This window comes from Dactylosporangium vinaceum, assembly GCF_019904175.1.
Taxonomy (GTDB): Bacteria; Actinomycetota; Actinomycetes; order Mycobacteriales; family Micromonosporaceae; genus Dactylosporangium; species Dactylosporangium vinaceum.
Genome location: NZ_CP061913.1, coordinates 3,323,582 through 3,546,001 on the forward strand (window position 1 = coordinate 3,323,582; position 222,420 = coordinate 3,546,001).

Annotated in this window: 219 protein-coding genes, 7 tRNA genes and 2 pseudogenes (2 of these 228 only partly in view); 114 read left to right on the plus strand and 114 right to left on the minus strand. The window is 73.4% G+C overall.

All coding sequences use genetic code 11. From position 1 onward, the window contains the following. Positions 1 to 11: the beginning of an ATP-binding protein gene (locus Dvina_RS14715; protein WP_223103041.1), read on the minus strand. It extends 808 nt beyond the left edge of the window; 11 of the gene's 819 nt are visible here — the first part of the coding sequence; it begins with the start codon at positions 9 to 11; its stop codon lies beyond the left edge, outside the window. A 121-nt stretch (positions 12 to 132) separates the two neighbouring features. Between Dvina_RS14715 and Dvina_RS14720 the strand changes: the two genes are divergently transcribed. The 4 genes from Dvina_RS14720 to Dvina_RS14735 all read left to right on the plus strand — a co-directional run bounded on the left by Dvina_RS14720 (position 133) and on the right by Dvina_RS14735 (position 6,307). Beyond that, positions 133 to 564, plus strand: a complete 432-nt coding sequence (locus Dvina_RS14720) for a response regulator transcription factor (protein WP_223103042.1) — start codon at positions 133 to 135, stop codon at positions 562 to 564. Between the two features lies 1 nt (position 565). After that, complete coding sequence (locus Dvina_RS14725) at positions 566 to 1,606, plus strand: sensor histidine kinase (RefSeq protein WP_223103043.1); 1,041 nt, start codon at positions 566 to 568, stop codon at positions 1,604 to 1,606. Between the two features lie 40 nt (positions 1,607 to 1,646). Continuing rightward, positions 1,647 to 4,556, plus strand: coding sequence for a PAS domain S-box protein (locus Dvina_RS14730; protein WP_223103044.1), 2,910 nt, complete (start codon positions 1,647 to 1,649; stop codon positions 4,554 to 4,556). A 125-nt stretch (positions 4,557 to 4,681) separates the two neighbouring features. Beyond that, positions 4,682 to 6,307, plus strand: coding sequence for a glycoside hydrolase family 3 protein (locus Dvina_RS14735; protein WP_223103045.1), 1,626 nt, complete (start codon positions 4,682 to 4,684; stop codon positions 6,305 to 6,307). A 73-nt stretch (positions 6,308 to 6,380) separates the two neighbouring features. Here the strand turns inward: Dvina_RS14735 and Dvina_RS14740 are convergent, their stop codons facing one another. Both Dvina_RS14740 and zwf read right to left on the minus strand, forming a co-directional pair. Continuing rightward, a complete protein-coding gene (locus Dvina_RS14740) occupies positions 6,381 to 6,743 on the minus strand; it encodes a hypothetical protein (RefSeq protein WP_223103046.1) in 363 nt (120 codons plus the stop codon). Between the two features lie 250 nt (positions 6,744 to 6,993). Next, positions 6,994 to 8,496, minus strand: coding sequence for a glucose-6-phosphate dehydrogenase (zwf, locus tag Dvina_RS14745; protein WP_223103047.1), 1,503 nt, complete (start codon positions 8,494 to 8,496; stop codon positions 6,994 to 6,996). 124 nt (positions 8,497 to 8,620) lie between these two features. Between zwf and Dvina_RS14750 the strand changes: the two genes are divergently transcribed. The 6 genes from Dvina_RS14750 to Dvina_RS14775 all read left to right on the plus strand — a co-directional run bounded on the left by Dvina_RS14750 (position 8,621) and on the right by Dvina_RS14775 (position 12,500). Next, positions 8,621 to 9,172 (plus strand): TetR/AcrR family transcriptional regulator, encoded by a 552-nt coding sequence (locus tag Dvina_RS14750; protein ID WP_223103048.1) that lies wholly within the window; start codon positions 8,621 to 8,623, stop codon positions 9,170 to 9,172. Further along, positions 9,163 to 9,699 carry a hypothetical protein gene (locus tag Dvina_RS14755; protein WP_223103049.1) on the plus strand — a complete coding sequence of 179 codons (537 nt, stop codon included), beginning with the start codon at positions 9,163 to 9,165 and terminating at the stop codon, positions 9,697 to 9,699. Before Dvina_RS14750 ends, Dvina_RS14755 begins: the two co-directional genes overlap by 10 nt. A gap of 61 nt (positions 9,700 to 9,760) precedes the next feature. Further along, positions 9,761 to 10,249 carry a cell envelope integrity TolA family protein gene (locus tag Dvina_RS14760; RefSeq protein WP_223103050.1) on the plus strand — a complete coding sequence of 163 codons (489 nt, stop codon included), beginning with the start codon at positions 9,761 to 9,763 and terminating at the stop codon, positions 10,247 to 10,249. Positions 10,250 to 10,509: 260 nt separating this feature from the next. Further along, complete coding sequence (locus Dvina_RS55700) at positions 10,510 to 11,256, plus strand: acyl-CoA desaturase (protein WP_223103051.1); 747 nt, start codon at positions 10,510 to 10,512, stop codon at positions 11,254 to 11,256. Between the two features lie 3 nt (positions 11,257 to 11,259). Further along, a complete protein-coding gene (locus Dvina_RS14770; RefSeq protein WP_223103052.1) occupies positions 11,260 to 11,703 on the plus strand; it encodes a GNAT family N-acetyltransferase in 444 nt (147 codons plus the stop codon). 17 nt (positions 11,704 to 11,720) lie between these two features. Continuing rightward, a complete protein-coding gene (locus tag Dvina_RS14775) occupies positions 11,721 to 12,500 on the plus strand; it encodes an SDR family NAD(P)-dependent oxidoreductase (protein ID WP_223103053.1) in 780 nt (259 codons plus the stop codon). On the opposite strand, the gene Dvina_RS14780 is transcribed toward Dvina_RS14775, so the two are convergent. Beyond that, positions 12,497 to 13,186, minus strand: a complete 690-nt coding sequence (locus Dvina_RS14780; RefSeq protein ID WP_223103054.1) for an SDR family oxidoreductase — start codon at positions 13,184 to 13,186, stop codon at positions 12,497 to 12,499. The two genes, Dvina_RS14775 and Dvina_RS14780, sit on opposite strands and share 4 nt — an antisense overlap. A gap of 41 nt (positions 13,187 to 13,227) precedes the next feature. On the opposite strand from Dvina_RS14780, the gene Dvina_RS14785 reads away from it, so the two are divergent. Together Dvina_RS14785 and Dvina_RS14790 are read left to right on the plus strand one after the other, a co-directional pair. Further along, on the plus strand, positions 13,228 to 13,608 hold the full coding sequence (locus Dvina_RS14785; protein WP_223103055.1) for a MerR family transcriptional regulator: 381 nt from the start codon (positions 13,228 to 13,230) through the stop codon (positions 13,606 to 13,608). Between the two features lie 32 nt (positions 13,609 to 13,640). Next, positions 13,641 to 14,024, plus strand: coding sequence for an HPF/RaiA family ribosome-associated protein (locus Dvina_RS14790; RefSeq protein WP_223103056.1), 384 nt, complete (start codon positions 13,641 to 13,643; stop codon positions 14,022 to 14,024). Between the two features lie 24 nt (positions 14,025 to 14,048). Here the strand turns inward: Dvina_RS14790 and Dvina_RS14795 are convergent, their stop codons facing one another. Then, a complete protein-coding gene (locus Dvina_RS14795) occupies positions 14,049 to 15,656 on the minus strand; it encodes a CHAT domain-containing protein (protein ID WP_223103057.1) in 1,608 nt (535 codons plus the stop codon). A gap of 90 nt (positions 15,657 to 15,746) precedes the next feature. Beyond that, on the minus strand, positions 15,747 to 16,784 hold the full coding sequence (locus tag Dvina_RS14800) for a LacI family DNA-binding transcriptional regulator (RefSeq protein ID WP_223103058.1): 1,038 nt from the start codon (positions 16,782 to 16,784) through the stop codon (positions 15,747 to 15,749). Positions 16,785 to 16,919: 135 nt separating this feature from the next. On the opposite strand from Dvina_RS14800, the gene Dvina_RS14805 reads away from it, so the two are divergent. Genes Dvina_RS14805 through Dvina_RS14815 form a run of 3 tightly spaced genes read left to right on the plus strand, consistent with a single transcriptional unit; the run spans position 16,920 to position 23,594 of the window. Continuing rightward, on the plus strand, positions 16,920 to 19,166 hold the full coding sequence (locus tag Dvina_RS14805; protein WP_246656219.1) for an exo-beta-d-1,3/1,6-glucosidase: 2,247 nt from the start codon (positions 16,920 to 16,922) through the stop codon (positions 19,164 to 19,166). A gap of 52 nt (positions 19,167 to 19,218) precedes the next feature. Further along, positions 19,219 to 19,971: a response regulator transcription factor gene (locus Dvina_RS14810; protein ID WP_223103059.1), complete on the plus strand. Its 753-nt coding sequence runs from the start codon at positions 19,219 to 19,221 to the stop codon at positions 19,969 to 19,971. After that, positions 19,968 to 23,594: an MMPL family transporter gene (locus tag Dvina_RS14815; protein ID WP_223103060.1), complete on the plus strand. Its 3,627-nt coding sequence runs from the start codon at positions 19,968 to 19,970 to the stop codon at positions 23,592 to 23,594. The genes Dvina_RS14810 and Dvina_RS14815 overlap by 4 nt, the downstream gene beginning before the upstream one ends. Here the strand turns inward: Dvina_RS14815 and Dvina_RS14820 are convergent. After that, entirely contained in the window at positions 23,515 to 24,105 is a 591-nt protein-coding gene (locus Dvina_RS14820) for a hypothetical protein (protein ID WP_223103061.1), read from the minus strand. The genes Dvina_RS14815 and Dvina_RS14820 overlap by 80 nt on opposite strands. Positions 24,106 to 24,219: 114 nt before the next feature. Further along, positions 24,220 to 24,603 (minus strand): VOC family protein, encoded by a 384-nt coding sequence (locus Dvina_RS14825; protein WP_223103062.1) that lies wholly within the window; start codon positions 24,601 to 24,603, stop codon positions 24,220 to 24,222. A 90-nt stretch (positions 24,604 to 24,693) separates the two neighbouring features. Here Dvina_RS14825 and Dvina_RS14830 point away from each other — a divergent pair, with 90 nt between their 5' ends. Then, the gene (locus tag Dvina_RS14830) at positions 24,694 to 24,858 is read left to right on the plus strand and encodes a hypothetical protein (protein WP_223103063.1); all 165 of its coding nucleotides are present in this window, start codon (positions 24,694 to 24,696) and stop codon (positions 24,856 to 24,858) included. A gap of 30 nt (positions 24,859 to 24,888) precedes the next feature. Then, positions 24,889 to 25,461, plus strand: coding sequence for a DUF4291 domain-containing protein (locus Dvina_RS14835; protein WP_223103064.1), 573 nt, complete (start codon positions 24,889 to 24,891; stop codon positions 25,459 to 25,461). Here Dvina_RS14835 and Dvina_RS14840 read toward each other — a convergent pair. Continuing rightward, positions 25,456 to 25,773, minus strand: coding sequence for a hypothetical protein (locus Dvina_RS14840; RefSeq protein WP_223103065.1), 318 nt, complete (start codon positions 25,771 to 25,773; stop codon positions 25,456 to 25,458). The two genes, Dvina_RS14835 and Dvina_RS14840, sit on opposite strands and share 6 nt — an antisense overlap. A gap of 311 nt (positions 25,774 to 26,084) precedes the next feature. Here Dvina_RS14840 and Dvina_RS14845 point away from each other — a divergent pair, with 311 nt between their 5' ends. Beyond that, positions 26,085 to 26,462: a VOC family protein gene (locus tag Dvina_RS14845; RefSeq protein WP_223103066.1), complete on the plus strand. Its 378-nt coding sequence runs from the start codon at positions 26,085 to 26,087 to the stop codon at positions 26,460 to 26,462. Here the strand turns inward: Dvina_RS14845 and Dvina_RS14850 are convergent. Beyond that, positions 26,414 to 27,094, minus strand: a complete 681-nt coding sequence (locus Dvina_RS14850) for a copper homeostasis protein CutC (protein WP_246656220.1) — start codon at positions 27,092 to 27,094, stop codon at positions 26,414 to 26,416. The genes Dvina_RS14845 and Dvina_RS14850 overlap by 49 nt on opposite strands. A 92-nt stretch (positions 27,095 to 27,186) precedes the next feature. Here Dvina_RS14850 and Dvina_RS14855 point away from each other — a divergent pair, with 92 nt between their 5' ends. The 3 genes from Dvina_RS14855 to Dvina_RS54215 are packed head-to-tail and all read left to right on the plus strand — an operon-like array spanning position 27,187 to position 29,829. Next, positions 27,187 to 28,155: a fatty acid desaturase family protein gene (locus tag Dvina_RS14855; protein ID WP_223103068.1), complete on the plus strand. Its 969-nt coding sequence runs from the start codon at positions 27,187 to 27,189 to the stop codon at positions 28,153 to 28,155. Continuing rightward, positions 28,113 to 28,673, plus strand: coding sequence for a maleylpyruvate isomerase N-terminal domain-containing protein (locus Dvina_RS14860; protein WP_223103069.1), 561 nt, complete (start codon positions 28,113 to 28,115; stop codon positions 28,671 to 28,673). Before Dvina_RS14855 ends, Dvina_RS14860 begins: the two co-directional genes overlap by 43 nt. A gap of 55 nt (positions 28,674 to 28,728) precedes the next feature. After that, positions 28,729 to 29,829: a glycoside hydrolase family 75 protein gene (locus Dvina_RS54215; protein ID WP_246656221.1), complete on the plus strand. Its 1,101-nt coding sequence runs from the start codon at positions 28,729 to 28,731 to the stop codon at positions 29,827 to 29,829. 54 nt (positions 29,830 to 29,883) lie between these two features. Here the strand turns inward: Dvina_RS54215 and Dvina_RS14870 are convergent, their stop codons facing one another. After that, positions 29,884 to 31,338 (minus strand): S8 family serine peptidase, encoded by a 1,455-nt coding sequence (locus Dvina_RS14870; protein ID WP_223103070.1) that lies wholly within the window; start codon positions 31,336 to 31,338, stop codon positions 29,884 to 29,886. Positions 31,339 to 31,789: 451 nt separating this feature from the next. Between Dvina_RS14870 and Dvina_RS14875 the strand changes: the two genes are divergently transcribed. The 8 genes from Dvina_RS14875 to Dvina_RS14910 all read left to right on the plus strand — a co-directional run bounded on the left by Dvina_RS14875 (position 31,790) and on the right by Dvina_RS14910 (position 37,799). Next, on the plus strand, positions 31,790 to 32,122 hold the full coding sequence (locus tag Dvina_RS14875; RefSeq protein WP_223103071.1) for a MazG nucleotide pyrophosphohydrolase domain-containing protein: 333 nt from the start codon (positions 31,790 to 31,792) through the stop codon (positions 32,120 to 32,122). Beyond that, entirely contained in the window at positions 32,119 to 32,742 is a 624-nt protein-coding gene (locus Dvina_RS14880; RefSeq protein WP_223103072.1) for a hypothetical protein, read from the plus strand. The genes Dvina_RS14875 and Dvina_RS14880 overlap by 4 nt, the downstream gene beginning before the upstream one ends. Before the next feature lie 27 nt (positions 32,743 to 32,769). Then, the gene (locus tag Dvina_RS14885) at positions 32,770 to 33,231 is read left to right on the plus strand and encodes a MarR family winged helix-turn-helix transcriptional regulator (protein ID WP_223103073.1); all 462 of its coding nucleotides are present in this window, start codon (positions 32,770 to 32,772) and stop codon (positions 33,229 to 33,231) included. Further along, positions 33,228 to 34,019, plus strand: coding sequence for an ABC transporter ATP-binding protein (locus tag Dvina_RS14890; protein WP_223103074.1), 792 nt, complete (start codon positions 33,228 to 33,230; stop codon positions 34,017 to 34,019). Before Dvina_RS14885 ends, Dvina_RS14890 begins: the two co-directional genes overlap by 4 nt. Beyond that, on the plus strand, positions 33,979 to 34,800 hold the full coding sequence (locus Dvina_RS14895) for an ABC transporter permease (RefSeq protein WP_223103075.1): 822 nt from the start codon (positions 33,979 to 33,981) through the stop codon (positions 34,798 to 34,800). The genes Dvina_RS14890 and Dvina_RS14895 overlap by 41 nt, the downstream gene beginning before the upstream one ends. 113 nt (positions 34,801 to 34,913) lie before the next feature. Further along, positions 34,914 to 35,744 carry an SAM-dependent methyltransferase gene (locus Dvina_RS14900; protein ID WP_223103076.1) on the plus strand — a complete coding sequence of 277 codons (831 nt, stop codon included), beginning with the start codon at positions 34,914 to 34,916 and terminating at the stop codon, positions 35,742 to 35,744. A gap of 344 nt (positions 35,745 to 36,088) precedes the next feature. After that, positions 36,089 to 36,598 carry a SigE family RNA polymerase sigma factor gene (locus Dvina_RS14905; protein WP_223103077.1) on the plus strand — a complete coding sequence of 170 codons (510 nt, stop codon included), beginning with the start codon at positions 36,089 to 36,091 and terminating at the stop codon, positions 36,596 to 36,598. Next, positions 36,582 to 37,799 carry a WD40/YVTN/BNR-like repeat-containing protein gene (locus tag Dvina_RS14910; protein ID WP_223103078.1) on the plus strand — a complete coding sequence of 406 codons (1,218 nt, stop codon included), beginning with the start codon at positions 36,582 to 36,584 and terminating at the stop codon, positions 37,797 to 37,799. Before Dvina_RS14905 ends, Dvina_RS14910 begins: the two co-directional genes overlap by 17 nt. Here the strand turns inward: Dvina_RS14910 and Dvina_RS14915 are convergent. From Dvina_RS14915 to Dvina_RS14935, 5 genes are read right to left on the minus strand one after another with little or no spacing between them, the layout of a single operon-like run. After that, positions 37,796 to 38,632: a sugar phosphate isomerase/epimerase family protein gene (locus Dvina_RS14915; protein ID WP_223103079.1), complete on the minus strand. Its 837-nt coding sequence runs from the start codon at positions 38,630 to 38,632 to the stop codon at positions 37,796 to 37,798. The two genes, Dvina_RS14910 and Dvina_RS14915, sit on opposite strands and share 4 nt — an antisense overlap. Beyond that, entirely contained in the window at positions 38,629 to 39,753 is a 1,125-nt protein-coding gene (locus Dvina_RS14920) for a Gfo/Idh/MocA family protein (RefSeq protein WP_223103080.1), read from the minus strand. Before Dvina_RS14920 ends, Dvina_RS14915 begins: the two co-directional genes overlap by 4 nt. Continuing rightward, positions 39,750 to 40,607, minus strand: a complete 858-nt coding sequence (locus Dvina_RS14925; RefSeq protein WP_223103081.1) for a carbohydrate ABC transporter permease — start codon at positions 40,605 to 40,607, stop codon at positions 39,750 to 39,752. The genes Dvina_RS14920 and Dvina_RS14925 overlap by 4 nt, the downstream gene beginning before the upstream one ends. Beyond that, positions 40,597 to 41,469, minus strand: coding sequence for a carbohydrate ABC transporter permease (locus Dvina_RS14930; protein WP_223103082.1), 873 nt, complete (start codon positions 41,467 to 41,469; stop codon positions 40,597 to 40,599). The genes Dvina_RS14925 and Dvina_RS14930 overlap by 11 nt, the downstream gene beginning before the upstream one ends. Further along, on the minus strand, positions 41,466 to 42,803 hold the full coding sequence (locus tag Dvina_RS14935; protein WP_223103083.1) for an ABC transporter substrate-binding protein: 1,338 nt from the start codon (positions 42,801 to 42,803) through the stop codon (positions 41,466 to 41,468). Before Dvina_RS14935 ends, Dvina_RS14930 begins: the two co-directional genes overlap by 4 nt. A gap of 148 nt (positions 42,804 to 42,951) precedes the next feature. Here Dvina_RS14935 and Dvina_RS14940 point away from each other — a divergent pair, with 148 nt between their 5' ends. Together Dvina_RS14940 and Dvina_RS14945 are read left to right on the plus strand one after the other, a co-directional pair. After that, positions 42,952 to 43,980, plus strand: a complete 1,029-nt coding sequence (locus tag Dvina_RS14940) for a LacI family DNA-binding transcriptional regulator (RefSeq protein ID WP_223103084.1) — start codon at positions 42,952 to 42,954, stop codon at positions 43,978 to 43,980. 176 nt (positions 43,981 to 44,156) lie between these two features. Next, positions 44,157 to 44,861: a hypothetical protein gene (locus Dvina_RS14945; protein ID WP_246656222.1), complete on the plus strand. Its 705-nt coding sequence runs from the start codon at positions 44,157 to 44,159 to the stop codon at positions 44,859 to 44,861. Between the two features lie 30 nt (positions 44,862 to 44,891). Here Dvina_RS14945 and Dvina_RS14950 read toward each other — a convergent pair whose 3' ends face one another. From Dvina_RS14950 to Dvina_RS15005, 12 genes are all read right to left on the minus strand, one after another. Next, positions 44,892 to 47,000: an alpha-galactosidase gene (locus tag Dvina_RS14950; protein WP_223103085.1), complete on the minus strand. Its 2,109-nt coding sequence runs from the start codon at positions 46,998 to 47,000 to the stop codon at positions 44,892 to 44,894. A gap of 2 nt (positions 47,001 to 47,002) precedes the next feature. Next, a complete protein-coding gene (locus Dvina_RS14955) occupies positions 47,003 to 47,854 on the minus strand; it encodes an ROK family protein (RefSeq protein WP_223103086.1) in 852 nt (283 codons plus the stop codon). 59 nt (positions 47,855 to 47,913) lie between these two features. Continuing rightward, a complete protein-coding gene (locus Dvina_RS14960; protein WP_246656223.1) occupies positions 47,914 to 48,972 on the minus strand; it encodes a TFIIB-type zinc ribbon-containing protein in 1,059 nt (352 codons plus the stop codon). A 16-nt stretch (positions 48,973 to 48,988) separates the two neighbouring features. Next, positions 48,989 to 50,116 (minus strand): SPFH domain-containing protein, encoded by a 1,128-nt coding sequence (locus Dvina_RS14965; protein ID WP_223103088.1) that lies wholly within the window; start codon positions 50,114 to 50,116, stop codon positions 48,989 to 48,991. Between the two features lie 242 nt (positions 50,117 to 50,358). Then, entirely contained in the window at positions 50,359 to 50,751 is a 393-nt protein-coding gene (locus tag Dvina_RS14970; RefSeq protein ID WP_246656224.1) for a nitroreductase family deazaflavin-dependent oxidoreductase, read from the minus strand. Positions 50,752 to 50,827: 76 nt separating this feature from the next. Beyond that, positions 50,828 to 51,199, minus strand: a complete 372-nt coding sequence (locus tag Dvina_RS14975; protein WP_223103089.1) for a hypothetical protein — start codon at positions 51,197 to 51,199, stop codon at positions 50,828 to 50,830. A 5-nt stretch (positions 51,200 to 51,204) separates the two neighbouring features. Next, on the minus strand, positions 51,205 to 51,813 hold the full coding sequence (locus Dvina_RS14980; protein ID WP_380027401.1) for a GTP-binding protein: 609 nt from the start codon (positions 51,811 to 51,813) through the stop codon (positions 51,205 to 51,207). Continuing rightward, a complete protein-coding gene (locus Dvina_RS14985) occupies positions 51,791 to 52,261 on the minus strand; it encodes a DUF742 domain-containing protein (protein ID WP_223103090.1) in 471 nt (156 codons plus the stop codon). The genes Dvina_RS14980 and Dvina_RS14985 overlap by 23 nt, the downstream gene beginning before the upstream one ends. Further along, positions 52,258 to 52,734, minus strand: a complete 477-nt coding sequence (locus Dvina_RS14990) for a roadblock/LC7 domain-containing protein (RefSeq protein ID WP_223103091.1) — start codon at positions 52,732 to 52,734, stop codon at positions 52,258 to 52,260. The genes Dvina_RS14985 and Dvina_RS14990 overlap by 4 nt, the downstream gene beginning before the upstream one ends. Then, complete coding sequence (locus tag Dvina_RS55185) at positions 52,731 to 55,439, minus strand: sensor histidine kinase (protein ID WP_281428385.1); 2,709 nt, start codon at positions 55,437 to 55,439, stop codon at positions 52,731 to 52,733. Before Dvina_RS55185 ends, Dvina_RS14990 begins: the two co-directional genes overlap by 4 nt. Beyond that, entirely contained in the window at positions 55,426 to 56,517 is a 1,092-nt protein-coding gene (locus Dvina_RS15000) for a hypothetical protein (protein WP_223103092.1), read from the minus strand. The genes Dvina_RS55185 and Dvina_RS15000 overlap by 14 nt, the downstream gene beginning before the upstream one ends. 292 nt (positions 56,518 to 56,809) lie before the next feature. Then, the gene (locus tag Dvina_RS15005) at positions 56,810 to 57,430 is read right to left on the minus strand and encodes a CPBP family intramembrane glutamic endopeptidase (RefSeq protein WP_223103093.1); all 621 of its coding nucleotides are present in this window, start codon (positions 57,428 to 57,430) and stop codon (positions 56,810 to 56,812) included. A gap of 52 nt (positions 57,431 to 57,482) precedes the next feature. Here Dvina_RS15005 and Dvina_RS15010 point away from each other — a divergent pair, with 52 nt between their 5' ends. The 4 genes from Dvina_RS15010 (at position 57,483) to Dvina_RS15025 (ending at position 62,055) form a co-directional block, all read left to right on the plus strand. Beyond that, positions 57,483 to 58,583, plus strand: coding sequence for an endonuclease/exonuclease/phosphatase family protein (locus Dvina_RS15010; RefSeq protein WP_223103094.1), 1,101 nt, complete (start codon positions 57,483 to 57,485; stop codon positions 58,581 to 58,583). 108 nt (positions 58,584 to 58,691) lie between these two features. Continuing rightward, positions 58,692 to 59,666 carry a hypothetical protein gene (locus tag Dvina_RS15015; RefSeq protein WP_223103095.1) on the plus strand — a complete coding sequence of 325 codons (975 nt, stop codon included), beginning with the start codon at positions 58,692 to 58,694 and terminating at the stop codon, positions 59,664 to 59,666. After that, on the plus strand, positions 59,663 to 60,148 hold the full coding sequence (locus Dvina_RS15020) for a hypothetical protein (protein WP_223103096.1): 486 nt from the start codon (positions 59,663 to 59,665) through the stop codon (positions 60,146 to 60,148). Before Dvina_RS15015 ends, Dvina_RS15020 begins: the two co-directional genes overlap by 4 nt. Further along, a complete protein-coding gene (locus tag Dvina_RS15025) occupies positions 60,145 to 62,055 on the plus strand; it encodes a DNA recombination protein RecN (protein WP_246656225.1) in 1,911 nt (636 codons plus the stop codon). Before Dvina_RS15020 ends, Dvina_RS15025 begins: the two co-directional genes overlap by 4 nt. 75 nt (positions 62,056 to 62,130) lie before the next feature. Here Dvina_RS15025 and Dvina_RS15030 read toward each other — a convergent pair whose 3' ends face one another. The 4 genes from Dvina_RS15030 to Dvina_RS15045 all read right to left on the minus strand — a co-directional run bounded on the left by Dvina_RS15030 (position 62,131) and on the right by Dvina_RS15045 (position 66,484). Next, entirely contained in the window at positions 62,131 to 63,939 is a 1,809-nt protein-coding gene (locus tag Dvina_RS15030; RefSeq protein ID WP_223103097.1) for an outer membrane protein assembly factor BamB family protein, read from the minus strand. Between the two features lie 251 nt (positions 63,940 to 64,190). Further along, positions 64,191 to 65,438, minus strand: coding sequence for a L,D-transpeptidase (locus tag Dvina_RS15035; RefSeq protein ID WP_223103098.1), 1,248 nt, complete (start codon positions 65,436 to 65,438; stop codon positions 64,191 to 64,193). Positions 65,439 to 65,562: 124 nt separating this feature from the next. Further along, positions 65,563 to 65,940, minus strand: coding sequence for a DUF427 domain-containing protein (locus Dvina_RS15040; protein ID WP_223103099.1), 378 nt, complete (start codon positions 65,938 to 65,940; stop codon positions 65,563 to 65,565). A 10-nt stretch (positions 65,941 to 65,950) separates the two neighbouring features. Beyond that, entirely contained in the window at positions 65,951 to 66,484 is a 534-nt protein-coding gene (locus Dvina_RS15045) for a TetR/AcrR family transcriptional regulator (protein WP_223103100.1), read from the minus strand. Positions 66,485 to 66,581: 97 nt separating this feature from the next. Here Dvina_RS15045 and Dvina_RS15050 point away from each other — a divergent pair, with 97 nt between their 5' ends. Continuing rightward, entirely contained in the window at positions 66,582 to 67,802 is a 1,221-nt protein-coding gene (locus Dvina_RS15050; RefSeq protein ID WP_223103101.1) for an MFS transporter, read from the plus strand. Positions 67,803 to 67,927: 125 nt separating this feature from the next. Further along, complete coding sequence (locus Dvina_RS15055) at positions 67,928 to 68,110, plus strand: hypothetical protein (protein ID WP_223103102.1); 183 nt, start codon at positions 67,928 to 67,930, stop codon at positions 68,108 to 68,110. A 20-nt stretch (positions 68,111 to 68,130) separates the two neighbouring features. Here Dvina_RS15055 and Dvina_RS15060 read toward each other — a convergent pair whose 3' ends face one another. Both Dvina_RS15060 and Dvina_RS15065 read right to left on the minus strand, forming a co-directional pair. Continuing rightward, complete coding sequence (locus Dvina_RS15060) at positions 68,131 to 68,469, minus strand: DUF1330 domain-containing protein (protein WP_223103103.1); 339 nt, start codon at positions 68,467 to 68,469, stop codon at positions 68,131 to 68,133. A 45-nt stretch (positions 68,470 to 68,514) separates the two neighbouring features. Beyond that, complete coding sequence (locus tag Dvina_RS15065) at positions 68,515 to 69,075, minus strand: TetR/AcrR family transcriptional regulator (RefSeq protein ID WP_223103104.1); 561 nt, start codon at positions 69,073 to 69,075, stop codon at positions 68,515 to 68,517. A 92-nt stretch (positions 69,076 to 69,167) separates the two neighbouring features. On the opposite strand from Dvina_RS15065, the gene Dvina_RS15070 reads away from it, so the two are divergent. From Dvina_RS15070 to Dvina_RS15080, 3 genes and pseudogenes are all read left to right on the plus strand, one after another. After that, entirely contained in the window at positions 69,168 to 69,854 is a 687-nt protein-coding gene (locus tag Dvina_RS15070) for an SDR family oxidoreductase (RefSeq protein ID WP_223103105.1), read from the plus strand. Between the two features lie 7 nt (positions 69,855 to 69,861). Further along, positions 69,862 to 70,823, plus strand: a pseudogene (locus Dvina_RS15075) (glutathione S-transferase family protein). Between the two features lie 3 nt (positions 70,824 to 70,826). After that, positions 70,827 to 71,606, plus strand: coding sequence for an SMI1/KNR4 family protein (locus Dvina_RS15080; RefSeq protein WP_223103107.1), 780 nt, complete (start codon positions 70,827 to 70,829; stop codon positions 71,604 to 71,606). Between the two features lie 21 nt (positions 71,607 to 71,627). Here Dvina_RS15080 and Dvina_RS15085 read toward each other — a convergent pair whose 3' ends face one another. The 3 genes from Dvina_RS15085 to Dvina_RS15095 are packed head-to-tail and all read right to left on the minus strand — an operon-like array spanning position 71,628 to position 75,802. Next, the gene (locus Dvina_RS15085) at positions 71,628 to 72,785 is read right to left on the minus strand and encodes an amidohydrolase family protein (RefSeq protein WP_223103108.1); all 1,158 of its coding nucleotides are present in this window, start codon (positions 72,783 to 72,785) and stop codon (positions 71,628 to 71,630) included. A gap of 32 nt (positions 72,786 to 72,817) precedes the next feature. Next, entirely contained in the window at positions 72,818 to 74,665 is a 1,848-nt protein-coding gene (locus Dvina_RS15090; RefSeq protein ID WP_223103109.1) for a transglycosylase domain-containing protein, read from the minus strand. Between the two features lie 60 nt (positions 74,666 to 74,725). Then, complete coding sequence (locus tag Dvina_RS15095; protein WP_223103110.1) at positions 74,726 to 75,802, minus strand: serine hydrolase domain-containing protein; 1,077 nt, start codon at positions 75,800 to 75,802, stop codon at positions 74,726 to 74,728. A 64-nt stretch (positions 75,803 to 75,866) separates the two neighbouring features. Between Dvina_RS15095 and Dvina_RS15100 the strand changes: the two genes are divergently transcribed. Beyond that, positions 75,867 to 76,190 carry an L-rhamnose mutarotase gene (locus Dvina_RS15100; RefSeq protein WP_223103111.1) on the plus strand — a complete coding sequence of 108 codons (324 nt, stop codon included), beginning with the start codon at positions 75,867 to 75,869 and terminating at the stop codon, positions 76,188 to 76,190. A gap of 37 nt (positions 76,191 to 76,227) precedes the next feature. Here the strand turns inward: Dvina_RS15100 and Dvina_RS15105 are convergent, their stop codons facing one another. Next, complete coding sequence (locus tag Dvina_RS15105; RefSeq protein ID WP_223103112.1) at positions 76,228 to 76,683, minus strand: MarR family winged helix-turn-helix transcriptional regulator; 456 nt, start codon at positions 76,681 to 76,683, stop codon at positions 76,228 to 76,230. A 96-nt stretch (positions 76,684 to 76,779) separates the two neighbouring features. On the opposite strand from Dvina_RS15105, the gene Dvina_RS15110 reads away from it, so the two are divergent. Next, on the plus strand, positions 76,780 to 76,977 hold the full coding sequence (locus Dvina_RS15110) for a hypothetical protein (RefSeq protein ID WP_223103113.1): 198 nt from the start codon (positions 76,780 to 76,782) through the stop codon (positions 76,975 to 76,977). Positions 76,978 to 77,165: 188 nt separating this feature from the next. Here Dvina_RS15110 and Dvina_RS15115 read toward each other — a convergent pair whose 3' ends face one another. Together Dvina_RS15115 and Dvina_RS15120 are read right to left on the minus strand one after the other, a co-directional pair. Beyond that, on the minus strand, positions 77,166 to 77,744 hold the full coding sequence (locus Dvina_RS15115) for a hypothetical protein (protein WP_223103114.1): 579 nt from the start codon (positions 77,742 to 77,744) through the stop codon (positions 77,166 to 77,168). Positions 77,745 to 78,352: 608 nt separating this feature from the next. Further along, positions 78,353 to 78,859: a MarR family winged helix-turn-helix transcriptional regulator gene (locus Dvina_RS15120; protein WP_223103115.1), complete on the minus strand. Its 507-nt coding sequence runs from the start codon at positions 78,857 to 78,859 to the stop codon at positions 78,353 to 78,355. 69 nt (positions 78,860 to 78,928) lie between these two features. Between Dvina_RS15120 and Dvina_RS15125 the strand changes: the two genes are divergently transcribed. Together Dvina_RS15125 and Dvina_RS15130 are read left to right on the plus strand one after the other, a co-directional pair. Further along, entirely contained in the window at positions 78,929 to 79,696 is a 768-nt protein-coding gene (locus Dvina_RS15125; protein WP_223103116.1) for an SDR family NAD(P)-dependent oxidoreductase, read from the plus strand. Beyond that, a complete protein-coding gene (locus Dvina_RS15130) occupies positions 79,693 to 80,391 on the plus strand; it encodes a hypothetical protein (protein ID WP_223103117.1) in 699 nt (232 codons plus the stop codon). The genes Dvina_RS15125 and Dvina_RS15130 overlap by 4 nt, the downstream gene beginning before the upstream one ends. A 581-nt stretch (positions 80,392 to 80,972) precedes the next feature. Here the strand turns inward: Dvina_RS15130 and Dvina_RS15135 are convergent. Further along, positions 80,973 to 81,650, minus strand: a complete 678-nt coding sequence (locus Dvina_RS15135) for an NUDIX hydrolase (RefSeq protein ID WP_223103118.1) — start codon at positions 81,648 to 81,650, stop codon at positions 80,973 to 80,975. Positions 81,651 to 81,725: 75 nt separating this feature from the next. Here Dvina_RS15135 and Dvina_RS15140 point away from each other — a divergent pair, with 75 nt between their 5' ends. The 7 genes from Dvina_RS15140 to Dvina_RS15170 all read left to right on the plus strand — a co-directional run bounded on the left by Dvina_RS15140 (position 81,726) and on the right by Dvina_RS15170 (position 88,005). Beyond that, a complete protein-coding gene (locus tag Dvina_RS15140) occupies positions 81,726 to 82,751 on the plus strand; it encodes an SPFH domain-containing protein (RefSeq protein WP_223103119.1) in 1,026 nt (341 codons plus the stop codon). Then, positions 82,748 to 83,650 carry an NAD(+)/NADH kinase gene (locus tag Dvina_RS15145; RefSeq protein ID WP_223103120.1) on the plus strand — a complete coding sequence of 301 codons (903 nt, stop codon included), beginning with the start codon at positions 82,748 to 82,750 and terminating at the stop codon, positions 83,648 to 83,650. The genes Dvina_RS15140 and Dvina_RS15145 overlap by 4 nt, the downstream gene beginning before the upstream one ends. Positions 83,651 to 83,652: 2 nt before the next feature. Further along, on the plus strand, positions 83,653 to 84,510 hold the full coding sequence (locus Dvina_RS15150) for an oxidoreductase (protein ID WP_223105536.1): 858 nt from the start codon (positions 83,653 to 83,655) through the stop codon (positions 84,508 to 84,510). Continuing rightward, positions 84,507 to 85,115 carry a PadR family transcriptional regulator gene (locus Dvina_RS15155; protein WP_223103121.1) on the plus strand — a complete coding sequence of 203 codons (609 nt, stop codon included), beginning with the start codon at positions 84,507 to 84,509 and terminating at the stop codon, positions 85,113 to 85,115. The genes Dvina_RS15150 and Dvina_RS15155 overlap by 4 nt, the downstream gene beginning before the upstream one ends. 64 nt (positions 85,116 to 85,179) lie before the next feature. After that, positions 85,180 to 86,403, plus strand: a complete 1,224-nt coding sequence (locus tag Dvina_RS15160) for an FAD-dependent oxidoreductase (RefSeq protein ID WP_223103122.1) — start codon at positions 85,180 to 85,182, stop codon at positions 86,401 to 86,403. Between the two features lie 113 nt (positions 86,404 to 86,516). Then, complete coding sequence (locus Dvina_RS15165; RefSeq protein ID WP_223103123.1) at positions 86,517 to 86,714, plus strand: helix-hairpin-helix domain-containing protein; 198 nt, start codon at positions 86,517 to 86,519, stop codon at positions 86,712 to 86,714. Positions 86,715 to 86,802: 88 nt separating this feature from the next. After that, positions 86,803 to 88,005 (plus strand): endonuclease/exonuclease/phosphatase family protein, encoded by a 1,203-nt coding sequence (locus Dvina_RS15170; protein WP_223103124.1) that lies wholly within the window; start codon positions 86,803 to 86,805, stop codon positions 88,003 to 88,005. Here Dvina_RS15170 and Dvina_RS15175 read toward each other — a convergent pair. After that, on the minus strand, positions 88,002 to 88,655 hold the full coding sequence (locus Dvina_RS15175; protein ID WP_223103125.1) for a response regulator transcription factor: 654 nt from the start codon (positions 88,653 to 88,655) through the stop codon (positions 88,002 to 88,004). The two genes, Dvina_RS15170 and Dvina_RS15175, sit on opposite strands and share 4 nt — an antisense overlap. After that, positions 88,652 to 90,265 (minus strand): sensor histidine kinase, encoded by a 1,614-nt coding sequence (locus tag Dvina_RS15180; RefSeq protein WP_223103126.1) that lies wholly within the window; start codon positions 90,263 to 90,265, stop codon positions 88,652 to 88,654. The genes Dvina_RS15175 and Dvina_RS15180 overlap by 4 nt, the downstream gene beginning before the upstream one ends. Positions 90,266 to 90,351: 86 nt before the next feature. On the opposite strand from Dvina_RS15180, the gene Dvina_RS15185 reads away from it, so the two are divergent. From Dvina_RS15185 to Dvina_RS15195, 3 genes are all read left to right on the plus strand, one after another. Next, a complete protein-coding gene (locus tag Dvina_RS15185; RefSeq protein WP_223103127.1) occupies positions 90,352 to 90,912 on the plus strand; it encodes a hypothetical protein in 561 nt (186 codons plus the stop codon). A 194-nt stretch (positions 90,913 to 91,106) separates the two neighbouring features. Next, on the plus strand, positions 91,107 to 91,955 hold the full coding sequence (locus Dvina_RS15190; RefSeq protein WP_223103128.1) for an NAD(P)-dependent oxidoreductase: 849 nt from the start codon (positions 91,107 to 91,109) through the stop codon (positions 91,953 to 91,955). Beyond that, a complete protein-coding gene (locus Dvina_RS15195; RefSeq protein WP_246656227.1) occupies positions 91,952 to 92,728 on the plus strand; it encodes a phosphotransferase in 777 nt (258 codons plus the stop codon). Before Dvina_RS15190 ends, Dvina_RS15195 begins: the two co-directional genes overlap by 4 nt. Here Dvina_RS15195 and Dvina_RS15200 read toward each other — a convergent pair. From Dvina_RS15200 to Dvina_RS15220, 5 genes are all read right to left on the minus strand, one after another. Then, positions 92,691 to 93,323 (minus strand): DUF2306 domain-containing protein, encoded by a 633-nt coding sequence (locus Dvina_RS15200; RefSeq protein WP_223103129.1) that lies wholly within the window; start codon positions 93,321 to 93,323, stop codon positions 92,691 to 92,693. The two genes, Dvina_RS15195 and Dvina_RS15200, sit on opposite strands and share 38 nt — an antisense overlap. Next, positions 93,320 to 93,667: a hypothetical protein gene (locus Dvina_RS15205; RefSeq protein WP_223103130.1), complete on the minus strand. Its 348-nt coding sequence runs from the start codon at positions 93,665 to 93,667 to the stop codon at positions 93,320 to 93,322. The genes Dvina_RS15200 and Dvina_RS15205 overlap by 4 nt, the downstream gene beginning before the upstream one ends. A gap of 93 nt (positions 93,668 to 93,760) precedes the next feature. Further along, complete coding sequence (locus Dvina_RS15210; protein WP_223103131.1) at positions 93,761 to 94,666, minus strand: hypothetical protein; 906 nt, start codon at positions 94,664 to 94,666, stop codon at positions 93,761 to 93,763. Between the two features lie 4 nt (positions 94,667 to 94,670). Continuing rightward, positions 94,671 to 94,991, minus strand: coding sequence for a YciI family protein (locus Dvina_RS15215; protein WP_223103132.1), 321 nt, complete (start codon positions 94,989 to 94,991; stop codon positions 94,671 to 94,673). Between the two features lie 21 nt (positions 94,992 to 95,012). Next, positions 95,013 to 96,017 (minus strand): LacI family DNA-binding transcriptional regulator, encoded by a 1,005-nt coding sequence (locus Dvina_RS15220; RefSeq protein ID WP_223105538.1) that lies wholly within the window; start codon positions 96,015 to 96,017, stop codon positions 95,013 to 95,015. A 140-nt stretch (positions 96,018 to 96,157) separates the two neighbouring features. Here Dvina_RS15220 and Dvina_RS15225 point away from each other — a divergent pair, with 140 nt between their 5' ends. Both Dvina_RS15225 and Dvina_RS15230 read left to right on the plus strand, forming a co-directional pair. Next, a complete protein-coding gene (locus Dvina_RS15225; protein WP_223103133.1) occupies positions 96,158 to 98,026 on the plus strand; it encodes a ricin-type beta-trefoil lectin domain protein in 1,869 nt (622 codons plus the stop codon). Positions 98,027 to 98,113: 87 nt separating this feature from the next. Next, a complete protein-coding gene (locus Dvina_RS15230) occupies positions 98,114 to 98,368 on the plus strand; it encodes a DUF3303 domain-containing protein (RefSeq protein ID WP_246656536.1) in 255 nt (84 codons plus the stop codon). A 26-nt stretch (positions 98,369 to 98,394) separates the two neighbouring features. Here the strand turns inward: Dvina_RS15230 and Dvina_RS15235 are convergent, their stop codons facing one another. Continuing rightward, a complete protein-coding gene (locus Dvina_RS15235; protein ID WP_223103135.1) occupies positions 98,395 to 98,949 on the minus strand; it encodes a hypothetical protein in 555 nt (184 codons plus the stop codon). 79 nt (positions 98,950 to 99,028) lie between these two features. Between Dvina_RS15235 and Dvina_RS15240 the strand changes: the two genes are divergently transcribed. Together Dvina_RS15240 and Dvina_RS15245 are read left to right on the plus strand one after the other, a co-directional pair. Further along, positions 99,029 to 100,381 carry an ATP-dependent 6-phosphofructokinase gene (locus Dvina_RS15240; RefSeq protein ID WP_223103136.1) on the plus strand — a complete coding sequence of 451 codons (1,353 nt, stop codon included), beginning with the start codon at positions 99,029 to 99,031 and terminating at the stop codon, positions 100,379 to 100,381. A 7-nt stretch (positions 100,382 to 100,388) separates the two neighbouring features. Then, entirely contained in the window at positions 100,389 to 101,066 is a 678-nt protein-coding gene (locus Dvina_RS15245; RefSeq protein ID WP_223103137.1) for a hypothetical protein, read from the plus strand. A gap of 3 nt (positions 101,067 to 101,069) precedes the next feature. Here the strand turns inward: Dvina_RS15245 and Dvina_RS15250 are convergent, their stop codons facing one another. Then, positions 101,070 to 102,113: a 3-deoxy-7-phosphoheptulonate synthase gene (locus Dvina_RS15250; protein WP_223103138.1), complete on the minus strand. Its 1,044-nt coding sequence runs from the start codon at positions 102,111 to 102,113 to the stop codon at positions 101,070 to 101,072. A 255-nt stretch (positions 102,114 to 102,368) separates the two neighbouring features. On the opposite strand from Dvina_RS15250, the gene Dvina_RS15255 reads away from it, so the two are divergent. The 3 genes from Dvina_RS15255 to Dvina_RS15265 are packed head-to-tail and all read left to right on the plus strand — an operon-like array spanning position 102,369 to position 105,997. Continuing rightward, on the plus strand, positions 102,369 to 102,932 hold the full coding sequence (locus Dvina_RS15255) for a CBS domain-containing protein (RefSeq protein ID WP_223103139.1): 564 nt from the start codon (positions 102,369 to 102,371) through the stop codon (positions 102,930 to 102,932). 21 nt (positions 102,933 to 102,953) lie between these two features. Further along, positions 102,954 to 105,173 (plus strand): WD40 domain-containing protein, encoded by a 2,220-nt coding sequence (locus Dvina_RS15260; RefSeq protein WP_223103140.1) that lies wholly within the window; start codon positions 102,954 to 102,956, stop codon positions 105,171 to 105,173. Further along, the gene (locus tag Dvina_RS15265; protein WP_223103141.1) at positions 105,170 to 105,997 is read left to right on the plus strand and encodes a HEAT repeat domain-containing protein; all 828 of its coding nucleotides are present in this window, start codon (positions 105,170 to 105,172) and stop codon (positions 105,995 to 105,997) included. The genes Dvina_RS15260 and Dvina_RS15265 overlap by 4 nt, the downstream gene beginning before the upstream one ends. Positions 105,998 to 106,073: 76 nt before the next feature. Here the strand turns inward: Dvina_RS15265 and Dvina_RS15270 are convergent, their stop codons facing one another. Both Dvina_RS15270 and Dvina_RS15275 read right to left on the minus strand, forming a co-directional pair. Next, positions 106,074 to 106,304: a hypothetical protein gene (locus tag Dvina_RS15270; protein ID WP_223103142.1), complete on the minus strand. Its 231-nt coding sequence runs from the start codon at positions 106,302 to 106,304 to the stop codon at positions 106,074 to 106,076. 40 nt (positions 106,305 to 106,344) lie between these two features. Then, a complete protein-coding gene (locus Dvina_RS15275; RefSeq protein WP_223103143.1) occupies positions 106,345 to 106,830 on the minus strand; it encodes a chemotaxis protein CheX in 486 nt (161 codons plus the stop codon). Here Dvina_RS15275 and Dvina_RS15280 point away from each other — a divergent pair. From Dvina_RS15280 to Dvina_RS15290, 3 genes are read left to right on the plus strand one after another with little or no spacing between them, the layout of a single operon-like run. After that, on the plus strand, positions 106,829 to 107,488 hold the full coding sequence (locus Dvina_RS15280) for a class I SAM-dependent methyltransferase (protein WP_223103144.1): 660 nt from the start codon (positions 106,829 to 106,831) through the stop codon (positions 107,486 to 107,488). The two genes, Dvina_RS15275 and Dvina_RS15280, sit on opposite strands and share 2 nt — an antisense overlap. Before the next feature lie 44 nt (positions 107,489 to 107,532). Further along, positions 107,533 to 110,268: a hypothetical protein gene (locus tag Dvina_RS15285; RefSeq protein WP_223103145.1), complete on the plus strand. Its 2,736-nt coding sequence runs from the start codon at positions 107,533 to 107,535 to the stop codon at positions 110,266 to 110,268. Next, positions 110,265 to 113,075, plus strand: coding sequence for a hypothetical protein (locus Dvina_RS15290; RefSeq protein WP_223103146.1), 2,811 nt, complete (start codon positions 110,265 to 110,267; stop codon positions 113,073 to 113,075). The genes Dvina_RS15285 and Dvina_RS15290 overlap by 4 nt, the downstream gene beginning before the upstream one ends. Here the strand turns inward: Dvina_RS15290 and Dvina_RS15295 are convergent. Both Dvina_RS15295 and Dvina_RS15300 read right to left on the minus strand, forming a co-directional pair. Then, positions 113,048 to 113,524 (minus strand): nucleoside/nucleotide kinase family protein, encoded by a 477-nt coding sequence (locus Dvina_RS15295; RefSeq protein ID WP_223103147.1) that lies wholly within the window; start codon positions 113,522 to 113,524, stop codon positions 113,048 to 113,050. The two genes, Dvina_RS15290 and Dvina_RS15295, sit on opposite strands and share 28 nt — an antisense overlap. A gap of 62 nt (positions 113,525 to 113,586) precedes the next feature. Further along, positions 113,587 to 114,048: a MarR family winged helix-turn-helix transcriptional regulator gene (locus tag Dvina_RS15300; RefSeq protein ID WP_246656228.1), complete on the minus strand. Its 462-nt coding sequence runs from the start codon at positions 114,046 to 114,048 to the stop codon at positions 113,587 to 113,589. A 97-nt stretch (positions 114,049 to 114,145) separates the two neighbouring features. Between Dvina_RS15300 and Dvina_RS15305 the strand changes: the two genes are divergently transcribed. Next, entirely contained in the window at positions 114,146 to 114,772 is a 627-nt protein-coding gene (locus tag Dvina_RS15305; RefSeq protein WP_223103149.1) for an FMN-dependent NADH-azoreductase, read from the plus strand. On the opposite strand, the gene Dvina_RS15310 is transcribed toward Dvina_RS15305, so the two are convergent. Both Dvina_RS15310 and Dvina_RS15315 read right to left on the minus strand, forming a co-directional pair. Further along, complete coding sequence (locus tag Dvina_RS15310) at positions 114,736 to 115,410, minus strand: dienelactone hydrolase family protein (RefSeq protein ID WP_223103150.1); 675 nt, start codon at positions 115,408 to 115,410, stop codon at positions 114,736 to 114,738. The genes Dvina_RS15305 and Dvina_RS15310 overlap by 37 nt on opposite strands. Before the next feature lie 97 nt (positions 115,411 to 115,507). After that, complete coding sequence (locus Dvina_RS15315; RefSeq protein WP_223103151.1) at positions 115,508 to 115,975, minus strand: Clp protease N-terminal domain-containing protein; 468 nt, start codon at positions 115,973 to 115,975, stop codon at positions 115,508 to 115,510. Positions 115,976 to 116,065: 90 nt separating this feature from the next. Between Dvina_RS15315 and Dvina_RS15320 the strand changes: the two genes are divergently transcribed. Together Dvina_RS15320 and Dvina_RS15325 are read left to right on the plus strand one after the other, a co-directional pair. Continuing rightward, positions 116,066 to 116,881 carry a hypothetical protein gene (locus Dvina_RS15320; RefSeq protein WP_223103152.1) on the plus strand — a complete coding sequence of 272 codons (816 nt, stop codon included), beginning with the start codon at positions 116,066 to 116,068 and terminating at the stop codon, positions 116,879 to 116,881. A 232-nt stretch (positions 116,882 to 117,113) separates the two neighbouring features. Continuing rightward, positions 117,114 to 118,313, plus strand: coding sequence for a condensation domain-containing protein (locus tag Dvina_RS15325; protein WP_246656229.1), 1,200 nt, complete (start codon positions 117,114 to 117,116; stop codon positions 118,311 to 118,313). Here the strand turns inward: Dvina_RS15325 and Dvina_RS15330 are convergent. From Dvina_RS15330 to Dvina_RS15340, 3 genes are all read right to left on the minus strand, one after another. Beyond that, the gene (locus Dvina_RS15330) at positions 118,279 to 120,624 is read right to left on the minus strand and encodes a putative bifunctional diguanylate cyclase/phosphodiesterase (protein ID WP_223103154.1); all 2,346 of its coding nucleotides are present in this window, start codon (positions 120,622 to 120,624) and stop codon (positions 118,279 to 118,281) included. The genes Dvina_RS15325 and Dvina_RS15330 overlap by 35 nt on opposite strands. Before the next feature lie 85 nt (positions 120,625 to 120,709). Next, the gene (locus tag Dvina_RS15335) at positions 120,710 to 121,645 is read right to left on the minus strand and encodes a hypothetical protein (RefSeq protein ID WP_223103155.1); all 936 of its coding nucleotides are present in this window, start codon (positions 121,643 to 121,645) and stop codon (positions 120,710 to 120,712) included. After that, the gene (locus tag Dvina_RS15340) at positions 121,642 to 122,145 is read right to left on the minus strand and encodes a SigE family RNA polymerase sigma factor (protein ID WP_223103156.1); all 504 of its coding nucleotides are present in this window, start codon (positions 122,143 to 122,145) and stop codon (positions 121,642 to 121,644) included. The genes Dvina_RS15335 and Dvina_RS15340 overlap by 4 nt, the downstream gene beginning before the upstream one ends. Before the next feature lie 173 nt (positions 122,146 to 122,318). Here Dvina_RS15340 and selA point away from each other — a divergent pair, with 173 nt between their 5' ends. Continuing rightward, positions 122,319 to 123,578, plus strand: a complete 1,260-nt coding sequence (selA, locus tag Dvina_RS15345; protein WP_223103157.1) for an L-seryl-tRNA(Sec) selenium transferase — start codon at positions 122,319 to 122,321, stop codon at positions 123,576 to 123,578. After that, a complete protein-coding gene (selB, locus tag Dvina_RS15350; RefSeq protein WP_223103158.1) occupies positions 123,569 to 125,278 on the plus strand; it encodes a selenocysteine-specific translation elongation factor in 1,710 nt (569 codons plus the stop codon). Before selA ends, selB begins: the two co-directional genes overlap by 10 nt. A 5-nt stretch (positions 125,279 to 125,283) precedes the next feature. Here selB and Dvina_RS15355 read toward each other — a convergent pair. From Dvina_RS15355 to Dvina_RS15380, 6 genes are all read right to left on the minus strand, one after another. Next, positions 125,284 to 125,379: transfer RNA gene (locus Dvina_RS15355), tRNA-Sec, on the minus strand. Between the two features lie 18 nt (positions 125,380 to 125,397). Continuing rightward, the gene (locus tag Dvina_RS15360) at positions 125,398 to 126,759 is read right to left on the minus strand and encodes a M1 family metallopeptidase (protein WP_223103159.1); all 1,362 of its coding nucleotides are present in this window, start codon (positions 126,757 to 126,759) and stop codon (positions 125,398 to 125,400) included. 95 nt (positions 126,760 to 126,854) lie between these two features. After that, entirely contained in the window at positions 126,855 to 127,661 is an 807-nt protein-coding gene (locus Dvina_RS15365; protein ID WP_223103160.1) for an alpha/beta fold hydrolase, read from the minus strand. 37 nt (positions 127,662 to 127,698) lie between these two features. Next, on the minus strand, positions 127,699 to 128,364 hold the full coding sequence (locus tag Dvina_RS15370; protein ID WP_223103161.1) for a GNAT family N-acetyltransferase: 666 nt from the start codon (positions 128,362 to 128,364) through the stop codon (positions 127,699 to 127,701). Beyond that, on the minus strand, positions 128,361 to 131,783 hold the full coding sequence (locus Dvina_RS15375; protein ID WP_223103162.1) for an ABC transporter ATP-binding protein/permease: 3,423 nt from the start codon (positions 131,781 to 131,783) through the stop codon (positions 128,361 to 128,363). The genes Dvina_RS15370 and Dvina_RS15375 overlap by 4 nt, the downstream gene beginning before the upstream one ends. A 41-nt stretch (positions 131,784 to 131,824) precedes the next feature. Continuing rightward, positions 131,825 to 134,926: an AfsR/SARP family transcriptional regulator gene (locus Dvina_RS15380; RefSeq protein ID WP_223103163.1), complete on the minus strand. Its 3,102-nt coding sequence runs from the start codon at positions 134,924 to 134,926 to the stop codon at positions 131,825 to 131,827. Positions 134,927 to 135,024: 98 nt separating this feature from the next. Between Dvina_RS15380 and Dvina_RS15385 the strand changes: the two genes are divergently transcribed. Continuing rightward, positions 135,025 to 135,486 (plus strand): hypothetical protein, encoded by a 462-nt coding sequence (locus tag Dvina_RS15385; RefSeq protein WP_223103164.1) that lies wholly within the window; start codon positions 135,025 to 135,027, stop codon positions 135,484 to 135,486. Between the two features lie 82 nt (positions 135,487 to 135,568). On the opposite strand, the gene Dvina_RS15390 is transcribed toward Dvina_RS15385, so the two are convergent. Genes Dvina_RS15390 through Dvina_RS15400 form a run of 3 tightly spaced genes read right to left on the minus strand, consistent with a single transcriptional unit; the run spans position 135,569 to position 137,537 of the window. Beyond that, on the minus strand, positions 135,569 to 136,222 hold the full coding sequence (locus tag Dvina_RS15390; RefSeq protein ID WP_223103165.1) for a response regulator: 654 nt from the start codon (positions 136,220 to 136,222) through the stop codon (positions 135,569 to 135,571). Then, positions 136,219 to 136,380: a hypothetical protein gene (locus Dvina_RS15395; RefSeq protein WP_223103166.1), complete on the minus strand. Its 162-nt coding sequence runs from the start codon at positions 136,378 to 136,380 to the stop codon at positions 136,219 to 136,221. Before Dvina_RS15395 ends, Dvina_RS15390 begins: the two co-directional genes overlap by 4 nt. Next, entirely contained in the window at positions 136,377 to 137,537 is a 1,161-nt protein-coding gene (locus tag Dvina_RS15400) for a sensor histidine kinase (protein ID WP_223103167.1), read from the minus strand. The genes Dvina_RS15395 and Dvina_RS15400 overlap by 4 nt, the downstream gene beginning before the upstream one ends. Positions 137,538 to 137,670: 133 nt before the next feature. On the opposite strand from Dvina_RS15400, the gene Dvina_RS15405 reads away from it, so the two are divergent. The 3 genes from Dvina_RS15405 to Dvina_RS15415 all read left to right on the plus strand — a co-directional run bounded on the left by Dvina_RS15405 (position 137,671) and on the right by Dvina_RS15415 (position 141,031). Further along, the gene (locus Dvina_RS15405) at positions 137,671 to 138,081 is read left to right on the plus strand and encodes a hypothetical protein (RefSeq protein WP_223103168.1); all 411 of its coding nucleotides are present in this window, start codon (positions 137,671 to 137,673) and stop codon (positions 138,079 to 138,081) included. Next, positions 138,078 to 139,538, plus strand: a complete 1,461-nt coding sequence (locus Dvina_RS15410; RefSeq protein WP_223103169.1) for a multicopper oxidase family protein — start codon at positions 138,078 to 138,080, stop codon at positions 139,536 to 139,538. The genes Dvina_RS15405 and Dvina_RS15410 overlap by 4 nt, the downstream gene beginning before the upstream one ends. A gap of 101 nt (positions 139,539 to 139,639) precedes the next feature. Continuing rightward, positions 139,640 to 141,031 (plus strand): DUF1996 domain-containing protein, encoded by a 1,392-nt coding sequence (locus Dvina_RS15415; protein ID WP_246656230.1) that lies wholly within the window; start codon positions 139,640 to 139,642, stop codon positions 141,029 to 141,031. Positions 141,032 to 141,065: 34 nt separating this feature from the next. Here Dvina_RS15415 and Dvina_RS15420 read toward each other — a convergent pair whose 3' ends face one another. Genes Dvina_RS15420 through Dvina_RS15435 form a run of 4 tightly spaced genes read right to left on the minus strand, consistent with a single transcriptional unit; the run spans position 141,066 to position 144,372 of the window. After that, positions 141,066 to 141,986, minus strand: a complete 921-nt coding sequence (locus Dvina_RS15420) for a hypothetical protein (protein WP_223103170.1) — start codon at positions 141,984 to 141,986, stop codon at positions 141,066 to 141,068. Continuing rightward, the gene (locus Dvina_RS15425) at positions 141,983 to 142,606 is read right to left on the minus strand and encodes a response regulator (RefSeq protein WP_223103171.1); all 624 of its coding nucleotides are present in this window, start codon (positions 142,604 to 142,606) and stop codon (positions 141,983 to 141,985) included. The genes Dvina_RS15420 and Dvina_RS15425 overlap by 4 nt, the downstream gene beginning before the upstream one ends. Continuing rightward, positions 142,603 to 143,748 (minus strand): sensor histidine kinase, encoded by a 1,146-nt coding sequence (locus Dvina_RS15430; RefSeq protein WP_223103172.1) that lies wholly within the window; start codon positions 143,746 to 143,748, stop codon positions 142,603 to 142,605. The genes Dvina_RS15425 and Dvina_RS15430 overlap by 4 nt, the downstream gene beginning before the upstream one ends. Before the next feature lie 57 nt (positions 143,749 to 143,805). Next, positions 143,806 to 144,372, minus strand: coding sequence for a maltokinase N-terminal cap-like domain-containing protein (locus tag Dvina_RS15435; RefSeq protein WP_223103173.1), 567 nt, complete (start codon positions 144,370 to 144,372; stop codon positions 143,806 to 143,808). A gap of 56 nt (positions 144,373 to 144,428) precedes the next feature. On the opposite strand from Dvina_RS15435, the gene Dvina_RS15440 reads away from it, so the two are divergent. Further along, entirely contained in the window at positions 144,429 to 146,630 is a 2,202-nt protein-coding gene (locus Dvina_RS15440; protein WP_246656231.1) for a putative bifunctional diguanylate cyclase/phosphodiesterase, read from the plus strand. A 31-nt stretch (positions 146,631 to 146,661) separates the two neighbouring features. Here Dvina_RS15440 and Dvina_RS15445 read toward each other — a convergent pair whose 3' ends face one another. Together Dvina_RS15445 and Dvina_RS15450 are read right to left on the minus strand one after the other, a co-directional pair. Further along, positions 146,662 to 147,429, minus strand: coding sequence for an ABC transporter permease (locus Dvina_RS15445; protein ID WP_223103174.1), 768 nt, complete (start codon positions 147,427 to 147,429; stop codon positions 146,662 to 146,664). A gap of 53 nt (positions 147,430 to 147,482) precedes the next feature. Beyond that, positions 147,483 to 148,199: pseudogene (locus Dvina_RS15450) on the minus strand (ATP-binding cassette domain-containing protein); the annotation flags it as partial. A gap of 45 nt (positions 148,200 to 148,244) precedes the next feature. Here Dvina_RS15450 and Dvina_RS15455 point away from each other — a divergent pair. Together Dvina_RS15455 and Dvina_RS15460 are read left to right on the plus strand one after the other, a co-directional pair. After that, positions 148,245 to 149,000: a TetR/AcrR family transcriptional regulator C-terminal domain-containing protein gene (locus Dvina_RS15455; protein WP_223103176.1), complete on the plus strand. Its 756-nt coding sequence runs from the start codon at positions 148,245 to 148,247 to the stop codon at positions 148,998 to 149,000. 13 nt (positions 149,001 to 149,013) lie between these two features. Then, entirely contained in the window at positions 149,014 to 149,430 is a 417-nt protein-coding gene (locus Dvina_RS15460; RefSeq protein ID WP_246656232.1) for a MarR family winged helix-turn-helix transcriptional regulator, read from the plus strand. On the opposite strand, the gene Dvina_RS15465 is transcribed toward Dvina_RS15460, so the two are convergent. Then, positions 149,427 to 150,359 (minus strand): quinone oxidoreductase family protein, encoded by a 933-nt coding sequence (locus Dvina_RS15465; protein WP_223103178.1) that lies wholly within the window; start codon positions 150,357 to 150,359, stop codon positions 149,427 to 149,429. The genes Dvina_RS15460 and Dvina_RS15465 overlap by 4 nt on opposite strands. Before the next feature lie 140 nt (positions 150,360 to 150,499). Between Dvina_RS15465 and Dvina_RS15470 the strand changes: the two genes are divergently transcribed. After that, positions 150,500 to 151,168, plus strand: a complete 669-nt coding sequence (locus tag Dvina_RS15470; protein ID WP_223103179.1) for a hypothetical protein — start codon at positions 150,500 to 150,502, stop codon at positions 151,166 to 151,168. Positions 151,169 to 151,179: 11 nt separating this feature from the next. Here Dvina_RS15470 and Dvina_RS15475 read toward each other — a convergent pair whose 3' ends face one another. Together Dvina_RS15475 and Dvina_RS54225 are read right to left on the minus strand one after the other, a co-directional pair. Continuing rightward, positions 151,180 to 151,836 (minus strand): GntR family transcriptional regulator, encoded by a 657-nt coding sequence (locus tag Dvina_RS15475; RefSeq protein WP_246656537.1) that lies wholly within the window; start codon positions 151,834 to 151,836, stop codon positions 151,180 to 151,182. Beyond that, complete coding sequence (locus Dvina_RS54225) at positions 151,812 to 152,723, minus strand: hydroxymethylglutaryl-CoA lyase (RefSeq protein ID WP_246656233.1); 912 nt, start codon at positions 152,721 to 152,723, stop codon at positions 151,812 to 151,814. The genes Dvina_RS15475 and Dvina_RS54225 overlap by 25 nt, the downstream gene beginning before the upstream one ends. A 252-nt stretch (positions 152,724 to 152,975) precedes the next feature. Here Dvina_RS54225 and Dvina_RS15480 point away from each other — a divergent pair, with 252 nt between their 5' ends. Continuing rightward, complete coding sequence (locus Dvina_RS15480; RefSeq protein WP_223103181.1) at positions 152,976 to 153,590, plus strand: RICIN domain-containing protein; 615 nt, start codon at positions 152,976 to 152,978, stop codon at positions 153,588 to 153,590. Between the two features lie 105 nt (positions 153,591 to 153,695). Here the strand turns inward: Dvina_RS15480 and Dvina_RS15485 are convergent, their stop codons facing one another. Both Dvina_RS15485 and Dvina_RS15490 read right to left on the minus strand, forming a co-directional pair. Continuing rightward, a complete protein-coding gene (locus Dvina_RS15485) occupies positions 153,696 to 154,457 on the minus strand; it encodes a transglycosylase SLT domain-containing protein (protein ID WP_223103182.1) in 762 nt (253 codons plus the stop codon). After that, on the minus strand, positions 154,442 to 155,215 hold the full coding sequence (locus Dvina_RS15490; RefSeq protein WP_223103183.1) for a hypothetical protein: 774 nt from the start codon (positions 155,213 to 155,215) through the stop codon (positions 154,442 to 154,444). Before Dvina_RS15490 ends, Dvina_RS15485 begins: the two co-directional genes overlap by 16 nt. Before the next feature lie 198 nt (positions 155,216 to 155,413). Here Dvina_RS15490 and Dvina_RS15495 point away from each other — a divergent pair, with 198 nt between their 5' ends. Further along, positions 155,414 to 156,172, plus strand: a complete 759-nt coding sequence (locus Dvina_RS15495) for a DUF2690 domain-containing protein (RefSeq protein ID WP_223103184.1) — start codon at positions 155,414 to 155,416, stop codon at positions 156,170 to 156,172. Between the two features lie 52 nt (positions 156,173 to 156,224). Beyond that, entirely contained in the window at positions 156,225 to 157,028 is an 804-nt protein-coding gene (locus Dvina_RS15500; protein ID WP_223103185.1) for a VOC family protein, read from the plus strand. Between the two features lie 11 nt (positions 157,029 to 157,039). Here the strand turns inward: Dvina_RS15500 and Dvina_RS15505 are convergent, their stop codons facing one another. Both Dvina_RS15505 and Dvina_RS15510 read right to left on the minus strand, forming a co-directional pair. Then, the gene (locus tag Dvina_RS15505) at positions 157,040 to 157,690 is read right to left on the minus strand and encodes a response regulator (RefSeq protein WP_223103186.1); all 651 of its coding nucleotides are present in this window, start codon (positions 157,688 to 157,690) and stop codon (positions 157,040 to 157,042) included. Continuing rightward, on the minus strand, positions 157,687 to 158,799 hold the full coding sequence (locus tag Dvina_RS15510) for a sensor histidine kinase (protein WP_246656234.1): 1,113 nt from the start codon (positions 158,797 to 158,799) through the stop codon (positions 157,687 to 157,689). The genes Dvina_RS15505 and Dvina_RS15510 overlap by 4 nt, the downstream gene beginning before the upstream one ends. A 147-nt stretch (positions 158,800 to 158,946) precedes the next feature. Here Dvina_RS15510 and Dvina_RS15515 point away from each other — a divergent pair, with 147 nt between their 5' ends. Beyond that, the gene (locus Dvina_RS15515) at positions 158,947 to 160,509 is read left to right on the plus strand and encodes an FAD-dependent monooxygenase (RefSeq protein WP_246656235.1); all 1,563 of its coding nucleotides are present in this window, start codon (positions 158,947 to 158,949) and stop codon (positions 160,507 to 160,509) included. A 97-nt stretch (positions 160,510 to 160,606) separates the two neighbouring features. Next, positions 160,607 to 162,070, plus strand: a complete 1,464-nt coding sequence (locus Dvina_RS15520; RefSeq protein WP_246656538.1) for an IPT/TIG domain-containing protein — start codon at positions 160,607 to 160,609, stop codon at positions 162,068 to 162,070. A gap of 46 nt (positions 162,071 to 162,116) precedes the next feature. Here the strand turns inward: Dvina_RS15520 and Dvina_RS15525 are convergent, their stop codons facing one another. After that, the gene (locus tag Dvina_RS15525; protein ID WP_223103188.1) at positions 162,117 to 162,923 is read right to left on the minus strand and encodes an SGNH/GDSL hydrolase family protein; all 807 of its coding nucleotides are present in this window, start codon (positions 162,921 to 162,923) and stop codon (positions 162,117 to 162,119) included. A gap of 128 nt (positions 162,924 to 163,051) precedes the next feature. Here Dvina_RS15525 and Dvina_RS15530 point away from each other — a divergent pair, with 128 nt between their 5' ends. Further along, positions 163,052 to 164,662 carry a sensor domain-containing diguanylate cyclase gene (locus tag Dvina_RS15530; protein ID WP_223103189.1) on the plus strand — a complete coding sequence of 537 codons (1,611 nt, stop codon included), beginning with the start codon at positions 163,052 to 163,054 and terminating at the stop codon, positions 164,660 to 164,662. Here the strand turns inward: Dvina_RS15530 and Dvina_RS15535 are convergent. Next, positions 164,646 to 165,062: a DNA-binding protein gene (locus tag Dvina_RS15535; RefSeq protein WP_223103190.1), complete on the minus strand. Its 417-nt coding sequence runs from the start codon at positions 165,060 to 165,062 to the stop codon at positions 164,646 to 164,648. The genes Dvina_RS15530 and Dvina_RS15535 overlap by 17 nt on opposite strands. Positions 165,063 to 165,137: 75 nt before the next feature. On the opposite strand from Dvina_RS15535, the gene Dvina_RS15540 reads away from it, so the two are divergent. Then, positions 165,138 to 165,788 (plus strand): hypothetical protein, encoded by a 651-nt coding sequence (locus Dvina_RS15540; protein ID WP_223103191.1) that lies wholly within the window; start codon positions 165,138 to 165,140, stop codon positions 165,786 to 165,788. Here Dvina_RS15540 and Dvina_RS15545 read toward each other — a convergent pair. Continuing rightward, positions 165,780 to 166,718 (minus strand): DUF2332 domain-containing protein, encoded by a 939-nt coding sequence (locus Dvina_RS15545; protein WP_223103192.1) that lies wholly within the window; start codon positions 166,716 to 166,718, stop codon positions 165,780 to 165,782. The genes Dvina_RS15540 and Dvina_RS15545 overlap by 9 nt on opposite strands. 406 nt (positions 166,719 to 167,124) lie before the next feature. Between Dvina_RS15545 and Dvina_RS15550 the strand changes: the two genes are divergently transcribed. From Dvina_RS15550 to kduI, 7 genes are all read left to right on the plus strand, one after another. Next, a tRNA-Thr gene (locus Dvina_RS15550) sits at positions 167,125 to 167,200 on the plus strand. 11 nt (positions 167,201 to 167,211) lie between these two features. Continuing rightward, positions 167,212 to 167,285: transfer RNA gene (locus Dvina_RS15555), tRNA-Ile, on the plus strand. A gap of 5 nt (positions 167,286 to 167,290) precedes the next feature. After that, a tRNA-Arg gene (locus tag Dvina_RS15560) sits at positions 167,291 to 167,363 on the plus strand. A gap of 12 nt (positions 167,364 to 167,375) precedes the next feature. Then, a tRNA-Pro gene (locus tag Dvina_RS15565) sits at positions 167,376 to 167,449 on the plus strand. 17 nt (positions 167,450 to 167,466) lie between these two features. Continuing rightward, a tRNA-Val gene (locus Dvina_RS15570) sits at positions 167,467 to 167,539 on the plus strand. 2 nt (positions 167,540 to 167,541) lie between these two features. After that, positions 167,542 to 167,618 (plus strand) — tRNA-His (locus tag Dvina_RS15575). Between the two features lie 76 nt (positions 167,619 to 167,694). Then, positions 167,695 to 168,522 carry a 5-dehydro-4-deoxy-D-glucuronate isomerase gene (gene kduI / locus Dvina_RS15580; RefSeq protein ID WP_223103193.1) on the plus strand — a complete coding sequence of 276 codons (828 nt, stop codon included), beginning with the start codon at positions 167,695 to 167,697 and terminating at the stop codon, positions 168,520 to 168,522. A gap of 3 nt (positions 168,523 to 168,525) precedes the next feature. On the opposite strand, the gene Dvina_RS15585 is transcribed toward kduI, so the two are convergent. Together Dvina_RS15585 and Dvina_RS15590 are read right to left on the minus strand one after the other, a co-directional pair. Beyond that, a complete protein-coding gene (locus tag Dvina_RS15585; protein ID WP_223103194.1) occupies positions 168,526 to 168,993 on the minus strand; it encodes a VOC family protein in 468 nt (155 codons plus the stop codon). 4 nt (positions 168,994 to 168,997) lie between these two features. Next, positions 168,998 to 169,429: a helix-turn-helix domain-containing protein gene (locus Dvina_RS15590; RefSeq protein ID WP_223103195.1), complete on the minus strand. Its 432-nt coding sequence runs from the start codon at positions 169,427 to 169,429 to the stop codon at positions 168,998 to 169,000. 17 nt (positions 169,430 to 169,446) lie between these two features. On the opposite strand from Dvina_RS15590, the gene Dvina_RS15595 reads away from it, so the two are divergent. Continuing rightward, positions 169,447 to 171,660, plus strand: a complete 2,214-nt coding sequence (locus Dvina_RS15595; RefSeq protein ID WP_223103196.1) for a WD40 repeat domain-containing protein — start codon at positions 169,447 to 169,449, stop codon at positions 171,658 to 171,660. Here Dvina_RS15595 and eno read toward each other — a convergent pair. Continuing rightward, positions 171,644 to 172,918, minus strand: coding sequence for a phosphopyruvate hydratase (gene eno, locus Dvina_RS15600; protein WP_223103197.1), 1,275 nt, complete (start codon positions 172,916 to 172,918; stop codon positions 171,644 to 171,646). The two genes, Dvina_RS15595 and eno, sit on opposite strands and share 17 nt — an antisense overlap. Between eno and Dvina_RS15605 the strand changes: the two genes are divergently transcribed. From Dvina_RS15605 to Dvina_RS15615, 3 genes are all read left to right on the plus strand, one after another. Continuing rightward, a complete protein-coding gene (locus Dvina_RS15605; protein WP_246656236.1) occupies positions 172,917 to 173,933 on the plus strand; it encodes a MerR family transcriptional regulator in 1,017 nt (338 codons plus the stop codon). The genes eno and Dvina_RS15605 overlap by 2 nt on opposite strands. Positions 173,934 to 174,060: 127 nt before the next feature. Beyond that, positions 174,061 to 176,286 (plus strand): EAL domain-containing protein, encoded by a 2,226-nt coding sequence (locus tag Dvina_RS15610; protein ID WP_223103198.1) that lies wholly within the window; start codon positions 174,061 to 174,063, stop codon positions 176,284 to 176,286. Beyond that, entirely contained in the window at positions 176,283 to 176,618 is a 336-nt protein-coding gene (locus tag Dvina_RS15615) for a hypothetical protein (RefSeq protein ID WP_223103199.1), read from the plus strand. Before Dvina_RS15610 ends, Dvina_RS15615 begins: the two co-directional genes overlap by 4 nt. Before the next feature lie 54 nt (positions 176,619 to 176,672). Here Dvina_RS15615 and Dvina_RS15620 read toward each other — a convergent pair whose 3' ends face one another. After that, complete coding sequence (locus Dvina_RS15620) at positions 176,673 to 177,200, minus strand: RICIN domain-containing protein (RefSeq protein WP_223103200.1); 528 nt, start codon at positions 177,198 to 177,200, stop codon at positions 176,673 to 176,675. Positions 177,201 to 177,314: 114 nt separating this feature from the next. Between Dvina_RS15620 and Dvina_RS15625 the strand changes: the two genes are divergently transcribed. Genes Dvina_RS15625 through Dvina_RS15635 form a run of 3 tightly spaced genes read left to right on the plus strand, consistent with a single transcriptional unit; the run spans position 177,315 to position 179,208 of the window. Further along, entirely contained in the window at positions 177,315 to 177,863 is a 549-nt protein-coding gene (locus Dvina_RS15625; protein ID WP_223103201.1) for a hypothetical protein, read from the plus strand. Between the two features lie 39 nt (positions 177,864 to 177,902). After that, entirely contained in the window at positions 177,903 to 178,790 is an 888-nt protein-coding gene (locus Dvina_RS15630) for an SMP-30/gluconolactonase/LRE family protein (RefSeq protein ID WP_223103202.1), read from the plus strand. A 10-nt stretch (positions 178,791 to 178,800) separates the two neighbouring features. After that, complete coding sequence (locus Dvina_RS15635) at positions 178,801 to 179,208, plus strand: SRPBCC family protein (protein ID WP_223103203.1); 408 nt, start codon at positions 178,801 to 178,803, stop codon at positions 179,206 to 179,208. A 218-nt stretch (positions 179,209 to 179,426) separates the two neighbouring features. Here the strand turns inward: Dvina_RS15635 and Dvina_RS15640 are convergent, their stop codons facing one another. The 6 genes from Dvina_RS15640 to Dvina_RS15665 all read right to left on the minus strand — a co-directional run bounded on the left by Dvina_RS15640 (position 179,427) and on the right by Dvina_RS15665 (position 184,707). Next, positions 179,427 to 180,224: a tetratricopeptide repeat protein gene (locus Dvina_RS15640; RefSeq protein WP_223103204.1), complete on the minus strand. Its 798-nt coding sequence runs from the start codon at positions 180,222 to 180,224 to the stop codon at positions 179,427 to 179,429. A 184-nt stretch (positions 180,225 to 180,408) separates the two neighbouring features. After that, positions 180,409 to 181,227: an MBL fold metallo-hydrolase gene (locus Dvina_RS15645; RefSeq protein ID WP_223103205.1), complete on the minus strand. Its 819-nt coding sequence runs from the start codon at positions 181,225 to 181,227 to the stop codon at positions 180,409 to 180,411. Between the two features lie 54 nt (positions 181,228 to 181,281). Then, positions 181,282 to 181,551, minus strand: coding sequence for an acylphosphatase (locus Dvina_RS15650; RefSeq protein WP_223103206.1), 270 nt, complete (start codon positions 181,549 to 181,551; stop codon positions 181,282 to 181,284). Next, a complete protein-coding gene (gene sigJ / locus Dvina_RS15655; protein ID WP_223103207.1) occupies positions 181,548 to 182,447 on the minus strand; it encodes an RNA polymerase sigma factor SigJ in 900 nt (299 codons plus the stop codon). The genes Dvina_RS15650 and sigJ overlap by 4 nt, the downstream gene beginning before the upstream one ends. Positions 182,448 to 182,771: 324 nt before the next feature. Then, entirely contained in the window at positions 182,772 to 183,710 is a 939-nt protein-coding gene (locus tag Dvina_RS15660; protein WP_223103208.1) for a TrmH family RNA methyltransferase, read from the minus strand. Between the two features lie 367 nt (positions 183,711 to 184,077). Further along, on the minus strand, positions 184,078 to 184,707 hold the full coding sequence (locus tag Dvina_RS15665; protein ID WP_223103209.1) for a hypothetical protein: 630 nt from the start codon (positions 184,705 to 184,707) through the stop codon (positions 184,078 to 184,080). Positions 184,708 to 185,298: 591 nt separating this feature from the next. Between Dvina_RS15665 and Dvina_RS15670 the strand changes: the two genes are divergently transcribed. Next, positions 185,299 to 186,234, plus strand: coding sequence for an SDR family oxidoreductase (locus Dvina_RS15670; RefSeq protein ID WP_223103210.1), 936 nt, complete (start codon positions 185,299 to 185,301; stop codon positions 186,232 to 186,234). Positions 186,235 to 186,434: 200 nt separating this feature from the next. On the opposite strand, the gene Dvina_RS15675 is transcribed toward Dvina_RS15670, so the two are convergent. Genes Dvina_RS15675 through Dvina_RS15690 form a run of 4 tightly spaced genes read right to left on the minus strand, consistent with a single transcriptional unit; the run spans position 186,435 to position 190,066 of the window. Then, a complete protein-coding gene (locus Dvina_RS15675) occupies positions 186,435 to 187,613 on the minus strand; it encodes a DUF6585 family protein (RefSeq protein WP_223103211.1) in 1,179 nt (392 codons plus the stop codon). A gap of 16 nt (positions 187,614 to 187,629) precedes the next feature. Next, the gene (locus Dvina_RS15680; protein ID WP_223103212.1) at positions 187,630 to 188,391 is read right to left on the minus strand and encodes an alpha/beta fold hydrolase; all 762 of its coding nucleotides are present in this window, start codon (positions 188,389 to 188,391) and stop codon (positions 187,630 to 187,632) included. After that, positions 188,388 to 189,086, minus strand: a complete 699-nt coding sequence (locus tag Dvina_RS15685) for a response regulator (RefSeq protein WP_223103213.1) — start codon at positions 189,084 to 189,086, stop codon at positions 188,388 to 188,390. Before Dvina_RS15685 ends, Dvina_RS15680 begins: the two co-directional genes overlap by 4 nt. Next, positions 189,083 to 190,066 (minus strand): sensor histidine kinase, encoded by a 984-nt coding sequence (locus tag Dvina_RS15690; protein ID WP_246656237.1) that lies wholly within the window; start codon positions 190,064 to 190,066, stop codon positions 189,083 to 189,085. Before Dvina_RS15690 ends, Dvina_RS15685 begins: the two co-directional genes overlap by 4 nt. A gap of 79 nt (positions 190,067 to 190,145) precedes the next feature. Here Dvina_RS15690 and Dvina_RS15695 point away from each other — a divergent pair, with 79 nt between their 5' ends. Next, positions 190,146 to 191,540, plus strand: coding sequence for a serine hydrolase domain-containing protein (locus Dvina_RS15695; RefSeq protein WP_246656238.1), 1,395 nt, complete (start codon positions 190,146 to 190,148; stop codon positions 191,538 to 191,540). A gap of 84 nt (positions 191,541 to 191,624) precedes the next feature. Further along, positions 191,625 to 193,094, plus strand: coding sequence for a M20/M25/M40 family metallo-hydrolase (locus tag Dvina_RS15700; protein WP_223103216.1), 1,470 nt, complete (start codon positions 191,625 to 191,627; stop codon positions 193,092 to 193,094). On the opposite strand, the gene Dvina_RS15705 is transcribed toward Dvina_RS15700, so the two are convergent. Both Dvina_RS15705 and Dvina_RS15710 read right to left on the minus strand, forming a co-directional pair. Further along, the gene (locus Dvina_RS15705) at positions 193,087 to 195,150 is read right to left on the minus strand and encodes a hypothetical protein (RefSeq protein WP_223103217.1); all 2,064 of its coding nucleotides are present in this window, start codon (positions 195,148 to 195,150) and stop codon (positions 193,087 to 193,089) included. The two genes, Dvina_RS15700 and Dvina_RS15705, sit on opposite strands and share 8 nt — an antisense overlap. Positions 195,151 to 195,160: 10 nt before the next feature. Beyond that, positions 195,161 to 195,694, minus strand: a complete 534-nt coding sequence (locus Dvina_RS15710) for a CGNR zinc finger domain-containing protein (RefSeq protein WP_246656239.1) — start codon at positions 195,692 to 195,694, stop codon at positions 195,161 to 195,163. A 26-nt stretch (positions 195,695 to 195,720) separates the two neighbouring features. Between Dvina_RS15710 and Dvina_RS15715 the strand changes: the two genes are divergently transcribed. The 5 genes from Dvina_RS15715 to Dvina_RS15735 all read left to right on the plus strand — a co-directional run bounded on the left by Dvina_RS15715 (position 195,721) and on the right by Dvina_RS15735 (position 199,314). Further along, positions 195,721 to 195,888 carry a hypothetical protein gene (locus Dvina_RS15715; RefSeq protein ID WP_223103218.1) on the plus strand — a complete coding sequence of 56 codons (168 nt, stop codon included), beginning with the start codon at positions 195,721 to 195,723 and terminating at the stop codon, positions 195,886 to 195,888. 9 nt (positions 195,889 to 195,897) lie between these two features. Further along, positions 195,898 to 196,842, plus strand: coding sequence for an NADPH:quinone oxidoreductase family protein (locus Dvina_RS15720; RefSeq protein WP_246656240.1), 945 nt, complete (start codon positions 195,898 to 195,900; stop codon positions 196,840 to 196,842). Positions 196,843 to 196,960: 118 nt separating this feature from the next. Then, positions 196,961 to 197,584: a DedA family protein gene (locus tag Dvina_RS15725; protein ID WP_223103219.1), complete on the plus strand. Its 624-nt coding sequence runs from the start codon at positions 196,961 to 196,963 to the stop codon at positions 197,582 to 197,584. Positions 197,585 to 197,593: 9 nt separating this feature from the next. Then, positions 197,594 to 198,679: a sensor histidine kinase gene (locus Dvina_RS15730; protein WP_246656241.1), complete on the plus strand. Its 1,086-nt coding sequence runs from the start codon at positions 197,594 to 197,596 to the stop codon at positions 198,677 to 198,679. Continuing rightward, positions 198,670 to 199,314, plus strand: coding sequence for a response regulator transcription factor (locus tag Dvina_RS15735; RefSeq protein WP_223103220.1), 645 nt, complete (start codon positions 198,670 to 198,672; stop codon positions 199,312 to 199,314). The genes Dvina_RS15730 and Dvina_RS15735 overlap by 10 nt, the downstream gene beginning before the upstream one ends. Here Dvina_RS15735 and Dvina_RS15740 read toward each other — a convergent pair. Further along, a complete protein-coding gene (locus Dvina_RS15740) occupies positions 199,299 to 199,874 on the minus strand; it encodes a helix-turn-helix domain-containing protein (protein WP_223103221.1) in 576 nt (191 codons plus the stop codon). The genes Dvina_RS15735 and Dvina_RS15740 overlap by 16 nt on opposite strands. 51 nt (positions 199,875 to 199,925) lie before the next feature. On the opposite strand from Dvina_RS15740, the gene Dvina_RS15745 reads away from it, so the two are divergent. Continuing rightward, complete coding sequence (locus tag Dvina_RS15745; protein ID WP_223103222.1) at positions 199,926 to 200,843, plus strand: NADP-dependent oxidoreductase; 918 nt, start codon at positions 199,926 to 199,928, stop codon at positions 200,841 to 200,843. Here Dvina_RS15745 and Dvina_RS15750 read toward each other — a convergent pair. The 4 genes from Dvina_RS15750 to Dvina_RS15765 form a co-directional block, all read right to left on the minus strand. Continuing rightward, complete coding sequence (locus Dvina_RS15750) at positions 200,833 to 202,332, minus strand: sensor histidine kinase (protein WP_223103223.1); 1,500 nt, start codon at positions 202,330 to 202,332, stop codon at positions 200,833 to 200,835. The two genes, Dvina_RS15745 and Dvina_RS15750, sit on opposite strands and share 11 nt — an antisense overlap. Positions 202,333 to 202,359: 27 nt before the next feature. Next, positions 202,360 to 203,694: a sodium:proton exchanger gene (locus Dvina_RS15755; RefSeq protein WP_223103224.1), complete on the minus strand. Its 1,335-nt coding sequence runs from the start codon at positions 203,692 to 203,694 to the stop codon at positions 202,360 to 202,362. Positions 203,695 to 203,720: 26 nt separating this feature from the next. Then, entirely contained in the window at positions 203,721 to 205,346 is a 1,626-nt protein-coding gene (locus tag Dvina_RS15760) for an FAD-binding dehydrogenase (RefSeq protein ID WP_223103225.1), read from the minus strand. A gap of 135 nt (positions 205,347 to 205,481) precedes the next feature. Continuing rightward, positions 205,482 to 205,874 carry a hemerythrin domain-containing protein gene (locus Dvina_RS15765; protein WP_246656242.1) on the minus strand — a complete coding sequence of 131 codons (393 nt, stop codon included), beginning with the start codon at positions 205,872 to 205,874 and terminating at the stop codon, positions 205,482 to 205,484. Between the two features lie 88 nt (positions 205,875 to 205,962). Here Dvina_RS15765 and Dvina_RS15770 point away from each other — a divergent pair, with 88 nt between their 5' ends. Then, positions 205,963 to 207,354, plus strand: coding sequence for a pyridoxal phosphate-dependent decarboxylase family protein (locus tag Dvina_RS15770; RefSeq protein WP_223103227.1), 1,392 nt, complete (start codon positions 205,963 to 205,965; stop codon positions 207,352 to 207,354). Positions 207,355 to 207,434: 80 nt separating this feature from the next. On the opposite strand, the gene Dvina_RS15775 is transcribed toward Dvina_RS15770, so the two are convergent. After that, positions 207,435 to 208,022, minus strand: coding sequence for a TetR/AcrR family transcriptional regulator (locus Dvina_RS15775; RefSeq protein ID WP_223103228.1), 588 nt, complete (start codon positions 208,020 to 208,022; stop codon positions 207,435 to 207,437). Between the two features lie 95 nt (positions 208,023 to 208,117). Here Dvina_RS15775 and Dvina_RS15780 point away from each other — a divergent pair, with 95 nt between their 5' ends. Further along, positions 208,118 to 208,498: a DUF4267 domain-containing protein gene (locus Dvina_RS15780; RefSeq protein ID WP_223103229.1), complete on the plus strand. Its 381-nt coding sequence runs from the start codon at positions 208,118 to 208,120 to the stop codon at positions 208,496 to 208,498. On the opposite strand, the gene Dvina_RS15785 is transcribed toward Dvina_RS15780, so the two are convergent. The 6 genes from Dvina_RS15785 to Dvina_RS15810 form a co-directional block, all read right to left on the minus strand. Then, positions 208,495 to 209,676 carry an RNA polymerase sigma factor gene (locus Dvina_RS15785; protein ID WP_223103230.1) on the minus strand — a complete coding sequence of 394 codons (1,182 nt, stop codon included), beginning with the start codon at positions 209,674 to 209,676 and terminating at the stop codon, positions 208,495 to 208,497. The two genes, Dvina_RS15780 and Dvina_RS15785, sit on opposite strands and share 4 nt — an antisense overlap. A 2-nt stretch (positions 209,677 to 209,678) precedes the next feature. Next, on the minus strand, positions 209,679 to 210,035 hold the full coding sequence (locus Dvina_RS15790) for a YciI family protein (RefSeq protein ID WP_223103231.1): 357 nt from the start codon (positions 210,033 to 210,035) through the stop codon (positions 209,679 to 209,681). A 25-nt stretch (positions 210,036 to 210,060) separates the two neighbouring features. After that, a complete protein-coding gene (locus Dvina_RS15795) occupies positions 210,061 to 210,483 on the minus strand; it encodes a DUF6069 family protein (protein WP_223103232.1) in 423 nt (140 codons plus the stop codon). 98 nt (positions 210,484 to 210,581) lie between these two features. Next, positions 210,582 to 212,753 carry an Hsp70 family protein gene (locus Dvina_RS15800; protein ID WP_223103233.1) on the minus strand — a complete coding sequence of 724 codons (2,172 nt, stop codon included), beginning with the start codon at positions 212,751 to 212,753 and terminating at the stop codon, positions 210,582 to 210,584. A 51-nt stretch (positions 212,754 to 212,804) separates the two neighbouring features. After that, complete coding sequence (locus Dvina_RS15805) at positions 212,805 to 213,737, minus strand: NADP-dependent oxidoreductase (protein WP_246656243.1); 933 nt, start codon at positions 213,735 to 213,737, stop codon at positions 212,805 to 212,807. Next, positions 213,730 to 214,170 carry a MarR family winged helix-turn-helix transcriptional regulator gene (locus tag Dvina_RS15810; RefSeq protein ID WP_223103234.1) on the minus strand — a complete coding sequence of 147 codons (441 nt, stop codon included), beginning with the start codon at positions 214,168 to 214,170 and terminating at the stop codon, positions 213,730 to 213,732. Before Dvina_RS15810 ends, Dvina_RS15805 begins: the two co-directional genes overlap by 8 nt. A 186-nt stretch (positions 214,171 to 214,356) precedes the next feature. Here Dvina_RS15810 and chvE point away from each other — a divergent pair, with 186 nt between their 5' ends. From chvE to Dvina_RS15835, 5 genes are all read left to right on the plus strand, one after another. Further along, the gene (chvE, locus tag Dvina_RS15815; protein WP_223103235.1) at positions 214,357 to 215,478 is read left to right on the plus strand and encodes a multiple monosaccharide ABC transporter substrate-binding protein; all 1,122 of its coding nucleotides are present in this window, start codon (positions 214,357 to 214,359) and stop codon (positions 215,476 to 215,478) included. A 74-nt stretch (positions 215,479 to 215,552) separates the two neighbouring features. Next, a complete protein-coding gene (gene mmsA, locus Dvina_RS15820; RefSeq protein WP_223103236.1) occupies positions 215,553 to 217,094 on the plus strand; it encodes a multiple monosaccharide ABC transporter ATP-binding protein in 1,542 nt (513 codons plus the stop codon). Next, the gene (gene mmsB, locus Dvina_RS15825) at positions 217,091 to 218,311 is read left to right on the plus strand and encodes a multiple monosaccharide ABC transporter permease (protein ID WP_223103237.1); all 1,221 of its coding nucleotides are present in this window, start codon (positions 217,091 to 217,093) and stop codon (positions 218,309 to 218,311) included. The genes mmsA and mmsB overlap by 4 nt, the downstream gene beginning before the upstream one ends. Before the next feature lie 114 nt (positions 218,312 to 218,425). Then, positions 218,426 to 219,652, plus strand: coding sequence for an endo-1,4-beta-xylanase (locus Dvina_RS15830; RefSeq protein ID WP_223103238.1), 1,227 nt, complete (start codon positions 218,426 to 218,428; stop codon positions 219,650 to 219,652). A gap of 77 nt (positions 219,653 to 219,729) precedes the next feature. Next, the gene (locus Dvina_RS15835; RefSeq protein WP_425516549.1) at positions 219,730 to 220,380 is read left to right on the plus strand and encodes a response regulator transcription factor; all 651 of its coding nucleotides are present in this window, start codon (positions 219,730 to 219,732) and stop codon (positions 220,378 to 220,380) included. Between the two features lie 13 nt (positions 220,381 to 220,393). Here the strand turns inward: Dvina_RS15835 and Dvina_RS15840 are convergent, their stop codons facing one another. Further along, a complete protein-coding gene (locus Dvina_RS15840) occupies positions 220,394 to 221,422 on the minus strand; it encodes a glycoside hydrolase family 26 protein (protein WP_223103239.1) in 1,029 nt (342 codons plus the stop codon). A gap of 199 nt (positions 221,423 to 221,621) precedes the next feature. Continuing rightward, on the minus strand, positions 221,622 to 222,420 hold the 3' portion of the coding sequence (locus Dvina_RS15845; protein ID WP_223103240.1) for a LacI family DNA-binding transcriptional regulator. 215 nt of this gene lie beyond the right edge of the window; the window shows 799 of its 1,014 coding nt (coding positions 216-1,014); its start codon lies beyond the right edge, outside the window; it ends in the stop codon at positions 221,622 to 221,624.

Consider the following 222,420-nt stretch of genomic DNA (forward strand, 5'->3'; position numbering starts at 1 on the left):
GCGGGTGGCATGGAGGGGTCTTCCTGGGAGCGGAGCGGCACATCGGGGCTATCCCGCCGAACGTAGCATCTGGATCATGGGGGTTCGGTACCGTCGGACGGAAAGCAACCGACCCCGACGGGCTGGAGTGGGATGGCAACTGTGCTGCTGGCCGAGGACGACGCGGGCGTGCGGGAGCTGCTGGAGTACATGCTCGACGGCGCCGGGCACACGGTGCTCGCCTGCGGTGACGGCGACTCGGCGCTCCGGCTCGCGCTGGAGCACCGGCCCGGTGTCGCCGTGCTCGACGTCGGCCTGCCCGGGCTGAGCGGGCTGCAGGTCTGCGCGGCGCTGCGGGACGCACCCGCGACCGCGGACCTGCCCGTCCTGCTGGTCACCGCGCTCGGCGGGCCCGCCGACGTGGCCGGTGGGTTCGCGGCAGGCGCCACCGACTACCTGGTGAAGCCGTTCAGCGCCGGGGACCTCCTCGCCCGCGTCGACGCGTTCCTCGGCACTCGCGCCGCCGATCACGAGAGCGGGCCGAGCCGGCCGCGGTCGGCGCCGCCGGTGGCGAGCCGGGCCTGACGTGGGCACCACCGTCGGGCTCACGATCGCCGAGGTCCTCGACGTCCTCGATGTCGGCGTCGCCGTCGCCGGGCCCGACGGGCGGCTGGCCCAGGTCAACCGGGCCCTGCCCGGACTGCTGGGATGCAGCGCGGCCGAGGTGCGGCCGGACGTACCCGTCGAGGAGCTGGCGGCGGCTCTTGCCGACCGCGGCGACCACCCGGCCGCCGCCGTCCTCGCCTGGCCCCCGGTCGAGCACCCGCACCAGCTGCGCCTCGCCGGCGGGCGCAGCGTCCAGGCCGTGTGGCACCGTCTCGACGCCGCCTGGGTGCTCGTCGTGCGGGACGTCACGCTGCAGGCCCAGATCCGCCGGCGCCTGCGGGAGCACAACCGGGCCCTGGCCGAGAAGGTCGCCGAGAAGACCGAGCTCGTCGCCGCGCTGTGCCACGAGCTGCGCACACCACTGACGTCGACAAGCACCGTGCTGGAACTGCTTCCGGACATCTCGGGGGTACCCGACCTGCCCGACCTGCTCGACGTCGTGCGCCGCAACGCAGCCCGCATCGGCGACGTCGTCACCGAACTGTCGACGCTCAACGCCCTGGAGCAGGGTGCGGTCGCCCTCGACGTCCGCCCCGTCGACCTCGGCTCCCTGCTCGCGGACGCGGTCGCCGCCTGGAACACGCGGGCCGCCCCGGCCCCGCCCGTCACGCTGTCGGTCGACGACCCCGCCCGGCTCACCATCACCGCCGACCCGGTGTGGCTGGAGTCGCTCGCCGAGCGACTGCTCTCCGTCGCCGTGGCGTCGGCCGGTGACACGCCGGTCCACGTCACCGCGCGGGCGGCCGGCGACGGCTGGCTCGTGCGAGTACCCCTCCATGAGCAGCTGACAAGCAATCGACTGTTCACGGCGACCGGCGGAGCCCGCACGTCCACGGCCCTCATGCTGGCCCGCGCGGTCGTCGCCCGCCACGGCGGCACCCTGCGCGTCGCCAGCGCCGACGGGGGCGGCGCGGTCGAGGTCCACCTCCCGAAGGAAGCCCCCCACGGGCCGCACCGTTAAACCGCTCAGGCCGGGGCGGTCCGCTGCCGATGAGGGTGGTGTGTTCCTCGGTCTGCTCGCGCGGCTCGACGGGGAGTCGCGCGCACGGCTGCTCGCCGAGGCGTTCGAGCGCAGCGCCATCGCCAAGGCGGTGGCGACGACCGCCGGTGAGCTGGTCGAGGTCAACAACGCCTTCTGCGGGCTGACCGGGTATCGCCGCGACGAGCTCGTCGGCCGGCCGATCGCGATGCTGCTGCCCCGCGACGAGCCGTTCGACGGCTTCGGGGACCTCGAATGCGAGCGGCGCATCGTGCGGCGCGACGGTACCCGCGGCTGGATCCTGACCCGGGTGCTGCCGGTGCGGGGCAGCGGGTACGTGGTGCTGGAGTCCGTCGAGAGCGACGAGCACCACGACCTGACCGACCGGGTCGCCCGCTCCGTGGACGAGGCCCGGGGGCTGCGCACCACGATCGCCATCCAGCGGGAGATCGCGGCGGCGGCCGGCGACCGCGAGCTGCTGGTGACCCTCGCCGCCGAGCGGGCCCTGCAGGTGCTGCCCACCGGCGACGGCGCGGCCGTGCACCTCCTCGACGCCACCGGCGAGGCGATCCCGATCGTCGCCGCGGCCGGGTACGCCCCGCCGTGGGACGCTCGGCGCGAGGTAACGCTGACCGGCACGATGGTCGGGCTGGCCGTCGCCACCCGCTCGACGCTGCGCTGCGACGACACCGCGACCGACCCGCGAGCCCTCGCCGAGGCGGGCCGGGCCGACGACGTCCGCTCGGTCGTCATCGCGCCGCTGCTGCGCCCCGACGGCCCGATTGGCGTCCTGACCGTCATCGCCCGCGAGGCCCACGCGTTCGGCGAGGCCGACGAGCAGCAGCTGACCCTCCTCGCCGACGCCGTCGCCGGGGCCCTGCGCCACGCCGAACACACCGAGCGCAACCGGGAGCTGCTCTTCGAGGCGACCGAGGCCAACGCCGCCCTCGCCCGGCAGCGGGCCGCCGCCCTGGCCGCCGTCCAGCGCCTCGAACAGAGCGAGGGACGGTTCGCGGAGGTCTTCGACCACAGCCCGCTGGCCAAGGTGGTGCTCGGGCTGCGGGGCGCGGACTACGGCCGGATCCTCCTGGCGAACCCGGCCTTCAGCGAGCTGATCGGATCGGAGCCGGCGGCGATCCCCGGCGTGCCGTTGGGTGACCTCGTCGCGATGCCGCGGCCCGACTACGACGCCGCGCTGGCCTCCCTCGCCGCCGGTGAGCGGCACCGCTCCACCCGGGAGGTGGTGCTGCGGCGGCGCGACGGTGCGCAGGTGAACGTGGCCGCGCACACCTCCGTCATCAGCGACCAGGCGGGCCCGGCTGCCGCGGTCGTCCAGCTGCTCGACGTCACCCGGGAGCGGGCCGCGGCGCTCGCCCTGGCCCGCAGCGAGGAGCAGTTCCGCACCGCGTTCTCCGGCAGCCCGCTCGGCCTGGTCCTGTGCGACGAGGACGACGTGTTCCGGCAGGCCAACCCGGCCGCGGCCGACCTGATCGGGCGCAGCGCCGGTGAGCTGGCCGGGCTGCGGTACACCGACGTCACCGACCCCGGCGACCTGGCCACCGCCGCGGACGCGCGGACCGGGCTGCGCACGGGCGGGCAGGTGCGGTACGACCAGAGGATTCTGCGCCCCGACGGCCGGATCGTGTGGGCCCGCGTGACGCTGTCGCTGGTGCCGGGCCCGGCCGGCGAGCCGTGGCGGCTGATGCAGCTGGAGGACATCGCGGCCGAGCGGGCGGCGGCGATGGCCGCGGAGCGCGAGCACCGCCGCCTCCAGCACACCCTGAGCGTCCAGCGGGAGCTCATCGCGGTCGCGGCCGACCGTGACGCCGCCCTGCACGTGGTGGCCGAGCGCGCCGTCGAGCTGTTCCCGGCGGCCGACGGCGCCGCGGTCGAGCTCGCCGAGGATGCGTACCTGGTGTACGCCGCGACCGCCGGCACTTTGGCCGGAGCGCTCGGCACCCGGGTCCGCATCGACGCCTCCCTCAGCGGCGCTGCGATGACCGCCGACGCGACAGCGCACTGCCGCAACGCCGCCCGCGACCCGCGCGTCGACCGCGAGGCGTGCGCCCGGCTCGGCATCGCCGCGATGCTCGTCGTCCCGCTGCACGCCGACGACTCGGTGATCGGCGTGCTCAAGGTCAGCTCCCGCCACCCGGACGTCTTCGACGAGGCCGACGAGCAGCAGCTGGCCCTGCTCGCCGAGGCCCTCGCCTCCGCGCTGCGCCACGCCGACGACGCCGCCGCGCTCGCGGCCCGCAACGCCGAGCTCGAAGAGGCCGACCGGCTGAAGCGGGACCTGATCGGCATGCTCGGCCACGAGCTCGGCAACCCCCTGGCGGCGATCCTCGGCTACACCGAGATCGCCTCCGACACCTGGTCGACCCTGAGCGAGGGCATGCGCACGAAGGTCGTCGACGGCATCACCCGCCAGGCCCGCCGCCTCGACGCCATCGTGCAGGAGGTCCTCACGATGGTCCGCAGCGAGGCCGGCAACCTGCACGCCCGCCGCGCCCCGACCCCGCTGCGGGCCCAGATCGCGCTGGCCCTGGCCGATACGGGCGCCGACGGCACCCCCGTCGCGGGCCCCGACGCCACCGCGCTCGTGGACGCCGGGCAGCTGCAGCAGATCCTCACGAACCTGCTGAGCAACGCGGCGAAGTACGGCGGCGGACCCACCGCGGTCCGCATCACCCCCGACGGCGAGCGGGTGCGCATCGCCGTCGAGGACCGCGGCCCGGGCGTGCCGCCGGAGTTCCGCGACCGGCTGTTCGAACGCCTGGCCCGGGCCGACCGCGACGCGGCGAAGGTGCGCGGGACGGGCCTCGGCCTGTACATCGTGCGGAACCTGGCCCGCGCCAACGGCGCCGACGTGCACTACACGCCGAACCCGGACGGCGGCTCGGTGTTCGTGGTCGACCTGGAAGCGGCCTGATCGCGCCGCTTGATTCCTGGCATCGATGAGTGTCTTATTGGTACATGTTGCGGCGGTCTCTGGTTGTTTGCTCCGTTCTTGCGCTCGCGGTGACCGGCCTGCCCTCGGCGGCCTCGGCTGCTCCCGTGACCGCGGCCGACCCGCTGGCCGGGATGACGCTGCCGGAGAAGGTCGGGCAGCTGTTCGTCGGCTACGTGTACGGCGACAGCGCAACGACCGCCTCGGCCAGCAACACGGCGAAGTACGGCGTCGCGACCGGCGCCGAGGTCGTGGCCCGCTACCACCTCGGCGGCGTCATCTACTTCACGTGGAGCGGCAACCTCGCCAACCCCGCCCAGATCGCCGGCCTGTCCAACGGCCTGCAGGCGGCGGCCCGGGCCGACACCGGCATCCCGCTGCAGATCAGCACCGACCAGGAGGGCGGCATCGTCAACCGGATCGGCGCCCCGCTGGCCGTGTCGCCCGGCAACATGGCGATCGGCGCCACCCAGGACCCGCGGGGCGCCCTGCGTGCGGCCGAGGTCAGCGGCACCGAACTCCTCCAGCTCGGCATCAACGTCGTCGACGCCCCGGTCGTCGACGTCAACACCAACCCCCGCAACGCCGCCGACGGCCCCCGCGCGTTCGGCGACCGCACCGCCCCGGTGTCCCTCTTCGGCGCGGCCGCTGTCGCCGGCTACCGCCTGGCCGGCATAGGCGCCCAGGCCAAACACTTCCCCGGCCTGGGCGACACGACAGTCAACACCGACAACGGCGTCGCCGTCACCAACGAGACCCGCGACCAGATCCTGACCACCCACATCCCCCCGTTCCAGGCCGCGATCGCCGCCGGCGTCCCCAGCATCATGGCCGCCCACATCGTCGCCCCCGCCCTGGACCCGACCGGCACCCCCGCCAGCCTGTCCCGCCCGATCGTCACCGACCTGCTCCGCCACCGGCTCCACTACGACGGCGTCGTGATCACCGACGCCCTGGACGCCGCCGCCCTGGCCGCCATCCCGGGCGACCAGATCGTGCTGCGCGCCATCGACGCCGGCGTGGACCAGCTCCTGATGCCGGCCGACCCGCCGGCCGCCATCCAGGCCGTGCTCGACGCCGTCGCGTCGGGCCGCCTGTCCGAGGCGCGGATCGACCAGTCGGTACGCCGCATCCTGCGCATGAAGCAGGAGCTGGGCCTGTTCAAGTGGCACCCCGCACCGGCCGCACCGGCGGTGGGCACCCCCGCCGACGCCGCGACCATGTCGACGATCGCGGCGAAGTCCATCACGAAGCTGCGCGGCACCGGCCTCCCGGTGACTCCCGGCGCGCACGTGCTCGTGACCGGCTGGGGCGTGAGCACCACCCAGAACCTCGCGGACGCCCTGAACGCCCGCGGGGTCGTGGCCGGCCGCCTGTGGACGGGTTCGCCTTCGCCCGCGCTTATCGCGCAGGCGGTGGCGGCGGCGCAGGCCGCGGATGCCACGGTGGTGACGACGAACAACGCGTGGTCGGACCCGACCCAGGTGGCGCTTGTCCAGGCGCTGCTGGCGACGGGGAAGCCGGTCGTGGTGGTGGCGGTGGGCGGGCCGTACGACATCGCGTACTTCCCGGCGGCGCCCGCGTATCTGGCCGCCTACGACTACCAGCCGGTCTCGGTGCTCGCCGTGGCCGACGTGCTGACGGGCCGCGCGCCGACCCCGGGCCGCCTCCCGGTCACGATCCACAATCCGGAGGGGACAACGGTGCTGTACCCGTACGGCAGCGGCTCCTGAACCCGTGGCTTCGTGTGATTGGAAGCGCCTGATGATCTAGAACTTGTCCAGTGCGTCGATGCGGTGCGGTTGTTCAGCGTGACGGGTCCGGCGGCGGTGGAACATGACTGAGCGGTGGGTCGGCGTGCCCCTGGACGACGCCGGCGTCGTCTGTCACCTCCACGTCGATCACTCCGCCGTGGACCAGGACCACGATCGACGGGAACGCCATGTCCATCGGCTCGCCTCGCACCTCGACCGAGTAGGTGACGATCTCGATCTGAATCTCCAGTTCCCTCGCAGCCGCGATCCACCATCGAGTTTGCGGCGGTATGCAGTAGTCGAAACGACGAGGCTCAGGTCGAGTGTCAGCGAAATGCTCGGTGAACTGGTACGGCTCGACCCATAGTTGCAGCGGGCGCTCGCCGGCGTTGCGGATGGGCAGCTTGGTGGTCATCGTCAAATGATGCTGCCGCCGGCTGCCGCGAGTCAGGTGGCTTCGGCTTCAATGTGGGTGCGGCGGTCGCGCCCGCCGCCGCGTGTGTGCGAGTGCGGCGACGGGCGTGACAGGCCGTGGTGTGATGCCCGGCCCCGCGTGGCCGGGCGCCCGCAGGCGCGGCTCGTGCGGGGGGTGTGGGTGGAGGCGAAGCCTTCCCCACGGATGGGGAGATACAGCCTTCCCCACAAACAAGGAGCTGGCGATACAGCTACGCGACCGTGTTGCGCCAGGCTCGGCCGCTGCGTTCGATGAGGCGGTTCGCGTCGGTCGGGCCCCAGGAGGCGGCCTCGTAGGTGGGGATCGGGCTCGGGTCCTGGGCCCAGCGTTCGATGATCGGGTCGACGATGCGCCAGCACTGTTCGACCTCGTCCGAGCGGATGAACAGCGTGGTGTCGCCGATCAGGGCGTCCAGCAGCAGGCGCTCATAGGCTTCCGGGGACTCCTCGCGGAACGTCTTGTCGTAGGAGAAGTCCATGCTCGCCGAGCGCACGCGGAAGGAGTGGCCGGGGACCTTGGCGCCGAAGCGCAGGGCGATGCCCTCGTCGGGCTGGATGCGCAGGATCAGGGCGTCGGCCTGGAGTTCGGTGAGCTGGGAGTCGGGGATGGGCAGGTGCGGCGGGCGCTGGAACTGCAGGGCCACCTCGGTCACCCGGCTGGGCAAGCGCTTTCCCGTACGTACGTAAAACGGGACGCCCTTCCAGCGCCAGTTGTCGACGTCCAGGCGGAGGGCGGCGTAGGTCTCGGTGCGGGAGAGGGGGTCGACGCCGGGCTCGTCGCGGTAGCCGGGCATGAGCTCCTCGCGGGTGCCGCCCCGGGTGTACTGGCCCCGGACCGCGATGTCGTCGATGTCGCGGCCGCGGGGGAGGCGGATCGCCTGGAGGAGCTTGACCTTCTCGTTGCGCACCGCCTCGGCGGCGAACGAGGCGGGCGGCTCCATCAGGGCGAGCGCGAGGACCTGCAGCACGTGGTTCTGCACGATGTCGCGCATCGCGCCGGCGTGCTCGTAGAAGCTGCCGCGGGTACCCACGCCAAGGGTTTCGGCGACGGTGATCTGCACGTGGTCGACCCATGTGCGGTCCCAGATGGGCTGGAAGATGGAGTTCGCGAAGCGCAGTGCGAGCACATTCTGGACGGTGTCCTTGCCCAGGTAGTGGTCGATGCGGAAGACCTGCGACTCGTCGAAGGAGGCGTGCACGGTCTGGTCGAGCTGCTTGGCGCTGCGCTCGTCGTGGCCGTAGGGCTTCTCGATGACCAGGCGGGCGAAGGAGCCCTCGCGCGCGTGGTTGAGGCCCGCGCCGGCGAGCCCGTTGATGACCAGCGGGAAGGCCTCTGCGGGCGTCGACAGGTAGAAGATCCGGTTGCCGCTGGTGCCCCGCTGCTCGTCGAGCTCGTCGAGGAGCGCGGCGAGGTTCTTGTACGTCTCGGGGTCGTCGTAGCCGCCGGCGATGTAGCGCACGGCTCCGGCCAGCTGCGGCATGCCGGCCAGGCCGCGCTCGCCGAGCACGTTGTGGATGAACTGCTCGTCGTCCATCGGCGTGCGGGCGACGCCCACGACCGCGAACCGCTCTGTGAGCCGGTTGTGCCGGGCCAGGCTCTCGATCGCTGGGATCAGCTTGCGGCGGGTGAGGTCGCCGGAGGCGCCGAAGATCACCACCGTGGCCGGCGGGGCGTGCCGGTTGTCGGATTCCTGCAGGATCGTCTCGCTGGACATGGGGAGTGCCTTTCGTCGGACTGCCGCCGTGACACTACGAGTCAACACCCGGCAGCAACGATTCCGGAACGTGACCGGCGTCTCTGCGCGGCCCGGCTAAAGCCTAGTCAGTAGGTTTGGCGGCATGGGACGACCCGCTCGGCACGACGCCGACAGCCTGTTGGACGCGGCCGTGCGCCTGGTCGGGGCCGGCGGCCCCAAGGCGCTCACGATGGCGGCGGTGGCGCGGGAGGCGGGCGGGCCGAGCGGGTCGGTGTACCACCGGTTCGCCGGGCGGCCGTCACTCGCCGCGGCGCTGTGGCTGCGCACGGTGGAGCGGTTTCAGGCCGGGTTCTTCGCGGCGCTGGCCTCCGGGCGCCCGGCGGCCGCGGCCCGGCACGTGGTGGCCTGGTGCCGGGCGCATCCGGGGGAGGCGGGGGTGCTGCTGTACCGGGCCGACGACTTCGACCGCGAGCACTGGAGCGACGGGGAGCGGGCCGCCCTCGACGCGATGAACGAGCGGGCGTTCGCCGCGCTGCGCGACCTCGGCGGGGATCGGGACAAGGTCGTGCTCGCGCTCGTCGACCTGCCGTCGGCCCTGGTCCGGCGGCACCTGCGGGCCGGGGGCGAGATCCCGGCCCGGGCCGAGGAGCTCGCGGAGGAGACGGCGGTGCTAATTTTAGAGACATGTCTCTAAAAGTGTGGGGTACCCGTCCGGAGGAGACCGCCCTCGCGTTCGGCGGCGACGCGGTGGTCCCCGGCCGCGCGGCGTACTACCGGGCCGTCGACGTGCACGCCCCGGCCTCCGTCGCGTTCCGGCGGCTGTGCCAGCTGCGGGTCGCGCCGTACAGCTACGACTGGATCGACAACCGGGGCCGGCGCAGCCCGCGCGCGCTGACGCCGGGCGTCGAGGACCTCGCGACTGGGCAGCGCTGGATGACGATCTTCACGCTCATCGCGTTCGTGCCGGGGGAGCAGCTCACGTTCCGCATCACCAGGCGTGACGGCCGGGCGCTGTTCGGCGACATCGTGGTCACCTATGTGCTGCGCGAGCTGGGGCCGCGGCACTGCCGCCTCGTCGCCAAGCTGCACCTGCCCGAGCCGCGCGGCCTCCTGGAAGCGGCGACCCGCCCGCTGCTGTGCGCCGGGGACCTGGTCATGATGCGCCGCCAGCTGCGCAACCTGGCCGCGCTGGCCCGGGAAGACGATCAAGGACAGGTTTGATCTTCACCCGTACGTGGTAACTTTGAGTAGTCGGGATCATGCAAGTAGTAGCGAGGTTGCCATGTCGATCACACCGGTAGGGCCCGTCACGCAGACCACAGTGACCTCGGCGACCGCCACGAGCGCAACTACCGCACAGGCCGCGGGCACGCCGACGTCCCGCGACATGCAGGACAACCTGGAGCAGGACCGGCTCGCCCAGCAGCGCCTCGACGACCAGCGCCTGCAGCAGCAGCGCACCGACGACGCCCGCGCCGCCGACCGCCAGGACCTGGTCCGCCAGCAGGACGCCCGCACGCGCGACATCCAGGCGCGCGACGAGCAGCAGTACCAGCTGCAGCAGCAGCGCCTCAACGACCAGCGCGTCGCCGCCCAGCGGACCCAGGACCAGCAGCGCCTGGAGGACCAGCAGCGCATCGCCCAGCAGCAGCTGCTGGAGGACCAGCTGCGCCAGCGGGCCGAGGAGGCGCGGGCCAACTTCGACGCCATCCAGCAGCAGCGGCTGCAGACGACGTCGCTGTTCTCGGGGCGCCTGGACGTGTACCTGTAACGTCACCTGACCGTCGCGGACCGGCATCCTGGGCGCGGGGCGCCCGCCATGACCGGCGGCTACGGTCCGGGCATGACGACGCCCACGAGCCCGGCCGGGAAGCCGATCCTCGGCCGCAAGCGCCCCGTCCCGGCGCACATCGCGGTCTACGCGTTCGTGATCGTGCCGTTCCTGGCCCTGCTCGCGGCCGTGCCGCTCGCCTGGGGCTGGGGGCTGTCCTGGCTCGACGTCGCCCTGGCCGCCGCCTTCTACGTCCTCACGTGCCTCGGGGCGACAGTCGGCTTCCACCGGTACTTCACCCACGGCGCCTTCAAGGCCGGCCGCGCACTGCGCATCGGCCTCGCCGTCGTCGGCTCGATGGCGGTCCAGGGGCCGATCCTGCACTGGGTCGCCGACCACCGCCGCCACCACGCGTTCGCCGACAGGGAGGCGACCCGCACTCGCCCTGGCTGTTCGGCACGTCCCCGGCCGCCCTGGCCCGCGGCTTCTGGCACGCCCACCTGGGCTGGGTCCTCCAGCGCGACCTGACCAACCAGGAGCGCTTCGTCCCCGACCTGCTGGCCGACCGCGACATGCGCGTCGTGCACCGCCTGTTCGGCCCGCTGACGATCGTGACGCTGGCCCTGCCGGCGCTGCTCGGCGGCCTGATCTCCTGGTCGTGGGCGGGCGCCCTGACCGCGCTGTTCTGGGCCGGCCTGATCCGCGTCTTCGCCCTGCACCACGTGACCTGGTCGGTGAACTCGGTCTGCCACATGATCGGTGAGCGCCCGTTCGCGGCCCGCGACAGGTCGGCCAACTTCTGGCCCCTGGCCATCCTGAGCATGGGGGAGTCCTGGCACAACCTGCACCACGCCGACCCCACAAGCGCCCGCCACGGCGTGCTGCGCGGCCAGATCGACATCTCGGCCCGCACCATCTGGCTCTTCGAGCGGCTCGGCTGGGCGTGGGACGTGCGCTGGCCCACCCCGGCCCGGCTGGCCCGCATCACCGCCGGTGTGGTCGCATGAGGCGTGCATTTCCGGGAAGCGGTCCGGGCTGACCTGCCGGCGATCGTCGCGCTGCTCGCCGACGACGAGCTCGGGCGGGAGCGGGACGTGGCAGTCGTCGACGCGGCGTACGAGCGGGCGTTCGCGGACATCGCCGCCGATCCGCGCAACGTCGTGTTCGTCGCCGAGGATCGCGGTGCGGTCGTCGGGTGCCTGCAGGTGACGTACATCCCCGGCCTCGGCCGGCACGGAATGGAGCGCGCGCTCGTCGAGTCGGTGCGTGTCGCCCGGTCGCGGCGGGGCGACGGCATCGGGGCCGCCTTCATGCGCTGGGTGATCGAGCGGGCCCGGGAGCGCGGCTGCGGGCTGGTCCAGCTGACCACCGACAAGTCGCGGGCGGACGCGCGCCGGTTCTACCTGCGGCTCGGGTTCGTCGCCTCACACGAGGGCATGAAGCTGGCCCTGTGATCGACTACGGTCGGGCGATGACCAACACCTATGCCAGCCCGGCCGGGCTCGAGGGCCGGGCCGCCATCGTCACCGGGGCGGCGCAGGGCATCGGGCGGGGCATTGCGCAGGCCCTGACCGAGCGGGGCGCGGCAGTGCTGCTCGTCGACCACAACGCCGAGACCCTCGCCCGCACCACCGAGGCGCTCGCCGGCCGCACGGTCGCCCCGCTCGTCTGCGACATCCGGGAGCCGGGGCAGGCCGAGCGGATCGTGGCCGCGGCCGTGGAGGCGTTCGGGCGCCTCGACGTGCTGGTGAACAACGCCATCGCGACCCGGGCCGCCGGGCCGTTCACCGAGCACAGCGACGAGGACTACGACCTGGTGTTCGACACCGGGCCGCGGGCCACGTTCCGGCTGATGAAGGCCGCGTTCCCGCATCTGGTGGCGTCCGGCAGCGGATCGGTGGTCAACCTCGGGTCGAGCGCGGGGACCGAGGGGCAGGCCGGCTGGGCGACGTACGCGGCGGCCAAGGAGGCCGTCCGCGGCCTGTCCAAGGTCGCGGCGACCGAGTGGGGTGCGGCGAACGTCCGGGTCAACGTCGTGTGCCCGTTCGCCAACTCCGAGGGCGCGCAGCTGTGGGAGCAGTACGACCCGGAGAGCTTCGGCGCCGCGCTCGCCAAGGTGCCGCTCAAGCGCATCGGCGACACCCGCACCGACGTGGGCGCGCTGGTGGCCTTCCTGGCGAGCGACGACGCCACCTACATCACCGGCCAGACCATCATGATCGACGGCGGCTGGGGCATGCACCGCATCTAGACCAGCTGGTAGAACTTGCGGGGGTCCTCGGCCAGCGACGCCTTCACGTGGGCGCTCCACGCGTCGGCGACGACCTCCGCCGCGCCGGCCTCGAGCCCGTCGAGGCCGGCCCGGACGATGTCGGCCGGGTCGGCCTTCTCGCCCTCGTAGCCGGCCGTCATGTCGGTGTCGGCCGCGCCCAGGTGCAGGCCGGTGACCTGGGTGCCCTGTGCGGCCAGCTCCAGGCGCACGCCGTTGGTCAGGGCCCACTGCGCGGCCTTGGCCACGCTGTAGGCGTTGGCGCCGTCGTAGGAGAACCAGGACATCGCCGACAGCACGTTGAGGATCGCGCCGCCCCGCAGCTGCGGCGCGAACGCCCGGACCATCGCCAGGGTGCCGAAGAAGTGGGTGTCGAGCTCGGCCCGGATGCGGGCCAGGTCGCCGGTGACCAGGTTCGTGCCGGTGGAGATGCCCGCGTTGTTCACCAGCAGCGTGACGTCGGGCGCCGCGGCCGCCGCGGCCGCGACCTGGGCGGGGTCGGTGACGTCGAGCGGCAGTCGCAGTACCCCCGGAATGTCGATCTTTTCAGGATTGCGCGCGGTCGCGTAGACCTTCTTCGCGCCCCGGTCGAGCAGGTGCTTGACGAAGTGGCGGCCGAGGCCGCGGTTGGCGCCCGTGACGAGGGCGACGGAGCCGTTGATCTGCATGCGGGCTACGCTAAAACCTGACGTTGACGTGAGGGGCAAGCATGCGGATCGGTGATGTGGCGCGCGCGACAGGGGTCTCGGTGCGGGCCCTGCGGTACTACGAGGAGCAGCAGCTGCTGGCCCCGGTGCGCAGCGTGAGCGGGCAGCGGCTCTTCGCGCCGAGCGCCGTCGAGCGGGTGCAGCTCATCCAGACGCTGTTCGCCGCCGGGCTGTCCAGCCGCTCGATCCTCGGCCTGCTGCCGTGCGTGGACGCCAGGGCCAACACGCCCGAGTCGCGGGCCATCCTGCGGGATGAGCGGCAGCGCATCGACGAGCAGATCGCCCGGCTGGAGGCGGCCCGCGACCGGCTCGACGCGGTGATCGCGGAGAGTGAGAGCCCCACGAACGGCTGTGTGGTTTTCGCGGGGCCTGCGGCTGGGTAGGGATCTCCTAAGCGTTTCGAGGAGGAGATCTGATGAGTGTTGCCGCGGATCCCGCGACCGTCGACAAGTGCCTGCGGGTGGGTGCCGGGTTCTCCCAGGGGGACCGGAACTGGATCGCCGAGCAGTTCGCCACGCTCGACGCCCGGCTCGCCGCGTTCGGGGCGGACGCGACGGAGCTGGAGGTGTCCGTCAAGGACCGTGAGGCGCCCGGGCAGAAGGTGACCCTGGAGTGCTGGATCGCCGGGCACCCGAAGATCGTCACCACCTCGGGTGAGGAGGAGCTGCGGGCCGCCCTCAACGACGTCCGCGACGACATGCGCCGCAAGCTCAACGACTCCAAGACCCGCCAGGAGCCGCGCAACAACCGCCACCTGCGCGAGCGGCCGGAGGCCGAGGACTACAGCGAGCTGCAGTAGCCGTCCGCGGCGCCGAGCCCCGCCTCACCGGCCGAACCGGAGGCGGGGCTCGGCGCCGTCGCGCTCCAGCAGCAGCGGGACGTCGGGGTCGGGGTACCTGCCCAGCGCGAGCTCGGCACACGCCTGCGCGAAGGCCTCGGGCACCGTCAGCTGATAGCCGAACGCCTGGTAGAAGGCGGCGGCGAAGCGGGCCGCGGCGTCGTCGGTGACCGGGCGGCGCATGGCGACGACCCAGTCGACGTGCTCGCCGATCGCCCGCGCCTGGGCCGCCGACCAGCAGGCGTTGAGCACGACCACCTGGATGTCGTCGCGCATCGCCCGGAACAGCCGTCCGAGGGCGGCCGCGCCGACCGGCGTGCTGCCGCCGTCCTCGGCCGCGAGCAGGATCTCCCCGTCGGCGTTGCCGTGCCCGCTGAAGTGCACGATGTGCGGCCGGCACTCGTTGAGGAGCTGGAGCAGGTCGCCCGGGCGGACCGCGCCGTGCTCCAGCAGCTCCAGTCTGTCGCGGTCCCGGGCGAGCCTGACCTTCTCCTTGATCCGGCGCACCTCGGTGGCGATGTCGAGTTGCGGGTCGCCGACCGGGTTGGCCGACAGCAGCAGGATTCGCAGCTTCGGTACCGCGGCGCCGGTGCCCGGGTCGGGCCCGCTGATGGGCGTCGGCGCCGACAGCTCGCTGCGCTGCTGCAGCCCGTGCTTGTGCTGCAGATACGTCCGGTGGGTGATGCGCCCGAAGTCCAGCAGCGCGTCGAGGACGTCGAGGCCGTCGTGGCTCGTGAGCGCCTCGGTGAGCATCGCCTGGGTCAGGTGGGTGTCGTGCTGGTCGGCCGCCTTCAGCCCGGCGTCGAGCAGCCGGCGCAGCTCCGCCCGGTCGCCGCGGCGGCCGGCGGCGAACGCGGCGTTGATGATGGGGTACGGGTTGCCCGGGAAGTGCCGGTGCGCCGACTGGAACGCGGCGGTGGCCTCCTCGAGCCGGTTGAGGGCCGTGTACGCGCAGCCGACGTCGTTGAGCAGCGAGCTGATCGTGAGGTCGGCGTCCGGCACCTGCCCCCGGCGGGCGCTGAGGAGCCGGGCCGCCGCGGAGTACTCGGCGATGGCGGTGTCGTGGTCGGCCCGCTCGGCGGCCAGCCGGCCCAGCGCCATGCGGCTGTCGAGGTCGTCGGGGTCCGCGGCGATCGCCTGGCGCAGCGCGTCGTAGGCCGGCGCGACCTGGCCGAGGTACCCGCTGGCGATGCCGATCCGGCGCAGCGCGCTGACCTGCAGCCCGCGCGAGCCGGCGCTGCCGAGCCCGAGGCAGTGCTGGGAGTCGGTGACGGCGACGGCGAACTCACCGCGGCGCAGCCGGATCTCGGCCCGGGTGTTCAGGGCGGTGGCGACCTCGGCCGCCTGCTTGCGCTCCATCGCGCGGGCGAAGGCCCGCTCGGCCGCGAGCAGCGCCTGCTGCAGGTGCTCCGGCGCGCTCGCCCGGACCGCGAGCGCCAGGGCCAGCCCGGCCTCGGCGAAGCAGTTCGCCGGGTCGAGGGCGAAGGCCTGCTGCCATGCCGCCGTCGCGCCGGCGAGGTCGCCGCCGTCGCGCCGGCGGTTGCCCTCCACGGCGAGCCGCTGCGCCGTGTCCTGATGGTTCGCCCGGGCCACGGTTCAGTTCATCACGCGCCCCGCCACCGATCGGACCGCTCTGCGGTCAGCCGTGATCGCCGTTCGGCCGGTGCGTTCCGGGTGCCGGCCTCACGGGCGCCGGCCCGGGGCGGCCGTGGACTCGCGCACGACCAGGTGGGTGGCCAGCTGGACGTGCATCGAGTCGGGGCTGCCGCCGTGGGCGAGGGTGTGCAGGGTGCGCACGGCGACCCGGCCCATGTCGGCGATCGGCTGGTGCACCGTGGTCAGCGGCGGTGAGGAGAGCTTGGCCGGCTCGATGTCGTCGAAGCCCACGATGGAGAGGTCCTGCGGCACGCGGCGGCCGAGGCGGCGGGCGGCCTCGAACACGCCGAGCGCGGCACCGTCGCACGCGGCGAAGATCGCCGTCGGCGGGTCCGGGCGCGAGAGCAGGTCCAGGGCCATCCGGCAGCCCGCCTCGGCCGTGAAGCCGCCGTGCACGACCAGGGCCGGGTCGGCGTCGATGCCGGCCAGTTCGAGGGCGTTGCGGTATCCGTGCAGCCGCTCCCGCGACGCGGCGATCTCGACGGGCAGGCCGGCGAAGCCGATGCGGCGGTGCCCGAGGCTGACGAGGTGCTCGGTGGCCTGGGTCCCGCCCGCGAAGTTCGTCGCCGCCACGCTGGCCAGGCCCGTGCCGATGGCGCCCGTCAGGTCGACCGACACCAGGGACAGGCCGAGGTCGCCGACGGTGCGCACCTGGTCGGCGGTCAGGGCCAGCGACACCACGATCACGCCCATCCGGCGGCGGGCGGCGGCGCGCAGCAGCCAGGCGTCGCTGAGGGGGTTGCCGGGCGTGCCGGAGCGGTCCAGGACGTCGACGCAGATCTCGACGCCGAGCTCGCGGGCGCCGGTCAGGATGCCGTTGAGCACCTGCAGCGAGTACATGCTCACCATCGAGTCGAAGACAACCTCGACGACGGCGTCGGGCGTCGACTCACGGGGACCGGTCGTCGGGACGTACCCGAGGGCGGTGATGGTCTGCTCGACCTTGGCCCGCGTGCGCGGGTCGACGTTCGGCCGCTTGTTGAGCACCTTCGATGCGGTCGCCTTGGAGACCCCGGCCGCCTGGGCCACGTCCTCGAGGGTGACGCGCACCGGCTGGTCGCGCACAGCACCCCCAGAGAGAACCCGACTGAAACAGTTTCAGCGCGTTGACAGCACCCTAGGTTACCCATAACGTCCCTATCAACAAGAAACTCCACGAAAAAGTTTCCGAGGAACCGAGGACGACGGACCGTGACGACTGTGACCGAGCGACTCCCGTACCAGGACGCCACGCTTTCCGTCGCGGAGCGCGTCGAGGATCTCGTCGGCCGCATGACGCTCGCCGAGAAGGTCGGCCAGATGCTGCAGCTCGACGCGCGGCTCGACCTGGCCGAAGCGGTCCTGACGAAGACCGCCGGCTCGCTGCTGCACGCGTCGCCGGCCCGGATCCGCGAGGCGATGGCCATGGTCGCGTCGACCCGGCTGCGCATCCCGCTGCTGATGGCCGACGACTGCATCCACGGCCACGCGTTCTGGCCCGGCGCCACGGTGTTCCCGACCCAGCTCGGCATGGCCTGCACCTGGGACCCGGACCTCGTCGAGCGCTCGGCCCGGGTGGCCGCGACCGAGATCTCCACGACCGGCATCCACTGGACGTTCTCGCCGGTGCTGTGCATCGCCCGGGACCTGCGCTGGGGCCGCGTCGACGAGACGTTCGGGGAGGACCCGTACCTCATCGGTGAGCTGGGCGCGGCGACGATTCGCGGCTACCAGGGCGGCGGCCTCGGCGACACGACGGCGGTCCTCGCCACCGCCAAGCACTTCGCCGGCTACTCCGAGACCCAGGGCGGCCGCGACGCCAGCGAGGCCGACATCACCCCGCGCAAGCTGCGCTCCTGGTTCCTCCCGCCGTTCCAGCGGGCGGTCGAGGCCGGCTGCGCCGTGTTCATGCTCGGCTACCAGTCCATCGACGGCGTGCCCGTCACCGCCAACCGCTGGCTGCTCGACGGCGTGCTCAAGCGGGAGTGGGGCTTCCCCGGCACCCTGGTCACCGACTGGGACAACGTCGGGCGCATGGTGTGGGAGCAGAAGGTCGCCGCCGACTACGTCGAGGCGGCCACGATCGCCGTCGAGTCCGGCAACGACCTCATCATGACCACCCCCGGGTTCTTCGAGGCCGCCCAGAGCGCCGTCGAGCAGGGGCGCCTCCCCGAGGCGAAGATCGACGACGCGGTACGGCGCATCCTGCGCCTGAAGTTCGAGCTCGGCCTGTTCGAGAACCCGCGCGCCGCCGACGCCGAGCGCCAGGCCGCCGTGATCGGCAGCGCCGCGCACACCGCGCTCAACCTGGAGGCGGCCCGCCGCTCCCTGGTCCTGCTGCGCAACGACGGCACCCTGCCCCTCGCCGCGCCGACGCGGAGGATCGCCCTGGTCGGGCCCAACGCCGACGACCCGCACAACCAGCTCGGCGACTGGGCCGGCGCCTCCGGCCAGGTCGACTGGATGCCCGACGGCCACCCGCGCGAGACGGTCGTCACCGTCCTTGACGGCCTGCGGGCGGCGCTGCCCGACGGCTGGGAGGTCGGCTACGCCCAGGGCGCGCAGATCGGCAGCCTCCAGCCCGACCCCGAGGGCCCGTACTTCCCCGACGGCCAGCCGCGCCCGTCGCTGTTCCAGGCCGCCCCGGCCGACCCGGCGCAGATCGCCGAGGCGGTCGCGCTGGCCGAGTCCAGCGACGTGGTCGTGGCCGTCCTCGGCGACAACGTGGCCCTGACCGGCGAGGGCAAGTCCACCGCGACCCTCGACCTGCAGGGCGGGCAGTCCGCGCTGCTCGACGCACTCGTCGCCACCGGCAAGCCGGTCGTCGTCGTGCTGATCCAGGGCAAGCCGTCCACGCTGCCGGCCTCGGCCGACCGGGCCGCCGCCGTCATCGCCGCGTTCAACCCCGGCATGCAGGGCGGCCGGGCCGTCGCCGAGCTGCTCCTCGGCGCGATCGAGCCGAGCGGCCGCCTGCCGATCTCCTTCGCCCGCCACGCCGGGCAGCTGCCCGTCTACTACAACCAGATCCGCGGCCAGCACGGCAACCGCTACGCCGACCTGACCCAGGAGCCCCTGTTCGCCTTCGGTGAGGGCCTGTCCTACTCCACCGTCGAATACACGAACCTGCAGATACCCGCCGCGGTGGTACCGGCTGCCGGCACGATCCGCGCGAGCGTCACCATCACCAACACCGGGGCCCGCCCCTCGCTCGAGACCGTCCAGGTCTACGTCAGCGACCTCGTCACAAGCGTCACCTGGGCCGAGCGCGAGCTGAAGACGTTCACCCAGGTGACCGTCGCCCCGGGGGCGTCGGAGACGGTCGAGATCGAGCTGCCGGCCGCCGCCTGCACCCTGGTGACCGCGGCCGCCGAGCGGGTCGTCGAGCCCGGCCACTTCGAGCTGCTCGTCGGGCGCAGCTCCAAGCCGGCCGACCTGCTGCGCGCCCCGTTCGAGATCACCGCGGGGTAGGGCCCGCCCCGGGCCGCAGCCGGCGGCACCCGAGCGGCCGCGGTCGCCGCGAATGCCCGGTTCTCATCGAACTCTCATCGCGCCGTGTGAAGGTGGGCCGGTGAGTGGTGCGCAGGCCCGGGTCCTCGTCGTCGACGATCAGCCCAACATCGTCGACATGCTGGCCACCGTCCTGCGCTTCCACGGCTTCGCGGTCTCCTCGGCCGGCACCGCGGCCGACGCGCTGCGCCTCGCCGCCGAGGAACGGCCCGACGTCGTCGTGCTCGACGTCATGCTGCCGGACGGCGACGGCTTCGAGGTCTGCCGGGCCCTGCGGGCGGCCGGGCACGACCTCGGCGTCGTGTTCCTCACCGCCCGCGACGCACCCGGTGACAAGATCGCCGGGCTCACCTACGGCGGCGACGACTACGTCACCAAGCCGTTCTCGGTCGACGAGCTCGTCGCCCGGGTGCGGGCCGTGCTGCGCCGCATCCGGCCCGGCGCGCCGACCGGGGCCGCGCCGGTGCTGCGCTTCAGCGACGTCGAGCTCGACGAGGACGCCCTGCAGGTGCGGCGGGCCGGGCGGCTGATCGAGCTGTCACCGACGGAGTTCAAGCTGCTGCGGTACTTCATGCAGCACCCCGGCCGCGTCCTGTCCCGCGCGCAGGTGCTGGACGCGGTGTGGAGCTACGACTTCGGCGGCACCTCGAACGTCGTGGACACCTACGTCGGCTACCTGCGCCGCAAGCTGGAGCGGCACGGGCCGCCGCTGATCGCCACCCGGCGCGGCTTCGGGTATGTCCTGAGCGAGGAGAAGCCCGCGTGAGACGCTCCCTGCTGCTCGGCATGCTCGCCGTCACCGCGGTGGTCCTGCTGGTCGCGGGGGTCACGGCCGTGCTGGCGCTGCGGGGATACCTGCTGGAGCGCACCGACGACCAGATCACGTTCACCGCCCGCATCGCCCAGTCGCGCATCGAGCAGGCCGGGGATGTACGGGCCCGGGTCGCCCCGACCGACTACGCGATCGAGCTGCGCCGCCGCGACGGGTCGCTGGTGCGCTTCGGCAACCTCGCCCCCGTCCCGCTGCTGGACGCGGCCCCGCCCGCCCCCGCCGACGGCCGGGTGTCACCGGCCGTCACCCTGCCCGGCATCGCACCGGCGGGCGTCTCCCCGGGCGGCGGTGACTACCGGGCCGTTGTCGCTCGCACCGTCGACGGCGGGATCGTGCTCGTCGCGCTGCCCCTGGCGCCCGTCGACGACACCGTGCGCCGGCTCGCCCTCGTCGAGATCGGCACCGGCGCCGCGATGCTCCTGCTGCTCGCCGCGGTCGGCCGGCGCCTCGTCGGCCGCGGGCTGCGCCCCCTGGAGGCGGTCACCGAGACGGCCGCCGCCATCGCCGCCGGCGACCTCGACCGCCGGGTGCCACCCGTCGCCGCCCGCGCCGAGGCGACCGAGGTCGGCCGGCTCACCCTCGCCGTCAACGGGATGCTGGCCCGTCTCGAGTCGGCGCTGCGCGACCGGGAGGCGTCGCAGGAGCGGCTGCGCCGGTTCGCCGCCGACGCCTCGCACGAGCTGCGCACACCGCTGACGTCGATCCGCGGGTACCTCCAGCTGGTGCGCCAGGGCATCGCCGAGCCCACCGTCCTGGCCCGGGCCGAGGACGAGACCCGGCGGATGGGCGCCCTCGTCGACGACCTGCTGTACCTGGCCCGCCTGGACGCCGAGCCCCCGCTGCGCCACGCCCCGTTCGACCTGGTCCCGGTCCTGCGCGACGCCGTGTCCGACCTCCTGGCCACCGAGCCCGGCCGCCCCGCGACGCTGGAGCTGCCGGCCGCGTGCCTGGTCCGCGGCGACGAGGACGCCGCCCGCCAGATCATGGCCAACCTCCTGGCGAACGTCCGCGCCCACACACCACCGGGCACGCCGGTGCGGGTGACGCTCACGCGCTCGTCGCCGGCCGCTCCGGCGGGGTTCGCGGCGGTCGAGGTGCGCGACGACGGCCCGGGGATGCCCGAAGCGCTCGCCGCCCGGGCCTTCGACCGCTTCGCCCGCGGCCCGGCCGCGCCCGCCGGCGCCGGCAGTGGGCTGGGCCTGGCGATCGTCGCCGAAACGGTCCGGGCGGGCGGCGGCACTGTCGGGCTGACCTCGGCTCCCGGGGCCGGCACGACAGTCAGGTTCACCATCCCCGTCGCCGGTTCTCATCCGCCTCTCATCCAACTCACGCCCGCGTCCGAATCGCGCTTGGTGAGATCGACGGGTGAGCCGATCCGGAGGAGCCGCGTGAATCGCCTGGGCCGTTGGTGCGCCACCCATCCCCGCGCCGTGCTCGGCGCCTGGCTCCTCGTCATCGCCGCCCTGGTCGCCACGGCCGCCGTCGCCGGCCGCCCGACGGACAACGACGTCACCCTCCCCGGCAGCGACGCCCAGACGGCCCGCGACCTGCTGGGCACCCGCGACGCGCGAGCCGACGCGCTGCTGGTGCTCCACGCCGGCTCCCGCCTGGACACCGATGCGGCGAAGGCGGCGACGGCCGCGACCGCCGCCGCGGTCTCGGCGGTGCCGCACGTGCAAAGCGTCGCCGCGACGCCGACCCTGAGCGGTGACGGCCGGACCGGCTACCTGACGGTCACCCTGGACGTCGCGCCGCGGGACCTGGAGAAGTCCACCGCCGACGCCATCGTGGCCGCCGCCGCTCCCGCCCGCGCCGCCGGCATCGAAACCGTCGCCGGTGGCGCGCTGGCCCCGGCCGCCGACCGCGACAGCGGCCGCCTCCCCGAGCTGCTGGGCCTGCTGGCCGCGGCACTGCTCCTGCTGCTGGCCTTCGGCGGCGTGGTGGCAGCGGCGATGCCGATCGCCACCGCCTTGTTCACGCTGGCCGGCGCCCAGAGCGTGATCGGCCTGGCCGGGCACGCGGCGGCGGTCCCGACGGTGGCGACGACGCTGGCGACGATGGTCGGCCTCGGCGTGGGCATCGACTACGCGCTCTTCCTGATCACCCGCTACCGCGAACTGCTCCCGCCGCCCGCGAGCCACACCGGGCCTCTCCCGGCCGCGGCGGCCCGCACCGAGGCCATCGCGAGCGCCGTGGCCGACTCCGGCCGGGCCGTCATCTTCGCCGGCGGCACCGTCGTGATAGCCCTGGGCGGCCTGACGGTGGCCGGCGTCCCGCTGCTGGCCACGCTCGCCTGGACCACCGCCACGGCCGTCCTCTTCGCCGTGGCGGGCGCGGTCACCCTCCTGCCGGCACTCCTGGCGCTGGCGGGCCGCCGCATCAAGCCACCCGCGACGCCCGTGGGCGAGGGCTTCTGGGGCCGCCTGGCCGCAACGATCACCCGCCGCCCGGTGCGCTACGCCCTCGCCACCACCGCCCTCCTGGCCCTCCTGGCCGCCCCGGCCCTGGATCTGCACCTCGGCCAGACCGACGCCGGGCGCAGCCCCGACGGCAGCGCGGCCCGCCGCAGCTTCGACCTCCTGTCGGCCGGCTTCGGCCCGGGCTTCAACGCCCCGCTGACCGCCGTGCTCGCCCTGGACCCGCCGGCCACAGCCCCGCCGGCCGCCGATCCGTCGGCCGCGGACCCGTCCGGGCCGCGCCTGGCCGAGCTGGCCCGCACGATCGCGGCCCTCCCTGGCGTCGCCGGTGTCTCGCCGCCCCGCGTCTCCGCCGGCGGCGGTGTGGCCTCGTGGCGGGTCACCCCGACCACCGCGCCGGGCGATCCGGCCACCGCGGACCTCGTGCATCGCCTGCGCCGGCTGGAGCTCGACGGCCGCCCGGTCCACGTCGGGGGTGCCGTGGCCACGAAGGTCGACCTCGCCGAGCGCAGCGCCGGGCGGCTGCCGTTGGTGATCGGGGTGGTCGTGGCGCTGTCGGCGGCCCTGCTGCTGCTCGCGTTCCGGGCGCCGGTCGTGGCGGTCAAGGCCGCGGTGATGAACCTCGTGTCCATCGGTGCCGCGTACGGTGCGCTGACCGCGGTGTTCTCGTGGGGCTGGGGTGTGCGGCTGACGGGGCTCGACGGGCCGCTGCCGATCGAGAGCTACGTGCCGACAATGCTCTTCGCCCTGCTCTTCGGGCTGTCGATGGACTACGAGGTCTTCCTGCTCACCGCGGTCCGGCAGGAGTATCTGCGCACCGGTGACACCCGGGTGTCGGTCCGGGCGGGCCTGGCCCGGACGGGACGGGTCATCACGTCCGCGGCCGGGATCATGGTGGTCGTGTTCGCGAGCTTCACGCTCAACGTCGACCCGGTGGTGAAGATGTTCGGGCTCGGCATGGCGGTGGCGATCGCGGTGGACGCCACCGTGGTCCGGGGACTGCTGGTCCCGGCCACGATGGCGCTCCTGGGGCCGCGCAACTGGTGGCCGTCGCGGGCCGCTACTTCGCCGCCGCCTCCAGCCGCGGCAGCAACTGCTGGGCCGCCCGCTTCGCAACCGACAGGTTCGCCGCGTCGCTAGACTCCGAGGAGACGTAGACGTCGACGTCGCGGCCGCTCTGCCAGACGTAGAGGTGCCCGGCGAGGGAGTACGCGGTGGTGCCGATGCCCGGGACCGCTGTCGCCTGCTTGTTGCGCACGTCGAAGTTCTCCCGCGTCTCCAGGCTCACCGCGATCGTCACCTGGCCCTGCGAGAGCTGCCACTGGCAGTACCGGGACGCCGGTGTCGCCCCGCCGTCGTCGGTCATGAGCGTGACCTGCTCGCCGGTCAGCATGTTGATCTCGGCCTTCGACACGATCTTGCAGATGTCGGGTACCGCGCCCGCCGCCGCCTTGGCACTGGAGGACGGCTTCGGCGAGCCGCTGCCCTTCGCCGACGCGGACGGTGCCGAGGAGGCGGCGGCGGACGTGGCCGCGGACGGTGCCGCCGACGCGGCGGGCTGGCCGGCCGTCGTGGCCTTGTCGTCGTTGCAGGCGGCCAGCGAGAGCGCCCCGAGGGCGGCCGCGGCCAGGACGAGAATGCGACGTGACATCGGAACGCTCCCTGGAAGGTGTGTGCGGTGGTGCAATCCAAGGTGCGTGATCGGACGTCCCCGGCGCGCACGTCCCGGCCGACGTGGCACTTTTCCGGGAGCGTGCGGGTGCGTTCAGTCCCAGCGGGTGGCGTTGGCCTCGGTGAGCACGCCGGGCCGGTCGAGCACCACACAGAACACCAGCCCCGCCGGGTCGCGCATCACCTGCCAGTTTCCGGCCCGCTCGAGGCGGGTCGCGCCCAGCCGTTCGAGGCGGGCGACCTCGGCGTCGACGTCGTCGGTGTGGAAGTCGAGGTGTACGCGCGCAGGCCCGTCGCCGAGCCGCTGCGCGAGCACGATCATGTCGTGGTCCGGCAGCTTCGCCCCGCTGAACTCCGGATACTGCCCGACCCGCTCCAGCGGCGCCCCGAGCGCCCCGGACCAGAACGCGACAGTGGCGTCGTGGTCCGCGCGCGGCACGTCAATGGAGATCGCGTACAACCTGCTGAAGTGAGCCACGCCCCGCAGTATGCCGCCGGCTTTGGCGCCCAGGCGATTTCCTGTGCGGTCGGCTTGTGCCGAAGAATGTGGATCTCGCACGATCAGGGGATGACTTCCGCGGACCGAGCCCTCCCGGCCGACGACCTCGCCGACCGCGCGTTGCCGAGCCCATACGGCGAGGCGGGCGCGGACTTCGGGCTGATCGACACGAACATCGACGACGACCTGGCCGAGGAGCCGTCGCCCGACCGGGAGCGCGACACCGCTCTATAGTCGCCCGATGGCAACGTTCACGGCCGTCCGATGAGCCGCGAGATCCGGGCGGTCCACACGCCGGCGACCATCACGGTGTACCAGGCCTACAGCGCCGCGATAGCGGTCCCCGCCCTGGCCGCGGGCCGCTTCACACCCCCGTTCAAGCGCGACCGCATGACGTGGATCAAGCCGTCCTTCCTGTGGATGATGTACCGCAGTGGCTGGGGCACGAAGGAGGGCCAGGAACACGTGCTGGCCGTGGAGATCCGGCGCGAGGGCTTCGACTGGGCGGTCTCGACGGCGGTCCTGAGCCACTACGACCGCCAGGCCCACGCCAGCGAGGACGCGTGGAAGCGGGACCTGCGCAGCAGCCCGGTCCGAGTCCAGTGGGACCCCGAGCGCGACCTGCACCTGCGCCCGCAACCGGACTGCCGCTCGCTGCAGCTGGGCCTGAGCGGCGAGGCCGTCCACCGTTACGTCGACGACTGGACCGTCTCGATCACCGACGCCACCCCGCTGGCCCACCGGGTCCACGCCCTGGTGCGCTCCGGCGACCTGGACGAGGCGACGGCCCTGCTGCCGCCGGAGCGCCCATACACCGTGGCGGCTCCCGGGTCATGACGGCGGTCCGGGTAGGGCCGTCCCCTCGACCGCGCCGGCCGGGGCCAGGCCCAGCAGCGGTGCCATCGTCGGGCAGGTGAGGGAGGCGCAGTCCCGGCCGTGGGCGTCGTAGTCGGCGCGGCCGATCGGCACCACCGTCACGGCGAGCGGCCGCACCGGCCCCGTGGCCCAGTATCGCTGGGTCCCCACGGCCCGCCGCAGCGCTCGGCGGAGGCTGGTGGTGAACTGGGTGAACTCGTGCCGCACGCCGCCGTGCCGGGCCACCGGCCAGTCGAGGCGCACCGCGTAACCGTCGGGCAAGATCGAAGTCATCGCCACCACCCCTACTCGTTGAGGCAACGACCGAACCTGCCCCCACGATACTCGAACACCAGTTCGAATTCACCTGTCGTTCGGGCCCTTACCAGGTTGGCGTCCGGGCCGGAGCCCGGCGCCCCGCGCGGCCCGCGGCTGCGGCCCGGGCCGGGGCGTGCGACCGTGGCGGGGTGACCATTGAGGGCGGCCCCGAGCCGACGCCCGGGCGGCTGGTCGAGCTGATCGTCGAGCATGTCGAGAGCGGGCCCTCAGCCGCGACCGGTAAGCGTCAGCGGTAGACACCAGCCACCCGAACAGGAGCAGACGACATGGGCGATCCCGTGGTCCACTTCGAGATCAGCGGCCAGGAGCCGGCGAAGCTGCGCGAGTACTACAGCGACCTCTTCGACTGGCGGTTCGACGCGCCCGGGAACGCGGTCACCGAGCGGGTCTCCGCGGACGGCGACTACCACTTCGTCCAGGAGGACTCGGCCGGCATCAACGGCGGGGTGGGCGGCGGCGCGGGGTACCCCACCCGCGTCACCTTCTACGTGAACGTACCCGACGTCGAGCGGGCCCTCGCCCGGGCGGAGAGCCTCGGCGGCCGCAGGATCATGGGGCCCGAGCCGCGCACCGGCAGCTTCACGGTCGGGCACTTTCAGGACCCCGAGGGCAACGTGCTCGGGGTGGCCGGGCCGAGCGCCTGACGCAGGCGGCGGACCAGGTCGACCGAGACCGGTGCCGTCCACCGGCCGCCGGGGCGGACGGCGCTGCCCGAGTGGAACGCGCGGACCCCGGCGGCCGTGAGCGGCGCCAGGTGCGACTCGCGCAGGCCGCCGCCGGCAAGCATCAGGCCGGCGTGCGCGGGCGCCTCGGCGAGCAGCACCGGCAGGCCGTCGGCCATCCCGGTCGGCGCGCCGGCGGTCAGGACCGAGGTCAGGCCGGGCAGCCCCGCCAGCCGGGGCCAGGCCGCGGCGCGGTCGGCGGCGTGGTCGATCGCGCGGTGGAACGTCCAGGGGGCGCCGTCCAGGGCGTCGACGACGGCGGGGTCGACCGCGCCCGCAGGGGTCAGGAAGCCGAGGACGAACTCGGTGGCGCCGGCCGCTCGCAGCTCGCGGAGGCGCCGGAGCACGGCGGGCACCCGGGCGGTGAAGTCGGGCGTGGTGCGCACCATCACGCGGACCGGGATCGACACCGCGGCCAGCACCGACTCGACGACCGCCGGCGCCGGGCTCAGGCCGCCGGCGGCCATGTCGCTGACCAGCTCCACGCGGTCGGCCCCGCCGTCCTGGGCGGCCCGGGCGTCGGCGGCGTCCAGCGCGATGATCTCCACAAGCACAGGACCATGATCGCCGATGGGGCGCGGCGGCGGTGACAAGGCTTCGCGAGGATGTCACTCGGCTGTTCCCTGCGCCGGGCTAGCGTGCGAGCATGGTCCGCCGTCAGTCCGCGCTGGCGATCGCGCTGGTGGTCGTCGCACTTACCACCCTGATGCTGCAGCTGGTCGTGCTGCCCCTCGTCCTGCTCCCGCGCGACACCCGCTGGGCCTGGCTGCTCGCCCCGATCGCCGTCACGACGGTGCCGCTGTGGTCGCTGATCCATGAGGGCATCCACGGCATCCTGCTGCGCGACCGGGCCTGGAACGACCGGCTCGGCCGGGTCCTGGCCGTCGGCTACGGCGGGCCGTTCACGCTGCTGAAGGCCGGCCACCTCCTGCACCACCGCTACAGCCGCACCCGGCGCGAACGGACCGAGGTCTACGACCCCGCCCGCTCGACGTGGCTGGCCGCGGCCCGCAGCTACTACCCCAGACTGCTCGGCGGCCTGTACTGCCTCGAGCTGCTCTCGGTCCTGCTCGTCCTGCTGCCCCGGCGCGGGTGGGCGGCGCTGGTGCGCCGGACCGACTCGCTGGACTCGGTGACGGGCCTGCTGTTCGAACGGGTCGCGCGCCGCGACAACCTGCGCAGGTTCCGCGTCGAGGCGATCGCGGTCGTGGTGACGTACACGGGAAGCTCGATCGCGTATGGCGGTCACGCCTGGATGCTGTGGAGCGCCGTCGGTGCGCGGGCGCTTATCGTGTCGCTGGCGGACAACGCGTACCACTACGGCACCCGGCTGGAGCGGCCCCTCGACGCGATGAACCTCGCGCTGCCGCGGGCCCTGGAGCTGTTCGTGCTCGCCTTCAACCTGCACAGCGTGCACCATCGGCATCCGGGTCTGCGCTGGCACGAGCTGCGCGCCGCGTACGTCGCCGACCGCGACCGGACCCACCTCGGCTGGTTCACGGCGGTCGCCCGGCAGTTGCGGGGGCCGGTTCCGCTGAGCGCCGAAGCGATACGGGCCGATACTGTGCCGGGATGGACAGCGCAGACGTCAGGCGTGCCCTCGACGAGTCCCTGAGCCTGCTCGCCCCCATCGCGGACGACCGCTGGGCCGCGCCGGCGGGCGGGCTCGACTGGACCTGCCTGCAGACGGCCGAGCACATCGCGCACGACCTGATGGCCTACGCGACGCAGCTCGCCGCCCGCGCCGACGAGCGATACCTACCCCTGGATCTGGTACTGCGGGCCGGCACCGATCCGGCGACGGTGCTGCAGATCGTGGCGGCGAGCGGCCACCTGCTCGGCCTGGCGCTGGACGCGGCCGGGCCCGAGGCGACCGCGTGGCACTGGGGACCGGCGGACCGGACCGGGTTCGCGGCGCTCGGCGTCAACGAGATCCTCGTGCACACCTGGGACATCGCGCAGGGTCTCGGCCTGGACTGGACGCCGCCGACCGACCTCGCCGCGCAGGTCCTCGCGCGCCTCTTCCCGCACGTCGAAGGGGCCGACGACCTGCTGTGGGCCACGGGCCGGCGCGCGCTGCCCGGCCGCCCGCGCCGAGCGGAGTGGACGGTTCGAGCCGCCCTGAAGTATTGACACATATCTGTCAGTAAGGTTTCCTATCCGAAACTCTCGGCTAGGAGCCCTGCCCGTGACCAGGTACCGCCTGCCCCTCATCGCCCTCGCGGCCGTCATCATCTCGTTCACCGCGACGACCGCCTACGCCCTCGCCGGCAGCCGGGCGGCCCTGGCCGCCGGCCCCTCCGCGAGCCAGCTGCTGGCCCGCACGTCCACCTGCAACCAGGTCTCGAACGGCAGGTACGCGACCGACGACGGCGGCGCGGCGTCCGTCGCCGTCTGCAAGAGCGGCTCGGCGTACTTCTGGACCGCCGACATGGACATCGACTGCGACGGCATCGGCACCGCGCGGTGCAACGCGGGCACCGACCCGTGGTACCAGCCGCAGACGAGCTTCTCCACGTCGACCGGCGCATACTTCACGTCCGACGTCACCCGCTACTTCGTCGTCCCGCTGCCGAGCTCCCGCTTCGACTACGGCGCGAGCGGCATCCGCCCCGGGGCCGTGGCCGCGGTCGTCTACAACAACCAGGTCGCGTACGCGGTGTTCGCCGACGAGGGCCCGGACGACATCATCGGCGAGGGCTCGTACGCCCTGGCCACCGCGCTCGGCATCGACCCCGATCCGGCCAGTGGGGGTACCGCCGGCCCGGTCACCTTCATCGTCTTCCCCTCCACGGTCCCGAACCCCGTCGAGAGCAACACGGCGATCGACAACTCCGGCACCGCCGCCGCCACCAGCTGGCTCGGCACCGCCCCGACCGGCGGCCCGACGACCCCGACGACGGGCCCGACCGGCACCGCGGGCCGCATCACCGGCATCGGCGGCAAGTGCGTCGACGTGGCCGGCGCGAGCTCCGCCAACGGCACCGCCGTGCAGCTCTACGACTGCAACGGCACGGCCGCCCAGCAGTGGGCCCGCCCCGCCGACGGCACGCTGCGCGCCCTGGGCAAGTGCCTCGACGTCACCGCCGCCGGCACCGCCAACGGCACGAAGGTCCAGCTCTACGACTGCAACGGCACGGCCGCCCAGCGGTGGACCCGCACCGGGCAGACCCTCGTCAACGCGGGCTCCGGCAAGTGCCTGGACGCCACGGGCAACACCTCCGCCAACGGCACCCGCCTGCAGATCTGGACCTGCGGCGGCGGCGCGAACCAGAACTGGGCGCTGTAACGCGCAGCGAGGGCCGGCCCTCCTCTCGAGAGCCGGCCCATCGCCGTTCGCGCCCTACGACCAGTCGGCCGTGGACCAGTCGTCGCTTGACCAGTAGTGGCCCGACCAGTAGTGCCCGGACCAGTAGTGCCCCGACCAGTAGTGGCCGTCCCAGTCGGGATCGGTCCACGTCGCCGCACCGTTCCAGGGTGCACCGCCCCAGGTCGCCGCGGCCCAGGTCTTCGAGGCCCACGACTTGCCCGACCAGTTGTCACCGGCGACGCGGTAGCCCATCCACGTCCCGCCCGACCAGCTCGTCGTGGCGGCGCTGCGCGGAGCCCACGCGGCCGGGCTGAGCGGGCCCCAGACGGAGTTGTCGCCGCTGAGCGCCACGTTGTCGCGCACCACCCGGCTGGTGCCGCGGGCGTCGTCCAGCCGGCCCGTGCCCGAGGACCTGTTCCAGCCGATGCCCCACAGCTCCTGCGAGGCCAGCGCGCCGTTGAGGTTGAGCTCGCGCACGTTGCGGGTCATGGCCAGGCCCGACACGAAGCTCGCCGACTGGGTCAGCACCGTCTTGACCTGGTCCGGCGTCAGGGAGGGCCGGGCCTGCAGCAGCAGCGCGATCGTCGCGGAGGTGACCGCCGCCGCCTGGGAGCTGCCGCTGCCGCGCAGGAGGGTGGAGCCGACCTTCGCCGCCGGGTAGGACTGGTCCACATTGGACCCCGGGTCGGCCAGTGACACGATCGACTCGCCGGGCGCGAGCAGGTCGACGCCGCGGTTGCCGCCGCCGACGGTGGCGAACGAGGCGAAGTCGTCGTCGGTGACGCCCGCCGTGCCCTTGGTGGTGCCGGCCGCGACGGCGATGACCGCCGGGTCGCTGGCCGGGTCGCTCACCACGATGTCGCTGTTGCCGTCGTTGCCGGCCGCGGCCACGACGACGATGCCCTTCAGCCAGGCCTGCTCGACCGCGTACTGCACGGGGTCGGTCCACGAGTTCGGGGTGCCGCCGGTGCCGTACGACAGGTTGATGATCCGGATCGGGTTCGCCGGGTCGTCGTTGCGGTGGGCCACGGTCCAGTCGATCGCGGCGATCATCTGCGAGACGTCGACCGCGCCGTTGGACGTGCCGACCTTGATCGAGGTGAGCTTGGCCCGCGGGGCGAGCCCGACGGTGCCGGTCGAGGGGTCGTTGCCGACGATGATGCCGGCCATGTGCGTCCCGTGCCCGTAGGTGTCCAGGTAGCGCAGATCGGCATCCTGCGACTCGAACGACAGGTCGGGTCCGTTGACGATCTGGCCCGCCGGCAGCCCGGCGACCGGCGCGACGCCGGTGTCGATGAGCGCCACCCCGACCCCGGCTCCGGTCAGGCCCGCGGCCGCCCCGGTCGACGCGTTGACGGCCGCCCGCACCGCGGCGAGCGTCGTCCCGCTCCCGCCGGTGCCGTTGCCGAGCCAGGCCCCCGCGGCCCACCCTCCGTCGTTGCGCTGGTGCCGCATCGGGCCGGCCGACGCGCCAAGTCCGGCGACCACGGCCGCAGCCGCAACCGCCGCCATAACCCGGCGTCCTGCCGCCGCCCGCCGCCGCAAAGCAGATCTAGGCATGGGTACTCCGTTCCCGCCGCACACCACTGCACGGCCGCGACACCCACAATGACCTGCGCCGGGCCCACAAACACGGTCTGAGCAGGGGTTCCGCCCACCCGGCGGGCCATCCCACCCGACCACCCGACGCGATGTCAGCCGCCACCCGGCTCACCGCACCCGAACCGCACCCACCCCGGACCGGCCCGGGTCCCCGCCGCTGGTCCGGGCCCGCCCCTCCACGGGCCCGGCGCCCGCACTTCCAACCCTGACGGACCGCTCGGCCGCCGGGCCGGTGGGTGCCGCGGGCCCGGCCGCCGCCCGGGACCACCCGCGTATGCCCCCGCCATCGGCGAGGCGGTCGGCCGGTGGGCGCCGGGAGTCCGGCATGCTGTGCGGTGTGGACGACACCAGCCCCTTCACGCTCGCCGACCTGCCGACCGTCGCCGCCGACGTGGCCGCGAAGCTGACCGACGCGGGGTTCACCGAGACGCCCCACCTGCGCCAGGCCCTCGCCCTGGCCGAGGAGGCCGGGGAGTTCGTCGGCGCGGTGCGGCGGCACTTCGGGCTCGCCCGGCGCACCGGGCCGTTCTCCGACATCGAGGCCGAGCTGGCCGACGTGGTGCTCACCGCGTTCGTGACCGCCCACACGCTCGGCGTCGACCTGGAGCAGGCGCTGCGGGCGAAGCTCGACGTGGTGTACACCCGAGGCTGGCGGGAGGAGCGGCAGTGAGCTGGCTGGAGGTCGTCGGGTGGGCCGGCTCGGCGCTGCTCGTATGGTCGCTGCTGCAGCGCCGCCTGCTGCGCCTGCGGATCTGGAACCTGATCGGCTCGGTGATCCTGGTCGGCTACAACGCCGTGGCCGAGGTCTGGCCGATGGCGGCCCTCAACTTCGCGCTGGCCGTCATCAACGTCTGGCAGCTGGTCTCGCTGCTGCGCAGCCGCCACGACGAGCGCAGGTATCAGGTGGTGGAGGTCGCCACCGACGACAACTTCCTGGCCCACGTGCTGCGCGTGCACTGGAGCGACATCGCGAAGTTCAACCCCGAGTTCCGCTTCGACGACGAGCACCGGCTCGCCTTCCTCACCCTCAACGGCGACGAGGTCGTGGGCGTGCTGATGCTCCGGCCCGACCCGGCCGACCCGGCGGTCGCGCTGCTCGAGCTCGACTACGTCACGCAGCGCTACCGCGACCTGTCCCCGGGGGAGTTCGTGTTCCGCCGCAGCGGCCAGCTCACCGCCCACGGCTTCGAGCGGGTCGTCACGCCGCCCGGCATGGTCGCGCCCTACTACTCCCGCCTCGGCTTCAACCAGGCCGGCGACCGCTATGTGCTGGATCTGACAGCTCATTAGCTCTGCTAACGAGGTATTGTTTCGGGCGTGGATCGCGAGAGCCTGGCCGACGCGCTGGCCACACAGCTCAACAGCGTGCGCCGGGCGCTGCGCCGGCGACTGCGGGCCGGGCTCGCCGTCCCCGCGCTGCCCGCGAGCCAGGTCGAGCTGCTGCGCCTGGTCGAACGGTCGCCCGGCATCGGCGTGTCCGGCGCCGCCGCGCGGCTCCACCTGGCCGGCAACTCCGTCAGCACCCTTGTCAACCAGCTCACCGCGGCCGGGCTCCTGCGCCGCGAGCGCGACCCCGCCGACGGTCGCTCGGCCCGGCTCTTCCTCACCGACGCCGCGACCGCCCGCCTCGACGCGTGGCGCGCGGCCCGGATCTCCCTGCTGGCCACCGCCATGGATCAGCTCACCGCGCACGAGCGCAACGCATTGGCCTCGGCGGTACCGCCGCTGGCCCGCCTGGCCACCATCATGGCCGCCGAGGCACGAGGTGAGGACGAATGACTCCAGCTGTCGACATCGAGGGGCTGCGGCACCGGTTCAAGGAGACGCTCGCGGTCGACGACCTGTCGCTGCGCGTGCGGCCGGCGGAGATCTTCGGCCTGCTCGGGCCCAACGGCGCCGGCAAGACCACGACGATCCGGGTCCTGACCACGCTCCTGCCCCCGCAGGCGGGCCGGGTCGAGGTGTTCGGCCTCGACGTGCGCCGCAGCCGGATGGCGGTGCGCCGGCTCATCGGCTACGTCCCGCAGGCCCTCTCCGCCGACGCCGCCCTCAGCGGGCGGGAGAACGTCGCGCTGTTCGCGCGGCTGTTCGACGTACCCCGGGCCGAGCGCCGGGCCCGCGCCGACGCCGCCATCGAGGCGATGGGCCTGGCCGAGGCCGCGGACCGGGTCGCCGGCACCTACTCGGGCGGCATGATCCGGCGCCTGGAGCTCGCCCAGGCCCTGGTCAGCGCCCCGCAGCTGCTCGTGCTCGACGAGCCCACGATCGGGCTCGACCCGGTCGCGCGGGCTGGGGTGTGGGAGCGGATCACCCAGGTGCGGGCCGAGACCGGGATGACGGTGCTCGTCACCACCCACTACATGGAGGAGGCCGAGGAGTTCTGCGACCGGGTCGCGCTCATGCACCGCGGCCGGATCCGGGCACTCGGCACGCCGGCCGAGCTCATCGCGTCGTCCTCGGGCGCGAGCCTCGACGACGTCTTCCGCGAGCACACCGGAGACGATCTTGATTCGGGAGGGTTCAGCGATGTCCGCGCCGCTCGTCGCACCGCACGCCGCCTCGGCTGACGTCCGCCCCCTCGCGGCGCTGCGCGTGCTCGCCACCCGTATCGGCGCGATGTGCCTGGTGGAGCTGCAGAAGCTGCGCCGGGACCGGACCGAGGTCGTCACCCGGGCCATCCAGCCCGCCCTATGGCTGATCATCTTCGGTCAGACGTTCACGCACCTGCGGGCCATCCCGACCGGCGGCCTGCCCTACCTCGACTTTCTCGCGCCCGGCATCCTGGCCCAGTCGGCGCTGTTCGTCTCGATCTTCTACGGCATCCACATCATCTGGGAGCGCGACGCCGGCGTCCTGGCCAAGCTCATGGTCACCCCGACGCCCCGGGCCGCCCTGGTCACCGGCAAGGCGTTCGCGGCCGGCATCCGCGCCCTGGTCCAGGCCGTGGTGGTGCTGGTCCTGGCCGCGCTGCTCGGCGTCTCCCTGCCGGTCAACCCCCTCAACTATCTGGGTACCGTCGCGGTGCTGCTCCTGGGCTCGGCGTTCTTCTGCTGCCTGTCGATCACCCTGGCCGGACTGGTCCTGAAGCGCGACCGGATGATGGGCATCGGCCAGGCGATCATGATGCCGCTGTTCTTCGCCTCCAACGCCCTGTACCCCGTCTCGGTGATGCCCGGCTGGCTGAAGGTCCTCAATCGCGTGAACCCGCTCAGCTACGAGGTCGACGCCCTGCGGGGCCTGCTCATCGGCACCGCCGACCACCTGCTCCTGGACTTCGGGGTCCTCGTCGGCGCCGTCGCCCTCGCCGTCTTCACGGCCTCGGCCATCCTCGGGCGGCTGACCCGCTGATCCGAACGGTCGAGTCCGAGGCCCGGACTGGAGGTCATTTTGTCGCCGTGTCACGCAAAGGAGATCTTGGCTCGCTGTCGCCGGCAGGCGGAGATGGCCTACGATGCGTACTCATGGCAGACGGCTCCGGCGAAGACTGGTCCGGTCGGATCGACACGACCACGGCGCACCCCGCCCGCCGGTACAACTACTGGCTGGGCGGCAAGGACAACTTCGCCGCCGACCGCGAGTCGGGTGAGGCGATCGCCCGCGTGTACCCCGCGATCCGCACCACCGCCCTGGAGAACCGCTACTTTCTGCAACGAGCGGTGCGCTTTTTAGCCGGCGAGGCGAACGTCCGGCAGTTCCTCGACATCGGCACCGGCATCCCGACGGCCGACAACACCCACGAGGTGGCCCAGTCGGTCGCCCCGTCCTCGCGGATCGTCTACGTCGACAACGACCCGATCGTGCTCACCCACGCCCGAGCCCTGCTGACCAGCACCCCCGAGGGCGCCACCGCCTACATCGACGCCGACCTGCGCGACCCCCGCACTATCCTCGACGACGAGAGCCTGCGCAAGACGCTCGACTTCAACCAGCCCGTGGCGCTGATGCTCATCGCGATCGTGCACTTCCTCTTCGACGAGGACAAGCCCTACGAGCTCGTGAAGACGCTCGTCGACGCCCTCCCGTCGGGCAGCTACGTCGTCATGACCCACGGCACCGCCGACCTCAACGACCCGGCCGCCCGTGAGTACGCCCTGCGCGAGATCCAGGCCGGCCGGCTCAAGGTCGACGCCAGGCCGCGCAGCCACGACGAGGTGGCCGCCTTCTTCACCGGCCTCGAGGTCCTCGAGCCGGGCATCGTCCCGGTCACCGCCTGGCGCAACCCGGTCACCGAAGCGGACCGCCCCCCGCTCGTCGACACCGCCATGTACGGCGTGGTGGCCCGCAAGCCCTGACCGGCTGCTGCTCCGCGACCACCGGCGCACACCCGGCAGCCGCCGCCCGGCTGCGCCTCCGGGAGTGCGCCGCTGCGCCGCCCGGTTCCGCCACGACCGCCCGGCCCGGACCAGGCCGAGGACGAGCTCGTCCGGGCCCTGACCCGGCGGGCCGACCCCTGGTCCCGACGCACCGGCCGGAGCCCCAGCCCGCCGCGTGACGACCGTGCGCGCCCGGTCGAGTCCCCGATCCCGGCCGCCGTGTGCCCGCCGATCGGCCCGGTCGTTGCTGCCGACGTCGAAAGGTGGGCCCGGCGGTAAACCGGACAGGGGCCGGCGGTTGCCCTAGTGGGCAGGGAGGTGTGATGCCGGCGGAGTTCGATGACTATTTTGCGGTGCGGCGGGATGCCGTGCGGCGCACGGCGTACCTGCTGTGCGGGGACTGGCACTGGGCCGATGACCTGACCCAGGCGGCGTTCATGCGGTTGGCGGTCAGCTGGGGCAGGGTGCGCGACCGCGGGGCGCTCGACGCGTTCGTGCGGACCTGCCTGCTGCGCTCCTACCTGTCCGAGACGCGGCGGGCGTGGCGGCGGCGGGAGCTCGTGCAGGCGGAGGTGCCGGACGTGCGGGCGGGGCCCGACTCGGCGCACGAGGCGGCGCAGCGGGCGGCGTTCACGGCGGCGCTGCGGCAGCTGCCGCCGCGGCAGCGGGCCGTGCTCGTGTGCCGGTACTACCAGGATCTGTCGGTGGCCGCGACGGCCGAGGCGCTGCGGTGCTCGGAGGGGGCTGTCAAGAGTCACACCGCACGCGGGCTGGCGCGGCTCAAGGAACTGCTCGGCGACGATGAAGGGGTGCTGCATGACGTCTCTGCGTGAACGGTTCGAGGATGCGGCGGCCGCGGCGCCGCCGAGCCGGCTGGCGGGCAGCGAGGTGTACGCGGCGGCGTGGCGGCGGCGCCGGAAGCGGCAGGGCTGGGCGGTCGCGGCGGCCGCCGGAGTCACGGCGCTGCTGGTGGCGACGGTGGCGGTGCTGGTGCCCGGCGGCGGCGCGCGGCCCACGCCCGCGAACCCGCCGGTCGTCGGGCCGGCGGAGGGGATGGACTCGCCGGTCGCCGGGGACGGCGAGAAGCTGTACGTGCAGTGGGCGCCGTTCGAGTGCGAGCACATGTCGAAGTACGGCTGCCCGGGGCGGCTCATGGGCTCCGAGGACAACGGGCGGACGTGGACCGAGCGCTACCGCGGGATCGTCGACCAGATCTCGTCCCCCGCGCCGGGCTCGCTGCTCGCCCACTTCGACGGTGACCCCGGTGGCAGCGAGCCGACGAACGTCAGCACCGACGGCGGCCGGACCTGGCGGGCCATCCGCTCCGTCGACGACGCCGGCGTGGCCGCGATCCCGCCCAACGGCTGGCTGAGCTGCACCGACGACCTCGATCACACGGGCGGCGGGCCGTTTCGATGCACGCTGCGCGGCGTGGACCCAGAAACCGCCACGGCCCGCAGGCTCGCGAGCCCGCCGCCCGGCCTCGCGGTCACCGGTGTGCTGGCCGGGTCGATCCGCACCGGGCTGTGGGTGTCCGGCACGATGAACGGCCACAGCGCTCTGGCGGTGAGCCGCGACGGCGGCCGGCACTGGACGACGCACGTGTTCCCGGCCACCGTGCCCGACGACACGTACTTCTCCCTGGCCACCCTCGACGGGTTCGACGCCTACGCCGTGGCGATGACCGGCGAGCCGCGCGCCGTGCAGGTCTACCGCACCACCGACGCCGGGCAGACCTGGTCCGACGCCGACCCCGGGCACACTGTGCCGTACAAGGATGAGGGCCAGGACACGTACCTGACGACCAACGGCACGCACATCATCCGGACCGTGCGTGGCCGCCTGGCCGACTGGTACTGCTCGCGCCAGGGCAGCCCCTACACCGCCCCGTCGCCGGTGAAGGGCCTGCCCGACACGGAGGGCTCCTGGCCGATCCTGACCCTCGGGCCCCGCTCGTTCGTCACCAACGACCGCACGGCCCTGTACACGTCGGCCGACGGCATCTACTGGGACCGCCGGCCGCTGTCGTTCTAGAGCAGCGACCGGAGGTACGCGAGGTTGTCGCGGGTGCGCTCGGGCAGGGGTACGGCGGTGGAGAAGTCCTCCAGGGTGATCCAGCCGTCGTACCCGTGCTCGCGCAGCGCCCGCAGATACGCGCCGACGTCGGCCTGGCCCTCGCGCAGCGTCGCCCAGTCGGCCTTCCACGCCACGCTGCCGTCGGCCGCCGTGGCGACGGGGTGCCAGGCGACGTTCTTGACGTGGACGTGCTGCAGGTAGGGCCCCAGCAGCTGGAACGCGGCCCGGTGGTCCTCGTACCCCTCGTAGATCAGGTTGCCGAGGTCGTGGATGACGCCGACGGCGGCCGGGTCGAGGCCGTCGATCAGGCGCAGCGCGGCCGAGGCCGAGGCGGTGATCGTCTCGTGGTGCAGCTCGACGAGCACCGTCACCCCGAGCCGGGCCGCCTCCGCTGTCGCCCACTCGAGGTCCTTGCGCGCACCCGCGAACAGGTCGCGGTAGTCGCCGGTCTTCACCAGCGGCATCGTGACCCGGACCCGCCCGGCGCCGAGGGCCGCGGTGGCGGTGAGGAGGCGGGCGACGTCGGTGCGCTCGAAGCTGCGGGCGTATCCGCCGATCCCCGAGTAGGCCAGCCCGGCGCCCCGGGTGACCGCGTCGATCTCGGTCAGCCGCTCCTCCAGGCCGGTCAGCGGCCACGTGGCCCGGTTGCCGGCCCAGAAGCCGGGCGCGTCGGCCGCGTCCTGGTCGGTGATGCGCCACTCGACCCCGTCCCAGCCCTGCGCGGCGAGCTGCGCGGCCGCCTCCGGCGGCGTCCAGTCCGGTGTCGAGGCGGTGAAGACCGAGAACTTCACTGGTTCGCTCCCTGGCTGCTGTTCGGGGTCACTGGTGGTGGTTGGACATCGTCGAAGGCGCCGTCGAGCACCTCACTGAAGGACACCGCCCGGCCCAGACCGGCCGACACGTAGACCGACCGCACCAGCGCAAGTGCCTCGAGCCCGTGCCGCACCTGTACTCCCGGTGCCCGCCCGCTCCCGATGGCGTCCACGAGGTCCTGGTACTGCCGCAGGTGCCCGGTCACCCACCCGTCGGGGTCCTTCGCCGCCCCGTACACGTCCTGCGGCGGCACGAGGTCGGCCGCGCGCAGCTGCGGGTCGGTGGTGGTGTGGAAGTACTCGAGCTGGTCGTCCTGCAGGACCGCCGAGCCCTCGGTGCCGTAGAGCGCCAGGCGCACCGGCAGCCCCGGCCGGGCCCCGGTGGTCGCGTGGAGCACGGCCAGGGCGCCGGACTCGAACCGGATCGTGGCCGCGGCGACGTCCTCGACCTCGATGCGCTCGTGGCTGAGCAGTGCCGTCTGCGCGTAGACCTCGGCCGGGCGGCCGAGCAGGGCCAGCATCTGGTCGACGAGGTGGATGCCCTGGTTGGCCAGAGCCCCGCCGCCGTCGAACTCCCAGGTGCCGCGCCAGCCGGCGGAGTCGTAGTACGCCTGGTCGCGCCACCACGGCATCGACACCACGGCCGAGGTGACCCGGCCGAGCCGGTGTTCCCGGACCGCCCGGCCGACGGCGACGGTGGCCGGGTCGAAGCGGTGCTGGCTGACGACGGAGGTCACCAGGCCGCGCGTGGCGGCCTCCTCGGCGACCTTCGCGAACGCGCGGGCCTTGGCCAGGTCCGTGTCCAGCGGCTTCTCGATGAGCAGGTGCGCGCCCGCGGCGAGCGTCTCCTCGGCGGCTGCGATGTGCAGGCCACTGGGGGTACAGATGGAGACCAGGTTTATGGCTTGGGCGCTGAGGGCTTCGGCGAGCGTGAGGTGGACCGAAGGTCGCGGGTCGAGCGTTGCGGCGAGGGCTTCGGCGGCCTCGATGCGGGCGTCGACAAGGGCCGTGACCCGCAGGCCGGGGTGGCGGGCGATGGCTTTGGCGTGGTGGGCGCCGATGATGCCGCTGCCGACGATCGCGACGTCGATCACTGTCACTTCACTCCTCCGGCGGTGAGGCCGCCGACTAGGAACCGCTGGAACGCCAGATACAGCACGACCACCGGCAGCGCACAGACCAGGGCCGAGGCCATGAGCTGACCGTATAGGGGTACGGCGCCGCCCTCCTGCGTGGCCCCGAAGACCTGCAGCGCGACGGCGGCGGTGCGGGTGTCGGCGTCGGTGATGACCGAGGCGAAGAGCACGTCGTTCCAGCCGAGCAGGAACGCGAAGATGGCCGACACGACCAGACCGGGCCAGCTCAGCGGGATGACGATGGAGCGCAGGATGCGCCAGGACGAGGCGCCGTCGAGCCGGGCCGCCTCGTCGAGCTCGGCGGGCAGGCCGCGCAGGTACGTCACCATGACCCACGTCGAGAACGGCAGCGCGAAGGTCAGGTACGTCACGAACAGCGCCCAGCGGGTGCCGATGGTGTCGATGCTGAGGATCCTCGACAGGTTCGCGAAGAGCACGAACACCGGCAGCAGCATGAGCGTGCCGGGGATGCTCTGCAGGGCCAGCAGGCCGCGCAGGATCAGGCCGCGGCCCAGGAACCTGAAGCGGACCAGGACGTAGGCGGTGGCCACCGACACCAGCGCCGAGACCACCGCCACGCTCCCGGCGACGAGGACGCTGTTGCTCAGGCCGGCGCCGAGCTCGACGGTGTCCCAGATCTCGGCGTAGTTGCCGGGGTGGAACGCGCTCGGCCAGAAGTCGCCGGCCGCCACCGCGAGGTCGTCGTTGACCGACGCGAACAGCATGTAGAGGACGGGCGTGGCGACGAAGAGGCCGAGCAGGGTGATGATCGTTCCCTGCAGCCATCGGGGCAGCAGGCGGTGCACGTCAGTCTTCATCGGTGTTCAGCTTTACCGCTCGCAGGTAGACGGACAGCGGGATGGCCACGAGGACGAGCGAGAGCACCGCCATCGCCGCGCTGAGGCCGAACTTGAAGTTCTGGAAGCTCTCCACGTAGGTCAGGACGGGCAGCACCTCGACGTCGTGCGGCGCGGGGACGCCGAACAGGACGTACGGCAGGGTGAAGCTGTTGAGCGTGTGCAGGAACTCGATGACCATGCCGAGCCCGAGCACGCCCCGCAGGTGCGGCAGGATGATGCTGCGCAGCTTCTCCCACCAGCCGGCGCCGTCGAGCGCGGCGGCCTCGTGCACGTCGTCGGGGATGCCCTGCAGGCCGGACAGGGCCAGCAGATACAGCAGCGGCCAGGACGTCCACAGCTGCACGGCGACGAGCGCCCAGTAGCTGCGCGGGCCGTTGAGCCACAGGTAGTCGGTGCCGGTGGCGTGGCCGAGCGGGCCGCCCGGCTGCAGGATCGTGCGCCAGACGGTGCCGACGACGAACGCGGGCAGCACGTAGGGGATCAGGAACGCCGAGCGGACCAGGGCCCGCCCGGCGAAGCGCTGCTGGGTGGCGAGGGCGGCGGCCAGTCCCAGCGGCACCGCGAGCACCGTCACGATGACCGCGTAGCCGACGGTCACCCAGATCGCGTGCGGCAGCGCCGTCTCCCGCCACGCCTCGACGTAGTTGGCCAGCCCGACGCCGGGCGCGTCGGTCCACTGCCGCAGCGTGTACTGGTTCAAGTCCAGTGTGGACACCAGCAGCGCCACCGCGAGCGGCACCACGATGACCGCGACCATGAGCACACCGCCCGGCGCCAGCATCCACAATGGACGCTGACGCCGGGAGACGGCTTTGCTCATTTGGATTCGTCCACGGCGCTCTGGGCGTCCTTCTGCGCGGCGGTGACCAGTGACTTCAGCTTGCCGTCGTCCACCTTGCCGGCCTTGAGATCGGGAATCGACTGCACGACCACGTTGAGCAGCGCCAGCTGGACCTTGCTCCAGCCCCCGTTGAACGGCGTGCCGGCCGACTTCGACGAGGAGTCGACGATGGCGGCCAGGGCCGGGTCGGCCTGCAGCTCCTTGGCCGCGGCGGCGTTTGTCGGCAGCTCACCGAACGTCTTGTAGTACGCCTTCTGCTGCTCGGCCGACGTCAGCAGCTTGACCAGGGCAAGGGCCAGATCCTTGTTCTTGGTGTACTTCGCCACGACGAGGTTGTCGCCGGAGAGGATGCTCGTCGCGGCGACGCCGTTGCCCGGCTTCGACGTGGCGCCCGGCGGGATGGTGGGCATGACGGCGTACGCGTATTTGCCGGCCACCTGCGACTTGTCCAGGGTCACCTTCGACGTCGCCGAGACCATCGGCAGGAACGCGGCCTTGCCGGCGCCGAACTCGGCGATCGCCTGCGCGTTCTTCCAGCCGACGGCGGCCGGGTCGACCACCTTGTCGGTGGCCAGCCAGCCGAGGTAGGTCTGGTAGGCCTTGAGCGTGGCCGGGTCGTCGAGCGACGCCTTCTTGCCGGCGACGAGCGGGTTGCCGGCCTGGACGGACATCGCCCAGATGAACTTCCACGGGTCGAACCCGTCGGCGTAGGCGACCGCCATGCCGTGGGTGTTGCCGCTGGTCAGCTTCTTGGCCTGGTCCTTCAGGCCGTCCCAGCTGTCGGCCGGTTTGTCGATGCCGGCCGCCTTGAGCAGCTCGGTGTTGTAGGCCATCACGAACGGGCGGCTCGTGAACGGGATGCCGACCTGGTGCTCGGCGTCGGGCCCGGAGATCCCGAGGGCGGCCGGGAGGAAGGCGTCCTTGCCGCCGACCTTTGTCCAGTCGTCGGCCTTGAGCTCCAGGAACGCGCCGGTGGCGTAGGCGGTCGGGGTGAAGGTGGTGCCGAGGCTGTAGATGTCCGGGCCCTGGCCCGACACGACCGAGGTCTGAATCTTGGTGAGCTCGTCGTTGGCGGACGCGAACGTCTCGAACTTGACCTCGGCGCCGGTCTGGGCCTTGAACGCGTTGCTGGTGTCGGTGAACCACTGCTTCTGCTGCTGCGGGTAGATCGTGTTGGCCTGCACCAGCACGTTGATCGTCTTTCCGGCACCGTTGAGCGCGCCGGTGTCGCTCTTGCTCTCGGCGCTGTCGCCACAGGCGGTGAGGGCGAGCGCGGCGGCGGTACCAATGGCGAAGGTTCTCACGAGTTTCATGGGGGTGTCTGCTCCTCGTCGCTGGGGTGATCGGGGTGTGTGCGACTGCGGATGTCGGTGCTGCTCGATTGTTTGCGGACGCTATCAATGCTGGTGAAGGGGTGGCAATCGTTTGCCATCGTTTGCCAAATCTGTTTCGCTGTCGGGCATGCCCCGCCCCGCCGGTCCCGACCGCCCCGTGACCATCAACGACATCGCCGCGGCCGCGGGCGTCGCCGCCTCGACCGTCTCCCGCGCCCTGAACAACCCGGGCCGGGTCAACGCCGCCACCCGCGAGCGCATCGAGGCGGCCGCCCGCGAGCTGCGCTACGTCCCGAACTCACCGGCCCGCGCCCTGTCCTCCGGCCGCACCCGCGCGATCGCCGTCCTGGTCTCCGACGTGACGAACCCGTTCTACTTCGGCGTCATCCGCGGCACCCAGCAGCAGCTCAAGGCGGCCGGCTACGCCCAGCTGCTGATCGACACCGAGGACTCGGGCGAGCTCGAGGCCGAGATGCTGCACAAGATGCGCCGCTCCCTGGACGGCGCCATCCTGGCCGCGTCCCGCCTCTCCGACCGCGAACTGTCCCGGCTGGCCGGCGAGATCCCCCTGGTCACCATCAACCGCAACATTCGCGGCGTTCCGAGCGCCATCATCGACACACCGGCCGGCATCAGCCAGGCCGCCGAGCACCTGCTCTCGCTGGGCCACCGCGACATCGCGTACGTCTCGGGCCCGCAGCGCTCCTGGCCCAACGAGGCCCGCTGGCACGCGATGCGCGAGGTCGCCTCCCGCCACCGCCTGACCTTCACCCGCGTGGGCCCCTTCCCCTCGGGCCGCGGCTCGGGCCCGGCCGCGGCGGACGCGGTGCTGAACACCGGCGCCACGGCCTGCATCGTCTTCAACGACCTGCTGGCGATCGGCATCCTGCAGCGCCTGCGCGAACGCCACGTGCGCGTCCCCGAGGACCTCAGCGTGGTCGGCTGTGACGACATCTTCGGCGCCGACTTCTGCCACCCGCCCCTGACGACGCTCACCGCCCCCATCGAGCAGGCCGGCCGGGTGGCCGTCTCCATGCTCCTGTCCCGCCTGGACCGCAGCGCCGCCCCGTCGCCGACCACCCGCCAGCAGGTCATGCTCCCCGTCCACCTCACCGTCCGCGCCTCCACCGGGCCCGCCCGCCCGCCGTCCCCCTGACCGGCCCCCGCCGCTGCGGTCCACGGCGGGCACCGGCCTTGGAAGGCGTGGAAGTTTCGCGGTTTCCGGCGCTACACATCGATGTGTGTCATGCTCTTCGGTCATGTCGACCACGATGAGAATCGGTGTTGCCGTGCTGACTGCCGTTGCCGTGCTCTCGGCCGGCGGGGCGGCCAGTGCGGGGGGGGCAGCGGGCCGCGGGGTGTGCCGATCGGGGGCTGCTGTTCTGTGAGGACTTCGAGCGGCTGCCGCTCGGCGGGCCGGCCAGCCTGCGGTGGGGAGTGGACACCCGGCACGGGACGCTCAGCGTGCAGCAGCAGCGGCGCAACCGGGTGCTCAACGTGCACACCGAGGGCAACGGGCGGGCGTTTCTGCGCATCGACGACTTCGCGGCGCCCGGCAACGCGTTCTTCGGGCGGGTGCGGGTGAAGGTGGACGCGTTCCCGACCGCGCCGGACTGGGCGCACTTCACGCTCGTCGAGATCACCGGTGGTGGGAGCAGCGAGGTGGTCCGGCCGATCGGCGGGCAGTGGGCGCCGCCGCTGCAGGGGTCGTTCCTGGGTGTCGGGGCCGACGGGGGGCCGACCGGGGACTGGACCGACTGGCGGCAGAGCGCGCCGACCGTCGCGGACCGGTGGCAGTGCTTCGAGTGGCAGTGGGACCCGGCCGACAATCGGGTGGCGCTGTGGATCGACGGGGTGAGCCGGCCGGAGCTCAGCGCGAGCACGAAGCAGCACGGCGGCAACCCGGTCGACTTCGTGCTGCCCCAGGCCGACACGGTGAAGCTGGGCTGGCAGCTGTACCAGCCGGGCCCGACCCCGGCCCGCTTCGACCTCTGGCTCGACGACATCGCCCTCGGGCCGCGGCGGATCGGCTGCTGACGCGCAGCGGCGGCCCATGCCGCCGGCCGCCTACGCCAGCCGGCGCAGGTGCGTGACGGCGCTGTCGTGGTTGCGGAACAGGCCGGCGTCCAGGCCGTGCGTGGCCAGGAGGCCGGCGGGATACCGGGTGCCGGTGTCCGCGTCCTCCCAGGTGCCGGCGGACAGGAACGGCAGGCGGGCCGGTGGGGCCGGCTCGCCGTAGCGGTGGCCGTCCAGGAACTGGAACACGGCGGCCTCGTCCCCGGTCTCCGACAGGTAGGCCAGGGCCGGGGCCGTCGACTCCCGCGGCGAGCGCAGGCGATACAGCCGTCCATGTTGGACGATCGGACGGACCCGCCTGTACTGCCCGATCAGCTCCACCGCCAGCGCGCGCTCCTCGTCCGTCCACTGTGGCAGGTCGCCGCCGACGCCGAGGACGCCCGCCATCGCCACGTGGAAGCGGAAGCGGAGCGGCAGGCCGTTGCCGGTGAGGAAGTTCGGGGTGTCGGTGACCCACGCGGTCATGGCCCGGGCCGGGTACAGCTGGCTGAACCCCTCCTGGATGTGCAGCCGGTCGCTCGCGTCGGTGTTGTCGCTCGTCCAGACCTGGTCGGTGCGGGCCAGGATGCCGAGGTCGACGCGGCCGCCGCCGGACGCGCACGACTCGAACCGGACGGCCGGGTGGTCGCGGCGCAGCCGGTCCAGAATCCCGTACAGCGCAACGGTGTGCCGCACGGACCACAGCCGGTCGCCGTAGGGGCCGGGGTCGGTCACCGGGCGGTTCATGTCCCACTTGACGAACGCGATGTCGTTGTCGCTCAGCAGCCGGTCGAGCCACTCGTGCAGCCAGGCCGCCACCTCCGGCATGCCCAGGTTGAGCACGAGCTGGTTGCGCAGCTCATGGCGGGGGTACCCGGGGGAGGCGTACACCCAGTCGGGATGCGCGCGGTACAGGTCGCTGTCCGGGTTCACCATCTCCGGCTCGACCCAGATCCCGAACCGCATCCCGAGCTGGTGGACGCGGGCGATGAGCGGGCCGAGGCCGTCGGGGAACCGGGCCGAGTTGGGCAGCCAGTCGCCGAGCCCGGCGTTGTCGGAGACGCGCCGGCCGAACCAGCCGTCGTCCATCACGAACAGCTCGCAGCCGAGCGCCGCGGCCTGCTCCGCCAGCGCCATCTGGTTCGCCTCGTCGAGCATGAACCCGGTGGCCTCCCATGAGTTGTAGAGGACCGGGCGCAGCTCGTCGGCGTGCGGCAGGACCGCCGAGAGCGTGAAGTCGTGCCAGGCCCGGCTGGCGGCTCCGAAGCCACCGCCGCTCCAGAGGCCGCAGGATTTCGGGGTTTCCCAGGTGTCACCGGCCGAGAGCCGCGCGACGGGCGCCTCGTGCCCGGCGCCCAGGTTGGCCACGACCCGGCCGTTCGGGAGCCGCTGGACGTCGATGCGCCAGGTGCCGGACCAGGCCAGCGCGGCCGTCCAGACCTCGCCGTGCGCCTCGGTCGCGGTGCCGTCGTCGACCGCCAGCCATGGGTTGTGCATCGGGCTCGTGGTCGTGCGGCGGCTGCCGAGCCGGACGGTCCCGTGCGGCAGCGCGGTGCGCTCGAGGCGGCTGTCGGCGCCCCACCGGCCGTGCAGGGTGCTCAGGCGCGGCTGCTCGCACGGCGGCAGGCACCAGGCGGCGCTGTCGGCCCGGACGACCTCGACCGGCCCGTCGGTCTCCAGCGCCGTCCAGCGCTCGACGACGTCGTGGTGGGCGCAGACCCGGTAGTGCAGGGTGAGGCGGACGGGGCGGGTCAGCTCGCGGTACCGCAGCCGCAGATGCCCTTCGACGACCTCGCTGCCGGTGAACATCCAGCGCACGGTGCGGCTGTCGTCGGGGAACCGCAGGGCGAGGGCCGGTTCGGTGAAGCGCAGCCCGGTGTCCGACGGGTACTCCTCCCGCCCGTCGAGCCGGCTCTCCCAGCTGCCCCGGGACGGGTCGAGCGGCACCGTGGCCAGGGCGACGGCCGACTCGTCGTCGACGGGGGCGCCCCAGTGCGCGGTCAGGGGGACGTCCTCGCCGCCGAGCGAGAGCACGTAGGCGCTGCCGGGCGTGCGCAGGACCCAGACGTTGGGGCTGGGCTCGGAGACGGTGCCGGGCTGGTCCGGCTGGGTGGGCGGCACGGTCACTGCCCCGCGTGGGCGGCGCCGAGCAGCGCCGAGCGTTCGGTGTCGGCGACCGGGCGGGCCGGGACCGGCAGGTGCAGGGCGGGCTCGATGAGGTCCCAGGCGCCGGTCATGGAGCCGCCGACGACGACCACCTCGGCGCCGAAGCGGTCCAGCCACTCGGTCAGCAGCCGGCCGAGGACGCCGAACGCGGTGGCGACGACCTCGCGTGCGTCAGTGTCGCCGCCGCGGGCCAGCGTGGCCAGGCCGCGCATGCCGTCGACGGTGACGCCGGTGCGGGCCAGGTAGCCGCGCACGAGCGCCCGGTCGGAGACCAGGTCCTCGATGTTGACGCCGTCGACGTCGCAGAAGTGGATCTCGCCGTCCGGGGGGACGTCGGGCCCGGTCGACACGACGGCGCCGTCGGCCAGCCAGGAGGAGCCGATGCCGGTGCCGAGCGTGATGGCGACGCTGCGGTCGGTGCCGGTGGCCGCGCCGTCGACCCACTCGCCGAGCAGGAACGCGTCGGCGTCGTTGACGAACGTGAACGACTCGGGGCGGGCGGGGATGGCCTCGGCCAGAGCCTCGCGCAGGTTGACGCCGTGCAGCTGGTCGAACTTGCTGACGCCCTCGTGCAGGGAGACGCCGTGCACGTAGTCGAAGGGCCCGGGCATCGCGACCGCCCAGCGGTCGGCGGGCATCGGCAGGAGGCGCTTGGCCGCGTCGGCGAGCGCGCCGATGATGGTGAGCGCGTCCTGGGCCGGGTCCAGGGGATGGCGCTGCCGGTCGACGATGCGGTGCGCGCTCACCTCGACGCTCCCCGCGGTCACATGACTCCCGCCGACCTCGAGGACCCGCACCGTGTTCTGCACCGGTAAACGTTATCGCACAGTGCCACGGCGCCCGATGGACGCCGTGGCACTTAACGTTTTTAGTGCTTGCTCAATGCGAAGATGGTGATGATGATCGCGATGACGGCCAGGGCGCCGACGATCGCCATGGCGATCTTGAACGCGCTGTAGGGCCGCTCGCCGGCCACCTCACCGGTGATGCCGTTCACCTGGATGTTGTACGTCTTGCCGGCGTACAGGTAGCAGGCGATCCACACCGGCAGCAGCATGAGCTTGAACGTCACGTCGTTGTACTGGGTGTGCATCTGCTCGACGCGCTGCTCGTCGCCGCCGATGTCCTCCCGGCAGTCCTGCTCGATGATCGGGCGCATCTTGCCCTTGGCGTTCTCGAGACCCTGCTCGGGCTCCACGTCGTAGCGCAGGGTGTCGTGGCCGGCCAGGTACTCGGGGCGGTACGGCTCCGCCTGCGGCAGCGGCCACGGCTCGAGGGCGTCCAGGTGCTTCGCCGTCACCTTCGTCGTGCCGGTCACGAGCACGTCATCGAAGTCGCGGAAGACCCGGCCCTGGGCGTGGTACCAGCGGGTCTTCTGCACCTGGCGGCTCTTCTGCTCACCGTTCTCGGTGTAGGTCTCGGTGACGTAGTAGTGCTCGCCGCGCTGACCCTGGTAGTCCGTGATGGTCCGCGAGTCGTACGTCCAGTGGGGCAGGTACGTGCTCCTGGCCGTCTCGGCCTCGGAGACCTTCTTCAACCCCGACGGCGCGAACCAGCGCGACTTGGCCCACGTGCCGAGCGACTCCCGCAGCTGCTGCTTGCTCAGCGCGAACGGCAGCACCGCCTCGGGCACCACCTGGTCCTGCGGGGTCACCTCGGCCACCACCGGCGCGTTGCAGAACCGGCAGCGGTCCGAGATCTGGTCGCTCTCCGTCTGCGCACCGCAGTTGCGGCACACGAACACGTGCTTCGCGAGCGTCGCGATCGGCTTGCGCGGCAGGCTGGCGAAGGTGAGGAAGTCGTGCTCACGCACGCGCATGCCGGTCGTCTGCAGCGGGGTCTCGTGGCCGCAGTACGGGCACTTGAGCACGCTGGCGCCGGGCGCGAACTCGACGTTGGCGCCGCACTGGGCGCACGGGTACTGCATTTGTGACATGTTCTGTTCAGCCCATCGGAGGGAGCGGCGGGGGGACGGACGCGAAGATGCCCGCGAGTTCGGGCACCTGCTCGGCCGGCGTCCAGGCGGCCATGCCGTTCTTCCAGACAAGCGTGCCGCGGCTGATCGCGCCGGACTGCACCTGCTGGCCGAGCGCCGCCTGGTCGAACGGCCCGGCCTGGGCGCCGTTGACGGCGGCGAACCACTGCGCCTGCTGCGGCAGCGGCGGCGGGCCGGCCGGGGGTGCGGACTGCGGCGCGGACTGCGGCGCCTGCTGCTGCGGCTGGTTCATGGAGTGCACGACCTGTTGGGCCGCCGCCATGCCGAGCCCCAGGCCGAAGCCCTCGCCGGCGCCGCCCTGGTTGTTCGCGGCCGCCTCCATGGCGTTGGCCGCCTGGAACTTGGAGTACTGGTCCAGGTTGCCCAGCACGCCCATCGAGGTGCGCTTGTCCAGCGCCTCCTCGACCTCCGGCGGCAGGGAGATGTTCTCGATGATGAACTTGGGGATCTGGATGCCGTACTCGGCCAGCTCCTGGGTCAGCACCCCGGCGAGCTTCTGGCCGATCAGCAGCTGCTGCGACACCAGGTCGAGCACCGGCACCTGCGCGGCCGCGAGGGCCGGGCCGAGGTGGCCGACGATCAGCTGGCGCAGGAACTCCGAGACCTCTTCCGTGCGGAACTGCGGGTCGGTGCCGACGAGCTGCTTGAGCAGGTTCTCGGGGTGGGTCACGCGCAGCGAGTAGGCGCCGAACGCCCGGATGCGGACCATGCCGAACTCGGCGTCCCGCATCATGATCGGGTTCTGCGTGCCCCACTTGAAGTCCGTGAACTGCCGGGTGTTGACGTAGTAGACCTCGGCCTTCCAGGGGGAGTCGAAGCCGTACTTCCAACCCTTGAGCGTCGACAGGATCGGCATGTTCTGCGTCTGCAGCGTGTAGGTGCCCGGCACGAACACGTCGGCGACCTGGCCCTCGTTGACGAAGACCGCCACCTGCGACTCGCGCACGACGAGCTTGGCGCCCATCTTGATCTCGTTCTGGTAGCGCGGGAACCGCCAGACGATGGTGTCCCGGCTGTCGTCGAGCCACTCGATGATATCGATGAACTCGCCCTTGACTTTGTCCCACAGTCCCACGTCGTTCCCCCTTGCGTCCGGATCATCGAGCGTCGCAGACCCTAGCAACCGTTCCTGAAAACCGGGCTGTTGCTGTCGGGAAAACGCCCACGTCATTCCAGCCTAAGATCGCCGCCGCGTCAGTCGGGTAGGCGTCTCCCGTTCGGCGGGTTCAAGGAGGCGGGCCGGGCGGGGCGAACGTCTGGCTCGTCCGGTTCGCCGGGGCCGCGGGCTCCCGGCCGCGATGGCCGCGGCCGGGCCGCTCACGTCAGCCGGATGACCGGCAGCGCCCGCGAGGTCTTCTTCAGGTATCCGGCGAACCGCGGCTGCGCGGCCACGATCCTCTGCAGCGCGGCCTCCCGCTCGGCCCCGGTCAGCTCCCGCGGCGTGGCCGGGCGCCGGCTCCCGCCGTGCTCGATCCACACCTGGTCGGGGTGGGCCTTGAGGTTGTGGTACCAGGCCGGGTTCCGCTCGGCCCCGTTGTTCGACGCGACCACCAGCCACGCGCCGTCGCCGTCGCCGAACCGCGCCACCGGCGAGACCCGCTCCTTGCCGCTCTTGGCCCCCACGGTCGTGAGGTAGAGCAGGTCCATGCCCGCGAACCGGTCCCCGGTGCGCTTGTGGATGCCGATCATCAGGTTCTTCATCAGGCCCATGGCCCGATCCTCCTCCCGCGACCGCGGCCTGTCCCGATCGATGTGTACCCGGCCGGGCGGGACTTTTGTCCCGGCCTCAGCGGTTCGGGTCGTCCAGGATCCGCGGGTGCTCGCGCAGGAGGTCGGCCAGGCGGGCGGCGGTCGACGGGGTGCCGGCGGCGGCGGGCCGGATCTCGATGCCCGCGTCCGTCTGGGTGGTGCGCATGTGCCAGACCGCTCCGGCGTCCTCGGCCACCACGGCGAGGGAGAGCGACGGGTGGCGCCGGGCCAGCGCGCGCAGGGTCTGGACGAGGTCGTCGAGGGCCGGCTGGGGCGCCGGGTCCGGCTGTGGCTGCGGTGGCTCCCGGTGCGGGGCGTCGGCGGCGGCCCGGCCGCCGGCCGCGCGGCGGCGCAGCTCGTCCCAGCGGGCCAGGCGGGCGAGCGCGTCGTCGGGAGGGCGGGATGGCATGAGGATCAGTGTGCCCCGTGCAGCGCGCGTTGCAAGGCACCTTCGAGCACGACGAGCATGGCGTCGCGGACGGATGTGCGGACCCGGGCGTCGAAGGTCACGATCGGCACGTGCTCGGCGACGGCCAGGGCCCAGCGGACCTCGTCCAGGTCGTGCGCCATCCGGCCGTTGAAGGCGTTCACCGCGACGACGAACGGCAGCCCGGCCCGCTCGAAGTAGTCGACCGCCGGATAGCAGTCGTCCAGCCGGGAGCTGTCCACGACCACGAGGGCGCCGAGGGCGCCGCGGACCAGGTCGTCCCACATGAAGCCGAAGCGGTCCTGACCAGGGGTGCCGAAGAGGTACAGCTTCAGACTCTGGTCGATCGTCACGCAGCCGAAGTCCATCGCCACGGTGGTGGTGCTCTTGGTGCTGGCCTGGCCGGGCTCGTCGATGCCGATGGCGGCCGACGTCATCTCGGCCTCGGTGGTCAGCGGGGCGATCTCGGAGATCGAGCCCACGGTCGTGGTCTTACCCACGCCGAAGCCACCGGCAACGATGATCTTGACCGGGACGGGCGCCCGGGTGGCGGCCGGCCGGGCCGCGGTCGGGTCAGCGGATCGCACGAAGTCCACGCATCACTCGCAGGATGGTCTCGGGGGACTGGGAATTGTCGGTGTCGGTGACGTGGACGTCGAGGTAGCCCGCGACGCGCAGGTCGGCGACGAGGATGCGGGTCACGCCCAGGTGCAGCGGCACCAGCGCGGACAGCTCGGCGACCGAGATGGGGCGCTCGCACAGCCGCACGATCGCCTGCATCTCCGGCGGGAGCACCCCGCTCGGCACCGCGTCGCCGCGCAGTGTCACCTGGGTCTCCAGGCCGATCTCGCGGTCGGCCGCCTCGACCCGGCCCGACGTCAGCACGAACGGGCGCAGCGCGGCCGTGCCGCCCGCGGTCGGTGCGGGCGGCTCCTCGGCGCCGGGCAGGCCACCCGGCGCCGGGCCCGCGGACGGCGTCCGCAGGTACGGCGGAATCCGGCCGACGGACTCCGGTTCCGGGGCGGCGTAGGGCTCGGGGGTCACGTCTGGACGGAGTTTTTCAGTTCCGCGATCAGGGCGGGCGACAGCGCGGCGCCGGCCCGGCTGGCGAAGAGGGTCATCTCGTACGCCACCGTGCCGAGGTTCGCCGACCGGTCCGCGATGACGCCCAGGACCGAGCCCCGGCTGATCGCGGTGATGAGCAGGTATCCGTCGGCCATGTCGACGATGACCCGGTTGAGCGCGCCGAGTGAGTACCAGCCGGCCGCCCCCGCGGAGAGGCTGGTGACCCCGGACACGATCGCGGCGAGCCGGTCGGCGTTGGCCCGGTCCTGCACCGACGACATGGCCATGAGCAGGCCGTCCGACGACACGGCGATCGCCTCGCGGACGCCCGCCGTGTTTGTCGTGAACGAGTCGAGGAGCCAGTTGAACGTCTTCGCGTCGGCGCTGAGCCCGGCGCTCGCGGTGTCCCGGCTGCCCGCGGGGCCGCTCGGGTGCGTGAAGGTGCTGTTCACAGTGGGATTCCTTCGTGGGTATCGGGTCCGGCCGGTGCGTCGCGCAGGGCGCGGGCCACGCCGGTTTCGAATTGTTCGACGAGGCTGCGTGCGGTCTCCGGATCGGGCGCGACGGCGTCCGGCGCGGGTGTGCGGGCCGGCCGGTCCATCCCGCTCAGGGCGGCGCCGGGGGTCCGGCGGCGCAGGGGCCGGGGGCCGTCGCCGGCCGGTGGTGGAGGTGGGGGCGGGGGCGCCGCTTCGGGTACCGCCACCAGGCCCGGCAGGACAGCGGTGTGCTCGTCGGCCCGGCGCACCCCGGCCTCGAACTGCTCGACCAGGTCCCGGGCGGCGAGCGCGTCGGCGACCACCGGGGGCGCCGCCGACATGACCCGCTCCGGGCCGGTCGGCAGCTGCGTGCCCGGCACCCGGCGGCGCAGCCCGGACGGCGAGGTCGCGGCCGGCGGCACCGGCGGCCAGGCCGGCGGCGGCCCGGGCGGCTCCGGCACGGGCGCGACGATCGGGGCCCGCGGGGCGGGCGGCGTGAACGAGGCCGGTGGCGTGAACGAGGCCGGCGGGGCGCTCGGGGCCGGTGGTGTGAACGGGGCCGGCGGCGTGAACGGGGCCGGCGGCGTGGGCGGGGCCGGCGGCGTGGGCGGGGCCGCCCGGGAGCCGACGTCGAAGGCGTTCCACGGCTGGACGCCGCGGATCACCTCGCCCGCGTCCTGGGGCCGGCGCGCCGGCAGCGGCGTGGGCTCGTCGACGACCGGGGCGAGCACCGACGCCGACCGGTAGATGCCCGGCGCCTCCAGCTCCCGGATCGGCGCCTCGATCAGCGGGGCGGCCACCTCGCTGTGCACCCGCACCGGGGCGAGCACCGGCACGGTGATGACGTGCTCCGGGCCGAGGTCGACGGTGGCGGTGACGCCGCCCTCCGGGGTCGGGGCCAGGGCCACGCCGAACCCGTGCCGGCGGGCCAGGCGGCCGGCCACGAACAGGCCCAGGACGCGGCTGGGCACGAGGTCGAGCCGCTCGCGGCGCACCAGCCGGGCGTTCTCCTCGGCCAGGCGCTCGTCGCTCATGCCGATCCCGTTGTCGATCACCGCGATGCGCACGCCCGCGGACAGCGCCCGCGCGGCGATCGTCACCCGGGTGTGCGGCGGCGAGAAGTTCGTCGCGTTCTCCAGCAGCTCGGCCGTGAGCAGCACCAGGTCACCGACGATGCCGGGCGCGACGAGCAGCTCGATCGGGATGTCGGTGTCGACCCGGGTGTACTCCTCGATCTGCGCGAGGGCCAGCCGGGCGACGTCGATCAGGCGCACCGGGGCCATGTGCTCGTCGCCGCGGCCGGAGCCGGAGATGACGACGAGGCTGTCGGCGCTGCGGCGCAGGCGGTTGGAGAGGTGGTCGAGGCGGTACAGCTGCTCCAGGCGCGGTGCGTCGGTCTCCCGGGTCTCCAGCTGGTCGATGATGCCGAGCTGGCGGCCGACGAGGTTCTGGGTGCGCCGGCCGATGTGGCCGAACATCTCGGCCACGTTGCGCCGGCTGACGACCTGGCGCTCGACGAGCTGCGCGGCGGTCGTCTGGACCCGGTCGAACGCCCGGGCCAGGTCGCCGATCTCGTCGGCGCCGCTCGCGTCGAGCACGTCGAGGCGGATTGGCGCACCCGACTCGACGTCGTCGTCGGCGACCCGGCGCAGCTCCTCCTCACCGGACTCGGCGATCCGCTCGGCGGAGCGGGTCAGCCGGATCAGCGGCGCCGCCACGGCCCGGACCACCGCCGCGACGAGCAGCAGCACGACGAGCAGGACCAGCACGGTCAGGGCGCCCGCGCCGTAGGCCGTCGCCAGCGCCCGCTGCTCGTCCCGGCTGACCGTCGAGCTCAAGTCGTCGATGAGGCGCCGCTCGACGGAGCCGCCGAGGACGCTGAACGACAGCAGTTTGGGGAACAGGGTGGCCAGTGGGCGGGCGGCCATCGCGGCCGCCGGGTCGAGCTCGAAGTCCTCGTCGAACGCCGTGCCGAGGCGCTGCTTCAGCGCGGTGGCGACGAGCGCCTGGAGCTGGGCCTGGGCGGGCGTCGCGAATGCGGTGAAGCGCTCCTCGTACACATTCAGCTCGGTCTGCTCCTCGTGGAAGCGCACGACGAGCGGCTCCGGGTCGCCGTGGGCCATGACGGCCAGGATGGCTGTCGTCTCCGTGAGCGACTCGTTCACCTGCAGCAGCGCGTCGAGGGCGAGCAGCTCCCGGCCCGTCGCGGTCGTGGTGTCGGCCCGGTCGACCAGGCCCAGCGCGTCGATCGTGTCGTCGAGGAAGGGTACGAACGCGTCGAGCAGCTCGTCCGGCGTGGCCGCGCCGGCCCGCACGCGCTCCCGCAGCGGCGGCAGCTGCTCCTGGATCGCGTCGAGCGAGGCCGTGAGCTCGTCCGGCAGGTCGCCGCCGGCGCGCACGGCGGCCACCTGGTCGGTGACCCGCGCCGACTGGCGGGCCAGGTCGGTGCGGTCGACGGCGCCGAGGATGTAGCCGACGGTCAGCAGCCGCTCCTGCTGCAGGTCCTCCACGAGCGAGCCCACCCGGGCCGTGAGCGTCACCGCGGCGTCGGTGTCGGACGAGCGGGACGCCGTGTTGACCAGGTTCACCACCACCGGCACCAGCAGGCCGAGCATGGCCAGCAGCGGGATTGCGACGAGCAGTGTCAGCTTGCCGCGGATGCGCAGCCTACCGAGCAGCACGAACGGACTCCCCGCGCTCGTACGGCGCACGCGCCGGATAGTCGTCGGGCCACCGCTCGGCCGCGGGGTGCGGCACCTCCGCGGGCGGCGGCCCGGACGGTGGGCCACCCGCGGCACCGGGCCGCCGCCGGCGCCCGCGCAGCGACTGCACGACCGCCAGCGTCACCGGCACCAGGCCGAGCACGATGGCCGCGATCAGCGCCGCGACCGCCACGGCGGCCCGCGTCCGCAGGCTCGCCTCCCGGTCGCGCAGCAGGTTGTCGAGCACGCTGAGCAGCGCCGCCGAGAGGGCGGAGCCGGCCCGGCCGAGATCGTTGCGGTCGTTCGTGATCTGCGCTGGGTCGGCGGTGAACGTCGTGCGGGCGCTCGCCGCGGCCGGCACCAGGGAGTCGGCCGCCCGGCTGTACGCGTCGATCTTGGCCAGCAGGCCCGCGTCGAGGCTGGCGCCGGCCGAGCCCTGGGACGCCAGCTGCATGTCCTCGGACAGGTCGGAGGCCGAGCTGATCAGGTCGGAGCGGGCCTCGGCGATGCCGAACAGCGCGTCGGTCTGCGCGGACTGGGCCAGCTGGCGGCCCAGCAGGACGCGGCCGGCGTACTGCCCGGCGGCGGCGATGCCCTCGGGCAGCTCCTGGGCGCCGGCGTCGGCGAGGTAGAAGGTCTCGGCGTGCGGGTCGCGGGCCAGCCCGGACGCGTCGCGGACCTTGTCGGCGAGGTCGAGCAGCAGGTCGAGGGCCTCGGAGTAGGCGGCGAAGACGGTGGCGGGGGAGCCGGTCGCCGGCACGCCCTCGATCTTGGCCCGCACGTCGGTCCAGCGGTCGTGGGCGAGCAGCTCGGCGCCGTAGTCACTGTCGGCCTTGGCGGCTGCGCCGATCGCGGCGACGAGCGGCTCCCGCTGGACGGGCGTCCCGGCCGCCGCGGCGACCTGCGCGCCGACGAGCTCGATCTCCAGTGGCACGAGCCCCCGCAGGTACGCCACGCCGTGACGCTCGGTGGCCACGAACGCCGAGTCATCGCCGTTGGACTGACGCTGCAGCCCGAACAGCACGACCGCCGGCACGATGAGCAGCACGGGCAGCACCAGCCGCACCAGAAGGGCTACGGCGCCACGGGGCCGACGATCACTGTCAATAGATATTGCCATGGGTCACTCTCTGCCAGGCGCCGAGCGGGACCCGAACATAGCTGTCCGCCAGGTCATAGCGTCATGAACCTGTCACATAGAAGTACCTGCCGAACCGGCCGATCGTACGCACCCGTTCCGGTGGAACCACACAAGTTCGTTGCCATAGTTCCGGGTCACGGCTAAGATCCGCGCCCTCGCTCGGGACCGCACCGATCGTCGCACCGGCCCCAGCCGCCCCAGCGGAGCGTCAGCCGAAGTCGGGGCCGTGGTAGAAGAAGCGACCCAGGCCGACGGTGAAGATGAGCAGGCCGTACGCGGCGTGTTCCACACCGACGGTCAGCAGCGAGCGGGTCCGCTGGTAGCGGCGGGCGAACAGCCAGCCGCCCACGAGGGTCAGGGCGACCGCTACCGGGTTGCCGAAGAGCAGATGGGCCAGGGCGAACGAGACCGCGCTGGTGGCGGCGGCGATGCGGTCGTTGCGCAGGAGGGTGCGGTAGCGGTGCAGCAGAAACGCGCGGAACAGCAGCTCCTGCGGGTAGACCGAGACGATGGGGTAGGCGACGACGATCAGCACCCACAGGCCGGGGTTGTGTCGCGGCAGGTCGAACAGGTGTGAGCGGTCGAAGAGCCCGACCGCGGCGACGGCCACGACGGCGGCCAGGGCCCACAGGCGCAGGATCGATGGCAGGGCCGGTCGCAGGGCCGACGGGCGCCACAGGTCGCGGCGGTCGAAGTCGCGGGCGCGGCGGAAGGAGAAGGCCACCGCGATGCACAGGACGAGCAGGATCGGGATGGGGCCGCCGGGGATCTTCACGAAGGCGAACGCCACGGGAAGTGCGAAGAACACCAGGATGAACTCGGCGACCATCCGGGGGACGGTGTCACCCACAGGTGACGATCGCCCCATAGTCTCGTTGACGATGCGCATCGCGAGTTACAACGTCGAGAACCTGTTCAACCGGGCGAAGGCGCTGGACCAGCGGACGTGGGCCGACGGGCGGCCCGTGCTGGAGGCGTTCGCGCGGGCCGGGGAGCTGCTCGAGGAGCCCGTCTACACCGACGAGGTCAAGCGCGAGATCCTGCGGGAGCTGGGCCGGCTCGGGCTGCGCCACGCGGACCTGGCGAAGTTCGCCCGGCTGCGGCAGAACCGGGGCCGGCTGCTCAAGCGGGCCCGCGACGGGCGGGTCGAGGTGGTGGCCGGCGGGCGGGCCGACTGGATCGGCTGGGTCGAGCTGACCACCGACCGCTGCGACGAGCAGGCGCTGCTGAACACCGCCCGGGTCATCCTCGACGTACGGGCCGACGTGCTCGGGGTCGTCGAGGCCGAGAGCCGCCACGCGCTCAAGCGGTTCACCGACGGCGGGCTGCGCGGGCTGTATCGGCACATCCAGGTCATGGACGGCAACGACGAGCGCGGCATCGACGTGGGGGTCATGTCGACGGGCGACTTCCCCGTGATCCTCCAGCGCACGCACGTCGACGACGTGGACGAGCGGGGCCGGGTGTTCAGCCGGGACTGCCCGGAGTACCACTTCGCGCTGCCCGGCCGGGCCGAGCCTTTGGTGCTGCTGGTCAACCACCTCAAGAGCAAGGGCTACGGCGGGAAGGTCGCCTCCGACGCGACGCGCCGCCGCCAGGCCGCCCGGGTCGCCGCGATCTACCGCGCCCAGTCCTCGCCCTACGTGGCGGTGGTCGGCGACCTCAACGACACGCCGGAGAGCGAGCCCCTCGCCCCGCTGCTGCGCGACACCGATCTGCGTGACATCTCGCAGCATCCGTCCTTTCAGGACAATGGCCGCCCCGGTACCTACGGTTCGTGCACGGCCCGCAACAAGCTCGACTACGTCCTGCTGTCCCCGGCCCTGTGGGGCGCGGCGACGGGCGGCGGCATCGAGCGGCGGGGCGTGTGGGGCGGGCGCAACGGGGTGCTGTGGCCGATCTACGGAACCATGACGAAGGCGGTGCACGCCGGCTCCGACCACGCGGCCATCTACGCCGATATCGACGTGAACAAATTGTGATCACACATTCGGTGAAATCTGTGCTCACGGTAGCGGTTGGATCGCCGCGCGTGACAATCTTGGATTCACAGCCATTCATGCAGGCCGGGGGTCGGATGCGGAGGGGAGATGACGGCGACCGCAGCTTCGATGAGCCTTGCCTCCGGTGAGCCGCCGATCAACTTCGCCGCGCACCAGATCCGGGCGGGCAACATGCACGGAGCGCGCGACGACTTCGAACAGATGCTCGCCATGCTGCTGGCCGCGATCTACCCCGGCGCCCGGGCGATAAGCGCCAACCCCGGCGACTGGGGCATCGACATCCTGCTCGGGGAGCTGTCCGGGCTTGTCGTGATCTGGCAGTCGAAGTACTTCTGGCCGATCGTGACCCGCGCGCACCAGGGCCAGATCCGGGAGTCGTTCGACTCGGCCGTCGCCGCCGCGGCGCGCAACGGCTACCGGCTCACGCAGTGGGTGCTGTGCGTGCCGGCCAGCATGGACCCGCCGGCCGCGCAGTGGTGGGACAACTGGCGGGCCCGCCGCCAGCGCGAGACCGGCGTGCTGATCGAGCTGTGGCACGAGAACGTGCTGCGCAACCTGCTCGTCAAGCCGGACTGTGCCCACGTGCGCCGGCACTTCTACGATCCCTATGCGCAGCCTTCGGGGCCGGTGGGGGCGCCGCGGGTACCGCTGCATGATCTTCGTCCGGAGGACGACCGCGAGCTCGAGCACGCGTTGTTCGTGCGGCAGCTGCGGGCGGCCGGCCACGCGGAGGTCTCGGCGGCCAAGCGGGAGTACTTCAACGCCGACCTCCTGGCCCGCGAGATCCTCGACAAGCGCGTCCCGGGCGAACTCGACGCGCTCGACGACGCCGACGGGCTCGTCCACGGCATCTGGGAGGCCGGGTTCAACCAGGCCCTGGCCCGCCACCCCGGCGACCCGCGGCTGCCCGGCCTGCACGCGGCGGTGATGCGGGAGATCCGCGAGTCCGGGGCGTTCTCCGAGCTGCTGCGGGCCGGGGTCGTGCACCGCTGCGGGCTGATGCACCGGGTCGTGGAGCAGCGCCGGGCCGGCTGGGTGACGCACTGGCGGGAGCTCGTATGACGCCCGACGACGTGAGCGCGTTCCGGCGGGCCCGGCTGCTGCTGGTGCTCGCGGCGGCCGGGGAGCCGCTGGATGCCGAGCGGCTCGGCGTCTACGAGTTCCTGGCCGGGCAGCCGCTGCTCGTCGCCCGGTCCGGCGACGACCCGGACCGCACCGCGCTGCGGCTGGCCGGGTTCGACGACCGCGCGGTCGCCTACGCCAGCCCGGCCCAGCGGTACGTCACCGCCCAGCTGCACCTCAACCGCGACCTCGCGGCCCTGGTGGCGGCGGGGCTTGTCGCGGTGCAGGCGGCCGGACGGGTGACCTACCGCCTCACGGAAGAGGGAGCGAGCATGGCCCGCCGATTCACGGCAATGTATGCTCAGTCATACATCACAGCGGTGCGCATCATCGTGCGGCGGCTACGGCGTATGAGCGGCCGTAAGCTGCGAGAGAACCTGCGACAGTGGTTGCTTCCCGTCCCAGTCAAGGACGTCTCATGATCGGCTTGCGCACCCAGGGCATCCGGATCAGACGGCTGCGCCTCCACGGCGACGACCGCGACTACGACGTCGACTTCCGCGCGCCCGACGACGCCCCGCGGCCCCTGTCGGTGCTCGCCGGCGCGTTCAGCACCGGCAAGACCACGATCCTGGAGTTCGTCGACTACTGCCTCGGCGCCAACGACCACCCGCGGCACCCGGAGATCACGCCCAAGGTCAAGTCCGCGACCCTGGAGGTCGAGCTCTCCGGCTCCCCGTACCTCATCGAGCGGGCCGTCGGCGAGCCGTCGATGTTCGCCTACGTGCGCGCCGGCCGGCTCGACGAGCCCGGGGCCGCCCCGCGCGTGCGCCGCACCCTGCGCCCCGCCGGCCACCCCGACAGCCTCTCCAGCCTGCTGCTCTCCCACTGCAAGCTCCAGGGCATCCGCCTCTCGCTCGACGCGGCGCGGGAGCCGGACGACCCGCTGAGCTTCCGCGACCTGATGTGGCTGTGCTTCCTGCCCAACGAGCGCCTCGACGGCAAGGACCTGCTCTTCGAGAGCGTCCCGATGAAGCACCTCAAGCTGCGCCAGGTCGTCGACCTGGTCTTCGACGTCCACGACGACCACACCGTCGAGCTGGGCCGGCGCATCCGGACCGTGGAGGGCGAGCTGGCCGCGGCCCGCGCCGCGTATCGGGCGGCCGAGCAGCTCGTCGAGGACCAGCACATCGGCAGCCGCCTCGACCTGGAGGCCCTGGAGCAGGCGGCCAAGGACGAGCTGGCGGCCTGCGCCCAGAGCCTGGCCGGCCTCGACGCCCGGGCCCGGGCCGCCACCGCGTTCGCCGCCGACCTGCGCGAGCGGCACCGCGACGCCGCCCGGGCCGCGCTGCACGCCGCCAACGAGCTGCGCGACCGCGAGACCCAGGTCCAGCGGCTGACCCCGCTGCGGGCCAGCTACGCCGACGACGTCTCGAAGTGGACGATGCTGGCCGAGACCGACAGGCTCTTCGAGACCGGCTCCGGCGTCTGCGCCTCCTGCGGCGCGGCGCTGGCGGCGGCCGACGAGCGCTGCCCGGCCTGCCGCTTCCCGGTCGGGCCGATCGACGTCTCCGGCGAGCTGCGCGCGGCCCGGACCCGCCTGGCCGAGCTGACCCGGCACGTCGAGGACCTCGAGCGCGAGATCCCGCACCTGCGGGCGGCCGCCTCCCGGGCGCAGGACGCCGAGTCACGGGCCGCGGCCGAGGTCGACGCGGCCACCGCGCACGCCGTCACCCCGTTCCTCGCCGAACGCGACTCCATCGCCCGCCGCCGTGAGGAGGCCGCGGCGACCCTGCAGCGCGCGGCCGACGGCCTCCGCCTCGTGCAGAGCCTCGAACGGCGGGCCAACGGCATCCTGCAGATGATGGACCAGCTCGACGCCGACCGCGACGCCCTGGGCAACGCCGGTGCGCAGTCGAGACGGGCCGACCGGGCAGCCGTCGTACGCCGGGTCAGCGAACGCTACCGCGCGATCCTCGCCGAGTTCCGCTACCCGAAGCTCGCCGACGCCTACCTGGCCGAGGACCTGACACCGTACGTCCGCGGCGAGCCCTACACCGCCGCCTCCTCCGGCGGGCGCACCCTGATCGCCCTGGCCTGGCAGCTGGCGATGTTCGAGACGGCCTGGGAGAGCCGCTCGTCGCACCCCGGCTTCCTGCTGCTGGACAGCCCGCAGAAGAACCTGGGCGCCCTCGGCGACCTGGAGGACGGCCGCACGATCGGCCGGATCTACGCCCACATCGAGGAGTGGCTGGCCGGGCGCGGCGTCGGCGCCCAGATCGTGGTGGCCGACAACGCCCCGCCGCCGACCGCCGCCGCCGACGTGATCGTGCGCTACTCCCGCCGCCCCGACCAGCCGCCCTACGGCCTGATCGACGACGACTTCTGAGGCCCGGGCCGGCAGCCGGATGCGACGGCGCGCCGGAGCGCGGCCGCCGTGTCCGGTCCCGGCATTGCGGCCGGTTCAGCCGGTGGTGCGGGTGGCGACGACGACTGTGCCGTAGCGCTCGATGTCCTCGCCCTTCACCACGTTGTAGCGGGCGATCGCGGAGGGCTCGTCGGTGCCCGCCCACAGGACCTCGACCCGCAGCGTCTTCGAGCCGCTCGTGAAGGTGCACGTCGTCGTGTCGTCGCGGTGGGCGGAGCCGCCCGGCCGGCCCAGGCGCTTCGCCACCTCGGCCCGGGGGACGGCCGCGCACGGGTCCGGGCGGTCGGTGGCGCCGCCCAGGTAGCCGGGTGGCTGCTCGATGGGGCGGATGCGGTACCACGCCAGGCCTGCGTTGTCGGCGACGAGCATCGCCGTGCCGCGCTGCGGGACCGCGCCGGCCGGGAGCATCGTCGCGAACGGGTCGGACAGGCCGTGCTCGCCCACGCCGGACACCGCCGTGAACGGGACCGGCTGCGGGGCCGGGCCGACCGCGTACAGCCGGCCGCCCTCCCGCACCAGGGCCCGCACGGTCCGGTCGGCCCGCCAGCGCTCGGCCCCGTCGGTCAGGGCGAACGCCTCCAGGGCCCCGTCCGTGGGGTCGGCCGCGGCGCCGGACTGGGCGACGACGGCGACGCCGCCCTCGACGGCGAGGTCGCAGTACTCCGCGCACCCGTCCCCGGTCCGCTGGACCAGGCGGTGCCCGTCCGGCGCGAACAGCTGGAAGGTCCGCGCCCCGCGCACGAGCGTCGCGCCGCCGCGGACCAGCAGCCCCAGCCCGCCGTCGTCCGCCGCCGGGTCCAGCGCCGTGCGCGAGCGCAGCGCGCCGGTGCGGGCGTCGCGGATCTCCAGACGGTCCTCGACCCGGTCGCCGGCGGTGCAGGCCAGCCGCAGCGCGGTCGTCTTCCCGTCGCCGGCCGCGGCCCGCAGGTCGCAGCCCTCGGGCAGGTCGGCGCTCCACAGCCGCCCGCCGTCACCGGCCGACACGGCGTTGATCTTCCCCGGGTCCGGGGCGTCGCGGGTCGGCACCGTCCCGGCGTCCTCGTCGGTGTGGCCGATCCGGGCCCGGCCCGAGGTGCGGTCGTCGGTCTTCGCGGGCGTCGGCGTCGGCGTGGTGGTGGGCGTGGCCGTGGGTGTCGGCTTCGTCCCGGCCTTGGTCTTCGTCTTCGTCTTCGTCGAGGGTGACGGTGAGGGCGGCGGCGACTTCTTGGCGTCCTTCTTGGCGTGCGGCCCCCAGCTCGTCGGCGTCGCCTTGACCCGGTCGACCTCGGCCTTGCGGGCGGGCGCCGGCGACTTCGTGGTCTTCGGCGCGTCCCGCGGGTCGGCCCAGCGCATCGGGGACGAGCTCTCGGCCGGCTCGCCGACGAGCGTGGCCGGCCCCGCGGCCATGGCCTGCGTCCGCGCGCTCAGCGGCATGCGCCAGCGGGTCTCGCCGGTGCGCGTCGACAGCGCCGCCAGCTCGGCCGCCCGGCTGCCCCGGTCGTAGGCGTTGACGAGCACCGAGCCGGCCCCGAGGTCGTTCTGCGACCACAGCACCGTGCCGTAGGCGCCGGCGTCGTCGAGCTTCCTGCGCCAGCGCACCGTGCCCGTGTGCGCGTCGAGCCCGGTCAGCTCGGTGCCGGCCGCGGCCTGCGCGACGAGCGTGTCGGCCGTCGGGTCGAACCCGACCAGGTCGCCGGCCTTCGTCGGGAACGCCGCCCCTCGCACCACGTCTCCGGCCCGCACGCCGCCGTCGAGCGTGCTGGTCTCGAACGGGGGAGCCGCCACCGGCTCCGGATGGGCGGCGACGCTCGCAGTGAGCACCGCCGCCGGCACGACAAGCAATCCCGCCGCCTTGTACGGCCTCACGACGCCCCCGTTCGTTGCCCCATGCGTCGCAAAGACGCTAAATGCGGAAATATCCGGACACGCGCAGCGACGCGGCCCGTTCAGCCATCTGCGGCCGATATTTCCGGATTACCACAAATGAGAGGCTTACGGGACGAGATGGGCTTGCAAGATCGGAACCGCATCCTGTATCGGGCAGCGGTGGGAACGACGAGGGCCGCGACCCGAGAAGTTCGGGGGCGGCCCGGGCAAGCGTTGCGCGAGCTACTCGGCTACCACTGCGCCCACGGCACGTTCCAGTCGCCGAGGCCGTCGGTGAGGGGCAGGTTCTTCGGGGTGTTGCGGACCTCGACGACGTCGCCGGTGTCGAAGGTGTCGTAGAACCACTGGGCGTTGGCCGGGGCCACGTTGATGCAGCCGTGGGAGGTGTTCGCCTTGCCCTGCTGGGGGATGTTCCAGTCGGCCAGGTGGACGTACTCGCCCGAGGTGGAGATCCGGCAGGCGAGCTTGATCTTCTCCTCGTAGTAGTTCGGGTTGTTCTTGTCCGTGATGCCGTAGCTGGCGGAGCTCATGGTGACGACCGGCTCCTTGGTCATCAGGACGTGCACGCCGGAGCGGGTGAAGAAGTCGATGGTCTCGCCCTTGGAGCCCTTGGTCTCGCCGCCCTTGCCCATGCTGACCGGGATCTTCTTGACCATCTGGCCGTCGATGTAGCACTCCATCTGCTTGGTGTTGGAGTCCGCGATCGCGATGCGGGCCGGGCCGATGGAGAAGCTCGCGCTGGCGTTGCCGCCGCCGTAGACGCCGTTGCCGAGGTCGACGCCGAGGACGTTCACGTTGATCTTGACGGTGGTGCCCTTGGCCCAGTACTTCTCCGGACGCCAGTGGGCGCTCTGGCTGCTGACCCAGTGCCACTTGCCCTCGACCTGCGGGGACGTGGTCACCTTCATGGCCTGCTCGGCGGCGTCCTGGTTCTTGACGGCCTTGTTGAAGTACACGATGACGGGCTGCCCGACACCGTAGGTGCCGCCGTTCTTCAGCGCGGCCATCTGGTTGGCCTGGAACGTGACCGAGGCGACCGCGGCCGGCTTCAGCGTCGCGAACGAGCTGGACTGGCTCACGTCCTTGCCGGACCCGTCGGCGCCGGCGACGGTGACCGTGTAGGTCGCGCCGTAGGCCAGGGTGCCGCTCGACGTCCACGTCTTCTTGTCGTCGGCGAGCTTGCCGTCGAGGTTCTTGCCGTTCGCGGCGACCGTCACGGTGGTGAGCGTGCCGTTGGCGATGGCGACCGTGACCTGGCTCGACGGCGACACGTCCTTGGTGTCGGCGGCGGGCGTGATGGTGACCTGCGCGGGGGCGCCCCCGCCGCCACCGCCGCCGGGGGTGCTCGGGTCACCCGACGGGTCACCGCCGGCCCAGCTGGCCTTACCGCCCGAACTCTTACCGTCACTGCACGCGGCCAGTGTGGCGGCGGCGGCGATCCCGGCCCCCGCGGCCAGCATTCTGCGACGACTCAACATGTCTGTGTCCTCCCCGTCCGCGAACGGTACCGACCCGGGGCGTAGGAGCAAAACCCTCGAATGGTATTGCCCGCAATGTCCCGACCCCTAGACGTGTCCAGGGGCCGGGGACGTTTACACGGGGTCACTGCCCTGAGACGACCGTCACTTCCAGGCGGTCGGTGTAGAAGGCGACGCGGCCCGCGATCGGCGAGACGGCGTCGTAGGGCTTCTCGTAGCTCCACACCGAGTTCTCGACCGTCCCGTCGGGCGTGACGACGGAGTAGTAGGACGCGTCGCCCTTGAACGGGCAGTACGTGCTGTGGTCGGTCCGCTGCAGCAGCTCCTGGTTGGTGTCCTCGATGGGCAGGTAGTACGCCACCGGGTAGGTCGACTCCTGCAGGGCCAGGGCGTTGGTGCTGTCGGCGACGACGTGCTCGCCGGAGCGCACGACGACCCGCACGTCGGACGGCGTCACGGTGATGGGGTGCTCGGGTCCGGGGATCAGGTGCTCACGACTCATGCCGCCAACGCTATGCCGCAAGGACTTTGTCGACCAGGCGGACCGGAAGATCCTCGTCAAGGGTCCACGGCAGGAAGATCGCGCGGTACACGATCGGGCCGACCAGCCCGTCGATGATGTCGTCGGCGTCCAGGGCTCCGGCCTCGCCCGCGATGGCCAGGCCCTCGGCGCGGCGGTTGCGCAGGCACTCCGTCTCCTGCTCGCCGGCGGACGCGCTGCCCCCGCGCAGGAGGGCGGCGTTGATCGGCTTGCGGTAGTGCTCGACGATCTCCCGGCACCAGGCGATGAGGTCGGCCCGCAGGTCCCCGGTCCGGGGCAGCTCGCGCGTCGGGTCGAGGCGGTAGGTGGCGATGTCGTTGAGCATCGTGGCGGCGTCGCCCCAGCGCCGGTACACGCTCGTCGGGTTGACCCCGGCCCGCTCGGCGACGAGCGGGATCGTCACCTTCTCGGCCCCGCGCTCCCGGACGAGCTCCTCGACGGCGAACCGGATCGAGGACAGCACCGCGGCGCTGCGGCCACCCGTGCGACGCACTGGGGCAGACATGTGACCCTCCCGACAAAAGCAAAGATCTTTGCGTTAGTACGTCCAATCAGGCGTAGCTTCAGCCTAACGCAAGAACCTTTGCTTTAGGGGGCACGCGATGTCTGCTGCAACACTCGACCGCCCGGTCACCCACGCCGCTCGCCGGCGCACGCTGCCGCCGGGCCTGGCGTTCACCGGCGCCGCGCTGGCCTTCGCCTCCCTGTATCTGGCGGCCGGGGCACCCACGCCGCTGCTCGTGCTCTTCGAGCGCGAGTGGGGCTTCGCGCCCTGGGTGCTCACCGTCGCGTTCGCCGCGTACGCCTTCGGGCTGCTCGCATCGCTCGTCGTCGTCGGCTCGCTGTCCGACCACGTCGGCCGCCGCCCGGTGCTCATCGGCGCCTTGGCCGTCGAGCTCGCCGCGATGCTCATGTTCGTGTTCGCGCCCGGCATAGGCTGGGTGATCGCCGCCCGGGTCGTGCAGGGCGTGGCGACCGGCGCGGCCAGCAGCGCATTCACCGCGGCGCTCGTCGAGCTGGCCCCCGAGCGGCACAAGCGGCTCGGCGGCATCCTCGGGGCCGTGGCCCCGGCCGGCGGGCTCGGCCTCGGCGCGCTGCTGACCGGCCTGGCCGTGCAGTTCACGCACGCGGCGAACCTGATCGTCTTCACCAGCCTCACCGTCATCATGGCCCTCGGCACGCTCACCGCGGCGCTGTCGGCCGAGACCGTGAGCCGCCGCCCGGGCGCCCTCGCGGCGCTGAAGCCCCAGGTGTCGGTACCGCGGGCGGCCCGCCCCGACTTCCTGGCCGCCGCGCCCGCGCACCTGGCCTCGTGGATGCTGGCCGGGCTGTTCATGGGCCTGTCGCCGAGCATCCTGCGCGACGTGTTCCACCACAGCAGCGGCCTGCTCAACGGCGTGACCGCGTTCCTGCCGCCGGCGACCGCGGCGACCGCCGCCTACCTGCTCAGCCGCCGCCCGGCCCGCCAGGTCGTCCGCAACGGCACGATCGCCGTCCTGGTCGGGACCGCGATCGTCCTCGTGGGCATCGCGACGGTGACCCTGCCGCTGCTGTGGGTCGGCGGGCTGGTCGGCGGGGCCGGCTTCGGGGCGACGTTCTCGGGTGCGCTGCGGGCCGTCGGGCCGCTCGCCGAGGTGCACCAGCGGGCGGCTCTCTTCGCGGCCGTGTTCCTGGTGGCGTACCTGAGCTTCGGCGTCCCGGCGATCGTCGCCGGCCAGCTGGTGGCGCCGCTCGGGCTGTTCACCACGGTGCTCTGGTACGGCGGCGGGATCATCGTGGCCGCCCTGGTCGCCCTGGCCGCCCAGTCGCGGCTGGCCCGGTAGATCCGGCCCGGTAGATCACAGCCAGCTGGATCCCCGCCGGACAAATCCGGTTGCAAGCCCTCAGACCACTGGTCCCCGCGCCGATGGCAGGGGACCAGTAGTCGCACGTCGAGGGAGGGCAGCGTATGCGGATCGGTGATTCGGGCACGTTCAATGTCGTCGCCGCGGGCACCCAGGTGGACCCGGCGACCCGTCAGGCCCAGGTCAACGCGCAGGCTGACACGCTCAGCCAGTTGATGGGCACCAGGCACAACGTCCAGGTCGCCGCGAACGTGAGCGACGGCAAGGGCGTCGACCTCTACGTCTGAGGACTAGTACATGTAGAGGACTAGCGGGCATCACGGATCGCGGCGGCCATCTTCGCAGGATCATGGCCGTCGCGAACTCCGTCGAAGATGACCGCCGAGCCCTCGATGTGGTCGGTGCGCTGCCGCAGGATCGCCTGGTAGGCGTCGGAGGTGTACCAGGCCCGGGCCCGGTCCGAGTCGGGAAACTCGATGATCACCACGGTCCCCGGCCACTCGCCCTCCAGGACCTGCACCTGCGGCCCGTGGGCGAGGAAGCGCCCCTCGAACGGCTCGAGCGTCCCCTGAATCCGCTCGAGGTAGTCGAGCACGTCGTCGTGCGTGCTGCGGTTGTACAGATGCGCGAGTGCGTAGCCCTTCATGGGCCGATCATGCCTCAGCCGCCGTCACCGTCGCCGCACCAGGCGTCACACCTCGGAGTCGAGCAGCCGCTGCGCCGCGTGCAGGGCCAGGCCGCGCAGTGGCTCGTGGCGCATGACCGCCCGGACCGCGGCGCCGTCGAAGAGCATCGTGAGCCGGGCCGCCAGGAACGCCGGGTCCGCACCGCCCATCGCCTTCGCGTGCTCCAGGAAGTACTCCTCCAGCCGCTGTTTGAAAGACAGCGCCACGATCGACGCCTCGTGGTCGGGGTCGTGCAGTTCGACGGCGGTGTTGACGAACGGGCAGCCGTGGAACGACGGCTCCGCCGACTGCTCCTCCAGGCGGGCGAAGACGTGCAGGATCCGCTCGCGGGCCGGCATGGACGCGGGGTCGGCGGGGAAGTAGCCGGCGACAGCCGCCGGGCCGTAGGTGCGCAGGCTCTCGGCGATCACCTCGTCCTTGGTGGTGAACAGCTGGTACATCGAGCGCTTCGACACGCCCGCGGTCCGGCACAGCCGCTCGACGCCGACGGCCGCCGCGCCCTCGGCGTAGAACAGCTCGGCCGCGGTCTTGAGCAGACGCTCCCGCGGCGTAGCGATCCGAGTCACAGGGCCGAGTCTAGCGCTGTGGAAACCGATCGGTCTACTGTGGCGGCAGGCGACGGAAACCGATCGGTTTCCGCGGACATCTGGAGTGGACGATGAACGAGGTAGTGCTGGTCACTGGCGGCAATCGCGGTCTGGGCAAGGCGTTCGTGGAGGAGGCCCTGGCCCGCGGCGCCCGCAAGGTCTACGCGGCGGCCCGCGACCCGCAGTCGGTGACGACCCCGGGCGCGATCCCGCTGGCCCTCGATGTGACGGACCCGGCGTCCGTCCGGCGCGCCGCCGAAGCGGCCCCCGACGTCACCGTGCTCGTCAACAACGCCGGCGTCACGGCGCAGGCGAGCGTCCTCAACGCCGACCTCGACGCCATCCGGGCCGAGTTCGAGACGAACTTCTACGGCCCGATCCTGGTCACCCGCGCATTCGCCCCGGTACTGCGGGCCAACGGCGGCGGCCGCGTGCTCAACGTCCACTCGGTGCTGTCCTGGATCTCGCAGGGCACCTCGTACAGCGCGTCCAAGGCCGCCCTCTGGCAGGCGACGAACGCGTTCCGGCTGGAGCTGGCCGGGCAGGGCACGACGGTGACCGGCCTGCACGTCGGATACATCGACACCGACATGACGGCCGGCGTCGACGGCCCGAAGGCCGATGCCCGCGACGTCGCCCGCCAGGCCTTCGACGGGCTCGAAGCGGGCGCGTTCGAGGTCCTCGCCGACGAGATCACCCGCAGCGTGAAGGCCGGCCTCTCGGCCGACCCGGCCGCGCTCTACCCGCAACTGGTGTAATGGGGGCGTGAGCGCATACCGGGCCGAGGGCGAGTACAAGCGCGATTCGCGATACATCACCGACCGCATCACCGCCGACGGGCGCGACGGCTGGCCGGTGGAGCCGGGGCGCTACCGCCTCGTCGTGAGCCGGGCCTGCCCGTGGGCCAGCCGCGCCATCATCGTGCGCCGGCTCCTGGGGCTCGAGGACGTGCTGTCCATGGGCGTGTGCGGACCGACGCACGACGAGCGCAGCTGGACGTTCGACCTCGACCCCGGCGGGCGCGACCCGGTGCTCGGCATCGAGCGGCTGCAGGAGGCGTACTTCAAACGCTTCCCCGGCTACGACAAGGGCATCACGGTCCCGGCGATCGTCGACATCCCCTCCGGCCAGGTGGTCACCAACGACTTCGCCCAGCTCACCCTCGACCTGTCGACGGAGTGGGGAGTCGACTCGCCGCTGTATCCGCCGGCGCAGCGCGACGAGATCGACGAGGTCATGCAGCTGGTCTACCGCGACGTCAACAACGGGGTGTACCGGGCCGGGTTCGCCGGTTCGCAGGAGGCGTACGAGGCCGCGTACGACCGCCTGTTCGCCCGGCTCGACTGGCTGTCGCAGCGGCTGTCGCGGCAGCGGTACCTCGTCGGCGACGCGATCACCGAGGCCGACGTCCGCCTGTTCACGACCCTTGTCCGCTTCGACGCCGTCTACCACGGCCACTTCAAGTGCAACCGCAGCAAGCTCAGCGAGATGCCGGTCCTGTGGGCCTACGCGCGGGACCTGTTCCAGACCCCCGGCTTCGGCGACACCGTCGACTTCGACCACATCAAGCAGCACTACTACCTGGTCCACCGCGACATCAACCCCTCCGGCATCGTCCCCGCCGGGCCTGACCTCAGCGGCTGGCAGGAGCCGCACGGCCGCGGCTGACCGCCGGGCGCGGTGCGGGAACCGGCCGCTCGCCGGGCGCCGGGGGTTTCTACCCTTGACGCATGGTGTTGTGGAGCGTGCCGGCGTATCTGCCGTACGTGCAGCCCCCGCTGACCGGCGCGGCCGTCGCCGCGGCCGAGGAGCGGCTGGGGGTCCGGCTGCCCGCGGCATACCTCGCCATGCTCGAGGTCCAGAACGGCGGGGAGCTGCGGGCGACCTGGCCGGGCCTGCCGCACCGGCGCCTCGCCGGGATCGGGCCGCACTTCCCGAGCATCACCCGTGACGATGCCTGGTGGCGCCGGCCCGACGATGGCGACGACATCTGGGTGCCCGACGGTGCCGGGCGCCTCGTCGCGTTCGACGGGGGCGGGCACTGGGACCTGTGCCTGGACTACCGGGGCGGCGACGACGAGCCCGAGGTGGTGATGGTCGACGTCGACGGTGCGTCGGTGACGGCCGTCGCGAAGAGCTTCGACGCGTTCCTCGCCGGGCTCGTCGACGAGACCGAGGCGTCGGCGCTGCGGATCCGCTCCGGCATCGGGCTCGACGACCTGGCGGCGCTGCTCGGTGACGAGCTGGACTGCGCGTTCGTCGACCAGGGCGACTGGGCCCACGGATACCGCACGCTGCACGCCCGGCTGCCCGGCGGGGCCCAGGTCTGGCTGAGCGAGAACCGCGTGCCGGCCGGGTTCCACCGCGAGGGCCGCCAGGTGGTCGTGACCACCGAGACCGCCCTGCGCCTGCCGGCCGACCCGCGGTGCCGCATCATCGTCGAGACGGCCGACGACGACGCCGGTCAGACCCGCAGCACACTGCAGCACCTCGGCTTCGGTACGCCCTGAGGCCGCCCGACCCCGATGCGCTCACCGCAGCACCCGCCGCCCGACCTCGGCCGCTGACGCGCGGAGCGCCGCGAGGTCCAGCGACACCAGCCGCCCGTCCCGCTTCACCACCCGGCCGTCGACGAGCACCGTGTGCACGTCGGCCGGCCCGAGCGTCGTGACGAGCGCGCCCGTCACGTCCCCGGCCAGGTGGTCCAGCCCCGAGAACAGTACGAGGTCGGCCGGGCGCCCGACGGCGACGGCACCGGCGACGGCGCCGAGCCCGATGGCCGCCGCGCTGTCCGCGGTCGCCGCGGCCAGCACGGACCCGGCGGGCGCCATGGTGCCGCTCTCCGCCCGGTGCCGGCGCAGCGTCTCCCGCATCGGCTCGAACAGGTCCGGCGGCGCGTTCACCACCACGTCGGTGCCGAGCCCGGCGCGACCGCCCGCGGCCAGGAACCGGGTGTACGGCGACTCCCCGTGCCCCATCGTCGCCTCCACGACCGGCGTCACCGTCACGCCGGTGCCGGTGTCCGCGAGCCGGTGCGCGTCCTCGGCCGTCATCGCGTTGACGTGCACCAGCTGCAGCCACGGCCCGAGCAGCCCGGCCGCGTCGAGCCGGTCCAGCCCGCCGCCGGGGCCGCCGTTGGCGTGCATCGACGCGAACAGCCCGAGGTCGCGGGCGAAGCGCAGCTCGTCCGCCACCGTTTCCTGGGGCGCGAACACGGCCATCGCCCCGGTCACCAGCCCCGCCCGCCCGGCCACCGCGCGGGCGCCGGCCCGGTCCGCGGCCGCGACGACCGCGCGGATGCCGGCGGTCGCGTAGGCGTCGAGGACGGCGTCCACATGGGGCACGTTGCACCAGTCGAAGACGGTGGTCACGCCGGCGTCGAGGGCCTCCGCGGCGCCCAGGAGCGCGGCCAGGTTCGCATCCTGCGCGCGGTACCGGGGCAGCGCCCGGCCGAGGACGGCGCCGAAGTAGTCGGGCAGTGTCATGTCGGCCCCGGCACCGCGCAGCGGCGACTGCCACACGTGCCGGTGCCCGTCGACGAGGCCGGGCCCGACGTGCAGCCCGGAGGCGTCGATGACCTCGGCCGGGCGGTCGGCGACGACGCCGACGGCGGCGATGACGCCGTCGGACACGAGGACGTCGGCGGGCTCTCCGGACAGCAGACGGCCGCCGCGAATCAAGATATCCACGGCAAAAGCTTTTCAGAAAGCTTTTTAGAAAGTCAAGCGTTGCCGGCCTTCGGGTCGCCGATGAGCTCCGGACGGTCGATGTCGGTGCGGGCCGTGCCCAGGGCCGAGCCCACGAACTGGCGGTAGACGGCGGCGGGCAGCGAAGTACCCGTGACGGCCGTGCCCGCCTTGTCCAGCAGCGGCTGCTCGTTCGTCTTGTTGCCGACCCAGACCGCCACCGCGACCTGCGGCGCGAAGCCCGCGGCCATCGCGTTCGCGTTCTGGTTGACGTCGTTGGTCAGCGGCCACTCACCGGCCGCGAGCGCGGTCGGCCGCCCGTCGGCGAGGCGCCCGGCCGGCTGCTGGGTCATCGCCCAGGCGACGTTCTGCGCGATCGGCGCGTCGATGGCCGGCTCGGCCCGGTCGGACGCCCGGTACAGCGTCTTGCTGCCGTAGGTGATCTGCGCGATGAAGTGCGTCGTCGCCCGGCTCCCACCGGCCGCGAACGTCGCCATGGCGCTCGCCTGGTCGATGAGCTTCACGGGGTACTGCCCAAAGCCGACCTCGATGCCGAACCTGCTCGGAAACAGGGCCCTGCCGGGCTTGTCGAGCGGTGTGGCCTTGGGCTCGCCGCCCGCCACGGGCGACCACATCGTCCCGATCCCGGCGGCGCGGGCCATGTCGATGACCGTGTCCGGGCCCGCCTTCATCGCCACCGCGAACAGCGGCACCTTCAGCCCGTCGCGCTGGACGTCCAGCAGCGTGCACGACGGCTTGCCGCCCGGGCACCTCTTGCCGTCCCGGACCGGATTGCCGTTGCGGATCGTGCGCCCGGCCGCCGGGAATTCGCCCTCGGCCGGCGCCTGCCACTTCGACTCCAGCGAGATGCCGGCCTTCAGCGCCGCGGCCAGGGTGATCGGCACGAACGCGTTGCCCGCGGGGTGCCCGAGCGCGGCGTAGTCGAGGCCGGTGCCCCGCTCGCCGCCGTAGTACGCCAGCACCCGGCCCGTCCCCGGCTGCACCGCCACCGCGGCCGCCTGCAGGTTGGCCGGCTGCCCGCCCATCGCCGCCCCGACCGCGCCGAGCAGCGAGTTCTGCAGCTTCGGGTCGATGGTGGTGGTGATCCGGGCACCCTCGCGCGGCACGTCGATGGCGTTGAACTCGTCGAGGACCAGGTGCGCGATCAGCCCGGCGCCGTCCTTCGGGCGCAGCGCGTCGTGGCGCTTCCTGGAGTCCTCGGCGGTGCGGGTGGTGCCCTCCGGGTACACGACCCCGGTCCCGCCGCCGGTCATCGCCTTGCGGATCTCCTCGAACCGGGCGCGGGCGGCGTCGGCGTGCACCGTCGGGTCGTAGGCGCCGTCGCCGGGCGAGTCGAGCTGCGCGGCGAGCACCACCGCCTCGCCGGGGGAGAGGGTCGCGGCGGGCTTGTCGTAGTACGTCTGCGCGGCCGCCTCGATGCCGTAGGCCTGGCGCCCGAAGTACATCGCGTTGAGGTACCGGTCGAGGACGACGTCACGGCCGTAGTGGTTCTCGAGGCGCGCGGCCACCGCCTGGAGCCGGGCCGAGCCGGTGTGCTCGTTGCCGGCGAGCGTGCGGGTGAGCTGCACGGTGATCCGGGTCGGCCGGCCGAACCAGTGCCCGTCGCGGAATCCGGGGTCCTGCGCGGCGATGACGGCGTCGGCGACGTACCCCGGCAGCCGGGTCGTGTCGATCGCCACCTGGTCGTCCTGGCTGTTGCGGAACATGACCGAGCCGTCGGAGTACAGCACGTCGGTCGACCCGCCCGGCTCGCCCAGGTCCGACGGCGTCACGCCGGCCACGTAGATCCCGGCCGCGGCGGCGGCCGCGCCGAGCAGCACCACGATGACCGCGGCCCCGACGAGCAGCTTCTTCCGGTTCATCAGCGTCAGTCCTCCCCCTGGACTGACGCATCGTACTTGGTCGACCTCTGCCCTCAGCGCCTAGGACAGCGGTTTCCCGAGGCTGGCCTCCATCGCGTCATAGACGGCTGTGCTTCGCTCGTGGTCGGCCAGATGCCGTGTCACGTAGGCCAGCCAGTAGCCGCCGGTCGCCGTCGCGAACCCGCCGGCCGAGGAGCCGCCGATCCCGCCCATGCCGACCCACGTGTCGTCGCGCCGCCAGCCGAGCGTCCACACCGCCTCCTCCTCCAGGAGCCGGTCGACTCCCGTGGCCTGCGGCGCGAGGGCCTCGGCCAGCAGGTCGGCGGGCAGCAGGCGGGGGAGTGCGTGGTACACCCCGGCCAGCCCGCGGGCGGTGGCGTGCAGGTTGACCGCCGGCAGTTCGCCGCCGCGCCAGCCGGGCCCGTTGAGCACCGCGGTGTCCAGCAGCCCGGCCGGGTTGCCCAGCGCGCGGGCCCACAGGTCGCCGTGGCCGTGCACCGCCTGCTCCGGCCAGTCCGGCGACCCGTGCTCGACCTCGGCGCAGCGGGCCTGGTCGGCCGCCGACAGTCCGAAATGGACGTCGAGGCCGAACCCGCGGACCACGTCGCCGACCGTCTCACCGGTCGCCCCGCGCAAGATGGCGCCGAGGATGTTGCCGTAGGTCAGCGCGTGCTCGCCCACGGCCGTCCCCGGCGCCCATTCGAGGGGCGAGGCGGCGATGGCGGCGGTGCAGCGGGCCCAGTCGAGCCCGTCGGCGGCGGTCAGCGGCTCGGCGATCGCGGGCAGCCCGAGCTGGTGGGCCAGGGCGTGGCGGACGGTGCCGCGCGGGTCGGTGAACGCCGGCCAGTACGTCGCGACCGGCTCGTCGAGGCCGATCCGGCCGTCGGCGACCCGGGCGAGCACGGCCAGGGCCGCGACCGGCTTGCCGGCCGAGAACACGGTGACGAGCGTGTCAGCCGTCCAGGGCCGGGTCCGCGCGGCGTCGGCCCAGCCGCCCCACAGGTCGACGACGAGCTCACCACCGGCGTAGGCGGCGACCGCGGCGCCCGTCTCGGCCCCCGACTCCAGCTGCGCCCGGAAGGCTTCGGCGACCGCTTCGAAGCCCTTTTCGACGGTACCGCTGACAGGATCCACCATGCCCGCGGACCTTACCGGGCCGCCTCGGCGTGCGCCGCACGCTTTTGTCGTCAATGCTCTTGGCATGCGTCGTTTCGGAGCCGTCGTCGGGCTGCGCCCTGAGCACCATGAGGAGTATCTGCGCCTGCACCGGCGGGTCTGGCCCGCGGTCGAGGCCCGCCTCACCGAGAGCCACTTCACCAACTACACGATCTTCGTGCGCGGGGACATGCTGTTCGCCTACTACGAGTACACCGGCCGGGACTACCGCGCGGACGCCGCCGCGGTCGCCAACGACCCGATCACCCGCGAGTGGTGGACCCTGACCGACCCGTGCCAGCAGCGCCTGGACGGCACGCCGGAGGGCGAGCAGTGGGCGCCCCTGACCGAGGTGTGGCACCTGGACTGACGCCGCCGCCGTAGCGGCCGGCGTCCGCACCCCGGACTCAGCTCGCGGTCGACGTGATGGCGATGACCCTCGTCAGGGCGGCGTGCAGTTGGAGCAGTTCGTCCATGGGCATGTTGAGGCGCTCGAACACGGCGGCCGGGATCTTCTCGGCCTCCCGCCGCAGCTCCCGCCCGGCCGCGGTGAGCGTCACCTCGAGCACCCGCTCGTCCCGCTCCGCCCGCCCCCGGTTGATCAGACCACCGGCCTCGAGCCGCTTGAGCAGCGGCGACAGGGTGCCCGGGTCGAGCTGGAGCAGCCGGCTGAGCTCCTTCACCGACAGCGGCGAGTGCTGCCACAGCGCCAGCATCACCAGGTACTGCGGATGCGTCAGCCCCATGGGCTCCAGCAGCGGCCGGTAGAGCGAGATGACGTTGCGGGACGCCACCGCGAGCGCGAAACAGACCTGATGCTCCAGCGCGAGTGGATCGCCGACCGCTGCGTCTTCGGTCACCATGCCCAGCCACCCTTCCACCACTTGCTGACGGCTGCCATACTAGCCGTACCCCAATGATTGGTACACCAATGATTGCCACCCCAAGGAGTGTGACCCATGTTCGGACGCAAGCGCAGCGACCCGGCCAAGCGGGACCGCGTGGGCACGTTCTTCTTTCGGATCTTCGGCCCGGCGACGGTGGAGGGCGCGATCCAGGGCTGGAGCCCAGAGGCTCAGTCCCAGTACAAGAAGATGCGCGAGGCCCACAAGCAGGCCGCCGCCGCCCGCCGCGAGTCCGCGGTCGAGGACCGCTGAGTTCGGCCGCCGTTGTCTTTCACCGTCATCGGGTCGTCCGACAGGTCGGGTGCCGTGGGTGGCCGACATGTCGGGCGCTGGCGCGCCGCGACATGTCGGATTTATCGCCTGACGGGGTATATCGATATTTAGCCGCTTACGATGGTTTTGCAGGTATTTCGCGGATCTCTGGGCCCGGAGCGGTCCGCCTACCGCAGGCGGCGCCGGCTGGCCTCCTGCAGCAGCGCGAGCCGGGTCGCGCCGACGACCACGACGGCGAGGGCCGTACGCCACACGACCAGCCCGAACTCGGGTGTCGTCACGTGTCCCGCCCCGAACTTCCCGGCCACCCCGTCGAGCCCCGGCATGCTGATCGCGAGGGTCAGCAGCGCCACGCCCGCCATGGTCGGCGCCACCCAGATCGCCCGCGGCCGCTCGAACGTGGTCCAGGCCGCCCCGACCAGCACGAGGGTGGCGGTGATGAGCAGCATCGCCATGGCCACCGTAATCGGCCGATGCCCGTCGAGGCGGCTGGCGCCGTGCAGCGTCCACCCGCTCCAGACGTCCCCGCCCCGCTGCAGGAGCGTCGACGCGCCGAAGTTCGTCTCAACGGTGACGGTGTTGTCCTCCCGAGCCCACGGCAGCGCGAGTGCCAGCAGGGCCGCAATCGCCCCGATGAGCGCCACGACCCGGCTCCCGAGCCCGGCGGTGGTTGGCCCCGGTGCGGGGGCGACCTCGACTGCCGAGGCGCCGACCACCCCGGCTCCGCCGTCGTGCGGTGCATTCATGCCCGTAGACCGTAGTACCCGGCCCCAGGCAAGTCACTGGTCCCACCGGCCACCTGTGCTGCCGTGTGAGACCTTCCGGGCGGCCGGGTCCCACCTCCGGCTCTCCCCGGCGCAGGCCGCCTTCGGTAACGGGTCGAGTCGTCGGGCCGGACCACCCTCGACGCGGGTGCGGTCGACGCCGGCGCCGCTCGCTCGTCTACTGTGCGCAGTTCCGCTGGCGTAGGGCTTCGTCCTGCCGTCGCGCGCTCTGCCCCGGCGTAATCCGTGCGCCGCGGGCCCGGTGTCACCCGCGTGCGCCGCGGGCCTGGTGTCACCCGTGCGCCGGGGGATCGGGTGGAACGCGTCCACGGCTGGGCTCCGGTGTCGTTCACGCTGCCGCTGCCGCTGCCGCTGCCGCTGCCGCTGCCGCTGCCGCTGCCGCTGCCGCTGCCGCTGCCGGCGTCGGCGTCGACGTCGACGTCGAAGCGGGCGGAGGGGCCGCCGGGCCCCCGACGACGCCGCCAAACCCGTGCGTCGCGGAGGTTCGGCGCGATCCCCGCGCTGCGGAGGCATGGCGTGATTCCTTCGCTCCGGCCCGGCGTGATTACCGCGCCGCGAGGGTGGCGGTGTCACTTGTCCTGGGTGACCGGCTTTCGGCGGCTGGTGGCCTGGCGGTAGCCCGGGTGAACGCCTGGCGTCAGGCCCTGCTGGTCGGCGATGCGCTGGAGCAGGTTCGTCAACTGTCCGCGCTCGTCCGGCGTGAGAGCGGCGAGGAGCTCGTCGTCGTGTTCGGTGGCGACGGACCGCATGTCGGTCATGACCCGTTCGCCGTCCACGGTCAGGTACAGCTCGTGGTGCCGGCGGTCGGTCGCGCCAGTGCGGCGTTCGACGAGGCCCTTGTGGCCGAGGTTGTCGATGAGCACGACCACGCGGCTGGGGACCACGCCCAGGTCGACGGCGACCGACTGCTGGCTGCGGCCCGGCTGGCCGGAGATCATCCGCAGCAGGCCGACCTCCGCCGGGGAGAGGCCGAGCCGCTGCACACGGCCGGCGAACTTCTCCGATGCGTGCGCGCCCAACTGTGCCAGTAAGAAAGCCGCTCCTCGCGGTCGCCGGGGTTGCCCGCCTTGCTCCATGCCGTTATGGTACAACAAACCGAACGATTCACTGAGATGAACTATTCATTTGAGAGAAGGGAGGCGCCGATGGCTGTCACTTTCCATCCGGACCTCGCCGGGAAGGTCGCCCTCGTCACCGGTGGATCGCGCGGGATCGGCGCGGCCACGGGGCGGGCCCTGGCGGCCAACGGGGTGCGCGTCGCGGTCAACGGCCGGGACGTCGCCGCCGTCGACGAGCTTGTCGCCGCGATCGGTGCGGACGGCGGCACCGCGCTTGCCGTGCCCGGCGACGCCACCGATGCGGCGACCGTGCACCGCATCCGCGAGGAGGTCGAGCGGGCGTTCGGGCCGATCGACATCCTGGCCCCGTTCGTCGGTGGTCAGGGCCGGCCGGTGCCGACCCACCAGCTCGGCGCCGAGCAGTGGCGCGCCACCGTCGAGGCCAACCTGACATCGGTCTACCTCGCGGTCAGTGAAGTGCTTCCGAGCATGATCGAGCGCCGCACCGGCGCGATCGTCACCATGTCCTCGATCGCGGGCCGCGTGCCGGGCCAGGCCAGCGCCGCGTACGCCGCCGCCAACGCGGGCCTGGTCATGTTCACCAAGCACCTGGCGTCGGAGGTCGGCCGCCACGGCATCCGCGTCAACTGCCTCGCCCCGTCGGCCGTGCTCAACAGCCGCATGCGGGAGCACATGAGCGCCGACCAGCTCGCCGAGCTGGCGTCGCACTTCCCGCTGGGCCGCATAGGCCGGCCGGACGACGTCGCCGAGGCCGTGCTGTACCTCGTCTCCGACGCCGCCTCCTGGGTCACCGGGGCGACGCTGGACCTGACCGGTGGACGGGTGATCGCATGACCAGCCCCGCGACCACGGCCCCGCGGCGGCGGACGCAGGGCGGCCCGCACCTCGGTGCCCTGGCGATCGTGTTCGCCGCACTGTTCCTGCTCGGGCTCGTCCTCAGCACGATCCTGGCCGGCGGCAAGCCGTATCCGTCGCCGTTCGGGGACGAGGCGGGCATCCTGGCGTACTTCCGCGACAATCCGGACCCGGTGCGGATCGGCGGCGCGTTGCAGTTCGCCGCGGCCATCCCGCTGGCCATCTACGCCGCCACCGCGAGCGCCCGGCTGCACCAGCTCGGCATCCGCGTGCCCGGCGCGACGATCGCGCTCGCGGGCGGGCTGCTCGCCTCGGGCTTCCTCGCGCTGTCCGGGCTGGTCGGCTGGGTGCTGGGCCGCCCCGAGCTGCACGCCGAACCCGCACTGGTCCGAGCCCTGCAGCTGCTGAACTTCGCCGCCGGCGGCGTCGGCCACATCGTGCCGCTCGGTCTCCTGCTGGCCGGCATCGCCGTGCCCGGGCTGCTCGCCCGGCTGCTGCCGGCGTGGCTGGCCTGGGCGGGTCTCGTGATCGCGGGGGTTGCGGAGCTGTCGACATTTGCGCTGCTCGTCGACGGGGCCGCCTATCTGCTGCCCGTGGCCCGCTTCACCGCATTCGTCTGGCTCATCATCGCCGGATTCCGCCTGCCGCGCCAACGAGCCCGGTCGGAGGTGTGACTGTCGCTGTCGGTGTCGTTGGCTGCGCGCCGGGTGTGAGCCGCGAGAAAGGGTGAGTGCCGGAGCCGCCTGCCGCGTCGCCAACGAGCCCGGTTGGAGGTGTGACTGTCGGTGTCGTTGGCTGCGCGCCGGGTGTGAGCCGCGAGAAAGGGTGAGTGCCGGAGCCGCCTGCCGCGTCGCCAACGAGCCCGGTTGGAGGTGTGACTGTCGGTGTCGTTGGCTGCGCGCCGGGTGTGAGCCGCGATAAAGGGTGAGCTCGGGCCCGCCCGCCGCGTCGCCAACGAGCCAGGTCGGAGGTGTGGCCCTCGCTGTCGGTGCCGTCGGGCGCGCGCCCGGTGCGAGCGGCGCGGATGCGTAGGTCCCGGCCCGCCTGCGCCGCTATTGGATCGGCGCGGCGCTCGTCGTATGGCGCGGGAGGCGGCGCGGGGAACCTGCGTCATGCGGCGTAGGGGGCGGCACTGGAGGGCCTCGTCGTGCGACGTGGAAAGGGCGCAGTCTGGGAGGGCGCCGGGGAGCTTCGTCGTGCGCGCGTGGGTGGGCGGGTGCGGGGAGTTTGGTGGCGTGGCGGGGCGGGTGGAGGGTTATGTCGTCGGTGGGGTGGCTCGGAGGAGTGGGGGGTGGAGGACTGTTGCCGGGCCCTTCGTGAAGAGCTGGGCCGGGCGGCCGCGGTCGCCGGTGGTTGAGCGGCCGGTCGGGACGACGAAGCCGGGTGTCGTCGTGGCCTTGCGGTGGAAGTTCCGCGGGTCCAGTGTCGCCGACCAGACGGCCTCGTACACGGCGCGCAGCTCGGCGATGGTGAACTGCGGCGGGCAGAAGGCGGTGGCCAGCGGGGAGTACTCGAGCTTGGCCCGGGCGCGCTCGATGCCGTCCTCCAGAATCCGGGCGTGGTCGAAGGCCAGAGCCGGGAGGTCGGCCACGCGGCACCACTCGGCCTCCGCGGCGTCGGTGCCGGCCTTCGGGGTCGGTGCGGCCGGGAGGAGTGCCAGATAGGCGACGGTGACGACCCTGGCCCTCGGGTCGCGGGCCGGGGTGCCGTACGTGGCGAGCTGCTCCAGGTGGGCGGCCTCCCGCTGGATGCCGGTCTCCTCGGACAGCTCGCGGACCGCGGCGTCGGTCAGGTCCTCATCCTCGCGGACGAAGCCGCCCGGCAGAGCCCAGGCGGACTCGTACGGCGGGATGGCCCGGCGGACCAGCAGGGCGCACAGGGCGTCCTGGCGGACCGTGAGCATGACCAGATCCACAGTGACCGCGAATGCCATGTATTTATCACCACGTTGACGAGAAAGGACGACGACTTATATCGTCCAGGTGACGATAACTCAGGGGAGGTCGCCATGGCGGATGTGTCTCGGCGGTTGTTCATGCGGCACCTGCGGGGAGCGCCGACCAGCTGGGTCCGGCACCACGTCGGTGGCAAGGTGCGGCACGAGGGGATCGGGCAGTCGTTCTGGTACCGGCCGCTCACCGCCGTGCTCTCCGAGGTCCCGGTCGACGACCGCGAGCTGCCGCTGCTGTTCCACGCGCGGACGAGCGACTTCGCGGACGTCACCGTGCAGGCGACGGTGACGTACCGGATCAGTGCCCCGGCGACCGCGGCCGAGCGGCTCGACTTCTCCGTCGACCCCAAGGGCGGGCACTGGCGGGCGCAGCCGCTGGACCAGGTGGCGACGCTGCTGGCCGAGCTGGCGCAGCAGCCGGCGCTCGACCTGCTCGCGCGGCTGCCGCTGACGGAGGCGCTGACCGCCGGGATCGCGCCCGTGCGCGAGGCGGTGTCGGCGGCGCTCGGCAGCGATCCGCGGCTGACCGACACGGGGGTCAGCGTGGTGTCGGCCCGGGTGGTCGCCATCCGGCCCGAGCCGGACCTCGAGCGGGCGCTGCAGACGCCGACGCGGGAAGCCGTCCAGCAGGAGGCCGACCGGGCCACCTATGCGCGGCGGGCGCGGGCGGTCGAGCAGGAGCGGGCCATCGCCGAGAACGAGCTCCAGAGCAAGATCGAGCTGGCCCGGCGGGAGCAGCAGCTCGTCGAGCAGCACGGTGCCAACACCCAGCGGCAGGCCGAGCTCGACGCGGCCGCCGCGCTCGTCGCGGCCCAGGCCGAGGCCGAGCGGGGCCGGGTCGCGGCGGCGGCCGAGGCGGAGGCGGACCGGGTGCGGACCCAGGCCCGCGCCGACGGTGTGCGCGCGGTCGGGCTGGCCGAGGGGGAGGCGGAGGCGGCTCGGCTGGCCGCGTACCGGGACCTGCCGCCCGCGGTGCTCCAGGCCCTGGCGCTGCGCGAGCTGGCGGGGCAGCTGCCGGAGATCGGGCAGCTCACGATCACCCCGGACGTGGTGACCGACCTGCTCAACCGGCTCAACCGATGAGCACCCTCGCGCCGCGGGTGGTGCTCGTGTCGCGGCGCAGTGAGCTCGACGAGCTGCTCGCCCGGCACGGAACGCGGGCGGCGGCCGACTACTACCTGCGGCAGCGGGGCCGGGACCTGGCCGAGGTCACGGCCCGGCACGAAGCACTGCGGCAGGCGCTGGCCGTGGCCGGCGGCGGGATCCCCGCTGACTGGCGGCGGGGGCACATCGACCGGGAGGACCTGCCGCGGTTCCTGTTCGGCCCGGAGGACATCGTGGTCGCCGTCGGGCCGGACGGGCTGGTGGCGAACGTGGCGAAGTACCTCGACGGGCAGCCGGTGATCGGCGTCGACCCCGAGCCGGGGCGCAATCCGGGAGTGCTCGTCCGGCATGCCCCCACGGCCCTTGCGAAGCTGCTGCGGAAGCACGGCGACGTCGCGAAGAGCGGCGACATCGAGCGGCGGACCATGGTCTCGGCCCGGCTCGATGACGGGCAGGAGCTGCTGGGACTGAACGAGGTGTACTTCGGCCACGCCAGTCACCAGTCCGCGCGGTACACCCTCACGCAGCCGGACGGGCGGCGCGAACGGCATTCGTCGTCGGGCGTGGTGGTGGGGACCGGGACCGGGGCGACCGGGTGGTGCGCGTCGATTGCGCTGGAGCGGGCCGCGGCACCCGGCCGGCCGGAGCCGCAGGCGGCCGCGGTGTGCTGGTTCGTGCGTGAGGCGTGGCCGTCACCGGCGACCGGGGCCACGCTGACCAGCGGGGCCCTGACCGGGAGCGAGCGGCTCGAGCTGGGGTGCGAGGGGGATCGGCTCGTCGTGTTCGCCGACGGGCTGGAGGCCGACCGGCTCGAGCTGGCGTGGGGGCAGCGGGTGAGCATCGGCGTCGCCGAGCGCCGCCTCAACCTCGTCGTGTGACGATGGGGGGCGTGAAAACCTTCCCGCTGGGCAAGTACGCCGTCCACCGCGTCGGCTTCGGCGCGATGCAGCTGCCCGGGCGCGGTGCCTTCGGGCCGCCCCGGGACCGGGCCGAGGCGCTCGCGGTCGTGCGCCGGGCCGTGGACCTGGGCGTCGACCACATCGACACCGCCCAGTACTACGGGCCCGACGTCGCGAACGAGATCCTCCGCAGCGCGCTGTACCCGTACCCGGACAACCTGGTCCTGGTCAGCAAGGTCGGCGCCCGGCGCGACGAGAAGGGCGCCTGGCTGCCCGCCGACCGGCCCGAGGAGCTGCGCGAGGGCGTGCTGGACAACCTGCGGGCGCTGAACGTCGACCGGCTGCACGCCGTCAACCTGCGCCTGCACGCCAAGGGTGACCCCAAGGTGCTCGACGCCCAGCTCGACGCCATGATCGCGATGCGCGACGAGGGGCTGATCGACGGGATCGGGATGAGCAACGTCGACGAGGAGCAGCTGCGCCAGGCTCTCGCCAAGACCGAGATCGTGTGCGTGCAGAACCCGTTCAACCTGGTCGACCGGCAGTCGCAGCCCGTGCTCGATCTCTGCCGGCAGAAGGACATCGCGTTCGTGCCCTTCTTCCCGCTCGGCGCGGCGTTCGGCCGGGCCCGGATCATCGGGCACCCGAAGGTCAAGGCCGTCGCCGAGCGCCTGGACGCCACCCCGGCCCAGGTCGCGCTGGCGTGGATCCTCGCCGTCGCGCCGAACACGCTGCTCATCCCCGGCACCGCGTCGCTGGAGCACCTGGAGGAGAACGTGGCCGCCGGGCGCCTGGAGCTGGATGACGAGGCGAAGGCCGAGTTGGACGTCCCGGCGTGAAGAAGCGGCCGGTCGGCAATCTCCTCGCGCTCGCCGTGCTCTCGTACCTGAGCCGGCAGCCGATGCACCCCTACGAGCTGTCCAAGACGCTGCGCAGCCACGGCGACGCGCGCAGCATCAAGTTCAACCACGGCTCGCTGTACATGGTCGTCCAGCAGCTGGCCAGGGCCGGGTTCGTGGCCGAGCAGGAGGTCAACCGGGACGGCGCGCGCCCCGAGCGGACCGTGTACCAGATCACCGACGCCGGCCGGGCCGAGCTGCGCGACTGGCTGCGGGAGCTGGTGGGGCAGCCGCAGCACGAGTATCCGGGGTTCGTCTCCGCGCTGTCGCTGATCTCGGCCCTGAGCCCGAACGAGGTGGTGCCGCTGCTGCGGGCGCGGCTGGTCGGGATCGCGGAGCAGCGGGCGGCCGCCCAGTCGGAGATCGACGCCGCCGAGGCGCAGGGGCTCCCCGCGCTGTTCCTGATCGAGGAGGTGTACCGCGTGGGCCTGCTCGACGCCGAGGCCGCGTTCGTCGCCGACCTCATCGGCAAGATCACGGATCCGGAGAAGGGCTGGGGTCCCATGTGGGCCGCCGCGCACGGCGAGGAGTATCGCGCCGAATAGTTGACACTGACTAGTTGCTCCTGGATAGTTGGAAACAACTATTTTAGCGAGCGGGGGATCGGCCATGGCCGGAATCGGCAACGCGATCATCATCGGCGGCGGCATCGGGGGCCCGGCCGCGGCGATGGCACTCCAGCGGGCGGGCATCGAGGCGACGGTCTACGAGGCCTACGACGGCCCGGCCACCGGCGTCGGCGGCGCCCTGAGCATCGCCCCGAACGGGCGGCAGGCTCTGGCCGCGATCGGGGCCGACGCCGCGGTCGCCGCGGTCGGCCGCCCGATGCGCGCGATGGTGATGCAGAGCTGGACGGGCAAGCGCCTGGCCGAGTTCGCCGCCCCCGCGCGGCTGCCCGAGCAGCTGCTGATCTGGCGCCCCGAGCTCTACCGCGCGCTGCACGCCGAGGCCGTCCGCCGGGGCATCCGCATCGAGCACGGCAAGCGCCTGGTGGCGGTGGAGCACGCACCGCACGGCGCGCGCGCCACGTTCGCCGACGGGAGCACCGCCGCCGGGGACGTCCTGATCGGCGCCGACGGGATCCGCTCCGCGGTCCGCTCGGCGATCGATCCCGGGGCGCCGTCCCCGCGGTACACCGGGCTGCTGGGCTTCGGCGCCCGCTGCACCGGCGACGGCCTGGCGCCGACCGGTCCGAAGATGCACATGGTTTTCGGCAAACGCGCATTCTTCGGGTACCAGATCGAGCCCGACGAGGCCGGCTGGTTCGCGAACCTGCCCCACCCCACGCCCATGCGCGCCGCCGAGGCCCAGCGGGTGCCGGCCGAGGAGTGGCTGCGCCGCATCGCCGAGCTCTTCCGCGACGACCGCACGCCCGCGGTGGACATGGTCCGCCGCACGCGCCCCGAGGACCTCGTCATCACCGGGGGGCTCGAGGACATTCCGCGCGTCCCCGTGTGGCACAAGGCCTCGGTCGTCCTGCTGGGCGACGCCGCCCACGCAACGTCCCCGAGCTCGGGGCAGGGCGCCTCGCTGGCCATCGAGAGCGCCGTGCAGCTCGCCCGCTGCCTGCGGGACCTGCCCGTCGCGGAGGCGTTCGCCGAATACGAGCGGCTGCGCCGGGCCCGGGTCGAGCGCATCATCGCCATGGCCGCGCGCACCAACGCCGACAAGGCGGCCGGCCCGATCGCGCGGGTGCTGCGCGACGCGCTGATGCCGATCGCGATGAAGGCGTTCGGCGACCCGAAGAAGTTCGCGTGGCAGTTCGACCACCCGATCGACTTCGCCGCCCCCGTCGTGCCGGGCGACCGGACGACGCCGTCCGGCCGGGGCTGACAGTGGCCGGGGCCGGGTGCGCTCCGATGAGGATCTGGAGCTGAACACCACCTGTGACCCGCAGCCGCCCCACCGCCTGACCACGCGGTGGGGCGGCGCGTAGCATCGGTGCCATGGACGAGGCCGAGCTCGACACCCTGCCGAAGCTCGGCGCCCCGGCAACCCGGGCCCTGCACGGCGCGGGCTACACGAGCCTGCGCCAGCTCGCCGGTGTCGCGCGGACCGACCTCGCCACGCTGCACGGCATGGGCCCGAAGGCGCTCGGCATCCTCACGGAGGCGTTGCGGCGCCACGGGTTGAGCCTGCGCTGACCCCGCGCGCCGCCGTCCGGCGGTGAAGCGGGCCGGCCTGTCGTCTAGCTGACCTGACCGAGCGTGGCCGGCTGCTACGTTGCGTGACATGCGGCTCGCTTCGTTCAATGTGGAGAACCTGTTCGCCCGGGCCAAGGCGATGGACACGACGGTGCGTGAGGTCGGGGAGCCGGCGCTTGCGGCGTTCGAGCGCTTCAACCGCATTGCCGGCCACAGCGAGTACACCCCGGAGGACCGGGCGGCGATGCTCGACGCGCTGGTGACGCTCGGTGTGCTCGTGCAGACGCGGGACGGGCGGCGGCTCAATCCGCGGCAGTTCGACACCGCATGGGCGCTGCTGCGGGAGAACCGCGGTGACTTCCTCGCCGCGCCCGCCGACAAGGAGCCGCACATCGTCGCGGCCGGGCGGGGGGACTGGACCGGCTGGGTGGAGCTGATCACCGAGCCGGTCGACGAGGTCGGGACGCGGATGACGGCGCGGGTCATCAGGGACGTCGGGGCCGACGTGATCTGCCTGGTGGAGGCCGAGAACCGGCCGGCGCTGGTGCGCTTCAACGACGAGCTGCTCGGGCGGCAGTACGAGCACGCGATGCTCGTCGACGGCAACGATCCGCGGGGGATCGATGTCGGGCTGCTGTGCACGGACGTCGTCGACATCGACTGGGTGCGCAGCCACGTCGACGTGCCCGATCCCGCGGTCCCGGGCAAGCGCCTGTTCAGCCGGGACTGCCCGCTGTACAAGCTGCGGCTGCCCGGCGGCCAGGACCTCTACCTGCTGCTGAACCACCTCAAGAGCCAGTCGTTCGCGTCCGGCGACCCGGACCCGCTGCGCACCCGGCAGAGCACCGAGGTCCGGGCCATCTACGACCGGCTGCGGGCGCAGGGCGCGCAGTACGTCGCGGTCCTCGGCGACTTCAACAAGGGCCCCGACCGCACGGACCCGAAGCGGCACCCGACCCTCGAGGCGCTGCTCGGCGCCGGCTCCCCGCTGGTGAGCTGCTTCGACCTGGACGCGTTCGGCGAGCTGTTCGACCCGAAGGACGCGGACCGGGAGCGGCCCGGCACGTTCCAGTCGTGCACGATCAGCAACCGCCTCGACTACATCCTGCTGTCGCCCGAGCTCGCGGCGAAGGTGACGGGCGGGGGCGTGTTCCGCAAGGGCCTCTGGGGCAGCCCCGCCAACAAGACACCGCCGAAGCTCTGGAGTGTGTACCCCGAGATCACTGCCGCGAAGCACGCGGCCAGCGACCACGCCGCCGTCTGGGTGGACCTGGATCTGGCCGGAGCCTAAGAGCGAAGCAGCGTCAGTACCGCCAGCACGCGCCGGTTGGTGTCGGGCAGCGCGGGCAGGCCCAGCTTCAGGAAGATGCTGCGGATGTGCGCCTCGACGGTCCGCTCGGCCAGGAACAGCCGCTCGGAAACGGCCACATTGGACAGCCCCTCGGCCATCAGGGCCAGGATCTCGCGCTCGCGCTCCGACAGCGCATCCACCCCGTCGCCCCCGCGGCGCGGCCGGCGCATGACCCGCTCGACGACGAGCGGGTCGACGGCCGTGCCGCCGGCGAGGACCCGGCGCACGTCGGCCAGGAACCGGTCGATGTCGGTGATGCGGTCCTTGAGGAGGTAGCCGACCCCGGCCTCGCCCTGCTCCAGGATCGTCACCACGTCCCGGGTCTCGATGTACTGCGACAGCAGCAGCACGGCCAGCCCCGGCTCCTCCCGGCGCAGCCGCAGCGCCGCCCTCAGGCCCTCGTCGGTGAAGGTCGGAGGCATGCGGATGTCGACGATGACGGCGTCGGGGCGCTGCTCGGCGACGCACCGCAGCAGCCCGTCGGCGTCGCCGGCCGAGCCGACCACGTCGAAGCCCTCCGCGGCGAGGAGCCGTTCGAGCCCGACGCGCAGCAGCACCGAGTCGTCGGCAAGCACCAACCGGTTCGTCATGGCACCTCTCCCACCAGGGGCAGCGCGGCCGTGAGCCGGGTCCCACCGCCGGGCGCGCTGTCCAGCGACAGGCGCCCGCCGCCTGCCTCGACCCGGTCGCGCAGCCCTTCCAGCCCGCCGCCGGGGACGAACACCGCCCCGCCGGACCCGTTGTCCCGCACCGCGATGACCAGCTCGCCGTCCACTGTGGTCAGGCGCAGCTCGACGTCGTCGCCGCCGTGCTTCTCGGCGTTCGTCACCGCCTCCAGGGCCACGTAGTACGCGGTCGCCGCGGTCTCCTCGCCGAGCTCGCGGGCGGCCGCGCCGGCCCGGTCGTCGACGCGGACCGCGACCCGGGACCGCTCGGCCAGACTCTCCAGGGCGCCGGCGAGGCCGTGCGTGACGAGCGCCGGCGGGTTCATGCCCCGGGCGATCTCGCGCAGCTCGGCCACCGCGGTGTCCAGCTCGGACAGTCCCTGGGACAGCAGCGGCGAGCCGTCCGCACCGGCCCGCTGGGCCCGGCGCAGCAGCAGGGAGGCGGCGATGAGCCGCTGCTGCACGCCGTCGTGGATGTTGCGCTCGATGCGGCGCCGCTCGGCGTCGGCCGCCTCCACGATCCGGCGGCGGGAGCGCTGGATCTCGTCGAGGCGGAGCTGGTTGTCCAGGACCAGGGCGGCCATCCGCAGCACCGCGTGCAGCACGTCCGGCGCCGCGGCCAGGGCGGGGTCGTGGACGAGCGCGCCGACCTCCCGGCCGCCGAGCCGCAGCGGGGTCAGCACCACCCCCGGCGGCGGCTGCGGCCCGAGGGCGGCGAGCTCGTCGAGGGCGAGGATCTCCAGCGCGGGGTCGCCGAGCCCGGCCCGCAGCGCGTCGCGCAGTGCCGCCGGGGCCGGCTGCTCGGCGCCGAGCGCGGCGACGAGCGAGCGGATCGCCGGCGGCGGGGGCTGGGAGCGGGCCAGGCTCAGCGCGGCCCCGACCGGGATCGCCGCGCTGCCGGCGTAGTAGACGATCTGCGGGCCGGAGCCCTGGACGTACCAGTCGGTGCTGACCACGGCGGTCGCGGCGACGTTGGCGAGGTTCGCGATCCAGAACGGCGTGTACGCGGCCCGGTACGGCGGGGAGGCGGTGCGGTACCGGTGCAGCAGGAACAGCACCAGGAACACGCCGACCGCCGGATAGGTCGCGGCCCGTACGGCCAGCAGCCCGGCGATCCCGGCCGGGTGCCCGGGCGTCAGCCACCACGCGAGCAGCGCGGCCGGCCAGAACAGGTACCCGGCCAGGGCGGTGGCCCGGTCCAGCCGCCCGCGCAGCCGCCCGATGGGGATGACCAGGGCACAGTGCAGGATCAGCGGCTGGTAGACCGCGCCGAGCATCAGGTCGTCGCGGAACAGCTCGGGCACCGCCACCCGGCCCAGCCCGTCGGCGAGCCAGCACAGCCCGGCGGCGAGCATCAGCGGGCCCATCGCCGAGTCCGGCCGGGCCTTCCACATCCGCAGCCCGACCTCGGCGTGCAGGACCCCGGTGGTCACGAAGCAGGCCAGCTCCCAGGGGCTCCAGCCGCCACCCCGGTAGCCCAGCACGGCGACGGCGACGGCCGCGGCCGCCGCCAGGCTCCGCAGGCCCGTGCGCACCTCCGTATCGTCGGGCACCCGACGTATCAGCGGAATACGTGCTGCCACTGATGTCGCCGATCCGGGCCGATTTCTACCTTGAGCGCATGCGAACCCTGACGCTCTGCGTAGCCGCGGCGATGCTCCTCGCACTCGCCGCCTGCTCGTCCCCGACCTCGACTCCCACGGTGGCCGCGCCGGTGACCACGGCCGCCGCGAGCGCCGCGCCGGGGCTGACCACCACCGCCCCGGCGACGGCGGCGCCGACGACCGCCGCGGCGGCCGGTGCGGGCAAGCTCACCCTCGACCTGGTCAAGCAGCAGGTCGGGCCGGTGTTCGCGAAGGACCCCGACTGCCCTCGGGGTGCGTGGGTGACGGACCCGGGCAACATCGACGCCAAGTACCGGGCGAACGTGACGGCGTTCGGGGAGTACGACTGCCACCTGACGGACGGCGAGACCATCCCGCACCGCGTCGCCCAGGCCGTGTTCCTGACGTTCAAGGACCAGCACTCGCTCAACGACTACGCGGACGCCGAGCTGGGCATGGTCCCGACCCTCGTCGACGGCGCGACGGTGGTGATCATCGGCTCCGGCCTGAAGACCGTCGAGGTCCGGCCCATGCTGCGCGCGATCGAGAACGCCTGCGGCTGCGGGCACGTGGCCTGAGGCCGACCGAATCTCCACAGGTCGGCCACCGGATGCCCCGGGCCGTGACCGTACGGTTCGGGGCATCCGGGTCCCGATGATGCCGGCGGCCCGGACCGGCGCCCAGCGGCGTCCACAGTGGACGCGGTGCTCGCGCCCGGGCCTGCTGGAGGCGGCCCTGAGCAGCTCCGGGGGCGGCGTGGGAAGATCGCGGTATGACTTTGGCAGTGCTGGGGACCGGGATCATGGGCGCGGCGATCGCCCGCAACTGGCTCAAGGCCGGGCAGTCCGTTCGCGTCTGGAACCGGACCCGGGCCAACGCGGAGCCCCTCGAGGCCGACGGCGCGGTGGTGTGTGACACGGCGGCCGCGGCGGTCACCGGGGCCGACCCGGTGGTCACGATGCTGTTCGACGCCGATGCGGTGGTCGGCGTCATGCGCGCCGCCGCGCCGGGGCTCACCCCGGGCACGCTGTGGCTGCAGCTGAGCACCGTGGGCGCCGACGCCGCCGACGAGCTGGCCGGGCTGGCCGACGAGCTCGGGCTGGTGTATGTCGACGCGCCGGTCCTCGGCACGCGCGGGCCGGCCGAGCAGGGCAAGCTCAACGTCCTCGCGTCGGGGCCGGAGTCGGTGCGGGCGCGGGTCGAGGAGCTGGCCGGGCCGATCGCCGCGAAGGTCACCTGGGTGGGTGCGGCCGGGAAGGGCAGCCGGGTCAAGCTCGTGGTCAACAGCTGGGTCGTGACGGTCACCGCCGCCCTGGCCCAGAGTGCCGCGCTCGCCGACGCGCTCGGCGTCGACTTCCTGCCGCTGATCGCCGGCGGGCCTCTCGACTGGCCGTACGCCCAGCTCAAGCAGCCGCTGATGGAGCGGCGCGAGTACCCTGTCGCGTTCCCGGCCTCCGGCGCCGCCAAGGACGCCCGGCTGGTCGGCGAGCTCGCGGAGGCGCTGGGCGTCGACGCCTCCATGGCCCGGGCCGCCCGCGCACTGTTGGACGAGGCCGTGGCCCGTGGTCTGGGGGAGGACGACCTGGCCGCCGTCTACGAGGCCGTCCGCGCGCCCCGGTGAGCGGGGAGGAGCGGCTGGCCGGGGGGTTCGACGGCGGGGCGGTGCGGGTCGGGGACACCGTGCGGCGGGCGGCCGGGCCGTGGACGCCGGCGGTGCACTCGGTGCTGCGGCACCTGGAGGCGGCGGGGTTCGCGCGGGCGCCGCGGGCGCTCGGGTTCGACGAGCTCGGGCGGGAGGTGCTGTCGTTCCTGGACGGTGCCGTCGTCGGGGACGCCCGGCCCTGGCCCCGGTGGGTGCACGGCGACGACGCGCTGGTGCAGGTCGCCGGGTGGGTGCGGGAGCTGCACACCGCGATCGGCGACTTCGTCCCCGAGCCCGGGGCGATCTGGCGGGAAGGCGGCTCCTGGCGGCCGGGCATGGTGATCGGGCACAACGACGCCGCCCCGTACAACGCGGTGTGGGCCGACGGGCGGCTGGTGGGGTTCTTCGACTGGGACTTCGCCGGGCCGGTGACGCCGGAGTGGGACCTGGCGTTCACGGCGTTCGCGTGGGTGCCGCTGCACGCCCGGCACGTCGTGGCGGCCGAGGGGTTCACGGCGTTCGCCGAGCGGCCCCGGCGGCTGCGGCTGTTCCTCGACGCCTACGGGTGGGGCGGGGAGCTCGGGGCGTTCGTGGAGATCGTGCGCGCCCGCGTCGACGCCTCCGCGCGGGGCATCCGGCAGCACGCGGCGGACGGGGACCCGGTCTTCCGGCGGATGGTCGAGCACGGGGTGGACCGGTCGCTGGACACGGCGGTCAGCGAGCTGGCCGGGTTCGGCGAGCCCGGCGGATGACGGACTCGGCCACCAGCAGGTTGACGATCCAGCCCAGGGTCTGGCCGACCGGGATCATCGCCGGGGCCCGGGCGCCGATCTCGCCGGCCGCGGCGCCGCCGAAGGGGATCTGGGCCAGCAGGAGCAGGGGTACCAGGACGCGGGCGGTGACGGCCAGGAACGTCAGCGCGTAGTTGCGCAGCATCCAGGCCCGGTGCGCGGTGAAGTCGCCCCGGCGGGCGGCCCGATAGGCCAGCAGGCCGGTCACCAGCCACAGCACGGCCGCGGTGATGAGGCCGGCCCGGGTCAGCAGCCGGCCGGACCACCACGCCACCGGGACCGTGGCCAGTGCCGACGGCAGGACGCCGGCCAGCAGGTACGTGCGGCCTATTGCGCGGTGCAGGCGGCGGCGGGCGCGGATGCGCGCGATGAACTGCAGCGGCCCCAGGACCAGGGCGACGGCGGCGGTGAAGATGTGCGCGACGAGCACCGCGTAGTGCAGGTCGCCGCGCACCGCTATCCGGCTGTCGGCGAGGTTCAGGCCCAGGTAGGGGTAGGCGAGTACCGCCGCGAAGACGACCGCCACACCGAGGACCAGCCACGGGGCCCGGGTCATCGGCGCCGGGCCGCCATCGCGAGGACTCCCGTGGCCGCGGCGAACAGCAGGCCGAGCGTCATGACAGCGGTACCGATGACGGTGCCGAGGTTGTCCGAGCGGTAGTTGGGCAGCATCTGGCCGGCCGCGGTCCCGCCGACCACGATCCACAGGGAGATCAGGACCGCGAAGATCGGGGCCCAGCGGAAGCGGCGGGCCAGGATCGCGCTCAGCGCGCCGAAGACGGCGATGAAGGCGATGCCGGGCGGGAAGCCGGGAAACCTGGACGGGTCGGCGATCCACTGCACGACCAACCCTAGGATGCCGACGGCCAGGCCCACCAGCGAGAGCGTTGTTTTCGTCACGGGCCGATCATGCGCGGCCGGCCCCCGTCACCGCGTCGGCCCGGCGGCGGCGGGGGCGTACGAAAATCTGCGTAGCCGGGCCGTACGGGTGCGCTAGGCGAGCGGGTCCCAGTCGGTGGCGTAGCGCAGCAGCGAGGACGCGAGCTCGGGGTGGGCGTCGGCCCAGACGGTGTCGAAGAGGTACCACTGCTGGAACCCGAAGCACTCGCTGCAGTGCATGGCCAGCTGGGCGACGTGGGTGTCGGCCCGCAGCCGGCTCAGCTCCGGTCGCCGGCCACCCGTCAGGGGCTCCGCGGCGGCGGTGGTGAGCGGATCGGCGTTGAGGTTGAAGCCGGGCCAGGTGTTGCAACGTTGCAAGGCCGGCTCGATCGACGCGTCGTCCGGCCCGACGAGCGAGCGGAGCACGACCAGCTCCGCCGGCCAGGTGCCGGCGTCCGGGGCGGTCGCGCGCAGGTGGGCCGGCAGCTCGGGCAGTGTCAGGCCGGGGAACGCGAACGGCGGGGGGCAGTCGAGGCTGGCGCCGTCGTAGTAGGTGAGGAAGACCGCGAACGTCGTGTGGTCGCCCTCGGCCTCGGCGATGATGTCGCCGGGCAGGGCGCCGGCGTGCGTGACGTAGGCGAGGCGGTCGGGGTGGGCGGCGAGGGCGTCGTCGTCGAGGAAGAAGTAGGCGAGCTCGACCTCGTCGTCGTCGGTGCGCACCCGCAGGCTGTGCTCGTCCAGCCGGATGTACTCGTCGGACGGACCTTCGACGTACAGGTGCCGCCGCAGGTGTTCACGCAGTTCGTCGATGGTCGCCGGGGCGGGCAGGCGGTGCTCGCGGGCCCGCGTGAAGACGGTGTCGAGGCCGTAGACGTCGGCGCCGAGTGCTGAGCGCAGCCACGCCTCCGGGTCGTCCTCGTCCCAGCCGCGGCGGAAGAAGCCGAGCACCGACCGGTCGGGCAAGGACCGGACGAGCTTGCTCCACGGGCCCTCGTAGTGCGAGCGGTAGACGAACAGCACGCGGTCAGTCCTCGGTCACGGGGGTCATGACGACCGTCCATGTCCGCACGGTCACCGCGAGCAGGCCCGAGCGGACCGCCTCGTCGTCGATCTCGGCCAGCCGGAGGGCGTCCTCGAGGGTCGCGGTGGCCAGGACCGTCATGCCCTCGTCCACGGCCCCGTCCACGTCCTCGAACGGCCCCGCCATCACTAACGTGCCGTCCTCCGCGCGCCGGTTCAGAAACGCCAGGTGCTCCGCGAAGCCGGGCTGGTCGGTGACGCTGACCCCCGGCTTGGCGGCGGGGCCGGGGCGGTGCTGCAGGACGAACCAGATGCGCGGGGTCATGCCCACCAGGATCGCACCCGCTCAGCCGAGAGGTGGCGGTGCGGTCGATGCCCGCACCACGAGCTCGGTCGCCAGCTCGATGTGCAGGGCATCGAGCTGATGCTGCTCCAGGAGCCTCACCAGCAGCGACACCGCCATGCGGCCCATCTCCTGCAGCGGCTGGCGCACGGTCGTCAGGCCCGTCGCCTGGGCCAGGTCCAAATCATCGAATCCGGTGATTGACAGGTCGGCCGGCACGCGCAGGCCGCGCTCGGCCGCCGCGCCCATGGCCCCGACGGCCGCCTTGTCGTTGAAACATACGAGCGCGGTCGGGCGGTCCGGCAGGTCGAGCAGCGCGGCGGCGGCCCGGTGCCCGCGCTCGGTGGTCGGCTCGACGCTGTGCAGGAGCTGAGGCTCCATGAGCACGCCGACGTCGGCCAGGGCGGCGTTGTGCCCGGCCAGGCGGGCGTCGCTGGCCAGCCACTCGGTCGGCCCGCCGATGACCCCGATGCGGCGGTGGCCGAGCTCGACCAGGTGCGCGGTGAGGCGGCGGGCCCCGGCGAAGTGGGCGGCCGAGACCGACACGATGTCCTTGGGCAGCGTGGTGCGCGGGTCGACGACCACGAACGGCATCCGCCGCCGCTGCAGCTCGACCAGGTCGTCGCCCGGCTCCGGCGGCAGGATGACGATGACGCCGGTGACCGGCTCGCGGCCGTCCAGGTCGGCCAGCAGGGGCGTGCGCTGGGCCGCCTCGCCGGCGGTGAGCACCAGCTGGCGGCCGTGCAGCGTGAGCGTCTCGGCGATCGAGGAGACGATCAGGCCGAAGTAGTCGGTGAGGACGTACGGGCAGCGCACGAACACCGTGCCGCCCTTCGGCTTGCCGCTGACCCCGATCCGGGCCCGCAGCCGCTCGGCCGCCTCGTGCACGAGCGCCCGGGTCGCGGGCGTGACGGCGTGGTGGTCGTTGAGCGCGCGCGAGACGGTCGCGATCGACATGCCGGTCTCGGCCGCGATGTCCCGCACGGTCACCCGCCGATGGCCGGCCATCGTCACACCTCTTTCTTTTAGGACACTTGACAGTCAATCCCGGGGGCGGTTTGCTGATGCCCAGCGATGTTACAGGACGTTTCATTTCGTTACATCGCCGTCGGCGTCCGCACCGCCTTCGAACGGCCTTAGGAGGCCACATGCGCATCAGACTGCGCTACGCGATTGCCGCAGCCGCGGCGGCGACCCTCGGCGCCGCCGGCTTCATCGTGGCACCGGACGCGCTCGCCGCGGCCGAGACCGTCAACGTCTGGCTCACGACGACGAGCGACGCCGGTGGCCGCACCGTGACCCGCGGGCTCGCCCAGCAGCCCGCCGTCGCCTTCTCCGCCGGCACCGGGAGCAGCGCGCAGACCATCACCGTCAACGACGCCACGAGATACCAGACGTTCGCCGGTGGCGGTGCCTCGTTCACCGACACCGCGGCCTGGCTGATGAACAGCTCCGGGGCGCTGTCGGCGGGCACTCGCAGTACCGTGATGCAGAAGCTCTTCGATCCGGTCAACGGCATCGGCGTGAGCTTCCTGCGCAACCCGATGGGCGCGTCGGACCTGGCCCGCTCCGGCTACTCCTACGACGACCGCCCGGCGGGGCAGACGGACCCCGGTCTGGCCGGCTTCAGCATCTCGCACGACCTGGCGGATGTACTGCCACTGACCAAACAGGCCCAGCAGCTCAACCCGCAGCTGACCACCATGGCGAGCCCCTGGACGGCGCCGGGCTGGATGAAGGACAGCGGCAGTCTCAACGGGGGCTGGCTGCAGGCGCAGTACTACGCCGCCTATGCGCAGTACTTCGTGAAGTACATCCAGGCGTACCAGGCCCAGGGTGTGAAGGTCGACTTCGTGACGCCGCAGAACGAGCCCACGTGCTGCGCCGGCTACCCGTCGATGAGCTGGAACGGCAACGGCCTCGACTTCTTCGTCGGCTCGAACCTGCTGCCCGCACTGCACGCGGCCGGGCTGTCCACCAAGGTCCTCGTGCACGACTGGAACTGGGACGTGTACGACGCGTACGCCGCCCAGGCCGTCAACGACGCCGCCATCCGCAACGACTCCCTCTTCGGCGGCATCGCCTGGCACGGCTACGGCGGCGACGTCACGAAGCAGACGACTGTGCACAACCAGTACCCGGCGCTCGACGCGTACAGCACCGAGCACTCCGGCGGCACGTGGATCGCCAACCAGCAGCAGGAGGACATGCTGAACATGATCGACTACGGCCGGAACTGGTCGAAGTCGTTCACCAAGTGGAGCCTCGCGGTCGACCAGAACATGGGCCCGCACTACGGCGGCTGCGGCACCTGCACCGGCCTCATCACGGTCCACAATGGAGACTCGCGCTCCGGCCAGGTCGACTACACCATCGAGTACTACACGATGGGCCACCTGACGAAGTTCGTCCGCCCGGGCGCGTGGCGGGTCGACTCCACCGCCAACGGCTCGGTGCCGAACATCGCGTACCTCAACCAGGACGGGACGCGGGCGCTCATCGCGTACAACAACACCGCGTCCACACAGCAGGTGACGGTGAACTGGAGCGGGCAGCACTTCACCTACTCCCTGCCCACGAAGACGTCGGCCACCTTCACGTGGAAGTCCGGGGTCTCCGGTGGCGGCGGTGGCGGCTCCCGGACCGGCGCCATCACGGGGCTGGGCGGCAAGTGCGTCGACGTGGCGGGCGCGTCGACGGCCAACGGCACGGCGGTGCAGATGTACACCTGCAACGGCTCGGGCGCGCAGCAGTGGACGATCGGCACCGACGGCACGGTGCGCGCCCTGGGCAAGTGCCTGGACGTGACCGGCGCGAACGCCGCGGACGGGACGAAGGTGCAGCTGTACGACTGCAACGGCTCCGCGGCGCAGACCTGGGCCGCCGGTTCGGACGGCACCCTGCGGTCGTTGGGCAAGTGCCTGGACGTCTCGGACAACTCGACGGCCGACGGCGCCCGCCTGCAGATCTGGACGTGCTTCGCGGGGGCCAACCAGCGCTGGACACTGCCCGCCTAGCGCCGTCCGGTCGAAGCGTCCGGGTCCCGGGCGGCACCGGTGGGGTGGCCGCCCGGGACCCGGATTATGTTGGCGCACGTGCTGTTCATGGTGATCGAGACGTTCCGCGGCGGCCAGCCCCGCCCGGTGTACGACCGGGCCCGCGCACAGGGCCGCCTGCTGCCCGAGGGCCTGCGGTACGTCGACAGCTGGGTGGCCGCCGACTTCGCCCGCTGCTACCAGCTGATGGAGTGCGACGAGCTGACCCTGCTGATGCGCTGGATCGCCGAGTGGACCGACCTGGTCGACTTCGAGGTCGTCCCGGTCGTCCCCTCCGCCCAGGCCTCCCCGCTGATGAGCTGACCGTCACGAGCCGATCTGCCGACGAGCTAGCGGCCGCGGCGGGTCCCGGTCCGCTCGCGCGGCTGGCGGCGGGCCGGCGTCTCGAGGCGGCGGTGTCCCGGCCAGACGAGCGTCAGCTCGCCGCCGACGTCCAGCGCCGACCAGGCCGACTGGGCCCGGTGCAGCGCGGCCACGGCGCCGCGCAGCTGCTCGATGGTCACCGGCATGAACGGCTCGACGGCGTGGAACCGGGGCAGCTGCGCCTCCGGGACCGCGGCGGCCCGCTCGCACAGACCGCCGATGAGCTCGGCCCGCTGCAGGCGGTCGCGGTGCTCACGGATCATGTCCGCGGAGCGCTCGCCCGCGTGCGGCGGACGGCGGCCGGACTCGTGGTGCATGCTGCGAAACACCACGCCGCCGGCGATGGCGCCCCAGATGCCGTCGGCCAGCCCGAGCGCGTCCTCGACCGTGTAGTGGACCAGGTCGTGCGGCGTCTCCGGGCCCGCCGGGCCGGCGTCCATCCGGTAGACGACACCGTCGTCGCGCTCGATGCGCACATACGCCCGCACATGGTCGGCGAACCGGATGAACGTTACCCGCATGCCCTCCACGATGACCGCGTCCCCGGCCCGGTTCAACCGATTAACCCGGCCGAAACGACGCTGCCGCAGCATGGAGCGCATGGTCGACGAACGCGCACAGCTCGAGGTGGCCACGCTCGGCCCGTGCCGGGTCGACTCGCCGCTCTCGGCACTGCTGCGGCGGCAGGGCACCACGCAGCACTACGTCGACCCGGCCGACCGGGTGCTGCTCGACGACACGGTGGCGCTCGTCGCCGCGCGCGGGGTACCGGTGGACGAGCTTCCGGGTTTTGAGCCCGGAGGGCCGCGAGCCAAGATCTATTTCGATCCGTCGAAGACGCGGGTCGGCATCGTCACGTGCGGCGGGCTGTGCCCAGGGCTCAACGACGTGATCCGGGCGCTGGTGCTGGAGCTCACCAACCACTACGGGGTGCGGCGGATCTTCGGCTTCCGCAACGGCTACCAGGGGCTGACCGCGCGCTACGGCCGGCCCGTGCTCGACCTGGACCCGGAGGTGGTGGCGGGCATCAACGAGTACGGCGGGACGATCCTCGGCACCTCGCGCGGCAACCAGGACCCGGGCGAGATCGTCGACTGCCTGGAGCAGCTGAGCATCAACGTGCTGTTCGTGATCGGCGGCGACGGCTCGATGCGCGGCGCCCTGCGCATCGCCGAGACGGTGGCCGAGCGGGGCCTGCGGATCGCGGTCGTCGGCGTGCCGAAGACCATCGACAACGACATCCCGTACATCGAGCGCTCCTTCGGCTTCCAGACCGCCTTCGGCAAGGCGACCGAGGCGATCCGGGCCGCCCACGTGGAGGCGACGGCGTTCCCGAACGGTATCGGGCTGGTGCAGCTCATGGGGCGGCACTCCGGCTTCATCGCCTGCTACGCGGCGCTGGCCAACAACGACGCCGACTATGTGCTGATCCCCGAGGTGCCGTTCGCGCTCGACGGGCCGGGCGGCTTCCTGGAGCATCTGCGCCGGCGGGTCGTCGAGCGCGGGCACGCGATGGTGGTGGTGGCCGAGGGGGCGGGGCAGGAGTACCTGACGGCGACCGGCCGCGACGCGTCGGGCAATGCGCGGCTGGAGGACTTCGGGCGCTATCTGCGCGGCCGGATCGCCGCGCACTTCGCGGAGGCCGGCGTCGAGGCCAACCTGAAGTACATCGACCCCAGCTACACGATCCGCAGCGTGCCCGCCGACCCCTACGACAGCGTGTACTGCATCCGCCTCGCCCACGCCGCCGTGCACGCCGCGATGGCCGGGCGCACGGAGATGGTCGTCGGCCGCTGGCGGGGCCGGTTCGTGCACGTGCCGATCACGCTGGCCATCAGCTCCCGCAACCTGGTCGACCCCGACGGCGACCTGTGGCTGTCGGTCCTCGAGGCGACCGGCCAGCCACCCCTGTTCACCGGCGCGGGCGATCGGGTTGGCGGGGCACCGGCATAGTTGGGGCATGGAGCGTACGGCATCGCGGGCCGTCGAAGTGGTGGGCGCCTATGTGTTGCTCGTCGGGCTGCTCGGGGTGGTGGGCTGGCTGTCCTTCCACGTGGTGCGGTCGGCGCAGCGGGCGGCGCTGAGCGAGGGGGCCGGGCCGTGCACCGCGGCGGGGCAGCGGGACTGCCGGTCCGAGGCGGAGGTGGCGGTGGTGCGCAGGGCGTCGGGCGGCGGCGCCGAGGGCGATGACGTGACCTACTCCATCGTCACCGGGCCGGACGGCCGGTCGGTGACGGTGGACCGGGCCGCCTACGACGCGCTGCGGGCCGGTGACCGGGTCCGGCTCGTCTCGTTCGACGGGGAGATCACGCACGTCGTCTACTCGGGGGGCGAGGTGGCGACGGGCGAGTACAGCGACCGCGTCACCGGCTACACCTGGCTGCTCTGGATGGCCGCGCCCCTGTGCTGCAGCGCCGCCTGGCTCACCGTGACACTGCACCGCACCGGGGAGTTCGAGGGCTACCTGATGTTCGGGTCGGCGGTGATCACCGCGCTGTTCTCGGTGGTCCTCGCCCTGCCGCTGCACACGGGCCTGGCCTGGCTGATCGGGGCGGTGCCGGCCGCGTTCACCGGCGTCGTCCTGCTCGCGGCGGCCACGTCGGCCGGCTGGGTGCGGTGCACCCGGCCGGCCGGGTGAGGCTCAGCCGCGGCGGGCGCGCACGGCCGCCGCGAGGTCGTCCAGGAGCGACTCGGTCGTGTCCCAGGACATGCAGGCGTCGGTGACGCTCTGGCCGTAGGTGAGCTCGCCGCCGAGGTCCTGGCGGCCGGCGACCAGGAAGCTCTCCAGCATCACGCCGGCGATGCCGTCCTGCCCGCCCGCGACCTGCTCGGCGACCTCGCGGGCGACGGCGGCCTGGCGGACGTGGTCCTTGCCGCTGTTGCCGTGGCTGGCGTCGACGATGAGCCGGCGCGGCATCTCGGCCTTCTCCAGGCGGGCCAGGGCGTCGGCGACGTCGGCCGGGCCGTGGTTCGGGCCCGAGCGGGCGCCGCGCAGGATGATGTGGCAGTCGGGGTTGCCGGTGGTGGAGACGACGGCGGCCCGGCCGTCCTCGTCGACGCCGAAGAAGACGTGCCGGCTGGCTGCGGTACGGCAGCCGTCGATCGCGACCTGCACGTCGCCGTCGGTGCCGTTCTTGAACCCGACAGGCATGGACAGGCCCGAGGCGAGCTGGCGGTGCACCTGGCTCTCCGGCGTGCGCGCGCCGATCGCGCCCCAGGACACGGCGTCGGCGATGTACTGCGGGCTCGTCGGCTCCAGGAACTCGCACCCGACGGGCAGGCCCAGGCCCAGCACGTCGAGCAGCAGCCGGCGGGCCAGGCGCAGGCCCCGCGGCACGTCGAAGGTCTCGTCGAGCCCGGGGTCGTTGATGAGCCCCTTCCAGCCGACGGTCGTGCGGGGCTTCTCGAAGTACACCCGCATGACAATTGCCAGGTCGGGGGCCAGCCGGGCGGCGAGCGGAGCCAGACGGCGGGCGTAGTCGACGGCGGCCACCGGATCGTGGACCGAGCACGGCCCCACGACCACGAGGAGCCGGTCGTCGGCACCGGACGTGATGCGGTGGACGTCGTCCCGGCCGCGCTGCACCACTGCCGCGCGCTCGTCGTCCATGGGCAGCTCGGCGGAGAGCTCGCGCGGCGTGAACAGCGGGCGGTAGCCGGTGACGCGGAGATTGCTGGTTTCCATGCCCGTCTCGTTTCCTTCCAAGGAGGCGGGCCCGTCGACAACCCGAGCCTGCCGTCTGACACGACGAAGGGCAGAGACTGCGGCGTCTCTGCCCTTGCTGGCTCCGGGTGGTTTCAGGTCAGCGCAAATTGCCGCCGGCTCCACCCGGAGCCACGGTAAAAGCGCGATAACCCAAAAGCACGCCGCAACTGTACCCCATGAGGGCGGGACTTCCGGCCCTATAAGCCCGATCGGGCGCGGGCCTACCGTCGGCTCATGTGGAACATCGCTGATGTCATGACGTTCGGGGCGGTTTCCGTGACGGCGGACACACCGTTCAAGGCGATCGTCGACCTGCTCGAAGCCCACGGTGTCAACGCGGTCCCGGTGGTCGACGCGGCCGACCGGGTCGTCGGCGTGGTGTCGTCCGCTGATCTGCTGCCCAAACTCGAGGTGTCCGGCACGGAGAAGGCCCACGCCACCGCGGCCGCCGAGCTGATGAGCGCGCCGGCCATCACCGTCGTCAGCACCGCCACCCTGCCGAAGGCCGCCCGGATCATGGAGTCGGCCGCGCTCAAGCGCCTCCCCGTCGTCGACGACCACGGCCGCCTGGTCGGCATGGTGACGCGCCGCGACCTGCTGAAGGTGTTCCTGCGCAGCGACGCGGAGATCCGCCGTGAGGTCACCGGCCTGTGCGCCCGCGCCGGCATCGACGTCGAGGTGGCCGACGGCGTGGTCACACTGCTGGGCGAGGTCGGCCGCCAGTCGGCGATCCCGGCCTTCGTCCGCCGCGTCGAGCGCGTGGACGGGGTCGTGGACGTCGTGAGCCTGCTGAGCTGACGCTCTGTGTAGGGTTGGCCGGTGGCCATTGCCCGGTATCAATTGGGGATCGACTTCGGCTCGTCGACGACGGTGGCCGTCACGCGCGGCCCGGACGGGCGGGTCCGGCCGCTGCTGTTCGACGCCTCACCGCTGCTGACCTCGGCCGTCTTCGCCGGGCCGGGCGGCGCGCTGCTCACCGGCGCCGACGCCGAGCGGGCCGCGATCGGCCACCCGGCCGGCCTGGAGGCCAGCCCGAAGCGCTGCATCGACGACAGCGCCGTGTGGCTCGGTGACCGAGAGTATCCGGTCGCCGACCTGATCGCCGCCGTCCTCGGCCGCGTGCGCACCGAGGCCCGCCGGGTCCACGGCGGCGAGCCGGAGCGGACAGTGCTGACCCACCCGGCCGGCTGGGGCCCGGCCCGGCTGGCCGTCCTGGGCGACGCGGCGGCCCGGGCCGGCCTCAGCGCCGTCGCGTTCGTCCCCGAGCCGGTCGCCGCGGCCGACTACTTCGCCGGCGTCCTCGGCCGCGCGATCCCGCCCGGCCGCGCCCTGCTCGTGTACGACCTCGGCGCCGGCACCTTCGACGCCACCGTCCTGCAGGCCGGCGCCGACGGCTACCGCATCGCCGGCTCGGCCGGGCTGACCGACGTCGGCGGCCTCGACCTCGACGCCGCGGTCGTCGCCGCCGCCCGGGCCCACACCGCCGGGGCGTCCGCCGAGTGGGAGCGGCTCGACCGCCCCCGGGCACCCGCCGACCACCAGGCCCGCTACACCCTGTGGCGCGGCGCCCGCGCGGTGAAGGAGCAGTTGTCCCGGCACCCGGCCGCCGACCTGCACGTCCCGCTGGCCGACACCGACGTCCGGCTGGTCCGCGACGAGTTCGAGGCGATGGCCGCCCCCTTCCTGCACCGCACGGTCGGCTGCGTCCACGCCCTCCTGCGCGACTGCCGCCTGACCCCGGCCGACCTGGAGGCGGTGTTCCTGGTCGGCGGCTCGACCCGCATCCCCCTGGCCGGCACGCTGCTGCACCGGGCCCTCGGCATCGCCCCGACGGTGCTCGACCAGCCGGAGCTGGTGGTCGCGGAGGGCAGCCTGCACGGCCTGGCGCCGTCACCGCCTTCGCGGACGCCGCTGCCGCCCGAGCCCGCGCCGTCGCCGGCTCCGCCGGTGTCCGTGCCGGCCGCCCCGGCGGCACCGCCACAGCGCCCCCGTCGGCGGCTGCTGGTCGCCGGCGGGGCCGCCGTGCTGCTCGCCGTCGCCGCGGCGGTCGTCGTCTACGTCAACGCCGACGCGTCCGATGGGACCGGCCAGCCCGGTGCGCTCGGCGGGAGCTCCGGACCGCCCCGCTCGTCCGCCACCGTCCCGTCCCCGGCCCCGCCCGGTGGGAGGGCGCTCACCGGGCACACCGGCGTCGTGTCCGGCGTCGCGTTCAGCCCGGACAGCAGGACCCTGGCCACCGCCAGCAACGACCACACGGTCCGGCTGTGGGACGTCGCCGCGCCGGCCCAGGCCCAGTACACCCTCGCCGAGCACAGCGACTCCGTCCTGGCCGTCGCGTTCAACCCGAAGAGCGCGACGCTCGCCACGGGCAGCGGTGACGGCACCGGGCGCATCTGGGACCTCGACCGCAACCAGTCGACGCACACGCTGAGCGGGCACCAGGTGGCCGTGTGGAGCGTCGCGTACTCCGGCGACGGCAAGACCCTGGCCACCGGCGGGAACGAGGGCGCGGTCCGGCTCTGGAACGCCGCCGACGGCCGGTTCCTGCGCGCGATGACCGCCCACGACGGCCCGGTCCAGGCCCTGGCCTTCAGCCCCGACGGCGCCGTCGTCGCGAGCGGGGGCGACGACGGCAAGGTCCGCCTGTGGAAGGCCGCCGACGGCAGCCCGCTGACCGCGGCCGACGACGGCTGGTCCGTGAGCGGCCTGGCGTTCAGCCCGGACGGGAGGTACCTGGCCACCGTCGACGAGAACGGCACCTTCCGGCTGCGCGACAGCACCACCGCCGGCCAGGTCCGCAAACTCCCGCCGCGCCAGGACGTCACCGCCTACGCTGTCGCGTTCAGCCCGGACAGTAAGCTGCTGGCCATGGGCACGAGCGAGGGTCAGGTCACGCTGTACGACGTGGCGGCCTGGCAACCGCTGAAGACGATGCCCGGGCCGAAGGAGAGCGTCCGGTCCGTCGCGTTCAGCCCCGACGGCCGCTTCCTGGCCGCCGGCTCCGTCGACAACACCGCGTGGCTGTGGAGCCTGCGATGACCGGCACCGACCTCGACGGCCTGCGCGCCGGTGACCTGGACGCGCGCGAGGCCCACCTGTACGACCTGCTGGACCGGGCCCGCGACTTCGGCGACCCCGCGGCGCTCGCGGCCCTCGAGGCGCTGGTGCGCGACTACACGCAGTACCACCGCTCGCTGTACACGCGGGCCATGAACCAGGCCGGTGTCCTGGCCGCGCACCTGCCGGTGGAGGCGGTGCGGGAGCCGCTGCTGGAAGCCCTGACGGACACCCGCTACAACTGCCAGGCGTGGGCGGCCATGGGCTGCGCGGCGTTCGGGGTGCGGGCGGCGGTACCGACGCTTGTCGAGCTTCTGGAAAGTCCACAGTGGATAATCGTGGACGAGGCGATCAAGGCGCTCGGTGCGCTCGGCGACGCCTCGGTGGTACCGCCCCTGCGCCCGCTCCTGGCCGACGACGTGGAGTGGGTGCGGCAGCGAACCGCCGACGCGCTGGCGGAGATCGGCGGCCCGGAGGCGCTCGACGCCCTGTGGCACGAGTTCGAACACCGCCACTTCCCCCGCATCGGCCACATCGCCAGCGCCCTGGCGACGTTCACCCCCGACGTCATCCCCCGCCTGATCACCGCCTCCGACGACCCGGACCCGAACCGCCGCTACTGGGCCGCCGTGGCCCTGGGCTCGACCGGCGACGAGCAGGTGGCCCCGGTCCTGGAACGCCTCCAGGCCCAGGACCGCGGCGCCACGGTCTTCGACGGCGAGGTCCGCGCCGCCGCGAAGAAAGCCCTCCGCACCCTCCGCCGGATCCAGGCCGCCGTCGCCGCCCGCGAGCAGCCCTCGCCCTGACCGGCCCCGCCGCCCGGCGCCGGGCGCAAAACCTGCCGACCTCACCCGGGCGGCCACGCGTGCCTCGGCGGACCGCCTACAGGATCGTGACCTGGACCGTGTACGAGGGCACGTCGCCGGGGACCACCCGGTAGGCGACCCGCTGGATCTGGCGGTCATCCGCGAACAGCGCCACACCGCCGAGCTCGCCCAGGTGCGACCGGTCGAGCGTGGGCGAGACCGGCCGGCCCTGCAGGACGTCACCGACGCCGCCGAGATAGTTCGTCGCGTCGGCCGGTGGCCTCGGCGTCGGCGACCGGACCGTCACGTCGAGGGCGCCGCGCGGGGGCGCTCGGGGTCGGCGAGTGTCACGGTGTCCCGGCGGCGCCCTCGACCTGCATGACCGACAGCAGGACGGCCCACTCCGCGAAGCCGGTGCGCAGCTCGCACGCGGCGGTGCTGCCGGGCCAGACGACGTCGGCCTCGCCCAGGACGACCTGGGGCAGGGCCACGACCGACGGCTGGGGCAGCAGGCTCTTCACGTTGCCGGCGATGATGTTCATCAGCTCTCCGGCGGCGTCGACGATGTCCTCCAGGCGCACGCTCGCGTGCGGCATCTCCAGCATCGACCCGGCCATGGCGGCGGCGCCGTCGACGGAGCAGCGCAGGACCACGTGGCCGTTCCAGGCGCCGGCGATCGAGACCGCCGCGGTGACGTCGAACTGCTCGACGTACGAGGCTGCCGGTAGCGGCTCGCCCGGCGGTGTCCCGCCGAGATAGGCGGTCCACACCTGCCACACGATGCCCTGGAGGGCTTCGGCGCTGACTGGCCCGCCGTCGAGTTCTGCCCGCATGGAAACGGCTCCCTTCGGCACCCGCCTCATCGTCCGGGGCCCGGCCTGGTTAAGGTTTGACGACGTGGAACTTTCGCAGGAGAACGCCTGGCTGCGCCGCAAGGCCGAGGACCCGGAGCACACGGGCTGGTACATCGAGCGCTTCCGGAAGCTGGCCGCGGCCGGGGAGGACCTGGCGGGGGAGGCTCGGCTCGTCGACGCCATGGTGCCCCGCCGGGCGCGGATCCTCGATGCCGGCAGCGGCACCGGGCGGGTCGGGGCGGCCCTGCACGCGGCCGGGCACGACGTGATCGGGGTCGACCTGGACCCCGAGCTGGTGCTGGCCGCCCGCAAGGACCACCCGGGGCCGTCGTGGCTCGTCGGTGACCTGGCCGACCTTGACATCCAGCCGGCCGGTTTCGACGCAATTGTCAGCGCCGGGAACGTGATGGCATTCGTCGCGCCGGCGACGAGAATCAAGATCCTCGAAAACTGCAAGCGCCATCTCAAAGACGGCGGCAGATTGATCATCGGCTTCGGGGCCGGGCGCGGATACGCGTTCGAGGACTTTCTCGACGACGCCCGGGCGGCCGGACTCAGGCAGGATGTCCTGCTCGCGACCTGGGACCTTCGGCCATTCACCCCGGAATCCGACTTTCTTGTCGCAATTCTGAGCTGATCCGTGCCCCATGCCGAGATCCAACCCACGCTAATGTCGTCCGCGTGGTGGGCTTGGTATTGGGGGCGCTGCGGGCCCGGCGGGTGCAGGCACTGGTGATGCTGGCGCTGGCCGTGCTCACCGCGGTCGCCGCGGCCGTCGCGGCCCGGGCGGCCCATGCGGCCGGTGACAGCGCGGCGCAGGCCCGCATCGCCGGTGCCACGGTCCCCGAGCGCACGCTGCGGGTCCGCGGTACCGCCGCCGCCCCCGACCGCCCCGACGACGTCCTGCGCCGCATGGCAAACCTCGTCGACGCCCCGATCGACGAGAAGGCCGGCGGCATGCGGCTGCCCGGCGACCTGGTCGACGGCTCCGGCGGCCGCAGGACCGCCGCCGAGCTGCGCTCGGCCGAGAAGTTCTGCGGCAACGTGACGCTGCGGCAGGGGCGGTGCATCCAGGCCGACGGCGAGGTCGTGCTCCCCGAGGAGCTGGCCCGCCTGCTCGGCGTCACGGTGGGCGGCGAGATCGTCCACGAGTCCGGGCTGACGGCGGCTGCGGTACCACTGCAGGTCGTCGGCCTGTATGCACCCGCCGACCCGGCCGGCTGGTTCTGGGCCGGCCAGGACGGTGCCGCCGCCTACACGACGAGCCCCACCGTCGCGTCGGCCAAGGCCACCGTGACCGTCACGTTCGACGCCCTGCTGGAGCCGGCGGCGTTCGACGACCCGGCCGAGCTCAAGGCCGGTGTCGACCGGCTGCGGGCGGCGCGCTTCGAGGTGACCTCGGGTGCGCCCGCGCTGGCCGACGCGCTGCGGGCCGACCGCCGGGCCGTGCAGCGGGGGATCGGGCTCGACGAGGCGCAGATCCTGCTCTTCGGCGGGCTGGCCGTCGCCGTCGCCGCCGCCTACGCCGCGCAGGAGCGCCGGGGCGACGCCGCCCGCCTGGCGATCCGCGGCCTGCCCCGCTGGCGCATCCGGGCCGCGACCGCCCTGCAGAGCCTGGTGCCGCTCGCGGTCGGCGCGGCCTGGTCGCCGCGGCTGTTCGCGGCCGGGGCGGTCATCGTCGTCGCGGCCGACTGGAGCGCCACCCGCGGCGGCGTCGGCGAGCTCATGCGCGACGTGCGGCCCCGCCGGCCACTCGCCGCCGCGACCGCCGAGGTGTGCGCGCTCGGGCTGGCCGCGGCCGCGCTGTTCCAGATCGTCGCCGCCCCCGCCGCCGACGTGCGCCACGACACCGGCTTCGGCCTCGCCCAGGTCGCGCCGCTGCTGATCGCGGCCGGGCTCGGCGTGCTCGGCACCCGGCTGCTGCTGGCCGGGGCCGGGTTCTACGGACGCCACGCGCTGGCCGCCGGCCGGCTCACCGCGGCCCTGACCGGGCTGACGCTCGGGCGCCGGCGCACCGCGTATCGGATCATCCCCCTTCTCGCCGCCGCCACCTGCATCCTCGCGCTCGCCGCCCAGGACTGGCGGGGCGGCACCACGGCGCGGGCCGAGCGGGCCGGGGTCGAGGTCGGCGCCGAGCGGGTCCTGCGGGTCGCGCCGGTCGGCCGGGAGCGCCTGCTCGCCGCGGTCCGCGCGGCCGACCCCGGCGGCCGGGAGGCGATGGCGGTCGTCGTCACCGGTGACGTCATCGCCGTCGACGCCCCGCGCCTGCTGGCCGTGTCCGGGGTCGACGGCGCCGCCCTGCACCCGGCCGCTCCGGAGCCGCTGCGGTTCACGGGCACCGACCTCCAGCTCAAGGGGGCCGGCACCCGGATCCGCGTCCTGCTCGCCGTGGAGGGGACCGGCGAGCAGCTCGTGGCCGAGTTCGGGTCCGGCTCGGGGGCGACGGTCCCCGGCTGCGCCAACGGCTGCCGCGTCGAGGCGGTGGAGGCCGATCCGGGCGCCGTGGAGCTGCAGGAGCTCGTCGCGGACGGCCGGGTCGTCGTCCCCGCCGCCGTCTTCGCCGACCCGGCCCGCTGGCGGACCACGGTGGCCCAGGCGAGCGCCGGTGTGCAGATCCGCCAGAGCGGCGGGACCCTGCGCCTGGCCGATGTCGAGCCGCGCGTGCAACGACCGACGGACAGCCGGGTGTACGTCGTGGACGCCCCCGTCCCGCTGCCCGCCCTCGTGGCCGGGGACGCGGCCGCCAACGACAAGCACGACCAGCCGGCGGTGAGCATGTTCGGCGCGACGGTGCCCGTGGCCGCCGTCTCCTCGGTGATCGTCCCGCGGGGCGGCGGCACCGGCGTCCTCGTCGACCTGGAGTACGCCGGGCGGATCAGGGCCGTGGCCGTCGGCGCGGTGCCGTCCGCCGAGCGCCCCGAGGTGTGGCTGGCCAAGGGCGCCGGTGACGGCGTCATCGCCCGGCTGCGCTCGGCCGGGCTCGACATCACCGGCAGCGACTCCGTGGCCGCGGCGACCGACCGGGCCGGCCGGCTCACCCCCGCCGTGATCGCGCTCGGCGACCTGGCCGGGGCCGGGATCGTGCTGCTGCTGGCCGCGGTGGCCGCGTTCGTGGTGGCCGCCGTGGACCGCCGCGACCGCGACGCCGAGCTGCGCTCGCTGCGCCGCCAGGGTGTCCCGCAGCGGGTCGTGCGGCGGGTCGAGCGCTGGGCCGGGCTGATCCCGGTGCTCGTGTCGGTGGTGATCGGCGTTTCGGCGGCGATGCTGCTCCGCGCCCTCGACCCGCCGCCGGTGCGCCCCTTCACCGACCCGTGGCCGGTCCTGCCGCCCGCGATCCAGCCCCTCGCCGCGCTCGTGGCGGGCCTCGTCGCGCTGGCCGTCCTGACCGCCGCGATCATCAAGAAGGGCCGAGCATGATCGCGCTCATCCTCGGCATGCTGCGGTCCCGCCTCGGCCGCGCGCTGACCGTGGCCCTGCTGACCGCGCTGGCCACCGTGGCCGCCGTGGCGGCGCCCGTCTACGTAGCCCGGACGGACCGGCAGATCGTCGACACCGCCGTCGCCCAGGCCACCACCAAGGAGCGCAACATCCAGGTCAGCGGCGGGGTCGATGCCGGCAGCGACGGCCGGATCCCGGCCACCTTCGAGCGGCTGGGCTCGGGCTGGGTCGACGCGCCCGGCTACACGTCGGTGTTCCGGGCCCAGTTCGCCGCGCAGTCCGAGGCGACCCCGATCGTCGACGCCGACCAGCTCAGCCGGGTGGTGTTTCGCGAGAGCCTCTGCGAGCACGTGGTCGTCGTCGCCGGCCGGTGCCTGATGGGCACGGGCGACGCCGTCCTCAGCGTGGGGGCGGGCGACCGGCTGAAGGTGAAGCCGGGCGACGCGGTCGGGCTGACCGGCTCGGTGTTCGACGCGATCAGCAACCGGTACCTCGCCGCCGGGCCGCCCACCCCGATCACCGTCGTCGGGATCGTCCGCGCCCGCGACGGCACCGAGCCCTACTGGGGCTCCGGCGGCGCGCTCACCGACGCCGACGGCCCCGCGTACTACGTCGACCGCCGCACCCTCGCCACCTTCTCCCGCGGCTCCGAGCTGCAGACGTACGACGCCTACCCGCAGCCGGGCGCGATAAGCGTCGAGCACCTGGACGCGCTGCGGGCCTGGGTGGAGGACTCCGGGCGGCGCAACAACAGCGGCGCGCGCCTCACCACCGACCTCGGCGCGCTGCTGGACCGCATCGACGAGCGGCGGGCCGACGTGCGCGCGACGGTGCCGTTCGCCGTCGCGCCCGTCCTGGTGCTCGCCTGGGCGGTCATCATCCTCGCCGTGGCCGCGGCCACCCGGGCCCGCCGCTTCGAGCACGGCATCATCGCCCTGCGCGGCGTGTCCCGCCCCAACCGCTGGTGGCTGGCGACCGGGGAGACGCTCCTGCCGATGCTGCTCGGGGCCGTGGCCGGGTTCACCGCGGTGGGCGGCTGGACCACGCCGGGCGCGCCGCTCTACGCCGCCGTCGCCGTGGTCGGCGCGGTGCTGGCCGGGCTCGTCGTCGGTGTGCGCACGGTCTCCGGGCCGGTCGCCGCGCTGCTGCGCCGGGTCGATGTCCGAAGTGGACGGTGGGGCGCACGGATCGCCGTGTTCGCCGCCGTCGCCGCGGCCGCGGCCACGTTCCAGCTCCGCGGCGGCAGCGGGGGAGTGGCCGGGGTCGCTCCGGCGCTCGTGCTGCTGGCGATCGCGCTGCTGACCGCTGTCGTCGCGCCGCTGCTGGCCGCCCGCCTGGGCGCGTCGGCGCTGCGCCGGGGCCGGCTCACCGGTGCGCTGGCCGGCCTGTCGCTGGCCCGCCGCCCGTCGGCCGCCCGGCTGCTGGCGGTGCTCGTGGTCGCCCTGTCCTCGCTGGCCTTCGCGGCCGCGGCGGTGACGCAGGCCGATCAGCGGCGGGCGGACCAGGCGCAACAGGCCATGGGCGCTTCGACGGTACTGTCGGTGGGCGCCACGACCCGGCACGCGCTCCTGGAGGCGGTGCACGCGGCCGACCCCGACGGCCGCTATGCGATGGCGGTGGTGCCGATCCCGGGCGGGCTGGCCGTCGACTCGCCGCGCCTGGCCGTCGCCGGCAACGACGGCTGGGCCGCTCCGCTGCGTCCGGTCGCGCCGGCGGACTCGGCGACGGTCACCGGTACCACCCTCGACCTGGACATCACCGTCACGTTGCTGGACCGGACGGATGACGCGTTCGCCGCGGTCGTCGCCCCGCTCAACGGCCGGCCCAACGCCACCGTCGAGTTCGGTGCGGTCAAGGCGGGCCGCCACACGTACAGCGCGGCGATGCCCTGTGCCGGCGGGTGCCGCCTGATCCAGCTCGCGTTCCGGCTGGCGCCCTACGCCGGGCCGGCCCTGGAGCTGACCCTCCACAATGCTCCGACGACGACCTGGCAGTCCCCGCCCGGCGCGACGGTCACCGTGCAGGGGCAGGACGTGGCGATGAAGCTCCCGCCCGGCCCGGACGCCGGCACCGGCGTCCTGCGCCCCGGCAGCGGTCCGGCCGTCCTGCCGGTGGTGTCGACCGGCCCGCTGCCGCCGACCGGCCTGCTCACCGTGTTCGACCGGCAGCGCCAGCTGCCCGCGAAGGTCGTCGCCACCGTGCCCCGCCTGCCGCGCCTGGGCACCGACGGACTGCTCGTCGACCTCGAGTCCGCCGACCGGCTCTCCATCGACAGCGCGGCCACCGGCGCCGAGGTCTGGCTCGCCGCGGACACGCCTCAGCCGGTGCTCGACGCGATCGCCGCCCACGGCGTGACGATCGACGCCCGGCGCACGGTCGCCGACGCCCGGGCCGCCCTCGCCGGTGAAGGCTCTGCGCTGGGCCTGCGCTTCTACCTGGTGGCCGGGGTTCTCGCCGTCGTGCTGGCGGCCGCGGCCCTGCTCAGCGGTACCGTCGAAGGTGCGTCGAACGATCTGCGGACCCTGCGCGGCCAGGGCCTGGCCGCGCGCCGGGCCCGGCTCGTGGAGCCGCTCGCCGCCGTCCTGCTCGTGCTGTTCGCGGGGGTCGTGGCGGTCCCGGCCACCGTGGCGGCGTGGGCGGCCGCGGCGCCGCCCGACCTGCGCGGCGTGCCGGCGCTCGGCCCGCCGCTGGCCGCGCTGGGCGCCGGGCTGGTGCTGCTCGTGGTGGTCGCGGTGCTCACCGCGACCACGACGCGCGCTCAGGCGCGGGTGAGCAGGAAGCGGTGAATCCGCCCGGCGACGTCGGCCAGGTCGTGTGAGCCGTCGACGACGAGGTCGGCGAGCTGCCGCCCGGTGGCGACGGTGCGCAGGTGGGTCTCGCGGCCGCCGGCGAGGTACGCCCGCAGTATCACCGCCGGGTCCCGGTGGTCGAGCGCCCGCCGGGCCAGGCTCAGGTCCAGTGGCGTGTCGACGTACACCGTCCACTTCGCGGCCCACCGGATCGGCGGCAGCGCGAGGGCGTACACACCCTCGACCACGACCATCCGCGCCTCCTCGTGCGCGTCCAGGCGCAGCTGCAGCGCCGGCAGGTCGACCGCGTGCGGATCGTCGTCGCCGCTGTCGCCGAGATCGACGACCGGCGCGTGAGCGAGTTTGCCCACCTCGGAGGCGATGCTGGTCTTGCCCGACCCGGCCGGGCCGCCGATGACCAGCAGGGGCGGCAGCACGCGCATCACGGGCGAGACCCTACCGTGCCGGGGGCTGCGGCACGAACCCGTTGCGCGGTTCGGGCGCATCTTCACCGGGACGGGCCCAGTGGGATGACTGTCGATGCATCGTGCGCGCGGAGCACCTTGGCGAGCACTGTCGCCACGGTCTGCGCCTCGGCCCGGGTCATCTGCCCCGTGAAGTGCCGCTCGATCCCGGCCAGGTAGGTCGGCGCGGCCGCCTTCAACCGGGCCCGCCCGGCCGCGGTGAGCTTCGCGAACGCCGAGCGCTTGTCGTCGGGGTTGGCCACCCGCTCGACGAGCCCCGCCCGCACCAGCTCGTCCACGACCCGGCTGACCCGGCTGCGGCTGACCACGGCGGCCGCCCCGAGCGCCGACATGGTGAGCCGCCTGGCCGGGGCGGCGTTGAGCTCGAGGAGCACGTCGTACCAGGTGAGCGGCAGTCCGTGCGCGGCCTGCAGCTCCTGGTCGAGCACCGGCGTCAGCGCGGCGTGCACCCGCAGGAGCGCCGCCCAGGCCGCAGTGTTGTCCACCGTCACACCGTACCAACTCTTGTGCGCGCGCACGCACACGGCTACCTTGGCCGGAGTCAAGGTGCGTGCGCACGCACATTTATACCCGGAGGTTGTTGTGACACGTTTGCTGCACATTGCCGCGTCCCCGCGGGGCGACGAGTCCGAGTCCCTCGCGCTGGCGAGCACATTCCTGGAGGTGTACCGCGAGCTGCACCCAGAGGACGAGGTGGCGGAGTGGGACCTGTGGGACGGCACGCTGCCCGAGTTCGGCCCGGCCGCCGCGGCCGCCAAGATGGACGTCTTCGCCGGCCGGACCCCGACCGGCCCCGGCGCCGCCGCCTGGCAGGCCGCCCGCGCCACCTTCGACCGCTTCGCCGCCGCCGACAAGTACCTGTTCTCGGTGCCGATGTGGAACGCGTCAGTGCCATACATCCTGAAGCAGTTCATCGACGTGGTCAGCCAGCCCGGCACCGTCTTCGGCTTCGACCCCGACCAGGGCTACTCCGGCCTGGTGACCGGGCGCAAGGCGGCGGTGCTCTACACGAGCGCGGTGTACGGCGAGGGCCGCGCCCCGTCCTTCGGCGCCGACTTCCAGTCCCCGTTCTTCGACGGCTGGCTCCGCTGGGCCGGCATCACCGACCTCACCACCGTCGAGCTCCGCCCCAACCTGGCCGTCGCCGACCCCGAAGCCCGCCGCGCCCGCGCTCACACCGAGGCGATCGAGGCCGCGAAGAACTTCTGAATCCGCTCCCAGGCATCCCGGGCCGCCGCACTGTCTGCGTCGAGGAAGAACGCGTGCGGCGTATCCGGGTACACGATGACCTCGTGGCGGTCGCCGAGCGCGGCCCGGACCTGCACGATGTCCTCGGCCGGGACGACATGATCGCGGTCCCCGACCAGGAACAGCAGCTCGCCCGAGATCTCCGGCGCGAGCGTGAGCGTGGGCTCGGGCCGGCTCAGCGGGATCTCGGTCCCGGTGAGCCACCCGGGATAGAGCACCACGGTGGCCGCGACGCCGAGCCGGGCCGCCGCCACGAACGCCGCATGGCCGCCCAGACTCACCCCGAGCAGCCCGGCCTTCTCCCCGGCCACCCCTTCCGCCCGCAGCAACTCCAGGCACTCCCGGACGTCCTCGACGACCCCGTCCCGGGTCAGCCCCTCCATCAGCGCAAACCCCCGCCGCCGACCCTGCGCGTCCTGGGGCAGCTCGACCCCGTCCTCAGCCCGGTGATACAGGTCCGGCGCCACCGCCACGAACCCGGCCGCGGCGAGCCGATCGACACAACGCCTGACACTCCCATCCACCCCGAACAACTGGTGCAGCACGACGACCCCCGGATGCGGCCCGGCCCCACCGGGACGCGCAACATACATCTGCATACGCCGAACCCTACCGACCGCCAAACCCCCGCGCCGGCCCCGGCCGCGGCCGGGTGGGCGGACAGGACCCCCGGTGGCGCGGCGGCGGGGTGTGGGGTCATGGGCCCCAGATGCACAGGACGAAGAGGACGATCACCACGGCGATGGTGATGGCGACGGTCCAGGCCGGTGACAGCGAGAACGAGCCCTTGGCCGGCGGCGACTCGACGCCGAGGCCGCCGTCGAGGTCGGCGAGCAGCCTGTCGACGGCGTCCGCCGTGGCGCCCTGGGCGGCCAGCCAGGCCACCACGTCCGGGTGGTCCGAGCGGACCAGGGCGGCCAGCAGGTGCTCGGTGCCGACGTGGTCCGGGTTCAGCGCGCGGGCCCGGTCCAGCACCGCCGACGCGTCCGCGTCGAGCTCCGGCGCCGACGGCGGGTGGGCCGGGGCTGCGGGGAGCGGGGTGGTCCATATCGTCGCCGTGTTGCCGGTCCGATACGTCGCCAGGGCCTCGGCCAGGGCTTGCGGGGTGGGGCCGGCGGCACGGGTGACGGCGGCTCGGGCTTCGGTGGTGAGGCGGTCCAGCACGGCTTTCCTTTCTACAGCAAACCCGCACCCCGCGCGCAACCCGAGGCGGCCATGCTCCGGATGATGGGTACGAGACGAAAACTTCTGACGATGGTGGCCGCGCTGGCGGCCGCGGCGGCGCTCGTGCCGGCCGGGGTGGCCCACGCGGCGGCCGACCCGGTGCCACAGTCGGCCAAGCGGGCCATGTGGCTGTGGTCCCGGGCCGCACCGGCAGCCGTCGTGGCCTGGGCCGAGCAGCACGGTGTCAAAGAAATCTTCGCGGCTGTACCGTGGGCGCCGACGACGGCCGACGCCAGTCGCCTGAGGGACCTGCGGGCGCGCACGAAAGCGGCAGGCATCCGGCTTTCCGCGCTCGGCGGCGACCCGGCCTGGGCGGTGAACCCGAAGGACGCCGTCGCGTGGCGGCAGCGGGTCAGCGCGATGAAGCTGTTCGACGGCGTCCACCTCGACGTCGAGCCCTACCTGCTGCCCAACTGGGTCCAGGACCAGCAGCGCATCGCCGCGAGCTACCTGACGATGCTCGACGCGGTGCGCCGGGCGGGGCCGGAGCCCCTGGAGGCCGACGTCCCGTTCTGGCTCGCCACCGTCAAGGTGGGGGCGCAGAACCTCGCCGAGGCCGTCATCCAGCGGGTCGACGCCATCACCGTCATGTCGTATCGGGACAGCGGCGCGGCCGTGCTCGACGTCGGCACCGACCTGCTGGCCCGGGCCCGGAAGAGCCGGCTGCCGGTCCGGCTCGCCGCGGAGACCCAGCCGTCGGCCGACTGCGCCTACTGCACGTTCGCCGGCCGCACGCAGAGCGCCCTGCGGCAGCAGTTGGCGGCGATCGACACGGGCGCGAAGCCGTACCCGACCTATCAGGGTATCGCCGTCCACGACTACGACAGCTGGTCCAGAATCAGCTAGACGGCGCATGGTCATGACGCATCGACTTCCGTACGCTTCGACGACGAACGCCGATGCGTCCTGCTGCGACCCGCCACGTTCTGCAGGCCGCCTCGGCCCGCCGTGCGCTGTGGCCGGCCGGGCTGAGAGGCCGTGCACTGCCGTCGAACGAGATGGGAGGGCCGGCGGAATGCCTGCTGCGCCGGATCGAGTCAGTGTCGGGTTCACGGGCCAGTCCTGCGGTGAGGGCCCGTTGTCGTGGGGTCAGCTGGAGAACTGGTCGGCGATCGTCAAGCAGGGCACGTGGCTGCCGCTGGGCGGGGTGAAGCCGCTGCCACCGGGGACCGCGATCGCCGACATCGAGGCCGAGCTGCGATACCTCATGACGCGGTACGAGCCGATGCGTACCCTGCTGCGGTTCGACGCCGCGGGGACACCCACCCAGGTGGTGTACCCGAGCGGCGCCATCGATCTGCGGATCGTCGATGCGGGCGATGCGGACCCGCAGGAGACGGCCGACGACCTGGCCGGCGAGTGGCGGGTCAAGCCGCTCGACTTCGCCACCGAGTGGCCGATCAGGATGGCCGTCGTCACCAAGGGGGGCGCGCTCACCCACATGGTGGTGCTCGTGTCGCATTTCGTGACCGACGCGGCCGGGGCGCTGACGATGCTGCGGGAGGTGGCCGCCCGCACGCCGACGCCCGTCGACGGCCTGCAGCCCCTGGCCCAGGCGCACTGGCAGGCGTCGCCGGCCGGGCAGCGGCACAACGCGGCCGCCCAGCGGTACTGGGAGAACATCCTGCGCACCGTTCCGCCCGACCGCTTCCCGCCGGTGACCGAGGTCAAGCGGCCGCGGTACTGGCACGGGGAGTACACCTCGCCGAATCTGGGCAGCGCCACGAAACGGTGGGCGGCCGCTACCGGACTCGACAGCTCCACGGTGCTGCTGGCCGCGTTCGCGGGTGCGCTGCACGCGGTGACCGGCACCGACCCCGTCGTCATCCGGCCGATGGTCAGCAACCGGTTCCGGCCCGGACTATCCACTGTGGTCTGCACGCTCGCCCAGGCCGGCCTGCTGAGCCTGCCGGTGACGACGGCGGACTTCGGGGAGCTGCTGCAGGCCACCCGGCGGGTGACGACGGCGGCGTACAAGTACGCCTACTTCCACCACACCGCCATGGAGCGCCTCGTCGCCCGGGTCGGGCCGGACATCGAGCTGGGCTGCTACTTCAACGATCGGCGCGGGCCGTCGCGGGACGAGCCGATCGCGCCGGGCGAGTCCGCGTTCCGGTGGGTGACAGCGCAGGACGCGCCGTCGTTCGAGCCGCTGTTCGTGCACGTCGACGACGTGCCGGGGACGCTGCGGCTCAGCGTGTACCTCGACGCCGAGCGGCTGGCCCCGGACACGGCCGAGGCGGTCATGCGCGCGATGGAGCGTCTCGCCGCGCAGTAGCCGGATCGAGGACGCCGGGCGGCGCGATCTGCGCGAGCGGGCCCGAGACGCCGTAGTGGTGGCCCTGGCCGAGGGCGCAGCCGAGCGCGGCCATCGCCGCCTGCTGCTCGCCGGTCTCGATGCCCTCGGCGACCACCGTGACGCCCATGCCGGTGCAGATCTGCACGATCGAGCGGCAGATGGCCTCGCTGCGCCCGTCGGCGGCGGTGAAGCTGCGGTCGAGCTTCACCTCGTCGACGGGCAGGGCGTGCAGGTAGGCCAGGGCGTTGTACCCGGTGCCGAAGTCGTCGAGGGCGAAGCGGACCCCGAAGTGGCGCAGGCGGTGCACGGCCCAGGCCGCGGCGGCCACGTCGGGCAGCGGCACGGTTTCGGTCAGCTCCAGCAGCAGCCGGTGCGGGGCGAGACCGTGGCGGTGCACGGCGGATCGGACGGTCTCCTCGTGCTCCTTGCGGCCGAGCCGGGCCGCGGACGTGTTGACGTGCACTGCGATGTCGGCCCACGGGCCGGCGAAGGCGGCGGCGTCGCGGCAGGCCCGGTCCAGCACGAAGTCGTCGACGAGCCGGATCAGGCCCAGCTCCTCGGCGGTCGCGACGAACACGTCGGCGGCGATCGGGCCGAGGACCGGGTGGGTCCAGCGGGCGAGGGCCTCGACGGCCACGACGGTACCGTCGCTCAGCCGGACGATCGGCTGGTAGTGCACGTCGAGCCCGTCGCCGTCGCGCAGTGTCGCGGCCAGGGCCTCGGCCAGGTCGGAGCTGCCCGTCCCGTCCGGCAGGTCGATGCGGTACCGCACCAGCGCGCCCTTGCCCTGCCGCTTGCCCGCGTACATGGCGGCGTCGGCCCGGCGCAGCAGCGCGTCGGCGCTCACCCCGGCCGGCCCGTGCTCCCCGGCCTGGACGAGCCCGATGCTGACCCCGATCCGGACGCTCGAGGCGTCGACGGCGCCGTCGAGGTCGAACGGCCGGGCGATTGCGGCCATGATCCGCTCGGCCGGCTCGCCGGGGTCCCCGCCGCCCTCCAGGAGTATCGCGAACTCGTCGCCGCCGACCCGGGCGACGGTGTCGGTGTCGCGGACGGAGGCCCGCAGCCGGCCGGCGACCTCGCGCAGCAGCCGGTCACCGGCGTGGTGGCCGTAGCGGTCGTTGACGGCCTTGAAGTCGTCGAGGTCGCAGAAGAGCACGGCGACCTGGTGGCCGTCGCGGTGGTGCAGGGCGAGCGCGTGCTCGAGGCGGTCATGGAAGAGGACCCGGTTGGACAGGCCGGTGAGCCCGTCGTGGAACGCCTGGTGGGTGAGGCGGGCCCGGCTGTCGGAGAGCCGGTCGAGCAGCACCGCGTTCTCGATGAGCGTCACCGCCTGCCGGATGATGAGCAGGGAGATCACCGCGGTCTCGACGGCGATCTCGACGGCGTCCATCCGGATGCCGCGGACGAGCTGGACGATGAGCAGCACGCCGGTGCCGGCGACGGGGGCGTACGGCAGCATGAGGTGCACCCATCGCCCGCGCCGCATCGCCGGGGCCGCGCGCGGCTGCCCGGAGCGCGGCAGCGGGGTGAGCGCGGCCACGGCGACCAGGGCCATGCCGGCCACGAACCCGGCGTCGGCCAGCGGGGGCATGCGCTCGGCGCCCTTGGACACGAGGTAGGCGAAGATGCTGTCCGACAGCGACAGGCTCAGCAGCCCGCCGCCGAGGATCGTCAGCTGCGCCCGGTTCTGCGGCGCCGACCCGGCGACGAGCAGGATGACGATGACGGTCAGCACAAGATCCGTGACCGGGTAGGCGATGGCGACCACGAACGCGAACGTGTTCGGCGCGCCCGCGTGCACGACCGAGCCGAGCGTTGTCGCCCAGGTCAGCACGAACAGCGCCCCGACGACGATGAGGCCGTCGAGCACCATCACCAGCTGCCCGGGCCGGCGCCGGGGCCCGTCGCTGGGCGGCCGCGCGGCGGCGAGGGAGATCAGCGCCGGGAGCGCGAAGACCGGCAGCGTCAGGTAGCCGGCGTCGGCGGCCGACGGGGACGGCAGGGGCGTGTCGGCGAAGAGCTGGTACCAGCTCCAGATGCACTGCCCGACGGTCCACCCGGACGCGGCGGCGCCCATCCACAGCCGCCACCGCCGCTGCGCCCCCGCCCGCCGGGGCGCGATGATCCAGCAGGCCAGGGCCGCGGCCAGCCCGGCGGCGAGCTGCCCGAGGTCGTCGACGAACTGCGACCACCACGGCGACAGCAGCCCGGAGCCGCCCAGCCCGACGACCGCGGCCACGGAGACGCCCGCGACCAGGAGCGGCTTCGACGCAAGTGCGCGCGGCAAGCTTCGCCATCCTCACCTTGAGCGGTGATCAGGACGATGTACGCGCGATACGGTACCGCACCTTCCGGTGATCAGTACCCGGTTGTCAAGTTGTGACCGTTTCCGCGATGGCGAGGAACTGCCGGCGCTCCTGCGGCGGCTCCAGCGTGATCGTCACGAGGATGTCGGTGTACGGCATGCGCTGGCTGATGCTCTGCCGCTGCCCGTCCTCGACGAGCGAGGCGGGCTGCGCGTGCAGGGAGACGATCTCGGCGCCGGCGATCGGTCCCTGGTAGATGGTCTCGGTGACGCTCAGGGTGCCGTCGTCGCCGGTGGCGGTGACGGTGCTCAGCTGCGGCGGGTTGTCGCCCAGGATGGTGGAGTACCGGATGATGGGATGCCGGGGCGTCCAGCCGAGCGTGATCGGCTTCTCCAGCCAGAGCGAGTGGTCGGCGACCCGCCCCGCGACGGCCACCAGCCCGTCCCGGTCGAGCCCGGTGCCGACCGCCTCGAGCTCGACCACGCCGCCGAGCCGAGCCACCCACGCGACCTCGGCGTGGTCCGGCCCGAGCACCCGGTAGACGGCCGGGTTCGGCCCGACCTGGACCACCTCCCCGCCCGGCAGCAGCCCCGGCCGCACGCCGAGCACGAGCCGCCGCGGCCCGTCGCTGTACACCCGGCTCGCCCGGACGCCGTCCGGCTCCTCGTCGATGGTGCGCAGGCTTTCGCGGTACGCGCCCGGCGGGTCGGCGAGCTCATAGGGCATCGCCACGAGTGGCGTGCTCGTGCTCGTGCTCGCGCTCGGCGAGCGCTCCGGCCCGGGAGCCTGGACGCCGGGGGTACCGCCGGGAAGCGCGCGGACCCCGCCGGCGCCGGCGAGGACGAGGACCGCCGCGGCGACCACGACCCCGGCCCGTCGCCGCCGCGCCCGCCGCCGCACCAGCACCGGCAGCGCCCGCCGAATCCGTTCGAGGTCGGGCCGGCCGGCCCCGGCCCGGGCCCGCTGCGCGTCGCGCACCAGCGTCTCCAGCGGATCGCTCATCGCACCTCTCCCGTCGCCGTCAGCGCATGCGGCAGCGAGACCCGCAGCGCGCCCATCGCCCGGTCCAGGTGTGTGCGCACGGTGCTGGCCCGGCACCCGAGCACGTCCGCGATCTCCTCGACCGGCAGGTCCGCGTAGAACCGCAGCGCGATGACGGCCCGCTGCCGCGGCGGCAGGGTCCCGATGAGCCGCATCACGGCGTCCCGCTCGTCGTACCCGCCCGTGGGGTCCGGCAGCGGCGCCACCAGCCCTTCCATCCCGTCCCCGACCCGCACGGTCCGCGCCGCCGCCCGCCGCCGCCACGAGAGGAACTCGTTGACGAGCATCCGCTGCACGTACCGCTCGGGCGCCTCCATCCGCTGGATGCGCCCCCACCGCGCGTGCGCCTTGACCAGCACGTTCTGCACGATGTCCTCGGCCAGGTCGGCGTCCCAGGCGACAACCGTGGCGTACCGCACGAGCGCCCCCAGCCGGGCCGCCACGAACTCCTCGAACGTCACCCCAACTCAACGCTCCCACCCGGCCGAAACTGCTACACCCGCGCGAACAATCATCCGGCCCGTCCCGGAGAACGCTCCCGCCCGGGAGCACAGTCCGCTCGTGGAGGCGTACGGGCGGGGCCCCTCGTGGCCCCGGCGCCCGGCGTCGTGGGTCCGGGTAGCGTGGAGGGGTGGTGGCTGCAGATCCCCGGAGGGCGGTGCCCAGGACCGACACGGTGCTCGACGACCCGCGCCTGGCCGGCTATCCGCGCGAGCGGGCCCGGGACTTCGCGCGGGCGGAGCTCGACCGGGTGCGCCGGGGCGAGCTGGCGGCCGGGGACGTGGTGGAGGCGGTGGCCCGGCGGTTCCGGCTGAGCCGGGTCGTGATCAACGCGACGGGGGTGGTGCTGCACACCAACCTCGGGCGGGCGGCGCTGTCGGCGGCGGCGATCGACGCGATCATGGCGGCCGCCGGGTACACCGACGTGGAGCTGGATCTGGCGACCGGGCGGCGGGCCCGGCGCGGGCGGGACGCCCTTGACGCGTTGGCGGGCGCGGTTGCCGAGGCCGGGGCGGTACACCTGCTGAACAACGGTGCGGCGGCGCTCGTGCTGGCGGCCACCGGGCTCGCGGCCGGGCGGGAGATCGTCGTCAGCCGGGGCGAGCTCGTCGAGATCGGTGACGGCTTCCGGCTGCCCGACCTGCTGGCGTCGACGGGGGCGCGGCTGCGCGAGGTGGGCACGACCAACCGCACGGCGCTCGCCGACTACGAGCGGGCGCTCGGGCCGCAGACCGGGTTCATCCTCAAGGTGCACCCGTCGAACTTCTACCAGCGCGGGTTCGTGTCGTCGGTGCCGGTCGCCGCCCTGGCCGGCCTCGGGGTGCCGCTCGTGGTGGACATCGGCTCCGGGCTGCTGCGGCCCGACCCGCTGCTGCCCGACGAGCCGGACGCCGCGACCGTACTGCGCGCGGGAGCCGACCTCGTCACGTCGAGCGGGGACAAGCTGCTGGGCGGTCCCCAGGCCGGTCTGCTGCTCGGCCGGGCCGACCTGGTCGAGACGCTGCGCCGCCACCCGCTGGCCCGGGCCCTGCGGGTCGACAAGCTCACCCTCGCCGCGTTCGCGGCCACGCTGCTCGGCCCCGAGACGCCGACCTGGCGGGCGCTGCGGGCCGACCCGCAGGAGCTGCGCCGGCGGGTCACGGCGCTGCAGCGGGAGGCGGGCGGCGCGGGCGAGGTCGTGGACACCGTCGCGGTGGTCGGCGGGGGCGGGGCGCCCGAGGTCGAGCTGCCGTCGGTGGCGCTGGCGCTGCCGGCGGGCCTGGCGCAGCCGCTGCGGCTCGGCGAGCCGGCAGTGGTCGGGCGGGTCGAGCGCGACCGGCTGCTGCTGGACCTGCGCTGCGTCCCCGAGGAGTCGGACAAGGCCGTGGCCCTGGCGATCCGGCAGTGTTCGTAGTCGCGACCGCCGGCCACGTCGACCACGGCAAGTCGACGCTGGTGCGGGCCCTGACCGGGATGGAGCCGGACCGCTGGGCCGAGGAGCGGCGCCGGGGGATGACGATCGACCTCGGGTACGCCTGGACGACCCTCCCGTCCGGCGCCACCGTCGCGTTCGTCGACGTGCCGGGCCATGAGCGGTTCGTCCCGAACATGCTGGCCGGCGTCGGCCCGGCCCCCGCCGCGATGTTCGTCGTCGCGGCCGACGAGGGCTGGAAACCGCAGTCGGCCGAGCACCTGGCCGCCCTCGACGCGCTCGACGTCCGCCATGCGCTGCTCGTCGTCAGCCGGGCCGACCTGGCCGATCCCGCCCGGGCCACCGCCGAGGCGCTCACCCACCTGGCGAAGACCTCGCTCGGCCCGGTGGAGGCGGTCGCGGTCAGCGCGGTCACGGGCGCGGGCCTCGACGAGCTGCGCGCGGCCCTGGACCGCCTGGGCGCCGCCCTGCCACCGCCCGACCGTGAGGCACCGGTCCGGCTGTGGGTCGACCGGGCCTTCACGATCCGCGGCAGCGGCACTGTCGTGACCGGCACCCTGGGCGCGGGCCGCCTGACGGCCGACTCCGCGTTGGAGCTGCACGGTTCGGGTGTACGGGTCCGGGCCCTGCAGTCCCTGGGGGTTGCGGTCTCCACAGTGGACGCCGTGGCCCGGGTCGCGGTCAACCTGCGGGGCGTGCAGCACACGTCGGTCTCCCGCGGCGACGCCCTCGTCACGCCGGGCCGGTTCGTCTTCACCTCCCTGCTGGACGCCCGCATCCACGGCGACCCGGTGGCCGACCTGCCGTCCACGGTGGTGCTGCACATCGGCTCCGCCGCCGTCCCGGCCCGGGTCCGCCCGCTGGGCGTGGACACCGCCCGCCTGCGCCTGGACCGCCCCCTGCCGCTGCACCTGGGCGACCGGGCCCTGCTGCGCGACCCGGGCCGGCACCGGGTCCCCGGCGGCCTCACGGTCCTGGACGTCGCCCCGCCACCGCTGCGGCGCCGGGGCGCGGCGGCCGCCCGGGCCGCGGAACTGTCCATGATGGACGGCCGCTTCGACCTGCCGGGCGAGCTGCGCCGCCGCCGCCTGATCCACGCCGACGACCTGCTCCGCATGGGCTTCCCGGCGCCGGGCGCGGGCTGGCGGCTCGACCCGGCCTACGAGGCTGAGCTGCGGGTGCGGCTGCGTGACGAGGTGCGCGCGTACGGCGAGTCGAACCCCCTCGACCCCACCCCGTCCGCCGAGGTCCTGCGCCAGCGTCTCGGACTGCCGGACCGGGCCCTGGTCGCCCGGCTCCACAGTGGACCGCTCGGCACCGGCGCGGGGCTGCCGGCGCCGGTCGCCCGCGCGGTCGCCGCCGTGCGCACCGACCTGGCCGCGAACCCGTTCGCGGCTCCCGAAGCCGCCCGCCTGTCCGCGCTCGGCCTGGGCCCGAAGGAGCTGGGTGCGGCCGCGAAGGCGGGTCTGCTCCTGCGCATAGCCGACGGCATCGTCCTGCTGCCGGACGCGCCCGCGGCCGCGGTCGAGCGGCTGGCGGTGCTGCCCCAGCCGTTCACGCTCAGCGAGGCCCGCCAGGCGCTGGGGACCACTCGACGGGTGGCGGTACCCCTGCTGGAGTTTCTGCACCGCCGGGGCAGCACCAGCCGCCTGGCCGACGGCCGGCACGCCGTGAACGGCTAGGTGGATGGCGGAGGCGGACGGGAATCGAACCCGCCTGGCCCGGGTTCCGGACCACAACAGTGTTGAAGACTGCGGGGGGCACCAGCCGCCCTCACGCCTCCGCGCTCCACCCTAGACCATCAGCCGTCGATGCGGTGGGTGGTCCAGAACGAGGTGAGCGAGGTCGAGCCGGCGGCGGCCTGGGCGGCGGCCTTGAAGTCCTGCACCGTGGAGACGCCGTACCAGTGGGACTGCGCGTAGTCGTGCATCAGGGTGCTCATGGCCGTGGTGCCCAGGAGCCGGCGCAGGTCGTGCAGGGCGCACTTGCCGTACCCGTAGACGACCGTCGAGTAGCGGCCGGAGTGGGCGTCCCAGTAGGACATCGGGCTCGTGAGGCGCTCGCTCGAGGACTGCCAGGTGACCGAGTTCCAGCAGTTCGTGCCGGTCTTGGCGAAGTACAGGTCGGTGGCGTAGTCGGTGAACGCCTCGTCGAGCCACGGGGTCGTGTACTCGTCGTCGCCCACGATCCCGTAGAACCACTGGTGGGCCAGCTCGTGGGCCAGGGCGGTCGAGGAGACGACGTCGAGGACGAAGCCCGGATACTCCATGCCGCCGAACCAGAAGTTGTTGTCCAGCACCACGTCGGCCTCGGCGTACGGGTAGGCGCCGAAGCGCTGCGAGTGCGCGTCGAGTGCGGCGGTGGCGGTGTTCAGCATCGACTGGGCGTTCGCGGCGCTGATGGCGCCGGTGCGGTACACGTTGACGCGGTAGCCGGCCGGGGAGACGCCGGTGGTCTTCGTGAAGGGGCCCGCGGCCCAGGCGAAGTCGCGCACGTTCGCGGCCACGGCGTGGGTGACGGTGCGGCCGGTGGCGCCGGGGGTGTCGGTGGAGGTGCCGGTCGCGGGGACCTGCAGCGCCGTGGGGTGGTCGAGGGTGACGTCGAAGTCGCTGATCAGGCTGTAGAACGACTCGCCGTTGTCGGTGTAGGGCGACAGGTGCCAGCCGGCCCCGTCGCGCACGGCGAGGACGGGCAGGGCGTTGCCGATCATGCTGTACGCGCCGTCGCGGCCGAAGCGGTCGGCGCCCGCGGGCACCGCGATGCCGAGGTCGAAGCCGATGGTCGCGGTGGCGTTCTGGGCCAGCGGCGCGGGCAGCGTGATCTTCAGGGCCGTGCAGCCGACGGTGAGGGCGCTCGCGGTGCCGCCTGTCACGTTTGTCACGGCGATCGGCGTATCGGACGGGCAGGTGCCGTGGTAGTTGTCCCACAGCCGCAGGTACACCTCGGGCAGCGCGCTCGGCGAGGTGTTCGTGAACGTGACGCGCTCGTGGCCGGCCCAGGTGGCGCCGGTGCTGTCGCTCGTGAGGGTGACGGTGTAGTCGGCCAGGCCCGGGGTGCGGGTCGTGTCGACGGCCGCGCTCGCCGGCCGGGCGGTCAGCCCGACGGCCATCGCAGAGGCGAGGGTGACCGCGGCGGTGAACGCGGTCAGAAGCCGGATGCTCATAGCGGCCAGGATCCGATCGGCAGTGACGATAGTCAATGTCCGGAGCCCGTGCCGTTACCCTTGCGCTGTGCGGTCACGTCAGGCCCTCCCCGCGGTCACCGGGTGAAGAAGGCGTCGACCCGCGCGGCCACGAGCGCGGGACTGTTCAGGTCGGGCGCGTTGTGGTCGGTGCCGGGCAGGATCTCGTGGCCGGCGCCCGGGATGATGGCGGCCAGCCGGGGGACCGTGTCGAGGATGTACTGCGGGGTCTTCGCGCCGCCCATGACGAGCGTCGGCGAGTCGATGGCCGCATACCGGGAGCCGTCGGAGTCGAGCCGGGCGATCTCGCCGAGCTCACCCGGGCTCGTCGGCATCATCGCGGCCGTCTCGGCGCCGTCCGGGCCGCGCAGGAGCAGGTACGCGAGGCCGTGGTGGACCACCATCGGCACCGTGTCGGGGACCGGCGCCAGCCGGCTGCGCTTGAGGAACAGCGCCATCGCCGCGCGGCGCCGCCCGGCCGCGATGCGCCGGTTGAACTCGGGCAGCCAGCTCACGTCGAACGAGCCGTCGAGGCTCACCCCCGGCTCGTAGACGACCAGGCCGTCGAACCGCCGGCGCAGGGCCGCGTGCAGGGCGCCCAGCCCGCCGTAGCTGTGCCCGAACACGAGCGCCGACCCGGTTGCGGCGGCCACGGCCAGGATGTCGTCGGCCTCGCGGTCGATCGAGTACGCCGCGCCCTGCGGGCCGCTGGCTCCGCGGCCGCGGCGGTCGAGGACGTGGGTGCGGTACCCCGGCAGCGCTCGCACGAATGCGTCGTAGTGGTGCGCGCGGCGGTTGTTGCCGGGCACCACCACGAGGCCGGGGCCTTCGCCGTTGCTGCTGTAGCTGATCGCGGTACCGTCGGCGGAGCGGGTCACATCCATGTGTCGCAGTCTCGCCCCCGGCGCTGTCAAAGCCCTGTCAGCCCGCTGTCGCCCACTCCGAGCGCAGCAGCCCGAAGAGTGCGCTGTCGTGGAACCGGCCGTCGTCCTCGAGCGAGGATTCGCGCAGCGTTCCTTCGCGGGTGAAGCCCAGGGACTGCAGCAGGTGTACCGAACGGTCGTTGTCGGCGATCGTCCGCGCATGGATCCGGTGCAGCCGCATGGCCGTGAACCCGAACGCCAGCACGGCCCGACCGGCCTCGGTGCCGTACCCGCGACCCCAGTGCTCCTTGGCGATGTCGTAGCCGAGCTCGGCCCGCCGGTGCCGGGGCTGCCAGCTGTGCAGCCCCATCAGCCCGACGACGGTGCCGCCGACCTCGAGTGCGAAGTGCCGCCGCAGACCGGCCGCCGCCTCGGCGAGCAGGTATTCGATGAACGCCTCGGTCTCCTGCAGCGTCCGCAACGGCTCGTCGTTGTACCGCTGCACCTGCGGATCGCCCCGGAAGACGAACACGGCGCCGGCGTCGTCGACCCGGGGCTCGCGGAGCACGAGGCGGTCGGTGCGAATGGGCTGCACGCTCGGCACCCTAGACCACCCGCCCGTCAGCGCCGCCTCCGGGCCGCCGGCCGGGCCGCGAACGCCGCCGCGCCGCGCGCTCCGGCCGTCGGGCCGGGCCGGCCGCTCCAGCCGCTCGTCGCCGGTCATCCGGCCAGGTGCCCCCATTCGGGTTCGAGCTCGCGCCAGGTGCCCTGCGCGGCCGCGGTGCCGCCCTGGAGCACGACCACGCGGTCGGCCTGGGTCAGGGCGGCCCGCTTCGAGGTCGAGCCGATGACCGTCACGCCGTGGTCGCGCAGTGCCCGCCACAGGGCCAGCTCCGTCGTGACGTCCAGGGCCGAGGAGACGTCGTCGGCGATGAGCAGCTCCGTGCGCGGGGCGAGGGCCCGGGCCAGGGCGAGCCGCTGCAGCTGGCCGCCGGAGAGCCGGGTGCCCTTGTGGCCGATGAGCAGGCCCAGGCCCGCGCCCGCGGCGGTCAGGTCGGGCTGGAGCTGGGCGGTGGTGACGGCGGTGTCGGCGTCGACCTCGTGGCCCAGGGCGATGTTGTCCGCGACGGTGCCCGACAGGACCCGCGGCAGCTGGGCCACGTAGCCGATCTGGTTCGGGCGCAGGAACATCTCGGGCTCGGTGACCGGCTCGCCGTTCCAGCGCAGCCGGCCGGTGTGGTGCACGATCCCGGCCAGGGCCCGCAGCAGCGACGACTTGCCGGAGCCGACCGGGCCCACGACGAGCACCAGCTGCCCGCGCTCGACCGACAGGTCGAGGTCGTGCACCGCGACGGTGCCGTCCTCGTGCACCGCCGCGAACCCGTCGAGCTCCAGCCGCCGCAGCGGGTGCCGGGGCGCGGTGGCCGGGGCCGGGGCGGTGCCGGCGGAGAGGTCGACCCCGGGCACGGCCGCGGCGTATTCGGCGCTGCCGGCCATCTCGACCGCCCGCCGGGTCCAGACGCGGGCCGAGGGCAGCTGCGAGATCAGCGATGCGGTCGTCGAGGCGAACCACCAGGCCGAGTTGAGCGTCGCCACGGCGACGAGCGTCGCGCCGGGGGAGAGCTCGCCGGTCAGCAGCAGCGCCCACGCCCCGATCGGCAGCAGGCCGCTCGCGACCGCCGGGGTGCAGCGGGCCCAGACCTGCACCGCGATCTCCCGCCGGACGCTGTCGCTGCGGGTCCGGTCCAGCGCGGCCAGGTGCGCCAGCACCGGCTCGGTGGCGCCGGAGAGCTTCACGGTGCGGGCGGCGGACAGTGACGACACGAGGGCCGTCGCGAACGCGGCCCGGGCCGCGACCGTGGCCTGCGCCGAGCGCTTGAGGACCGGGCCGAACAGCGTGGCGGCCAGCCCGGACAGCACGATCGTGGCGGCCATGAACGCCGCGGGCACGAACGAGCCGGACACGACGGTCATCGACACCATGACCCACAGGGAGACCCACTGGTCGATCAGGTTGTCGGCCAGCACGACGACCCGTTCGGTGTCGCCGCCGTGGGCCACGACCTCGGCCGGGGTGTGCTTGCTGACCCGCCGGGCGCCGGTCTGGCCGTGCACCAGGCGCAGGCTGATCCGCAGGAGCTGACGTACCCACCACTCCGGATACCAGCGGTTGCTGAAGTACGGCAGCGCCGCCGGCAGCAGCAGCGCGGCCGCGATCCCGGCGGCCGGCCACACCGCGGCGCCGGCGCCGTCGACGACGTCGGCCCACAGCCAGGCCAGGACCGAGCCGTCCAGGCCGAGCAGCGTCATCACCGCGAACATGGCGACCGAGACGAGGCCGAAGCGCACGTCGTTGGTGGCGAGCTTGAAGATGTTCCACAGGGTGCGGGCCTTCGGGACGCTCGGCAGCGGCGGCGGCTCGGCCTTCAGCCCGGCGCTGGTGACGACCGGCCGGGCCGTCGGCGCGGCCGAGACCTGACGCTCGAACGACGACGCGGCCAGCAGCGTGGCGAACCGCTCCGACGACGCGAGCGGGCCGGCCTCCACGACCGCGCCGTCGGCCAGGACGACGACCTCGTCGCACTGCTGGACCGACGACAGGCGGTGGGCCACGATGATGCCGATCCGGCCGGCGAGCAGCCGATCGGTGGCCTGCTGGACGCGTGCCTCGGTCACCGGGTCGAGCCGGGCGGTGGCCTCGTCGAGGATGACGACCTGCGGGTCGCGGACCATGATCCGGCTGAACGCGACGAGCTGCTCCTGCCCGGCCGACAGCACGTGGCCGCCGTCGCCGAGGCGGGTCGCGAGCCCGCCGGGCAGCTCGGCCACCCACGCGGTCAGGCCGAGCTCGGCGACGGCCTCGGCCGCCCGGTGCAGCAGTGACGGGTCGAACAGCGCGATGTTCTCGGCGAGGGTGCCGGCCAGGATCTCGGTGCGCTGCGGCACGACCGCGATCCAGCGGCGCAGCTCCTCCAGGTCGAGGTCGAGCAGGTCGGTGCCGCCGAGGAACACGGTGCCGCGCGGGATGTCGACCGCCCGGGTGAGGACCTTCGCCAGGGTGGACTTGCCGGAGCCGGTCCGGCCGATGAGCGCATAGGAGCGGCCCCGGGCGAACGTGAGGCTCACGTCGCGCAGGGCCGGTTTTCGGGTCTGGTCGGAGTACCGGAAGGTCAGATGGCTGACCTCGAGGTCTCCGGGGGTGGGCGTTCGTCCGCCGTGCGGCTCCTGTCTGGAGTCTCGCAGCTGCTGGATGCGGGCCCAGGCGCCCAGCGCGTACTGCAGGTTGGGAACCATCCGGCTGGTGTGCTCGACAGTCGCGCCGAAGCCGAGCGCGAGGAGCCAGACCGCGCTGAGCCGGGCGACGTCGATGCGGTCGGTGGCCAGCGCCCAGACGCCGCCGAGGACGATCACGGCGATGGTCAGCCGGACGAACCCCGACGCGATCGAGGTGACGGCGGCGGAGCGGTGCCAGACCCGGCGGCCGCGCTCGAGGACGGCGGCGGCGCGGCGGGCGTAGAGGCGCAGGACGTACGGGCGGGCGAGGGTGGTGCGCACGTCGTCCTGGCCGTGGATGCTCTCCTCCATGACCGCGGCGACGTCGCTCCACGCCTCCTCCTCGGCCATCCGGCGGGCGGCGATCGTCGCGGTCGGCTTACGCAGGCCGAGGGTCAGCGCGACGGCGATGACGATCATCGCGACGCCGGCCGGCCACCAGACGAACAGGGTGGTCGCCACCGACAGCACGGTGTAGCAGGCCGACTGGAGCAGGCGGACGCCGGCGTTGCGCAGCTCCGAGGAGACCTGCAGCACGTCCGAGTCGATCCGGTCGAGCAGCTCCCCGACCGGCGTGGTCTCGAGCGTCGGCAGGTCCTGGCCGAGCGCGACCCGGCACAGGCGGCGGCGGACGTCGGCGCACCAGTCGGCGGTGACCCGGGCCATGAGCAGCGAGACGCCGAGGTCGGTCAGCACCGACGCGAGGAGGGCGGCCACGAGGACCGTGAACATCGTCCACGACCGATGGATCAGGACCGTGCCGCCGACCGCCGACGCGAGGGCCTGGCCGGCCGCGCCGAGCACGACGAGCAGGCCCACGAGCGCGGTGCGGCGCGGTGACGTGGCCCAGAGGTCGCGGAGCAGGCGCATGGCTCCAAGCGTGCCTCGGACCGCGGGGGCACTCAACGCATTTAGGACTCGGGGAAGTACTCCAGAATGTTCTCGAGCGTCGCCCGTCCGCCCTGTTCGGCGGCGGCCGCGAGCTCCGGCGGCGTCAGCGCGGCCCGCGTGGACTCGTACACGTTCGTGGTCCACGGCCACGCCTCACCGGCCCCGCCGCGCATCGCCTCGGCCGCCGCCAGCAGCACCGCCGCCCGCCGGGGATCGCCGGCGAGCAGCGCCGCCTCGGCCCCGTCGGCGACCACCGTCGCGATCATCGGCGCGTCGAACGCGCTGCGCCCCAGCGTCACCGCGCGCCGGGTCGACTCCCGGGCCGCCGCGTGGTCGCCGTCGAGCGCGAACACCACGGCTCGGCCGCCGTGGACCAGGCCCAGCATCTGCGGCGAGACCCGGTGCGTGCCGATGATCTCCAGCGTGCGGGCGAACCGGGCGCGGGCCTCGTCCAGGGCGTCGCAGCGCAGCGCCCGGTACGCGTAGGCGTATTCGACGAACGCGATGCTGTCCGGCACCCCCGAGCGCCGCGCGGTGCGGCGGGCCTCGGCGTAGCACACGTCGGCCCGCTCCCGGTCGCCGACGATGTCGTACTGCTGGGCCAGCCGCACCTCGGTCACCGGCCGGTCCTCGGTCGCCCCGAGCTGGCGCAGGTAGGTGAGCGCCTCCTCGAAGTGCGTGATCGCCTCCCGGTGCCGCCCCTCCTGCGCCTTCGTCTCGGCCAGTGCGGCAAGCGCGAACGCCATGCCCCAGCGCTCGCCGATGCCCTGGAACGCCTCCAGCGACGCCTCGAACGCGGCCCGTGACTCGGCGGTGCGGGCACCGGTGTTGAGCAGCGTGTGCCCGACGAGCAGCCGGCCCAGCCCGGCGATCCACGGGTCCGGGTCCTCGGACAGCGCCGTGATCCGCTCCAGGACCGCATCGACCGGGCCCTCGCGATAGAGCCCGGCGACGGCCTGGAACAGCCGGAAGAGCGGATGGCTGCCCTGGTATCCGATCGCCTCGGCGAACCAGTCGTCGAGCATCTCGGTGTCGGTCAGCCCGTCGAAGCCGTTGACGGCCGCCACGCCGCAGGCGAGCGCGCGGGCGTCCGGGTCGGCCGGCCCCGGCATGGTCAGCGCGGCCGAGGCCAGGGCGGCCCCCTCGACGCGGTGCCCGCCGAGCCACCAGTACCAGCCGACGACCGCCACCAGCCGCACCGCGAGGTCACTGTCCCCGGCCGCGATCGCCCGCCGCAGCGCCCCGTGCAGGTTGTCGTGCTCGGCCCCCAGCTCGGCCAGGGCCGCGAGCTGGTCGTGCCCGCGCAGGTCGGGTTCGCGCCGCTGGGCCAGGGCCAGGAACCACGCGCCGTGGCGCCGGCGCAGCTCGTCGGTCTCGCCGTGCTCGTCGAGCCGCTCCAGCCCGTAGGCCCGGATCGTCTCCAGCATCCGGTACCGCAGGTCGTCCCCGGCCACCAGCAGCGACTTCTCGGCCAGGTTGGTGAGCAGCTCGTCGGTCTCGCCGAGCCGCCCGTCCGGGTCGCACACGGCCGCGGCCGCCGCGGCCGTCGCCCCGCCCGGGAAGATCGCCAGCCGCCGCAGCATCGCCCGCTCCGGTGCGCTCAGCAGGTCCCAGCTCCAGTCGACGACCTGCCGCAGCGTCTGGTGCCGCGGCAGCGCCGTGCGGCTCCCGCGGGTCAGCAGCCGGAACCGGTCGTCGAGCCGGTCCGCGATGTGCGCGGGCGTCAGCGACCGGCACCGGGCCGCGGCGAGCTCGATCGCCAGCGGCAGCCCGTCGAGGGCCCGGCAGATCCGCCCGACCGCGTCCTCGTCCGCCGCCGCTCCCGGCCGCACCGCCGCGGCCCGGTCCCGGAACAGCTGCCCCGCCGCCCCTGCACCGAGCGGCCCGACGGAGTACAGCGCCTCCCCGGTGATCCCCAGCGGCTCCCGGCTTGTCGCGAGCATCCGCAGGTGCGGCGCCTCGCCCAGCAGCCGCTCGGCCATCTGCGCCGCCGCCGCGACGACGTGCTCGCAGTTGTCGAGCACGAGCAGCAGCCGCCGGTGCGCGAGCGCCGCCGCCAGCCGCTTCGGCGAGTCCTCCGGCTCGAAGCGCCGCCCCGGCCCGGGCTTGCCAGCCGGGTCCCGCAGCCCGAGGGCACCCCAGACGGCCTGGATCACGTCGGCCGGATCGGTGACCGGCGCCAGCTCGACCAGCCAGACCTCGTCCGCGACACCGGGCCCTTCGCCGAGGGTCCGCCCGGTCTCGACCGCCAGCCGGGTCTTGCCCGCGCCGCCGGGCCCGACGAGCGTGACGAGCCGGTTGGCCGCGACGAGCGCGCGCACCGCCCCGACGTCGGTGTCCCGCCCGACGAAGCTGGTCAGCGCGGCCCGCAGATTCCCCGCCGCCGGCTCGCGCCGCTCGTGCTCGGCCTCACCCCGGAGGACCTGCACGTGTACCTCGAGCAGCGCGGCCGAGGGGTCGGCGCCGAGCTCGTCGGCCAGCCGCCCGCGGCAGCGCTCGAACGCGGCGAGGGCGTCGGCCCCGCGCCCGGCGTCGGCGAGGGCCCGCATCAGTAGCCCGACGAGCCGCTCCCGCAGCGGATGCGCGGCGACGAGTGCCTCGAGCTCGGCGACGACCCGCTCGCCGATGCGCAGCTCGGCCTCGAGCCGGTCCTCGGTCGCGGCCAGCCGCAGCTCGTCCAGCCGGGCCCGCCAGGGCCGGGCGAACTCGGCGTCCCCGGCATCGGCAAGCGCCGGCCCCCGCCACAGCGCCTCCGCCTGCCGCAGCAACGCGGCCGCCGCACCGGGCTCGCCGGCCGCCCGTGCCCGCGCCACCAGGTCCTCGAATTGCAGGTGATCGACCGCACCGCCGCCGACGTCGAGCAGGTATCCACCGGGCCGGGCCTGCACCACCCCGTCGGGCAGCAGCCGCCGCAGCCGCGAGACCAGCGACTGCAGCGCGTTCCCGGCCCCGCCGGGCGGATTGTCGCCCCACACCCCGTCGACCAGCCGGGCCGCGCTCACCACCCGTCCGGGCTCCAGGGCGAGCAGCGTGACGAGCACCCGCAGGCGCGATCCGCCGACCTCGACCGCCGACCCGTCCCCGGCGCGCACGTCCAGCGGCCCCAGCAGCCCGATCCACACGGAACCGATTGTGCTCTCCGTCCCTGCCGTGTCCCCGCCTGTGCCGCGGAAGCACCCGGTCGGCAGCCTACCGCGCGGCCGTGCGGCATCATCGGTGCATGACGGCCCCGGCCACGCCTGTGCGCTACCCGTTGCAGCTGCCGATCAGCGACTGGCTGTTCATCGACGCGACGATGGAGCACCACATCCGCTCGTCGGTCGACGGCACCGTCCCCAGCGAACTGGAGGACCGGCTGGACATGTCGGCCGCCACGGACCCGGACCTGGCCGCGCTGCCGAAGGTGGCCCGGCTGGGCTTCAGCGTCCGCCGCGCAGGCTGGGCGCAGATCCCGGGCTGGCCACACGATGCCGAGGGCTTCACGACATGGCCCGCTCCCGGCCAGACTGCACCCGTGACCCTGGCCGGCGCGCAGTGGAGCCTGATCGTTCACGCCCTGCACCACTGGGCGGACGTCGACGAGCGGCTCGCCGACACCGAGACGGCAGCCCGGTCACGGGCCATCGCCGCCGACGTCAGCCACCGCCTGGCCGCACAGGGCTGGTCACCCGGGAGTCGATGACCCACCCGCCGCCGAGGACGACCCGCACCGCGGCCGGGGCCGGCTCGTGCGCCAACTCGAAGCGCCGGCCGGCGGGCAGGAGTCACACCGTGACCAGCCCCGACTCGTATGCGAACACGACAAGCTGCGCGCGGTCCCGGGCCCGCAGCTTCGTCATCGCCCGGCTGATGTGGGTCTTGGCGGTGGCCAGGCTGATCACCATCCGCTCGGCGATCTCGTCGTTGGACAGCCCTCGAGCAGCCAGGGCGACCACCTCCCGTTCGCGGTTCGTCAAACTGTTCACGGCGCCGTGCAGCGGTCCCCGCGGCGGCCGGGCCACGTATTCGCCGATCAGCCGCCGCGTGATCGCCGGTGACAGCAGCGCGTCCCCCCGCGCCGCCACCCGCACCCCGTACAGCAGGTCCGCCGGCTCCGTGTCCTTCACCATGAACCCGGCCGCCCCGGCCCGCAGCGCCGAGTACACGTATTCGTCGAGCCCGTAGTTCGTCAGCATCACCACGTGCACCCCGTCGAGCGCCGGGTCCCCCGCAATGCGCCGCGTGGCCTCGATCCCGTCGACCCCGGGCATCTGAATGTCGACGAGCATCACGTCCGGCAGGTGCTCCCGCGCGAGCGCCACCGCCTGCTCCCCGTCGGCCCCCTCGGCCACCACGACGATGTCGTCCTCCGCCGCCAGCAGCGCCCGGAACCCGGCCCGAATCAGCGCCTGGTCGTCGACCAGCAGCACCCGAATCACACCGCCACCCCCGCCACCTTCGCCACCCGCTCGCCGGCACCCGACCCCGTGTCCAGCGACGCCACCTCCGCCACCCACTCGCCGGCACCCGACCCCGTGTCCAGCGCCAGCGTCGGCGCCTTCGCCGCCCGGCCGCCGGCGAACCGCATCCGGTTCACGCTGCCACCACCGCGGCGCCCGCGAGGGGCAGCCGGGCCTCCACGCTGAACCCGCCACCGCCGCGCGGCCCGGCCCGCAGTGTCCCGCCCAGCGCCGTGACCCGCTCCCGCATGCCGGTCAGCCCCACGCCTGGCACCGGCTCGGCGGTGCTCGACCCGTTGCCGGGCAGGCCCTTCCCGTTGTCCTCGACCCGCACGGTGAGCCAGTCCGCCCCGTAGTCGATGCAGACCGTCGCCGCCGCCGGGCCGGCGTGGCGGGCCGCGTTCGTCAGGGCCTCCTGCACGATCCGGTATGCCGTGCCGTCCACCTCGGCCGGCAGGTCCCGCTGCGCGCCCGATGTCTGCACCGTCACCGGCAGCCCGGCCCGGCGCGCGCCCTCCGCCAGCCGGTCGAGGTGGCACAGGCCGTTGGCGTCGCCGGTCAGCGGATCGTCGTCGCGCAGGACCTCGAGGGTGTTGCGCAGTTCCCGCATCGCGTCCGCGCTCGCCTGCTCGATCGCCACCAGCGCGTCGGGGACCGGGTCGTCCCGTTTCCGGGCCAGGTGGACCGCCACCCCGGCCTGAATCTTGATGATGGAGATGCTGTGCGTCAGCGAGTCGTGCAGCTCCCGGGCGATGCGCAGGCGCTCCTCGGCCGCCCGTCGCCGCGCCGTCTCCTCCCGGGTCCGTTCGGCGTCCTCGGCCCGGCGCTCCACCTGCTCGAGATACGCCCGGTGCTGCCGGGTCACCTCGGCCATCACGCTCGACGCGACCATCCAGCCGATGATGAGGAACCAGCGCTGGACCACGTCGGCCGGCCGCGCCCCCGAACCGATCGCGTCGCCGGCGATGCCGATCACCAGGATCGCGGCGACCGCGGCCTTGGCGGTGCGCCCGTGGCCCCGGCTGACCGTCGTGTACAGCGCGATGAGGACGGGCAGTGCCGGCCCGACGCCCGGATATCCGAGCACGAGATACACCAGCAGGCTCCCGGCCGCCACGGCGAGCACCGGGCGCGGGAACCGCCGCCGCGCGGCCAGCACCAGCCCGGCCACGGCCAGGAGCGCGATGCCCAGGGAGTCGAGGTCGGTGCGCCCGTCGGGGGCGGTGAGCGCCCCGCCGACCGCCACTGCCGCGACCCCTGCCGCCAGCCCGAGGTCCTGCCAAAGCCGTCGCATGCCCACGACGGTAGGCGCTTGCGGCGATCCGCGCGTCGGCCCAGCGTGGTATCCGATCCTTCATCCCAGCGTGGTACAAGATCGATACCGTGGTCTGACGACTTGATCTCCGCCGCGCGGCACCATGGCCGCCATGAACCCACGAACGGTCCACCTGGCGCTGCGAGGGACCATGACGGCGCTCGCCGTGCTGGCCGCCGTGCAGGTGCTGCTGGCCGGGAGTTTCCTCAGCGGGCACTACCCGGTCCTGCGCTGGCACATGATCACCGGCTTCGCGATGGTGGTGGTCGCGCTGGTGCAGAGCGCCGTCATCTTCCTGCCCGGCCGCCGGCAGCGCGAACCGTCGCTGCCCCGCATGGGCCTGCTCATACCGGTCCTGCTCGCGACGCAGGGCATCCTCGGCGTGTTCCGCGTCCTGGAGCTGCACGTGCCCATCGGCGTCCTGATGGCCGTCGGCACCGTCCACGCTGCCACCTGGGCCTGGAAGACACCGCTGCCCGGCGCGCAGCCGGCGGCCGCCGCGAAGGTCGAGGTGGCGGCGTGAGGCGGCGGGCGGTCCTCGGTGCCGGTGCCGCCGCGCTCGGTGCCGCCGGGATCGGCTGGTCGCTGCTCACCCCGAAGCTCCCGGGCAAGCTGCTGCACAGCCGGGCGCCCCTGCCGCGGCCGTTCGAGGCGCGGCTCGCGATCCCCGCGGTCCTCGCCGGTGAGGAGATCGTGCAGCGCGAGGCCGATCTGGCGATCCTGCCCGGGCTGACGACCCGCGCGTGGACGTACAACGGCAGCTTTCCGGGCCCGACGGTCATCACGCGATCCGGGCGGGCGGCCACCGTCACGCACCGCAACCAGCTCCCCGAGCCGGTCGTCGTGCACCTGCACGGCGGCCACACCCCGGCCGGCAGCGACGGCTACCCGATCGACCAGATCATGCCGTTGCCGCCCGCGGCGGCGCACCACTACATGGCCACGATGGCCGGCGACACGACCGTGGGCGCGCGCACCTACCGATACCCGATGCAGCAGCGGGCCGCGACCCTCTGGTACCACGACCATCGCATGGGCTTCACCGGCCCCGCCGTCTACCGCGGCCTCGCCGGGTTCCACCTCGTCCGCGACGACGAGGAGGATGCGCTGCCGCTCCCACGGGGCGAGCGGGAGCTGCCGCTGATGATCACCGACCGCGCCTTCGAGGAGGACGGTTCGTTCCGCTATCCGCTCGGCGACGCCGACTACATGAACGGCGTGCTCGGCGACGTGATCCTCGTCAACGGCCGGCCGTGGCCGGTGCACGAGGTCGACCCGGCCCGCTATCGGTTACGGCTGCTCAACGCGTCGAACGCGCGCCGGTATCGGCTGCAGTTCGACCCCCAGCCACCCGGCGGTGACGCCTTCGTCCAGATCGGCAGCGACGGCGGCCTCCTCACCCGGCCGATCGGCCACGACACCCTGGAGCTGGCCCCGGCCGAGCGCTTCGACGTCGTCGTCGACTTCGCCCGCTGGAAACCCGGCACCAAGGTCCGCCTCATCGACCGCGACGGCGGCGACGTCATGCGCTTCGATGTGACAGGCCCGAAAACCGACGACCCTTCGCGTGTACCGCCGGTGCTCAGCACATCCGCCGAGCCCTTGCCACCGCCGAAACGCAGCCGCACGTTCCGCTTCGGCCAGGGGCGCGACGGCACCTGGCGCATCAACGACCTCACATACCAGCCGGGCCGCGCACTGGCCCGTCCGCGTCTGGGCGAGGTGGAGCACTGGCGCTTCGTGACCGACTTCCACCACCCCATCCACCTGCACCTCAACCACTTTCAAGTGGTCTCCCGCAATGCGAATGAGATCGGGGAGTACGACAAAGGCTGGAAGGACACCGTCGACCTGCGCGCCTCCGAGGCGGTCGAGATAGCGGTCCGCTTCACCGACTACACGGGCACGTTCATGCTGCACTGCCACAACCTGGAGCACGAGGACATGGCGATGATGGCGGACTTCGTCGTGGAGCCCTGAATTTGGGCCTGGTGCCTGGGACTTTCGGCTCAGCGGTCCGACCGTACGGTGGGCGGGCCCTCGCCATCGTTCGCGCACGTGCAAGTAGTAGGGAGATCCTCGTGCCAAACGTCAGGGGCCTCATCGCCGCCACCGGGGTCGCGGCGGCCGCCCTCCTGGTCGTCGCCGCCGCCATGGTGACGACCGCCGACGCCGCCACGGCGGTGACCGTGCAGGCGGAGGCGTTCAATGCGCAGTCCGGAGCGCAGGTGGAGAACACCGTCGACGCCGGCGGCGGGCAGAACGTCGCCTTCCTCGCCGACGGCGACTGGCTGCGCTACGACGGCGTCGATCTCGGGGCGGCCGGTGCCTTGAGCATCGGGGCCCGGGTCGCGTCGGCCGGCACCGGTGGGACGGGCAGCATCGAGCTGCGGACGGGCTCGCTCACCGGGCCGGTGCTCGCCCAGATCACCGTCGCTCCCACCGGCGGCTGGCAGTCCTGGGTGACGCTCACCGCCACCGCCGCGAGCCACCCGGCCGGCGCGCAGACCGTGTTCGCGGTGCTGCGCAACAGCACGGGTGGCCGCGACTTCGTCAACATCAACTGGTTCTCGTTCACGAACGGGGCGACCGCCACGCCCACGGCCGGCGGCACCGGCGCCGCGGGCTGGGTCAACGTGGACCCGGCGCGGTGGAATGCGCAGCTCGCCGAGTTCAACGCCATGCCCATGGACCCGGCGCCCGCCAACGCCGTCCGGGTCTCCGAGTTCAACGCGTCGTGCACCTACAGCCACTCGCTCAAGGACGACCCCATCGTCTTCCCGGGCCTGCCGGGCGCGTCGCACATGCACAGCTTCCTGGGCAACCACAGCACCAACGCCGGCACGACAGGCGACACCCTGCTCGCCAACGCGGGGACGTCGTGCGCGCCGGCACCGGACCTGTCGGCGTACTGGGTGCCGACCCTCTACGAGCACGGCGTCGCGGTCGAGCCCAAGGCCGTCGTCGTGTACTACGGTTCGCGCCTGGCCGACCCGGCCGGGACGGTCCCGTTCCCGCAGGGTTTCCGGATGATCGCCGGTGACGCGAAGCTGCAGCAGGCGACGCCGGCCGGCTCGGTCAACCAGTTCTACTGCGCCGGCCCGGGCGGCGAGATCGGGCGCAGTGCGGACGGCAACTGGCCGCTGTGCGCACCGACCGCGTCGCTGCTGTTCCAGCTGGTGTTCCCGGACTGCTGGGACGGCGCCCACCTGGACAGCCCCGACCACAAGTCGCACGTCGCGTACTCGTACACCGGCACGTGCGGCGGCGCCTACCCGGTGAAGATCCCGTCGATCTCGTTCGTCCTGGCCTACCCGGCAAGCGGCACGGCCGACGGCTTCACCCTCTCGTCCGGCATGGCGTCGTCATTCCACGGCGACGCGTTCCTGGCGTGGGACAACGCGGCCCAGGGTCACCGGGTGAAGAACTGCATCGTCCAGAAGGCCAAGTGCAACACGGCCGGAACCTTCTAGGGACCGATGCGCCGATCATGAACCGGGTCGACGGTCAGCGCAGTTCGATCCGGTTGATGTCGGGGGCATCGCCGGAGTCGTTGAAGAAGCGGATCCAGGTCGTGCCGGCGGGCACGTACACGGAGATGGAGGTGCGGGCGGGGATGAGGTAGTCGCCGGCGCCGGCGAGCGTCAGGGTGTGCACGGGTCCGTCGGCCACGGCCACCTTGAGGGTGCGGAGGTCCTGCGTCTCGTACACGATGACCAGGGTCCGCTCGCCGGCGGCCGGCACCTCGGGCACGCGGATGGCCAGGGTGTTCGGCCCGCCGATGTACCCGACGCGACTCCCGCCGTCGCAGGTGGCGCACTCGATGACCCGGGCTCCGTTGCGCAGGTTGGCGGCGTCCGCGGCGTGCAGGCTCATGGGGCGGAACCCCGGGCCGGCCGTCGTGGGAGCCGGCCCGGCGGTGGCCGGCAGCGGCCCGGCGGTCGTCGGTCCCGCAGTGGTGCGGCCGGTAGGGGTGCCGCCGCCGGTGGTCTGGCCGGCTGCGCTCTGGCCGGCCGCGGTGGGGTCGGGCGCGGTGGGGTCGGGCGCCGATGGACCGCCCGCGGCCGGGGGAGGACCGGAGCCCGCCGGGCCGGACGCCGGGGGGATGCGCGGCGAGGAGGGCATCGGCGGGGCGGTGGAGGGCGCGGCGAGCGGCGGATCGGGAGCGGGCGGGGGTGCGGGCAGGACGAGCGGTGGTACGAACGCGACGATCGCCGCCACGCCCACCGCCAACGACGCCCAGCCCAGCCGGCGGCGTAGACCGGGCGACAAGCCCGCGTGCGGCCGGCCGCCATCGGCGATCTGCGCCTCGGTGCTCTGCGCCTCGGCGGTCTGCGCCTCGGCGGTCTGCGGCTCGCTGGTCTGGGGCTCGGGGATGGGGGAGGTGGCCGGAGGCAGCGGTGGCCGGATGGGGGCGTCGTCGGTCATGTGCGGCCGGTCCAGCGCAGGAGGGCTTCGGTGCGGTTGGTCACCCGGAGTTTGGCGTAGGCGCGGTGCAGGTGGTTCTTGACGGTCTTCTCGGTCAGCAGCAGGCGGTGGGCTATCGCGGCGTTCGTCAGGCCCTCGGCCAGCAGGTCCAGGACGTCCTGTTCGCGGCGGGTCAGGCCGTGCCTCGGGCGGGGTCTCGGGTACGGGCGGGCACGCATGGTCGCGGTGGCCACGGCGGCGGCGGCCGGGGAGAGCCAGCCCTGCCCGGCGGCCACCGCCTGGACCGCCCGGTGCAGGTCGTCCGGCGTGAAGGTGCCGTGCACCAGGTAGCCGCGGGCGCCGCCGCGGAGCATCTGGGTGATCAGGGTCGGGTCCGGGTCGCTCGTCAGGACCAGGATGGCGGTCAGGCGGGCCAGCTCGGGCAGGACCGTGAGGCCGTCGGCTCGCGGCATGCGGTGGTCGAGCAGGGTCACGGCCGGGGCTGTGCGGCGGGCCTCGGCCAGGGCCTCCAGGCCGTCGGCGGCCTCGGCCACCACGCTGACGCCGGCGGCTGCGTCCAGATACGTGCGCAGGGCGGTGCGGACGATCGGGTTGTCGTCGACCACCAGGACCGTGATCATGCGGGGACGGCGGCTTCCACCGAGGTACCGCCGCCCGGCCGGGACGAGACGCGCAGCGCGCCACCGGAGAGGCGGGCGCGTTCGGACATGCCCAGGATGCCGTAGCGGTGCTCGGTGCGCAGGTCGACGAGGCTCGGTGGGACCGGGAAGCCCCGGCCGTCGTCGGTCACCGTCAACACGAGGTGCGGGCCCGCGTGGGACAGGGTGACCGTGACCGTCGTCGCGGCGGCGTGGCGGGCGGTGTTGCGCAGCGCTTCCTGCAGGATTCGGCACAGTTCGTAGCGGACCGGCACCGGTGGGTCGGCGGATGCCAGGTCCAGCGCCACCGCGATGCCCGTGGCCCGCTGCCATGACCCGCACATGTCGGCGAGCACGGCCGGGAAGGCGCGGGTCGGCTCGTCGCAGCGCAGGCCGTCCAGCAGGTCACGGGCCTCGCGGGCGGCCGCGGCGGCGCCGGTGGAGACGGTGTCGGCCAGGCGCTCGGCCAGGCCGGGATGGCGGCGCAGGCTCTGCGGGAGGGCCAGGGCGGCGAAGGATACGCCGCGCAGCGTCTTGGCGACCGAGTCGTGCAGTTCGCGGGCCAGGCGGGCGCGCTCGTCGGCGGCGGCGGCGCGCTGGGCCGAGGCGACGACGCTGACGGAGAGTTCGACGTGGCGGCGCAGGGCGTCGGTGGCCACGGCGGCGGCGGTGGCGGCCAGGATGCAGGCGATCGGGAACGTCAGGACGAACTCGGCGTTGGCCGGGGCGGCGGCGAGGACGTGGGCGGCGCTCACGTAGCCGAGGGCGGCGTACGCGGCGGCGATCGGCAGGGCGCGCAGGCCGGCCACGACACCGGCCAGGGCGGCGGCGCCGGCGGCCGCGCAGAAGAACACGATGCCCGGGCCGAGGGCCAGGACCGCGAGCGTGAGCAGGGCGTCCAGGAGCAGGACCGGCACGGGGTGGCGCACGACGTACGGGTTGCGGGCCAGCACCGCCAGCCCGGCGGCGCTCGCGGCGAGCGCGACGGCCGCGGCCGGCAGGAGCGGGCGCGGGTCGGGGGCGAGCCGCAGCGCGGTGCCGGCCGCGGTGAGCGTGGCGGCGCCCCGGCCGAGCAGCACGGCCCGGCCGAGCGCGGCCGGGGCCACCGCCCGATCGACGGTCATGCACGGAATGTACCGGGTTTCGGGACTTTTTAAATGAGCCGAATCAAAGAGCTTGGATCAGACGCCGTGCACCCGGGCCAGGATGCCGAGCTCCGAGACCAGCGCGGGCCCGGCGGCCGCCGCCGACCCGTCGAGCACCCGGACCAGCTCCAGGCCGGCGTCGGCGACCGGCAGTACACCCGCAGCGAACGCACCGGTCCCGCGCACCGACAGCAGCGGGGTCCGCGGGACGCGTGTGCCGTGCTCGTCGGTGATCTCCTCGGGGGCCTCGGTGCCGCCGGTGAGGATCGCGGCGAGCAGGGCGGTGCGGTAGACGGGGTCGGTCTCGGCGTCGTACACCCAGCGCGGGCCCAGCACCGAGTGCTCGGCGGTCCCGACCAGGGCGGCGCCGTCGAGCGGGGCGTCGCGGTAGGTGAGCGGCGTGACGTACACGGGGCCGCCGTCGACCGCGCGGACGAGGAGGGTCTCCAGGCCCACGGCGCCGTCGGGGTCGTCGAACCGGAACGCGCCCACCCGCTCCAGCGAGGGCTCGGCCGGGCCGGTGTACCACGGCTGGGTGGGTAGCCAGGCGGCGAGCAGATCGAGCTTGCCGGGGACGAGCGTCGCACGGTGCAGCAGGGCCATGCCGGGAATGGTACCGATCACACTCAGCCGGGCCGTGGCGCTGCCGATAGAGCCCCGTGCGGGACAAACGGTGGCTCTGGTGGCTGATCGCCGGGATGGCGGCGGTCGGCGGCTACTTCGCCATGCCCACCGGATCGGTGGCGCAGGCGTGCGTCTACAACGGCATCGGTACCGTCGCCGCGTTCGTCATGCTCGCCGGCGCCCGCCGCACCGACCGGACCCGCCGCATCGCGTGGCGGCTGAGCGCGGCCGGCACCGCGCTGTGGTCGGCCGGCGACTGGATCTACAGCTACTTCGAGCACATCCGCCACACCCAGCCGTTCCCGTCACTGGCGGACGTGTTCTACCTCAGCGCGTACACCCTCCTGTTCGGCGGCCTGTTCCTGCTCGGCCACCGCCGCTCCCGCGGCCCCGGCTGGCCCGTGGTGGTCGACGCGCTCATCTTCGCCACCGGCACCGGGCTCGTGTTGTGGACGTTCGTCATGCAGCCGATCGCGCAGGACAGCTCGACGCCGGTCGGCACGCGGATCATCGCGCTGTCGTATCCGGCCGCGGACGTGCTCCTGCTGGCCCTCGTGGCCCGGCTGCTCGGCTCCGGCTCGGCCCGCGACCCGAGCACCCGGCTCCTGGTCGTGGCCCTCGGGCTCCTGCTGATCGCCGACATCGCCTATTCGGTGGTGACCTCGTACACCGCGTACGCGGGCGGGGCCTTCGACGCCGGCTGGATGCTGTCCTACGTCTTCTGGGCCGCCGCCGCGCTGCACCCGTCGGTCCGCGGCCGGGCCGGCCCGGCGCGGGACGAGGTCATACCCACCGGCCGGCTGCGGCTGGCCGTGTTCGCCGGATCGTCGCTGCTGGCCCCGGCCGTCCTGGTCGTCCAGGGCTTCCGCGACCCCCGGCACATCGACTGGCTCGCCGTCGGGCTCTGCGCGGCGGTGCTGTTCCTGCTGGGGGTACTGCGCATGGCCGGCCTCGTGCACCAGGTCCGCACGCTGGCCCTGCGTGACGAGCTCACCGGCCTCGCCAACCGCCGGGCCCTCGAGATCGCGATCCGCGCCGGCCTCGGCCCCGGTCCGCGCTCGCACGTCGCGCTCATCGACCTCGACGACTTCAAGGGCATCAACGACCGCCTCGGCCACGGCGTCGGCGACCGGCTGCTGACCGCGCTGGCCGAGCGCCTCACCGGCCTCGTGCGCCCCGGCGACACCGTCGCCCGGCTGGGCGGCGACGAGTTCGCCCTGTACCTCCCGCGCACCTCGGCCGCCGTCGCCGACCGGATCGTGGCCGGCATCGTCGCGTCGCTCGACCGCCCGCTCGACGCCGGCCCGCACCGGCTGCTGATGCGGGCCAGTATCGGCGTCGCCGACGATGCGGACACGACCGACCCGTTCGAGCCGCTGCGCCGGGCCGACGTCGCGATGTACGCGGCGAAGGAGACAGGCGGTCGCCGGCTGCGCTTCTCCCCGGCCCTCGACGAGCGGGCCACCAGCCACGCCCAGTTGGGGGCGGAGCTGCGCACGGCACTGGACGAGGGTCAGTTCTTCATGGTGTACCAGCCGATCGTCGCCCTCCCCGAAGGCCGCGCGGCCGCGGTGGAGGCCCTGGTCCGCTGGCGGCACCCGCAGCGCGGCCTGGTCAGCCCGGCCGAGTTCGTGCCGGTCGCCGAGCACAACGGCCTCATCGTCGAGCTCGGCGCCTGGATCCTGCGCACCGCCGCCGCCCGGATGCAGGCGTGGCAGTGCGAACTGGGCCCGGCCGCCCCCGGCTACGTGTCGGTGAACGTCTCGGCCCGGCAGCTGTCCGAGCCGGACTTCCCCGAGTTCCTGGCGTCGGTACTCGCCCAGACCTCCCTGCCCGCCTCCAGCCTCACCGTCGAGGTCACCGAGACCGCGGTCTTCGACAGCTCGACGGCCATGGAGGCACTGCGCGCCATCAAGGCCCTCGGCGTGCGCATCGCCCTCGACGACTTCGGCACCGGCCACTCCTCGCTGGGCCTGCTGCGCACCGCCCCGGTCGACGTCCTGAAGGTCGACAAGTCGTTCGTCGACGACCTGGCCGACACGGGCCACTCGGTCATCGCCACCGCGCTCGTGGACGTCTCGGCGCACCTGGGCCTGACGGCGATCGCCGAGGGCGTGGAGACCCAGGAGCAGGCGGACGCGCTGTACCGGATGGGCTATCGCTACCTGCAGGGCTACCTGTACGGGCGGCCCGAGGAGTCGCCGACCTTCCGCACGCCCGTCGCCTCCACGGTCTGACGCTCTTCGCCGCGGCTCGCGTCCGCCGGTGTCAGCGGGCCAGGCGGTGGTACTGCCGCGCCGCCAGCGGCAGGAACAGCGCGGTGAGCACGGCCGGCCACAGCACGGCCAGGAGCACCGCGTGCTCCGCCGGCCAGGTGGGGCCGGTCCAGGCCGGGCCGGCGAACAGGGTGCGCGCAGCGGTGGCGGTGGCGGAGAGCGGGTTCCAGGTGGCGATCGCGCCCAGCCAGCCGGGCATCGTGCCGGGGGAGACGAAGGCGCTGGAGAGGAAGCCGATCGGCCACACGAGGATCTGGACGGCCGTCGCCGACTCCGGAGTCCGCAGCAGCAGGCCCAGGTAGATGCCCACCCACGTAAACGCGAAGCGCAGCCACAGCAGCAGGCCCAGCGCGGCCAGGAGCGCGGCGGGGCCGTGGTGGGGGCGCCAGCCGAGCGCGAAGCCGGTCGCGAGCATGACGGCCAGGCCGGCGACGGCGTTGAGGAGGTCGGCGCCGGAGCGGCCGGCCAGGACGGCGGTGGCGGTGACGGGCATCGCGCGGATGCGGTCGGTGACGCCCTTGGCCATGTCGGTGGTGACGGCGACGGCCATCGACTCCAGGCCGAAGAGGACGGTCATGGCGAGCATGCCGGGGATGAAGAAGTCGATGTAGGTGCCGTCGGGGACCGCCATCGCCCCGCCGAACAGGTACGCGAACATGAGGGTGATCAGGACCGGGAACAGCAGTGTCAGTGCGATCGAGACGGGTCGCTGCCGCCAGTGCAGCAGAATCCGATAGGTGAGTGCCGCCGCGTCGCTCATGCCGCCGCCGCCTTTCCGGTGAGCTGGAGGAAGACCTCGTCGAGCGTCGGTTTGCGGGTGACGGTCTCGACGCGGTCCGGGCCGACCTTCGCCTTGAGCTCGTCGGGGGTGCCCGCGGCCACCACGCGGCCGGCGTCGATGACGGCGATGTGGTCGGCCAACTGGTCGGCCTCCTCCAGGTACTGCGTCGTCAGCAGCACCGTGGTCCCCGTGCCGACAAGCGCCCGGATGTGCGCCCACACCTCGCTGCGGGCGGCCGGGTCGAGGCCGGTCGTGGGCTCGTCGAGGAACAGCACGGCCGGGGTGAGCAGCAGCGCGGCGGCCAGGTCCAGGCGGCGGCGCATGCCCCCGGAGTAGCCGGCGACGGGCCGGTCGGCCGCCGTGGTCAGTCCGAAGCGCTCCAGCAGCTCGGCGGCCCGGGCCCGCGCGGTGCGCCCGCCCAGGTGGCCGAGGCGGCCGAAGAGCTCCAGGTTCTGCCGGCCGGTGAGGATCTCGTCGACCGACGCGTGCTGCCCGACCTGTCCGATGCGCTGCCGGACGCCGCGCGGGTCGCGCACGACGTCGCGGCCGGCCACGGTGGCGGTGCCGCCGTCCGGGCGCAGCAGGGTGGTCAGGATGCGGACCGCTGTCGTCTTGCCCGCACCGTTGGGGCCGAGCAGCCCGCACACCGTGCCCGGCGGCACGTGCAGGGTGAAGTCCTCGAGTGCGACCTTGTCGCCGTAGCGCTTGTGCAGCCCCTGGGCCGAGAGCCCGCCTTCTTCGTACACCATACGGAGATCGTACACCGTACGGAGTGCCGAAGCTATGCTTGAGCCGTGGACGACGACCCGGCCCGGACCATCGAGCTGCTGTGGGGCACCCGGCAGCGGCCCCGGCGCGGCCCGCGGCACGCCCTGACCAGCGAGCAGGTGGTGGCCGCGGCGATCGCGCTCGCCGACGCCGACCAGGACCTGCACGCGCTGTCGATGCGCCGGGTGGCCGACTCCCTGGGCGTCGGGACGATGTCGCTGTACACCTACGTCGCCTCCCGCACCGAGCTCGTCGAGGCGATGCTGGACACGGTGCACGGTGAGGCCGTCGAGCGGCTGCGCCAGCCCACCCCGGGCGACTGGCGGTCCGGCCTGCGCCACGTCGCCGCCGTCGGCTGGCAGACCTACCTGAGCCACCCCTGGATGCTGCAGGTCTTCACCGGCCGGCCTCCGCTGGGCCCGCGGACGATCGCCAAGTACGACCTGGAGCTGCGGGTCGTCGACGGCATCGGGCTCACCGACGTGGAGATGGACGGCGTCATCACGCTCGTGCACACCCACGTGGAGGGCGTCGCCCGGCGCAAGCTCGAGGCCGAGCGGGCCGAGCGGCGCAGCGGCATCACCGACGTCCAGTGGTGGGCGGTGGCGGGGCCGGCCCTCGCCGTCGTCCTCGACCCCGAGCGCTTCCCCGTGGCCGCGCGGGTGGGTAGTGCCGCCGGGCAGGTGCACCAGGCGGCCTACGATGTCGATTACGAGTACACCTTCGGCTTGGATCGCATTATCGAGGGCACCGCAGCGCTCATCGGCCGCAGTGGCACCTGAGAGGATCGGGGTCATGGACGACAACGACCTCATCGATGCCCTGGCCCAGACCGCCTTCACGGTCATGGCGGCGCTGAACCGGGTCGGTGCCGAGCATGACCTGTCGCTCACCCAGCTGCGCGTGCTGGGCATCCTGCGCGACCGGCGGATGCGCATCTCCGAGCTCGCGGAGTACCTCGGCCTGGAGAAGTCCACGATCACCGGGCTCGTCGACCGGGCCGAGAAGCGCGGCCTGCTGGCCCGGGCCCCGAGCGCGACCGACGGCCGCGCGGTCGACGTGTTCATCACGCCCGCGGGGGAGGCGCTGGCCGGCCCCGCCTACGATCACCTCGTCGAGCTGCTGTCTCCGCTGCTCGCGGCCCTGGAGCCGGCCGAGCGCCGGCGGCTGGGGCAGAGCCTGCGCGCGATGCTGGGCCCCGAGGCGGGCTAAGGCACGAACACCAGCCGGTCGCCGGTACTGCCGGAGGCCGCCCAGTGCCGCTCGACCTGCGAGAGCGGCACCGCCCGCGCGCGCACGTCGAACCCGCCGGCGGCCACGGCCTCGGCCATCTTGGGCAGCTCCTCCAGGAAGTCCCGGCCCGGCACGGAGCCGATGCCGCTGCCGACGATCTGCAGCCGCGCCGAGCGCAGCGCCGCCGAGGGGATCGCCGAGTCGGGCCCGGCCACCGAGCCGATCTGGACCCAGGTCAGCTGCGCGGCCCGGTCGGCCCGGGCGGTGAGCACGTCCATCATGGCCCGCGCCGTCGGCTCGCCCCAGACGTAGTCGATGACCACGTCGACGTCGCCCGCCCGCCCCAGCTCGTCGAACGTGCACACGACGTCGGCCCCGAGCGCGCGCAGCGGTTCGAGGCGGCCCATGTCCCGCCCGGCCGCGATGACCTGCCCGGCCCCGAACTGCTTGGCGACCTGGACGGCCATCCGCCCGGCGTTCCCGGTTGCGCCGAGGATCAGCACCTGCTGCCCCCGGTGGAACTCGATGCGCCGCCGCAGTGCCACCCACGACGACATCACGGGGTTCATCGCCGCGGCGACCAGGACCGGGTCGATCCCGTCGGGCAGCACGACGCTGCGGTCGGCCTCGATGACGGTCCGGTCGGCCATGGTCCCGAGCGTGGTGTCGTCGAGCACGGTGTAGCGGATGCGGCCCTTGGGGTCCCGTACGACGGCATCGATCCCGGGGATCAGCGGCAGCTCCCCGGTGCTCGTGTAGTGCGACCCGTCGGACTGGGAGCGGGTCCGCGGGTGCAGCGCGGCGGCGAGGACGTCGACGACCATCTCGTCCCGCCCGCGCGCGACTGGCTCGGGGTGCTCCTGGTATCGGGGCGGGTTGCCGAACGCGGTGACGACAGCGGCGTGCATGACGGTTCCCCCTTCAGGGAAAGTAGTTCGTAACACCAACCATCACAGGATGGTTCGTGTTACCAACTATGTCAACCCCCGGATCGGGCCTGGTGCTACGCTCACGACTTGAACGCGTTCAAAAGCGGGGGAGAGCCGACATGGATGTCGATCGGGATCGGGCGGCGTATCGGCGACAGTGGGCCACTGCCGCGGCCGGCCTGCTCAACGCCGTGCTGGCGGCCTGGATGATCTTCGGACTCCGGCCGCTCGGGCCGCTGCACGTGTGCGCGGTCGTCCTGGCCGTCGTCACCGCGGTGCCGCTGCTGCTGCGCAGCCGCCCGGCCTTCGGCGCGGCGGCCCTGATCAGCGCCGCCGTGCTGATCGTGCCGACGGTCGCCTACTTCTTCTTCGGCGGCGCCTACTACCTGCCGAGCGTCGTCCTGCTCCTGCTGGCCCGGTGCGCCGGCGACCTGCGCCCGCCGCGGGGTGTCTGGCCGGCGCTCGTCGCGGTGGTGGTCGCCGGGATCCTCGTCGCCTGGTCGCCGGCGATCTGGGACTCGCAGTATCGGCCGACCCATGCGTTCGCGGCCGAGTTTCCGCCGGGCGCCGAGCCCGCCTCCCGCGACATCCTCAACGGCGACGGCTCGGGCATCGGCCGCGGCGCCACCGGTGTCACGGCCGGCACCTCGGACACCGGCGGCCGCCGGGTGTACGTCACCTTCCGCGCCGACCTGACGGCCGCGGAGCAGGCCGTCCTGGAGCGGCGCCTGCACGAGCTCATGCCGGGCGCGACAATCAGACGCTGCCGGCGGGCCGGGGACTGCTGAGGGGGCGCGCGCTACTCGAGGGCGGTGTCCAGCTCGTGGCGGGCGGAGAGGATGTGGGTGCGCATCGCGGCCTCGGCCCAGGGGCCGTCGTGGCTGCGGACGGCGGCGAGGATCTCGCGGTGCTGCTGGAGGCTGATCTGCAGCCGGGCGGGGGAGTAGCCGATGAACGTGCGGACCACGACCGGGACCTGGATCAGCGTGCGGATCATGCCGGGCAGCAGGGAGTTGGCCGACGCCTCGTGGACCAGGGCGTGGAAGCGGCCGTTCAGGGCGGCCACCGTCTGGACGTCGGCCGGGGCGCGGGCGGCGGCCGAGTCCATCTCGTCGCACAGCCCGGCCATGGCGGCGCGCTGGTCGTCGGTGGCGTGGTCGGCGGCCAGGCCCGCGGCGTGGCCCTCCAGCAGGGCGCGGACCGAGAACAGCTCGTCGAGCTGGGCCCGGGTCCAGGTGCGCACGTACGCCCCGCGGTTGGGAAAGACCTCGATGAGGCCCTCCGAGTGCAGCCGGCGGATCGCCTCGCGGACGGGGGTCCGGGAGACGGCCAGGCTGCCGGCCAGCTCCACCTCGCCGAGCTGGGCGCCGGGCGGATACGTGCCGTCCAGGATGCCCTGGCGCAGCGCCGCGTAGGCGTGTTCGACAGCGTTCAGTGCGTGCTCCCCAGCGACGATGCCCCGGCGCCGGGCGGGAACGGGTCGGTGCGACCCAGCTGCGCCGGTACCTGCCTGCCGAGCGTACGTTCCACCAGCGCGGCGGCGTCCAGCAACCCCGGCAGGGAAAGCCCTGTCTCGTACCCGTCCCGCCCCAGCGCCCACGCGAGGTCCTCGGTGGCGATGTTGCCGGTGGCCCGCGGGGCGAACGGGCACCCGCCGATCCCGCCCGAGCTCGCGTCCAGGGCCACGGCGCCGGCGGCGATCGCGGCGTACGCGTTGGCGTAGCCGCTGTTGCGGGTGTTGTGGAAGTGGCAGCGCAGCGGCCGGTCGGTCACGCCGCGCACGGCGCCGAGCAGTGACGTGATCCGGCCCGGGGTCCCGACGCCGATGGTGTCGGCGACGCACACCTCGTCGACGTCCGGCACCCCCTCGACGATCCGCAGCACCTGCGCCGGGTCGACCTCCCCCTCGAACGGGCAGCCCCAGGCGGCGCCGACGGTCAGCGTCACCCGCAGGCCGGCGTCGCGGGCCTGCTCGGCCAGCCGCCGCGACGAGGCCATCGCCGCGGCCACCGGGGCACCCTGGTTGCGCATCGAGAAGCTGTCGGTGGCGACGAGGACGAGATTCACCTCGGCCACCGCGGCCGCCCGCGCGCGCCGCAGCCCGCGTTCGTTGAAGACCAGCGCGCTGACGGCGACGTCCAGATCGGCGACGCCGGCCAGCACCTCCTCCGCGTCGGCCAGCTGCGGCACCCGGTCGGGCCGCACGAAGCTGGTGACCTCGATCCGGCGAGCCCCGGCGGCGGCGAGCCGGCGCACGAACTCGACCTTCACGCCGGTCGGCACCGTGACCGCCTCGTTCTGCAGCCCGTCGCGCGGGCCCACCTCGACGATCTCGACTCGCATCCACCCACTCCGTCCAACCCTAAATTGTATGCAATCTAGGTCGGCCTGCCCCGAATTGGCAAGCATTCGGGCCCGCGGGTCACGTTGTATTGCGTACAAATGTCGATGGGTTGGGGTCTGTGGACGCCTCGGGGATGGGGTGGAGATAACTACACCCCCGGGCGTGCAGCCAGCACCATCGCGTCGACCTGCGTGAATCCATACGGTGATTGCGGCCCGCGGGCCGATCGACCACCGACGAAGGGGACGCAGTTGACCGACACCATGCTCCGGCGGCACGTGCGCCGGTTGGCGCCCATCGCCGCCGCCGCGATGCTCGCCGCGCTGGCCGTGGCGCCGCAGCCGGCCTACGCCGAGGACGGGCCGGCGAAGCCGACGGCGGCCGAGCTCGCGCTGACGCCCCAGCCGGCCGCGCAGGTCACCAGTCAGAGCATCGTCACCGAGAACATCTACAACCCGAACTCGGGCCGGTGCATCGGCATCTCGAACATCAAGGCCGGGATCTGGGACTGCACCAGCAACGGCGACCAGCGGTGGCACTGGTCGATCCGGGGCGCGAAGTACGAGGACGGGCTGTGGTGGTACCCGATCGAGAACGCCGCTCAGCAGTGCCTGGCGCTGTGGGGTGGTGCGCTCGACCCGGGCACCTGGGCCGTCGGCTACGAGTGCGTCCTGAGCGATGACCAGTACTGGCGGGTGTTCACCCGGGGAGGCATCACCTACCTGGCGAACCTGGCGGGCTTCCAGGGGCCGACCCGCGGCTGGATTCTCGGCGTCAACGGCGGCCTGACGACAAACGGCGCACAGATCGTCCTCTACTGGATCGACGGCACCCAAAACCAGAACTGGTCATGGCAGGTCGCCTGAGGTGCCCGCGCCCCTGACCGGCAAGGCCGGCCGGGTCCGGCGGTAGCGGAGGGCACGGGGGAGGTGCGGGGAGGCCGGGGAGCCTTCCCGCACCTGTGCCGCCGTTCAGCAGGGGCCGACCATGGTCTTCACGTCGTTCGTCGTGTTGATCCAGGTGTCGGCGGCGTAGCCGGTGGCGCCGGTGTTCGGGTCGGTGATGCGGTCCCAGGTGGAGGAGGGCCAGTAGCCGCCGCTGACGTACTCGCCGTACGTGTAGCAGCTGATGGTCACCGTGTCGCCGTAGTTGGCGTGCCCGGCGCTGCCGTAGGCCGTGCCCGGGCCGGCCCGTACGTTCAGGTACGGGCTGGCCAGGATCGTGCCCGTGACCGCCGGGCTGCCCCCGCCGCCCAGGCGGTTCACGGCGGCCTGGGCGGTCGACCACCAGGTCAGGTAGTCGCCGGTGCGGTACGTCGTCCACTGTGTCCAGCTCGAGCCGGCGCCGGAGATGCTGTAGGCGGCGTTGGCGTTGCACTGGGGGTCGTAGGCGCAGGTGTCGCTGACCGTCGGGTGGTAGCAGTTGTTGATCTGCCACAGGCCGCGGTCGGCGGAGCCGGAGGGGCAGTCGCCGCTGGCGCCGTTGTACGCGTAGGCCGACGGGTTGCAGCGCGACTCCGCCATGGCCACCGCGACCGCTGTCACGAGCGGGTTGCCGCGGAAGCCGGCGTTGTACCCGACCTGCGCGCAGAGGTCGGCACCGGTCGCCGTCAGGCCGGCCCGGGCGGGGGAGGCCTGGGCCGGAGTGGCCGTGAACGCCACCGCGGCCAGGAGCACCGCCAGGAGTACGGCCGGGGCGGCCAGGAACCGGGCCCGCATCAGCGGCCCGCCCACTCGGGGTCGGCGTAGGACCAGCCGAGGTACGTCGCCCCCGGCCAGCTCAGCGGGACGCGGCGAACGGTCGGGGCCGAGGTGATGTAGTTGCCGTTGCCCTCGGAGAGCATGACGTGCCCGGCATTGCCGTTGATGGGCGCGGCGGCGAAGAACACCAGCGCGCCCGCCGGGGCGGTGCCGGACGTGCCGTGCATCAGGCCGCGGTTGTACAGCGCCCAGTAGTGGTCGATCGCGGTGTAGTAGCCGCTGGCCGCCCGGCCGTAGGCGTGGCCGACGAAGTTGTCGCACCAGCCGTCCCAGCCGTGGTTGGAGTCGCCGAGGTCGCCGTTGGTGGTCGAGTTGCCGATCACCGAGCGGGCCCACGCGAGGGCCCGGTCCTCGCGGGTGCCGGTGGGCGGGGCGCCGCCGCACTCCGGCTCACCCGGGAGGTACTGGTTGAAGCCCGGCGTGTTGGTGTAGTAGTCGCTGATCCACCCGGCCGCGGGCGAGCTGATCTGGTGCCAGACCGTGTTGCCGCTGATGTTGCGCCCGCGCACGGCGCACTCGGCGACGAACGGCGTGCCGTCGCCCAGCACGGCCACCGCCCCCGCCGCGGCGTCATAGGGGCTGGTCCGCACCTGCAGCCCGGCCCCGCCGGTCCCGGCGACGCTGTAGCCGCCGATGCCCGCGAACGACGGGGCCGCGGGAATGGCGATCGCCAACACTGCGGCCCCGGCCGCGATGGCCCGGGCGGTGATCCTACCGATCCGTTGGTACACGCGCTCCTCCTGTCGATGGTTCGCCAGAGTGTGCAAGAAGCCCGGCGGTCGGTGTGCCGAGCCCGGCGCGCCCCTGTGAGAATCGAGCGATCTCGATCGGCGCGGGACGCCCGGCGCTGATCCTGTCCCGTGCCCGGCCTGGAAAGCACGACGTTGACAGCCGTTGACACCAGGCTTTACACGACCTCGAGGAGAATCATGATCACCGAGTTCGTCGCCGACCTCGCCCGCCTGCGCCAGGAGGCCGGGCAGCCGTCGCTGCGCCGGATGGCCGAGAAGGGCCACTACTCGCACACCGCGCTGTCGAGCGTCCTGTCCGGCAAGCGCCTGCCGTCGCAGGAGCTGACCATGGCGTTCGTGCGGGCCTGCGACGGTGACGAGTCCGTGTGGCGGGCCCGCTGGGAGCGCGAGCACGCGGAGCTCAACCCGCCGCCCGCCCCGGCCGCCGCCATCGCGCCCGCGCGCCGCCGCCCGGCGTGGTGGACGATCGCCGCCCCGGTCGCCTTATCGCTGCTGCTCGCGGCCGGGATCGCGGGCTACCTCGCGACCCGGCCGGCCGAGCCCACCGCCCCGGCGGCGCCTGTCGCGCTCGACGGCACCGACCCGCAGGAGCAGCACTGCCAGGCCGATGCCGTGAGCGTGCACACCGAGCCGGTTCCCGGCTACGGCAGCCTGACCCTGCGCCACTCGCCGCACTGCCGCGCCGTCTGGCCCCTCTACGTCTCGACCGAACAGGTCCCGCCCGGCGTCACGATCAGCCTGCGCGCGGTCCGCCCGGCCGACGGCGCCGAGAGCCGCTTCGACTACCCGTACATGGTGCAGCACCAGGTGTACAGCGTCTTCGGCAACATCCTGGCGACCGGCCGCGGCTGCGTCGAGGTGACGATCGAGATCAGCTCGGCCGACCCGGCCACCGTCCTGGCCCGCGCGGCCACGCCGTGTCTGTCCCCGGCCTGAGGCTTGGCCCGCGGGATCATCGGGTACGCGACCCAGGACGAGAGGAGCACCCGTGCAGCGCACCTATCCACCCGGCGTGACCTGCTGGATCGACACCGAGCAGCCCGACGTCGCGGCCGCGGCCGGCTTCTACGGCCGGCTCTTCGGCTGGACGGTCACCGAGGCACCAGCCGGCGGCTACTTCATCGCGACGCGTGACGGGCAGGACGTGGCCGCGATCGCCCCGGGCGGCGGCACCGCGGCCTGGAACACGTACGTCGCGGTCGGCGACGCCGACGCGGCGGCAGCGGCCGTGGCGAAGGCGGGTGGCCGGGTCACCGCCCAGCCGGCCGACGCCGGGCCGGCCGGGCGCGCGGCCACCTGCACCGACCCGCAGGGTGCGCAGTTGCGGCTCTGGCAGGCCGGGAAGCGGCTCGGCGCACAGGTCACCAACGCGCCCGGCACCTGGAACTTCAGCGACCTGCACACCACCGACGAGCCGGCCGCGCGCCAGTTCTACGCCCGGGTCTTCGGCTGGCGTTACGCGGACCTGCCCGGCGCCGGCGCGATGATCCAGGTGCCCGGCTACGGCGACCACCTCGCCGCCACCGTCGACCCGGGCATCCACGAGCGGCAGGCCGGCGCGCCCGCGGGGTTCGCCGACGTGATCGGCGCGCTGGCTCCGGCGGCCGAGGGCCCCGCCCGGTGGGAGGTCACGTTCACCGTGGCCGACCGCGACCACAGCGTCGCCACCGCTGAGGCTCTCGGCGCCACGGTACTGAGCGCCGAGAACACGATGTGGAGCAGGAAGGCCCGCCTCCGCGACCCCCAGGGCGCCGAGCTGACCGTGAGTCAGTTCGCGCCACCGGAGTCCTGACCCGGCCGCTCCTAGGTGTCGGTGGCGACGCCGTGGGACCAGGCCCAGGCGGCGATCTCGACGCGGTTGCGCAGGCCGAGCTTGGTCTGGATGGTCGAGACGTGGCTCTTGACGGTGCTGATCGAAATGAACAGCGCCGCGCCGATCTCCAGGTTGGTGCGGCCGCGGGCGATGAGGCGGACGACCTCGGTCTCCCGGTCGGAGAGGCGGTGCTCGGTCAGGACCGCGCGGGGTGGCGGCTTCAGGTGCCGCAGCAGCCGGACCGTGATAGTCGGGGACACCAGCGCGTCGCCCGCATGCGCGGCGCGGACCGCCTCGATCAGCAGGGCCGGGCCGGCGTCCTTGAGGATGAAGCCGACGGCGCCGCCGGACAGGGCCGCGTAGACGTACTCGTCCAGGTCGAACGTCGTGACCACGATGACCCGCAGCGGCGCCGCCACGGCCGGGCCGGCCAGGGCGCGGGTCACCTCCAGGCCGTCGAGGCGGGGCATGCGGATGTCGACCAGGCACACGTCGGGGCGCAGCCGCCGGGCCGCCTCCACGGCCTCGACACCGTCGGCCGCCTCGGCGACCACCTCGATGTCGTCCTGGTCCTCGAGGATCAGGCGGAGGCCGCCGCGGACCATTGCCTGGTCGTCGGCGACGAGGACGCGGATGCTCATCGGGGCAGCCTCGCCACGACCGCCCAGCCGTGCGGCTCCCGCGGGCCGGCCTGCAGCTGGCCGCCGAGCGCCTCGACCCGCTCGCGCATGCCGATCAGCCCGAACCCGCCGGGCTTGACCGGCCGGGCGGCCCGCGCGTCGTCGGTGACCGCTACCGTCACGTCGGCCGGGGACTCGGTCACACGGACACTGACGGTGCCGGCCCGCTCGGCGTGCCGGGCGATGTTGGTGAGGGACTCCTGCACGATGCGGTAGACAGTGCTTGTCAGCTCCGGGGCCCAGGCCGTCGTGGTCGCGGGCAGCTCGAGCCGCACGGCCCGGGCCTCCCCGGCCTCGAAGCGCCGCACGAGCTCGTCCAGCCGCTCGGTCGCGCCGCTGGCGGGCGCGGCGTCGGCCGTGTCGCGCAGCAGCCCCACGATGCGCCGCATCGCCGTGAGGGCCTCGGAGCCGGCCTCCTCGATGCCGCGTATCGACTCCTCCAGCCGCTCCGGGCGGCGACGGGCCACGACCCGGGCCGCCTGCGCCTGCACGACGATGCCGGTGACGTGGTGAGCGACGACGTCGTGCAGTTCACGGGCGAGCACCAGGCGCTCCTCTCGCCGGACGGCCGAGGCCAGCTCCTGCCGTCGCGCGGCGATCAGTCGCAGCCACAGGCCGCCGCCCGCCCCGGCGACCCAGGCCAGGACGTCGGCGACGGCGACGACAGTGGCCCCGCCCGAGGCGGCGCGGGCCGAGAGCAGGGGTCCCGCCGCGAGCACGAGCAGGGCCGCGGCGGCGAGCACGGCCGCGCGGGGCGGGTCGAGGCGCCGGACCGCGCCGCCGGTCAGCACGGCGAGCCCGAGGGCGAGCGCGGGCTGCGGCTCCACCGGGAACCCTCCAGTGCGGGCCGCGGCCACCGCCAGTACCCCGCCGAGGAGTCCGGCAACGGCGGTGGCGAAGGGGGCGCGGCGGCGCAGCAGCGCGGTGCCGACGACGGCCGCCCCGGCGAGCAGGCCTGGCAGCCAGTAGAGCCCGCCCCAGCTGGCCGCCAGCGGCACCGCCGTCGCGGCGAGCAGCACGGCGCCCCCGGCGGCCAGCGCCGCGTCCGCCGTCCGATCCCAACCCGTCACGCTCCCCAGGCTACGGAGCCGCTCCCTGCGCCGCACCGGTCGAAAGTAGGGGCGGACCGCAGGAGGGAGCGGTCGGGAAGCGCGGGTGCGGAACCGGTCGGCCGAACGGTTGTACTGCGCGATCTTCGCAGGTCGCACAATCTGCGGGTGGTGACGGCGACGGTCTGGCAGACGCCTGTGCTGGTGGTCGGCGCGGGGACGGCCGGGTCCGTGCTCGCGCTCGAACTGGCGCACCACGGTGTCGCGTGCATGGTCATCGACCGGGGCGGCGCGGCGGAGCCGGTCGGGCTCGCGCACCTCGGCGGGCGCAGCATGGAGCTCCTGCGGCGGCTGGGCCTGGCCGCGGCGGTGCGCCGGGCCGGGCTCGACGCCGATGCGGCCACCGATCTCGTGTGGCGCCAGCGCCTCGACCGGCCGCCGGTGCTGATCGCGCAGCGGCCGTCGGTCAATCAACTGCGGCAGTTGTACGCCACGGTCAACGACGGCAGCGCGCCCGCCGAACACCACCAGCCGATCGTCGAGGCGCGCCTGGGCCAGTTGCTGCGCGGCTGCCTGGCCGCGAGCCCCCTCGTCGACCTGCGCGAGGGCTGGACCGCGACAGGCGTGCGGGTGACGCCCGACGGCGTCGCCGTCACCGCTGCCGACGGGTCCGGCGAGGCGCGGCACACGATCCGCGCCCGCTACGTGGTGGGCTGCGACGGCGCCGCGAGCACGGTGCGCCGCTGCGCCGGCATCGAGCTCGACGCGCTGGCGGGGGCGCACGTGCGGTACCGGGCGATCGCGTTTCGCAGTGCCGATCTGGCGCTGCACTCGCGCGGGCCGGGGCTGTCGACGCTCGTCGTGGGCGGTGCGACGCTGCTGTCCCGGCCGCAGCGGCACCTGTGGGCGGCCCACCTGCCGCTCGGCGCCGGTGAGCTGGGGGAGTTCCTCGGCTCGGCGGTCGAGGTCCTCGGCGTGCAGGACTGGGACGACACGCTGCCGGTGGCCCGGCTGTACCGCCGCGGCCCCGTCTTCCTCGCCGGCGCGGCCGCGCACGGCTTCGCCCCGGCCGGTGACACGCCCGACCCCGGCATCGGCGACGCCGTGAACCTCGGCTGGAAGCTGGCCGCGCTGCACCTCGGCTGGGGCGGCCCGGCCCTGCTCGACAGCTACGAGGCCGAGCGCCGCCCGCGCGCGCTGATGGACCGGGAGCTTCTCGCGCGCGGGCTGGAGACCCGCCGCCGGTTCGGCCGCCTGGCCGCCGCGGGCGCGCCGGCGGACTACCTGGCCGGCTTCCTGCGCGGGGAGCCCGCGCTCGCCGACGACCTCGGCTCCGGCTACTGCGAGCGCTACGCGGCCTCGCCCGTCATCCGCTACGAGCGCGGCCACCCGCCGCCGCCCGGGCCGCGGATCACGCCGAGCACCTGGCCCGGCGGGCGCGCCCCGGCGGTGCGCCTGGCCGACGGCGGGCAGTTCTTCGACCGGCTCGGGCCGCAGTTCACGCTCGTCGACCTGACCGGCGGCGGCGACGGGCGGGCGCTGGCCGCGGCGGCGCGGTCGCGCGGGCTGCCGGTCGCCCACCTGCCCCTCGACGAGCCGGCGGTGCGGGCGTGCTGGGGGCGGCGGCTGGTGCTCGTCCGCCCCGACCAGCACGTGGCCTGGCGCGACGACGCCGGGCTTGACGACTGGGACGCGGTGCTCGACACCGTCTTCGGGCGTCAGCCGGATTGACCGATATTTTCGGTCATGTACGTGTAACAGCGAAATGTCCGATACGGTCGCCTGACACGGTCAGGGTCGTACGTACGGGGGATTTTCGTTGATCAAGGTGCTTCGGCGGCGGGGATCCCCGCTGCCCAATCTCGTGCTCGCCGGGCTGCTGCTCGCCGGCTTCACCGCGGCGGCGGCCGCACCGGCCACCGACGCCCCGGCGCAGGTGCCGGTCAGTCTCGCCGGTCAGCCGGTGGTGAGCACCATCAGCCCGCTGACCGGGCCGTCCACGGGCGCCACGACCGTGACGATCACGGGGACCGGGTTCACCGGGGCGACCGCTGTGACGTTCAACGGCACGGACGCCGCCTCGTTCACTGTCGACAGCCCGACCCAGATCACCGCGGTCACGCCCGCGGGCACGGCCGGGCCGGTGCTCGTGCGGGTCGCGATCGGCGCCTGCGTCTCGTCGGCCGGTGGGTCGTTCACCTACACCGCGCCGGTGGTCGTCCCGCCCATCATCCCTCCCATCTTCCCGCCCATCGGGCTCCCGCCGATCGTGACGTCGATCTCGCCCGCGTCCGGGAGCACGGCCGGCGGGACCGCGGTGACGATCACGGGCTCGTTCCTGACCGGTGCGACGGGCGTGTCGGTCGGCGGCAGCGCGGCCACCTCGGTCGTCGTCGTCAGCAGCACCCAGGTCACCGCGGTCACGCCCGCGCACGCCGCCGGCAGCGTGGGCGTCGCGGTGACGACCGCGTTCGGCTCGGGGACGCTCCCGGGCGGGTACACCTACACCGAGCCCCCGCTGGAGCGGGCCGGGACGCGGATGCAGAAGGTCTTCTTCCAGATGCCCGTGGCCTGCCCGGCCCCGCCGGGCGCGCCGGCCCCGGTGACGGCCACGGCCGGGACCTCGTCGATCACCGTGCACTGGGCGGCGGCGACCCCGCACGACTCGCCCGTCACCGGCTACACGGTCACGGCCTCGCCCGGGCCGGCCACCTGCACCACGCTCGTCACCGACGCGGACCCGCTGGGCTGCGTGCTGGGTGCGACAGCCGGCGTGCAGTACACCGTGTCGGTCGTGGCCGAGTCGGCCGCGGGCGCCTCGGAGCCGGCCGTGAGCGATCCGGTGACGCCGGCCGCGCCGGTCGTGCCGCTCGCGCCGCCGGACACGCCGCTGACGCTGACCACTGACAAGGGCCGGATCAACAGCGCCGCGCCCGGCCAGCAGATCGTGGTGATCGGCACCGGCTTCGCCGCCCACTCCACGGCGACGATCACGCTGTACTCCGCGCCGCTCACCCTGGGCACGGTCGTGACCGACGGCAACGGCGACTTCAGCAAGCCGGTCACCGTGCCGGCCGGCATCGCCACCGGCGTGCACACGGTGGTCGCGCAGGGCGTCGCGCCCTCGGGCAACCCGCGGGCGATGAAGCTGACGGTCACCGTCGCCCCGCGCGCGGCGGCGGCCGGCCTGGCCGTCACCGGCGCCCCGGCGGGCCCGCTCGCCCTGGCCGGCCTGGCCATGGTCCTCGCGGGTGCGGTACTGCTGCGGCCCCGGCGGCCGCGCCTGGGCTAGCGGACCGGTTGCTGCGGGGTTGATGCTGTGGGGTGGACCAGTGCGCTCAGCCCCGCAGCACCGGCTCGGGGCTGCGCGGCGTCTCCCGGCGCTGCGGCTTCGGCGCCCGGTTCAGTGCCTTCGGGGCCGCGGTCAGCATCGGCTTGAGCGCGTCGGACCACACCTTGGCCATCTTCGTGAACCCGGCCGTGCCCGGGTGGATGCCGTCGGGGATGTCCTTGAGCGTCATGTGCGCCGCACCCATGTCGACGAAGTGCACCTTGGCGCCCTTGTCGCGCACGATCCCGGGCAGGGCCGCGCTGAACAGGCTCGCCCGCGTCTGCGCCCCGTGGTCCTGCAGGGGCAGCAGCGACCCGACGAAGATGTCGGCCTCGGGTGCGGCCGCCATGACGTGGTCGATCAGCAGCGACATTCGCGCGGGCGCGCCGGGCATGTCGTAGTCCTGCAGCGCGTCGTTCGTGCCGAGGTGGATGAGCACGATGCGCGGGTCGGACGCCTTCACCCACTGTGTGACCTGGGCGTCGTCCTGGTCGATGCGATAGCCGGAGTGCCCCTCGTGGTCGTGGTCGGGCAAGTCCTCGGGCCCGTTCTGCAGCGACCCGACGAAGTCGACCCGCACCCCGGCCGCGGTGAGCTGCTTCCAGAGCGCGACCCGATACGCGCCGTCGGCGTTCGCCGTCCGCCCGTCGGTGATCGAGTCGCCGAGCGGCATGATCCGCACCACGGGCCCGGTCAGCGGCGTGATCCCGATCGTCGGGTCCGGTATCGGCTGCGGGTCGTCCCCGCAGGCGGCGGTGCCCAGGGTCAGGGCAGTCAGCGTGGCGGCGGCCAGCATCGTCGTCGCGCGTCTCACGCCGTGCATTGTGCCCGGTCGGTGCGAACCGGTCATCGGGTGATCGTTCGGACGCCCGGGTCGGACCGGCGTGAGCTGCGGCACAGGGCGATGGCTTGAGTCCCGGGCGGGCGTGCCGATGTCCGTGCATGGCCGACATCAGGGTCGAGCCCGCGGACCGTGACGCGGTGCTCCAGGCGACGATCGCGCACCACCCCGGCGCGTTCATCGGCGCGGTCGGGCCCACCGGGTTCTTCGTCGACCTGCCGGAGGAGCTGCGGGCCACCGGCCTGCGGCCGATCGTCGGCCCGACCTCGGCGCTGGCTCTGGCGCTGCCCGAGGATCACCGGGTCATCATCGACGGGTGGCAGCGACTGCTGAGCGAGGGCGGTGCCACCGTCCGGTTCCGGCCGCGGTCGCGGGCGGACCGGCCGGCGTGGCTGCACATGATCGACGTGAGCCACCGCTACGGCGTGGTCGTCGTCGTCATCACCGACCTCGACGGCGTCACCGTGCTGGAGCACGAGGACATCCGGCCGCGGCTGGTGACGGTGCGCAAGGACCAGGCGGCCGTCATCATCCAGGCCGACCCGCAGATCCACCGCGTCCTGGGCTGGAGCGCGGGGGAGCTCACCGGGCGGCGCTCCCTCGAGCTGGTGCACCCCGACGACCACCAGCGCGCGATCGCCGCCTGGATGGACCTGCTGTCGATCCCGGCCGGCGAGGCCCGCCGCGTCCGGCTGCGCCACCTGCACCGCGACGGGCACGTCATCTGGTTCGAGATCACCAACCACAGCCTGCTGCACGGCGCCGAGCCGTGCGTGCTGGCCGAGATGCTCGACATCACCGAGGAGATGGCCGCCGAGGAGGCGCTGCGGGCCAGTGAGCAGCTGCTGCGCCGGCTCACCGAGGCGCTGCCGATGAGCGTCATCCAGATCGACGCGCACCGCAAGGTGGTGTACCAGAACGCCCGCGGCGCCCGGATGGTCGGCACCGTCGTCGGTGAGGAGCTCGGGGAGCGGCAGCTGGCCACCGTCATCCCCGGCGACCGGGTCGCGGTCGACCAGGCCCTGGACCGGGTGCTGCGCGAAGGCGGTGACGCCGACATCGAGTACGGCTACCGCGACCCCTCCCTCGGCCTGCGCCGGGCCAGCGCCAAGGCCCGCACGCTGACGACCGCCGACGGGCGCGTCGCCGGGGCGGTCCTGTGCCTGGCCGACGTCACCGAGGACGTCCGGCTGCGCGAGGAGCTGCGCCGCCGGGCCACCCTCGACGCGCTCACCGGCTGCCGCAACCGTGCGGCGACCCTGGCCGCGCTGGGAGAGGCGCTGGCGGGGGCGCGGTGGGGTACCGCCGCCGTCTTCGTGGATCTGAACGACTTCAAGCTCGTCAACGACCGCTTCGGGCACGCCGCCGGCGATCGGGTCCTGGTCCACGTCGCGCGGATCCTCCAGACGGTGGCCGGTGACGCGGCAGTGGTCGGCCGCCTCGGCGGCGACGAGTTCGTGGTCGTCTGCGCCGACGTGGCCGGCCCGGAGGACGCCCACTGCCTCGCCGCCGCGTTCGGCACCGCGCTCGAGTCCACCCCGATCGACCTCGGCGGCCCGGTCCTGCGCGTCCGCGCGAGCATCGGCACCGCGTGGACCGGCCCGGGCGGCCTGCCCGCGGACGCGCTCATCGCCCAGGCCGACAAGAAGATGTACGAGGCGAAGCACGGCCTGCATCCGGTACCGCGGCCGCGCCCTACGGTGTTCCCGTGACGCGCTCGTCCAGGCGCTCGTAGCGCTGCCGGGCCGCCTGGGGCGTGCCCAGCCCCAGGCTGAGTGCGATGTCCTGCCAGGTCATCCCGCCGGCCCGGGCTCGCCGCAGCAGGTACAGCTCGGTGGTGTCCAGCTCCGCCCGCACGTCCGGCAGCAGCGTCAGCGCGGCGACGAGGTCGGACTCGTCGAGCGGCGGCTCGCCGGGCGCGGGCGGCACGGAGCCTGCGGCCATCGCGGCGGCGACCCGGACCACCTCGATCGGCGCGGCCACCGACTCGTGCACGTGCCGGCCGCGCAGCTCGGGCGTGGCGGCGTGCCGCTCGGTGAGGTGGGTGAGGGCCGCGTACACGCGCTCGGCCCGCCGCGCCTCGGGGTCGGGCTTCTGCAGGAGTGGTTCCATGCGTTCATCATGACACGTTTTCAACAACATGTTCAAACCGTGCCCGATCGGCACCCCATCTGGTAGACCGGGTGCATGCGGATTGCGGCGCGGTACAACGGCCCGCCCGGCTCGGGCAACGGCGGCTACAGCGCGGGTCTGCTCGCGGTCACGCTGGGCCTGGCCCCGGCCGAGGTCACCCTGCGCCGCCCGCCACCCCTGGAGACCGACCTCACCCTGACCGCCGGCTCGTGCTCCGCGGGCGCCGAGTTGATCGCCGAGGCCGTCCTGACGCAGGACCAGAGGCCGGATGTCGTACGTCCGGTGCCCCCCGACGAGGCCGCGGAGGCCACGAAGCGCTACGCCGGGCTGTCCGGGCACCCGTTCCCGACCTGCTACGTCTGCGGCGTGGACCGCACCGACGGCCTCGGCCTGCGCCCGGGCCCCGTCTCCGGCGGCCGCACCGCCACCCCCTGGCTCGTGCCGCCCGACGTCGACGAGGTCACCATGTGGGCCGCCCTCGACTGCCCCGGCGGCTGGTCGGTCATCGCCGAGGGCCGCCCGTATGTCCTGGGCCGCCTGTCGGCCTGGATCGACGCCGTGGCCGAGCCCGGCTCCACCTGTGTCGTCATGGGGCAGTACCTGGGCGGCGAGGGCCGCAAGGCCTATGCGCTGTCCACTGTGTACAACGAGGCCGGCGCCCCGCTCGCCGTCGCCCGCGCCACCTGGATCGCCCTGTCACCCTGAGCCCGGCCGCAGCCAGCCGCCGTGCATCGCCGCCACCGCCAGCGGCCGCTCGTCCAGGGCGACCACATACGCGGCCTCCTCGGCGTCCGCCGCCATCTCCTGCGCCAGCCAGTGCCCGCGCAGCCGCCGCATCCGCGCGACGAACGCGCTACGCCCCGGCTCCGGCACGTAGTCGAGCACCGCTGTGTGGAACACCACGAGCGTCGCCGCCTCCGGCGCCCCGGCCACGACCTCGTCGAGCCGCTCGTTGAGATCCCCGGCGTGGATCCGCGGCGGGTCCCGGCGGGCCAGCGCCACCGCCCGCCGCAGCCGCTCCCGCCGCTCCGCCTGCTCGGGCCAGATCAGCGCCTCCAGCCACCGCACGTCGTCCTCGTCGCCGACGTCGAGCGGATTGAGATCGATCCCCGCCCGCCACACCACGTCGATGCCGCCGACGGCCGGCGCCGGGCCGTCGACCCGGCACCGCAGCACCAGCGCCCCGTCTCCGGCCCCGCCGTACGTCGTGCCGCCGGTGCCGCGGTACTCGTAGGAGTACCGGTCCGGCAGCAGGCACAGCCCCGCCGACGCTCCCACCTCCAGCAGGGCCAGCGGCTGCGGCAGCGACGCCAGCACCGGGTACAGCGCCGCACACCGCCCCGGCTCGTTCGTCTGGGTCCGCCGGGCCAGCATCACCGCGGCGACCTCGTCCCACCGCCCGAACACCGTCTCGCGCAGCTGCCCGTAGCTGCCCGGCACACCCCCGGACACCAGCCGGACCGCGGCCAGCAGCAGATTGGGCTGCCGCTTGGCCGGCGGCAACCCGCCGAGCAGGCCCAGCAGCTCCCGGTCCGCGGCGACCCCGAGGGCCAGCCGCTCATAGCTCGGCGAACTCCCGCGCACCATCACGTCGGCGAAGAACCGGTACTCGCCGGCCGTATCGTCAAGAGACATGCGGCCCAGTCTAATTCCGCGAATTAATCTATTGCCGCCGACGCGATGGCGGACGTACTGTTGTCTACATCGAACAGCACCGGCAAGCGAACCCGAAGGAGGCCGAGATGATTACCACCCGACGAGTGACAGTCGTTCCGACCCCCCGACCGCATACCATTCCGGTGATCCGACCCACGGGCCGGTGGCGAGGCTGAGCAGCTCTGCTCACCCCTCAGCCGCCCACCCCGACAGGGGCCCGGGCGGCTTTTTCGTGCGCAATTCTTCGCACCCCTTTCATGGGTGAATCCTGCGCGCTGAGAAATGCATTTCCCGGAGACGACCGGCACGGCGACCGGGCCTGGCCTGGGACCAGGACGCACGGGGTTCGACTCCCCGGTTTCCGACGACGACGAATGCGATTCCCGCCGATGTAGCTCAGCTTTGGCCAGAGCGCTGTCCTGGTACGACAGAGGCCGCCGGTTCGACTCCGGCCTTCGGCTCGCCGCACCAACCCGTCGCGGCCTGCGTGGTAGAGGCGCCTCGCCGATAACGAGGAGACAGCTGGTTCGACTCCAGCCGACGGGACGCAAGCCCTGGTAGCTCAACGGATAGAGCGACGGTCTACGAAGCCGGTGCGTGCAGGTTCGAATCCTGCTCGGGGCACGTAAGGAACATCGGGTTGTGGCGCAGCTTGGTAGCGCGCGCGCTTCGGGTGCGCGAGGTCGCCGGTTCGAATCCGGCCTGCCCGACGGCGTGATACATGCAGGTCCGCGTGGCTCAGGAGGAAGAGCGCCGCCATCACACGGCGGAGGTCCCAGGTTCGAGACCTGGCGCGGACACGGTGGCCATGGTGTACCGGTCCGTGCACATCAGATCGTGACTCTGAAGGTCCGGGTTCGAATCCCGGTGGTCACCCCACTCCCGCATCGCGCGGCCGCAGCGGGCGCCGCCCGGCCGGGGCGGTGGCCCGGCGGCGCGCGTGATAGGCAGGGTCATGCGTAACCGCCATGCCACAGCACCCGCGCAGGTGCCCGGGTTCGACACCGCCGCGCTGCGGGCCAACTACCTCGTCGAGGACCTGTTCCCCGCGGACCGGGTCGAGCTGCTGCACACCCACGAGGACCGGATCGTCATCGGCGGGGTCGCCCCGGCCGCCGGGACGTCCGTCGCCCTGGAGGTGCCGGACGGGCTGGCCGCCGACTACTTCCTGCAGCGGCGCGAGGCCGGGATCGTCAACATCGGCGCCGGGGCCGGGCGGGTCACCGTCGACGGCACCGGCTACGAGCTGGAGCCGCGGGAGGTCCTCTACGCCGGGCGCGGCTCGCGGGACGTCGTCTTCGAGGGCACCGGCGAGGCCGCCTACTACCTGATCTCGACGACGGCCCACGCCGAGCACCCGACCCGCAAGGCGACCCGGGCCGAGGCGACGCCGGTGTCGCTCGGCGAGCAGCGCACCTCGAACGAGCGCACGATCTACAAGTACATCCACGAGCAGGGCATCCGCAGCTGCCAGCTGGTCCTCGGCGTCACCGAGCTCGCCGCGGGCAGCATGTGGAACACGATGCCGGCCCACGTCCACGGCCGCCGCACCGAGATCTACCTGTACTTCGGCCTCGACCCCGATCAGCGCGTCGTGCACCTGATGGGCGAGCCGCAGCAGACCCGCAACCTCATCGTCGCCGACCGGCAGGCCGTCATCTCGCCCGGCTGGTCGGTCCACTGCGGCTTCGGCACCGCCGCTTACGCGTTCGTGTGGGCGATGGGCGGGGAGAACACCGACTACGGCGACGTCGTGCCCTACCCGATCACCGAACTGCGCTGAGGTTCACGCCGGGCCGGCGCCGCCCCAGCGGGCGATGTCCGCGTCGCTGACCGTGACGGGGCCCTCGACCGGCTGGGTGACGCGGATGTGGTTGCCGAACGGGTCGCGGAAGGCGCAGTCGATGCCGTACGGCTGCTGCTCCACGCTCTGCGTGAACTCGACGCCCCGGGCCTTCAGGGTGTCGTACACGGCCTGGCAGTCGTCGGTGTTGAGGATGGCGGCGACGCCGAGGGCACCCTTGGTGAGCAGGTCGCGCACCTGGGCGGCGGTCTCCTCGCTCATCGCGGGCGGGCCGGCCAGCTCCAGGAGCAGCTGGCGCTGTGGCTGCGCGGGCAGGGCGATGGTCAGCCACCGCATGAACCCCATGTCGACGTCATCCTGCACCGCGAAGCCGAGCGTGCCGACGTAGAAGTCGAGGGCCTCGTCCTGGTCGAGGACCCGTACCGTGGTGAGCGCGATCGAGTTGAACATGCGCTCACCGTACGTGCGTGGCCGGGCCCTTGGCTTCGCCAAAACTGACAGGTCGCAGCCAGGCCTTCACGAAGCACGCCGGGGCGTGCGCGGTCCGTCGCTGCGCCCGGTAGCGCGACGGGGCGACGCCGGTGACGGCCTTGAACGCCCGGCTGAACGCGCCGAGGCTCTCGAACCCGACCCGCAGCCCGGCCTCGGTGACCGAGCTCGCCGGGTCGCGCAGCAGCGCCATCGCCCGCTCGATCCGGCGGCGCTGCAGATAGTGGTGGGGAGTCTCACCGAACGTGGTGCGGAACGTGCGGCTGAAGTGCCCCTGCGACATGTGCGCGAGCCGGGCCAGCGCGGGCAGGTCGAGTCGCTGTGCGTAGTCGCGGTCCATCGCGTCGCGGGCCCGCAGCAGGCGCCGGTTCTGGTCCTCGGCGGGTGACAGGGCCATCGTGGCAGGATAGCCGGATGCCGGCCGACGAGCTCAATGACCTGGCCCTGGCCGCGCTCGACGCCGGTGACGCCACCGAGGCGTCGCGGCTCTTCGCGGCCGCCCTCGACGCCGACCCCCGCCACCCGGCCGCCGTGTACAACTCGGGGCTGCTGCAGTGGCGGGCCGGACGGATCACCGACGAGCAGCTGGTCGACGAGCTCGACGAGCCGGAGATGGCCGCCCTGCGGGTGGAGGTGCTGCTCGAGCGGGGCGAGCCGGACGCGGCGCTGCTCGACGAGTTGCACATGCCGTGGCTGGCGCCGCCGCGGAGCAACCGCGACCTGCCCGACATGGCGCTGGCCTATACGGCGGACGGTCGCGTCGCCGTCACCGGGCACGCCGACCGGGTGCTGCGGGTCTGGCGCGACGGTGCGCTGGAGCGGGAGCTGATCGGCGCCGAGCGGGAGATCCGGGCCGTCGTCGTCGACGGTGACACCGCGTATGCGGCCGGCCGCGACGGGGTGGTCCGGCGCTGGGACCTGGCCACGGGCGCCCTGCTCGGAGTGCTCAACGGGCACGAACGGGACGTCATGGCCCTGGCGCTCGGCGGCGACCTGCTGGCGTCGGGCGGGTACGACCGGGCCCTGCGGCTGTGGCGCCCAGACGGGGAGCCGGTCGCCGTCCTGCCGCAGGACGGCGCCATCACCGGCCTGGCGCTGAGCGCGACCGGGCTGGCGCTCGTCGGCCTCTTCGAAGGGTTCCGGCTCTGGAACGTCCGGTCGGGTGAGCTGCTGCGGGCGTGGCCGGCCGACCGGCACGCGGACGCGGTCGCGTTCACCCCCGACGGCCGCTACGCGATCGGCGCCGACGCCCGGGCCATCCACGTCTGGGACGTCCACAGTGGACGCGAGGTGCGGACGCTGCGCGGGCACCGGCGCGGCGTGCGCAGCCTCGCGGTCGCGCCGGACGGCCGGCACCTGCTCACCGGCGGCTACGACGGGACGGCGCGCTACTGGGAGCTCACCGGCCGGTGCCTGCGCACCTACGCGGCGGGCGGGCAGGTCGCCGGCGTGTGGGTCGCCGCCGACGGCCGCACCGCCCGCACCGGCGCCGTCACCGGCATCGAGCGTCGTTTCAAGCTCCCCGGGGTGTACCGCGCGCCGGCGAAGCCCAGCCCCACGCGCACGGACGCGGAGCGGGCCGCCCACGCGCGGCGGTTCGAGGAGCTCCTCGCGGCCGCGCGACGGCCCGGCGCCGACGCCCTCGCCACGCTGCGGGAGGCCCGGGCCGTCCCGGGGTTCGAGCGGGACAAGCGCGCCCTGCTCGCCTGGCAGGAGCTCGGGCCCTGCGCCCGGACCGGCCTGCGCACCGCGTGGGCGACCCGGACGCTGACCGGGCACACCGCGCCGGTCGTCGCCGTCGCCCTCGACCGGCGCTGCGCGGTCACCGGCAGCTGGGACGGCACCGCCAGGGTCTGGTCCGGCGCCGGCAGCCGCGTCCTCGGCGGGCACGAGGGCCGCGTCGACGCCGTCGCCGTGCACGACTCCACCACCGTGCTCACCGGCGGCCAGGACAAGACCGCGCGGTTCTGGCGGGCCGACACCGGCGAGTGCACGGGCGTCCTCGACGGCCTCGGCCACGCCGTGCGGGCCGTCGCGTTCAGCCCCGACGGCCGCCTCGCCCTCGTCGGCACCGGCTACCGCCGCCTGCTCCTGGTCGACCCGGCGACGGCCGGCATCGTCGCCGAGCTCACCGGGCCGACCGACGCGATCACCACCGTGGCCTTCAGCGCCGGCGGGCAGCACGCCCTCAGCGGCGGCTACGACGGGGTGCTGCGGCTGTGGTCGATCCCGTCCGGCGAGCTGCTCAACTCCTACCCCGGCCACAAGGGGGCGATCACCTCGGCCGCGTTCGGCACCGACTTCCTGGTCTCGGCCGGCCACGACCACACCCTGCGCCGCTGGGCGCCCGTCTCCGGCGACTGCACCCTGCTGCCCGGCGTGCGGCCCGGCGGCGTCAACGCGGTGTCCGTCACCGGCGACGGCCGCTACGTGCTGGCGGCCGGGCGCGACCCGAAGCTGCGCGTGTACTCCACACTCGACGGCCGGCTGGTGCGCACGCTGTCCGGCCACACCGGTGAGGTCCAGGCCGTGGACCTGCTCGCCCCCGACTGGAACGCGCTGTCGGGGAGCCTCAGCGGCGAGGCCCGGCTCTGGTACCTCGACTGGGACCTCAGTACGCCGTCGTGAACTCGGCCCGGCCGCCCAGCTCCTCCTCGATGCGGATCAGCCGGTTGTACTTCGCGGTGCGGTCGGAGCGCGACACCGACCCGGTCTTGATCTGGCCGCAGCCGGTGGCGACGGCGAGGTCGGCGATCGTGGTGTCCTCGGTCTCGCCGGAGCGGTGCGACATGACCACCCGGTAGCCGGCCTTCCGGGCGACGTCCACTGTGGTCAGTGCCTCAGTGAGGGTGCCGACCTGGTTGACCTTCACCAGGATCGCGTTGGCGTAGCCGCCGTCGACGCCGGCCTGCAGGCGCCGGGCGTCGGTGCAGAAGACGTCGTCGCCGACCAGCTGGGTCGCCGCGCCCGCGCGCTCGGTGAGCGCGCGCCAGCCCTCGATGTCGTCCTGCGCCATCGGGTCCTCGATGGAGACGATGGGGTAGCGGCGCAGCAGATCGGCCAGGTGGTCGATGTGCTCCGCGACGGACCGGCTCACGCCCTCGCCGGCGTACTCGTAGACGCCGCCCTTGTAGAACTCCGAGGCGGCCGGATCGAGGCAGATCGCCACGTCGGTGCCGGGCTCATAACCGGCGGCGGCGATGGCCTCGGTGACGAACGCGAGCGCCTCGTCGGCGGTGGTGAACTGGGGCGCGAACCCGCCCTCGTCGCCCACGTTCGTGTTGTGCCCGGCCGTGGCGAGCGCGCGGCGCAGCGTGTGGAAGACCTCCGAGCCGATCCGCACGGCCTCGAAGAGGCTCGTGGCGCCGATCGGGGCGACCATGAACTCCTGGAAGTCCAGCGGATTGTCGGCGTGCGCACCGCCGTTGACGATGTTGATCATCGGCAGCGGGAGGCGGGTCGCGGCGGGGTTCAGGTAACGGTAGAGCGGCTTGCCCTGGGCGGCCGCGGCGGCCTTGGCCGTGGCCAGGGACACGCCGAGGATCGCGTTGGCGCCCAGCCGGCCCTTGTCGGGGGTACCGTCGCAGGCGATCAGTGCCGCATCCACGCCCGCCTGATCCACGGCGTCGAGCCCGCGCACGGCGTCGGCGAGCACGCCGGCCGCGTTGCCGACCGCCGTCGCGACCCCCTTGCCGTGGAACCGCTCCGGGTCGCCGTCGCGCAGCTCGACCGCCTCCGCCGCCCCCGTCGACGCGCCCGAGGGCACCGCCGCCCGCCCCAGCGACCCGCCGGCCAGGCGCACGTCGACCTCGACCGTCGGATTGCCGCGGCTGTCGAGGACCTGGCGGGCCCGGACGGATGCGATGGCCGTTTCGATGACTGTCATGCCCGGATACTGGCAGCTCAGCGCCGGGGTGCGCGACGCGATGACGCTCACCTTGACCCGGACCCCAGGGTCCGGGTTTACGGTCGAGCCCATGCGCGCGGGTGAGCTGGCGCGGCGCTCGGGCACCACGATACGGGCGCTGCGGTACTACGAGTCGGTGGGTCTGGTCGTGCCCCGCCGCCTGGCCAACGGCTACCGCGAGTACGACCCGATCGCCGAGCGCCTCGTCGTGCAGATCCGCGAGCTGACCGCCCTGGGCCTGAGCGTGGAGGAGACCCGCCCCTTCGTCGAGAGCATCGCCGCCGGCGCCGACGAGTCCGACGTGCGCGCGGCCGCCCTGGAGACCTACCGCAGCGCCATCGCGGGCCTGCAGACGCGGATCGGCCAGCTGACCGCGCAGCGCGACGCCCTGGAGGCCCGCCTGGCCCTGGCCTCGACGGTCGTCGACTTCGGCGACCTGGTCGGCCGCGAACTGCCCGACGAGCAGGTCTTCGCCACCAACGGCGACGCCGTCAACTACCGCCACCTGGGCCCCGGCCGCACCATCCTGTTCATCTACCCCCTGACCGGCCGCCACGGCGTCGACCTGCGCGACGGCCTGCTGGAGATCCCGGGCGCCCGCGCCCCGGAACAGGTCCGCTGGTTCCGCGACCACCACGGCGAGCTGCTGACCGCGGGGGCCGCGCGGGTCTTCGGGCTGTCGGCCCAGTCGGCCGGATACCAGCAGGAGCTCGCGCACCAGCTGTGCCTGCAGTACCCGCTCATCCCCGACCCCCGGCTGACCCTGGCCGCGGCCCTGGGCCTGCCCACCCACACGGCCGCCGGCCGCACCTTCTACCGCCGCCTCACCCTCGTCGTCACCGGCGGCGTCGTCGAGCACGTCTTCCACCCGATCCCGGCCCCGCCGACCCACGCGAACGAGGTCCTGCGCTGGCTGCACCGAACAGCGCCCGGTCGCCCCAGCGCGAGAGGGTCTCGAATTCGCGCCACAACCCGCGCGAAACGGAATGAGTGAACCGAACGTCGCCGATCGATAGCTTTTCGTTCGTAAGGCGTTGCGGAGCGACACCCATACATCACTTTGCGTGTTAGTTTCTTGGCGCAAAGTGACCGTGGTCATTCCGTGCGTCTGTGGGGGTTCCGTGAGCGACCGGCGCTGGGCGATGTTCGTCGGCTCCAACCAGTGCGGCGTCCAGGTTCGGGTGCCGGCCTTGAAGTACGCCGAGAACGACGCGCGTGAGATGCACGCGCTGCTGACCGACAGCAACATCGGGACCTTCGACAAGGACGACACCAGGCTTTTCCTTGGCCAACGCGCGACGGCGGCGGACCTGAAGGCCGCCCTGCGGGAAATCGCGCTCGACAGCTCTCCGTCCGACGTGCTGCTGGTGTACTTCGCCGGGCACGCGCTGGTCCCCGACTGGGCCCCGCAGACCGACGCCTACCTCGGCCTCGCCGACCTCGACCCCACACTGCTGCGCAACGATCCGGATCACGGTCTGCGGATGTCGTTTCTCCGGCACGACGTGTTCGAACTGTTTGCCGGCACCTCATTCCTGATTCTGGACTGCTGCCACGCAGGCGCATATCTTGCGAACCGCCGCCAGCACATCCCGGCCATCGACGCCTACGGGCAGCAGATGGATCGGCACAGCGCCCTGCTGTCGTGCCCGCGCGAGGCAAGCTCCCGCGAACGCGAGCAGTTGCAGCACGGGGTGCTGACCCATGAACTGCTCAACGCGCTGCGGGGTGCCGCCGCCGACGCTGACGGCCTGGTGACGTTCAACGCTCTGGCCCGGCACGCCGTGGAGCACGTCACCCAACCGACGCCAGGTCATCTGGTGCCGATGTGGGGCGCCACCACCACCACCCTTACCAAGCCATCGCCATCCCGGCAAGCCATAGATCGCCCTCTAACCCCACCGGTCGGCCTTGGCAAGATCGTCCCCTGCCTCAATCCGATGGAGCAGTTCGCCGGGACGGTGCAGCAGTTGCTGAAGCGAGTGTTCAAGTCGAAGGAGCGGGTCCCGGCGCAGCGACACGGACTCGACGACGGCGGCGGTGCTCTTGAACGCATCCAAGCGGCCCTCGATGCGCACTCCGCCGCCTGGGTCTCATTTGCCCCGCCGAACGTTCGGATCCTCAACCGGACAGATCAGTTCGATGAGGTGGCCAGCCGGCCGATGCTGGAGCAGTGCCTGCAATTCGTCCGCCCGGGCATGGGCTCGGCGACATCGCTCGGCTACCTCGCATCGGACGCGGGCCGGCATCAGATGCTGTGCGTGCCACTGGCATCCACGGACCCGGCCGAGGCTCCCGCTCTTGTGTTCATCGACCCCGCGCCCGCTCTGTTGGCGATGGGGGAACTCCTGTCGGGAACGCTCCAGGCGATATGGGCTGTCGGTGTCGGCGAAGACCCGGTGTATGCGGAGGTCCGGGTACTCACCGAGTTGCGCCGGACCTTCGGGCGCCTGCCGCTGACGCTGTACGACCACTGCCTCGACCGCTACGAGCAGCTGCTCAAGTCGCTGCACATGGTGTTTCAACCGGTCATCGAGATCGCGTTGCAGAACCACAGTGTCAGCCCGCACAGCTACGAGGCTTTGGTGCGCCGTTCGCCGGCCGATCAGAGCGCTCCGTTCACCATCCTGCAGATCGCGCATGCGTGGGGCGACCGGTTCATCGTCGTCCGCGACTCGATCCTGGCAACCAAGGCGATCAGCTCGTACACCGCCGCCAACGAAGAGGCCCGCACGCCTCGGACGCTTCCAGTGTCGATCAACGTCGCGGTCCGGTCACTGCTCAGTGATGCCTACGTCCAGGTGATTCGGCAGGCGATCGAGGAAGAGGGCCTGAACCCGCACGCCGTCATGTTGGAGATCTCCGAGCAGGACCCGATCCATCCCGCGGTCGGGGAGGAGTGGCTGCAGCCGCCGCACAAGTACTTTCACAACCGGCTCCGGCACCTGGCGCGGGAGCTGGAGATCGGCTTCGCCGTCGACGACTTCGGCGATGGCTACGCGTCGCTGTCCAGGATGGCCGAGCTGCCGTTGACCCAGATCAAGGTCGACCGATCCGTGCTGCATCATCCGCTCGCACTGCAGGAGATCGAGCTCGTGATGAAGGTGGCCCGGGCGGCTCTCGACAGAGGTGAGGCGGCCGCGCCCCGTGCGGTCATCATCGAGGGCTTCGACAACCAGACGGACCTGACGCTCGGGCAGTTGTACGCCGTCGGCGTCCGGTTCGTCCAGGGGTTCGGTGTCGGCCCGCCGGCCTCCGCCCAGCTGCGTCCGTTCGACAACCGAGACCGCGAAGCGATCGCCAGCCAAATCCGCGAGGATCTGCGCCGGACCCGGGAGGAACTGTGACCAACGTACTGCTGCATCTGCCGCCGGAGGTCGTTGCGGATGCCGAGCTGCCATACGAGGGCCTGCGTGACACGAACGGCATCACATTGGCGCTTGACGGCATCAACGTCGCCGCGAGCATCGTCACCCTGGCGACGCTGCGCCTGAACGCCCGCAATCTGGCCCGAGCGATCAGGAACTGGCGGCTCAAGAGCCCTCCGGGCCGGCGCATGACCTTGACGGTCCGCGGTGAGGGCGTCGAACTCCATCTCGACCTGCCGCCGAACGTGAGCGTCGGTGACCTGCTCGAACAGCTCCAACCGCTTGTGAACGGCAATCCAGGCGAGTCCTGAAATGCGCTGGGCGCAGGGCCGGGACCCGGCTCCGGCCGTGCGCCCAGCGGTGGGTCAGCCGGTCTGGACGTGCCAGTACTTCGCGGTGGTGGTGCTGCAGGCGCCGACCACGATGGCGGTGCCGTTGGCCGAGGTGTTCGGGGACAGGGCCAGGCACAGGCCCGAGTACACGTTGACCATCCACTGGCCCAGGCCCTGGGCGGACTGCCAGCGCCATACCTGTTTCGTGGGGACGTTGGTGCCGTACCACCAGTAGTCGCACGGTGTCTGCACGACCCGGCCGCCGTCCTGCGGGACGTTGGCGCCGATGTCCAGGCACAGGTTGCTGCCCACGTTGACCAGGGCGAACACGCCGTCGCTGAACGTGGGGGCGCGCCACAGCTGGTTGTCGGCGCCGTCGCAGGACCACTCCTGGATCGGCTGGCTGACGGTCTTCGAGCCGCCGGGGACGTCAAGGCACTTGCGGGCGTGGTCGTTGACGATCTCGACCTCGCCGTTGGCGAACCCGCCCGGGGCCGTGGTCCCGGGCGGGTCGGCCCAGGCGGGGCCGAGGCTGGCGACAGTGGAACATACGGCCGCCACCACAGCCATGGTCAGGGCCCGTGTCGTGCGCATACTCGTCCTCCCGAAGTCCGTGCCGGCTGCCCGTACAGTCCGCGGGACAAGCCGTTCCACGGGGGCTGCGAGACTGGTGGCGTGGATGCTCGGGAGCGGTATCACGCGCTGTGCGACGGTGGGCTGTACGCGTTCGAGCAGCACGAGCGGCGGTTCGCGCTGCCCGTCGTCGATGATCTCCTCGTCCCGTACGCGCGGGAGCGGCTCGCGGGGCTGCGGGCGCTCATCGACGGCGCGGACTCGGTGGACATGGCCGACGACCCGTATCTGGTGGCCGAGTTCACCTACCACTACCTGCGGCTGCGGCGTGAGCTGCACCGGGACCTGCGGCACCGGGCGGGCGGCGGCGAGTGGCTGGTGGTGCCGCAGTTCACCGGCGGGCTCGGGGTGCGGGCGCTGGGTGGCGCAGCGGTGCTGGTGCTGCGCCCGGCGGGCGGGCCGCGCCGCTGGGAGCTGATCCGGCGACCGGGGGCGGGGAGCAGCTGGACGGTGCATCTGGCCGCCGAAGCGGGGACGAACATCGGCGTCATCGACGCGCCCGATGAGCTGGAGCGGGATGAGGCGCTGTTCGCGCACCTGCTGTCCGGGCTGGCGGCGGTGTCGCGGACGATTGTGCGGCGGCGCGGGTGAGCACGTCGAATCCGGGGGTGGGCCGTTCGTATGGGTGGCATGACTGACGTACGGGTGCTGATTGACGGGCTGCGGATCGTCGAGTCGCCGCGGTGGCACGACGGGCGGCTCTGGTTCTGCCACTGGGGTGCCGGGGTGGCGATGGCGGTGGATGTCGAGGGGCGGGCCGAGGTGGTGCTCGACGACCCGGCGGTCGACCCGCACACCATCGGGTGGCTACCAGACGGGCGGCTGCTCGTGGTGCCGAAGAACCAGGACGCCGGCCGCCGGCTGCTGCGGCGCGAGCCGGACGGGACCTGGGTCGCGCACGCCGACCTGTCCGGGCTGCCGGCCGGGCTCAACGAGCTGGTCGTCGACGGGCGCGGGAACGTCTACGTCAACGGGGCCGGGTTCGGGCTGCTCGAGTTCATGCGGGACCTGGACCCGGACGACCCGCGGCCCCTGACGCAGCGGCCCGGGTATGCGCCCGGGTTCATCGCGCTCATCACGGCCGACGGGGCAGTACACCAGCAGCGGTTCGACATCGCGTTTCCGAACGGCATGGCGGTCACGGCGGACAACGGCACGCTCATCGTCTCGGAGTCGTTCGCCGGGTGCCTGACCGCGTTCGACATCGCGGCCGACGGGTCGCTCGGCAACCGGCGGGTGTTCGCCGGCGGGATCGGGCCGGACGGGATCTGCCTGGACGCCGACGGGGCGGTGTGGACGTCCGACGGCGGGACCGCGGCGGTGCGGGTCGCCGAGGGCGGGGAGATCCTCGACCGGGTCGAGCTGGACCGGCCGCCCTTCGCGGTCATGCTCGGCGGCGACGACGGGCGGACGCTGTTCATGCTGGCCGCGCAGTGGAACCCGCAGGACCCGTTCGGCGGCACCACCGGCCGGGTGCTGGCCACGACCGCCCCCGCGCCGCACGTCGGGTGGCCGTAGACTGCCGCGCATGGCGTCGGTGACGGTCGAGACAATCGTGGCGGCGGGCCCGGACGCGGTGTGGGCGGCGATCGCTGACGTCGGCAACGTCCACCGCCGCCTGCTGCCCGGCCGGGTCAGCGCCGTGCGCATCGAGGGCGACGAGCGGATCCTGACGATGCCCGACGGCACCGAGGTGCGTGAGCTGATCGTCGCCGTCGACCACGAGCAACGCCGGATGTCGTACTCCGTGCAGGGCCCCGGCCGCCTGGAGCTGCGCCACCACCACGCGGCGTTCCAGGTCTTCGCCACCGACGACGGCGCCCGGTCGCGGCTCGTGTGGATCACCGACGTCCTGCCGCACGACCGCGCCCCGGCCGTCGCGGCGCGGGTGTCGCGCGGGATCGAGGAGATGCGCGCGGTCCTCGAGTCCGCGTGAGCTGACCGCGTGCTCCGGCCCGCGACGTGCCGGTGCGGTGACATGGTCCGCGTCGGGCCGGTGCGGTGACATGGGCCGGCGAGGCCGTGCGGATCGGCGTTCCGATGTGTCGAGCCCCGGCAGCCGGGCCGTGCCGGTCCGCGTCGTGCTCGGGTTCGCGGCCGGGCCAGGTCGGGCGGGGGCGGGGTGGGGACCGTTGGCCGCGGGTGCGGCGGCGGTCAGCCGGGCGGGGTGGCGACGGCGCGGCGGGCGTGCTCGACGGCGGCCAGGCCGCGGCGGCAGAGGCGGGTTTCGTGGTGGTCGGGGCCGTACCGTCGCTGCCAGATGTCGCGGGCCCGCCCCAGTGAGGCGGCCGCGTCGTCGAGGCGGCCGAGGCCGAGCTGGATCGCGCCCAGCACCGCCGCGTCGGCCGCCACCTCGGGCGAGCCGCATCCGCGCTCCCGCGCGTGCCAGACCAGCGCGGTCAGGGCGGCGATGAGCGCGTCCTCGGGCCGCCCCCGCGCGTGGGCGAGCCCGGCCAGGTTGTGGTGGACGACCCCGTGCAGCGCCGGATCGGCGAGCGCGGCGGCGTAGTGGCGGGCGGCCTCGTCGTATCGGCCGGTCTCCCTGCACAGCACCCCGAGCGCGTTGCGCGTCGCCGGCCGGGCCGGCGCGGCCGCGAGCGCGAACTCGGCCTCGGCAAACCGCCCGAGCACCCGCAGGCAGTTCCCGAGCGGCAGCAGCCCGGCGTCCCCGGCGCCGGAGAACGCGGCCACCGCCGCCGCGTGCTCGCCGAGCTGAAACCGCAGGTCACCGAGCGTCATCCGGGCCGCCGCCAGCTCCCGGGGCGCGCCGGCCGCCTCGAACAGCCGGACCGCCTCGGCCGCCGCGAGCACGGCCAGGTCCCGCCGCCCGGCGTCGCCCAGCCGCAGCGCCCGCCGATGCGCCCGCCGGGCCCGGGCGAGCGTCCACCACGCGCGCCCCGGCCGATGGCACACGACCGGAGCCGGCCGCCCGGGCCAGGCAAGCGTCCACATGCCACCCAACACGCATCCGCGCCGCCCAGGGTTCAAACGGGCCCCGGACGAGGGCTCGAGGCGGGGCGCCGGACCGCGTACGCCCCCGTGGCGCCGCGGGTGGACGGGCGCGGCGTAGCGGCTGCTGCTGTGCCCACCGACCTTTGCCGGGTCCGCCAGTCGGCCGACGCTCCTGGACAAGGCACTACCCGGGGACCCCGGCGAGCTCCGCGGCGACCGCGTCCGCGCCCAGGGCGATCATCCACTCCAGTGGTGCGCCGGGCAGGAAGGTGGTCATGAGGGTGGTGAGGTCGGCTTTCGCCCGGTCGGTCAGGATGGTGGAGCCGGCCGACAGGCGGTGGACGGCCTCGCGGTACATCAGCAGGTAGCGGCGCTGGTCGGCCAGCATCGACACGGTGCCCGGGCGGCCGTGCCCCGGGTGCAGGACGGCGCCGGACAGCTCGGAGCTCAGCGTGTCGAGGGCGGCCAGCCAGGCGGTCGTGTGGCCGTCGGCGGTGTACGGGTGCACGCCGTTGAAGGCCAGATCGCCGATGAACGCGTTGCCGCCGGCCAGCAGGTACGAGTCCGCGTGGCTCTCGGCGGCCCCGGCGGTGTGGATGGTGAAGGTGATGCCGCCGGCCTCGACGGTGTCGGCGTCGTGGAGGGTGTGGGACGGGACCCGGTGCTCGGCCGGCCAGTCGGCGCCGTAGACCGGGGACCACTGGGCGCGCTTCGGCTCGGCGATCTCGGCGATCGTGGCCGCCACCTCGGCGGTGGCGTAGACCGGGACGTCCGGGGCGGCCACGAACGGCAGGCCGTTGAAGTGGTCCGGGTGGGCGTGCGTGACGAACGCGGCCGCCAGCGGCTTGCCGAGCGCGTCGATGCGGGCCTTCAGCGCCCGGGCGTCCGGGACGAGCAGCCCGGCGTCGACGAGCACGACCGCGTCGGGTGTTTCGAGCAGATAGCTGTTGACGAACAGTCCGCGCTCGGCCGCGGTGTACGTGTGCACGGTGTAGTGGGTCATGGCGGGAACGGTAGGCAGCCGGCGGTACGACCGACAGAAGGCACTTTGCAGTGCCTATCGGCGGATCTCGAATCCCTGCAGGGCCTCGACCGGCTCGTCCCGGGCCGAGACACCGGTGACGGCGGCCTCCGGCGGGCCCTCGCCCGACCAGGTCACCATGGCCGCGACCGCCTCGGCGGTGCCCTCGAACACCGCCTCGACGCGGCCGTCGGGCAGGTTGCGGACCCAGCCGGCGACGCCGTGCTCCCGGGCGACCCGGCGGCAGGTGTCGCGGAAGTAGACGCCCTGGACCCGGCCGGAGATCACCACGCGCGTTCGGATCATGCCCCGACCGTACCGTCCAGGGGCAGTGTCACGAGCGTGCGCAGCCGGTCCGGGTCGGCGAGCACGTCGATGGCGACGATGCGGCCCGCGGTGACGGTGAACGCCATGACGAACAGCGGGCGGTCCGGTGCGGTGGCGACGACGACGCCCGCGGCGCCGTTGACGAGGGCCGGGTACACGAACGGCGACAGGCGCGACGACGCGAGCGCCTGGGTGGCGACCTGCTCCGGGCCGTGCAGGGTGAACGTGAACTTCGCGCGGGAGGGGCCGCCGTCGGAGCGCAGGATCACGTCCGGGTCGAGCAGTTCGACGAGGGCGGCGAAGTCGCCGCTGCGGGAGGCGGCGAAGAACGCGTCGACGACCGCCCGCTGCCGGGCCACGTCCGGGTCGGGCGCGGTCGGGCGGCCCTGGACCCGGCGGCGGGCCCGGCTCGCGAGCTGGCGGGCGGCGGCGGGTGTGCGTTCGAGCATCGGCGCGATCTCCTCGAACGGCACCGCGAACATGTCGTGCAGCACGAACGCCAGACGCTCAGCCGGCGTGAGCGTTTCGAGCACCACGAGCAGCGCCAGGCCGACCGAGTCGGCCAGCAGCGCCTCGTGCTCGGGATCGACGCCGGCCGCGGGGCTGACGATCGGGTCGGGAACGTGCACATCGAGCGGGTCCTCGCGTCGCATCGTGCGCGAACGCAGCTGATTCAGACAGACCCGCGCAACAATCGTGGTCAGCCAGGCACCGAGGTTGTCCACCCCGTCCGCCCCGGCCCGGTCCACGCGCAGCCAGGCATCCTGCACCGCGTCGTCGGCCTCCGCGGCCGAGCCCAGCATCCGGAAGGCCACCGCCCGCAGCCGGGCCCGGTGCGCCTCGAACTGCCCGCTGAGCCACTCACGCTCGTCCACTGTTGCGCCCCTATCGACGATCGATCCTCTCAGGGATTCGACCCGCCGCGCCGCCGGAATGTGACGCGACAGCGCTGCGCATGGACCGCGGCCAGGCGTGACTTGCTGCGCGGCCTGCTTTGCGTGGCCTCCCCGCGCGGCCTGTTTTGCGTGGCCTTCCGCGCGTGGCTTCTGTGCGCGGCTTTTTGTGTGTGGCCTCCGCTGTGCGGTCTCTCTGCGCGGCCTCCCTGCGCGGCCTGCTCTGCGTGGCCTTCCGCGCGCGGCCTCGCTGCGCGGCTTTCTGCGCGTTCTCTCTGCGCGGCGTGCGTGTGCCGGTGGGCCTCTTCAGTAGTGCAGCAGCTCCCACGGTTCGAGCAGCTCGCCCTCGGCTTCGGTGACGAGCCGGAGCTCGCTGCGGTACGCCGGGCCGCGGCGGGGCGGGCGGCCGGCACTGCCGTCGGGGCGCGGCCCGAGCTGCCGGGCCACCTCGGCCAGCACTACCCCGCTGACCAGGCGATACCGGCTCGGACCGGGGACCTGCACGTATTCGACAGGCAGCCCCGGCGGCGGCGCCCAGTCGCCGTCCGGGACGACGATGAGCGTGCCGGCGCCGGTCAGGTCGACCCGATGGATCGGCGGCCCGGCACCGGAGTCCGAAGAGCAGATGACGATCCGGGTGTGCTGCGAGCCGACGCCCTCGCTGCGCAAGACGCGCAGCGGATTCCGATGACTGCGCGCCGCCGCCCGGCCCTCGGCCCGCACCGGGCGTGCAGTGTCGAACCACACCCGCTCACGGTCCGCCACGGCCACCGTCGACCAGCCGAACGCCGCGGCCGAGCGCAGCGAGCTGCCCGCCTCGACGTGGTCGCGAGGCCCGGCCAGGAGCACGGCCGGCCGATGGGACTCGGGCCGCGAACCGCGCGCCGCCCGCCGACCGGCCGCACCGCACAGGTAGTACAGCGCAACCGCGGCCGCGGTGGCCACGTTGAGCGTATTGACCCCGCGCCCAGGCATGGGAATGTGCACCGTCCGCGCCGCCGCGCGCAGCAGATCGGGCCGAATCCCGCGCCGCTCGTTACCGACCACGACAGAAGCTCCACTGTGGACCTTCCCGGTCCGGTACACCGACTCCGCACCCGGCGCGTTGTCGACCGCAATGACCGGCGGCGCGAGCTGCACGCTCCGGTCGCGAAACGCACACGGCACACCGAACATCGCCGCCGCCTCGAGCAACGCCTGCACGTTCGCCGGATTCTCGATACCGTCACCGACAAGCGTCACCATGCACCCACCGCCGTCCACGCCGCCCACGCCGTCCGAGTGCATGCCGTGCGCAGCCGGCCACGGTGTTCGTGCGCCACCGTGCCGTCCACGCCGTCCACGCCGTTCACGATGTCCACGTCGTCCGAGTGCGTGCCGTGCGCGGTCGGCCGCAGTGTATGTGCGTCGTGTTGCGGTCGCCGCCGTGCACGTTGTCCATGTGTGCGTATGTCCGTATGGGCGCGTGTTCGGGTGTGCGCATGTCCCTGTGTGCGCCGTGTTCGGGCGTGCGCGTGTTCAGGTGTGCGCCGTTTCCGGGTGTGCGCCGTGTTCGGTGCGGGTCGTGTTGAGGTGTGGGTCGTATGTGGGTGGCTGCGGTGTTCACGGGTCGTCATGCGGTGGCCGCTGTCCATGCTGTGCGGGTGTACGCCGCGTACAGGTCGGCGCGGCGCTCGTGGTCGGCTGTGCGCATGACCGGACGCGGCTTGTTCGCGGCGTGCTGGATTGTGTGATGTCCGATTTCGTGCATGAGCCCGTCGAAGAGAACAAAATCGCGCAGTGCGCGGTCAGGCCAATCGACGCGGGTGACGTCCGGCCCGGCCGCGATCAGTGCACCGGCGCGCTCCAGGCGCTCCCGAGACGCCGGAGTGAGACCACCGGCCAGCACCCACGGCGGGGTCGGCTGCTCGAAGAGCCGGACCAGCCCCGGCGCGCGCAGTTCGGCGACGGGCGAGCCGAAGCCTGGTAAACCGGGACGCTGGCGCAGTTCGATGCGGCGCAGCCCGTAAGTGGCGGCCGGGCCGAAGAACGTCAGGACCCGGACGATGTCCGCGGGTGACGCGGGATGGACGAAACCGCGACGCGGCGGGCACACCTCGACCGGCACGTGGCCGGCCCGGCGGCCGGCGGAACGAGCGGCCTTGTGGGCATACGGAGCGGTTTGGGCGGTACGGCTCAAGAGGCGTTCACGCGCACGTTGTATCAGCGCGCCGGCCGAGTTCAACAGCGATTTTCGACACACGCCGAGAAGTGGAAACGATCACGGAGCGTCATCTAGCGTGGTTACTGGATCGATACAGAGAACATCCGAGAACAGGAGATGCCAATGCTTCCGCTGCCTCCCGTCCAGCCCGCCGCCGCCCGCCAGCTCCTGCGTGACGCGTGGCGCAAGTTCGACGCCTGGACCCTGCGCGCCTTCAACGCCCGCTAGGTCAGAACGCGCTGTTCGCGCAGCGCGCTGTTCGCGCAGCGGGCTGTTCGCGCAGCGCGCAACGTGCAGCCCGCGCAGCCCGCGCAACGCGCAGCCCGCAGCCCGCGCAACGTGCAGCCCGCGCAGCCCGCAGCCCGCGCAACGTGCAGCCCGCGCAGCGCGCAGCCCGCGCAGCGCGCAGCCCGCGCAGCGCGCAGCCCGCGCAGCGCGCAGCCCGCGCAGCGCGCAGTTCGCACAACGCGCAGTCGGCAAAACGCGCAGTATCGACGTTCGGCGCGCAAATGTGCATCGGGCTGGACGTGCGGGTCGCAAGACGTGCAGTGGGGGATGCGCAGTACGTAACCAGCGTCACGTTGCAGCAGTGCCGTGTCACATCGGGGTGGTCGTGCGGGTCGACCGGGTATGACGACACCAATCGTGGTCACCGGCGGTACTGGGACGCTCGGCCGCCTGCTGCTGCCCCACCTGCTCGACGCCGGCCGGTCGGTCCGGGTCCTCACGCGGAGACAGCCGGCCGGCCCGGCGTCGAGCGGTTCAGCGTCGAGCGACTCAGTGCCGAGCGGTTCAGGCTCTCGCGGCTCAGTGCCGAGCGGTTCAGCGCCGAGCGACTCAGTGCCGAGCGGTTCAGCGCCGAGCGGTTCAGCATCCGTTGGTCCTGCGTCGGCGGGTCGGCCGGCGGTGGTTGAGTATGCGATCGGCGACCTGGAAACGGGCACCGGCGTCGTCGAGGCCCTGGCTGAAGCGGACACCGTCGTGCACTGTGCCGGCTCGGCCAAGGGCGATGACGTCAAGGCCGCGCACCTCGTCGGCGCGGCCGTGCGGGCCGGGGTGAAGCACATCGTGTACATCTCGGTCGTCGGGGCCGAGCGCGTGCCCGTCCGCAGCGCCGTGGATCGGGCGGCGTTCGGGTACTTCGGGGCCAAACGGGCGGCCGAACTGTGCGTCGCCGAGTCCGGTATCCCGTTCACGACGCTGCGGGCCAGTCAGTTTCACGAGCTCACGCTCGCCACCGTGCGGCAGTTGGCCAAGCTGCCGGTCGTGCCCGTGCCGGCCGGTGTGCGGTTCCAGCCGATCGACGGGGCCGAGGTCGCCCGGCGCCTCGCCGAGCTGGCCCTCGGTGAGCCGGCCGGGCTCGTGCCCGACATCGCCGGTCCGCGCGTGTACGGCTTCGACGAGCTCGTCCGCTCCTACCTGCGCGCGGCCGGGAAGCGGCGGCCGATCCTGCGCGTGCCGATGGGCGGCGGGGCCTACCGCGCGATCCGGGCCGGGGCGAACCTGGCGCCGGACCGGGCGGTGGGCGTGCGCACATGGGAGCAGTATCTGGCCGCGAACCGCTAGAAGGCGGCCAGAGCAGCCGGTGTGCGCACCCGTCCGCGAACCGTCAGAAGGCGGCCAGAGCGGCAGGCGCGCGCACGTGGAAGCAGTACCCGGCCGCGAACAATTAAAAGGCAGCCAGAGCGGCCGGTGTGCGCGGCCGTCAGAAAGGCGGTCAGAGCGGCAGGCGTGCGCACCCGGGAGCAGGACCCGGCCGCGAACCGTCAGAAGGCGGCCGGGGCGGTGGCCGGCGGGCGGCTGCCGGCCATGGCTCCGACAAGCGTGACGAACGTCAGGAAGTTCGGCACGTCGCGGATCTTCCGGCCGCCCAGGATCGCCTTGCCGCCGGGGCGCTGCAGGCGCAGGCCGCCGTTCTCGATCTTCACGCCGGCGACGTCGGTCCATGGGGCCTGCCGGCCGCGGTTGGTCACGCCGGCCGCGGTGACCGTGTAGGCGCCGAACGGGATCGCGTGGCCCGACTGCAGGTAGCGGACGGCCCGCGGCACCTGGACGCGGGCCACCTGCTCCTGCAGGATCGGGCCCAGCACCGCCATGTCGGCGGAGAAATTGTTGAGGGCCAGGCTGCGGCCGTCGGCGAAGTCGAGCAGATACGCGTAGTTCGTGTTGGTCGTGGCGCCGTACACCTGCTGCCGGATGATCGACTGGTAGATCGAGATGATCTGGTCCCAGCGGTACGCCTGGACGCCGGCCGCCGTCGCCCGCACGAAGCCGTGCTGGAACAGGTGGAAGCCCAGCTGCCGGGCCTGCTTGGACACCAGCGGCGAGCGGGCGAGCGTCCACGCGAAGCCGCCCACGGACACGACGGTGAGGGCGCCGAAGATGACGAGCGGGGCGGCACCATTGCCGGCGGTCGCGACCAGGAGCGCGATGCAGATCAGCGCGAACACACCCAGCCAGAGCAGCAGCGCGGAGCGCTTGCCCGGCTGCATCGAGCAGGTGTACCCGCCCAGCTGCGCCGCGTACGCGGCCTGCACGGCGTCGGCCGGAATGGCCTGGGGCGGGGCGGCGGGCGCCGGGGCGGGCCCGTCCGGCGGCATCGGCACGCTCAGGATCGCGCGGGTGGCGACCTGCGCCGCGGCCCGCTCGCGCTTGCGGCGCTGCCCGGCGAGGACCTGCTGGACAGCGAGGCCGAAGAACCCGGCGACGAGCAGGCCGCCGATGATGCCGCCCTGGCGCTGGTCCGCGGCCCGCACCTCGTCGTAGTCCTGCACCAGCCGGGTGCCGTCGTCGGCAGTGCGGACGCAGATGTCGCCGGGGCTCATCACCTTCCCGCCGTCGCCGCATGTCACGTCGCCCGTGCCGGAGACGAGGAACCCGGTGATGCCGAGAAAGATCACGCCCATGACGGCGCAGATCACGGCCATGCGGAACTGCGGAATCACGCTGCCAACCCCCGAGTCAAGAGGCCTCGTAGAGCGCGACGTACCGGCGGTAGAGCGCATCGGCGAGCGTCCCGAGGCGGTGCGCGGAGATGATGTCATGCCCCAGGCCCCATTGGGAAGGCAGCGTGTCGAGGGTCAATGCGGCACCGGCGGCGGCGGCGATCCGGGCCGGGAGGCCGAACGCCAGGTCGCCGTCGACTGTCGTGTCACCTGGGGCCAGGACGGCGGCCACCCGGTGCGGGCCGGTGGCCGGGAACCGCCGGGGGAGCCCGGCCGCGATCCGCAGATACTGCGCGACCGCCCTGTACGAGTACCCCCGCGAAGAATGCTTGTCGGGTATGAGGCGGTGTCCATAGAGGACACGCAGGGCCGGTCGGGCGGCGGGCGGCACCTGTGATCGGTGGGGTGCGTAGAGCGGGGCCAGCACCACGAGGCGGCGCACGGACGCGGGGTGGCGGGCGGCGAGCCAGGTGGCGAGGACGCCGCCGCCGGAGACGCCGAGCACGCCGGTCTCCGCGCCGAGGGCGGTGGCGGTGGCGAGGCTTTCGGTGGCGTAGGCGAGCAGGCCCCGGGCGGTGATCGTCGCGTGGCCGTCGGGGTCGAGCAGGCCGTGACCCGGTGCGCGCGGGACGACGACGTTGTACCCCTTGCCGTAGAACAGCGCCGCGAGAGGGGCGAGCTGCGCGGGCGAGTGCGTGTAGCCGTGCAGCAGCAGCACCGACCGCTCGCGCTTCGAGCCGTGCGAGAGTACCCGGGTGTCGTGGCCGTCCTTGATCACGGGGACGAGGGTAGGCCGACCTCGAGGCGGTAGCCGATGCCGGGCTCGGTCACGAGGTAGCGCGGCCGCGACGGGTCCGGCTCCAGCTTGCGCCGCAGGTTGGCGAAGTGCACACGCAGGTAGTTGGTCTCCGTCTCGTAGCGCGGCCCCCACACCTCGCGCAGCAGCCGCTTGTGCTCGACGAGCTTCCCCTCGTGCCGGGCGAGCACCTCGATGAGATGCCACTCGGTCGGCGTGAGCCGCACCGGCTGGCCGTCCGCGCCTGTCGCCTGCTTCGTCGACAGGTCCAGCCGGAAGGCGGCGGTCGCGATGACCGGGGCGGTGGGCGCCGGCGTGGCCCGCCGCAGCGCCGCGCGCATCCGGGCCAGGAGCTCGTCCATGCCGAACGGCTTCGTCACGTAGTCGTCGGCGCCCGCGTCGAGCGCCGCGACCTTCGTCGGGCCGGTGTGCCGGGCGGAGAGCACGATGATGGGCACGCTGCTGTACCCCCGGATGCCCGCGACGACGTCGAGCCCGTCGAGGTCGGGCAGGCCCAGGTCCACGACCACGAGGTCCGGCGGGTGATCCGCGGCCGCGGCGAGCCCTGCCGCCCCGGTCCCGGCCGTGCTCACCCGATATCCCCGGGCCGCGAAGTTGAGCCGCAGCGCCCGCAGCAGGGGCTCGTCGTCGTCGATGATGAGAACGCTCATGCTCATGCCCTGGGTAGCCCCACCGTCACAGTCAGTCCGCCGCCGGGAGTTTCGGACGCTTCGACGGTACCGCCCATCGCCTCCGTGAATCCGCGGACGATCGCGAGGCCGAGGCCAAGGCCCGTGCCGCCACTGTCGCCCAGTCGCTGGAACGGTTCGAACATCAGGGCCCGTGCCTTCGCGGGTACTCCCGGTCCGTCGTCGATCACGCGGAGTTCGACGCGATCGCCGGCCGCCGCACCCGTGATGCGCACGTGCGGCGCGGCGGCGAGCGCGTTGGCGACGAGGTTGGTGATGACGCGCTGCAGCAGACCGGGATCGGCCCGAGCGAGCGGCAGGTCGTCCGGCACCCGGTTGTCGACGGCGAGGTGGATGACGACCGCGGCGACCGCCGCGTCGAGAGCTGTCGGTTCGGCGTGCACCGCCAGGGCCCCGGCCCGCAGCCGGCTGAGCGACAGCAGGTTCTCCACGAGCGCGGTCATCCGGTCCGTCGAGTCCTCGACGGTCTCCAGCAGCGCGGCCTCGTCGGCCGGGGCGAGCTCGAGCTCCGGGTCCCGCAGGGTCGCCGCGGCCGCCTTGATGCCCGCCAGCGGTGTACGCAGGTCGTGGCTGACCGCGTCGAGCAGCGCGGTGCGCAGCCGGTCGACCTCGGCGAGCTCCCGCGCCCGGCCCGCGGTCTTGATGGCCACGGCGACCGCCGCCGCCACCAGCATGTAGACGATCAGGACGACGACGTTGTCGACGCTCGCCACGCCAAGCGTGTGCAGCGGCGGGACGAAGAAGAAGTTCACCACCAGATCGGCGGCCACCGCGGCCCCGAGCGCCGTCCACAGCCCACCCGCGGCGGCGGTGGCGGCGACCGGGATGAGGTACAGCAGCGTCACGGACGCCAGGGACACGTGGGTGCGCAGCGGCTCCAGCACGAGGGTCGCCGCGGCCAGGCCGGCCGCGGCGACGACTGTCCCGCGGACGCCTGCGCTGCGCATACGGCTCCAGTCTGCCAGGCTCGGGCTCGGCTGTTCGGCCGGTACGCCAGGGAGGCCCGCGCGTGCCAGACTCACCGCCGTGCACTCCACTCGCCGTGTCGGCCGGCGCGCCGTGCTCGGCGCCGGGTTCGCCGCATCCGTGGCCTCGCTCGGCGCGTGCGGCGACGACCCGGCCCCCACGGCGGGCTCCGGCCCGTCGGCCCCGGCGGATGCCGCGCAGGACGCGGTCGCGGCCGGCGCCGTCACCGACGGCCAGGGTGGCGTGGCCGGACTGAGCCCGTCGGGCTCGGCGAGCGCCGCGGCGAACGGGCAGATCCTGTCGGCGCCCTACAGCGGCAAGCTCGTCGACACCCTGAAGCACTTCCTGGTGCCGACCACCGAGAACCCGAAGCATCCCGGCTATGCGGGCGCCGTCGTCCTGGTCAACGTCGGCGGCAAGGTGACCACCCACGCCGCCGTGGGCGACGCGCTGCGCTACGGCGCCGGGCCGGTCGAGCTGGCGCCGAAGTCGCGGGTGGCGATGCGCCCCGACTCGATCTTCGACGTGGCGTCCGTGACGAAGGTGTACACCACCATCCTCGCCCTGCAGCAGGTCGATCGCGGCAAGCTGGACCTGGCCGCGCCGGTGTCGTCGTACCTGCCGGCGTTCACCGGCCCGGGCAAGGACGCCGTCACCGTCCAGATGCTGCTCACCCACACCAGCGGCCTGCCGGTCGGCCCGTCGATCCCGGAGACGTCGAAGCGGCCGGACGTGGCGGCGCGCTGGGAGTACATCGTCTCGACACCCCTGGCCGACGGCGTCGCACCGGGCACCCTGTTCCGCTACACGAGCCTGGGCCTGCTGCTCATCCAGCAGATCCTGGAGAAGCTCACCGGCAAGCCGCTCGAGCAGCAGGTGAAGACCGAGCTCACCGGCCCGCTCGGCCTGCGCGACACCGGCTTCAAACCCCTCGGCTGGCTCAGCGCCGCGGACCGGGCCGCCCGCCTGGTCGCGACCGACGCCCGTACCTCCCGGGGCCTGCTGCGCGGCACCGTCCACGACGACATCTGCAACGTCCTCGGCGGCGTGGCCGGCTCGGCGGGCATGTTCACCACCGCCGCCGACCTGTCGGTGCTGGGCCTGATGTTCCTGGGCGGCGGCCAGGTCAACGGCAGGCGCATCCTCGCCGAGGCCACGGTGCGCAACGCGCTCACGAACAAGAACAGCGGCCTGCCCGCCACGGACGTCGACCGCCCCGCCCGCACCTCCACCCACGGCATCGGCCTGGAGATCGACCAGCCCTGGTTCATGGGCCGCCTCGCCGGCTCCGGCGCCTACGGCCACACCGGCTTCACCGGCTGCGAGCTCGTGGTCGACCCGAAGCGCAGCCTGGTCCTGGTGCTCCTGACCAACCGGGCCCACCCGAACTGGAGCTGGGCCAACCCCGACCCGACCCGCGTGGCCGTCGCCAACGTCATCGCCGACGCCGGGTGACGACCCCTCGTCACCACCCGCGCTCGGCGCCCCGGATATTGATCGTCATGTACTTCGCGGCCGCATCGGGCCAGGATGCGACGTATGGAGACCGATCGCGAACTTCAGAACCAGCCGGCTGCCACGCGGCGCGCGATCCTGGCCGCCGCGACCGCCGCGGTGCCCGCCGTCGCCCTCGCCGTGACCGAAGCCGCACCCGCGCACGCCGCCGAGGCGGGTGGCGTGCCGGGTGCGGACTTCGACAGCGGCGGCCCGGGGCGGCGGCCGCAGCCCCAGGCCCCCGACCGCGAGCTGCGCCGGCTGCTGGGTGAGGTGGACGAGCACCGGATCCGCGCGAGCGTCACCCGGCTCGTGGCGTTCGGCACCCGGCACACGCTGTCGAGCCAGACTGATCCGGTGCGGGGGATCGGCGCGGCCCGGGACTGGCTGTACGCCCAGTTCCAGGCGGCCGCCGCCGCGTCCGGCGGGCGGATGACGGTGGAGCTGCAGTCGTTCGTCCAGCCGCCCGGCGCCCGCAACCCGGAGCCGGTGACCGTGACGAACGTCGTGGCCACGCTGCGCGGCACCCGCTCGCCCGAGCGCATCCACGTCGTCACCGGGCACTACGACTCGCGCGTCACCGACGTCATGAACTTCACCGCCGACGCCCCGGGCGCCGACGACGACGCGTCGGGCGTGGCGGTCGTGCTGGAGCTCGCCCGGGTCTTCGCCACCCGCCCGCTGGAGTCGACTGTCGTGTTCGCGGCGGTCGCGGGGGAGGAGCAGGGCCTGTTCGGTTCGACGTACATGGCCGCGCAGTTCAAGGCGGCCGGGGCGAAGGTGGCCGCGATGTTCAGCAACGACATCGTCGGCGCCAGCCAGGCGTGGGACGGCACCGCCCCCGACCCGCGCACGGTCCGCCTGTTCGTCGAGGGCGTCCCCACGAGCGAGACGCCGGCCCAGGCGGCCACCCGCCAGAGCGTCGGCGGCGAGGACGACGGCCCGTCCCGCCAGCTCGCCCGCTTCGTCCGCGACGTCGCCGAGAACGACGCCACCGGCATGCGCATCCGCGTCGTCTGGCGCCGCGACCGCTTCCTGCGCGGCAGCGACCACATCCCGTTCCTGCAGCAGGGGTACCCGGCCGGCCGCTTCACCGAGCCCCGCGAGAACTTCGACCACGAGCACCAGGACGTCCGCGTCGAGAACGGCAAGCAGTTCGGCGACCTGCCCCAGTTCTGCGACTTCGCCTACATGGCCCGCGTGGCCCGGGTCAACGCCGCCACCCTCTGGTCGCTGGCCCAGGCGCCCGCCGCACCGGCGGGTGTCGGCATCGTGGCCGCCGTCCTGACCAACGACACCACCCTGCGCTGGACGAGAGGCACCGAACCCGACCTGGCCGGCTACGAGATCCTCTGGCGCGAGAGCACCGCCCCCGACTGGACCCACGTACTCCCGGTCGGCGACGTCACCACTGCCACCGTCGACGTGGTGAAGGACAACGTCCACTTCGGCGTCCGCGCCGTCGACACCAACGGCCACCGCAGCCCGGTCACCTACCCCCAGCCGGTCACCTGACCACAGGCCCGCCGCCCGGGCCGGTGATCCGGGCCACGGCGGCGGTGCAGGCGTCGAGCCAGAGGTCGTCGTCGTGGCCCCAGGAGCTGTCACTGTGCGGCTGCCGGTCCGGCGCGTCGATGGCCGCCCGCAGCGTCGGCAGTGCCGCGGCGGCGGCCGGCCCGATCTCGCCCAGGCAGGCCACCGCCGCGAGGCCCAGGGGGCGGCTGGTGGTGTGCCGCAGCAGGGCCGGGACGGCGCGTTCGGCGTCGCCCGTCGCATGCCAGTAGGCGACGGCCGCCCGCATGGACGTCCAGTCGTCGTCGTCCGTCAGCAGCGCGGCGATCAGCGGGGCCAGGGGCCCGGCGGCGCGGCCGGCGGCCGGCAGGGCGTGCAGCGCCTCGTTGCGCTGCCACATCCGCTCGCCGCGCAGCCCCTCCTCGGCCACGGCGAGCAGGGGACCAGGGTCGCCGGTGACGCGGGCGTAGGCGGCGGCCGCCGGCAGCCGGACCGTCAGCTCCGCATGGCCGAGGAGCCGGCGCAGCTCGGGCAGTGCCGGCGCCGCCGTCGCGCCCAGCCCGCCCAGGGCCTCGATCGCCGCGGCCGGCGGCTGCTCGACCCGCAGCATCGCCACGTAGTCCGGGACGGCACCGGCCCCGATGCGGACGGCGGCGGCGATGAGCACGTTCTGCTCGTGCCCGGGCCGCGCCCGCGCGATCGCCGGGATGATCGCGGCCCGCGTCTCGGTCGCCCAGGACCCGAGCCGGGCCAGTGCGGGCTGCACCGCCGGCAGATCGAAGACCAGCTCGGCGGCGGCGTCCCCGATGCCGGACATCCGCTCCCGCACCGCCCGGTGCCACCCGACCGCCGGGTCCCGCTCGCCGGCCGCCGCGGTCAGCAGGCCCAGCCGCTGCTCCGCCGACGGCGGCGCCGCCGGGGGAGCGTCCGGTGCGGCCAGCACCCGGGCCAGCAGCCCGTCGGCCCGCGCGTCGGCGATGGAGACCAGCGCCGTCAACGCCCGCGCCGCCGTGGCGTCGAGGCCCGGGCTCCGCTCGATCAGACCCCACAACGCATCGGCCGAGCGCGCACCCGCGGCGCGGCCGGCGGCGGCAAGGTGGGTGGCGGCCCAGTGGCGGACCGCGGGCTCCGGGTCGTCGAGACGGGCGGCCAGCAGCGGGGCCAGCGCCGGGGTGGCGGCGCGCCAGGTGCGCATCGGGTCCTCGGCGGCGTAGACCGCGCCGGAGCGCACCGCCGGGTCGGGATGCTCCAGCCAGGCCGCGAGGACCCGCACCTGGGCGCGCCAGTCCGGCCCGGCGACGCTCAGGACCCAGGCCAGGGGATCGTCGCTCTCCCACGGCAGCAGCGGCACGCTCGGCAGCGCCGCCGGCGCGTCGCGGCCGAGGATCGCGGCCAGGGAGCCGGTCACCGCGCCGCCGTTGAGGGCGTGGGCCATGGCGGCCGCGACCCGGGGCAGCGGCTCGGGATCGTCCAGGTGGGCCGGGTCGACCACCGCGCGGGCGCTGAGGGCCAGCATCGCCGAGGCCCGCACGACCGGGCTCGGATCGTCCGCCGCCCGGGCCCGCAGCGCCGCCGTGTCCGTCGCGGCGGGGTCGAGGGCGGCCAGGGTGTAGGCCGCCGCGGCCCGGACGTCCTCGGCCGGGGAGGCCGACAGCAGACGCGCATAGGCGGGGCGGCCGGCGCTCACCGCGGCGCGGGCGGCGGCGACCCAGGCGAGCTCCTGGGCGATCTGCGCCGCGAGCTCGTCGCTGCCCTGTTGGGAGGCCGGCAGGTAACGCTGGTGCACGTCCATGTACGAGGAGCCGCCGGCGATCGCGGCGAGCAGGCGCAGTATCCCCGCGACGTCGGCGGCCGGCGCATCGAGCAGCTCGATGAGGAACGGCACAGCGAAGGCGGTGGCCTCGTAGACGGTCCCCTGGTGCCAGATGTTGCCGTAGAGCGCGTGCAGCGCCTCGGGCTCACCGTCGGCCAGGCGCCGCAGCAGGTCGGGCACGTCGTCGGCCTCGCCGTAGGCGTGGGTCAGGTCCGGCCACGCCACCGCATCCAGTTCCCGCAACATGCCGCGCACGCTATCCGCCGGGTACGACACTTTTTCCGCGTGCGCGGTGTGCTGCGACGTTCACCCGGTTGGCGCACGCCGTCGAGCAGAAGCGCCGCCGGCCGTTGCGGGACGTGTCGACGTACACGACGGTGCAGCCGGGGCGCGTGCACCGGCCGAGCCGCGACCCGCCGGCCCCGCAGACGGCCACGGCGAGCCCGCCGGCGACGGCCGCGCTGATCCGGGCGACGGGGTCGTCGGTGCCGGTGATGTAGTGCAGGTGCGGGGTGTTGCCGTCGTGCATCGAGACCCGTACGGAGGTGGTGGCCCCGGCGAGCAGCCCGTTCACGACCGCGACCTGCCGCTCGACCGAGGGCTCGCCGAACAGCGGCCGTACCCCCTCCAGCCAGGCGGCGAGGGCCGCGGCCTGCACGGTGTCGAGGTTGCGGGTGGCCATCTCGTGCGCCGTCAGCAGGTGCCGCAGGACCGCCGGGGTCAGCGAGGCGGTGTTCAGCAGATCCGCGGCGAGGAACGTCCCCGATCCGCCGTAATGGTTGAAGTGCACAAGGCCATTACAGCACGCTTGGGTGCATGGGACACTGCAGCACGTGCGGCCGGGCGGCGACCCGGGCCGCGACCGAGTCCACGCACCTGACGTCGGAGGGGATCGTGCGGTACCGCCGCTGCTCCTGTGGCACCCGCTGGGTCGAGCTGGCCGAGTTCGTGGTGGCGCAGCGCACGGAGCTCAAGCCCGTCTAGGCTGGCGCGGTGCGAGCGATCCAGTGCGCGCGGTTCGGCGGCCCCGAGGTCCTGGAGCTCGTCGAGACGGGCGAGCCCTCCGGCGACGGCCTGCTTGTCGAGGTCAGCGCGGCCGGCGTCAACTTCGCCGACACGAGCCGGATCGCCGGCTCCTACCACCCGGTGCCGCCGCTGCCGTTCATCCCCGGCACGGAGGTGGTGGGCCGGACCGGCGACGGCCGCCGGGTGCTCGCCCACACGTTCACGGGCGGTGGCTTCGCCGAGCGCGTGCTCGTCGCGGCGGATGCGGCGGCGACCGTACCCGACGACGTCACCGACACCCAGGCGCTCGCCCTGCTCGTGCAGGGGCTCACCGCCTGGCACATCCTGCGCGGCAGCGCCCGCCTGGCCGCGGGGGAGACGGTCGTGGTGAACGCGGCCGCCGGCGGCGTCGGCACCCTGGCCGTGCAGCTGGCCCGCTGCTTCGGCGCCGGCCGGATCATCGCCGCCGCCTCCACGCCTGAGCGCCGCGCGCTCGCCCTGTCCCTCGGCGCCGACGCGGCGGTCGACGGCGCCGCGGACGGGTACGCCGACCGCGTCCGCGCGGCCAACCACGGCCGCCCCGTCGACGTGATCCTCGAGTCCGTCGGCGGCCGCGTGTTCACGGCGGGCCTGGACGTGCTGGCCCCGTTCGGCCGGCTCGTCACGTTCGGCAACGCGTCGCGGGAGGGCCGCCCCGCGCTCGACCCGGGCGACCTGGCCGAGCGCAACCTCGCCGTCGCCGGCTTCTGGCTGCGCCCGGCCCTGGCACTGCCGGGCGCCTATGCCGAGCCGCTGCGCGAGCTGTTCACGCTGACCGCCGAGGGGCGGCTGCGCCCGCAGGTCGGGGCCGAGTACCCCCTGCGGGAGGCGTCCCGCGCCTTCACCGACCTGCTGGCCCGCCGCACGACCGGCAAGGTGGTGCTGCGCCCGTAGCGGGTGCGGTGGGTCCGCCGGCCGCGACGCCGGCGCGGCGAGGGTGTGGTTTTCCGCAGGTGCACCGGGCGGCCCGCCTCATGGTTCCGGCGGGCCGGCCGCCCTAGCGTCGCAGGACATGAGCGGATTCGTGAGCGTGGTCGCCGACTGGGCGACGTCGATGATGAACGCGCTGGGCAGCCCCGGCGCCGGCCTGGCCAACGCGCTCGACAGCATCTTCCCCATCCTGCCGAGCGAGGTCGTCCTGCCCGTCGCCGGGTTCGCCGCGAGCCGGGGCGAGCTCGGCCTCGCGGCCGTCATCGTGTGGACGACGATCGGTTCGGTGGCGGGGTCGCTCGTCGTGTACGGCGCGGGGGCGTGGCTGGGCCGGGACCGCGTGCGTGCGCTCGCCGCCCGGATGCCGCTGGTCAAGACGGCCGACGTGGACCGGGCGGAGGCGTGGTTCGCCCGGCACGGCGGCAAGACCGTGCTGCTGGGCCGGATGCTGCCGGTGTTCCGGGTCCTGATCTCGGTGCCGGCCGGCGTCGAGCGGATGCCGCTCGTGCGCTTCATCGGCTACACGGCGATCGGCAGCGCGGTCTGGAACACGGTGTTCGTCGTCGCCGGGTACTCCCTGGGCGAGCACTGGGAGCGGGTGGAAGCGTACGGCAGCCTGCTGTCCAAGGCGGTGATCGCGATGGTGGCGGCCGCCGTCATCGTGTTCGTGGCCGTGCGGCTGCGTCGGCCGGCGCGGCGCGGATAGGGTCCGCGGGTGGGCATCGCGAGGCGCTGGGCGCGCACGGCGTTCGGGGTGGGGGTCGGCGCGGCGACGGTACCCCTGGAGATGCTCGTCGTGCTTCCGGCCTCGCTCGGCATCGCCACCCGGCCCGCGCGGGCGCTCACCGACCTCGCGCTGCGGCGCATCGGCGTGAGCGTCGACTACCCGCCCGGGCGGGCCGTGCGGTTCCTCGCCGTGCGCTGGGTCGTCGGGCTGCTGGGCGGGGCCGTGCTGTTCCTGCTGGCGCTCGGGGCGGGCACGGCCGTGCGTGTCGTGTGGGGCTGGGCGCGGGGCGAGGAGCCCGACGGGATCGCGCCGGCCGCCTGGATCATCGCGTACTTCACGGTCGTGGGCCTGGTCCTGCTGTTCGCCGGGCTGCAGGGCCTGGCCGGGGTGCTCTCGGCCGAGCGGTGGCTGGCCCGCAACCTGCTCGGCCCCACCCGGCGCGACAGGTTCGAGCAGCGCATCAGCGCGCTGGCCGCCAGCCGGGCCGCAACGGTGGCGGCCGTCGACGAGGAGCGCCGGCGGATCGAGCGCGACCTGCACGACGGGGTGCAGCAGCGGCTGGTCGCGCTGGGTCTGCTCCTCGGCCGCAGCCGCCGGGCCCGGGCGCCGGAGAAGGCCGACGAGCTGCTGCGCCAGGCCCACGACGAGGCGCAGCGGGCCCTCGAGGAGCTGCGCGAGGTCGCCTGGCGCATCTACCCGACGATGCTCGACGAGCACGGGCTGCCCGCCGCGCTGGAGGCCGTGGCCGAGCGGTCCGCACTGCCCCTGCGGCTCGAATACGACGTCGCCGCCCCGCTCGGCCGGGCCGTCGAGACCGCGGTCTACTTCGTCGTGCGGGAGGCGGTGACCAACGCCGTGAAGCACTCGGGTGCCTCCGCGATAGCCGTGCTCGTCGGGTGTACCGCGGGCGCGGTCACGGTCACCGTGCGGGACGACGGCACCGGGGGCGCCGACCCGGCCGGCGGCGGCCTGACCGGACTGGCCCGGCGGGTGGCGGCGCTGGACGGCCGCCTGCAGGTCGACAGCCCGCCCGGCGGCCCGACAGTGGTGCGGGCGGAGCTGCCGTGCGCGTGACGCTGGCCGAGGACTCGGCGCTGCTGCGGGAGGGCCTGGTCCGGCTGCTCGCCGACGAGGGCCACGAGATCGTCGCCGCCGTCGCGGACGCGCCCGGTCTCCTGGCCGCGGTCGCCCGGGACCGGCCCGACGTGGTCGTCGTGGACGTGCGGATGCCGCCCACCCACACCGACGACGGGCTGCGCGCGGCACTGGAGATCCGGGAGCGCTGGCCCGGGGTTGGCGTGCTGGTCCTGTCGCAGTACGTCGAGCGGCGCTACGCGACCGAGCTGATGGGCTCGCCCGGCGCCGGGGTCGGGTACCTCCTGAAGGACCGGGTGGCCCAGGTCGGCGAGTTCCTGGACGCCCTCGAACGCGTGGCCGGCGGCGGCGCCGCGTTCGACCCGGAGGTGGTCCGCCGGCTGCTCGCCCGCACCAGCCACCACGACCCGCTGGCCCGTCTGACGCCGCGGGAGCGCGAGGTGCTCGCCCGGATGGCCCAGGGCCACACGAACGCCACCATCGCCACCGGTCTGGCCGTGTCCCTCAGCGCCGTGGAGAAGCACGTCAACGCCATCTTCGACAAGCTCGATCTGTCCCACACCACCGGCTACAGCCGCCGCGTCCTCGCGGTGCTGCGCTACCTCGGGTCCTGAACCGCGGCGGCCCTGACCTCGTGCAGGGCCCGGCGCGCGAGGGTCGGGTAGTCGTCGGTGTTCGCCGGGTCGCTCCAGCGGCCGTAGGCGATCGCCGCGGCCAGGGCGGCGAGCTGCGCTGTCACGCTCGCGGTCAGGCTGGGCACGCCCCGCTGCTCCAGGGCGGTGGCCATGGCGGCCGTGATGGCCAGGCCCTTCAGGGCGTCGCGCTCCTGCAGCTCCGGGTGGGCGGCGATCACGGCGCGGCGGCGGAGGCTGAAGGCGCGGCGGTCCGGGGTGAACGCCGCGCGGCCGGCGGCGTCCAGGGCCGCGGCCACCGCCTCCGGCGCGGTCGCGGTGGCCGGGGCGGCGCTGATGGCCCCCGCCACCAGGGCGGACATCGTCTCGCCGCCGAAGAGGACCTCGCGTTTGTCGCGGAAGTGGCGGAAGAAGGTGCTCTTCGTGAGGCCCGCGCGCTCGGCGATGTCGATCACCGAGGTCTGCTCGTAGCCGCGCTCCTCGAACAGCTCCAACGCGGCGAGCGCGAGGCGCTGCGGGGCGTCGGGTTGCCAGCGGGCCATGGCCTGAGTGTACGGTGATGGGACCAAGTCCCATCACTTGAGGGGTGCCGCATGAGCCGAGCCGTCATCTACCAGACGCACGGCGGACCCGAGGTCCTCCAGCTGCGCGACGTCCCCGAGCCGCAGGCCGGGCCGGGCGAGGTGCGGGTCCGTGTCACCGTCGCCGCGCTCAACCCGATGGACTGGGGGATCATGCGCTCGGCGCAGCGCGCGGCGATGTTCGGGCTCGGCGTGCCGGCCGGGTTCGGCTACGACTTCGCGGGCGTCGTCGACCAGGCCGGGCCCGGCGCCGAGGGGTTCGCGGCCGGGGACCGGGTGTTCGGGGGTGCGCTGGCGCGGGCGGTCGCCGATCACGTGGTGCTCAAGGCGCCCGCCGTGTGGCCGGACGCGCTCTGGCTCACGCCGGACGGGATCGGTGACGAGGTCGCCGCCACGCTGCCGGTGGCCGGGATGACCGCCGCGGCCGCGCTGGCGACGGTCGGGCTGCGGGCCGGGGACACCGTGCTGATCGGCGGGGCGGCCGGCGGGGTCGGCGTGTTCGCCGTGCAGCTCGCGGCGCTGGCCGGGGCCCGGGTGATCGGGACCGCGGCGGAGGGTACGTTCCCGTTCCTGCGGGAGCTGGGCGCGGAGGCGGTCACCTACGGACCGGGGCTGGCCGGCCGGGTGCCGGCGGGGGTGACGGCGGCGATCGACCTGTTCGGGACCGAGACCGCGCTGGCCGCGCTCGAGCTCGGGGTGCCGGCCGGGCGGATCGCCACCGTCGCGGCCGGTCCGAACCCGCCCGGCGGGGTGCGCGCCACCGGGGGCAGCGACGCCGCCCCGGACGAGATGGGGCGGCTCGTCGAGGCCGTCCTGAGCAAGCGGCTCACGGTGCCGATCGCGGCGACGTTCCCGGTCGAGCGGGTCCGCGCGGCCGTGCACCGGCAGATGGACCGCCACGTGCACGGCAAGGTCGTGGTCACGCTGTGACGGGCTCCGGCGCCGGGACCGGCAGGGTGAAGCGGATGCCGGCGCCGTCGGTGTAGGTGGGGTCGAGCCAGATGCGGCCGCCGTGGTGCTCGACGATGCGCTTGCAGATGGCCAGGCCGATGCCCGTGCCCGGGTAGACGTCGCGCGGATGCAGGCGCTGGAAGATGATGAAGATCTTGTCGGCGAACTGCGGCTCGATGCCGATGCCGTTGTCCTGGACGGCGAACTCGTAGAAGCCGTCGGCTTCCGAGAGCTCGACGGTGATCTTCGGCGGGACGTCGGGCTTGCGGAACTTGACGGCGTTGCTGATGAGGTTCTGCCACAGCATCGCCAGGAGCGTCGGGTCGCCCTGCACCACGGGGAGGTCCGGGGTCTCGACGGTGGCGTCCGTGTCCTCCAAGCGGACGGCGAGGTCGTTGCGGACGCGGCGCATGGTCGCGGCGAGGTCGACCTCGGTGACGTTGTCGTAGACGCGGCCGACGCGCGAGAACGCGAGCAGGTCGTTGATGAGCGCCTGCATGCGGGTCGCGCCGTCGACGGCGAAGCCGATGTACTGGCGGGCCCGGTCGTCGAGCTGGTCGGCGTAGCGCCGCTGCAGCATCTGGCAGAAGGATGCGATCTTGCGCAGGGGCTCCTGCAGGTCGTGGCTGGCGACGTAGGCGAACTGCTCCAGGTCGGAGTTCGAGCGCCGCAGCCGCTCCTCCTGCGCGCGGCTCTCGGCCAGAGCGGTCACCACCCGCTCGCGCATCGCCTCCACCGACTCGCCGAGCGCGGCCAGGTCGGCCGGGCCGACCGCCGGGACCCGGTGCTCGAAGTCGCCGTCGGCGACCGTGCGCACGGCGGTCCGGAGCCGGTCGAGGGGGCCGAAGATGGATCGCTGCAGCAGCAGGGCGATGACGAACAGCCCCACGAGCAGGCCGCCCACGATGATGGCGAAGATGGTGTCGCGGCGCTGGCGGGACGTGTCGAGCGCGTGGCGGCCGGCCGCGCGGGCCTCGTCGACGCGCTGCTGCAGCGCCGCGACGCCGCCGCGGATGCCGTCGAACGCCGACTTGCTGGTGACGACCAGCGGCGAGCGCGGGTCGGGGCTCGCGATGAGCGGCTGGGCGAAGTCGTTGCGCCAGCCGGCCGCGGCCCGCTCTACCGTCTCCAGGCCGTTGAGCGCCGCCGGTTCGTCGGCGAGCAGGCCGCGCAGCCGGTCGGCGAGGCGACGCTCGGTGGCGACGCCCTCGTGGTACGGGTCCAGGAACTGCTGCTCGCGGGCGAGGACGAAGCCGCGCACCGCCGTCTCCTGGTCGACGAGCGCCGCGCCGAGCTCGACGGCGGCGGTGGCGGCGGGGGAGATCCGCTGCTGGAGCCGGTCGGAGACGCGGGTGGTGTCGGCCAGGGAGGCGTACCCGGCCCAGGAGCCCAGCACGATCAGCAACGTCATCGCGCCGATCGTGAGCGCGAAGAGCCGCTGGCTGGTGAGCCGCCGTCGATCCGTCACGCGGTGCAGATTACGGCAGGCGGGGCCCTACCGCCCGGTGGGCAGCACTTCTTTGAGCCGGGTCCGCAGCCGCAGCCGCCCGCCGCCGGTCGTGGTGCAGCGCAGGTCGCCGCCGAGGTCGCTGTAGCGGGTCAGCAGGCCGTCGCGCAGCATCGGCAGCAGGCAGGCCCGCTTGCGCACGACGGTGACGGCGGCCAGCAGCAGATACACCCCGCTCAGGGCCAGCAGCTCACGGTCGTGCCATTGCGGCGGCAGTACCGCCCCCAGCACGAACTGCACCAGGAACAGCCCGACGAGCGCGAGCGCGGCCCGCAGGCTCAGCGTCAGCCCGAGCAGCAGTGCGATGGCCAGCAGCGACTGGGCCGCGGTCAGCAGCAGCTCGCCGCGCTGGGCCGGCTCGATCGGCAGGCCCGACAAGCCCCGGCTGGACACGGCGAACACCACCGGGAGCGTGCCGACCAGCAGCGTCCACTGGTTGACCTTCGAGGACACCAGGGCGCCGAGGGCCTCGGTGGTGTGCAGGCGGTAGGCGTACAGGCCGGCGACGAGCAGCTCGGGCGCCTCCGAGGCGAGCGGCGCCACCCACTGCACCAGCAGGAACTCGCTGATGCCGAGCTGCTGCCCGGTGTCGACGAGGGACTGCGCGAACGGCTCGGCGGCCAGCAGGATGACAACGGCGGAGACGGCGAACAGCCCGATGACCGTGGCCCGCCGCGGCACCTTGCCCAGGCCGCCGACCCACGCGGACGGCCCGACCAGGTCCGGCTCGCCGGCCGGGGCCCGCGACACCCGCCAGCTGTAGGCGACGAAGATCGCCACGAGGATCGCCGTGTCCCACAGCGTGAGCGTGCGCTTGAACGGCAGGACCAGGCAGTAGAGCGAGGCGAGGGTCAGGAACGCCAGGGGTACCGCATCGGCCCGCCCCAGCGTGATGCCGCGCTCCTTGGAGCGCCGCCAGGCGATCAGCACGACGACGGCCCAGCCGATGCCGACCAGGATCCGGTTGGCTCCGGTCATGTTGGCCAGCGCGAGGGAGCACGCGGGCGTGCCGTCGCCGCCGGGCGGGGCGCAGTCCGCCCCGTACCGGGCCGCCGCCTCGCCGCCGCGCCAGGTGAACACGAAGTCGACGGAGTACTCGGGCAGCACCGCGATCAGGGCCAGCACCGCCACCGCGAGGCCGGCCGAGACGTCGACCTGGGCCGCCTCGGCCGCCCAGGCCAGCACGAACGCCGCCCCGATGATGGCCCCGCCGAACACCAGCGCCGCCACCGGCGACGGCAGGTCGGCGCCGCCGAGTGCGACGACCACGCCGGGGACGGTCGCCGCGAGTGCCAGCAGGCCCGAGAGGGGCGGTCGTCGCATGGCAGCGGACTCTACCGGCGATCCGCTCACACCGCCCGGGCCGCGGCTCGGCCGGCGGTGCGGCCGGAGAAGAGACACCCGCCGAGAAAGGTGCCTTCGAGCGAGTTGTACCCGTGCATGCCCCCGCCACCGAATCCGGCCACTTCCCCGGCCGCGTACACGCCCGGCAGCGGCGTCCCGTCGGCCTTGAGCACCCGCCCGTCCAGGTCCGTCTCCAGGCCGCCGAGGGTTTTGCGGGTCAGGATGTTGAGGTGGACCGCGATCAGCGGCCCGGCCTCGGGGTCGAGCAGGCGGTGCGGGGTGGCGACGCGGATCAGCCTGTCGCCGCGGTAGTTGCGGGCGCCGCGCACGGCCGTGATCTGTGCGTCCTTGGTGAACGCGTTGGCCAGCTCCCGGTCGCGGGCCTCGACGGTCCGGCGGATCTCGGCGGCGTCGAGCGGTACCTCCGGAGCGATCTTCTGCATTTTGGCGATCAGCTCGTCGAGCGTGGCGGCGACCGCGAAGTCGGCCCCGTGCTGTTTGAACGCCTCCACGGGGGCGGGCGCGCCCTTCTTCACCCGCTGCAGGACCTGGCGGACGCTGCGGTTGGTGAGGTCGGGGTTCTGCTCGGAGCCCGAGAGCGCGAACTCCTTCTCGATGATCTTCTGGGTGAGGATGAACCAGCTGTGGTCGTATCCGGTGGCGGTGATGTGGCGCAGCGTGCCGAGCGTGTCGAAGCCGGGGAAGCAGGGCGCCGGCAGCCGCTTGCCCGTCGCGTCGAGCCACAGCGACGAGGGCCCGGGCAGGATCCGGATGCCGTGGCCCGGCCAGATCGGGTCCCAGTTGCGCAGGCCCTCGGTGTAGTGCCACATCCGGTCGGGGTTGATGATGCGCCCGCCCGCCGCCTCCGTGATGGCGAGCATGCGGCCGTCGACGTGGGCCGGCACCCCGGAGACCATGGTCTTGGGGGGCGGGCCGAGCCGCTCGGGCCAGGCCTTGCGGACGAGGTCGTGGTTGCCGCCGATCCCGCCGGAGGTCACGATGACCGCGCCGGCCGTCAGCTCGAACTCCCCGACCGCCGTGCGCGAGCTCGACTGTCCACGCGCGACGGTGGTGGGCTCCAGGACGGTGCCGCGGACGGTGCCGCCCGGCAGCAGCTCGTCGACGCGGTGCCGGAAGCGCAGCTCGACGTTGCCGGCGGCCCGGACCCGCTTCTCGAACGGCTCGACGATCCCCGGCCCGGTGCCCCAGGTGATGTGGAAGCGCGGCACCGAGTTGCCGTGCCCGTCGGCCGGCCCGCCGCCGCGCTCGGCCCACCCGACGACGGGGAACACGCGGTGGCCCATCGCCCGCAGCCAGGCCCGCTTCTCCCCGGCGGCGAAGTGCACGTAGGCCTCGGCCCACCGGCGCGGCCACTCGTCCTCGGCCCGGTCGAACTGCGCGCTGCCGAGCCAGTCCTGCCAGGCCAGCTCGGCCGAGTCGCGGATGCCCAGGCGCCGCTGCTCGGGCGAGTCGACGAAGAACAGCCCGCCGAACGACCAGTGCGCCTGCCCGCCGAGGCTCTGCTCGCCCTCCTGGTCGAGCAGGATCACCCGCTTGCCGGCGTCGGCCACCTCGGCCGCCGCCACGAGCCCGGCCAGCCCGGCACCGATCACGATCACATCCGCGTCCACGGGCACCAGGCTAAGGCAGGTCCCCGAGCCCGCAGCGCCGTGCCGTGCTGGTTCACGCTGCGCGCCGCGGTCGTCACGTACGGGATCGCTGTCCGGCCCGGCGCGGGTCGGGGCGCCGGGCCGGTCGGCTTGCGGCTACGGCTGGAGCTGGTCGAGTACCGCAGCCAGACGTTTCTCTTCGAACGTGAAGTGCGACTCCATCACCGCGGCCAGGCCGGCCAGCTCGGCCGGGGTGGGGTTGGCCTCGACGCGGCGCAGCAGGGCGGCGATCTGTTCGTGGTCGCGGCGCAGCTCGGCGATGACCGGGCGGAGCTGCGGGTGGCGCTCGGCCAGGACGCGGAACATGCCGCGCTCCTCGCCGGTGTGGTGGCGCTCCAGCGCACCGCAGAACGCCAGGCAGTGGGCGCGCAGTTCGCGGGAGAAGTCGGGCCGGTCGGTGAGGTCGTCGAGCAGCGCCCGCAGATGCTGGTGGATCTCGATGAGCTGGTTTCCCAGGGCCGCGAGGCGCGGCGGGGTGAACTCGGACAAGGCTGGTCCTGAGGGTTGCGCGCCTCCGTGCCCTCGGCGTTCTTCGAGCCGGGTACACCGCGACGCTGCCGGCAAGCATAGTGGAGGCATGAGCGCGAAGCAGGACGCCTACGACGCCGCCCTCGCCGCGGCCGGCACGCACGCCCGGGCCTGGCTGAGCACGCTGCCCACCCGGGCCGTGCCGCCCTCCGCCGACGCCGACTCCCTGGCCGCGGCGGTCGGCGGCCCGCTGCCCGAGGACGGCCTGGACCCGGGCGAGGTGGTCGAGCTCCTGGCCCGCTCGGCCGAGCCGGGCCTGATGGCGATGCCGGCCGGGCGGTTCTTCGGCTGGGTGATCGGCGGGACGCTGCCGGCCGCGCTCGGGGCCGACTGGCTGGTGAGCGCCTGGGACCAGAACGCGGCGATGCGGTACCCGACCCCGGCGACGGCGGCTCTCGAGGAGGTGGCCGGCGCCTGGATCCTCGACCTGCTCGGCCTGCCCGCCGGCTGCGACGTGGGCTTCGTCACCGGCGCCACGATGGCCAACTTCACCGGCCTGGCCGCCGCCCGCCGCCACGTCCTGGCCCGCCGGGGGTGGGACGTGGACTTCGACGGCCTCTTCGGCGCTCCCCGCATCCGCGTCCTGGTCGGCGACGAGCGCCACGACACCCTGGATCTGGCGCTGCGGTACCTCGGCCTGGGCGCCCCCACCCCGATCGCCGCCGACGACCAGGGCCGCATCCGCCTGGACGCGCTGGCCGAGGCCCTCGGGTCCGGCAGCGGCGAGCCGACGATCGTGTGCCTGCAGGCCGGGAACGTCCACAGTGGAGCCTTCGACGCCGTCGGGGAGGCCGCCGACCTCGCCCACCGGCACGGCGCCTGGGTCCACGTCGACGGGGCGTTCGGCCTGTGGGCGGCGGCGGCGCCGGACCTGCGGCACCTGGTGCCCGGCCTGGACCGCGCCGACTCGTGGGCGACGGACGGGCACAAGACGCTGAACGTGCCGTACGACTGCGGGATCGTGATCGTCCGCGATCCGGCGGCGCTGCGCTCCGCGATGGGTGTCGAGGCCAGCTACCTGATCGAGCCCGCCGGCCCGGGCGGCCCGGCCGACCCGTTCGAGAAGGTGCCGGAGCTGTCCCGCCGCGCCCGCGGCGTGCCGGTCTGGGCGGCGCTGCGCTCACTGGGCCGGCGCGGGGTCGCGGAGATGGTCTCGGGGTTCGCGGCGAACGCCCGCCGGCTCGCGGAGGGCATCGCCGGGATCGACGGCGCCGAGGTCCTCAACGACGTGGTGTTCACGCAGGTGTGCGCCACGTTCGGCGACGACACCCGCACCGCCGCGGTGACCCGGGCGCTGCTGTCCGAGGGCCGCGCCTGGATGTCCGGCTCACGCTGGCGCGGCCGCACGATCCTGCGCGTCTCGGTGAGCAACTGGTCCACCGACACCGCCGACGTGGAGGAGTCCCTGGCCGCCCTCCGACGAGCCGCCGCGGCCGCCTGACCACGACCCGCCGTCGCGCCGGCCCGTCGCGCCGGCGGAAGGTCGTCGCGTCCAGGATCGGCTTCGGCCGTGCGGGCGGGCTACTTCGTGAGGCGGGTCAGGAGGATGGCGAGGCGGCGGTCCTGGAGCTCGGGGGGCAGGCGGTTGCCGCGGGTCAACGTGATCAGGCCGTGCAGGGCGGCCCACAGGGTTTCGGTCAGCAGGCCCAGATCGTCGGCCGCCGCGAACGGGGCGAGCGCGGCGGCCAGTGCGTTGAAGCCGGCCTTCAGCGGCTCGGGGGTGTGCTCGGCGGCGAACGGGAGGTCGATGTGCTGGGAGAACATGGTGTCGTACAGCGCCGGGCGGTGGGCGGCGAAGTCCAGGTAGGCCTTCGCCACGGCCGTCAGGCCCTCCGATGCCTTGTGGTCGGCGCCGGGCGCGGCACCCCGGTACGCCTGCTCCAGCGCTGAGGCCAGGTCCGCGAAGCCCTCCAGGGCGACCGCGGCCATGATGGCGTCCTTGCTCTTGAAGTGGCTGTACAGCACCGGCTGGCTGTACTCCACGCGCTCGGCCAGGCGTCTGGTGGTCACCGCTTCCCAGCCCTGGCTCTCGGCCAGTTCCCTTGCCGCGGCGATGATCAGCCGCTCCCGTATCGCCCGCTCGCGCTCGCGGCGGCCCTCGCTAGCCATGCTTGCAATTCTAGCACTGCTAGCGGTACCTTCGACACCGGATCTAGCGGTGCTAGAAATTCTAGCGGCGGCAGAAGCGAACTGGAGTCACGGGCATGCTCACCCCTATCGCGTACGGCCTGGCGATCGTCCTGAACCTCTTCATCGTGTTCATCGGCCTCCGGTTCCTGCTGCAGCCGCGCCTGGCGGCGGCCGGGTACGGGGTCGGCGTCGGTGACGGCAGTGGGGCCGGTGTGGGCGCGTACCTGTCGGTGAAGGGGGTGCGGGACACCACGTACGGGCTCGTCGGCCTGGCGCTGCTCGCGTTCGCCGGTGTGACAGCCGAAGCCTGGTTCATGCTGATCGTCGCCCTGGCACCGCTCGGCGACACCGTGATCGTGCTGCGCAACGGCGGTATGAGGGCGACGGCTTTCGGCATTCACTTCGCGACGGCCGTCCTCGTCCTGCTCAGCGCCGGCCTGCTGTTCGCCGCCTAACCCAGGCCGGCCTGGCGGGCCCGCAGGAAGGCGCGCTCCGTCTCGTTGGTGACGAGCGCCAGGGCCTCGTCGTAGGCCGCACGGGCCTCGGCGCTGCGGCCCAGGCGGGTCAGGAGCTCGGCGCGGGTGGCCGGCAGGCGGTGGAAGCCGGGCAGATCCACCTGCTCCAGCGCGGCCAGGGCCGGCCCCGGGCCGTGGACCTCGGCCACGGCGACCGCGCGGTTCAGGGCCACCACGGGGGTCGGGACCATGGCGAGGAGCTGGTCGTAGAGGGCCAGGACCTGCGGCCAGTCGGTGGCCTCGCCGTCGGTGTGCACGGCGCTGATGGCGGCCTGGATCTGATACGGGCCGGGGCGGTTGCGGCGCAGGCAGCGGCGGACCAGCTCGTGGCCCTCGGCGATCAGCGGGCGGCTCCACAGGGTGCGGTCCTGGTCGGCCAGCAGGACCAGGTCGCCGGCGGCGTCGAGGCGGGCCGGGCGGCGGGCCTCGGTCAGCAGCAGTAGCGCCAGCAGGCCCAGCACCTCGGGCTCGTCGGGCATGAGGGCGGCCAGTTCGCGGGCCAGGCGGATGGCCTCGGCGCACAGGTCGGTGCGGATGAGCGGGCCGGCCGTCGCCGCGTACCCCTCGTTGAACATCAGGTACAGCACGGTGAGCACGGGCGGCAGGCGGTCCGGCAGCTCGTGCTCCCGCGGGACGCGATAGGGGATGGCGGCGTCGCGGATCTTCCTCTTGGCCCGGACGATGCGCTGGGCGATCGTCGCCTCCTGCACCAGGTAGGCGCGGGCGATCTCGGGCACCTCGAGGCCGCCGAGCAGGCGCAGCGTGAGCGCGGTGCGGGCGTCCGGGGCGAGCGCCGGGTGGCAGCAGGTGAAGATGAGGCGCAGCTGGTCGTCGTGCACGGGTCCCACCTCCTGGGGCGCGTCCGGTTGCTGCAGGAGCAGGGCCTCGGCGTGCCGGGCCTCCCGGGTCGTCTCGCGCCGGAGCCGGTCGACGGCCCGGTTGCGGGCTGTCGTCACGATCCAGGCGCCCGGGTTCGGCGGGAGCGTCTCCCACTTCTGCAGGGCCGTGGTGAAGGCGTCCTGGACCGCCTCCTCGGCGAGGTTGATGTCGCCGAGGAGGCGGGCCAGGGTGGCCACGCAGCGGCCGTACTCCGCGCGGTAGACGCTCGTCAGATCCATGCTCAGGCGGGCTGGGAGTGCTCGTCGAAGGGGCGCACCTCGATCGGGCCGCAGACGGCGGCGCACTTCTCGGCCCAGGCCAGGGCCTCGTCGAGGTCAGCACACTTGAGCACCCAGAACCCGGCGATGTGCTCCTTGGCCTCGACGAACGGGCCGTCGGTCATGGTGGTGGCGCCGTTGTCGATGCGCACGACGGTGGCGCTCTGCGGGGTGGTGAGCCCGCCGCCGAAGACCCAGGCGCCCTTGGCGACCATCTCGTCGTTGATCCGGCCGGTTGCGGCGAACAGCGTCTCCATCTCGTCCGCGCTCATCTCGGGCGCGTCCTCGACGTAGTGCACGGACAGCAGGTACTGCTTCATGGCGGTTCCTCCTCGGGTCGGTGGATCAGGCGGCCAGGCGGCGGGCGACAACCGGAACAACGATCGCGGCGGCGACCAGGTGGGTGAGCATCAGCAGCGCCTTGGTGGCGGGGGCGGCGTCGGCGAGCACGTCGGGGACCAGGGACAGCACGGTCAGCACCACTGTCGTGCGGACGAACGTGCGCCGCGGACGGCGGGCGAACCGGGCCAGCGTGGCCGCGAGGGCGACGCCGATCAGCGAGAACACGGCGGTCAGCACGCCGAACCCGCTGACCGGGATCGGGGCGCCGGCCACGTCGAGGCTGATCCCGGCGGCGTTGCCGGCGGCGGCGACGGCCGTCGTGGCGGCGCTCGCGGCGATCGTGGCCAGGGCGCCGGTGACGAGGACCGCGCCGATGCGGGTGCGCGGGGTGGTGGCGGTGCGGGTCGGGTTCGCGGTGGTGGTCATCGTGCCCTCCAGCGGGTGTCGGGGCCGGCTTGCGTACCGGGCTCTCACCAGGGCTACGAAACGGCCCGGCCCCAATCGACAACGCCGCCGGACGAATTTCAAGATTTTTCCGACGGCACCGCCCAGAGCCGCACGACGTGGTCTTGCGAGCCCGTGACCAGGCGGTCCGCGGCCGGGCTGGCGGCGATGGCGGTGACCGGGCTCCCGGCGTCGAGGTCGAGGCCGGTGACGGCGGCGTGGCTCGTCGCGCTCCAGAAGCGCAGCCGCCCGTCGGCGCCGCCGCTGACGATCGTGCGGCCGGTGCGGTCGAAGGCCACCGCGTCCGCCGCGCCGCGGTGCCGGCCGAGCGTGCTGGCGGCGATGCCGGCCTGGTCGAGCGGCCACTCCAGGACGCTGCCGTCGGCCCCGGCGCTGGCCGCGGTCGTGCCGTCGGGGCTCCATGCGACCGCGCGCACGTCGTTGCCGCCGTGCCTCGTCCCGGTGGGGACCTCGACGCCGCGGCCACGATCCTGGGTGGTGTACCGCAGGATCGCCGACTGGCTCCCGCCGAGGATCACATCGTCGGGCTGCTGGGGGTTGAACGCGATGGCCCGGATGAACCCGCTGCTCAGGGCGTCGAACTCGGCCAGCTGGGCGCCGCTGCGGGCGTCGAGGACCACGCCGATGCCGCCGTCGCCGCCGACCGCGATGCGCGCGCCGGTCCGGTCGAAGGCGAGCGCCTGGATCGGGAAGCGGCGGGCCCCGGTGGCCGGGAGCGTGTGCGGCGTGTAGGACGGCAGGTCCCAGAGGTGGATCTGCTCGTCGGCACCGGCGGCGGCGAGCAGCGTGTCGTCCGGGCTGAACGCGACCGCGCGCAGTTCGGTGCCGGCCTCCAGCGGGTGCTCGAGCGCGGCGGCCCGGGTGCCGGGGTTCCAGACGCGGACCGTCCTGTCCCGGCTCGCGCTGGCGACGAGGGTGCCGGCGTGGTTGAAGGCGACGGCGGTGACGACGTCGGTGTGCCCCTCGAACTCGGCCATGACCGAGCCGCGGCCGTCCAGCCACAGCTTGAGGCCGGCGCCGCCGAGGGCGAGCAGCACGACCGCGAGCAGCGCCGCCACCCACCGCCGGTTGCCCCGCGGCCGGGGAGCCGGCGGCACGAAAGGCGCCGCCGGTGGCGAGACGGGCGCCGCCGGTGGTGGGACGGGCGCCGCCGGTGGTGGGACGGGCGCTGCCGGTGGTGGGACGGGCGCCAGCTCGGCCGTGGGCGGGGCGACCTCGGCCCGGATCGACGGGGCCAGGAGGCTGCCCTGCGCGACCACGAGCTCGGGCTGGTCGACGATCGTCGGGGCAGTGCGCAGGGCCCGGTGCAGCAGCGTGGCCGCCAGGGGGATCCGGGAGGAGCCGCCGACCAGGAAGACACCGCCGATGTGCTCGGGGGAGACGCCGGCACCGCGCAGGAGCGAGACCGTCAGCGCGACAGTGCGGTCCAGGTGGGGGCGGGCGGCGAGCTCGAACTCCTCCCGGGTCAGGTGCAGGTCCTTGCCGACCAGCGGCAGGTGCAGGTCCGCTGTCGCGTGCCGGGTCAGCTGCTCCTTCGTGGCCCGGGCCCCGACCCAGAGCGCGCGCCGGGCCTGCTGGTCCTCCGGGCTCTGCGGCCAGTTCAGCCGGGCCCAGGCCTCGGTGGCGCCGGGGGTGAGCGCGCGGGCGTGCTCGACGACGGCGGCGTCGAGGTCCAGCCCGCCGACGTCGGCGAGCCCGGAGGCGGCCACGACCTCGAACGTGGGCCCGACCCGCACGATGCTCACGTCGAACGTGCCGGCGCCGAGGTCGTACACGACCACGCACTGCCCGGCCCGCAGATCCCGGACGGTTGCGAAGTACGCCGCCGCGGCCACCGGCTCCGGCACGAGGCCGACCTCGCCCAGCCCGGCCCGGGCGGCGGCGTCGGCGAGGACCGTCAGCCGGGTCCGGCCCCAGGCGGCCGGGTGGGTGAGGACGACCTCGCCGACCGGGGCGCCGGCGACCCGCCGCGCCTCGTCCGCGACCCGGCGCAGGACCGCGGCCAGGAGCTCGGCGACCGGATACTCGCGCTCGCCGAGCCACACGGTGCCCTCGTCGACGCGCCGCTTGGGGTTCGCCTCCAACCCGGCCGGCCGGGCGGCCGCGGCCCGCTCGGCGTCCAGCCCGGTGAGCAGGTCCGGGCCGGCGCCGGCGAGCACGGCCGAGGACAGCAGGGGCGAGGCGTCGAACAGGAGCGGACGGATCGTCCCCGAGCTGGATAAAACGGCCACCGTGGTGGAGGTGCCCAAGTCGATCCCGAGCCGGAAGGTCACCAGCTCACTCTACGGAGCGGGCACCAGCACGATCTTGCCGCGGGTGTGCCGGTGGTCGAGCTCCGCGAACGCCTTCGCCACGTCGTCGAGGGGGTAGGTGGCGGCGATCGGGATCTCCAGGGTGCCGTCGGCGACGAGCCCGGCCATGTACGTCAGCACGTCCACAGTGGACGCCTGCTCGCTGCCCTCGGCCATGACGCCGAGGCGCTCGGCGGCCTGGAAGGCGATGATGGTGTTGATGCGGTCCTTGGGGATGCCGAGCTCGAGGGCGAGGTCGACGTACTGCGGCCCGAACAGGTCGATGAACGCGTCGATGCCGTCCGGCGCCGCCGCCCGCAGCCGCGCGGCCAGATCGGGGCCGTAGGAGACCTGGACGGCGCCGTGGGCCTCGAGCCAGTCCCGGTTGGACGGTGACGCGATGCCGAGCACCCGCACGCCGCGGTGGCGCAGCAGCTGTACGGTCAGGGTGCCGACGCCACCGGCCGCGGCCGATACGGCGACCGTCTCGCCCGGCTCGGCGGCGATCGCGCGGACCGCGGCGAAGGCGGTGCAGGCGACCACGTAGAGCGCCCCGGCCACCTCCCAGGACAGCGCCGGCGGTTTCGGGATGAGCTGGGTGACCGGGACCGCGGTGTGGGTGGCGTGGCTGGAGCGGGTCCAGGAGAAGCCGAGCACCTCGTCGCCGACCGCGAACGCCGTCACGCCCGGGCCGACGGCGGTGACGACGCCGGCGAGGTCGCTGCCCTCGCCGCAGGGGAAGCTTGTCGTGTACCGGAACTCCAGCGATCCGGTGCGGATACCGCTTTCCCCCGGGTTGATGCCGGCCGCGCGCACGGCGACGACGACCTCGCCGGGTCCCGGTGACGGCATGGGAATGCTTGTCACATACAGCACTTCCGGTCCGCCGAAGGTGTCGAAGCGGACGGCTCGGGCGTCAGTCACGGTGTCCTCCGGCAAAGGCGCGCAGGGTCGACAGGGTGCGGGCGAAGCTGCGCAGGGCGCTACCCGTCAGGGCCTCGCCGAACCACCGGGCGAGCTCGGCGTCGAACACGGTCTCGGCGGCCGCGAGGGCCTCGGTGCCGGCCGTGGTCAGCTCCACAATGGACGATCGCCGGTCGCCCGGGTTGGGGCGGCGGGCCAGCAGTTCGCGGGCCACCAGGCGGTCGACCGCCTGGCTGGCGCCGCCGATGGTGATGGACAGCGCGTCGGCGACCTCGTTGACCCGGCACGCCTCGGTGCGGGCCACGACCTGGAGCACGTTGAGGCTCCCGAGGGGGACGGCACCGGCCGCCTTCAGCCGGGCGTCCACGCCATTCCATAGATCAGTCTCGAATCGGACGAGGTCGTCGAAGACCCGCCGCAGTTCAGCACTCACGGCGGTACCATAGCACTAATTATATTAGAGCTAAGGTAACAAGTGTTTCGAAACACGGGCCGGGCACCGTTGTTGACCATGGTGTTACCGATCTGTGACCCATGATCTTCGGTCGGGGGAGGTATGTTCGCGGCCATAACAAACCTCTGCGCACACCCCACCTCCGATAGAAAGGAGGCGCCGAGGATGAAGTTCAAGCCGTTCCGGGTCCTGGCTGCCACCGCCCTGGCCGCGCTGCTCGCCACGACCTCCGCGTGCAGTGAGACCCGCAAGGACGACAACACCGGCGGGGGCGACAGCGGTCCCGCGCTGGTCGGCATCGCCATGCCCACGCGCAGCCTGGAGCGCTGGAACAACGACGGTGCCCACCTCGAGGACCTGCTCAAGAAGGCGGGCTACAAGACCTCGCTGCAGTACGCCGACAACAAGGTCGACCAGCAGATCACGCAGCTCCAGAACATGATCAACGACAAGGCGAAGATCCTGGTCATCGCCTCGATCGACGGCACGGCCCTGGCCCCGGTCCTGCAGCAGGCGGCCGACAAGAAGGTCAAGGTCATCGCCTACGACCGGCTGATCAACCAGAGCCCCAACGTCGACTACTACGCGACCTTCGACAACTACAAGGTCGGCCAGCTCCAGGGCCAGTTCATCGTGTCCAAGCTGGGCCTCGACGGCGGCAAGGGCCCGTTCAACCTGGAGCCGTTCGCCGGCTCGTCCGACGACAACAACGCCAAGTTCTTCTTCGCCGGCGCCTGGGACGTGCTCAAGCAGTACGTCGACAGCGGCAAGCTGGTCATCCCGTCCGGCAAGAAGCTGGCCAGCAACGATGACTGGAAGACCGTCTCGATCAACGGCTGGAAGACCGACGCGGCGCAGGCCGAGATGGACAACCGGCTCAACTCGTTCTACACGGGCGGCAAGAAGGTCGACGTCGTGCTGTCGCCGAACGACTCGCTCGCGCTGGGCATCGCGCAGTCCCTGGACTCGCACGGCTACAAGCCGGGCGCCGACTGGCCGCTGCTCACCGGGCAGGACGCCGACCTGGCCAACACCAAGAACATCCTGGCCGGCAAGCAGTCGATGACGGTCTGGAAGGACACCCGGACGCTCGGCGACCAGGTCGCGAAGATGGTCGACTCGATCTCCAAGGGCTCCACGGTCGAGACGAACGACACCAAGACGTACAACAACGGCGTCAAGGTCGTTCCCTCTTACCTGCTCCCGCCGGTCGTGGTCACCAAGGACGACGTGAAGTCGAAGCTCGTCGACTCCGGCTTCTTCAAGGCATCTGACCTGGGTCTGTAACGCCACAGCACCAACGGGCCGGGTCCGCGCACTGCGGGCCCGGCCCACACGCGACTTTGTAGAGGGAAGCCCCCATGCCCTTCCTGCTCGAAATGCACGGCATCACCAAATCGTTCCCCGGTGTCAAAGCGCTCCAGGACGTCACGATGAGCGTGGCCGAGGGCGAGGTCCACGCGATCTGCGGCGAGAACGGCGCCGGCAAGTCAACCCTGATGAAGATCCTTTCTGGGGTGTATCCGTCCGGCTCCTACGAGGGCGAGATCGTCTTCGACGGCCAGCCGGGCCACTTCCGCTCGATCCGCGACTCCGAGGACCGCGGGATCGTCATCATCCACCAGGAGCTCGCCCTCAGCCCGTTCCTGTCGATCGCCGAGAACATCTTCCTCGGCAACGAGCAGGCCCGCCGGGGGATCGTCAACTGGCCGCAGACCAACAAGCGGGCCGCGGAGCTGCTGGCCCGGGTCGGCCTGGCCGAGCCGCCGGACACGAAGATCCTCGACATCGGCGTCGGCAAGCAGCAGCTCGTGGAGATCGCCAAGGCGCTGTCGAAGCGGGTCCGGCTGCTGATCCTCGACGAGCCGACGGCCGCGCTCAACGACGCCGACTCCGAGCACCTGCTCGGCCTGATCCGCCAGCTCAAGGGCCAGGGGATCACGTCGATCATCATCTCGCACAAGCTCAACGAGATCGCCGCGATCGCCGACACGACGACAGTGATCCGCGACGGGCGCACGGTGGCCACGTTCGACATGCACGGGGCCGAGCCGGTGTCCGAGGAGCAAATTATCCGGGCGATGGTCGGGCGCGACCTGGCCCACCGATACCCCGAGCACACCCCGCAGATCGGCGAGGAGGTGCTGCGGATCGAGGACTGGACCGTGCACCACCCGATCGACCGGGGCCGGGTCGTCGTCGACAAGGCGGCGCTGCGGGTGCGCGGCGGCGAGATCGTCGGTATCGCCGGGCTCATGGGCGCCGGCCGCACCGAGCTGGCGATGAGCGTGTTCGGGCACAGCTACGGCACCGGGATCTCCGGGCGGCTGTTCCTGCACGGCAAGGAGGTCCGGGTCCGCTCGGTCGACGAGGCCATCGGGCACGGGATCGCCTACGCGACCGAGGACCGCAAGCGCTACGGCCTGAACCTCATCGAGGACATCAAGCGCAACATCACCGCGGCCAAGCTCGCCGCGGTCGCGAAGCTCGGCGTGGTCAACAGCGCCGAGGAGGTGCACCGGGCCGAGCGGCTGCGCAAGGAGATGCGGGTCAAGGCCGACTCCGTCGCCGTGCTCACCGGCAAGCTCTCCGGCGGCAACCAGCAGAAGGTCGTGCTGAGCAAGTGGCTCTTCACCGAGCCCGAGGTGCTCATCCTCGACGAGCCGACCCGGGGCATCGACGTCGGCGCCAAGTACGAGATCTACGAAATCATCAACGCCCTCGCGGACGCCGGCAAGGCGGTCGTCGTCATCTCCTCCGAGTTGCCGGAGCTGCTCGGGATCTGCGACCGGATCTACGCGATGAGCCAGGGGCGGATCACCGGCGAGATGGACCGCGCCGCGGCCACCCAGGAGGGCCTGATGCGATACATGACCATGGACAAGAGTGGGGTCTCCCGATGACCACGACCGAAACGCTGCAGCCGGAGACGAAGCCCACCGAGGTCTCGTCGCTGCGCGGATACCTGGGCCAGAACCTGTGGCAGTACGGCATGCTGACGGTGCTCATCGCCATCGTCATCACCTTCCAGGTGCTGACCGACGGGCGGCTGCTGTACCCCGACAACGTCGCCGCGCTCGTGCAGCAGAACGCCTACGTGCTGATCCTGGCCATCGGCATGGTCATGGTCATCGTGGCCCAGCACATCGACCTGTCCGTCGGCTCCATCGTGGCCTTCATCGGTGGCGTGTGCGCGCTGATGATCACCCAGTGGGGCTGGCCGTGGCCCGTGGCCGTGGCCGCGTCCATCGGCATCGGCATCATCGTCGGCTGCTGGCAGGGCTTCTTCATCGCGTACGTCGGGATCCCCGCCTTCATCGTGACGCTCGGCGGCATGCTGCTGTTCCGCGGCCTGGCCGTGCTCGCCGTGAGCCAGACGGTGCCGGTGCAGGACAAGGGCTTCGGCGCCATCGCGGCCAAGTCGCTGCCCAATGCGCTGGGCTTCGTCGGCAACCTCGACGGCATGACGCTGCTCGTCGGCCTCGTCGCGATCGGCGGCCTCGCGCTCTCGCAGCTGCGCACCCGGCGCGAGCTGATCCGTTACGACCTGCGCCTCGAGCCGAGCGCCGCCTTCTACGGCAAGCTCGTCGTGTTCACGGCGCTTATCGCGTACATCACCTATCTGCTCGCCGAGAGCACCGACGGCACCCCGAACGTGCTCATCATCGTCGGCGCACTCGTCATTCTGTACACGTACATCATGGGTAACACCGTGTTCGGCCGGCACATCTACGCGATGGGCGGAAATCTCGCGGCGGCGAAACTTTCGGGTGTGAAGACCAAGCGTGTAACTTTCCTGATCTTCGTCAACATGGGCATTCTCGCCGGGGTGGCCGCGGTCGTCACCACCTCGCGCGCCGGGGCCGGGGTGGCGGGCGCCGGGACCAACTACGAACTGGACGCGATCGCCGCCGCGTTCATCGGTGGCACCGCCGTGACCGGCGGCATCGGCAAGGTCACCGGGGCCGTGATCGGTGCGCTGATCATGGGCGTGCTGAACATGGGCCTGTCCATCCTCGGCGTCGACGCGGCCTGGCAGCAGGCGATCAAGGGCCTGGTGCTCATTGCCGCCGTCGCTTTCGACATCATCAGCAAGCGGGTGACCAACTCGGCCCAGTGATCTGGCAGTGTTTCGATAACGGCAGCGTATTGACGTTGGCTTTCGTGGACCAATAGCGTCGGTGTCTCAAGGCGAATCCCAGTAATTGTTTCGAAACAATCGGGAGCCAACCTCATGACATTACGCAGAATGGCCACCGCCGGCCTTCTGGCGGCCGTGACCGCGGTGACGATGAGCGCGGTCGCGGCCTCCGCCGGCGGCCCGCGCCCGCCGGCGACACAGGACCAGAGCCTGCGCGCGTTGGCGGCCCGCAACGGCCTGTCCTTCGGCACGGCCGTCGACGCCGCCGCGTATACCGATGCCGCGGACCCGCAGTACAAAGTCATGGTCGACGGGCAGTTCTCGACGGTCACGGCCGAGAACGCCATGAAGTGGGAGAGCCTGGAGCCCACCCGCGGCACCTACAACTGGGCGGCCGCGGACGCGTTCGTCGCCGCGGCCGAGCAGCATCACCAGCTCGTCCGCGGCCACGTCCTGGCCTGGTACAGCCAGCTGCCCGGCTGGCTCAGCACCGGCATCCAGGACGGCACCATCGACGGACCGCAGCTGCGCGCCCTGCTCAAGCAGCACATCACCGACGTCGTGACGCACTTCCGCGGCCGGATCTGGCAGTGGGACGTGGTCAACGAGGCCGTCTCCGACCCGTGGGAGACGCCGTCGGCGATCCACCTCGGCGGCAACACCGGCTCGCTGAAGCAGAAGTTCGCCGACCTGCTCGGCCCCGGCTACCTCGCCGACGCGTTCCGCTGGGCCCGCGCCGCCGACGCGAAGGCGCTGCTGTTCTACAACGACTACAACATCGAGGCGTTCGGCGACGGCGGCCCCGGTGACAAGACCCAGTTCGTCTACGACATGGTCAAGAAGCTGCGCGCCCAGGGCGTCCCGATCGACGGCGTCGGCAGCCAGGGCCACCTCAGCACGCAGTACGGCAACTACGACGTCTTCCAGGTCGCCGACGCCATGCAGCGCTTCACCGACCTGGGCCTGGCCGTGGCGCTGACCGAGGTGGACGCGCGCAGCCTCATGAAGGACGCGAAGGACCCGACGCTCGCCGCGGCGGGCGCCGACCTCAACGCCCGCGACCAGGCTTCCGCGTACAACTACCACGTGCTGCTGCAGGCGTGCCTCATGAACCGGCACTGCCTGTCGTTCACGGTGTGGGGCTTCACCGACAAGCACTCGTGGATTCCCAACTGGTTCAAGGACCCGCCGGAGGGCGCCGGCAACCTGTGGGACGCGAACTACCAGCCGAAGAAGTCGCTGCGCACGGTCCAGGGTGACCTGGCCGCGGCCGGTCCGCCGCTGGTGCAGCCGCGCATCCCGCAGCGGCCGCGCCGCTGACACACAAGCATTCCTGGGGGTTAGGAACGGGGCGGGCGCCCGACCGGCGCCCGCCCCGGCGTCCGTACCCTGGCCGGATGGCCCTGCGGGTAGTCATCGCCGAGGACTCGGTAATCCTCCGCGACGGGATGGTGGAGCTGCTGAGCACCCGCGGCTGTGCGGTCGTCGCCACGACCGGCGCGCCGGACGGGCTGCTGGCCGCGGTGGCCGAGCACGGGCCGGACATGGCCATCGTGGACATCCGCCTGCCGCCGACCTTCACCGACGAGGGCATCCGGGCCGCGGAGCAGCTCCGGGCCGGGCACCCGGGCCTGGGCGTGCTGATCTTCTCCCAGCACGCGGACCCGGCGCTCGCGACGCGGCTGCTCGCGACCGGGGCCCACGGCGTGGGCTACCTGCTCAAGGAGCGGGTGGCGGCCGTCTCGCAGTTCGTCGACGCGCTGCACCGGGTGGCCGGCGGCGGCACCGCCCTGGACCCGGAGATCGTCGACCGGATGCTGCGGGGCGGGCGGCGGCTGGACCGGCTGACCGCCCGGGAGCGCGAGGTGCTCGACCTCATGGCCCAGGGCTTCTCGAACCGGGCGATCGCGGCCCGCCTGGTCGTCACCGAGCGGGCCGTGGAGAAGCACGCCGCGGCCATCTTCGCCAAGTTCGACCTCCCGCTCACCGAGGCCGACAACCGCCGGGTGAAGGCGGTCGTGGCCTACCTGACCGAGACCGGCGCCTGAGTCGCCGGCGCGCTCATCGCCCGGGGTGCGCGGCGATGCGGGCCAGCTCGTCGCCGCGGCCCTGCATGTACCGCTGCCGGACCCAGGACTTGAACGCGGCGAGCGCGGCCGGCGAGGAGCTCGGCGACCAGGCCTCCTCCTTGGTCAGGTCGAAGTAGGTGAGCAGCCTCAGGTCGGGGTACGCGCCCGAGCGCAGCGTCGTGTTCATGTCGTCGATCCATCGGGCCTTGTCGCCGCCGTCCTCGGTCGACGCGAACTCGCCGATAGTCACCGGCCGGTGCGGGGCGACGGCGCGGGCCTTGGCGTAGGCGGCGGCGAACGTCTGGTCGAACGTCGTCCAGTGGTCGCCGGCCGGGTCCCAGGACGGGCCGAAGCCCCAGTTGTAGCCGTCGATGCCGACCCAGTCGACGTAGGCGTCGCCGGGGTAGGCGGCGGCCGGGTCGTTGTACGGCGCGTCCGGTGACGAGCCGTTGTTGAAGGCCCACACCCATTGCACGTTGCGCGCGCCGGCGGCGGTGACGAGGTCGTGCACGTGCCGGTAGGCCCGCACATAGAGGGTGGGGTCGGCGTTGTTGTTGGCGATGCCCCACGGGTACCAGTTGCCGTTGAACTCGTGGCCCCAGCGGACCAGGATCGGCCGGTGGACGGCGGCGAACTCCCGGCCGCGGGCCGTGATGTAGCTGTCCCACGTGCCGTCGATGATGTCCTGCAGGTGGATCTGCGCCGGGTCGGTCGCGCCGAGGGCGGTGTTCCAGGGCTCCCACGTGTAGTGCGGCATGATGCCGTGGCGCCACAGCGTCCTGGCCTGCGCCACCGGGAACGGGTTGCCGGTGCCCCAGCTGTCGAACCACATCACGCTGGCCGGTGTCACGCCGTACTGGCTCTTGACGTCGGCGGCGATCGTGGCCGGGTCCGCCTCCCGGAACATGCCCAGGTAGCGGGTCGGCGGTGTGTCCCGGCCGGGCCCGGCCGCGGCGGCACCGCCGGGCACGGTCAGCGCCAGGGCGACGGCCGCCGCGCACAGCAGCGTTCGCATCCGCATGTCCACTCTCCTGTCGACGTCACGAGCGCCATGCCATCGATGGCGGCGATTGGTAGCGCTTCCAACCCAAGCTAGCCGCCGAGCGACTCTTCGTAAAGAGGAGTCGGTCGATACTCGGCGGCACCCGGCCATGGCGACTGGAAGCGCTTCCAGTCTGCCGCCGATACGGGCGGATGGTGCCACGGCGGCGCCGTCGGGGTCAGGCCGAGTGCCGCACGACGATCCGGGTCGGCAGGATCAGCGATGTCGGCCGGCCGCCGTCGAGCAGCTCGACGAGCATCCGGGCGGCCTCGCGGCCCAGCGACTGGATCGGCTGGTGCACGGTGGTGAGGGCCGGGTCGGTGTGCAGCGCCAGGGGCATGTCGTCGAAGCCGATCACGGCCACGTCGCCGGGGACCGCCCGGCCGGCGTCGCGCAGCACCCGCATGGCTCCGGCCGCCATGTTGTCGTTGGCGGCGACGACGGCGTCGAGGTCCGGCCGCGCCTGCAGCAGCGCGCGCATCGCCTCGGCGCCGCTGGTCTCCAGGAAGTCGCCGGCCGCGGTGGCGTACGGCTCGAGCCCGGCCAGCCGCAGCGCCTCGGTGTAGCCGCGGAGGCGTTCGCGGCCCACGGCCGTCTCCCCGGGCCCGGTGATCATCACGATGCGGCGGCGGCCGCCGCGCAGCAGGTGCTCGGTCGCCGCCCGGGACCCGGCGGCGTTGTCGACGTCGACGTAGTAGGGCGGCGTCCCGTGCGGCGGCAGGCCGATGAACACCGTCGGCCGGCCGGACTTCGCGGCGATGTCGACGAGTGGGTCGGCCCCGCGCGTCGCCACGAGCATCACCCCGTCGGCCCCGCGGGTCTGCAGGAAGTGCCGCAGCCGCCGCTGCCCGTGGTCGTTGGTGACCAGGCTGAGCATGAGGTGCAGGTCGGTCTTCTCCAGCGCGGCCGACGCGCCGACGATGACCTGCGCGAAGTATGGGTCGCCGAACACTTCCGGCCCGTCGCCGGAGACCGCC

Excerpts from the sequence above, each read along its gene's own strand:
- Dvina_RS15830 (WP_223103238.1), top strand. The coding sequence starts at position 218,426 with ATGACATTACGCAGAATGGCCACCGCCGGCCTTCTGGCGGCCGTGACC.
- Dvina_RS15370 (WP_223103161.1), bottom strand. The coding sequence starts at position 128,364 with ATGACCGGCGACGAGCGGCTGGAGCGGCCGGCCCGGCCCGACGGCCGG.
- Dvina_RS15235 (WP_223103135.1), bottom strand. The coding sequence starts at position 98,949 with ATGCGGGTAACGTTCATCCGGTTCGCCGACCATGTGCGGGCGTATGTG.
- Dvina_RS15545 (WP_223103192.1), bottom strand. The coding sequence starts at position 166,718 with ATGTCTCTTGACGATACGGCCGGCGAGTACCGGTTCTTCGCCGACGTG.
- Dvina_RS15275 (WP_223103143.1), bottom strand. The coding sequence starts at position 106,830 with ATGCGGGCAGAACTCGACGGCGGGCCAGTCAGCGCCGAAGCCCTCCAG.
- Dvina_RS14905 (WP_223103077.1), top strand. The coding sequence starts at position 36,089 with ATGCCGGCGGAGTTCGATGACTATTTTGCGGTGCGGCGGGATGCCGTG.
- Dvina_RS15005 (WP_223103093.1), bottom strand. The coding sequence starts at position 57,430 with ATGGTCGCCGAGTTCATCCTGGTGTTCTTCGCACTTCCCGTGGCGTTC.
- Dvina_RS15445 (WP_223103174.1), bottom strand. The coding sequence starts at position 147,429 with ATGAGCGACGCGGCGGCACTCACCTATCGGATTCTGCTGCACTGGCGG.
- kduI (WP_223103193.1), top strand. The coding sequence starts at position 167,695 with ATGCGTAACCGCCATGCCACAGCACCCGCGCAGGTGCCCGGGTTCGAC.
- Dvina_RS15240 (WP_223103136.1), top strand. The coding sequence starts at position 99,029 with ATGGTCGACGAACGCGCACAGCTCGAGGTGGCCACGCTCGGCCCGTGC.
- Dvina_RS15690 (WP_246656237.1), bottom strand. The coding sequence starts at position 190,066 with ATGCGCAGCGCAGGCGTCCGCGGGACAGTCGTCGCCGCGGCCGGCCTG.
- Dvina_RS14785 (WP_223103055.1), top strand. The coding sequence starts at position 13,228 with ATGCGGATCGGTGATGTGGCGCGCGCGACAGGGGTCTCGGTGCGGGCC.
- Dvina_RS54225 (WP_246656233.1), bottom strand. The coding sequence starts at position 152,723 with ATGCGAGTCGAGATCGTCGAGGTGGGCCCGCGCGACGGGCTGCAGAAC.
- Dvina_RS14890 (WP_223103074.1), top strand. The coding sequence starts at position 33,228 with ATGACTCCAGCTGTCGACATCGAGGGGCTGCGGCACCGGTTCAAGGAG.
- Dvina_RS15685 (WP_223103213.1), bottom strand. The coding sequence starts at position 189,086 with ATGAGCATGAGCGTTCTCATCATCGACGACGACGAGCCCCTGCTGCGG.
- Dvina_RS15040 (WP_223103099.1), bottom strand. The coding sequence starts at position 65,940 with ATGAGTCGTGAGCACCTGATCCCCGGACCCGAGCACCCCATCACCGTG.
- chvE (WP_223103235.1), top strand. The coding sequence starts at position 214,357 with ATGAAGTTCAAGCCGTTCCGGGTCCTGGCTGCCACCGCCCTGGCCGCG.
- Dvina_RS15705 (WP_223103217.1), bottom strand. The coding sequence starts at position 195,150 with ATGTTGCGGGAACTGGATGCGGTGGCGTGGCCGGACCTGACCCACGCC.
- Dvina_RS14860 (WP_223103069.1), top strand. The coding sequence starts at position 28,113 with ATGGACAGCGCAGACGTCAGGCGTGCCCTCGACGAGTCCCTGAGCCTG.
- Dvina_RS15025 (WP_246656225.1), top strand. The coding sequence starts at position 60,145 with ATGATCGGCTTGCGCACCCAGGGCATCCGGATCAGACGGCTGCGCCTC.
- Dvina_RS15715 (WP_223103218.1), top strand. The coding sequence starts at position 195,721 with ATGGGACACTGCAGCACGTGCGGCCGGGCGGCGACCCGGGCCGCGACC.
- Dvina_RS15740 (WP_223103221.1), bottom strand. The coding sequence starts at position 199,874 with ATGGCCCGCTGGCAACCCGACGCCCCGCAGCGCCTCGCGCTCGCCGCG.
- Dvina_RS15795 (WP_223103232.1), bottom strand. The coding sequence starts at position 210,483 with ATGACCACCACCGCGAACCCGACCCGCACCGCCACCACCCCGCGCACC.
- Dvina_RS15090 (WP_223103109.1), bottom strand. The coding sequence starts at position 74,665 with ATGAACCGGAAGAAGCTGCTCGTCGGGGCCGCGGTCATCGTGGTGCTG.
- Dvina_RS14975 (WP_223103089.1), bottom strand. The coding sequence starts at position 51,199 with ATGCCATCCCGCCCTCCCGACGACGCGCTCGCCCGCCTGGCCCGCTGG.
- Dvina_RS15535 (WP_223103190.1), bottom strand. The coding sequence starts at position 165,062 with ATGGAACCACTCCTGCAGAAGCCCGACCCCGAGGCGCGGCGGGCCGAG.
- Dvina_RS15095 (WP_223103110.1), bottom strand. The coding sequence starts at position 75,802 with ATGGTGGATCCTGTCAGCGGTACCGTCGAAAAGGGCTTCGAAGCGGTC.
- Dvina_RS15035 (WP_223103098.1), bottom strand. The coding sequence starts at position 65,438 with ATGTTGAGTCGTCGCAGAATGCTGGCCGCGGGGGCCGGGATCGCCGCC.
- Dvina_RS14970 (WP_246656224.1), bottom strand. The coding sequence starts at position 50,751 with ATGGGCCTGATGAAGAACCTGATGATCGGCATCCACAAGCGCACCGGG.
- Dvina_RS15145 (WP_223103120.1), top strand. The coding sequence starts at position 82,748 with ATGAGCACCCTCGCGCCGCGGGTGGTGCTCGTGTCGCGGCGCAGTGAG.
- Dvina_RS15770 (WP_223103227.1), top strand. The coding sequence starts at position 205,963 with ATGAGCGCGAAGCAGGACGCCTACGACGCCGCCCTCGCCGCGGCCGGC.
- Dvina_RS15775 (WP_223103228.1), bottom strand. The coding sequence starts at position 208,022 with ATGGCTAGCGAGGGCCGCCGCGAGCGCGAGCGGGCGATACGGGAGCGG.
- Dvina_RS15115 (WP_223103114.1), bottom strand. The coding sequence starts at position 77,744 with ATGAATGCACCGCACGACGGCGGAGCCGGGGTGGTCGGCGCCTCGGCA.
- Dvina_RS15265 (WP_223103141.1), top strand. The coding sequence starts at position 105,170 with ATGACCGGCACCGACCTCGACGGCCTGCGCGCCGGTGACCTGGACGCG.
- Dvina_RS15430 (WP_223103172.1), bottom strand. The coding sequence starts at position 143,748 with ATGACCGTCGATCGGGCGGTGGCCCCGGCCGCGCTCGGCCGGGCCGTG.
- Dvina_RS15660 (WP_223103208.1), bottom strand. The coding sequence starts at position 183,710 with ATGGTGACGCTTGTCGGTGACGGTATCGAGAATCCGGCGAACGTGCAG.
- Dvina_RS15650 (WP_223103206.1), bottom strand. The coding sequence starts at position 181,551 with ATGATCCGAACGCGCGTGGTGATCTCCGGCCGGGTCCAGGGCGTCTAC.
- Dvina_RS15635 (WP_223103203.1), top strand. The coding sequence starts at position 178,801 with ATGGCGTCGGTGACGGTCGAGACAATCGTGGCGGCGGGCCCGGACGCG.
- Dvina_RS15230 (WP_246656536.1), top strand. The coding sequence starts at position 98,114 with ATGGTGATCGAGACGTTCCGCGGCGGCCAGCCCCGCCCGGTGTACGAC.
- Dvina_RS15495 (WP_223103184.1), top strand. The coding sequence starts at position 155,414 with ATGATCACCGAGTTCGTCGCCGACCTCGCCCGCCTGCGCCAGGAGGCC.
- Dvina_RS14925 (WP_223103081.1), bottom strand. The coding sequence starts at position 40,607 with ATGAAGACTGACGTGCACCGCCTGCTGCCCCGATGGCTGCAGGGAACG.
- Dvina_RS15015 (WP_223103095.1), top strand. The coding sequence starts at position 58,692 with ATGACGGCGACCGCAGCTTCGATGAGCCTTGCCTCCGGTGAGCCGCCG.
- mmsB (WP_223103237.1), top strand. The coding sequence starts at position 217,091 with ATGACCACGACCGAAACGCTGCAGCCGGAGACGAAGCCCACCGAGGTC.
- Dvina_RS14790 (WP_223103056.1), top strand. The coding sequence starts at position 13,641 with ATGAGTGTTGCCGCGGATCCCGCGACCGTCGACAAGTGCCTGCGGGTG.
- Dvina_RS15055 (WP_223103102.1), top strand. The coding sequence starts at position 67,928 with ATGCGGATCGGTGATTCGGGCACGTTCAATGTCGTCGCCGCGGGCACC.
- Dvina_RS14840 (WP_223103065.1), bottom strand. The coding sequence starts at position 25,773 with ATGACTTCGATCTTGCCCGACGGTTACGCGGTGCGCCTCGACTGGCCG.
- Dvina_RS15460 (WP_246656232.1), top strand. The coding sequence starts at position 149,014 with ATGGACGACAACGACCTCATCGATGCCCTGGCCCAGACCGCCTTCACG.
- Dvina_RS15375 (WP_223103162.1), bottom strand. The coding sequence starts at position 131,783 with ATGCGCCTGCTCCGCGACCTCTGGGCCACGTCACCGCGCCGCACCGCG.
- Dvina_RS14940 (WP_223103084.1), top strand. The coding sequence starts at position 42,952 with ATGCCCCGCCCCGCCGGTCCCGACCGCCCCGTGACCATCAACGACATC.
- Dvina_RS15185 (WP_223103127.1), top strand. The coding sequence starts at position 90,352 with ATGCGAACCCTGACGCTCTGCGTAGCCGCGGCGATGCTCCTCGCACTC.
- Dvina_RS15245 (WP_223103137.1), top strand. The coding sequence starts at position 100,389 with ATGGAGCGTACGGCATCGCGGGCCGTCGAAGTGGTGGGCGCCTATGTG.
- Dvina_RS14960 (WP_246656223.1), bottom strand. The coding sequence starts at position 48,972 with ATGCAGTACCCGTGCGCCCAGTGCGGCGCCAACGTCGAGTTCGCGCCC.
- zwf (WP_223103047.1), bottom strand. The coding sequence starts at position 8,496 with ATGTCCAGCGAGACGATCCTGCAGGAATCCGACAACCGGCACGCCCCG.
- Dvina_RS14845 (WP_223103066.1), top strand. The coding sequence starts at position 26,085 with ATGGGCGATCCCGTGGTCCACTTCGAGATCAGCGGCCAGGAGCCGGCG.
- Dvina_RS14855 (WP_223103068.1), top strand. The coding sequence starts at position 27,187 with ATGGTCCGCCGTCAGTCCGCGCTGGCGATCGCGCTGGTGGTCGTCGCA.
- Dvina_RS15280 (WP_223103144.1), top strand. The coding sequence starts at position 106,829 with ATGGAAACGGCTCCCTTCGGCACCCGCCTCATCGTCCGGGGCCCGGCC.
- Dvina_RS15100 (WP_223103111.1), top strand. The coding sequence starts at position 75,867 with ATGCGTCGTTTCGGAGCCGTCGTCGGGCTGCGCCCTGAGCACCATGAG.
- Dvina_RS15755 (WP_223103224.1), bottom strand. The coding sequence starts at position 203,694 with ATGCGACGACCGCCCCTCTCGGGCCTGCTGGCACTCGCGGCGACCGTC.
- Dvina_RS15540 (WP_223103191.1), top strand. The coding sequence starts at position 165,138 with ATGCGGATTGCGGCGCGGTACAACGGCCCGCCCGGCTCGGGCAACGGC.
- Dvina_RS15360 (WP_223103159.1), bottom strand. The coding sequence starts at position 126,759 with ATGAGCATCCGGCTTCTGACCGCGTTCACCGCCGCGGTCACCCTCGCC.
- Dvina_RS15135 (WP_223103118.1), bottom strand. The coding sequence starts at position 81,650 with ATGGCATTCGCGGTCACTGTGGATCTGGTCATGCTCACGGTCCGCCAG.
- Dvina_RS14780 (WP_223103054.1), bottom strand. The coding sequence starts at position 13,186 with ATGCAGATCAACGGCTCCGTCGCCCTCGTCACGGGCGCCAACCGCGGC.
- Dvina_RS15785 (WP_223103230.1), bottom strand. The coding sequence starts at position 209,676 with ATGGATCTGACGAGCGTCTACCGCGCGGAGTACGGCCGCTGCGTGGCC.
- Dvina_RS15105 (WP_223103112.1), bottom strand. The coding sequence starts at position 76,683 with ATGGTGACCGAAGACGCAGCGGTCGGCGATCCACTCGCGCTGGAGCAT.
- Dvina_RS14835 (WP_223103064.1), top strand. The coding sequence starts at position 24,889 with ATGAGCCGCGAGATCCGGGCGGTCCACACGCCGGCGACCATCACGGTG.
- Dvina_RS14900 (WP_223103076.1), top strand. The coding sequence starts at position 34,914 with ATGGCAGACGGCTCCGGCGAAGACTGGTCCGGTCGGATCGACACGACC.
- Dvina_RS15175 (WP_223103125.1), bottom strand. The coding sequence starts at position 88,655 with ATGACGAACCGGTTGGTGCTTGCCGACGACTCGGTGCTGCTGCGCGTC.
- Dvina_RS15310 (WP_223103150.1), bottom strand. The coding sequence starts at position 115,410 with ATGCAGATGTATGTTGCGCGTCCCGGTGGGGCCGGGCCGCATCCGGGG.
- Dvina_RS15140 (WP_223103119.1), top strand. The coding sequence starts at position 81,726 with ATGGCGGATGTGTCTCGGCGGTTGTTCATGCGGCACCTGCGGGGAGCG.
- Dvina_RS15010 (WP_223103094.1), top strand. The coding sequence starts at position 57,483 with ATGCGCATCGCGAGTTACAACGTCGAGAACCTGTTCAACCGGGCGAAG.
- Dvina_RS14760 (WP_223103050.1), top strand. The coding sequence starts at position 9,761 with ATGTCGATCACACCGGTAGGGCCCGTCACGCAGACCACAGTGACCTCG.
- Dvina_RS15365 (WP_223103160.1), bottom strand. The coding sequence starts at position 127,661 with ATGGATGTGACCCGCTCCGCCGACGGTACCGCGATCAGCTACAGCAGC.
- eno (WP_223103197.1), bottom strand. The coding sequence starts at position 172,918 with ATGACAGTCATCGAAACGGCCATCGCATCCGTCCGGGCCCGCCAGGTC.
- Dvina_RS15060 (WP_223103103.1), bottom strand. The coding sequence starts at position 68,469 with ATGAAGGGCTACGCACTCGCGCATCTGTACAACCGCAGCACGCACGAC.
- Dvina_RS15220 (WP_223105538.1), bottom strand. The coding sequence starts at position 96,017 with ATGGCCGGCCATCGGCGGGTGACCGTGCGGGACATCGCGGCCGAGACC.
- Dvina_RS15645 (WP_223103205.1), bottom strand. The coding sequence starts at position 181,227 with ATGACCCACTACACCGTGCACACGTACACCGCGGCCGAGCGCGGACTG.
- Dvina_RS15335 (WP_223103155.1), bottom strand. The coding sequence starts at position 121,645 with ATGAGCGATCCGCTGGAGACGCTGGTGCGCGACGCGCAGCGGGCCCGG.
- Dvina_RS15640 (WP_223103204.1), bottom strand. The coding sequence starts at position 180,224 with ATGTGGACGCTTGCCTGGCCCGGGCGGCCGGCTCCGGTCGTGTGCCAT.
- Dvina_RS15150 (WP_223105536.1), top strand. The coding sequence starts at position 83,653 with ATGGGGGGCGTGAAAACCTTCCCGCTGGGCAAGTACGCCGTCCACCGC.
- Dvina_RS15790 (WP_223103231.1), bottom strand. The coding sequence starts at position 210,035 with ATGAAGCAGTACCTGCTGTCCGTGCACTACGTCGAGGACGCGCCCGAG.
- Dvina_RS15070 (WP_223103105.1), top strand. The coding sequence starts at position 69,168 with ATGAACGAGGTAGTGCTGGTCACTGGCGGCAATCGCGGTCTGGGCAAG.
- Dvina_RS15595 (WP_223103196.1), top strand. The coding sequence starts at position 169,447 with ATGCCGGCCGACGAGCTCAATGACCTGGCCCTGGCCGCGCTCGACGCC.
- Dvina_RS15215 (WP_223103132.1), bottom strand. The coding sequence starts at position 94,991 with ATGACCCCGCGCATCTGGTTCGTCCTGCAGCACCGCCCCGGCCCCGCC.
- Dvina_RS15420 (WP_223103170.1), bottom strand. The coding sequence starts at position 141,986 with ATGACCGACGACGCCCCCATCCGGCCACCGCTGCCTCCGGCCACCTCC.
- Dvina_RS14935 (WP_223103083.1), bottom strand. The coding sequence starts at position 42,803 with ATGAAACTCGTGAGAACCTTCGCCATTGGTACCGCCGCCGCGCTCGCC.
- Dvina_RS15435 (WP_223103173.1), bottom strand. The coding sequence starts at position 144,372 with ATGGCCCTGCTGCACCGTGCGACGCTCGTCCCCGGCAAGCTCGATCTG.
- Dvina_RS14750 (WP_223103048.1), top strand. The coding sequence starts at position 8,621 with ATGGGACGACCCGCTCGGCACGACGCCGACAGCCTGTTGGACGCGGCC.
- Dvina_RS15080 (WP_223103107.1), top strand. The coding sequence starts at position 70,827 with ATGGTGTTGTGGAGCGTGCCGGCGTATCTGCCGTACGTGCAGCCCCCG.
- Dvina_RS15385 (WP_223103164.1), top strand. The coding sequence starts at position 135,025 with ATGACGGCCCCGGCCACGCCTGTGCGCTACCCGTTGCAGCTGCCGATC.
- Dvina_RS15725 (WP_223103219.1), top strand. The coding sequence starts at position 196,961 with ATGAGCGGATTCGTGAGCGTGGTCGCCGACTGGGCGACGTCGATGATG.
- Dvina_RS15130 (WP_223103117.1), top strand. The coding sequence starts at position 79,693 with ATGACCAGCCCCGCGACCACGGCCCCGCGGCGGCGGACGCAGGGCGGC.
- Dvina_RS15400 (WP_223103167.1), bottom strand. The coding sequence starts at position 137,537 with ATGCGACGGCTTTGGCAGGACCTCGGGCTGGCGGCAGGGGTCGCGGCA.
- Dvina_RS15020 (WP_223103096.1), top strand. The coding sequence starts at position 59,663 with ATGACGCCCGACGACGTGAGCGCGTTCCGGCGGGCCCGGCTGCTGCTG.
- Dvina_RS15745 (WP_223103222.1), top strand. The coding sequence starts at position 199,926 with ATGAGCCGAGCCGTCATCTACCAGACGCACGGCGGACCCGAGGTCCTC.
- Dvina_RS14895 (WP_223103075.1), top strand. The coding sequence starts at position 33,979 with ATGTCCGCGCCGCTCGTCGCACCGCACGCCGCCTCGGCTGACGTCCGC.
- Dvina_RS15170 (WP_223103124.1), top strand. The coding sequence starts at position 86,803 with ATGCGGCTCGCTTCGTTCAATGTGGAGAACCTGTTCGCCCGGGCCAAG.
- Dvina_RS15585 (WP_223103194.1), bottom strand. The coding sequence starts at position 168,993 with ATGTTCAACTCGATCGCGCTCACCACGGTACGGGTCCTCGACCAGGAC.
- Dvina_RS15110 (WP_223103113.1), top strand. The coding sequence starts at position 76,780 with ATGTTCGGACGCAAGCGCAGCGACCCGGCCAAGCGGGACCGCGTGGGC.
- Dvina_RS15840 (WP_223103239.1), bottom strand. The coding sequence starts at position 221,422 with ATGCGGATGCGAACGCTGCTGTGCGCGGCGGCCGTCGCCCTGGCGCTG.
- Dvina_RS14930 (WP_223103082.1), bottom strand. The coding sequence starts at position 41,469 with ATGAGCAAAGCCGTCTCCCGGCGTCAGCGTCCATTGTGGATGCTGGCG.
- Dvina_RS15590 (WP_223103195.1), bottom strand. The coding sequence starts at position 169,429 with ATGGCCCTGTCACCCGCCGAGGACCAGAACCGGCGCCTGCTGCGGGCC.
- Dvina_RS15530 (WP_223103189.1), top strand. The coding sequence starts at position 163,052 with ATGGCCGACATCAGGGTCGAGCCCGCGGACCGTGACGCGGTGCTCCAG.
- Dvina_RS14820 (WP_223103061.1), bottom strand. The coding sequence starts at position 24,105 with ATGTCACGTCGCATTCTCGTCCTGGCCGCGGCCGCCCTCGGGGCGCTC.
- Dvina_RS14755 (WP_223103049.1), top strand. The coding sequence starts at position 9,163 with ATGTCTCTAAAAGTGTGGGGTACCCGTCCGGAGGAGACCGCCCTCGCG.
- Dvina_RS15470 (WP_223103179.1), top strand. The coding sequence starts at position 150,500 with ATGGATGTCGATCGGGATCGGGCGGCGTATCGGCGACAGTGGGCCACT.
- Dvina_RS14810 (WP_223103059.1), top strand. The coding sequence starts at position 19,219 with ATGCCCGGTTCTCATCGAACTCTCATCGCGCCGTGTGAAGGTGGGCCG.
- Dvina_RS15200 (WP_223103129.1), bottom strand. The coding sequence starts at position 93,323 with ATGACCCGGGCCCCGTGGCTGGTCCTCGGTGTGGCGGTCGTCTTCGCG.
- Dvina_RS15045 (WP_223103100.1), bottom strand. The coding sequence starts at position 66,484 with ATGTCTGCCCCAGTGCGTCGCACGGGTGGCCGCAGCGCCGCGGTGCTG.
- Dvina_RS15050 (WP_223103101.1), top strand. The coding sequence starts at position 66,582 with ATGTCTGCTGCAACACTCGACCGCCCGGTCACCCACGCCGCTCGCCGG.
- Dvina_RS14720 (WP_223103042.1), top strand. The coding sequence starts at position 133 with ATGGCAACTGTGCTGCTGGCCGAGGACGACGCGGGCGTGCGGGAGCTG.
- Dvina_RS15835 (WP_425516549.1), top strand. The coding sequence starts at position 219,730 with ATGGCCCTGCGGGTAGTCATCGCCGAGGACTCGGTAATCCTCCGCGAC.
- Dvina_RS15160 (WP_223103122.1), top strand. The coding sequence starts at position 85,180 with ATGGCCGGAATCGGCAACGCGATCATCATCGGCGGCGGCATCGGGGGC.
- Dvina_RS15165 (WP_223103123.1), top strand. The coding sequence starts at position 86,517 with ATGGACGAGGCCGAGCTCGACACCCTGCCGAAGCTCGGCGCCCCGGCA.
- Dvina_RS15630 (WP_223103202.1), top strand. The coding sequence starts at position 177,903 with ATGACTGACGTACGGGTGCTGATTGACGGGCTGCGGATCGTCGAGTCG.
- Dvina_RS15405 (WP_223103168.1), top strand. The coding sequence starts at position 137,671 with ATGAACCCACGAACGGTCCACCTGGCGCTGCGAGGGACCATGACGGCG.
- Dvina_RS15425 (WP_223103171.1), bottom strand. The coding sequence starts at position 142,606 with ATGATCACGGTCCTGGTGGTCGACGACAACCCGATCGTCCGCACCGCC.
- Dvina_RS15290 (WP_223103146.1), top strand. The coding sequence starts at position 110,265 with ATGATCGCGCTCATCCTCGGCATGCTGCGGTCCCGCCTCGGCCGCGCG.
- Dvina_RS15465 (WP_223103178.1), bottom strand. The coding sequence starts at position 150,359 with ATGCACGCCGCTGTCGTCACCGCGTTCGGCAACCCGCCCCGATACCAG.
- Dvina_RS15670 (WP_223103210.1), top strand. The coding sequence starts at position 185,299 with ATGACGACACCAATCGTGGTCACCGGCGGTACTGGGACGCTCGGCCGC.
- Dvina_RS15320 (WP_223103152.1), top strand. The coding sequence starts at position 116,066 with ATGGTGGCCGCGCTGGCGGCCGCGGCGGCGCTCGTGCCGGCCGGGGTG.
- mmsA (WP_223103236.1), top strand. The coding sequence starts at position 215,553 with ATGCCCTTCCTGCTCGAAATGCACGGCATCACCAAATCGTTCCCCGGT.
- Dvina_RS15780 (WP_223103229.1), top strand. The coding sequence starts at position 208,118 with ATGCTCACCCCTATCGCGTACGGCCTGGCGATCGTCCTGAACCTCTTC.
- Dvina_RS15605 (WP_246656236.1), top strand. The coding sequence starts at position 172,917 with ATGCCCGGATACTGGCAGCTCAGCGCCGGGGTGCGCGACGCGATGACG.
- Dvina_RS14775 (WP_223103053.1), top strand. The coding sequence starts at position 11,721 with ATGACCAACACCTATGCCAGCCCGGCCGGGCTCGAGGGCCGGGCCGCC.
- Dvina_RS15505 (WP_223103186.1), bottom strand. The coding sequence starts at position 157,690 with ATGAGCATCCGCGTCCTCGTCGCCGACGACCAGGCAATGGTCCGCGGC.
- Dvina_RS15225 (WP_223103133.1), top strand. The coding sequence starts at position 96,158 with ATGCGCATCAGACTGCGCTACGCGATTGCCGCAGCCGCGGCGGCGACC.
- Dvina_RS15700 (WP_223103216.1), top strand. The coding sequence starts at position 191,625 with ATGGAGACCGATCGCGAACTTCAGAACCAGCCGGCTGCCACGCGGCGC.
- Dvina_RS15190 (WP_223103128.1), top strand. The coding sequence starts at position 91,107 with ATGACTTTGGCAGTGCTGGGGACCGGGATCATGGGCGCGGCGATCGCC.
- Dvina_RS15120 (WP_223103115.1), bottom strand. The coding sequence starts at position 78,859 with ATGGAGCAAGGCGGGCAACCCCGGCGACCGCGAGGAGCGGCTTTCTTA.
- Dvina_RS14910 (WP_223103078.1), top strand. The coding sequence starts at position 36,582 with ATGACGTCTCTGCGTGAACGGTTCGAGGATGCGGCGGCCGCGGCGCCG.
- Dvina_RS15255 (WP_223103139.1), top strand. The coding sequence starts at position 102,369 with ATGTGGAACATCGCTGATGTCATGACGTTCGGGGCGGTTTCCGTGACG.
- Dvina_RS14830 (WP_223103063.1), top strand. The coding sequence starts at position 24,694 with ATGACTTCCGCGGACCGAGCCCTCCCGGCCGACGACCTCGCCGACCGC.
- Dvina_RS14740 (WP_223103046.1), bottom strand. The coding sequence starts at position 6,743 with ATGACCACCAAGCTGCCCATCCGCAACGCCGGCGAGCGCCCGCTGCAA.
- Dvina_RS15250 (WP_223103138.1), bottom strand. The coding sequence starts at position 102,113 with ATGGAAACCAGCAATCTCCGCGTCACCGGCTACCGCCCGCTGTTCACG.
- Dvina_RS15125 (WP_223103116.1), top strand. The coding sequence starts at position 78,929 with ATGGCTGTCACTTTCCATCCGGACCTCGCCGGGAAGGTCGCCCTCGTC.